The organism is Marisediminitalea aggregata, assembly GCF_900129565.1.
In the GTDB taxonomy this organism is placed as follows: domain Bacteria; phylum Pseudomonadota; class Gammaproteobacteria; order Enterobacterales; family Alteromonadaceae; genus Alteromonas; species Alteromonas aggregata.
On record NZ_FQWD01000007.1, the window covers coordinates 57672 to 288357 of the forward strand.

The window sequence follows — 230686 nt, forward strand, 5'->3', positions numbered from 1 at the left end:
TACATTTCAGACTGTTACAACCAAACCCAACAAACAGACCAAGTGGTCAGGTTTTTGCTTCAATGTGGTATCCGGTTAAGTTGTTGTGGGAAGTAGTAATACATGTGGGGCAAAAAGGTATGTCATTGGGGCGTTCGGCTTAGTTTAGGGCTGGGCCTGATTAGCTGTGCGTGCGTTGCAGCACCTGATGACATGAATAAGTGGTTCCGGGGCTTTAAACAACAGGCATCACACAAACAGCTTTACCAGTTATTGTGGGCGCTACCAAAAGGCGGTGACTTACATCATCATCTAAGTGGCGCTGGCTTTAGCGAATGGTGGTATGACATTGCCACGTCACCCCAGCGCAATGGCGGCTACGAATACTTCACCAAAACCCGCATCCTGCACTGCAAGGGCTACGGTACCAATGAATTTGGCCCGAATCCGCAGTACCTGCTATTTCGCACTATTCAGGCATCGTCTTACCATGCGTTGTCTGATTGTGAAAAGCAGGAATATCACCCACTCAGTGCGCTGTCGGAAGAGCAGAAACAGGCGTTTCTCAACAGTATTCGGCTCGACAAAGCGCACGAAGGCCGCAATGAGTTTTTTGAAACTCACTGGCAACGACTTAACGAACTGGTGGCCAATCCCCACATTGGTGCCCATATTCTGCTGAAAAATATGCAGGCCTTTGCCAGTGAGGGACTTCAGTACCTGGAAACTCAGGTCAATGTTGACCGTGCGCAAGACAATAAAGGCAACCCGCTATCTCCGGAACAAACACTATCGATTTACTTAGATATGCTGGCAAGTCCCCAAGCCAAAGCCACCGGCGTCACCGTACGTTTTCAATATGCGCTCTTGCGATTTTTACCCAATGCCGAGTCCCATCTGGCCTGGATGTACGATTTTGTCGATCAGCATCGTGACATTTACGTAGGCATAAACATGGTGGGTCGCGAAGACAACGACAAAGGCTACCCGCTGCGTTTTCTTCCGGCCCTGCGAAGTCTACGCCAACGTTACCCGGCAATTAATCTGGCAATTCACGCTGGTGAAGTCGATGAACCAAATCAGCATGTTAAAGACACCTTACTACTAGGTGCTCAGCGTATTGGCCACGGCCTGAATACCATTACTGATCCCGACACCCTGCTACTGATGCGGCATGGCCCCTACCTGATCGAAATTAACCTGATCAGTAACAAACTGCTGGAATACACGCCCGACTTGTCAACTCACCCGTTCCCTGAATATTTGCGCACCGATATTCCTGTTGCCCTTACCACTGACGACAGAGGCATGTGGGACAGTACTTTAACCGACGAGTATTTTGTTGCCGTGCATCATTTCAATTTGTCCTGGACAGAATTGGTGTCGTTAGGGGAAAACTCGCTCAAATACAGCTTTTTGTCTTCTGAAGACAAGCGTAAAGCCCTTGAGCAATACCGTCACCGAGTCGCCGAATTCGAAACAGCCATACTATCGGGGAGCACCGCATTGCCTTCACTTCCGCCTATCAGGGGCTTTATGTGCAACCACTACCCGACACTGTGTGAAAAAGGATAACCCATGTCACAATCTCAGGTTTTATATGGTCTGGAAGACCGCCCCGGCTTTGCAATCAGCCTGACGGCAGCAATCCAGCATGTACTGGCAAGCTTCATTGGCGTGGTCACGCCTACGCTTATAATATCGTCGGTATTAGGTTTACAGGCAGAGGTGCCCTATCTTATCAGTATGGCGTTATTGGCCACCGGGCTCGGGACATTCATCCAGACCAAAGGTATCGGGCCGATAGGCAGTGGACTAGTGGCCGTACAAGGTACCAGCTTTGCCTTTCTGAGTGCGCTGATCCTGGTGGGGAGCACGGTAAAAGAACGCGGTGGCAGCAACGACGATATCTTAGCTATGATGTTGGGCGTGTGTTTTTTTGGCGCGTTTGTTGAAATTATCCTGAGCCAGTTTATCAATCAGATAAAACGCGTGATTACCCCGGTTACCACTGGCGTAGTCATCATTGCTATAGGCATCTCACTAATAAAAGTGGGCATGACGGACCTGGCTGGCGGGTTTAATGCCGATGCGTTTGGCAGCGTGGAGAATCTATCGCTGGGTCTGGGCGTATTATTAGTGATAATTTATTTTAACGCCTGTAAAAACCACTGGCTGAGGTTATCAGCTATTTTTATCGGCATGGCCATGGGGACTGTGGTTGCCTTTTTTATGGGCATGACAAATTTCTCCGGCCTGGTAGATTTGCCTTGGTTCAGCGTCCCTCACCCGTTTAAATACGGCATTAATTTCGAGTGGGACTTGTTTTTACCCATTGCGCTGATTTACTTCTTTACTGCTATTGAAACCGCAGGCGACCTGACTGCCAACAGTTTATTCTGTAAGCTACCCATCACAGGTGAGCGCTACCTCAAACGGATCCGTGCAGGCATTTTGGGTGATGGTGTCAACTCGCTGATTGCAGCAATATTGTGCACGTTTCCCAACACCACTTTCGGGCAAAACAACGGCGTGATCCAAATGACTGGCATTGCCAGTCGTAAAGTAGGCTGCTTTGTCGCCGGCGTCTTTATGGTTCTGGGCCTGTTTCCCTTTATCGGTGCATTACTGCAGGTGATCCCGAAACCAGTTCTGGGCGGAGCAACACTAGTTATGTTTGCCATGGTTGCTGTTGGCGGTGTAAAAATCCTCACCAGCGAACCCCTCAATCAGCGAAACAGCCTGATCACCGCCTGCTCTCTGGGTATGGGATTAGGTGTAATGATGGTAGGCAATGTCGTATCTCAATTACCCAGCTGGCTCGGCAACTTGCTCACCTCCCCCGTTACCACAGCCGGACTGACTGCAATTATTTTATCCATTATTCTGCCAAATCAGGCCTCGGCACCTACGCCTGTAACCTCTGAATCGTAAAGAAACACAGTCTTAGCCTGATGCTGCGCGGAGCAGTATCAGGCCATTAACCCTCACCTTCCAGGCTTAAATCGTAAAGAAATGATGACACTGTTGAAGAACTAAACACTGGTCTTACGTTTATGGTGCATTTAGAATCCGCGCCTCACCGCATTGGTGCATTCAGGCATGGATATTAGAAGCTTTAACATTTCGCTTACAATCCCATTCTTTGCCATTGATTTTTTATTCCAAAATATCAATCACTTACACTCAACTCAAATCCTGACCACATGGACAGGATTCTGGCATCAAATCTGCAACACCGCAGCCGTAAAGCTAGAACGTTTATTACTCACAAGAACTCTTATACTCGAGGAACACCATGAAAACCACTAACTTCAGTGTGGCGCCTATCGCGCGTGCCGTCACGACCGGGTTATTGCTTCTCGCCCCTGTAGCGGGTTTCGCACAGGAAACACCCAGTGACGCAGAGATCGAAAAGATCGAAGTCAAAGGCTCACTAGGCAGCTTGCCTGGACAGGACGTTGAAGCCGTTTTCGGATTTGGAAAATCTATTTTAGAAACGCCTCGCTCAGCATCAACAATCAGTGACGAGCAAATGGAGCGTTTCAACGTATCAGATATCGACGAACTGGTTGCATTTGCACCTGGTACGTTTACCCAATCATTCTTCGGCGTAGCGGGCTCACTTGATATCCGTGGTAATCCTGGTGAGGCTTACTTCCGTGGTATGAAACGCCTGGATAACCCGGGTAACTACCCTACACCAATCGGTGCTTCAAGCCGTATCGATATCGTTCGCGGTCCGGCATCGCCTATTTATGGCCCGTCAAAAATCGGTGGTTACCTGAACTTTAACCCTAAATCGGCACGTGCTTCTTCAGGTCAGTACCTGGACACGCCTACCGGTGCGCTTTCTTACACCCATGGAACCTGGGATAAGAGCATTATTACCGCTGAAGTCGGTGGTCCTGCCAGCATCGGTGGCAAGGAAATGGGTTATTACGTATATGGTGAAGTTGAGAACTCAGGTTCTTACTACGACAACACCGATACCGACCAGTCAATCATTCAGGCATCATTCAACATCGACCTGACTGATAACCTGCGCGTTGAATTTGGTGGTATGTACCACAACTATCAGGGTAACCAGGTAGCTGGCTGGAACCGCCTGACGCAAGAATTGGTCGATAATGGCACCTACATTACCGGTACTGCGCAACCACTGGATACCGACGGTGATGGTTCTATCTCGCACGAAGAATACGGTGCAGTTAACCTTGCCGGTGCCGGTTTCTTCTACGTACCAGCCGCATCGTTTACTGATGCAGACGCGCTGCCTCTGATGAACCTGGAAAACGTAGGCACTACCACACTGAAAGGTAACCAAACGTTAGTTGCGCCAGATGACCAGTTAGGCAACAAAGCCACTACCCTTTACTTCGATGTCATCTATTACGCGGGCGACTGGGAAATCAAAAACCAGTTGTTCTACGATGCCTACGACAACATTAACGAAAACGCTTACGGCTTCTCGCAGTTCCACGACAGCTGGGTTGTTGAAGATAAAGTGGTATTCTCAACGGATGTGGAAACAGGCTCACTGTTCGCACAGTTCCAGATTTCACCGTCAATCCGTTATACCGATTTCTTACATGGCGACGACTTTACTTACGAGTACTTTAACCGCCGTGACCTGACTATGCCGTCAAGCGCTCTGGACCGTCGTTTACTGGCAACCCGTTCTGGCATGAACTACGACAATTATGACGTGGGTAATTACCTGGATCTGGGTTTCGCCGCCATGACAGACTTGACCTGGGACTGGGGTTTGAACATCGTGTTGGGTGCCCGTTATGACACCATCGATATTGAAACGACCTCTCGTCAGGACCTGCTGCTGCCAGGTGCGCGTGAAGATGCGGATGTTACTACACCAATCTCACTTGATGAAACGGTTGATGGTGTATCCTGGAACGCCAGTATCTCTTACACAACCCCAATTGGTTTGATCCCTTATATCACTATGGCTGAACAAGCTACATTGGTTGCCGGTCAGGGTGCTGAAATTAACTACGGTCAGTTGGGTAACGCTGATGGCAGTGGTGCATTCGATACCTCTGAGCTGCTTGAATACGGTGTGAAAGGTTCATTCCTGGATGAGTCACTGTACTTTGCCCTGTCAATTTTTGAACAGGAGCGTACCGACTACAACACCCAGAATACAGTTACCAACAACACCACAAACAACCAGGGTCTGGAATTTGAACTGCGTTGGGTAGTGAACGAAAGCCTGGTACTGTCTGCCGGTTACTCGAACGTTGAGGTTGTTAACCTGACGGCGTTGGAAAACGGTTCACAGTTCGGATTCCTGGGTGCAGAAGACCTGGTTAACCTGACCGACCCGTCACTGGTATTCGGTGGTAACGTTATCGGTCTGAACCTGGTTGGTCCGGGCACTAACAACCCGAAAGGCCTGAAAGCCGGTATGCCGGAAAACATCTACACGCTGACTGGTACCTACGACTTCCAGAATGGCTATGCAGCCAGCTTGAGCGTTATCGATGTTGATTCAGTGTCTTCAGGTTTCTCAGGAGCGGTTACGCTGCCTGCTTATACCCTGGTTAACGCGGGTCTGTCTTATCAGGACGAAAACTTCGGGGTTAACCTGACAGTGAAGAACCTGACGGATGAACGCTACTTCCGTGCGAACTTCCCGGACTTGTTCGGTAGCCAAATCGTACTACCAGAACTACCTCGTCACTTTAATGTGAAGTTCTCTTACAAGTTCTAATAAGTTGTGAACAAGTAAATCGTAAAGGCATGCTCTGGCATGCCTTTTTTATGGAGTACAGTATGCGATTATTATCAATTTTAGCCACGTTATTTCTGTTAACCGCGTGCCAGCCACCAGGGCCAGGCCCAGGTGAACACGGCCCCGGTTTCGAGGGCGGTATGCCGCCTCCTATGCCCGCACCGTTAAAAATAAAAGCGGTTGTGGTTACCATGTTCGAAATGGGCGAAGACACCGGCGACAAGCCCGGCGAATTCCAGTTTTGGCGCGAGCGCTATGGGTTAAGCGAGCGATTTGCTTTTCCTCAGTCTTTCCACGATATCTACTTCAACCGGGATAAAGGCGTATTAGGCATCGTGACGGGTATGGGTATAAGCCGGGCGTCATCTGCCATTATGGCACTGGGCCTCGACCCTCGCTTCGACCTGACCCAGGCCTACTGGCTGGTTGCCGGTATTGCAGGCATTGACCCGGAAGACGGCTCAATTGGCTCAGCGGTGTGGGCTGACTATTTAATTGACGGCGATCTCGCGCATCAAATTGATGCCAGAGAAATCCCGGCAGACTGGAAAACCGGTTACTTTCCATTATTCGCTAACGCGCCCTATCCTGACAACGGCGGCGAAAATGTCGCCCGCAATGGCGAAATGTTTCAGCTTAATACCCGTCTGATTGACTGGGCGTTTAATCTGACAAAAGACATCAGCTTAAGCGATACACCCGCTATGCAAGCCTTACGTGGACAGTATATCAGTATGCCGAACGCGCAATTGCCGCCCAAAGTCATGCGCGGCGATCACATGGCCGCGTCGACATTCTGGCATGGCAAACTCTTTAATGACTGGGCGAATGACTGGACGCGTTTCTGGACCAACGGCAAAGGCAATTTTGTGACCTCGGGCATGGAAGATACCGGAGCCTATCAGTCGATGGTGTATTTAGAGCAGGCCGGGAAAGTGGATAAATCCCGCTTTATGGTACTCCGGACCGCCAGTAATTTCACCATGCAACCTGACGGTTTAACCGCTGCGGAAAACCTGGCAGCTGAGAGCACCGGTGCGGGTTACGCGGGCATGAGGCCATCACTGGAAGCGGCTTTTGTGGTTGGTAGTACCGTGATTGACGACATCGTCTCTAACTGGGAAACCTATCAGTCAACACTTCCGGGCAATACTGACTAGCTTTAGCCTCTAAGTCTCTCAGTCTCTGGGGTTTCAGCACGAAAAAGGCCTGCTTCGCGCAGGCCTTTGCATTTATTGAGCAGTTATTTCGCCGCTATTGAGCGGCTAGCGCATCTATTTTCCTGAGCCAGTGATTTTTCTCATCAGTAGGTAAAAAAGACGCAACAAAACTGTTTTTTACCAATTTTACTAACTGAGATTCGTTCATAGAAAGATGCGTCATCAGCGCGCGATAATTGTCGTTCAGGTAACCGCCAAAATAGCTCGGATCATCCGCATTCACGGTCACACACAGGTCATCGTCGAGCAGTGACAGAATATTGTGATCCTTCATGTGGTCGAACACACACAGTTTGATGTTACTTTGCGGGCAAACCGTCAAAGGCATACCTTCATCTTTCAGTCGCTGCATTAACGAAGCGTCTTCAACGCACCGCACGCCGTGGTCAATACGATCAACATGCAGTAAATCCAATGCCTGCCAGATGTACTCAGGAGGCCCCTCCTCACCCGCATGCGCTACACATTTAAAGCCCAGAGCGCGCGCCGCAGCAAACACCTTAACGAATTTTTCCGGTGGGTTACCCAGCTCTGAACTGTCCAGTCCTACCGCTTTGATCATGGGGTAATACGCTCTTGCCTGATTCAGGGTGTCGATGGCGTCTTTCTCAGAAAGGTGACGCAGGAATGACATGATCAGATAAACCGAGATTCCCCATTTCTGTTTAGCGTCCTGAATAGCCCGTTCAAAGCCGGGCATAAAGACATCAAAGCCAACCCCTCTGCTGGTATGCGTTTGCGGATCAAACATGATTTCAGCATGTACCACATTGTCATCATGACAACGGGTCAGGTAGGCCATCATTAACTGATAAAAATCGTCTTCATCCCTCAGGACATCAGCGCCCTGATAATATAAATCTAAAAAGCTCTGCAAATCCTCGAACTGATACGCCGCTTCAATGTCGGCAATCGAATCATAGGGTAGCGAGACCCCGTGTTTGCTTGCCAGATTCCACATCATTGCAGGTTCTAACGATCCTTCTATATGCAGATGTAATTCCGTTTTTGGCAATGCATGTATTAATTTAATTAAATTCATGAGTTCCTTAATGGCTAACGAGCGCACACATAGTTAGCAATATCACCATTTTGGTGCAATCCTACCCGCTTCTGTGCCAAAATATGCAACAATAAACGGGTTTATTATGACGTTCATCTCAATGAATAAACGCTTTTTGTTATTACTTCCGGAGTCTAGCAGATCTCGCACCAACTCATTGACTAAATGGTCAGTTTTTTGCTTGTGTTCCGATAATACCGATTCATAAACAACTACTATAAAGAGAATATCTATGTCTTCCCCGCTGATTGAGCGCCTTTTCAAACTCCAGGCCCATGGCACAACCGTAAAAACAGAGGTGATTGCCGGTTTAACTACCTTCGCCGCCATGTCATACATATTGGTAGTGAACCCAGGCATTCTTGGCCTCAGCGGAATGCCAGCTGCAGGGTTGATTACCGTTACCGCACTGGCAGCCTGCCTGGGTACACTACTGATGGCCTTTATGACAAACTACCCTATCGCGCTAGCGCCGGGTATGGGTCTGAATGCCTTCTTTGCCTTTACTATTTGCATGACGCGGGAAGTGCCTTGGGAAGCAGCCCTCGGTATCGTATTCTGGAACGGCATTTTATTTTTGTTACTCACCCTCACCGGGGTGCGCACGCTGATAGCAGAGGCTATTCCGCCATCGCTGAAAATTGGTGTGCAGTGCGGTATTGGCTTGTTTATCGCGTTCATTGGTCTGAAAAATGCGGGATTGATTGTCGCCAACCCGGCCACGTTCGTGACCATAGGTGATTTATCAGACCCAGCTGTCATGCTGGCATTGGCGGGTATATTACTTACCGTTGTGCTGGTAATGAAACGCGTCACAGGTGGCATTTTGTTGTCCATCGTATTGCTGACCCTGATTGGTACGCTGATCCCTACAGAAACCGGCACGCTTACCGCTACGCCTGATGCCATTGTCGGTATGCCCGAGCCTATCAGCGATACCTGGTTTGCAATGGATATTATGTATCCCATTGAACATTTTGCAGAAACCTGGGATCTGATTTTCGCCCTGATGTTCGTTAACATGTTCGATACTATTGGCACGCTGATTGGCGTATCACGTCGCGCAAACCTGTTAAATGAAGAGGGTAAACTGCCCAAAATCGGTAGCGCTATGACAGCCGATGCCACGGCCAGTGTTGTCGGTGCTGCACTGGGCACCTCACCGGTTACCAGTTACGTTGAATCAGCCGCCGGAGCTTCAGCGGGCGGCCGAACCGGTCTAACCGCAGTAGTCGTGGCTATTTGCTTTTTATTAGCCCTGTTTCTGACGCCGTTGATGAAGGTCATCCCGTTAATGGCCACAACACCGGCACTGGTTATGGTTGGAATTTTAATGATGGAGTCTATTCGTCATCTGGAGTTCGATGATCTGGGCGCGACAGCGACCGCCGTCGTGGCATTAATGGCGATGCCACTAACGTTCAGTATCAGTGAAGGTATTGCGCTGGGCTTTATCACTTATGTAGGTGTAAAACTGGGTGCCGGCAAATACAAGGAAATCAGTGTCATCACTTACCTGTTGGCCGGTGTGTTTATACTTCGGTACCTGCTCGGGTTATAAATCGGAATCTACACAAACGGGGCGAAAGCCCCGTTTTTCTTACCCCTGAGAATTATAGAGGAAAGTGTGTTTGCCAGTGACGGGCAATCTCTTCCCGGGTACACAGCCACACGTTGTCGTGTCCCTGCACATACTCTACAAAGCGCTTGAGCGCCGCAAACCTTGCCGGGCGACCCACGATACGATTGTGCAAACCAATCGATAACATTTTCGGTTGAGAAGCCCCTTCCTCGTAAAGTACATCAAAGGCATCTTTCAGGTAGGTGTAAAATTGATCGCCGCTGTTAAACCCCTGCGGGGTACCAAATCGCATATCGTTGGTATCCAGCGTGTAAGGCACCATCAGCAACGGCTTGCTGTAATGTTTGTCATAATATGGCAGGTCATCGGCGTAGGAGTCAGCGCAATACAAAATGTCATCACGCTCAGCCAGTAACGCCAGTGTATTGGGGCTGGTGCGACCGGTATACCAGCCAGCAGGTTTTTTCCCGGTCAGTGACTCGTGGATGGCAATGGAAGCCTCCATTTGCGCACGCTCTTCCTCAATAGGCATTGACTGATAATGAATCCAACGCATTGCATGACTGGCAATTTCCCAGTCTGCATCGAGCATGGCTTTCAGCGCTTCGGGATGACGCTGCAGCGCCATGGTAACGGCAAAGACGGTGACGGGTATGTTCGCTTCGGTAAACAATTTATGCAGGCGCCAGAATCCGGCACGGCTGCCGTATTCGTAAATCGACTCCATGCTTAAATGGCGATCCGGATAAGGCTGTGCGCCAATAATCTCAGACAGAAAAATTTCAGAGTGGCTGTCACCATGCAACACACAGTTTTCTCCGCCCTCTTCATAATTTAAAACAAATTGCACTGCAATGCGTGCGTTCCCCGGCCATTTGGGATGCGGTGGGTTAGCGCCATAACCGACTAAATCACGTGGATATTCGCTCATTCCGATGCCTCCAGGTATTTTTGCGGTACCGCCAGCCCACAACCAGTCAGAACCAAATGCACAAGTTGTCGGGTTGCTTCATCAAAATCAACGCGTTTCATGGCTTTGCCACGCAAGCTGCTGATCTGCGCCGAGAAGTCTGCATAATGCTGAGTACAGGCCCAGATATGAAACAGCAGGTAGGTGGGATCGACCGCTTGCATTCTGCCCTGCTCAATCCAGCTGTTAAGAATGGCCACGCGCCCGTTCATCCACGCCACGTGTTCGTTGCGGAAAAACTTATTCAGGTATGGCGCACCATTCAGCACTTCCATGGCAAAAATTTTGGATGCCAGCGGATGCGTGCGGGACATCGTCATTTTCTCAGCAATGTAATCAGCCAGTGATATCGCCGGGTCGTCTTCACTGGTCACCTTGTCGAAGCGGGAGTTCCAGGTCGACATGATGTCTTGCAGCAAAGCGACGTACAGACCTTGCTTAGACTTAAAGTAATAAAGAATATTGGTTTTGGGCAACCCTGCCTCGTCAGCAATTTGTTGCACCGATGTTCCCTTAAAGCCATGTGTTGCGAAGGCTTTTTCAGCAGCGGCCAGAATCTTACGTTTATTCTTGGCACCAATACTGCCTTCCATTTTTGATTTGCTTACCATCGATACCACTTTTTTTAATTAAACTCGTTCACACCCAGCAAAATCCTGACCAATTAGTCATCATTTTTGCATAATTCAGTTTAAGAGCTGAAAACTGCTCAGAAAGAGATTTTTTATTTCGCGTGAATCGTACCACAAATTTTGAATATGTTTAGCGATATAAACAGACGTGCAGCACGCGTCTGACCAGTAATTCTTTTAAAAAATCTGACCATTTGGTCTACTTTTTGAATGTATTATGCTTATAATGTTCGACAACTCCCGGGGGCGAGCCCCCTACTAGCTGGCTCGGAGCCAACAATGATTGAATTTTTACTTAATAATGAACCGGTTAGCTTAGAAGAATGCGAAACAGGGATGTCCGTACAGCAATTTCTTCGTCAGCAAAAGCAGCTGACCGGCACCAAAGAAGGCTGTGCCGCGGGCGATTGTGGTGCATGCACGATCGTTCTTGGTGAATTGACCGCAGATGAAAGCGGCTTGCAGTACCGAACCGTGAACAGCTGTATAACTCTATTGGCGAATTTACATGGCAAGCAAGTGATCACCGTTGAGCACTTGTCTGATGGAAAGCAGCTACATCCGGTACAGCAGGCATTGGTTGACCATCACGGCAGTCAGTGCGGCTTTTGTACGCCGGGTATCATAATGTCGATGTTTTCGTTGTATCACAGCGACGCTGAGCCTACCCGCGAAACGGTGAACAAGTCACTATCGGGAAACTTATGTCGATGTACGGGCTACCGCCCTATTATTGATGCAACCACAGAGGTGTGCGAGCGTCGCCAGCCAGATGCTTTCACGCAAAAACAGCTACAGACTCTGTCACAGCTCAAAGACATCCAGGCAAAGCACACCGAGGTTTTCGCAAATGGCGTTCATTTGCCTGAAACCCGCGAAGCCATGGCTGGTCTGCTGGCGGCTTACCCGGATGCCCGTCTGGTCGGCGGCAGCACCGACCTGGCGTTAGAGTCAACGCAACAACTGAAGTCACTGCCAGAACTCATCAGTACTCAGCGGATGAAGGATTGTAAACAGATCACTGTAACAGACGAACAGGTAACTGTTGGCGCTGCGTTACCACTCAGCGATATCGACCCGGTATTGGTTGCGCATTTTCCAGCCCTGCACGAGTTGATAGAGCGCTTTGCTTCCTTGCCAATCCGTAATCAGGCTACATTAGGGGGGAATGTTGCCAATGCTTCGCCGATTGGCGATATGCCCCCTGTTTTACTGGCATTGAACGCCACTATCGAAGCCGACGATGGCCATGAGACTCGTCTGCTACCGGCAAGCACATTTTTTACCGGTTACCGTCAAACCCAACTGCGCAAAGGCGAATGGATCAAAGCAATTCATTTTCCACGCTTGCAGGCGAACACGCAGTTACGTGCCTACAAAGTCTCCAAGCGACACGAAGACGACATTTCTGCTGTCTGTGCAGTGTTTGCTGTTACCTTGGAAAATGGCATGGTCGCGGCGATTAACTCTGGCTTTGGCGGCGTGGCCGCAACGCCAGTAAGTTGTGATGCGCTGGCCGAGCAGTTAATTGGCCAACCCTGGCAGGCTGAAGCCACTCGCCAGCTCGGCAAACGTATTCTTACCTCAGCGTTTAATCCCATTGACGATGTGCGTGCCAGTGCCGCCTATCGCAATCAGGTACTGGGCAATTTATGGCAGCGTTTCTGGTTTGAAACCCAATCAGCATTGCTGGTAACAACACGGGTGCCTCATTATGCGTAAACTAATCGAACAACCACAGCGCCAGGACAATGAATCTCCCCTGTTAAAACCCACGAAGCATGAGAGTGCGATCCGTCAGGTAATGGGCAGTGCGCGCTACGTAGATGACATCCCGGTGCCGGCAGATATTGCCTATGCTTGTGTAGGCGTTACCGATGTAGCCAGCGGTACATTGACGTCTCTTGACCTGACTAACGTAAAGCAGGCCCCTGGGGTAATTGATGTCATCACGGTTGCAGATATCCCTGGTCATACTGACATTGGACCGGTATTCGAAGGTGACCCAATATTAGTAGACAGTGAAGTTAAATTTCACGGTCAGCCCCTATTCGCAGTACTGGCTGCAACAGAAGAGCAGGCACGAGTAGCGGCGACGCTCGCCACATTTACCATTCAGCCGTCAGCTGCAATCCTGACCGCTGAAGACGCGCTGTCTGCCAACAGCACCGTGCGCCCACAACACCAATTTGGTCAGGGTGACGCAGAGCAAGCCCTGCAACAAGCGCCATTGACCGCTGAGGGCACCCTGAGTGTCGGTGGCCAGGAGCATCTCTATCTGGAAGGTCAGGCAAGTCTGGCCTTACCCGAGGAAGATGATCGGGTCATGATTTACACCTCCAGTCAGCACCCCAGTGAAGTTCAGAAGCTGGTCGCTGAAGTGCTCGGCGTTAAACTGCATAAAGTGACAGTGGATATGCGACGTATGGGAGGAGGCTTTGGCGGTAAAGAATCTCAGGCCGCACAATGGGCGTGTCTGGCCGCGGTGTTTGCCATGCGTCAACGCAGAGCGGTGAAAATGCGGCTGCCTCGTATGTTGGACATGCAGGTAACTGGCAAGCGCCACCCTTTCGAAAACACCTTTAAAATCGGCTTCGATAACGACGGCAATATGTTGGGCGCAGACATTACTGTTAATGGCATTTGTGGTCACTCTCCAGACCTGTCTGACGCCATTGTTGACCGTGCGATGTTTCACGTCGACAACGCCTATCAGCTAGGCGCAACCGCTATTACCGGAAACCGGTTGAAGACCCACATGGTTTCTCATACTGCCTTTCGTGGTTTTGGTGGTCCGCAAGGCATGATCATGGCTGAGTTAATGATGGATGTCGTTGCCAGGCAAACCGGGCTTGATCCATTAACCGTGCGTATGCAGAATCTGTATAGCGAGTCAAAAGGCCTGACTACCCCCTATGGCATGACGCTAGAGCAGAACATTCTGCCTGCACTGATGACCCAATTAACGGAATCCAGTCAGTATTGGCAGCGCAGAGAGAAAATAACTGCGTTTAATCAGCAAAGCCCGATCATTAAAAAGGGCCTTGCACTGACGCCCGTTAAATTCGGTATCTCTTTTACCGCCAAACACCTTAATCAGGCGGGTGCACTGATACACATCTACACCGATGGCAGCATTCAGGTCAATCATGGTGGAACCGAGATGGGACAGGGCCTCCACACGAAGATAGGTCAGATTGTCGCCCATGAGTTCGGTGTTGAGCTAGACAATATCGAGGTGACTGCCACGCGCACTGATAAAGTACCCAACACCTCGCCTACCGCGGCTTCAAGCGGTACAGATCTAAACGGTAAAGCGGCGCAAAATGCCTGTTTAACCCTGAAGTCTCGTCTGGCTGCACTGTTTGCCGACACGCATGGAGTGGCAGAGGAAGACGTCGTGTTTGCCAATGGTTATGTCACTGCAGGCGCGCACAACATCGCTTTTGCAGAGCTGATTCAACAGGCCTACATGGCGCGTATTTCACTGTCGGCCACCGGTTACTACCGCACCCCCAAGATTTATTATGATCGCGAACAAGGCACGGGCCGCCCGTTCTTTTATTTCGCCAATGGCGCAGCGGTATCAGAAGTCAGTGTTGACACCCTGACAGGTGAATACACAGTAGATGCCGTGGATATATTGCACGATGTCGGTACTAGTCTGAACCCGGCTATTGATCGCGGGCAAATAGAGGGCGGCTTTATTCAGGGAATGGGTTGGCTGACAACCGAAGATCTGCGCTGGAACCAAGACGGCAAACTGATCAGCAATAATCTTGCTACGTATAAGATACCGGCCGTAGGCGATACCCCGCAACACTTTAACGTGTCGCTGTTTGATCGTCCCAATGCCGAGGATAGCATCTACCACTCCAAAGCGGTCGGCGAACCGCCGTTTATGCTGGCTATATCCGTGTGGTGTGCCATCAAAGATGCGGTGGCCAGCCTGGCAGATTACCAGAAGGATCCGGACATCGCGGTACCGGCGACCCCAGAGCGCGTGCTGTCGGCAATTACGGCATTAACGGAGAACAATGATGCATCAGCCTGAACACACTGTAGCGCCACCTCACTGGCAAATTCAGCGCTGGTTTGAAGCGGTGACTCACTGTGAGCGCACCGCTGAACCCTATGCGCTTATTACAGTATTGACTACTGCAGGCTCTACCCCGCGGGAACAAGGCACCAAGATGGTTGTCACACCCGACCGCCAATTTGACACCATTGGTGGTGGTCACCTGGAATTCAAAGCGATAGCATTGGCGCGTGAGGCGTTGGCAAACGCGGCGCAACAGCGCACCAATCATCAACAATTACACGCGTTTCCACTGGCCAGCGCGCTGGGGCAATGCTGCGGCGGTGCCGTTAAGCTATTAATTGAGACCCATGTCAGCCACCAGCAGGTCGTCGCCCTCTTTGGCGCAGGTCATGTTGCTCAGGCGCTTATCCCTATTATTGCGCAACTTCCGGTACAGGTTCGGTGGATTGACAATCGCGAGTCGCTTGTCCCTCAGCATGCGCTACCTGCCAACGTACAGTTTGTACTGGACGACTCCCCTACCGGCGAAATTGCCTTATTACCGGCTGACAGCTGGGTAATCATTATGACCCACGACCATCAGCTCGATTTTGAACTTGCTGAGAAAGCTCTTAAACGTCCTGACCTGCCGTATATTGGCATGATAGGCTCTGACACTAAAACACGTCGTTTCCAACAACGGCTTATGGCGAAAGGCATACCAGAAAGTCGACTTGGTGATTTTTACTCTCCTATTGGCGAGTCATCTGTCCCCGGGAAATTACCCATTGAAGTGGCGGTGTCGGTAAGCGCTCAGCTGATTCAACGCTTACACAGCTCGCAAACCAACTCGACCGCCAGTCAGCAAACGCAACAGGAATATCATGACGCTTGAACAACTTAATAGCATGACAGCGCAAGAAGCCTATCAGTGGTTTGAAACCACCTGTAGCGCTTCCAACTGGTGTCATATAATGGTGGCCAACCGCCCATACGACAGCGTAGAAGCGGTGAAAGAAACGGCTCAGACAATCTGGGCGACTATGGACACCAAGGACTACCTGGAGGCATTTGACGGACACCCGATGATTGGCGATGTAAACAGTTTACGCGCTAAGTATGCCAATACGCAGGCCACCGCCGCTTCTGAACAACAAGGCGCTCAGCATGCCAGCGAAGCGACGCTGCAACAGTTGCATGAACTCAATCACGCATACAAAGACAAACACGGCTTTATTTTCATCATTTGTGCAACTGGCCTGAGTGCAGACACGATGTTGCAAGCCCTTAAAGCAAGACTGCCAAACCAGACGCAAATCGAATTGCAAAACGCGGCCGAACAACAGATTAATATTACGCTACTGCGCATTGGTAAAGGCCTTACTCCAGCGCAGCACAACAGTGGGACTACTTCATGATCACATTATCCAGTCATGTACTCGACACAACTGCTGGCAAGCCTGTAGCAGGACTGCCCGTTACACTCACCTGCCCTGACGGCCGTCAGGTTACCGCTGAAACCGACGCCGATGGCCGTTGCAAGCAGTGGGCTGACATCCAGTTTGAAGACGGGACTTATCAGTTGCGCTTTCATTGCAAGGATTACCTGGTAAGCACGCATGGTGAGTCGTTTTACCCGTTTGTTGACATCCATTTCACCATGGCATCTTCGGGCAATCACTATCATGTGCCCCTGTTGATCTCGCCTTTCGGTTTTAGCAGTTACCGGGGTAGCTAGTGTCAGACAAGCAGTTAATTCGCGGTGCCGTTCACCACTTCCCCGTGGCAACGAACGACTACCACACAGATATCGAGCAGTTTCGCGACGGTGGGTTGCTTATTGAGGCAGGTAAAATTGCCGCAACCGGCGAATACCAGGCGCTTCGCGTGCTACACCCTGATGCGTCCGTAACCGATTATCGGGACTGCCTGATCTTACCCGGCTTTATAGACACGCATCTGCACTTTCCGCAGACCGAGATCATCGCTAAGTACGGTGAGCAATTGCTGACCTGGCTGGACAATTACACCTTCCCCGCCGAGCAACAGTTCAGCGATGAGGACTACGCAACCAAAATGGCCGATGTGTTTCTGACCGAGTGCTTAAAGAACGGTACGACCACAGGCATGGTGTATACCAGTGTTCACAAAGCCTCGGCAGAAGCCCTGTTCCGCGCAGCCAGCGAACGCAATATGCTTACCATTGCAGGTAAAGTCTGTATGGACCGACACTGCCCGGACTGGCTGCAGGATACCGCAGCAACGGCGCAGGCCGACAGTGCAGCCCTGATTGATGCCTGGCATGGTAAGGGGCGTAATTACTATGCGTTGACGCCGCGTTTTGCCCCCACCAGCACACCGGCCCAAATGGCGGCGTTGGGTGAACTGGCTCAACAGTACGACGACGTATTTATTCAAACGCACCTGTCTGAAAACCACGACGAAATCGCCTGGGTAAACACCCTGTATCCGGATTGCGAGGATTACCTGGCGGTGTACGAGAAATACCATATGGTGCGCAAACGCGCGGTGTTTGGCCACTGCATTCATTTATCGGACAGTGAGTGGCAGCGCATGGGTGCTCAGGGTGCTATTGCCGCATTTTGCCCGACCTCAAACTTATTCCTGGGCAGTGGTCTGTTTGATATGGCCAAAGCTAACCAGTTTAACGTGCCGGTGACTCTGGCTACCGATGTTGGCGGGGGCACCAGTTTCAGTATGCTCAAGACCCTCGGCGAGGCCTATAAAATCTGTCAGCTAAAACAGTATAAGTTGTCAGCGCTGGAGGGCCTTTACAAGCTCACCCAGGGCGCAGCAGTCAGCCTGGGATTAAGCGATAAAATTGGTAACTTTAATACCGGCAGTGATGCCGACTTCGTTGTATTGAATCCGCGTTTCGATACGCTTACTTCACTGCGAGTTGACGACCCGACTTCGGCAGAAGATGCGCTCTTTGCGTTGACCATGCTGGGTGACGATCGGGCAACTGTCGCAACCTGGGTTGCAGGAAAACCCGTTTACCAAAAACAGGAGTGTTCAGATGCCTTGGCTTGATTGGCTATCTTTGTTTGTTCGCTGGTTTCACGTTATTGCCGGGGTAGCCTGGATAGGCGCATCATTTTATTTTATATGGCTCGACAACAGTTTAGAGACCCCGCCTGAATGGAAGAAAAAGCAGGGGATCAAGGGTGATCTGTGGGCCGTGCACGGCGGTGGCTTTTATGAAGTAGCCAAATACGCTTACGGGCCGCAGACCATGCCCAAAACCCTGCATTGGTTTAAGTGGGAAGCTTACTCAACCTGGCTCAGTGGTATCGCATTGCTGATCATTGTGTACTACTTTGCTGCCGCGGCTTACTTAATCGACCCTGCAGTAAAGAGTATGAGTGAGGCGGAAGCTATATTGCGTGGCATCGCCTTAATTGCAGGCGGCGCCATTATCTATGAAACAGCGTGCCGGACCAAACTAGCCAACTACCCAAAGGTGTTTGCCATTGCGTTAGTGGTAATGCTGGTTGTAGTGAGCTATCTGGCGACCCATTGGTTTAGTGGACGCGGTGCCTATATTCACGTGGGTGCGCTGATCGGTACCATCATGGTTGCCAACGTGTGGCTAAATATCATGCCCGCCCAGCGCAAAATGGTGAATGCCGTCGCCAATCAACAGCCGATAGATCCTGCCTGGGGCGCGGGAGCAAAGCTTCGCTCAGTACACAATAACTATCTGACGCTGCCCATACTATTTATCATGATCAGCAACCATTACCCTATGACATACCAGCATCCGCAAAACTGGCTGGTATTAGTTGCTCTCATGGCGGTGGCAGCCTGGATTCGTCACTTTTTTAACTTACGTCATGTGGGTAAAGTGAAGCCGTCAATTCTGATTTCAGGTGCGATTGGTATGCTGGCCATTGCGCTTTGGGTGTCGTGGCCGCGAACTGCGCCGGTAGTTACTGCACATAGCGAGTCTAACGCTGCGGCGGAAACAACCGAACCGACCAATGCCCAGCCACAACCTGTAACCGAATTGGATAAGCAGATTATGGCTTTGGTAGAAACACATTGTCAGGGGTGCCACGCGAGTAGCCCTACCGATGATATTTTTCGCGTTGCACCATTAGGTGTGAAGTTTGATAACTGGGAGCAAGTCACCAGACAAGCGCCGCAAATCATACATCGCACTACAGTGACCCGCGATATGCCGTTTCTGAACAAATCCAATATGACGGATGAGGAACGGGCGGTAATTGCCAGTTGGGCACAGCAATAGTAACAACAGCCATTTTACTGTAGTTTGCGGAGCATAAACGCCCGCAAACTGCAGCCTGAAGCTGCTAATTATTCACAAGTCAAGGGCTTTTTCACGCCCTTGACCTGGTACATGCTCTGATCCGCCTGCTCTATCCAGCTTTGGATATCTTCAAATTGCGGTAACCACTGAGATATACCAATTGAACAATAAATCGCAACGCTTTCGTTTTGATCACTTTTCACCTCAAGCGGCGTTTCGAATAAGCGGTTTAGCACCACCTGTGCTTCGTGTTCTTCGGTATCTCTTAGCAGCAACAAGAATTCATCACCACCGTAGCGCCCGACAGTATCATTTGAACGCATGGTCGACGTAAGCCGCTCTGCCAACGCTTTTAACGCCAAATCACCCACATGATGTCCGTATTTATCGTTAATGGTTTTAAAGTCGTCCAGGTCAATAAACGCGAGAGTGGAAGTGGTTTTACCATTGACCCGTGATAGTCGTTTGAGTTCATCTTCTACCTGACTCAAGCATTCCCGACGGTTGTCTATCCCCGTCAGGCCATCTGTTCGAGACAGCACATTGAGTTTATGGTTTGCCGACTTGAGGGCTTCCTGAAGGTGTTTATCTTTGCTGATGTCATCGGCTGTGATAACGACGCTGGTTGTTTTGCCTTCCAAATCGCGAATTAACTGACCACGCTCTCGAATATATCGCAATGAGCCATCGTCGCGCATAACCCTGTATTCATGAACCCAGGGCTCGTCAATGTGGTTGGCATAGTGTTGTTTTATACGGTCGCGATCGGCGACGTGAATGTGTCGAATAAAACTGGCCGGGTCGTCATACATTTCCTTTCCCGCCCGTCCCCAAATCTGGGTGTAGCCTTCATTCAGGTAGATTAATTGCTTTAAGTCAGGCGTTGTAACCCATACAACCATGCGGTCTGACAACGCACTGACAATCAGTCGAAAGGTTTCCTGAGACTGCTGGTACCGGGCTTCAAAGCGTTTTTTCTCATCGATGTCTTCTACCACCGACACAAAATACTGAGGCTCACCCTGTTCGTCCCGGACAAGCGTAACGGTAAGCTTGCCCCATATCGTTTGACCATCCTTATGCACATAGAGCTTTTCCATTTGATAGGAGTCATAAAACCCATCAATCAGTTCGCTGACGTGTTGTAAGTCGTTGTCTAAAAAATCTGGGTGGGTAATATCCTGAAAATCGAGTTTGACCAACTCCTCCTGGCTGTAGCCAAGAAAGCTGCTCAGGGCCTTATTCACCCGAATAAAATCACCTGTTGGGCTTACATGCGCTAACCCAATTCCACATTGCTCAAACGTTGACTGAAATACATCTGATTGAACCACTTCTGCCATGAATTCCTCCGCTCTGTTGAGCTATTGCAAAAAACTAAAGACCCATCTTCAATTTTTTGACATCCTTTTTTAGTAATCGATCCCGTTTTGTATTCAATACTGCTTGTTAGATATACGCTTGCCCCAAAGCATTTAAGCTTCATTGATGAGTGGCAACCGAATTAAAAAACATGTGCCGGTTGGCCCGGTTGACTCTAGTAATAACTCGCCACTGTACTGCTCGATAATGGCCCTTGAAATGGATAATCCCAGCCCGGTACCCAAACCGACAGCTTTGGTCGTGAAAAAGGGATCAAAGATACTGGCCTGGACCTTTTCATCGATACCTGTGCCATTGTCTTTGATTCTGCATTCAATGTGCGCCGAATCTTCGGTCACTGCAATATTTATCTGACCAGAGCCCTGATTCACGGCCTGAATAGCATTCGTTACAATGTTAATTATGACCTGTGCCAGCTGATTGGCATTGGCGTTTACGGTTGCCGACTCCAAATCAGTATCAAAGTAGATATCAACAATATTTTTAGCCTGAGTACGGACGATTGTAAGTGCCTGTCGAATGACGGCTAGGAAGTCCAGTGATTTCGTGGTCTTATCGTCCGGGTGTGAGAAAGCTTTCAGGTTTTGAATGATATCTGTGGCCCGACGCATACCATCCAAAGATTCATCAACTAAATCCACGGTATCGGTCAGAATATAGTCCAAATCCGCTGATTTAAATTGCGACTCCAGCGCGGAAGTTGCACTGCTAGCTTGTCTGGCGAACTGCTCAATACGGGACACGTAATCATGTAAACTCGACAAATTGCTGTTAATAAAGCCCAGAGGATTGTTGAGCTCATGAGCAACGCCAGCCGCAAGTTGCCCGAGCGCCGCCATCTTTTCCTGATGGATCATACTGCGCTCAATTCTGGCCCGTTCTGCCAACAAAGCTTCTTTTTCTGACATCAGGCTGCGTTTTTCAAACTGGGACAAGGTGTTGGCGACGAATGCACTAAACGAGACAAACACCTCTTCGTATTGCTTTGAAAAGGCGCCAATCTGACATTCAGAAATAAGCCAGATGTACTCCGCTTGCGCCGTATTAATTGGGTGGATCAGTACTGATTTAGCTTCAGGCAACCATTTTCCTATCTGAGACTGCCAGTCCGGAACAAGATTTACATTCGACAGATTCACCGTATGGTCAAAGAAATTGGTCAAATCACAGAATCGCAGGGGGCCGGACTCACCTTTATCGTGCCGTCGACACACTGGTACAACGGTACTTTGCTGCACGTCGTGTTGGGCAATAAGTATCTGATCGCAAGGCAGGATGTTACTTATCACATCAAACAACCTGGCGAATACTTCGTCATGATTTTCAGAACACAGTATTGCGTCCAGCCCTTCCAGCATCAGCCGATTGATTTTTTTGAAGCGGCTTAACTGTGCGTTCTCATAACTGAGTTGTTGAATGGTTTCGTGGAGTCTTTCTATATCTGTCACGTGACTTTATCCAAACACCGTAGCCGAAATCATCAAATTTCCATGCCGACTCTTGCCATCGGGGAAACACCCTTGCTCACCAAACGTAAAGGCAACCAAAAATGGCAGACCTTGTGCTTTTTTAAGTATAGACGCGTGAATCGTTTCCAGCTGATCTTTTACAGCCAACATGCAACCACCACAGAACACCAACAGTAATCCTTTCGGTCGGGTTTCGTAATTCAGTTCGTGAGTCCGCAATACCACTTCAGTCACTTCAGCTGCCCGGGAAATTAAATTGTGCTGTTCCCCCTGCATGAGGGTAAGTATGTCACCTTGTTTTACCGTTGCGAACAGTTCCAGACTGTTGTCATCGTTCAACTTTGAAGGATGACTCAGAAGCGGGATAGGATCTGATTTACAGCCCTTATGCCGGCCTAACGGGAAATAAGTACTGTCCGACAGAATACTGCCAGGTTTAAGCGGTGGATGGCCGTATTCTTGCAGCCAATGATTATACACCTCGCCTGCAGGCTTGTTGTCTAAGGTGTAAATAACTCGCCCTTCAACAGCTGTAACCTCAGCCTGGGTTTGCGTAGAGGTATACCCTGAGCTGAAATAACAGGATACCGGCTCCTCGGTATACATGGCGGCAATGACAAGCCCGTTGCTATACAAATGCTCACCATCAAACTGCACCCATTTACCTTCGATAGCGTTGTCTGCACTCGAACCACCAAAAATAGGAACCGAGTTACCCAGCACAGTTTGTACCCCGTCCAGTACGGCTTCTTCCTGTCCGGGAGCCTGAATGATCCAAACCAGGCTGGGCATTTCTCCGAGTCGATTAGCCCGCTGCATCGCAGTGACAATGGTTGCTCCTGCTAACTCAGTTGCATTGCCATTGCTAATATCACACGACGCAACGCCAATTGCCCCCTGAGTATTTTGCAATGACATAACGTGGACAAAGCTGTCGCCCAGATCGGTTCCCAAATGGCTCATGGCCCCTAAACAACTGGAAGACGCAATCCAGTTAGTTTTATCTGATACTGCATCTGATAACGCAGTAATTGCATTGACATCACCAAAGGCTATATTTAAGTCAGCGCTGTTAACATCATTATTGTGTAGTTCATCGGCAAATTGCTCTGTGTCAATCAATCCAATGCGCCTAACATTTATTTGCATACTGCAGACTCCACATCACGTCACAAATGTCGCATTTGACACCTTAATAACATGCAATTTTCAATTTATATTGATTTATATAGGTTAATGTCGGTAAACTTGCAATATAATTTGGTATATATATTTATAACTTAAAAAGCCAGAAGCAGTAAGTCAGGACGAATAGTTTGGCCGGATGCCATCACAGATTCTGGGCAGGCAAAGCAATTGTGATGAATAAAAATTATGCAGTATTTATTGATGATGACGATTTAATGCTGAAAGCCATTCGGCGAACGGCAAAGCGATTGTTTCCTGACTGGCAGGTCTCCTTAATAGAAGCACCAAAGGAGTGGCAAGCGAAAATTGATACTGCCCCATCTCCCGATATTGTTTTCTGCGATTATCGCATGCCACAAATTACAGGCGCCGAAATCCTGAAAAGCGTCGCCAAAAACTATCCCTTGGCAATTCGTGTGTTAGTTACTGGCGATACCAGTGATGAGGCCATCGTAACCTGCAATCAGGTAGCGCACACGTTGCTGGCTAAACCGTTTACCGACGAGCAGCTTATCGAATTCCTGGAACACGTTGCGACACTGAAGGCACTCAACCTGTCGACGGATGAACGACGTCTGATATGCCAGTCCAGCCAGATACCAGTATTACCTGATGTAGTAACACGCTTGCGAGAAGCATTGGCAAATGATCAGAGCGATCTCCCTCACCTTGCCGATATTGTTAGTAAAGAGCCCATTATCGCTGCCCGATTACTACAGATGGCGAACTCCGCTTATTTGGGTTACCACCGGGCCACCGATTCACTCGAAGAAGCCATAGCCAGAATTGGCACACAATTGCTGCACGCCATGACAATGAGTTTTTCAATTGAAAAGGCCACTGAGCATCTGCTTACCGCTAACGCCCACCAACAAATTTGCCAGTATACGGAGCAATACGCGCAAGTGACTCGACGTGTTTTTATGAGGCTGTCGAACAACAAAGCTCAGACCGAACGCGCATTTATCTGTGCGGTGCTGAGTGGCATTGGCAGATTAGTCATGGCAGCACTGGCTGAGTCTGATCGCTCTGCTTACGACGAGTTTTGCAACACCCACAAGCAACCCGCCATGTTAATCAGCGCCTTTTTACTTACGCTATGGTGTTATCCGGATAATTTGCATGAAGAGTTATTGCAGGTACAAGCTAGCCCAGTAAATCCTGACATCAGCATTGCTCAAACGTTATTGTTAACACAACAATATCTTTGTCATAGAGATGACAATGAAGCGATGGAAGAGTGGTTGTCCACCCTGCCTGCTGTTTATGCCGAGGCGTTTAGTGCTGAGGGAGAAAAGTAACCTTTTACTACGCTGACAAGCTTTCAGCTACGGCGCGGGTATTCACATTAATCAACTCTTTGTTGTGTCCGGTAAACGGTATTGAACGTGCATTACAACACGCCAATACAGCACGCAAAGCGACACTGGGTTTGTCGTTAATTAATGTCTTAAGTCTAGGTGTGAATTGACGGGAAATAGGAATGGCAACCGGAAAATAAGCGTTGTCATAAAAACATGCTCGTTGAGTGTGTTTAGCCGTTTCCAACAATTTCTCAAGGCTTTTGACTTCCAGGCATGGCATGTCGACAGGCAAAAATAACGCGGTTCCCGTAAAAGATTCCGCTAACTGCAACAGCACATCGGCGATGGCCCGCCCGGGACCGTGAAGCGTTGTTTGTTCCTCAAAGGTGCCATACGGTCCTCCCAGCACATAGTGCGCGTGAAGGGGCGCTGTATCCAGTAGTTGCCGGGCGATATCGAGCATGGCACGCCCGTTTATGCTGACAGTGGATTTGTCCTGTCCCATTCGGGAAGACAATCCCCCTGCCAGAATAAAGCCCAGCTGTCTGTACTGCAGTGTCGACGTGTCCTGAACACCAGATACAGCGCACATGATGACCCCTAAATTAGAACTTGGTACCAATCCATACCCACAGTTTATCAGTATCGACCTTACTTGCTAAGTCACCTTGTGAGTAGTTTGCATATTTAGCACCGAAGCTGTACTTATCTGCAAATTTCGTCGTGTACTGAATGTTAATTTCGCTACCCAGATCGTCAACCGTGCTGGTTGATTCATCGGCACTGAAATCGTGGTAAACGAATAACCAGTTACCACCGGCAAATTTCGTTGCTGCGCTCACGTAGAGATCCTGCAGACCCTGACCTGGTGTACCTAACCATTGATCAGACCAACCGTTGAATTTATGCAAGGTTGCCAGTGGTGTAGCAAAACCATACATGCCGTCGTCTGAACCAAGCACTTCATATCCCAGTTTTGCAGTAATACCTGAGAAGCTTGCGCCGCCTTCCAGCATAATGTAAGAAGCTGAGTAGTCGGTTGCTGCCGTTTCACTTGATTGGGTAGCAAATTCCGCACTGTACAACCACTTCATTGAGTCAGCCTGATAAGCACCACTGTAGCTCACACCATAGGTATCCAGGCTGTTGTCTGTGTCATTATCTACTTCCAGCAGGTAAGCATAAGCAGTGAGTTTGCCCATATCTGACTTGTAGCTTACGTTTAACAGGTGATCGCTTGAATCAATGTCAGCCGCTTCACCGAAGATACGATTGCGCTTGGTCAGGTAAGCGTAAAACGCATTCAGCTTTTCACTGGCCTGATAGTTAACTGAGATGGCATCGTAAGTCTGCCAATCCTGACGCCAGCCCACGTGACCAACAAAACGGTGACCGTCTAGGGCAATAATCTGACGACCTGCTTTGACTGTTACGCCGTCGCCTTTATATTGCAGATATCCTTGGTTAAGTTCTGTGGTTTCCGGATCAGCAATCACTGAATACTGACCCGGGTTATAACCCGCCGGACCTACAGTGTAGTCGCCCTGACCCATTACAATAGTCACATCTTCTAAGTCAGCTTTAAAAGAGAATCCTTTGTAGCTGCCAGACTCATAGCTCAGCAAAGTACGCAGCGTCAGCGCACTGGCATCTTTCGCGGCATTATCCTGACTTGCGCCTTCATAACGCAGGCGGAAACTGGCAGATGCTTTAGAATCAGACCATGCATCATGCAAGCTTTCAGCTGATGCGACTGGCGACAACGCAGACGCAATAACCAGGGAGAGTACTGCGCGTTTAGTTGAAAAAAGTGTCGTGTTCATAGTGTTTTCCTAAATTTAGAGTGAGATGGCCTAACCCAGCCCCGCGGGGCCGAGCTAACTCAATGTTTTTATTAAAATTCTTTACGCAGCGTTAGATTTCTTGGAATCGCTGCTTTTTTTATCCGATTTACGACTGGAAACGGTTTCCACCTTCTTCTGTTTTTCGTACAGGAAGGTCAGAACCTCATGTCGGTAATGGTTGTATTCCGGATTATCCGCCAGCGCCAAACGGTCGCGAGGTCGCTCAAGTTTCACATCCAGCACCTCACCCACCGTAGCAGCAGGCCCGTTAGTCATCATGACTATGCGATCAGACAGCAGTACCGCTTCATCCACATCGTGGGTGATCATGATCACGGTATTACCCAAATCAGCGTGAATTTCCATTAATGAGTCCTGCAGGTGAGCACGAGTCAGCGCGTCCAGTGCACCAAAAGGTTCATCCATCAGGAGTACTTTTGGTTCCATGGCCAACGCACGGGCTATACCCACACGTTGCTTCATACCACCTGAGATCTCAGAAGGAAGCTTGTCCAGTGCATGTGTCATGTGCACCAGTTCAAGGTTGTGTAAAACCCAGTCGCGGATTTCTTTTTTGGACTTATTTTTCTGAGTTTGCTTAACCGCCAACTCAACGTTTTTATACACCGATAACCAGGGCAGCAAAGAGTGGTTCTGAAATACCACTGCGCGCTCAGGCCCGGGCTCTCTTACTTCTGCGCCGTCCAAAATTACTCCGCCGGTTGTCGCGGTATGCAGTCCGGCGACAATATTCAGCACCGTTGACTTACCACAACCAGAGTGGCCGATAAGTGAAATGAACTCCCCTTTCGCGATTTTCAAATTCACGTCAGTTAATGCGGTAAACGGGCCTTTTGGGGTAGGAAAATCAATTCCAACCTGACTCAATTCCAAATGTCTAGATTGCATGGTTATATCCTCTCAATACCAAGCGCGGCTTAACGAAGCACCGCATTTTTATCCCAACTCACCAAGCGCTGAACTGAGAGCATCAGGCGGTCAAGCAGGAAACCGATAATTCCGATCGTGATAACAGCGACCATGATTCTGGCCAGAGATTCGGAACTACCATTTTGAAATTCATCCCATACAAACTTGCCAAGTCCGGGGTTTTGCGCCAACATTTCAGCCGCAATTAATACCATCCAGCCGATGCCCAGGGAGAGGCGTAATCCGGTGAATATCATTGGGATTGAAGCAGGTAGCACAATTTTTTGTACATGGCTTAATGGTTTCAAACGAAGAACTTTACTCACGTTCACCAGGTCCGAGTCAATGTTTGACACCCCTACTGCCGTGTTGATCAGGGTTGGCCACAAGCAACACAATGACACGGTAAACGCAGAGGTGATAAACGACTTGGAGAACATGGGGTCTTCGCTCACATAGACGGCACTGACCACCATCGTCACCAATGGCAGCCAGGCCAACGGAGAAACCGGTTTAAAGATTTGAATCAGAGGGTTCATTGCCGAGTAAGCAGAACGGCTTAGACCGCACAATATACCTACAGGAACCGCGACAATACTGGCGATAACAAACCCTACCATCACGGTATACAAACTTGTCCAGATCTGGTCAAAGAATGTAGGAGCACCTGTGAATGGGCGGATTTTAGGCTCGTAACTCGGATCTTTAGCAATCCGGGCGGCATTGCGCTCTTCCTGACGGGCGTAAAAAGCATCTGCTTTCTCGCGCTGTGCAGAATGTTCGTCGATGAGCGTCATAGACTGTTCCCATACCTGCGCCGGGCCAGGGAACTGGCCCAGTGAAGTATCGATGGTCTTAGCAACGCCATTCCATAGGGCCAGGAACAGGAGTAATCCTACTACCGGCATTAATAATTTCGGTACGTTAGACATAACACTCCCAAGTACATTTTTGCTTCGAATCTGGCCAATTTGACTAACAACGCTTGCTGATTTACTCATCAATGTAACCCTCTTTCATGGACACGGCTTATAGAACCGTGTCGCCTTTCAGACCGATGCTGAACTGTTCCAGGTACGCATTAGGTTTGGTACCGTCGAACGTTACGTCATCGATAAATTCAGTTTGCGGTGGCTTAAAGCCGGTTTCGGTTGCAAACTCAGGGAAGTCCGCCAGTGAGGCTTTGCCTTCAGCAATCAACGCTTTCGCAGCTTGGGCATAAATGTCAGGGCGATAAACTTTCTTGGCTGTTTCTTTGTACCACTCATCAGACTTCGCTTCTGAGATCTGACCCCAGCGGCGCATTTGCGTCAGGTACCAGATTGCATCGCTGTAGTAGGGATAAGTCGCGTTGTGACGGAAGAAAACGTTAAAGTCAGGCACTTCGCGCTTGTCGCCTTTTTCATACTCAAAAGTACCGGTCATGCTGTTTGCAATAACGTCTTCATCGGCACCAACATAGCTGCTCTTAGCCAGGATTTTCACAGCTTCAGGACGGTTTGCATTGTTGTTCGCATCCAGCCACATTGCAGCTCGGATCATCGCTTTTACCACGCGAATGTGTGTGTTCGGGTTTTCGTCAGCCCAAGCTTTGCTTACACCAAATACTTTTTCCGGGTTGTTTTTCCAGATTTCATAGTCAGTGATAACGGGTACACCAATACCTTTGAATACCGCTTGTTGGTTCCAAGGCTCACCTACGCAGTAGCCATAAATGGTGCCGGCTTCCATGGTCGCTGGCATTTGTGGTGGAGGCGTTACAGACAACAGAGCCTGTGCGTCAATCTGACCAGACGTATCACCTTTGTGAGGCGCATAGTAACCAGGGTGAATACCACCAGCAGCTAACCAGTAACGGAGTTCGTAGTTATGGGTAGAAACCGGGAATACCATACCCATTTTGAAAGGCTTACCCGCACTGGCGTAGCTGTCTACAACCGGCTTCAGGTAATCGGCTTTAATTGGGTGAACAGGCTTGCCATCCTTTTGCGGAATGTGCTTTTCCATTTCTGCCCAGATATCATTCGAAACAGTAATACCGTTACCGTTCAGGTCCATACTGAACGCTGTGATAATGTGAGACTGCGTACCAAAACCAATTGTTGCACCCAATGGCTGACCTGCCAGCATGTGCGCGCCGTCCAGCTGACCGTCGATGACACGGTCAAGCAACACTTTCCAGTTCGCTTGCGCTTCCAGTGTTACATACAGGCCTTCGTCTTCGAAGTAACCTTTTTCATAAGCAATAGCCAGAGGTGCCATATCGGTCAGTTTGATGAAACCGAATTTCAGCTCTTCTTTTTCCGGCCAGCCAATGTCTTCCGCATTTGCGACACCAGACACTGAAGAAGCCATTACTGACGCAGCAATTACCAGTGATGAGGTAATTTGTTTAAGCCTGGTTTTTAGTTGTTTGTGTAACATGTGCGTTCCTTAAACCAAAAAAAAAGCCCACCAGTAATGACTCATCATTACTGGCGGGCTTCGTTGCCTGTTTTCTGCTCTCTCATAAAGCAGAAACGAAAATAAGTTGTGTGCTTTAGCGTGCTAGCATTCGCTGACTTTACTAATACATAATTGGTGCCAAAATTTATAAATCAAACAAAGTCATAGACTTAACATTTTATCAACATATTTTGATTGACATTATTTGTGTCACGACGGTGCGTTTTGTACAAAAGCTGTGCAAAAAGACCAGCGCAAAGCAGAGGCAATGGATCAACATGGGGCGTGAGTTTGCACCGCGATCGCACGATCAACGTGCAAAAAATCGCGATGAACGTCCAGAATATCATCAAACCGTAGCGGGAACAGTCGCTAGGCAGGTTAAATTTGAAGACGAATTTAGCACGGGATACAAAGCAAACTGCCGCAGTAAGCGGCAGTCAATTTATGGGATAAAGAATAAAGAAACTAACGTGCTTCGAATGGCAACCGTTGAGTATTGCGGCCTGCCCACATATCGCTGGCTCTGGTCGTCGCCTCAGGCAGTGCTATGTTTTCCAGTAACATCAGATAAGCCGACAAACTGGCGATGACCGCTTGTTCAGCGTAGTGGTGGTCTTGCTCTCCACGCCAAACAGCCAACATGGTTGATGTACTTACATCGCGCTCTTTCATCGACCAACCCGGTGAAGCAGGATAGATCACTTCACGGGTTTTACCGTCCTGGGTAAAATAGAGGTGAGTATCTCGCTCAGTGTTCACTTCTGGATCCCCGCCATCCCCCCGAAACACCAAAGATGCCTGCTCGAACGCTTCATTCACCACGGCATGACGTTCATCCAGATGCAGATGATAAACCCCCTGAACTGCAAATGGCGCATGGCTAGGGTTAAGTAAACGTGCCAAGGTATTAGCACAGGAACGCAAACCAAACAGTTCACGCAGCTTTATCAAACGGTCTAATTCAGGTAAGGCAATGCCTAAATCCAGATAACTAACGTTATAAACCGCCTGATGATTAACAGCTTGCTCGATGGATTGCGCCAGTGGTAATCCCAGGTCAGGCAAAGCGTGACTCGCGTAGAAACGTTTGGAACCGGGTTCAGATGCACCATGCAAACAAATATTCACGCCTTCCGATGCCAGTAACGCCACACTGAACAAATACCAGGGGAGTTGTCTGCGCTTACCGGCATAGCAGCCGATATCAAGCTGCACCTGTAACCGGGATAAGTCTTTGGGTAAACGCTCGCGGCAAGCACGAATGAAGGCAGTGAGTTCTTCGACAGATTCTTCTTGCATACGCAACAACATTAAGAACGCACCGGCTTGTTCCGGTGCAATGCTGTTGTCCAGTACGCGTCCCATGGCGTCATAGGCTTCGTCGAACGTCAGATGACGCGCACCCTTTTGCCCTTTGCCAAGGGCCTTAATATATTCGCTAAATGGCAAGCTTCTCATAAGATTGGTTAAGCAGCTCTAAAGAAACAGATTGGCGAGCATTGACCACATGCCCTATCACTACCAGTGCAGGGCCTGTCATGTTTGCTTGCGCAACGTGTTGAACTATATCGCTAATCGTCGCAGCGATGACCTGTTGTTGATTACAACACGCGTTTTCAATCACCGCAACTGGCATATTCGCATCTACGCCATTTTCTTTTAATCGCTGGCATAACAGCGCTAAGCGCTTAAAGCCCATATAGATAACCGTGGTTTCACGTTCCGCGCTACGCGCTATTGACGCCCAGTCGGCTTCTTTTTCAGGATTTTGAAACTGTGCAGTCATCAGTCTGACAGACTGAGCGACACTGCGGTCCGTTAGCGGAATACCTGTATAGGCCGAGGCCCCTGAAGCAGCAGTAATACCAGGCACAATGGCAAACGGGATATTCGCTTCGGTTAATGCTGCCGTTTCTTCGCAGGTGCGAGCAAATACCGCCGGGTCGCCTCCTTTCAGCCGCACAACTCGCTTACCCGCCTGCCCTAGTGCAACCAAACGCTGGCAAATTTCCTGTTGTGGCACACTGTGTTTACCACAACGTTTTCCAACGAAGACTTTTTCGATATGACGTGGAATGCAGTCCAAGACAGATTGATCTACCAACCAGTCAAACAGCACAATATCCGCCGTTTGCAGTAAGCGATAGGCTTTGACCGTTAGCAATTCGGCATCACCGGGGCCGGCACCCACAATAAACACTTCTCCGGCTTTTTCAGACCGACCGCGTGCAGACAGAGCATTGTTGCCAAGTCCGGAAGCACCATCACGTCGGGTGATATTGCGCAACCGGCTTTGAATACGAAGCGCCCCTTGGATCAGTGGCGCGGTAACAGGGTTAAATAATACGCTCATAAGGGGTAGATTCCGTGTCAGTTGAAGATTCAGCCTCAGCAGTGAGTAAGGCCGCCAGCTCGGTTTTGCACGAGCCACAATTTGTGCCGCATTTGAGGTTTTTACCCAATGCTTCGACACTGTTACAACCGTCCTGGATAGCCTGCTTGATGGTGTTTTCACGCACACCAAAACAGCTACAGACCAGTTTCCCTAATAAAAATGCGTCATCCGGCTGTTGATTCAACAAAGCAGATACCTGCTCCGCGGACAGCGCCGTTTCAGTGAACAGACTATCAAGCCAATCTGAAGGCAGATTCAGCGCATTTGCACTAATCAATACAGCCAACACCAGCTTGTCGTCCCGAGTGGCCACAACACTCACGGCGTCTGCCGATTGCCTTGTTGCCCATTGTGTATCCTTGGGTAACAGCTCAAATACACTGTCTAACACTGCCTGAGGCGCTTTAACATCCGCAACGGAAGCACTGTGTGCCACCTCAGTGGGGCAAGCCAGCCAATAACTGAAGCTCTCCCTCACCGGCCCGACATACTCGGCATTGCCATACACCAGACCATAAGAGGCCATGTCAGCTTTTTTGGCTTTGACTGCACCGTGTTTGAGTTCAGGCTGCCCCGACAAGGGGTCATTGGCACCGTTGAGTAAGGCACCGACTTTACAATGTGATCCCCAGGTCGCAGACCAGTGAAACGGCGCGAACATGTCGCCTTTTCGCTGTTTGTCGTCAATGGTTACGGGCAGAATTACCGTGGTGTCGGTCGCGCAGGCAGCATTTAATGCCAGGAGATCGCCGTTTTCCACACCCAGTGTTTTTGCATCTGCGCTATTCACGCTTAGCCACGGACGATCCATGTGTTTGAGTAACCGCGCCGTGTTGCCGGTTCGGGTCATGGTATGCCATTGGTCCCTTACCCGCCCAGTATTCAGTACATAGGGATAATCCGCTGAAGTAGCCTGGGTAGGCAATGCCGGGGTAACCGCAATCATGCGGGCTTTACCGGTTGGCGTATAGAAAGTACCGTCCGCAAACAGTCTGTCTGCACCTGCACGATGCACCTCACTGAACGGCCATTGCTGTGGACGCATGGCATCGTATTGCTGTTCAGTCAGGTCTTGTAATGGTGATAAGTCCAGCGCACGGCTCCCACCATTTTCAGTACCGGTTAATGCACAATGTTCGCGAAAAATCTCTACCGGGTGCTGATAACTAAATGCCTCGTCAAAGCCTAACGCACACGCCACTTCACTGATGATTTGCCAGTCGTGCTTTGCTTCACTGCTTGGCGGCACCAAGCCGCGTTGGCGCGAAATGCGGCGCTCTGAATTTGTTACTGTGCCATTTTTTTCTGACCAGCCCGTTGCGGGAAACACAACATCAGCAAATTTAAGTGTGTCGGTTTGTGCCGCAGTATCGGACACGATCACCATTTCACAGCGCGAGAGTGCTGCTTCAATCAATTCGCGATTTGGCATACTGGCAACAGGATTGGTTGCCATAATCCATAAACACTTAATTTTTCCGTCAGCCGCGGCCTGAAACGTATCAACGGCCTTCAAACCATTTTTTGTTGCCAGATTCGGCGCCTGCCAGAAATCGCGCACAATACGCTGATGCTCAGTATTATCAATATCCATATGCGCGGCCAGCATGGTAGACAAGCCACCTACTTCGCGTCCGCCCATGGCATTAGGTTGACCGGTGATCGAAAAAGGGCCACTGCCGGTTTTGGCAATCTTTCCACTCGCCAAATGACAGTTAATGATGGCATTCCCTTTGTCTACACCGGTAGTGGACTGATTGATGCCCATAGAGAAAAAGCTGATCACCCGAGGAAGTTGGGTAAACCATCGGAAAAATGTTTCAACGATAGATTGAGGTAGCTTACAAACGTCCGCGACTCTGGCCAAATCCCATTCACTGGCAATGTGCATGGCCTCTTCCAGACCTGATACGGATTGTTCGATGTATGCGTTGTCCAGCCCATCGTGTTGTGACAAATAGTTCAACAAGCCGCAATACAATACGGCGTCCGTACCGGGTGCCAGTGGCAAATGCAAATCGGCAAGCGTACAGGAATCCGTTTGGCGCGGGTCAACCACTACGACTTTCATATCGGGGTTTTGTAACTTGGCGCGCTCAATACGCTGGAACAACACCGGGTGAGTCCAGGCAGCATTACTACCTACTAGTACCAGCAAATCTGTGTGCTCTAAATCTTCGTAGTCACACGGCACAATATCTTCACCAAACGCTCGTTTGTGCGCTACAACAGCCGATGACATGCACAGGCGTGAGTTGGTATCGATATTGGCGCTGCCAATAAAGCCTTTCATCAGTTTATTGGCAACGTAGTAATCTTCGGTCAGCAGCTGACCAGAGCCGTAAATTGCGATGGCTTCCGGACCGTCCGTTTCCAGAATGCTGCGCATTTTATCGGCCACCGTTTGGATGGCTGTTTGCCAATCGCTGCGTTGGCCATTCACCATGGGAAACAACAGGCGGCTGTCCTGACCTAATGTTTCCAATAAATGGGTACCTTTAATGCAAAGGCGTCCAAAGTTAGCCGGATGTTCCCGGCTACCTTGCAGGTCACTGAGTTGTGGCCCTGCAGCCCCCTGGCGTACTACATCCACGCCACAACCCACACCGCAGTACGGACAGGTTGTTTGCAGTAACCGTTTACTGCTTTGGGGATTCGCTGTTGGGGGTAATGAAGTCATTGCAAGTCCTGGCTGTTACAGTTCAATCAATACACGTTGTGCGTCAACACGAACAGGGTAAGCATTAACGCTCACATCATCACGCTCCAGACACGTGCCGGTAGCCAGTTCGTAGTGCTCTTTATACAGCGGTGATGCCACCACTGTCTTTCCGCCCAATGAACCGACAATACCGCGATAAAGAACGTTGGCTTCGCCAATAGGATCCCAGTTGCTAATCGCAAAATACTGTGTACCTTCGCCGTTCACAATCCGGAAGATAGCAACCTGTTCCTCACCGATCAGCGCGCAAACGCCACTGTTGGTAACCAGGTCATCTTCATGGCACACATCATGCCATTGTGGGGTATAACTTTCTTGTGCTTGCATGATTGTTCTCCTAAACGATTTCTACCGGAATGGCTTTTTCACCTGAAAACTTTTCGGCTTTGGTAGCCGGACGAATCTGATCGCGCTCTGTCACGAACTGAATGTTACTGTCGGTGGCGTCACTGTTCACAAACTGGCGGAAACGCTTGAGGGCTTCCGGCGATTCAATGGTGGTTTTCCACTCACACTGATACGTATCAGTAATTAACTGCATTTGCGCTTCAAGTTCGTCGCCAATGCCCAACGAGTCTTCAATCACAACCTGTTGCAGGTATTCCAGACCGCCTTCCAGGTTTTCCATCCAAACAGAGGTCCGCTGTAAACGGTCTGCGGTTTTGGTGTAGAACATCAACACGCGGTCGATGTACTTAACCAGGGTTTCATCGTCCAGGTCTGTTGCAAATAAATCTGCATGGCGAGGCTTCATACCGCCGTTTCCGCATACATATAAGTTCCAGCCGTTTTCAGTGGCAATAACACCGATATCTTTACCTTGTGCCTCGGCACATTCACGGGTACAGCCCGATACCGCAAATTTAATTTTGTGCGGCGCACGCAGGCCTTTGTAGCGGTTTTCCAAATCGATAGCCATGGTGACCGAGTCCTGCACCCCGTAACGGCACCAGGTGCTGCCTACACAAGACTTAACCGTACGCAGTGCTTTGGCATAGGCATGACCTGTTTCAAAGCCACCAGCAACCAAAGCTTCCCAAATAGCCGGAAGTTGTTCGACACGCGCACCGAATAAATCAATACGCTGACCACCGGTGATTTTGGTGTACAGATTGTACTGTTTAGCCACTTCACCCAGCAGAATCAGTTTGTCAGGGGTAATTTCACCACCGGCAACACGCGGTACAATCGAATAAGTACCGTCTTTTTGCATGTTACCTAAGTAAGTGTCATTAGTGTCCTGCAGCGGTTGATGCTGCTGTTGCAGAATGTAGTCGTTCCACACCGAAGCAAAAATAGAACCAGCAGCAGGCTTACAGATATCACAGCCCATGCCCGTACCGTGTTTTTCCAGTAACTCGTTGAAGCTCTTGATGCCTTCAACCTGAATCAGGTGGTACAGCTCCTGACGCGTGTAATTAAAGTGTTCACAAATAGCTTTCGATACTTCAACACCGCGTTTTTCTAATTCACTGTCGACAACGTTTTTCAATAAGGCTGCACAACCTCCACAACCTGTGCTTGCACTGGTTGCACCCTTCACGTCACCAACAGAGCAACAGCCGCCGTCGATAGCATCGATAATGTCGCCCTTAGATACGTTGTAGCACGAACAGATTGTTGCTGCGTCACCCAAGGCGTCAGCACCCAATGTTGGTGCTTCACCGGCCGAAGGCAGAATGAGCGACTCTGGCGCTTCAGGTACGGCAATTTCGTTTAACGCGTATTGCAACAAAGTATCGTAGTCGCTGGTGTCCCCCACCAGTACCGCGCCGATTACATGCGTTTTGCTTGGATCAACAACGAGTTTTTTGTAAATGCCATCAGGCTGATTGTGATAGGTATACACCAATGCGCCCGGAGTCTTTGCATGAGCATCACCAATTGAACCTACTTCTACGCCCATTAATTTGAGCTTGGTACTCATATCGGCACCGGCAAATTCACCTTCGCCCCCCGTCAGGTTGGCTACCGCTGCGCGTGCCATGGCATAACCCGGCGCAACCAGGCCATATATGCGGTTGTCCCACAATGCACATTCACCAATGGCGTAAATATCCGGATCAGAAGTCTGGCATTGGTTGTTTATAACAATGCCGCCGCGCTCACCCATTGCCAGTTCGCTGCTGCGACCTAACTGGTCACTTGGGCGGATCCCGGCGGAGAACAGAATCAAATCAGTTTCTAAAAAGCTGCCATCAGAGAAATTCATGCGGTAGCGACAATGTTCGCCGGCGACGATTTCCTGTGTGGCTTTTTGCGTGTGCACCTGAACGCCCAGGTCTTCAATTTTCGTTCTGAGCTGGTCACCGCCCATCAGGTCCAGTTGCACCGCCATCAATTGAGGGGCAAATTCGACCACATGGGTTTCAAGGCCGGCTTGTTTTAATGCGTTTGCTGCCTCAAGGCCTAACAAACCGCCACCAACAACAACACCAACTTTACTTTGCGCAGAGGATGCACTGATAGCTTCCAAATCTTCAATAGTACGATACACCAGGCAATGGGGTTGGTCGTTACCCGGAATCGGTGGTACAAACGGGTATGAACCTGTTGCCAGTACCAACTTGTCGTATTCAAAGGTTTCACCACTTTCCAGTGTAACCACTTTGGCCGTGCGATCGATGTCACTTACCCGAGCATTGACTCGTGCGTCAACCCCCCACTCCTGATACGTTTCAGGTGTCGTCATGGCTAAATCTTCAGCCGTTTTACCTGCAAAGTACGACGACAAATAAACCCGGTCGTAGGCCAAACGGCCTTCACCGCTTAAAACCGTAATGTGGCAATCATGCTGGCTGTTGATCAACTGCTCTACAAAATGATGGCCTACCATGCCATTACCGACAATGACGATGCGTTGTTGTGAAGAAGAAGTCATTTTGTTCACCTTTCTTGGGGACAAAAAAAAGCCCACGACCTTTAAGGGTCATGGGCTCCGTTGCCTGTTTAGCGTTAGCTTTTAAATTGTGTGATGGCTCAGTACGGCTGAGTCTACATCGTATTAAGTTACTATCAAGATCAATGCCAACAGTAAGAAATGTTAGTTTTCATAGGGTTATAAAAATTGATTACCGGGGCTTATCGACCTATTGCACCAAAATAATGCAAAAAACACGTTTCCCGGTGCACCACACTGATGAATGCACCACCTTATCGAATAAGAGACAATGCCAATAACGCGGCCAACACCGCAGATATCCCCTGCCAGAATTTAACCGGATTACGTTCTGCAAGGGGCAGTGTTTGCTGATAGGCTGGATTCGGATGCTGTAAGTCATACAGCAACTCAGACAAACTTGGATACCGTTTCGCCGCTTGCGGGTGACAGCCTCGTTTCACTGTCTCATCTAACCACACAGGAACAGACACATCTCGCTGTAATAATCGCTGATACCGCAGCTTGTGCAGTGCGCTGTAGCTGGTCGTTTTGGCGACTGCCGTTCCGTATGGATGTGCGCCAGACAAGGCATAATAAAGAATCGATGTTAATGAAAACTGATCAGCCTGTTCATTTGCCCACAACCCCACAAAATACTCAGGCGCACTGTAGAGCAGATCGCCAGGGATCATTAATTGATTGGGATCTTCCAGAAAATTATGACCGTGGATACTGGCACTGCCAAAGTCAATAATAATCACCCGGTCCGAAGACGTGAGTAATAGGTTTTCCGGACGCAAATCCTGGTGTAACACCCCTTTGCGATGCAAAGCGGTTAACCCGGCAACCAGTTGCGATGCCCAGTCCCTGACCTGTTGGACACTCGCCTGGCCATTGTCCAGCAAATGTTGCTGCAGTGTTTGCCCTTCGAGATACTCGGTTAGGGTATAAAATGCCGACCTGGGTGTGTCATGACTCACCGCTTTCATTAAATGCGGATTGTCGACCATACGTGCCACCCACTCTTCTTTTGCCATGTCATCTAAGAAACCGGCATTATCAATGTGAGTGGTCGCAGGCACTTTTAAAATAGCCATTTGCTGAGACGTTTGATGTTGAGCAACGAAAACCTCGCTGCGATCTGACCGATGCAAACACTTGGTCAAATGCCAATCATCAATATTTGTCCCAATGGTGGGCTGAGTGACTCTGGGCAAGAATCCATTGTCATCAAACGCAATGTTTAAATCCGAAGTCACACCCGTTACTGCCAGGACCTGAATGGTGAGATTGTCTGAACTGCCTGCCGCCAGGGCTTGTTCTAAAACCTGCTCACAATATTCCGTTAGCTGCGCCTCGCTAGCTGGCATCTGATCAAATAACGTTTGCGCATCAACAAACTCGCTAACCCCGTCGGTCATTAAAATGAATTTGTCACCGGGTTGCACTGCCATGCTGTGAATATCAACATCCAGCTCGGGTTTTATACCCAAAGCATTGGCGAGGTATGTTTGCCCTGACTCAGACTCACCGGTGTGTGCGCGTGTTAAAGTGGTAATCACCTCATCACGGCAGTGCAAGATGGTACTGTCACCGCAATGTACAACCGTTGCGCAATCCTGATGAAGAATAAGACTGGAAAACGTACACACATAGCCCCTATCCGGATTCCCCTGATAAGGACTTTGTGCGGTTTTGACGTATAAAGCCGTATTGATCGTCTTTAATACGTTTTGTGCGGCTCTGGCAGCCGACCAGTTATCACTGGTTAACAGGTAATCACGATTAAACTGCGTAACAGCCAGCTCGCTGGCGTACTGGCTCACCTGGCTGCTACTAATACCATCAGCGATACAGGCGACTATCCCGCGTCGCTGTAAAACGGCAAAATCAGGCACTGTCAGTTTCTGACAGTCCTGATTTATTGGTTTGATACCGCTGCTGGAGCAAGCTCCCCAGCGGACAGCTAACATTAACGTTATGCCTTATCGTTGACCTTTGCTGCGGGTACAGCTTTTGGTGCACCGCCACCTACCAGTGTGCGCTTAGGCGCAGTTTTGTAGTGCGTTGAGTACAGTGTCAGGCCAGTAAATGCCAGACCACCAACAAGGTTGCCCAGTGCTGTTGGAATTTCGTTCCAGATAAAGTAATCCAGGATTGAGAAATCACCACCCATGATCAGACCAAATGGGAACAGGAACATGTTTACAACAGAGTGTTCGAAGCCCATGAAGAAGAACAGCATAATTGGCATCCACATGGCCAGAACTTTACCGCTCACGTTAGTCGAAATCATCGCGCCAACTACGCCCAAAGACACCATCCAGTTACACAGCATGCCGCGGATAAAGATAGTGAACCAACCCGCTACACCATACTCAGCATAACCCAGTGTACGAGACTCACCGATGCTGGCAACTTTGGTTGCAATCGCGCCACCGTCTGTGTTGTAACCCATGGTGAAGATAAATGACATCATGAATGCCACCGTCAATGCACCGGCGAAGTTACCCACAAAGACTAGTCCCCAGTTACGGAAGATCTGTGGCCAGGTTACACCTGGCCGCTTAGCCAGCCAGGCTAAGGGGGCAAGTACGAATACACCCGTTAACAGGTCAAAGCCCATTAGATACAACATACAGAAACCAACCGGGAACAATACAGCCCCAATCAGAAAAACACCGGTCTGAACAGCAATGGTTACTGCAAATACCGCTGCAAGGGCCAGAATCGCACCCGCCATATATGCCCGAATTAAAGTATCGCGGGTAGACATATATATTTTTGATTCACCCGCGTCGACCATCTTGGTCACAAACTCCGAAGGAAGTAGATACGCCATAATCAATCACCTTACTGTTTTAAAAGAGTGCACAGCGTTCACTGCTACGTTCGCTGCCGTTTTTCACGCACAAAAAAGCGCCCGCACCACCTTCCAAGGAAGGTAGTCGCGGACGCCTTTGTCCAATTCTGTGCTGTCGTCAAATCCCTAAGACTTGCCCTTCACCCGTTCCAATTTTCTTGCCAACTTGCAAAATTAAATTTAAATCAATGAAAATCAACAGTTTAAACAAAAATACAGAATTTGGTGGAATATTCATCAACTGTACGCATTGCGCCAAATTGGCGCAAATTCACCAAAACAGTGCTCCGCAATAGACACTTTCCTGAACAAAAAGCATTCAACTAAAGGTGTATTTTGCTACAACTGCTCAAAACCCCATCGTTTCTGATGGTATTCCAACAAAATAGCTCTGTATCGTTAAACAGGAACGTCTTTTGCTTTAAAGTTTTATCAATAAGCTGTTTGAGGCCACTATGGGAAAACACAGCGAAATAACTAAACGCTTTTTGCTGGCGGCAAAGTACCAGGAAATCCAGGCACTTCATCACTTGTCGTCCAACTGTCGTACCGTTGAAGCCATTAAAGACATGATTCACCAGCTTCAGCGAGAGCGTGGGATGTCGAATGTATTTCTGGGTTCAAAGGGCGATCGCTTCACCGCACAGCGCGACCATCAAATTGAAAGTAGTCAGGAATGCGAGCAAGACCTCCGCAGCCTGCTGAAATCACTCTATTTGGGCAATCACGACAATGGCCAGTCGATGCGCCTGCTCAGCAGTATCACCTTCGCGTTACAAGGCATGGATCACCTGCCGAACCTGCGGGAAAAAGTATCGGCACTGCAAGTCAACACACTGGAATCCACCAACGCCTATTGCCGGTTAATCGCCGGTTTGCTGGATGTGATTTTCGAAGCTGCCGATGTGGCCAGTGATCCTGAAATGACCCGCTTACTGGTTGCCCTGTTTAATTTTATGCAAGGCAAAGAATACGCGGGACAAGAGCGAGCCTGGGGGGCCATTGGCTTTGCTGAAAGCCAGTTTGACAGTGAACTGTGTGATCGCATCACGGCACTTACCGAGTCACAGCAGCAGTGTTTTGAAACCTTTAGCAATTTTGCCGACGCCGAAGAACAAGCTATGTGGGCCGAGCTCGCCAATAGTGATATTGCCAATAACATTCAAAGACTGCGTGAAATGATTTGTGCACTGGCCAAAGGCGGCGATTGCTCGCCAGAGCTAAGCGAAGTTTGGTATGACATTGCGACAAACCGCATTGATGCCATGCAGCTCATTGAAGAGCATTTGACCGCGCGCCTGAACAAACAGGCGGAATTGCGAATTAAACAAGCCGAAGATGAGCTGCGAAATCACGAATTGCTGGTCGCTTCGTTAAACAATACACCAGCGCATTCTGGTTCACCGTTCACTATGTTGTTCGATGCGTCAGTAAGAGGTTTACGCGGCGCCGATATTCGCGAGGAAGAATTGAGTGAATCAGCGACGTTGTCTGCTCATAAATCGTTTTATGAATTGATTCGCGGGCAGTCTCAGCGAATCGAGGAAATGGCAGGCCAACTGACAGCGGCCAAACAAGCACTGAACGAACAGAAAGTCATCGACAGAGCTAAACTTTTGTTAATGCAGCAAGGAAAAATCTCGGAGCAGCAGGCCTACAGAAAACTGCAAACATCGGCCATGGAACAGAATATCCGAATTGCAGAATTGGCCCAACGCGTTGTTCAACGCGTCGAAAAATAGCCCACAAAAAATGCACCTTAGGGCAATACGTATATTGCCCTTATGTTTGTTTAACGCCAAGTTTCACATTTCACACAAAAATCCATTAACCATAGCCCGGTTCAGTAAGCTGTGGTTTTCTTGTTTTGTTCAATCACAACAACAATGAGAAAACTATGTGGAAGCCTACTATTCGAAAGCAACTCGTCGGTGTGTTGCTAAGTCTGTCACTCCTGCCCGCTTCAGCAATGGCGGGTATTGGCGATACCTTTCCCTCTGAACGAAAACTGATCAAAGACCCGGTGACCGGTGTCAATATTGCCTTCCTTACCAGTCGCCCGGTTGGCGACTCAAAAATTTACCCTACCCACCCACAATGGACAGCAGATGGTGAATGGTTGGTGTTTCGTTCAAATCGCGTCCCAGGTGAAGCGATGGCCGTAAATGAACAGGACGGCACCCTGGTGCAGATCAGTGAGGGTGGCTACTTCGGTATGCTGGTAAATGCGCAAAAGTCGAACACCCTGTACTTGATGCGTGACCCTCAATTTGCCGCTGATAAACAACCGCGTTATGGCCGAAGTGACAATGACAAACAGATCATTGAAGTCAATCTCGGTACTTTACTTGCCGATGCACGTGCTAAACAGGTTAAACCCGCCAGCCATTATCAGCGAGTAGTTGGTGTTGTTCCGGGCAGCATGGGCGCGGGCGGTGATATGGCGTTGGACGCCGCCGAAGACATTATCTATTTTCGTATTGGCCGGGAAGAAGCGGCGCGCCATTTAGCTGAAGGGACTGAGATTGAACCAAATTTCGGACCGAGAAACATGGGCGCAGGTCCCACGGGCATTGCCAGTATGAACCTGAATACCGGGGAAATCGATTTGGTGGTGGCCCTGCCGTTTCAGCTTGGTCACATACAAACCAATCCATGGGTAACCCGGGAACTGGTATTTTGTTGGGAAACAGGCGGAAAATCGCCACAGCGCATGTGGACAATGAAAGTCGGCGGAGAGGTAAAACCACTGTATCCGGAAGCCGAGTATGAATGGGTTACGCATGAAGCGGTGATCACGCCTGATGAAGTCGCGTTTGCCATTATGGGCCATCGTGAAGTAGGTACCAATGATGCCTGGGGGCCATCAGCCTCTCGTCAGAAACCTACAGGGCTCGGCATAGTTAATTTGCGAACCAATGAAATGCGCATTGCCGGACAAACCCGTAGTGGCAGTGGTTTGTGGCATGTGCACGGTTCTCCCGACGGCCGCTGGGCTGTGGGTGACGATTTCGAACGCAGTTTATACCTGATTGACCGCACTACCGATGAGATGATGTTGCTTAGCACTGGACACAAAAAAACGGCAAAGGATCATACCCACCCCACTTTTAGCCGGGACGGTAAAAAAATTCAGATCCAGTCGGCTATGCTATCTGAGGATGACCGCACCATGAACATTGCTGTGATATATCTGCCAGAGCGCTTATTAAACCGATCCTATCAAGACGTTAAACGCCTGGACTAACCCATCATTCTGCCCTTATTTGCCCTGATTAATGAACCTAATCAGGGCATTTAATAGCCCCCGCCCGCCATCGATTTTATTTCACGCTAAATGCAGCTAACAGAATGTCTGGCCGCGACTTAACGCCGCAAATCACAGGCTCATCGCAACCCTACGTAGAAAGCGATTAATGGCACAGTAACTGCTGTTTTAGTTGTTTTTTACGTTACAGACGTTGTTATGCCTGGTATTGCGCAAAGAGAGTGCAAATGATCTCATGTTTCTCACCAAAGTTGGCATTAAAACCCTCGCGGTCCCTTATTGCTGTTGCCGTAACCCTGTTTGGGGTTAGTTGCCCTGTACTGTCTGCCGAGTCCGGTACGTCTTTTACCGCCAAGGACGCCGACCGCCTACTCTACGACCGGTGTGAAGACTGTCACAACGACTATATTTTCGATGGCAACTGGTCAATTGAAGACATTGATGTCAACGATATCGCGCAAGGTCACAACCTGAAGCGGTGGGAGGCCATCCTGAAGTCCGTCTCCATGGGAGACATGCCACCTTCCGATAAGAAACCGTTAACCGCACAGGAAAAAGCCTCACTGCTACAATGGCTCGAGACGTCTCTTGATGATTACAGTGAAACACACCCCAATCCGGGACGGGCCACCCTGCGACGACTAAATCGCCATGAATACGCAAATTCCGTACGGGATCTGCTTGCACTGGATGTAGATATCGCCGATGCCCTGCCCGGCGATGACTCAGGATACGGCTTTGACAATAACGCCGATGTGCTGAGTATGTCTACGACCCATCTCGAACGCTACCTATACGTCGCAGGTAAAGTCAGTAAACTGGCTGCTGGCGTTACCCCCGCTTCAGCCACAAAAACCACGTATGTGGTTCCCAAAGATGGCTCAATAAAAAACAGCGGCATACCCTCGTTCGATTTAAGAATGAGTGACGATTTACCGCTTGATTCCAGAGGCGGCGGCAGTTTTTCATTCTATGCCCCTGTCACCGGACAGTACGAGATAGCCGGTTACCTTAACGCCAATACCAATAACGAAGTGGACCGCCTTGACGCGCTTCGCTACAGCCACAGCCTGACACTCTCGGCCGGTAATCACACCATAGGCATGGCATTTCGCAAACGCCTGGCACTAACAGAACATGTTCCTAAAATCCGCAAAGGAACAGATTATGTGGTGTTACCCGACAGAGCAGCTACCCAGCTTTCTCTGGATTTTGTTGTTGATGGCGCGCGGGTCCACGAGGTTCAGGTACCCTCGTATCATATGTCATCGCGTTTTTCCCAGGCCGCTTTTTTACGGGACGTGCTGGAATTGGAAATCATAGGCCCTATGTTGCCCGAAACACAGCAAGTGCAGCCACCCGATACCCCAGCTACGCGACAGCTCTTTGTGTGTTATCCGCAAAACGTCACTGCGGGTTCACCTCAGACTCAGGAAGAAATCGCATGCGCCTCGCGTATATTGTCAAAATTAACTTCGCAGGCTTACCGTAGGCCATCCACAACCGACGACGTCGAACCATTATTAAGCGTATTCAGCCGCGCGCGTGAGGATCTGGATTTCAGAGGCAGTATTGCGACAGCCCTCCAGGCACTGCTGGTTTCCCCGGGATTCTTATATTTACAGGAACCCGCACCGGCAGGTTTAGCGCCAGGCACGGTTTATCAGATTGATGACATGGCTTTTGCGGCCCGTCTTGCATTGTTTTTATGGAGTAGCCTTCCTGACCAGACCCTGACTGATTTAGCGCAGCGAGGGACATTGCGCGAACCGGCAGTACTTCGCCAGCAGATACAACGCATGCTGCGTTCAGACAAAGCCCAGGCACTGGTCGATAATTTTGCAGGCCAGTGGCTGTACTTGCGCAACTTGCCCTACCATGCGCCAGATGTGTTTGAATTTCCTCAATTCACCGTACCGCTGCGCCAGTCAATCGAAGGCGAAACCCGGTTATTCTTTACGCGTATTTTAAAGGACAATCGGTCAATCTTTGACTTTCTCAACGCCGAATACAGCTACCTCAACGAAAAGCTAGCGGCCCACTATGGATTACCCGGCGTAAAAGGTCAGGCGCTCAGGCGGGTAGATCTGGATGCGCAATCAGGCCGTGGCGGCTTGTTGGGTCAGGCCAGTATTTTGACCTTAACCTCGAACCCCAATCACACCTCGCCAGTTAAACGCGGCAAGTGGATACTGGACAACCTGTTGGCAGCCAGTCCTCCGCCTCCCCCGCCTGATGTGCCAGCACTGGTTGCTGAACATGACGGTGTTGCGCTGACCGCCAGAGAACAGTTAAAGCGCCACCGTGAAGACCCCGTCTGCGCAGCATGTCACAAACGGATGGATCCGCTAGGCCTCGCCCTCGAGCAATATGACGCGGTTGGTGCGTTCAGAACAGAATACGCCAATCTGCCCATTGACGTGTCTGCACAAATGCCAGACGGCACTCAATTTGAGGGATTGCCGGGCCTGCATGACATTTTGTGGGAGCGGCGTGAACGTTTCGCAATTGCCTTTTCCGAACGCCTTCTTACCTATGCACTGGGCCGAGGCCTGGAAGCGTATGATCAGCCCACTATCAGGCAAATTGTTAAACAAGCCGGAAAAGATGGGTACCAAATACACAGCATTATTGAAGCCGTAGCAATCAGCATTCCTTTTAACGCAAAACACGTCCCGGAGACGACAAATGAAAAGCAACAGATCGTGCAAATTCACTGATCAAGGTGTCACTCGTCGTGCATTTCTTAAAGGGCTTGGCGTGTCGGTTACGTTACCGGTTATGGAATCGCTTGTTTCCAAAGCCCAGGCGAAGACGCTGGAGAACCGCCCCAAGCGGCTGACCGTATTTTATTCCCCGAATGGCGTGAGGATGCAGCGTTATACCCCGGCTGAAACAGGCGTAAATTACACAATGACGCCCGTGCTTCAACCCTTGTCTGGCGTACGCGATAAATTCACTGTGATTTCAGGGCTGGCGCACTATCAGGCCAGTGCTTTTGGCGATCCGCCCGCGGGTCACGGACGCAGCTGCCCCGCCTTTTTAACAGGGGCACATGCCAAAGCCACCGAAGGCTCTGACATTTACTGTGGCATATCAGCAGACCAGGTTGCCGCGCAGTTCTTCGCGAAAGATACGCAACTGGCTTCCCTGGAGCTGGGTATTGAGCCCCCCAGTTTGTTGGGCAGTTGCGATATTAATTACAGCTGCACTTATACCAATACCATTTCCTGGAAGAGCCCTACACAGGCGTTACCCGCCATGGTTGCACCCAGTGATGTGTTTGAACACCTGTTTGGCGATGGGAATACCATTGATGAGGCAACCCGCCAAATGCGTCTGGCTCACAAGGGCAGCATCCTGGATTTCATTCATGACGAAGCGAAACGCCTGAATCGCAATCTGGGCAGTCACGACCGTCATAAGCTAGACCAGTATCTGGAATCCATTCGCGATGTAGAACGTCGTATCAGCAAAGCCCGGCAAACCACCATTGAGATGAACCTGGCTGATCTCTCCGTGCCCGCCAATATTCCGCACGATTACGAAGAGCACGTAAAAATCATGCTGGACCTGCAAATGCTCGCCCTGCAGACCGACATGACCCGCGTCAGCACTTTTATGCTCGGCCGCGAATTGAGTAATCACGCCTACACCAACTTGGGCATTCCCGACGGTCATCATGCGTTGAGTCATCATGCGAATGACCCGGATAAAATCGACAAGTTGGTAAAAATCAATGCCTACCACATGCAACTATTCGCCGACTATCTGGAAAAAATGGCCAGCATTCCCGATGGCGAGTCCAATTTGCTGGACAACACCTTTGTGATCCGAGGGGCCTGTATTGGCGAATCTAACGACCATGACCATATGGACTTGCCCATTCTGCTTGCCGGTGGCGGGCTGCCCGGCAATCGTCATATCGCCGCCGAAAAACACACGCCAATGTGTAATTTATTGCTATCGGTATTACAAAACATGGGCGTGCCCATTGAACAATTTGGCGACAGCAACGGCCCGCTAGCCGGCTTAACGGCATAAGGAAACCATAAAATGAAATTCAAAACGGGTATTCTGCTAATCATTACAGGTCTAAGCGGGTGTCAGCTCGAACCGGATTACGCGCATGTTGATTCAACCTCGTTAACCGAGACTAACCAGCAGCGGTTACTTGAAACCAAAAAAGCCATACTCAGCCTGGATAGCAACAAAGTTCGTACGCTGCTCACTGAAATAGATGTTAATGCAGCGCTACCTGATGACTCCCGTTTGCTGGCCTGGGCAATAGAAACACAAACGCCAGCGCTGGTAGATTTGTTACTGGAGAACGGTGCCAAAGTAAACATAGCCGGCGGTAACCGCTTCAGCCCGCTGATTCAGGCATGTCGGTACGGTAATAGCACCGTTATCAACGCCTTGTTACAGAAAGACGCAAACGTACAAAACGCGATTGAAGATGGGACCAGTGCCTTTCATTTATGTGCGGCGTCGGCGTCAGGCGATACGCTTGCAATAATGATCAAGGCAGGCGCAGAGATTAATGGAGCTAACACTTACGGTCAGACACCGCTTATGTTCGCGGCCAATGCCGGTAACGTGAATAATCTTACCCTACTGCTAGACAGTGGTGCAGACATTAATCAACAAACGCAGGAAGGCTACAGCGCATTGTTTTTCGCAATTAAGAGTCAGCATCTCGATGCTGCTAGGGCAGCTATAGCTCGCGGCGCTGATGTACTTCACAGCGCTCAGGATGGCACAACAGCATCGCAATTAGCGGTGTATACCAGTAACTTTGAATTTTTAACCTGGTTCGCTAAAACCATGCCTTCTTTGCTCGCCAAAGAAGCAATTAACACACAACTGACAGCCTATGATCGCGACGGATACCAATTACTGCATCAGGCAGTAAAGGCCAATAAACCAGAGTTAGTCAGTGCTTTACTCGCGTTGGGTGCCGATCCCACAGCAATGAGTGAACCCTCTCGTTTGAAATGGCGATATGAAGCCAACTTTAAAACGCAGAGCTATCTGACACCACAGCTTACCCCTTTCGAAATAGCAGAGAAAAATAAGCTCGAACACATTGCCGCCCTTTTGAGGAATAGCCGTGGCGTAATCTGACAGAATATATAAGAAGGTATAAAATGGTGCGTCTACCCTGATTCGAACAGGGGACCTCTACCATGTCAAGGTAGCGCTCTAACCAACTGAGCTATAGACGCATTGTGCATCGGTGAACACCGAGTGGCGCGTATAATAGCGATGCCTTCCCCTGGGTGCAAGCACAAATTCTTTATTTGCCAATTAATTGAGCAAAGATTATTCAGTCACCTCACTCATTCAGCATTGGCGCACTAAAACGCCAAAAGGTTCAGGCGACTGTCCGGCTTGTTGTTTGTTTACAGGTGAAAGGCAGAGGTTTTATATGCCGCAGCATTTCCCCTCTGGAAATAGTTTGCATCAGGAACTCCCCCAGCCTGTCTGACTCCGACAGTACCTGCTGCCAGTACTTAATCCGCGTTGGCGCATCCAGCGTTTCAAAATCCTTGCGATCCGGAATTTTGCCGTACGGCAAACTGGCGACAAACTCTTCAGAAGGGACAAGCATGACCACATTATCGAAACTGGATTGATGCGGCACACGGTGTTTTAACGCTTTGTCGAACCAACCGGGGATCGCTTTAGGATAAAAGTGTGGATACAACACCAGACCCGGTGACGGCCCAAACTGTAGATCAAAGTGGTAATCAATAATGCCACCATCGCGATATACGCCCTCTGGCGCTTCCGTTACCGCTTCCACACCATTTAACACTAAGGGTATTGACCCCGAGGCCAATAATGCATCTTTAACATTATTGAAGGCCAGATCGATGTACTCTGTGCGCAAGCTATAGGGGTCGTAAATTTCAAACTTACTGTTTGGCGCAGTAAATACACTACGGGTGTAGAGTTTTTGCAATAATTTACGGTTTACCATATTGGCCGCCGCGCTAATGCCGAGCCCGACAAGCTGGCTTGGGCGGTTATAATGCTGCATCAGACCATGACAACGGGCAGTGATGATTTGTAGCTTGTGGTAGCGGTTTGTCATTACTTCAATTATGCCCTGCTTGCCCATTACATAATGAATGAGATCCCGGGCTTTGTTGGTAATTTCCAAACTGGTGGGTTTGTCAGAGTATACCGTGGTCGAGTAACACTCTGCCAGGCGATTGATTGCCGCATAAGGGTCTTTTTGTACAAAACAGGCCGCGCGAAAAGCACCAGCGGAAGAACCAATAACGTTTATGCGATGTGCACTGTTTAAAAACAGCTCAGGAAAAATCACTCTGTCGAGTCCTGCCAGCACAAACCACTTCGGGCCACCGGATGCGCCTAAGAAATGATGGAATAAATGGGCTTTGAAACCGTGTTGTTGAATTTGTCGTAATGCCTTTGGACCAGCATAAATATTTAACGGCGCGCCCACGAACCTTTCCTGTCTTTGTATAATAAATATGAAGATATCCTATCCTAAGGTAGAGGTAAGGTAAATCGACCAAAGGTACAGGTATCATTCGCGTTCAAATATTGAACATAGTTAAGCCGCCTAACCAAAACGTTGAGCGTCGCAGCCAGGCAATTCGCCTGTTCCAGTGGTTCCAGCGTTGTCCACTGAATTTTTAATAAAAAAGTTGTGGATATTTCTCAAAAACTATGCCGCATCCACACTGTGCATATTATAACCAACTCATTTAAATTATTTATATACAGTTAGTTACAACTTACCACAGAACTACTCAACAAAGTTATCCACAGATATAGTGGATAACATTGAACAACGTAATTCACAGTGGGATCCTGGCGAAATTATTGTTACATTGGGGCAGGTTTTGTCCATTTTCTCACTATGAATTATTGCTTCGTTACTAAAATCACAGAGTCGGCACCAGCGGCCAAAAAAGCGGTTATGCGTATTATGAGCCCGGCCACAGGTTCTGTGATCCAGCTGTCCGACGCGCAATCAGCATTGTATCGCAACAGACTCCTGGGCGAAGGTGTCGGCATTATGCTAACAAAAGGCGAGGTATTTGCCCCCTCCCCTCTTGTAGTTACTGCGATTAACGCTGCCAAGGGGAGTCTGACTGCGGCAACAGCTAAGGGGCTAAAACTGCAGTTTCAAATAGGGCAACCAGAACAAAATCAACATGGCGAAAGACTGCAATTTCATGTAAAACCAGGCGATAAAGTGGCCGCACATCACTGTTTATTGACCTGTGATCCGCTGTGGATGAAGCAACAAGGCCTTTCGCCCTGCCTGTACTTTACCTTATTGAATGGAAAACAATTAGCCGCAATACAATGCCACAGTTCTGGCAATATTCGCGCACTCGAAGAACCGCTTTTCACCTTATTTGCCGAACCGGGATAAACGACGCCTAAACAAGCAGATATATCATATAGCCCTTGATAATGGTGATTGCGCACCAATTCTTTGCATGGAATTAACGGGCAATATAGACTTGCACCACACACAAAATATGAAAAACGAGACGCCTTTATGAATCTAGTCATGTATGGGATCCCCAATTGCGATACGATTAAGAAAGCCAAAACCTGGTTGGCCGAAAAAAACCTGGACTTTACCTTTCACGATTACCGCAAACAGGGTGTTCCGCAGGATACATTACAACAAGCGCTGGACGCCCTGGGCTGGGAAGCACTGTTAAACAAACGCGGTACCACTTACCGCCAGCTGTCTGACGAACAAAAAGCTTCCGTATCTGCCGATACCGCTCTGGCCCTGTTAACTGAACATCCGGCCATGATAAAACGCCCGCTGTTACAGGTTGAACAGAACTTCCACGTTGGCTTTAAAGCTGCTCAGTACGAAGAGATTTTTGCCTGATGAAAGATGTATTAGCGGTCACTAAAGACCTGATTAACCGTCGTTCGGTTACGCCGGAAGATGCCGGCTGCCAGGACATGATGAAAGATTGGCTGGCGGAGCTGGGTTTTAACAACGAAACCATGGTCTTCGAAGACACTACTAACTTATGGTCGCGTCGCGGTAACGATGGCCCGGTATTCTGTTTTGCCGGCCATACCGATGTTGTACCCAGCGGACCGGAATCAGCCTGGAAAACCCCGCCGTTCTCTGCCACCGAGAAAGACGGCGTGTTATATGGGCGCGGAGCAGCAGATATGAAAGGAAGTCTGGCGGCCATGCTTACGGCAACACGCCAGTTTGTGAACGACTACCCTGATCATCACGGCAGTATTGCGTTTTTGATCACCAGTGATGAAGAAGGCCCATTTATAAATGGCACCACGCGTGTCATCGATACCCTTGAAGCCCGCAACGAAAAAATCAAATGGTGTATTGTTGGTGAACCCTCAAGTACCGATACCGTTGGTGACGTTGTAAAGAACGGTCGTCGTGGCTCGCTTACCGGCGACTTGATTGTAAAAGGTATTCAGGGTCACGTGGCCTACCCTCACCTGGCGAAAAACCCGGTACACGATGCATCACCTGCCTTGGCTGAGCTGGCCAACGCTCACTGGGACAATGGCAATGACTTTTTCCCGCCAACCAGTTTTCAAATATCGAATATTCACGCTGGAACCGGCGCAGGCAATGTCATTCCCGGTGAGTTACACGTGTGTTTTAATTTCCGGTTTTCGACAGAAGTCACTGATCGGGAGTTAATTAAACGCGTCGAAGAAATCCTTGCACGTCACAATCTCGACTACGAGATAAAGTGGACCTTTAATGGCCAACCCTTTTTAACCGACAAAGGTGATCTGGTTGAGGCAGCCCAAAAGGCCATTTCGTCTGAAATGGATTTTGATACCGAACTGTCTACCGCCGGTGGCACATCTGACGGCCGCTTTATTGCGCCCACCGGGGCTCAGGTTGTTGAACTGGGGCCGGTAAACGCGTCAATTCACAAGATTGACGAGCACGTTCGTATTCAGGACCTCTACCATCTGGAACGCATTTACTACCGTATTATGGAGCACCTGCTTACATGATTCACGCGGACGCATGGCTCGGCTTGAATGACCAGCATCTGGTTGATGTGGGTAACGGACATCAGCTTCACGCTGACGCTGCCCATGCGTTTAAAGCCATGCAGTCCCATGCCGCTCAGGATGGGCAGGACATGCAAATTGTCAGCAGCTACCGTGGATTTCAGCGCCAGCTGTCTATTTGGAATCGCAAGTGGACCGGTGAACTGCCGCTGCTCGACGAAACCGACCAACCACTCGATGCCAAGGCGTTAACAGACGAGCAAAAAGTGTATGCTATTTTGACCTGGTCAGCCCTGCCGGGTGGCAGCCGCCACCATTGGGGAACGGATCTCGATGTGTACGACAAAGTCGCTGTTGAGGCGTGTGGTGGCAAACTGGATCTGATCGACGCAGAGTACCGCGAAGGCGGCCCTTGTTTCGCTCTGGCTAACTGGATGGACGCACACCTGGCTGAACATGGTTTCATGCGGCCTTTTCTGAAAAATAACGGTGGCGTTGCTACCGAGCTATGGCACCTTTCCTTTGCGCCCACAGCAGCGGAATTTGAAGCCTTGCGTAATCCTGAACAACTCAGGGCGAGTTTAGCGCAGGCAGAGATGCAGGGGAAATCTACGGTGTTGGCAATGTTTGATGAACTGTATCCAAGATACGTATTAAATGAGGGCGTTACGGCATGAATACCTGGTTTATTGTCGGCATCATTGTACTGGTGCTCGGCGTCATAGTAAGCAACATCATGCTGCTACGCTACAGCGCAAAGTTTAAATTACCCCCGGCTTATCGCGTGCCAGAGAAAAACAGTCAGGATGACGAACAAACGCCTGAAGCTGAAACATCACAACACGACAACAATAAGTCGTAGGCAAACAAGCCTAGGCTATTACGCTAAGCGCCAGTTACAACTGGCGCTTTAAAACCGCGTTTTACTTATTCTACCGTTACCGCAGTACCACTCATGCTCACCATCAGCATACTGTTTTTATCGCCCAGTACTTCATAATCTAAATCGATACCCACAACGGCATTTGCGCCCATGTTTCGCGCCTCCTGTTCGAGCTCACGAAATGCAATTTGACGGGCTTTGGTGAGTTCATCTTCATAAGAGCCTGAACGCCCACCGACGATATCGCGAATAGACGCAAACAAATCTTTGAAAATATTGGCGCCCATTACCGCTTCGCCAATCACAATGCCGTGGTACTGTTTAATGGTTTTTCCCTCAATAGAGGGCGTAGTGGTAAGAATCATGATCCTTCCTTAATCGATAGCTGTGTCTGAAATTGCTTAACCAGTGCGTTTGCTTGTTCCGGGTCGTAAGGTATTGCTGGGTGTTTTCCCCAAATAGGTCCCGGCCAGGCAGCATCGTTATTAAAACGCGCAACGTGGTGAATATGCAACTGCGACACAACATTGCCCAAGGCCGCAATGTTCAGTTTCGCATCCGGGTAGACTTCCAACATGGCTTTTGCCACCGCGCGGCTCTCAGTGCAATAACGCTGATAGTCGGTATCAGACAGGTCGGTTAGTTCCACTACATCTGCTAGCCGCGGCACTAAAATAAGCCAGGGATATTGCGCGTCGTTCATGAGCAAAACACGACATAATGGCAGTTCGCCAACCAGCAAGGTATCTCCCGCAAGGCGAGGATCCAAATTAAACATCCATTGTCTCCAGAGTTGTTGGAATAACCGTTAATAATGCGCGCTGCCCGATTGCCACATTGGCATTCGGGAACACAATAGCTTCGCCGTCCTGCTGTGCTTCATAGCGTGCGCCAGGTTCACTGGCCAACAAAGTGCCCGCTTTAAAATCGCTAAAGTTGGGGGCATCGTCATCGAAATGAAGCACAAAGTCGTCTTTCTGACGATTAATAACTTGGTTCACTTTGTACAGTGTTAATTGATTCACATCGACTGCAGGCGCAAAGTCGTCCTCGCTAATCAACCGGGTAAGGCTCTCTCTGGCGGCTTCGAAGCGGGTCATGTCATTTTCACCAAACGGTTTCACTCGTCCCAATTCAACCGTAAATCCCCTCGCTTTGTGCGTAGCACTGGAGTAATAGCTAAAGGTAGTTGTAGGTGCAGACGACAACAAATACGTCTGAATACCGCATGCGTGTAAGAAACCAAATTGCTTCGCACTGTGATGCCGGCCATCATTGAGAAATGGCATGACGACAAATTTTTCATTTTTCGATTCGCGGATTGCAGTGTGCAAATCGTAATGTATCTTTTCTTCTTCGTCGCTGGCTTTTGCATAAAATGCCGACACAAATGCTTCCAGTTGGGCCGCGCGCTCCCGCTCAGGGTTAGACGGTCCATTTGCATGCTCACCACTGAACAACCGATTCATGTTTTCTTCAACGAACCGCTTGGCGATATTCATCGCCGGCAGATTGCCAAAGATCAACAGCAACCGATGCTTCAAACCAATGCGGCCATTAATCAGGTCGTCCAGTAAATCTGAGCAAATTTCGATGGGCGCGGTTTCGTTACCGTGAATACCACACGAATATACAATGTGTTTCAGGCCGGATTCAGCAAGCTTGGCCGGCGTTAGCTGAACAACACCCGGCGCCAGCAACTCTATTGTTGCACCATCGTCAAGCTTATAGGTCTCGCCACAGGGTAACGATTCGGGAGAAAAGCGAGAAATGTGTAAAAATTGGCCATTGGCCAGTGACTCAAGTGTCATGATAACTACGTAGGATCAGTAAAAAACCATAGTGTAACGTGTCAGGTATGACGAAAGAAGTATTCGCAGGGTAAATAGACATAACACACCGTTTAATTGTAGCGAGAAGCTTACAACGTTGGTGCTAAACGGCTTTCATTTGTCGATAAGGCGAGTCGCCTACAATGATGTCCTGCTGGGCAAGGGAGATAAAAGACTGGTGTGGGATGGCTTTAGAAAACAGGTAACCCTGTCCGTAGCGAATGCCAATCTCACGCAGAAGGTGCAATTGCTCAATGGTTTCAACACCTTCAGCAATGACTTCACATTCCTTGGCCTGGCCGATTATGCGCGCGGCTTCAATAATGGCTTTATTCACCGGGTTATCGGTAAGTTCCATTACAAATGTTTTATCTATTTTCAGTGTATTGAGTTCGAGATCGCGAATGTACGCCAGGTTTGAATAGCCTTTACCGAAATCATCAACAGCCACCTGAATGCCGAGCTGGCGTAGCTCTGCCAACTGCTTTTTCACCATCAGGGAATTAGATACGGCGATGTCTTCGGTTAACTCTAGTTCCAACTGCTTCATATTCACACCATACCGGTGTGTTAAGCGCTTTAACGTAGGTACCAGTTTGGTATCGTAAAGCTGCGTTGGAGAAATATTGACAGACAGAGTGATATCAAGCCCATGCGCTTCAAAGCCGACCAAACCACGAATCGCACTCTCAAGCGTCCAGTAACCGAGCTCGTTCATCATGTGATAAGACTCGGCTGCCTCAATAAGCGGCCCCGGGAAGAGCAACCCATCGGTCGGGTGATTCCAGCGCAACAGGCACTCAGCCCCCACAATGGTGAGTGTCGATAAATCGACTTTTGGCTGGTAATAAAGCTCGAGTTCATTGCGTGCCAACGCCCGTTGCAAATCGGCCTTTAATGCCAGACTGCGGCCCGTTTCCGCCTTGTCGTGCATGCTCATCAACGAGAAGTTTTCGTACTTGTTTTCCTTCGCCTGCTTCAAGGCAGCTTCAGCTCTGGAAACAAACAAGGTTAAATCGAATGCGCCCTGGGATTTGCTGACAACACCCACATTGAAATCTGCAATAAATGCATGACCATCGTAGTACATGGGCGTTTTGAAATGTTCTGCCAGATATTCAAATTGCTGCTGCAACACAACGGGCGAATGTATGCCCGGCAATACCACACCAAACACATCGCCGCTGATACGGCCAAATTCAATATTGTGATGGAATAAACGCTGCAGGCGATTGGCAATTTCTAATAAGAACTGATCACCCACTTCAATGCCAAAGCTGGTGGTCACGTCGGAAAAACGTACCACGTCAATCAACATTAGCGATAGCTGTGTATGACGCTCGCCGCACGACGCAATCTTATCGATAAATGCGTAGCGGTTCGGAATCGTCGCTAGTGTTGAGTGAGAAACGGTCATAAAACGCGTTTGGCCTTAAAAATCTGAATAAACAGTAAGTTATTGATTGATGGCTATGGAAACACTGAACTAAAGTCTATGCAAGCGTTAATATGTATTAAAATATATACCCCTGTATCAGGCAGGGTTTTGTTGCATCAAGCCAATTGGCTAAATTGTATAAATTATTGATCTCTAAGCGAGTTCAATACCACACTGCCGTATTGTTACAAATGAATACAGGCCAATAAAAACAAGCCCTTCAGCGTTATTCCACGAATCTTTGAGATCAATCCTCGAACCAATAATCCCGAATAAAACGAAAGGTGCCCCCGCTTTCCAAGCAAGTTAATAAAACGTAACAATACGCAGAGGTCGTACCTCAATATCATTGAAATCAAACAAAAAACCGCGGCATCAGGCCGCGGTTTTCGATTTATGCAATGCGCTGATTTATCAGGCTTTGTTTACCGGACAAGACTTCAGCTTCCAAACACGCTCGACGTAATCCTGAATAGAACGGTCTGAGGTGAACTTACCCATCTTCGCTGTATTAATGATGGCCATACGTGCCCAACGCTCTTTATCGCGATACGCTTCGTCCACACGTTTTTGAGCTTCCGAATATGCCTCATAGTCAGCAAGAACCAGATATTGGTCACCGTGATCAAGCAAGCTTTGCTTAATGGACGACAACGCACCTGGTTTACCCGGCGTAAAGTAGTCGGTTTCCATCCAGTCCAGCACTGCTTTAATTTCGGCGTTTTTGTAGTAGTAATCGTATGGCTTATAGCCCGATTTTTTCAGTGCGTTTACTTCATCAACGGTTAACCCGAAAATAAAGATGTTGTCGTCGCCCACTTCTTCGGCGATTTCAATGTTTGCACCGTCCAGCGTGCCCACGGTAATAGCGCCGTTCAGGGCCAACTTCATGTTACCGGTACCCGACGCTTCTTTACCTGCAGTACTGATTTGCTCAGATACATCAGCAGCCGGGATCATTTTCTCTGCCAGACTAACGCGGTAGTTAGGCAGGAAAGCGACTTTCAGCTTGTTGTTCACACGCGCGTCGTTATTGATTTTCTCAGCCACTTTATTGATAGCAAAAATAATGTCTTTTGCCAGCTTGTAGCCCGGCGCGGCTTTCGCACCAAAAATAAATACACGCGGATGCATGTCGTAATCCGGGTTTTCCAGCAAACGACGGTACAACGCCATAATATGAAGAAGCGCTAAGTGTTGACGCTTGTATTCGTGCAGACGCTTAATTTGCACATCAAATATGGCGTTAGTATCAACATCCAGATCCAGCGAGCGTTTAATTTCCGCAGCCAATACTTCTTTGTTTTGCTGCTTCACTTGCATGAATTGCTTCTGGAACGTCTTGTTGTCGGCGTATTTAGCCAACCCTTCCAGTTGCTTAAGATCCAGCGGCCAGTCGGCCCCGACCTTTTTGTCGATCAATTTAGACAGCGACGGGTTACAGGCTTTCAACCAGCGACGTGGCGTAATACCGTTTGTAACGTTAGTCAGTTTGCCTGGCCATAGCGCATCGAATTCAGGGAACAGGTTTTGTTTAACCAGCTTAGAGTGAATTTCCGCTACGCCGTTTACCGCAAATGAACCAATCACAGATAGATTGCCCATGCGAACCATTTTTTCGTTGCCTTCTTCAATGATGGACAACTTGGCTTTCACTTCATTATCGCCAGGCCACTTTTTGTCGACTTCTTTCATGAAGCGATGGTTGATTTCGTAAATGATTTCCAAATGGCGTGGCAGTATTTTTTCAATCATGCGTGCAGGCCATTTTTCCAGCGCTTCTGGTAACAGAGTATGGTTTGTGTACGCAAAGACCTTGGTACAAATCGCCCAAGCGCTGTCCCAATCCAGCTCAGCACGGTCGACCAGGATCCGCATCAATTCTGGAATAGCGATAGCCGGGTGGGTGTCATTTAACTGGATCACAACCTGATCAGTGAAACGGCTCCAGTCGTCACCATGCGCACGCTTGTAACGACGGATAATGTCTTTTAATGAACAGGCACAGAAGAAGTACTGTTGAATCAGACGCAATTCTTTACCGGCTTCGGTTTCGTCATTCGGGTAAAGTACTTTCGAAATCGTCTCGGCCTGCACATTTTCAACCTGTGCATCAACATAGCCACCGGCATTAAATACGTCCCAGTTAAAGTAACCAGACGATTTACTCTGCCACAAACGCAGTACGTTAACGTTTTTACCGCCGTAACCAACAACCGGAATATCCCATGGTACCCCTTTCACAATGTGACCCGGGTGCCACTCTTTCTGAATGCGGCCGTTTTCACCGTATTTAGTTTCTACGTAACCGTATAGCGACACTTCCTGAATAGACTCAGGACGGCAAATTTCCCATGGGTTGCCGTAATCACGCCAGCTGTCCGGACGCTCAATTTGGGCACCGCCCTGGATTTCCTGACGGAATAATCCGTGTTCGTAGTGAATACCGTAACCGATGGCCGGTAAATCCATGGTTGCCAGTGAGTCGATAAAGCACGCAGCCAAACGACCCAGACCACCGTTACCCAGTGCCATATCCGGCTCTTCTTCCAGAACATCACTCAGGCTTACGCCCAGTTCATTCAGTGCATCATTAGCAACGTCAAATAAACCAAAATTTTGCAGGTTATTAGAAAGCAAACGTCCCATCAAAAATTCAGCAGAGAAATAGTGTACTGCGCGGGTATCGTTTAAATAATGTGTTTTCTGGGTTTTTCTTAGTCCTTCAAGGACTTGCTCTTGCATTGCTGCACAGGTCGCTTTCCACCAGGCGTGGTTGTTAGCTTTATTCTCATCTGTGCCCAGGGTGCAGTGGAGGTGTTTTACCACCGACGCTTTGAATTCGCTTTTACTGATCGTTACTTCAGTTTGGAGGTTTGATTTTTTCCCGCTCATTGGCGCTCTCACTCTATCGGTCAAAATTTACACACTAAATGTAATTAACTTACAACTTATAGAGCGAATATAGCAGTCCTAAAAAACTTTTTTTGTAATTTTTTTGTTAAAAAACAAAAAATCCAGCTGAAATAATAATCAATCAGCTGGATTTTTACATTTAATTAACAAAGATGAATTAAATCATTCGCCTTGTAGCGGTTTATTTAATAATTTTAGCAACCAACTCTTCGGCTTCTTTTATTAAATCCTGTAAGTGGCTTTCACCATTAAAGCTTTCTGCGTAGATTTTGTATATCTGCTCAGTGCCAGACGGTCGTGCAGCAAACCATCCATTTTCAGTGGACACCTTCACACCGCCAATCGCTGCGTTATTGCCAGGCGCGTGTGTTTGCACATTAGTTATTGGTTCGCCAGCAAGTGATTCACTGGTGACGACACTGGCATCCATGGCTGAAAGCTTGTCTTTCTCTTCCAGGCTCGCAGCAACGTCTACACGCTGATAACAGGGCGCACCAAACTTATCGGTTAATTCAGCGTAATGCTGCCCCGGGTCTTTTCCGGTCACAGCCAAAATCTCCGCCGCCAGCAAACACATAATGAAGCCGTCTTTATCGGTGGCCCAGGTTTCGCCATTGCGCTGCAGGAAAATCCCCCCTGCACTTTCTTCACCGGCAAAACCCAGTTCACTGTCAGACAAGCCTTGTACAAACCACTTAAAGCCTACCGGCATTTCTGCCAGCTCACGGCCCATATCATTCACTACGCGGTCAATCATGCTACTGGACACCAGGGTCTTACCTACTTTCAATGAGGCTGGCCAATCAGCGCGATGTCGGTACAAATAATCAATGGCAACCGCCAAATAGTGATTCGGGTTCATCAGCCCACCACTCGGGCATACGATGCCATGGCGGTCAAAGTCAGGATCGTTACCCCAGGCTAAATCAAATTTGTCTTTTAATTCGATGAGTCCGGCCATGGCGTAAGCCGAAGAACAGTCCATGCGCAACTTACCGTCTTTGTCGCGACGCATAAAGCCGAACTGCGGATCAACCTTCGGGTTTACTACTGTAATGTCCAGGCCATAGTGCTCAGCAATATGTTGCCAGTAGCCCACACCAGCACCACCTAAAGGGTCAGTGCCCAGCTTCAAACCGGCTTTTGCAATGGCTTTCATATCGACGACTTTTTCTAAATCGGCAATATAATCCATCATGAAGTCGTCTTCTTTTACCAGATCTGACGCCATTGCGGTTTTTAAGTCCAAACGTTTAACGTCTTTATTACCCGCAGCTATTAACGCGTTGGCACGCTGTTGGATGATCTTAGTGACATCACTGTCCGCCGGACCACCGTGAGGCGGATTGTACTTAAACCCACCATCTGACGGTGGGTTGTGTGAAGGCGTTATGACGATGCCATCTGCAAATGCATCGGTACGACCGCGGTTGTAGCGAATGATCGTGCGGGAAATTACCGGCGTGGGTGTGTAACCTTTAGACGCGTTGTCAGCGCGTTGAATAACCACATTCACGTTATTTGCGCTGAGTACTTCAATAGCGGTAATCATGGCGGGCTCAGACAACGCGTGGGTGTCTTTACCTATAAACAGTGGCCCGGTGATTTGCTGATGCTCGCGATATTCTGCCAGCGCCTGACAGATAGCCGCAATATGCGTATCAGTAAACGTGGTGTTTGCCGCCGTGCCCCGGTGTCCGGATGTACCAAAGCTCACCGCTTGTGCGGGATCGGTTGGGTCGGGATGAAAGCTAAAATACTGACTCACCAGTTGAGCAACGTTAATCAGTTGCTCTTCTGCTGCGGCCTTGCCTGCCTCGGGGTGTAACGCCATGAAATTGTCCTTTTAACGTTTGTACTTCGGAATGTGAATTACTGCGCGGAGAAGGTCTCCGTAACGGATGCTATTACCTTATCGCTATATCCCAGGATCTGCAAAACCTGCGACAGCATAGCCAGCTTCTTCGCGGTATTGTTATTGCTTACCACCCAATAACCACTGTCGGGAATCGCTTTGGGGTTCGTGCTGCTGCCGGTGGCCAGCAATTCTTCCTTGCTGGTTGCAAAATATTTGCGGTTCTTGCCCTTTATGGTCTCAACCTGAGCAAACTCGGCGGGTTGTAACACATAAGCTTGCTGCAAAATATACAAGAACTGGTCAACGCGTTTGTCAAACTGCTTTAAAGCATCGGGGTTCACTTGCTTCAGTAATGCATCGTCGTCGGCATTTGCCGGTACCGTTGCAACAACATTGGTTGCAGGGGAAGCATCTGCTTCAACAGATTTCGCTTTGGAACTGGCTTTGGCTTTTGGGGCCGCCTTCTTGACTTCAACCGGCGCTGTCTCCGGCTCGGCAGCCGGCGTATCGGCAACCGGTTCAGCGGCTTCTGCAGAAGTCGATGTGTCTTCAACACTGTCGGTCATTAGCAAACGACGCAGAATTTGCGACGCGCTCTCGCCAATATGCTTGGTTTGACCGGCAATAAAGGCATACAAATCATCATCTATTTCTATTGTTTTCATTCTGACTTCCTTTTTTTGGCGGTCATTATAATCAACCCCGAAGAGGATCACAGCCCTTTATCGGTACAAGTTTTCGTCCCATCGCAATTTGCTTACGTCTGCAATGACAAAATCCAGACATCTCCTATACTTACGTATCAGTCTGGTTACGTTAATAAAATTATTTGCCGGTATAGTAGTCCAGTAAATACACAGAGCGTATTGAACAATAAACCAACGCGGAATGGCGAATGCATACAGCACTTTCTGAAGCTATAGACACCCTTAATCAGCGGATCCTGGGCAAGCCACACCAAATCAAACTGGCGGTAACCTGCTTACTGGCCAATGGTCACTTATTAATTGAAGACTTACCCGGCATGGGGAAAACAACCCTGTCTCATGCGCTGGCCCAAGTGTTTGGATTGGGTTTTTCCCGCATACAGTTCACATCTGACTTATTGCCTGCGGATATGTTAGGCGTCAATATTTACAATGCGCAGCAACAACGTTTCGAATTTCACGCAGGACCGATTTTTAGTGAAGTGGTGCTGGCTGACGAGAATAACCGTGCGAGTCCTAAAACCCAAAGCGCACTGTTGGAGGCCATGGAAGAGAATCAGGTCAGTATTGACGGTACAACCCATGCTTTACCTGTCCCGTTCTTTGTAATAGCAACTCAGAACCCTGCGTACCAGGCAGGCACCTACCCCCTGCCCGAATCACAACTGGACAGATTTTTAATGCGCATCAGCCTGGGTTACCCGGACACCGCTGCTGAAAAAGCCATGCTGCGTCAAACGACTCCGTCACCTGCACCAACTGCTGAAAATGCCCAGCCGGTTATTACCCCGGCACAACTGAAAGACTGGCAGCACAGTGTTACACAGGTCCACGCCAGTGAGCCCATTTTGGATTACCTGCTGAGGTTGGTGCAGCAAAGTCGTGATAATGCAGAATTCCCCTATCCACTTTCGCCTCGCGCGAGCAAGTCGCTGTTACGCGGCGCTCAGGCCTGGGCCTTTCTGCACAATCGTGATTTTGTGTTACCGGAAGATATTCAGGCTGTGTTTACCGCTATTGCTGAGCACAGGTTGCGCGGCAGTCAAACCGACTACCGGGAAGATGGGCTGCTGAGTCAGCGCATATTGGATCTCACAGACCCACTGGCTGCTTAGTCATGCTGGCCAGACTGTCTGCGCGCTTTAATCAATACCACGAACGCTGGTTACGTAAGCGTATACCCGCCAGTAATCGCTACACTCTGCACTTAAAAAACGTCTTTATTTTTCCAACGCGCTTTGGCTTTGGCTATTTACTTACCTGTATCAGCTTATTCTTGCTGGGAACCAACTACCAAAACAACCTGATGCTGTTGCTGTGTCAGTTTTTACTTGCTGTCTTTTTGCTCCACTTATTCATTAGTTACCGGAATTTCACTGCAACCACGCTTTCGCTAAAACCCATAGCACCGGTGACCGCGGGCGAACATGCCCTGCTTACAGTGCAATTAGAAGACAAACACCCGCAGCAGCCATTTTACGGTGGCTTACATATGCAACTGCGCGGCACCTCACTATCGCTGCTCAATCGCCGTGCTGATCAGGAAAAGCAGTTGAAGCTGTTACTGCCAACCCGAGTCAGGGGAATCTTTAACCTACCCCGAATCACTTTTTCGTCGACATACCCACTAGGACTGTTTCGCTGCTGGACTCATTTGGATTTTGAGCAACAGCTTATCGTTTACCCTGCCCCTGTACCGTCCTCACTTAGATTAGACAGTGCAGATACAACGCAAGGCGATACCAGTGGCCCCAACCTCGGTATCGATGAATTTGACAGTTTAAGACACTTTCGACCCGGCGATCCTATGAATCGAGTCGCCTGGAAACAGGCAGCAAAAGGGGGTGACCTGGCGACCAAGACGTTTACTCAGTCCCGCCAGGAAAGCGGCTGGTTGAGTTTGGCCATGTATCAGGATGAACCGCTGGAGAAAGCACTGGGATTGCTAAGCTATCAGGTAAACAGGCTGATCGGACAACAGCAAACCTTTGGTTTGCGTCTGGGAGATCAGATTGTTGAGCCCGGCAGCGGTGAACAACACAAATTACAGTGTTTGGGCCAGCTTGCTCAGTACCGCACTACGGACCAGCCCTATGCAGCCGATTGACAAACTGATCCGCAATCAAACCGCCAGCTTATTGATGGCGATAGTGTTTTGCATTCTGAGTATCAGTTTGTTCGAGCCACTGTTGTTCTGGGTGTTGTTGATTGCAGTATGCGCCACGGCCATGCGAGTGGTCATGTACATTGGCTGGTATCAACCTGTTCCCAGTTCCCGCACTATCAATTTGCTCGGCTTATTGTGTTGTGTATGTTTGGTGTGGTTCAGCTTTTCCATTGGCTTGTTGTTAACCATGGTCAATCTGCTCATTCTGGCGGGCGCGCTAAAACTGATGTTGCTGAATGCTCCAAGGGATCTGTTTCACCTGTTTTGCACCGCGTTGTTTGTTATTGGTATAGGCTTTACCTTCCATCAATCCTTTGTAATGACGCTGTTTTATGGCCTGCTGACCCTGGCGCTGCTAGTTGCCCTTGCTCGCTATTTTACGCCATCGCAAACCGTTAGCTGGCATGCTAAACGAGTGCTCACAATGGGCATACAAGCACTGCCCATTGCCATTTTGCTGTTTTTAATTGTGCCCAAATTACCGCCCTTGTGGAAAATGCCGGTAGGCAAAAGTACCGAAACCGGCCTCACCGACACGGTCTCCCCTGGCGACATTGCTTCTTTAACCCAGTCCTCTGAACTGGTCTTTCGCGCGACCTTTGAAGGCCCTGTACCTGAGCCCCATGAACGCTACTGGCGTGCCATTACCCTGGAACAGTTTGACGGTAAACAATGGACGGTGAGCCCGCTGCGCAAGCAAGCCAGACAGCAATACCGGTTGCTTAACTACGAATTTTCGCCGTCGCTTAGTGGCAGTTGGTGGCAGTATGAAGTGATAGCTCAACCGACCAATAAACACTGGCTGTATGGCATTGACATTGCCGTGCCCGCCGATCACGCCAGCGACCAAATGATTTGGCGCGGCGCCGATTACCAGATCCTAAGTGAATCACCGTTGTCGACCAGACGCGCTTATCGCCTGCGTTCTTACCCGAATGCCGATATGAGCCAAACGCTGGAATCATTGGATCAGCGCCTTAACCTACAAAAGCCAGAAAGCCCGGCCGTGAATCCCCTCACCCAGGAGTGGGCACGGGATATTGCGACACGTTTTTCTGATCCCGAAGACAAAATCAAAGCCGTGCTTGAGTATTTTATTACCCAGGGGTTTACCTACACCTTAACGCCGCCTGCAATGCCCGACCAACCAGTGGATGATTTCTTGTTCACGCATCAGCAGGGCTTCTGCTCCCACTACGCCAGTGCCATGGCCTACACGCTTCGTTTAATGGACATTCCGGCCAGAATGGTGGCAGGCTATCACGGCGGCGAAGTACTTCAGCCTGGCGTACTCAGTGTGTATCAGTACGACGCCCATGCCTGGGTAGAGGCCTGGATAGGCGAACAAGGCTGGGTTAGGTTTGATCCCACTGCAGTCATAGCCCCACAACGCATTCAATTTGGCATTCAGCAGGCCGTTGAAGAAGAAGCCTTCCTGGCTAACAACCAACTGGCGCGATTGAAGCAATTGCCTTTCCTGGCCGATCTGCAAATGTTGTATAGCTTAATGGATTACCAGTGGAGTCGCTGGGTACTGGGGTTTGACGCGCAGCGTCAACAGAATCTGCTAGCGTTGCTACTGGGTAAAGTTACCGGCAAGAGCATTACTTATCTGGTGCTGGCCATATTCGGTGTTATTGGCCTGCTGCTGGCACTGTATTTTATTCCTCACTGGCGCAAGCAACAAATGGAACCCGTGGTGTTGTGGTATCAAAAGGCCGTTACTGCGGTAGCGGGATACACCGGCATTCAGCGTAAAAACCTTGGCCCTCAGGCCTACCAGGACAAAGTATTCGCGCATTTGCCACCAGCCAGCTCAGCCCAATTTCGTTCGCTGAGCGAGCAATACATCCGCTTGCAGTATCAACCAGCACAACCGGATCGTAAAACCGCCGCTTTTGTAAGCGACTGCAAGGCGTTTATCAGGCAAATTCGACGACAACCCGCAGCCTAGTTGACAAAACCCTGTCGGCCTTTATGGTGTTGATTCAATAATCATAAATCAATACGACAGGGACGATTCCTATATGCGTCTTATTACACTAGTAACCTTACTTGGCCTGAGTGCCGGCAGTCTGGCCAATACCGACTATTACCGCGATCCTTCACTACACAATGACACGCTTACGTTTACCGCCGAAGGCGATATTTGGGTGTATCAGTTGGGGCAGCAATCGGCGACACGATTGACCACCCACCCTGCAGAAGAGCGCGAGTCCGCAATATCACCAGATGGCAAATCAATCGCTTTCGTGGCCAATTACGAAGGCACCAATGAAGTCTATGTAATGCCCGTGAATGGCGGTTCTGCCAAACGCATCAGCTTTGAGAACAGTGCCGTAAAAGTACACGGATGGACCCCAGAGGGGAACGTTGTCTTCGCCACTATGTCCCGGGTTGGCCCTACCGGTAACTGGACATTAAAAACCGTGGATCCCAATACACTGATCAGTACCACACTGCCGGTCGCTGATGCTGTTGAAGGGGTGGTAGATAATAGTAATGAACTGTATTTCGTGCAGTTTGGCCTGCAAGTCTCGAATGATAATGCCCGCTACTATCGAGGCGGCGCGCAAGGTGAATTGTGGCGTTTTGATTTAAACGACGATCGCGAGGCGTCTCTGTTAACTGGCGATCACGATGCCTCTGTCAGAGAGCCGATGCGCTGGCAGGACACACTGTATTTCATCAGCAATGAAAATGGCAATGACAATATCTGGCAAATGACGTTGTCTGGTAAACGCAAAAAAGCCATTACGGATTTCAGCGACTACCCGGTTCGGGATGCCTCGCTCTCAAACGGTAAAATTGCTTTTCAGCATGGTGCCGACATAAAGGTACTGGATTTACGCGACAACAGTATTACCACGCTCCCTATTCACCTGACATCTGATTTTCCACACAAGCGGGACAAGTGGCTGACAACCCCCACAAAATATATGACTAACGTGGGCTTTTCTGGAGAGCAGAAACAAGCGGTCATCACCGCCCGAGGTCACATTGCTGTAGCCAGCTCAGACGGCCGCCGCTTAAAACCCATCAGCACGCCGGCGCAATCTCGTTCCCGCAAAGCGATATTAAGCCATGACGGAAAATGGGTTTATGCCATCAATGATGCCAGTGGCGAAATGGAAATCTGGCAATTCGCAGCCGATGGCTCCGACGAACAGAAGCAGCTTACACAAGACGCAACCGTAAGTCGCTGGAACCTGGTTTTATCACCTGACGGTAAATATATCGCCCACGATGACTTCAATGGTGACCTGTGGCTGCTTAACCTGGAAACATTGGAAAACCGCAAGGTATTTGAGGGGCAATCGGAAATGAGCCCCTATGCCAATGTAGTGTGGAGTCGCGACAGCAGATTATTGGCACTCACTGTTAATACACAGGGCAATCAGCGCAGCCGGCTTTACCTGCTTGATACGCAAACCGATGACGGTGTGTTACTCACCAGTGATAAGTACAACAGTTATTCCCCGGCGTTTTCGGCAAACGGTGACTGGCTGTACTTCCTGTCTGACAGAGCGTTTACCCCCACAACTCGCTCGCCGTGGGGCGACCGCAACATGGGTACGAGCTTCGACAATAAAACGCTAATTTATGCCTATGCTTTAAAGCAAGACGCCGAATTTCCTTTTCAGCAGCCCAATGAACTGGCCATGTTAAAGGATGAGCCGGAATCTGACGACGCTGAGCCTGAATCTGAAGAAACGGCCGCAGAAGACAACAGTGAAGACGAGGCCACAGAGACAGAAGATACCGCACCTGAAACCGTGGTTGACTGGCAGGGGTTATCAGAACGACTGTGGCAGGTACCTGCAAAAGCTGACAACTACACACAGTTGCGGGCAAACAACAAATACCTGTTCGTCAGTCAACGTGAAGGAACAGGCAATAAAACGGCCCTGAAAGCGATTCGTCTCTCGCCGAAAAACGAAACATCTACGGTCGTCTCTCCTATCACCGGTTTTGACATGAGCCCCGATGGCAAACAGCTGCTAGTGTTAAAACCCAGCAGCAACAATGATCAAATTTACGTGGTACCTGCGGGCAAAAAATTCCCGTCAGACAGCAAACCATTCAGAATGAATGTTAAGGACTGGCAACTGCGCATTTCACCGGAGCAGGAATGGCAACAGCTGTTTCACGACGCCTGGTTGATGCACCGGGACTTCTTTTATGACAAAGCCATGCGTGGCGTTGACTGGTCTCAAGCAAAAGCCAAATACGCCCCCTTACTGGCGCGTATTACCGACCGCTATGAACTCAACGATGTGCTGGCGCAACTCATCGGCGAACTGAATGTCTTGCATTCACAGGTATATGGCGGCGATGTGCCAGACACGCCGGACCGTCCGAAGCCGGCCAGTCTGGGAGCCATGCTGACACAGACTGAGCAAGGCGTGGTAATAGAACATATTTATCAGTACGACACTGAGCTACCAGCCAATGCATCGCCACTGCAAAAGCCGGGCACTAATGCTCAAAATGGCGATATTATTCAGGCCATTAATGGCCGGGAAGTAAAAGACATACAAGCGGTTCACAACGCGCTGCTTAACCAGGCAGGCAAACAGGTTGTGCTAACCCTTCTGCGTGACGGTGAATCACACCATACCGTGACCTACCCTATCAGTAACGGTCAGGCCTTCCGCTTGCGCTATCAGGACTGGGTGACGTCTAATCGCAAAAAAGTAACGGCGCAGGATGATGACATAGGTTATATGCACATTTACGCGATGGGCAGCAATGATGTCAGCGAATTTGCCAGAGAGTTTTATGCCGCAAACCAAAAAGGCGGACTGATCATTGATGTGCGACGCAACCGCGGCGGCAATATCGATAGTTGGTTAATTGAAAAGCTACTGCGCCGGGTGTGGATGTTCTGGACCATTGGCAACGCCGATCCCTCAACAAATATGCAACAGACCTTCAGAGGCCACCTAGTTGTTCTCGCCGATCAGTACACCTACTCCGACGGAGAAACCTTTACTGCTGCGGTAAAATCCTTGGAATTGGGACCGGTGATAGGCAAACAAACAGCCGGTGCGGGGATTTGGTTGCGCGGACTAAACAGACTGGCTGACAACGGCATGGCACGAGTGGCTGAACTGCCAGTGTTTGATATGGAAGGAAACTGGGTTGTGGAAGGCCACGGAGTGAGCCCGAATGTTGAAGTAGACAATTTGCCCCATGCTACCTTTAACGGACAAGATGCCCAGTTAGAAGCGGCGGTGAAATACCTCAAAAAACAACTACGGAAAAAACCCGTTAAACCACTGAAACCCAAAGCGTACCCAGCGGTTGATGAAACCGCGAAGGACGTGAAATAACCAACACAAATAACAAAGGGGCAGCATTGCCCCTTTGTTTTGTTTGTTTGTTTGTTTGTTTGTTTGTTTTTGCATTTTATCAAAATTAGTCCGGCTCTTTGCTATAAAAAGAATGCTTTCACAATAAGTAGTAATTGCATTGTATTTTACAGATAAAAGGAGTGTGTATTCTTATTACTAAGCACACAGTTATTGCACTAACGCAGTAGTTAAAAATACTAGCATATTTACGTAACTTTCTAATTTGGTTAATTGCTAGCGACTCTGTCAGTTCCTACTCTTTTTTCTTTGGTTAATTATCTCAAGATTATTAGCCTCCAGGTTCTATTTTCCAATAATAGATATACGACTCACAGGCATACGTTGAATTTGCAGAGTAAGTACCATCTTCATAAGCAATAATATAACTAGGTAGTTGGGCTTGGCCCCCATGAATTCTCAAAGCACCTACTTTAAACTTTGAAATCACTGAGTCATCAGGGCATTTTTGTGGGGTGTGCGATGTTTCACTTAAAGAAAAAGTACCATATGAAGGATTTGATCTGAATTGATAAGTAAAATCATCGTTAAATGTTATTTCACTAGATTCAGTGTCGTTATACCCAGAAACTTTAAGCGTTTTTCCAATGAAAGCGCGATATCCCGCATTTGAAATTGTCAAATTTACTGGTACGCTGACAGCCCTACTGTTGCTAGCGTCATATACCTCAATTACATAATCAGTATCCTCAATGTCTTCCGCAATAAACTCACCACTGAAGTATATTCGCGTAGTTTCTCGCGGACCTTCAACCAAATTGTTCCATACTTGCACTGTCTCACCATTCAGACGTAAGCCAACATGCTCATAAATATCGTTATATACAGTTAAGCTATCATTCGGTTTAATTACTTTATAAACGTCTACTAATTCATTTGAAGAGTTGCCTGGGCCATTGTAAAAAACTAATTCATAGTTATTTACAATTACATTCACATTAACTGTGTAATCAAATTGTGAGCGACCCGCCTCACCCAAGGTAATAATGACAGTTTGATCTTCTACACTCCGGTCTTCTTTGGGGGCAAAATAAAACTGAACATTTTCATTGTGTCCAAGTACTAAGTTCTCTGGTAAATCTGATGGCTCAAGTGAGTTTACTAGCTTTAGTTCAAAATCATTTGTGTTTGACCATCTAATATTATTTAAATCAATAGAACTATAACCGATGTTTTGTATTGTGAAGACTAACAACTCATCTTCTTCAACCACGAAGTTAATAGTTCTTGGCGTAAAAACTTCTCCCTCTTCATCCCAACTAATCAGTTCTGGCTCATCCTTTACAAAAAGCTGAACGTCGAATGAAATATCAGTATCATATTTACTGTAATAAAGGGTTACGGTGAATTCGGAATAGCCTTGCTCTGGAACTACTTCATAGTCAATAAAATCTGCGACAAAGCTTATCCAGGCGGAACTGGAGGAATAAATATCAAAACTTACATTTGGTTCGGAAACAGATTTAACCGTAAGAAGTGAGCCCTCAACACTTTCGGTTCTTGTAGGTTCAATATCTATACGGGCAATTAAAGATGTGAATTTCCCCATTCCAACTTCAGTTTCATTGAGCATATTTAATAGAGAAACAATCATACTTGTTGCCTCAACGAAATACCCTTTGGTTTCTTCGTCTTTGATTGTCAGATCTATTTCAAACTCCATTTGTTCTGGAACATCCTCGTCAAAACGATGGGTTGAGGTGGTATCCTGAGGAAATACTTTTGTATCACTTAAATATTTTAACGTATTGCGTTTTGTAGAGGATGAGCCTAACAAATCATCATAGGGTTCTAGACATGTATTTAGAATCTCTGTTTGCTTTTGTTCCATGATGGATGCGCCTTTTAAGGCGATAGCCAGGCCAACACCCGAAATTGCAACACCCAGCGGAGCAGTAACAACTCCCGTTGTGGACAACACACCCACGCCGACAATACCAGAGCCACTAGCTAGTAAAATAACGCCACGAACGTATCGTAAACCCAAGGTCGAGCATTTTTCAAAATCGATAGCATTGATAGCTACCTGTCCCCCATTACTATTCAGCTCCTCTTCTGCAATGTAGTCTAGTATTGGTCCAAAATTCTGTTTAAAAATGATGGCAAAAATGGCTTTTTCACTTTCGGTCAGGCTATCAATACTACTTTTTATTTCGTCTAAGTCGACTGATTCGAGCTCATCCCTGTAATCTTCAAAGAAAGTATCAATTTCACTAGTCAAATATTCGCTTGGGTTATCGACCGTTATCGCTTCATTGATCTCCAGTTCAGAAGTAAATGTGTAGCTAGCAATAGTAACTTCGAGGGTAACTGAGCCTACTTCTGTGAACGGAATAAATAGCAGTAACTGCCCGTCGAATATTGGGTCTTCTGAAGTGAGCAACGTCACTTCTGTGTTGCCTAGCATTCCAAATGCTTCAGCGACCGAAACCTCAGGCCCGGTAACTTCAAAACTAATGACTTTGCCCTGAGTAATCTCTTCAGGGACTTGGGTAACCGTAAGTTTAACAGGATTAACTGTTATGGTTTGCGATTTAGTGGCACTATTTCCAGCGCTGTCTCGTGCGGTAATTTGGCAACTTATATCGGTAATCTCGTTAACATTAGGAGTGCTTAGAATAGCTCCTGATGTCTCGCCCGCATTACAATTCAGCGTATATGAAATTGTACTATCTTTATTGTCAGTAACGGAGATATCAAACTTTACATCTGACTGTGCCCACACTGTTGTGTCAGCCACCTGGACATTTATAACTGGAGCTATAGTGTCTGACTCTTCTGCTCCACCAGACCCACAAGCGTTTAATGTTAAAATAGAGGTAATTAAAAATAGCGCTTTCTGTATAGCTTTTGACGAATTAAACTTCATTGATATCCAGGTCCATCTTTCTATTAAAGTTTATGCTTCTTTTTGCTTATTAATTGAACAAGATTTACACCATACTAGCAGAAAAGCCCCAATTAAGTGCAGTGTTTTATATATCCCATTATTGGTGAGCCGCGAATTTACCGCCGAAATACCCCACTGGATAAGCTAGGCCATTTTGCGGGATTTATCGAATTGCACAGCAGGCTACCAAAACCCTTATCTCGCCATTGATCTTGCATTGGCAAAGTCTTTAAGAACTGACTATTCTTTTGTTCGCTGTCGTAAACTAAAACAAGCCCCAGCCGCTACACTTCGCCTAATCGAGCTGCCACCCAGTGCAGGCTTAACTCGGCGTACATGGCATTAATCACTGCTTCTACGTTTTTAAGCCGTGCATTCATAACCTGAGATGCCCTTGCATTAAGCTTGAATAAATCGCTATCGCCTTTCTCAAAACGCTGTTGCTCCAGCCACGACAACTCTTCTTTAACTTTGGTATTTTGTTGTTGTAGCTGCGCCACGCGTTGTGATTGCTCCCACTGCACTACGGCTTGCTCAAACTCTTGTCGCAGTTTTTGTTCAGCAAGGTTCAACTCCAGTTTACTGGCCGCCAATTCGGCATCGGCTTTCGATAGTTTGGCTTTGGCTTTGCGGTTACCCAATGGATAAGAGAACTGCAGGGCCACTTTGGTTTCGGTATCTTCAAGGTTAACCGGGCCACTACCAAAATCCTGTGCAACTGCCGCTTTCATATCTAAGGTTGGCAGCAACTGGTTTTTAGCCAACCGTTGTTCATTGGTTAACGAGGCGACACCGGCCGCCCGCGCCTGAATAACCGGATGCTGGCGCAACGCCGTACGCAATTGCTGAATGTAAGTCTGGTTCAATGAAAACGGCCAGTTGATGTCGAGCCCAAGTAGATAGTTTTGTAATTCCTATAAAGTGATCGAATATGTTTCCTAAAACACCAGTTTTTCATCACCGACAACAATTTAGACTAAGCTTATTTGGATTACTCAACCTTGCACAAAAGCTTGCCTTTCTTTACTCCATGAATACCAAGGATACGGACATGGAAGCACCAATCAAACGCGAAACGAACAAAAGCCTCTCATTTGGAGATAGGTTAACCAAAGCCATGATTAATGTTGGCCACACCAAAAATGCATCATTAGCCGCTGAAATTGGAGTGTCAGAAAGTACTATTTGTCGATGGAAATGTGGATCTGCAATTAAACTAAAACACATTATTAAACTAAAAAACGCATTATCTGTTTCGTTGGATTGGCTAATTTGTGGTGAGGGTGATATGGCAGGAGAACAACCGCGACTAAAATATTTAATTACAACAAAATTGTCGGAAAAATCAGCTTTAGAAGTAATCTCTTTTCTGAACGAGCATATCAATTCCAATAAGAGTTGAGCACTACGCAAACAGAAACATCATATTCTTGCATGTTACGCAAGGTATTCATGTGAGACAGAAGGTTCATTGCACTAACTTAACTATGAGCAGTTCGCTCAATATCACAACGTTAAGGTAAACATTATGTGTAAGAAATCATCAGGAAGTTTCAGTATTGAATTTAATGAGGAACAGGACTTTAAAATGTTTGGCCATTCCTATGCCAAATGTTATGCAAATTTTGGTAGTCGTGGGCAGTTTTCAAGACCATCACAAAGCGGCGATAACAGTTACTCAATTGAGTTTTCAGCCGATTGCGGTTGCGACTCCGTCATTGGGAAATTCAACGCGGCCTATAAAAAGACATTTGGAGACAAGAAGACAGAATTGAGGGTGCTGCCACATCAGGAACTACTGTTTGCAGATGGAACGTCTACTGCAGAGCAAGTTCCAAGCGCTTACAGTATTGCATTGAATAGTTGTTCAATCTCAAATAATGAGATCTACAAACCAACTGACCAATTTCCAGAAGTGTCTACATTGGCAGTCAATTCCCCGACAACATCTGTTAATGCGACAGCGATTGATAGTCAAATGAACTATGCAGCCCCTGATATTGACAAGAAATTTTCAGAAGCAGTGGCGAATGTAACACTTTACTCGCAAGCTGCAGCTCGCTCTGTACTTCAAAGTAAAGGTATCGATATTAGCTCGTCAAAATATCTTACTACCGAACAATGGTATGACGAAGTTATTGCACAAATGTCTGACCTCGGATTCATAGTACATTCAGCATCTGCAGGTAAAGTAAATAAGTCCACTCATAGTGGAGAAATCAATCTAAAAGACATAGTCACCACTATAGTTTCGGCATATATTGCCGGTCCTGAGCTCTCAGAATTCGAAAATCTAGCCAAATTGTTAACAGAAGATCCTGATAATACAGGTGTGGCTAACTTTTTGGACTTCTGGTGGAATTCTGCGAGTTCTCATGAAAATAATTCGCAAGTTGCATGGGGCCCGGTAACAGTTGACCAAGGCTCAGCAGAAGTGACTTGCATTTATATGAACATTGATGTGGCTTTCAAAGACTGGCGTTCGCTTTTTGTCTCATTTCACAGTGAAAATGTGAATATTGCCTCGACAGCCATAACCTTAACATTAGATATGGAAGTTTACGATAAAGTCAAAGGTGATATTACAAGCGCTTTAGGCGATCAAATTAAGAAACACATTAAAAAACAGAAACTAAATTTTGGCAGCTAGTGTAGTTGAGGGCTCATGAGGGCCCTTTATAAACAATATAATGGGAGTCAAAATATGGAAAACACATCCAACAAACAGGTTTCGCTTGTATTTTCGCCAATCAAAAATACTGTTCAAATAAAAGATGAGGTGAATTATAACGTCGGAGCCGCCTCAATTGAGCAAGTACTAATTTTTCATCAATGTACCCAGCCAATATCATCCAGCTCAGCAATTAATAATTGCTTGCTTTATGCAATAGCCGCATCAAGAGCAAATGGAGAAAAAAAGCGTTTATGTAACACAACACCAGTTGAAGAATTGGTCAATCAACTTAGTCAACTTGCTTTTTCAGTAACTAGCTCAAAAGAGATAAAAATTACTGACCATGCAGAAAAAGCAACAACACATCCATTGAGCGAGATGTGGAAATATATTGTTAACTATTCGACATCAAAATGGCAAAAATCACTGTTGAAATATCTTGCAACTACACTTTCGAATAGCAAAAAACCTTTGACCTCTGAGCCTCGAATAACGGCATGGTGGACAGATGCCGTCAACCAAGGAAGTCCAATAATTTTTGGTTTTATTTGTAATGATTCAACAGTAACTTTATCGTTGTTTTTTGTTTCATTTTCATCAAAGCCGAACTCACAAATTATGAGTAAAGCAGATTCATTAATTGATATTCGGAATGTAGAATTAGCTTTAAATACAATTGAATACAAGGCAATAGAAAATGAACTTAGAGACAAACTCGGGGGTCATGCAGCCAAAGACATAACGAAGTTTGATTTCTCCATATCACCCAACGACTTCAAAGTATGAAGCTCGTCTTGAATTCAGAAAATAAGTAAAGCTCTCATGGTTAATTGGTGTCAGATGTTCAAACACCTTCTGGTAGCGTTTTAACGTCGTCAAACAATTTGTGTATTACCATGAGACTCTAGCAGTTGTTCAATGAGTATCCTTGCCGGATAACGGGCTAATCTTGCGAGAATCATACAAGTGCCTGTAAATTTCATCTTTGGTTCGTCGCAGTAAACAAAAACAAGCCCCAGCCGCTACACCTCGGCTAATCGAGCTGCCACCCAGTGCAGGCTTAACTCGGCGTACATGGCATTAATCACTGCTTCTACGTTTTTAAGCCGTGCATTCATAACCTGAGATGCCCTTGCATTAAGCTTGAATAAATCGCTATCGCCTTTTTCAAAACGCTGTTGCTCCAGCCACGACAACTCTTCTTTAACTTTGGTATTTTGTTGTTGTAGCTGCGCCACGCGTTGTGATTGCTCCCACTGCACTACGGCTTGCTCAAACTCTTGTCGCAGTTTTTGCTCAGCAAGATTCAACTCCAGTTTACTGGCCGCCAATTCGGCATCGGCTTTCGATAGTTTGGCTTTGGCTTTGCGGTTACCCAATGGATAAGAAAACTGCAGGGCCACTTTGGTTTCGGTATCTTCAAGGTTAACTGGGCCACTACCAAAATCCTGTGCAACTGCCGCTTTCATGTCTAAGGTTGGCAGCAATTGGTTTTTCGCCAACCGTTGTTCATTGGTTAACGAGGCGACATCGGCCGCCCGCGCCTGAATAACAGGATGCTGGCGCAACGCCGTGCGCAATTGCTGAATGTAAGTCTGGTTCAATGAAAACGGCCAGTTGATGTCGAGCCCCAGTACATTGTGCTGAGCCGCAAAAGGCGTGGACTCACCGGGCACCTGCCAGAAAAACGACAAACTCTGAACAGCTACCTGGCGTGATTGTTCAAGCGTTGCCAATGCTAACTGCTGCTCTAAAATACTGGCATCAAATTCGGTGAGTGTTACCGCCGGTAAATCACCGTTATCTACCCTCGCCTGCAACCCTTTTCTGCGGGCGTGCAGCGTATCGATAAGGTCGTGCACGGTGGCAATTTTTAATGTGGCTTCATACCATTTCAGGTACTGACTCAGGCCTTTAAAAATAAAATCATTTCGCATTAGCGAGGCTTCGGCCTGCCATTGTTCTATTGCCACCCGCGCATTGGTGAGTGCTGTTCTGCGCGAGTCGGTTTCCCGGTTTCGCAGAAGTGAAAGGGAAACGCCAATACTTGCTTCACCGCCAGTTAGCGTGTCCATCTGCTGTTCGTAGACGGGGAAGTTTCCTCCAGCTACCCGATACTCGGTGTACAACTTGGCATTCATGCCCGCGAGCGGCTTTACCGCACGCTGCGCAACCTGATTGCCGTCGTAATATCCCGTCAGGCGCATTGCCACATCCTGCTCCAGTTTGATATCAAACTCACTTTCAGCCATCACCAGCGACGCATCATATTTCACTCCTTTTTGCTCAATGAGTTGTAAATAGGGATGCGCGTTTGCAATAGTATGAATAAACTCAGGCACGCTGGGTATGTGCTGCGTAGCAGTATCGGGTACCTGAGATTGCGCACTCGCAGCGCCGCTTATTACTGAAGCCATTAGTCCTATCGCAACGGAAATTCTGCGCAGCATCATTTCGCGCTCCCTTGTTGCTCTATTTGCTGGGTTTGTTGTGTTTGCTGTGGCGGGAAGTTATTGAGCTGACGCCACAATTCATAACCCAGTCTGACTTCTTCCAACAAGATCCACGCACGCACACGACTCCCTAAACGCACTACGTTTGCACTGGGCCAGGGAATATCTTCTGCATCGGGTTTGATCCACACCTGAAATGCCCCCATCTGGTTCGCGACGGGTTCAACGTATTCCACTTCTCCCCCAAAGGTACCTACCGCCGTGTCGGGCCAGCCACTGAATTGAATAACCGGCCAGCCTTCGAACTGAATTCGCGCTTTCGCACCGGGTTTGACGAGTGGCGCATCGAGTCCACTCACCGTGATTTTAACGTAACGGGTCACGCCATCGGGTATAAAATGTCCCAGAACATCGCCGGCTTTCACATATGTTGCAGTGCCCCCGGCAAACAAACGCACTATGGTCCCGTCGACGGGCGCGACTTTGGTCAGCGTTTCCTGTCGGGATAACACCATGCTGACTGAGGTTATATCAGCCTGTGAACTGGCTGCTTTAGCGCGCAGGGACTCAAGTTGTATTTGTGCAGCTTCAACGTCACGTTGAGACACCAGGCCCTGCTGTAACAGCGCTTTTTGTCTGGCTAGGTTTTTCTGAGCGTTCTCCACGGCAGTCACATCCGCCTCGTGCCGTTGCTTTGTTGCCGCCAATTGCGACTGCAGTTTTTCGATACGCTGGGTATCTACGTCTGTCAGGGTAACAATAGGGTCCCCTGCTTTTACTTTCATCCCCTCCCGGACGTGCCAGGTCTTAATTTGCCCGTCTACCAATGCTGAAATGGCCTGCATTCTGCCATTTGGCTCCATAGAGTCCACGCTGCCCTGCCCGAATGCAGTCTGGATCCAGGGGGTAAACCACAAAACCGCAGCGGCAATAAGTAAAGCGCCAATAATCAGCCCTGTTACTACCTTGTGGGTTCGGGGCATCGACTGTTCAGAGACAGACACAATATTTTGCAGGAAACGCTCTGCGCTATTCATGAGTGCCCTCCTCTGCTGTATTTGGTGTAAAAGCCGTTACTTCCAGCGTGTCGTGCAACGCCAGAATGCCATCAAATTCACCATCAACCGGCATGTTGGTAAAGTACAATACCGTCCAGTTCATGCTGTAAATACGCCGTAATAATCGCGCTTTAAGCGCATGAGGTACCGCATCAAAATGCTGATTCAACAGCACAATTTGCGGACCAGACAGAATAGCAGCGGCCAGTTTTAGCAACAGGAACTCTAGTGGTTGCAGTGGCGTCCCCAGGTTTGCAATACGAGTAGCCAAACCATCAGGCAAATCATCGATTACCTGTGTTAGCTCTACCATATCAAGGGCTTTGCTGATTTGCGCAAACGTAACTCCAGGGGCAGATAACTTCAGAAACTGTTCGATGCTGCATTCAACAATCAGTGACCTGTCGAGCGAATAGACCGCCTGACGTAACTCATACTTGTCGTAATCAAACAGGTTGTGATCGCCCAATAAAATGTCGCCCCTCACTGGCCTGTCGTAACGCTTTAAAAAGCTTCCAAGTTGTTTTTGAACCCAGCTTTTTCGCGTGGTCACAAAGTACTTCTTGCCCGCCTCAACGGTAAAGTCGATATGGCATGCATCCTGGTGATGGCGCATGGTTACACGCTTGAGTTCAAGCTTCGAGCCGTTTGGTACCAGGCTACCACCATCCTCATGCACAGCCTCTTGAGGAATGGCCAGGGCACCGCCGATTTTTTCAGACGCACCGTACAACTCGTAGTAGAGCTTCAGGTATTGAGAGAATCGCGAAAGACCAAAAAACACCGCCGACATGATCAACTCAGCGGCAACCAACTGGCCAATGGAAAGCTGGCCTATGACCACCAGATACCCGCCTATACCCAGCAACGAAGCACTTGCCAATGCGTAGAGCAACAGGAAAGTAACCGCTTGTCGGAATGTGAAGTGGAAATGGGCTTTATGCTGCTTAACATAAGACGCTATGTACTGCTCTGTATTGCGGCCTGCGTAATCCAGGTGGTCTGCAGATTTAAAAAATTCGTGAGCGCTTGCCATGTCATTCAACCATTTTGCAGAGTCGTATTTTGACTGCGACAGTTTCACCGCCGTGCGCTTGGCCTGATTGCCCCATAGTTTCCAGATGGCGTACATAAGCAGCAGAATCAACAGGTTAAACATAAGTAGAAATGGGTGATAAAACGACACGAGGGTAAAACCGACAACCAGTTGAAGCACCAACGCGAAACCGTCAACCATTAGCGATGGGATGTTTTTCTGGAAGGTCATGATGTCGAAATAACGCTGTGTAATGGTGGTATTGCGCTGGCCATCAAAGAAGCTTTGTGGTGCCATCATGGTTTTTGCTGCCAGTTCCGACGTTAAGCGAGCGTAGACTTTCCTCTCGTAATGCTCCATGACCCGCATTCGCAACGCACTGAGCAAACCTGAAATCACGAGTGTAAAAAACAAAACCATCGACAATATAACCACCGCTCTGACGGAGCCTATATTGGCAATGCTGTTGATCAGTGTTTGAACCGCAATCGGCACAGCCAGGGTGAGAAAACTGATCGCCACGCCGTAAGCAATGGCTACATTAAAAAAGCCATGCTCAGGTTTGAGTAATGCGACCAGGTGCTGCTTGATTGCTCGTAAATCAATGGACTTTTCCATTTGAAAGATTTCACTCCATATCACAATGTGTTGCTACTTTACCCAAACAACAAGTAAGATAAAATCTGATATTTTCTTATTTAATAATCGAATTTTTCTACGTTATGTATAACCTGAACTTTCGCCACCTCTATTATTTCTATTTAGTAGCCCGTGAAGGTAACGTGGTCAATGCCGCAAAATTGCTGCACGTTACACCGCAAACCGTCAGCGGACAGCTATCTACGTTTGAATCTCAGATAGGTTGCCAGCTTTTCGACCGCATCAACAAGCGCCTTTACCTGAACAGCAAAGGCAAAGCGGTCTATGAACATGCCAGCGAAATTTTTCACCGGGGCAATTTACTTACCGAGATCATTCGCAACGATCATGAAACCACTCAACAACAATTCACTATAGGGATCACAGATGCGATTCCCAAGGTACTGGCTTATGACTTCCTTGCCAATACCATGCGCGACAATCCGCAGGTTAAATTTCAGTTCAGGGAAGGTAACTTTGACGCATTAGTCAGCGAACTGGCCATTAACCATATTGATCTGGTTATCGCTGACCGGGGCATTGCCCCTGGCACCCAGGTGAGTGCCAATAGTTACTTCCTGGGCGAATCGCATGTTGCCTTTTTTACCTCAGACCCAGACACAGCTAGCGAGGCAACCTTCCCGGAATGCCTCGATAACCAAAACATCCTGTTGCCCGGTATTAAGTCAGGTATTACGCTCGGACTTACTACCTGGTTTGAAAGTCAGCACATTTTCCCGCACGTTGTCGCCGAATTTGATGACAGCGCCCTTTTAAAGTTATTTGGTAGTGAGGGGTTTGGTATTTTTTGTGCACCGTCAGCGATTGCCGAGCACGTAGCACAACAATATCAGGTCGTAAAATGCGGTGAAGTCCCCGAGATAAAAGAGCGCTTTTATGCATTAACCAGTAAGAATCAGGCGGCACAAGGCATTGTGAAAGCGGTTATCAATGAAGCTAAAAGCTTGTTGATCAGCTAACGTCAAATCAGCGGGCGTTATTTGAAACGGCCTAAAGCTTCGACCAGTTCATTGGTGTCATGGTCTTCAAAATAGCGTCGAATTTCTCGGCACAACGCCGCGCTTTCTTCCTGCATCAGACGGAAGGTATCGGGTTTAGTTAAAGAATCAAAACTCGCAATCGGCGGACGCTGTTGGTTAAATAGTAGCTTGATACCGAGGGATTTGAGCTCCGGGAACATGGAAACCATGTGCCCTTCATCAAGAAAAATAACGGGTTTTGCGGTCAGAATCCGGCGGTAAACTGAAAAGGAGAAGTAATTCCAAAAAAACGCACATTCACAGCGATCAATCATTTCGTTGTACTGGCTAAAAGACAAAGTGCCATAACACTGAATATTACTGTGTAATTCAGATGCCTTAAGCAGTGTCTCAAGCGCCGGCGTACCTACCACGCGAACGATATATCCTTGTCCTGCGAGTGCATTGATCGTCTCTAAAAAGTCTCCAAGGTAGTCCTGTCGGGATGCCTGCAAGCGGTAGAAGTCTATCTCTGCCATAACAAACACCAGTTCTTTTTCGTTACATGGCTTTGATGCGATGTCTTCAAAGAAACTGACGGAACGATAATAAACCGGCTTATTTCGTTTAATTTGCTGATCTATCGGCACGGGATAAATATGCACGTCGTTGGCGAACTGACGTCGGAGCACTTGTAACCGACCGGCTAAATAAATTGATTTGATATAGCGCTTCGTTATGTGCGTAACGCTGTTGTCATTGCCATTGTTTACAGCAAAATTGCCAGACAGCAATTTGATGTCAATGCCAAGTAAGGGGTCACTGGTGAAAACTGATATCGCCTTCGATTTTAACCGGGTAAGCAACGCAGAAAACTTTATAAAACTATAGGGTTCGTGGGTGTAAACTAAATATCCGGAAAATAGCACAACCGCAGCAGGTTCATGCCTGTCGATCAGGTCTTCACAATCCTGAATGGTGCGATAGGCAAACAACATGTCAGGATTCAGGTGATCCGCAATACCTATCCGGCTTTCCGGAATGACCACCTTTACATCCCATTGCCGACACAAGGTCAAAAAATACGAGGCATGTCCCAATTCACCGTAATCTTCAGACACAATCACGACCATTTTCGGTGATTGTATTTTAGTCATCCGAGTTCCCTTTTGCTCCAGAGTTTATTCTAATAGTTCCATGATGTTTGTAAGTGCTTTACGCGGTGTTGCTATTTACCTTGTGCAAAAAGTGACTACGGGGTAGGTAAATGACTAAATCCCGGAAAAGTTAAAAAAAAGATTGCACCTAAAAATACAATTTATCAAACTAGGGTTGTACATATTTTAACTAATTTCAGGACGCTTACATTTTGCTAAGGAAAGCAGTATCACTTCCTTTGCTTTATATTTTCTCACTGAAAACAGACATAACGTTAACGCAGGTTGCACTAATTCGCCATATGCGGAGCAATAAAATACAAAGCACAACCACGTTAACAAAAGAAACAGAAGGGCAAAGGACCACCTCATGAGCGCAGGTGCCATTCCCCAAAAATAACTGAATATAAACAGGAAGCGGAAAAGTTTGTGATGGAAGTAAAACAACGAGTAAACCGCAACACGTTTAGAAATAGCTGTTGTGCCATGTTGGCGGTGTTAAGCATAGGATTGATAACCGGCTGTTCTTCACCCTATTCCCCTGTTGCTGTAGAAGCAAACCCTCAGGTAGTTGAATCTCTGCAACGCTTTACTCGCGATTATACCCTTCAGGCGGGCGACCAGGTTGAAGTGTATGTGTACCGCCACCCGGATTTCTCAAAGACAGTGACCATTCGTCCCGATGGATATCTGACTCTTCCCGTATTAGATGACATCAAAGCCGCCGGCCTGACACCAATGGAACTTGACCGGTTGGTAACAAAAGCCTTGTCAGTGCGATTAAAAGAACCAGAAGTAAGCGTTTTTGTTGAAAACGTTGTGGAGCCCATGGTTTACGTACACGGTGAAGTTCAAGTGGCGTCTGCCATTCCCATTCGCAAAGCGAAGACCGTAGCCCAGGCACTGGCGCAGGTTGGCGGAATAAAACGCGAAGCGAAAGTGGAGCAGCTCGCCGTTATTCGGTTACACAAGGACGGCCATTTACGCGCAATTACCCTTGAATTAGCGAACCACAGTCAGTCGTCTTATTTCCTCGCCATGCAAAATATTCGCTTGCTACCTGAAGACATTATATTTGTTCCTGAAAGCCACCGCTCGCAATTTGTGCGTGCAATACAAGACTTCATTAATACGCCGCTTACCGGTGTGAACCAGGTGTTAGCTCCTTATTTTCAGTTTCGCTTAATTGAAGAGTTGGACGACGTGAACGAAACCACTGAAGTGATCATAAACTGATGTTTGAAAAAGAAGCCATTCCTCATGTCCCCGAAGCGGATAGCTTTGACGTAAAAGCTTCGCTTAACAATATCAAAAGCTCAGTAATAGGACACCTCTGGGTGGTGCTGGTGGTGTTTGTACTTACAGTATCCGCTGTCACGATGTACATCGTAACCTGGCCCCCCGTGTTTGAAGCCAGCGTAGTTATTTCTGCTGATTCAGAAGAGGATTTAACCCGTAATGCATTCTATCAACAGTGGAATATTTTCCGTCGGGAAGCTACCGGTGACGAAGCTATACTCATGACGTCAGACCCCATACTTCGTATTGTCATTGAAGAAATGGACTTGAAATACGAAGATGTCTACCACCCTTTCATGTCTTATGTGGTGTATTTGTGGGGTGAATCCTGGCTGGGAAAAAACTATCGGGCATTAAAATACAAAATTTTCCCGCCTCCTCCCCTGCCTCCCGGCATCACTGAAGACATGCTCGAAAAATTTAAAGTACTCAAAGACTTTCGTGAAAGCGTAATCCTGCAACCGATTGGCGAAAACAACATTGCTTTGCTAATCGTCCGGGGGCCTTCTCCCCGCGTAGCAGACATCGCCAACAAGCTTATTGAAGTGTACCTGGATGAACGTCGCAAGCGTTACGTAAATGAAGCAAGGACAGCCAGTATCGCGCTGCAAAATGAAACCGAAAAAGCTTATGCAAAACTGGTTACCGTAGAGCAGGAATTACAACAGTTTTACGCTGATAACAGTTTGTACCTGACGTTTGAAAAAGACCGCGTTGAAATGACGCAATGGCTTGATTTGCAAGCTGAGATCAGAGATTTACAGGCACACGAAGCACAATTGCTGCGCACATTAACCGCATTGAAAAAGCAACTGGAAGAAGAAGGCCAGACGCTGATCAAAGGTCAGATTTATCAAGATGACCTGCTTGAGCTTCGGGATAAACTAACCCAACTTCAAATCTCACTGCGTATTGCACGACAAACGTTTCAGGAGAACTCTCCTGAAGTGCTTGAATATAAACGTCAGATTGAAGCCATAGAAGAAATTCTGCAGGAGAAAGGCACGCAGCTCCAGGGCCAAACAAACAAAACCCGCAATGAGTTTTACGAGACTATTCGCCTTAAAATCGGCCAAATCGAAAGTGACCTTGCCGGAGTAAGAGCCGGTATGGAAACCAAACAGGCAACCGTTAAACGTCTGCAACCTATCATGCAGGAACTGCCTTCAAAAATGCAGAAAGCGTATCAACTGCAACGAGAACAAATGGTACTTGAAGGTCAGTACAAAGCGCTAAACGAGAAGCTGGTGCAAGCGACAGTCTCTATGACCACCGCACAAAGCGCGCCTTCGGCAATCAGAATTGTCGATCAGGCCTATGCGCCGGATAAGCCTGCCTGGCCAAACACCAAGTTAATGCTATTGGTCGCGATGTTTTTTGGCGTTGTCCTTGGGGTAATTTGTGCCCTGGGTCTGGACCTTATATTTGTGCGGGTGAACCGTTACAAGCTCTACAACCACAAACAATACCAATTGTTTGCTGTGCTAGAAAATGATGAAGCATTCGTAGACAACGTCTATCAGTTAAAAAAATAGTAAAGGATTTAGTGTGGTCACCTCTCAACGGAGCAAAGGCAATTTTATAGAACGGTTTAATAGTTTCCTGGTGCATAAACTCACCGGGAAGCCTAAATACGCTTCTGTGTCTTACCGCTACATGTGTAAGTCAATCCAACGTGAATTGAAACACGTGGATCCTGAACGGGCTAAAATGCTGGCGTTATCCAGCATGCCGACACCCGTATTTGCAGTGAACTTAGCCTTATTCCTTGGTTTTTCCCTTGCCAGCGAATTGAACGCTAAAGTCCTGTTAATTGATTCTGTAGTCAGACAATCAGACGACACACTGTCTGACAAACTCGGTTTGAATAGCGAGAAAGGCTTTTTTCAGTTATGTACCCAGGCCGATACTGATGCGCTCTCGCTGTGCCAGAACACCGAAGTTGCTTCAGTCGATGTGCTGCCATCCGGGCAGTTTGAGTTTGCCAATGCGGTCATTTTGGATCATCGGTTGCTCGACCTGCAATTAGCAGCATTGTCCAATCATTACGATTATCTGATTTTTACACAAGGCGATATCCGTGAAGATACCCGTTACATGGCCATATCTGAGCGCGTAGACCTGAATTTACTGGTGGTCGAAGAAAACCGAAGCTTCATGCACGATATCGACGAACTTCACCGGTTATTCCGTGACTCGGAGCTCGACAATCTGAAACTGGTTATGACGACCTGAATACCCTAATGAAATCCGCGCTTTTAAAACGTCAGGCTGCTATTGTCGCGATTGTATTGTTTTTTGCGATACTGGCAGCAGCGGCGTCGATTCTGCTAATCAATGGCGATAAGCTGGTAAAAGTCGCGGTAGTGGGGGGGATATTTTTCCCGTTAGTCCTGTATTTGTCGGGCAATCCTCGCTTGTTTTTCCTTGTTGGTTTGGTATTGGCGGCCCCGCTCGGATTGTCGATTAATTTTAAAACCCTCATTCATATTGGCGGAGCCCCTTCGTATAGTGTCGACCTGGCAGATTTCTTTCTGTTTCCGTTGGTTATTTTTCAAATCAGGGACGTCATTATAGGACACTACCGGGACTGGTCCTTCCCGTCTATCAATTACTGGTGGCTGGGTTTAATCTGTCTGGGCTTGCTCAATATTGCAATGGGACCGCTGCGACACCTTCCTGGCTTTGAAGTCATGCGGATGGTCAAGTGCATGATTTTATTTGTTGTCGTGGTCAATGAATGCAAACGTATAAAGCAAATAAACTATGTTGTTATCGCCCTCGCTGCAGGTATGTGCTTACAAGTTGCGGTGGGTGTCGCTCAGTTTTTATTAAAGCGAAGCCTTGGTTTACAAGCCTTAGGCGAAGCATCCTCTGAAGCAACAAAAGGGGCAAATTTAGGCGTATACCTTACCGAAAATGCGGTGTACCGCATCGGCGCGTTAATGGGCCACCCTAATCTGCTTTCCGCCTATCTGGCATTGTTGTTGCCCATTTTTATTGCCCTGTTTTTTTGTCACTACAAACGCTGGGTAAAGGGTGTGTTAGCTTTAGTTATTGCGGGTGGCCTAATGGCCTTGGTATTTACACTTTCACGCTCTGGCTGGATATCTTTTGCCGCCGCCTTCCTAATGCTAATAACCTTAAGTGCATTTGACGGTCATATTCGTTCCAAGTACAGGGCGATACGTGTATTTATGATCGCAGGCACTGTGGTAGCAGGCCTGGCAGTATCTGGGCCAATCATCCAACGCATTACAAAAAGTGACGCAGGTGCCGTTGATTTCCGATTTGAATTTATGGTGGTGGCCGTCAAAATGGTCGAAGCAAAGCCGCTGTTGGGCTTCGGCCTCAATACGTTCGTCTACCACATGGCCCCATATACCAAATACCAGAATGCAGCGGGCTTGCAAAAGGTGTTTGGCGAGCATTGGCCTGCGGTCCACAACACATACTTACTTGTGTGGTCCGAACAAGGCACACTGGGGCTGGTATTTTTCATCGGCTTTCTGATTCACGTGTTCAAGATTTACCGGCAAAACCGGCGATACCGGGTCAACGAATTCACCCACGCCCTTAATCTGGGCATTATGTGCGGTTTTGTTGCCATCCTTATTGATGGCATGGCAAGTTTTTTCATACGAGTGCCTGCTCCCGGGCGGGTATTCTGGATCGTCATGGCTTTGCTGGTTGCCATTAACATATGGAACCGCCGCAACTATCGGGCTCGACTGATAGCCGCCCAACGCGCTGCGATAAGGGAGGGGCTGGATGACAAACAAAAGTAGCCTACCCCTGATCGCCATTGCCAATTTCTCACTGAAAGCCGGGGGTGCCGGACTAAACCTGCTTATTCAGTTGGTGCTAGCCAGAGTGTTAAGTTCTGAAGATTTCGGTATTTATATCATCGCGTTTTCACTGTCGACATCGATTATGGTTATCGCTTCTTTGGGTATTCCATTATCTGCAATCAAATTTATTCCGATTTATCGACACGAAAATCAATGGCCAATGATACGGGGCTTCTTTGGCGCTGGCGCCCTTACTACGCTGATTGGAGGTATACTGTTTGCCGTTATTGCATACACATGTACGTATATGCTGGTAGATAAAGCATCATCGCCTACCCTCTTTAGTGCACTCACGATTGCCATTCTTTCCATCCCTTTTTTAGCCTTATCCCAAACACTCGTTGCTTATCTGCAGTCATTGCAACACGTTATTGCTGCTGAGTTTGTTGCGAATATTATTCGCCCGGTAGTCACGCTGCTCGGTGTTGGCGCCAGTGTCATGTTCATGGCAGATATTGACGTAACATGGATCCTTTGGCTCACCCTATTTGGCATAAGTGCGAGTGTTGCCGTAGGCCTCCAACAATTTTTTCACTATGTCCCTGACTCGATCGCCAATGTAAAAAGCCAGTTTGAACTGAAACCGTGGTTTGCCGCTGGTATATCAACCATGGTGATTATGGGAGGCGTCATTCTCAATGAGCGCATAGATGTTATGTTGGTTGGCGCCTATTCCAGTATTGAGGATGCCGGTATTTATGGCGTGTGCGCACGATTAGCTTTCTTTGTAGGGTTTGCCCTTACTGCTGTTAACGCCATATTAGGCCCCCAGCTTTCCGCTATACTTGCGACTAAAGACATCGATAAATTTAAAAAAGTTGCCGTCATTGGCGCCGCAATGGCTGTTTTTGCTGCGGTGACTCTTTCATTGATTTTAGTGATATTGGATACCTGGGTTTTATCGTTGTTTGGTGAACCCTTCATTGACGGAAAGCCGGTATTGCACGTGCTTTTACTGAGCCAGATAGCGGTTGCCTGTTTCGGTGCAACAGGGGCCGTGGTTGTATTGTTTGGTGGTTATCGTATCACCATTATCAGTGTGATTACTGCATTGCTTTGCAATGTGCTGCTAAACTTAATGTTGATCCCCATCTACGGGCCTGTCGGGGCAGCGTTAGCAACACTTATTGGACAAATTTTAGGCTGTGGTATTATAACCTTGTGGTGTTTACGTCACTCAGGGATAAACTCAACTATTTTTGGGATTGCGGTGTTATTTCGTTCACGAACACCTGCAAATTAACGCGAAAGCACGGATTTTTAGCAAGGATTAACGAATAACCATGACTCAGTTACGCAAAGGTTATCTGCACAGTTACGGCGCTTTTTTTCTCATTCTTGTGGCTTTTTTTGACGTCATGGTCATTGCCGGCAACTACCATTTCGTTCTGTTTGCTAACCAAATTGAGGTTACACAGGATTTAACGTTTATTCTGGTGTTGACCTTGATTGTTTTTTTGTCCATCGCCACCAGCCATTCGTTTTATCGCTCCTACCGAACCTCAAAATTACTCACTGAATTGGGTGAGTTATTTAGTTATTGGGTAAGTACATTTGCCATCATTGCGACACTGATTTTTGTTTTTGAAAACAAAATGCCAATGCCGTCTGACGTCCTGTTGGTATGGTTCATATCTACCCTGACATTTTTATCAATAAGCCGGGTGATATTACGAACCTTTGTATATAAGTTAAGAGCATACGGCAGAAATTTCCGCAGGGTTGCAATCATAGGTGCGACTCCGATCGCCGAGCGGCTTCACCAATCCATTACCAGTAACGATTGGATGGGGTTAAAGTTTTCCGGCTTCTTTGACGACCGCTGTCAAGATCGTTTCACTGAAGATTTCAAAAATAAACAGGTTGATTCAATCGATACATTGCTCAGCCGAATTGCCGAAGATGAAATAGATATTGTCTACATTACTTTGCCAATGAGTGCACAAAAGCGCATTAAAAGCACTATTGATAAGCTTTCGCTAACCAACGTATCAATTTATTATGCCCCCGACTTTTACACTTTCGATTTACTGCGGGCACACTGGGATAATATTGAAGATCAACCCCTGATCAGCATTATCGAAACCCCCTTCGTGGGCGACAATACCGTATTAAAGCGTCTGGAAGACGTGGTCCTGTCATTTTTAATTTTGTGTTGTATTGCCATTCCAATGCTTATTGTGGCAATTCTGATAAAACTGGATTCGTCAGGCCCGGCTATATACCGGCAGAAACGCTACGGTCTGGATGGTAAGTCGTTTACTATCTACAAGTTCAGAACCATGCGCTCTACCCCCGATGACAAAGTGTTTAAGCAGGCCACGCAAAATGATCCTCGCGTTACCCGATTAGGTCGTTTTTTGCGAAAGTACTCCATTGATGAGCTGCCACAGTTTATTAATGTCTTACAGGGCAGAATGTCTGTTGTTGGTCCTCGCCCTCACCCACTCGCATTGGACGACGAACACCTGAATCTTATCAAACGCTACAACCTGCGTTTTAAGGTAAAACCGGGCATTACGGGATGGGCTCAGGTAAACGGCTATCGTGGTGAGACCAAAGAATTACATATTATGGACAAACGGATTCAGTACGATCTTGAATACATCAAACGTTGGTCTGTGTTATTCGATTTAAAAATCATCTTTTTGACATTCTGGACGATCATTAAGCCCGTTAACGCTTATTAGACGCAGAATCCCTGAACAGGGTGACAAGAACGACGATGCAGGTGCGGTAGTAATCACGGCTTAATTTAATAAGTCTCGACTAAACACCTTGTCTGAATCAATTTTACTGGGTTTAGAGCGAAACCCACGATATACCTGCTTTGGCAGAGTATCGTGGCCAATGACCGCGCCAGCATCGATAACGTTGAATTCAGCAACGCGAATATTCGGATTTATGGTCGCGTTCAGGCCAATAAAGGTGTTGTTACCTATGTGACAACGCTCGCCGATAACCGCGGAGGTTACCCAACAGTGTTTTGCGACCGTGCTATGCATGGCTATTCTGGTGCCCGTCCATACAACCACGTTATCTTCGATAGATACCCGGGGATGCAAATAACACCCTTCCATGATCATGACATTCTCACCGACAGTTAATGGCCCTAAAACAGACGCTTTGCTGCTTATGAAGCTGGTCAGGCGATAACCGTCTTGTTTAACCTGGTTAAACTTTTGTTCTCGAAGGCGATTGCATTGCGCAATACCAATTGCAATAAACAAAGACACATCCTGCATATCGAAATTGCTTTGCAGCGCTTCATAGGCAATAACAGGTAACCCTAAAAACACTGTATTGTCTAAATATGCTCTATCAACGGCGAATGCCAATACTTCATAATTAGGCTCAGAGCAGAATTGGTAATACGCCAGCTCTGCAAATTGCTTGTTGCCAACAATTATGATTTTTTCCATAGTCAGCCCACTTTTGCTTGCGTAAGAAGCAATGACAATACTGATTCGATTGTGCTCGCTTCTGTATTCATTTTCGGCAAAAAGCGGATATTTTCTCCAAACTTAGACACCAGATAATTGTGTGAAATGAGTGTATCGAAAAAGTGGTTGGCCTGAGCTTCACTCCGACATGCCAGTACCCACAGTAAGCCTTTCCCACGTAATTCACAGCCATACTGTTCAAACCTTTTCTGAAATCCGACAAAGGTCTGTTCTACACGACTGATCTCGCTTGGTTGAATACGCTCAGTGATTGCTTCCAGCGTGGCGAGAATTGCTGCACAGGCAACCGGATTGTCCGAAAAGGTACTGCCTTTTAATGCGCGTTGATGATGAAATTGCGCAATGTTAGACGCTACACAACTGGCCGGCACACCATTGCCAATCGACTTAGCAAATATAAGAATATCAGGAAACTGGGATAATTCGCTCGCCATAAACAAGGGGCCTGTGCGATAAAGCCCTGTAAGCGTTTCATCAAAAATGGACACCACGCCATGTTGCTTGCACAACGCGACAAGCTGTTCACGAAAAGTCAGACTGGCAATAGCGCCATCACAGGAGCCCCTGAGCGGCTCCAGATAACAACCCGCAAAATCACCACTTTTGAGGCAATCTGCCAGCATGATAAGCACGTCCTCTTCGGTTTCTTCAGTTGGAAATGGCAGTAGTACATTTTGCCCACATTTCACAGGGGCATTTTGCCAACTTAAGCTGGAGGTAAAAACCGACTTACCATGCATGGTATTTTCAAAAGCAATGAAACGCTGCTTACCTGAAACAACAGCGGCCAGTTTACCCGCGTATTCATTCGACTCCATCCCAGTCGAACCAATCACATCCAGCCCATGGGAGTCTGGTAGTAATTGATTAATTAACTCGAAGCATCGGCGTCGTATTTCTGATGGCAACCTGCCAATGGCACCGTATTGTTGCATTTGCTGATGTACTGCTTCGACAACAGTCTTATCACAATGCCCTAAAAAAACGGTACCAAATCCCGAAATTAAATCGTAAAACGCACGTTCATCACCGTCATATAGGTAATGGCCTTGTGCTCGGGTAATTTCAGGATAGTCCAAACGGTTTCTCCTCAACAGGATAAAGTTATACCATTAACGCTTGAATTGATGCATTTCGGCATCAAAATCTCTCACAAACTGTTGCCAGGTGAAGCGCTTAACACGTTTAGCACCGGCTAACCCCAACGCTTCAGCATGTGCAGCATCGGCGGCCAGTTTCGCAATGCCCGTTGCAAAATCAGCCGGCTCACCTTCTACCAGGTAGCCTGTCTCACCATCAGCAACAACTTCTTTCGGCCCCCCTTTGTTTACAGCAACAACGGGCTTCCCTCGACTCATTGCTTCCATGGGCGTTAATCCCAGGTCTTCGTTAAACGCCGTAAACAGGGTTGCATAACAGTTAGAATAAAGCGCCTGCATTTCCTGATCGGAAGGACCTATAACAAACTCAATGTTGTCATATCCCTCAGCCAGCTTCTGTAGACTCTCATAATAAGGTTGGCTCTTGTTATCCACCATACCGGCAATTACCAGTCGATAGCTCGAGTCGACGTCATCACAAAACCGTTTAAACGCTTCGATACCCAGCTCAATATTCTTCGTCCACATGATTCGGCCTGGCAGGAAAAAATAAGGTTCGCGCTGCGGGCACACCTGAATATGCTGTTCGTCAATACCAGGGTAATAAATGACAATGTCGTCGGGTTTACACAAGTTGGCCGCTAACACACGCTCTTCTACGGCCTTACTGATACAAATCACTTTGTTGTATTGCTTCCAGCACCACTTATCAACTAGTTTGTAACCCCACTCCATCAGATGGGCCATCCACTGCTTTTGAGCATGTTTTTGTAAATGGCGTTTACGGTACTCTAAATCGTAAACCGCCCTTAGCGGGGTAAAACACAAGTTAACAGTTGGAATACTGCGATTCCTGAACTGCAAAAAAGAACCTAGCCCGTCACAACAAATCACCAGTACATCAAAATCTTCCAGTGGTAATTTGGTTGATGCAATTGTTTTTCCGGCAGACAAAACAGCACCATAGCTGCGTTCCACCGAGACCGGGTTTATCTCAACTATATAATGATCAGCCAATTCGGGATACGTACCCTGCTTATCATAATGGCTGGTGAAAACCGTAATCTCGTGCTCCGACAATTTAAAAATTTCTAAAATTGTCCTTTCCAGACCACTCTTTAAATATACCCAGGGGTGATAAATGGCGATTTTCACGTTACTAATCCATTTTCTGACATCATTGATTGTTTAACTTGTTGATATACAGCCAGCAAATCATCGGTGTGAGACTGCCAGTTGTATGTCAGCGCGGTTTCTCGGTTTTTTTGACCGTCGCGTTTCATCCGCTCCGGATCGTTTATTAATTGTTGAATAGCCTCTGCAATCGCCTGACTATCCGTCGCATCCACTTTGATTCCTGCGAAAGGTAGTTCACTGCTCGACACAATCGCACATCCGGAAGCCATTGCTTCTGCGACAGCAAGGCCAAACGTTTCAACGCGTGTTGGAAACACAAAAATGGCTGCACGAGAGAGCAAATCAGCCATTGCTAATCGGTTGGTGAACGGTTCAAAGCGTACATTGGGCAAGTCGTTTAGTTCAGCCATGGCCGTGTGACTACCCCAGCCGGTAATAACGAACTCAACCTGTGGTAAAGAGCGGGCTGCGGTAATTACCTGCTGTAAACCTTTACGCGGGTTTAACTTACCGGCAAACATGACAAAGGACTTGTCACCCGGCGTATAGTCTTCAAGACTAATACCAGGCTCGATCACAACTGATTCAGCAGTTGAAATCCCCATTGACTCAGCATAGCGCTGCGAAAAGTCACTGATATAAATATCTTTGGCAGCAGGCATGGTGACAAGCTTTCGCTCAAACCATTCAAACAAGCGCCCAACAACCGGCCCCTTCATAGTTCGCCACTCTTTACCAAATAACGCCAACATCATTTTGACCAATGGTATATTCAGAGTTGAAGCTACTCGGGTGGCCGGAATAACAGAGTGATAGGTAAACGCCTGAATAACGTCAGCATCATGGCAATATGGGAGCAATACAGACGCTCTCAGATTAAAAGCGTAAACACTGCAGGGTATTCGGATTGTTTTTATGCCGTCAAACGCAGTTTGTTCAGGGTCGCCTGTGGTTAACACCGTAATGCGGATCCCCCGAGCCTGAAGGTGTTTGGCCATTTGATGTACCACATATTCGCCGCCTCCCGCGTAATCGGGCGGGAATCGCTCATGGATCATCACGACATGCTTTACCATCGTCATAGCAACACGCTTCTGTAACGGAGTGTGCCGGTTACCAACGCGTACCAGGTAAATAAGCTACGCGGCAACCCCGCACCAATGCGGATAACCCTTAACATTGGATTTGGCATAGCGCTTCCACTTTTATAACGCTGAACAAGATAGGGCGTACACAACAATAACAACCAGAAGAAACCACTTAATGAAGCAATAACGCCAAGCATGAACAATTGAAAATACGCGGTCTCTGCGGTTAAAAAATAACGGTGCCACATAAAGTCTCGAAGCTCTGGGTGCCTCTCCATGAGGTAGGGTAAATGTTTAAAGAACAAAGGCTCCTTCAACCATTTCCAGAAAGAAACATGGAAAACATGGTGATACACAGTGGCTGTATCCTGAAAAACTGCGTCGAACCCGGCTTTACGAACTTTCCAACCTAAGTCAGTGTCCTCACCGTAGAACTTGTCCATAAACTCTGCAGAAAACCCATCTACAGCGTCGAATGCCGCCTTACTGTAAAATATGTTACAAGTTTCAAAGAATATCGACTCACCGGTAATGCTCACTGTCTTTTCCAGAAAGCGGCGTTGATGGGCTGGGTTGGGCAGCGTCCTGCCTTGCACTAAGCCTACCGGTTTAGCCCCTTCCGACGTTTGAAAACCTTTTACTCCATTTGCTATCCAGTCGGGCTCGGCAATACAGTCATCATCGATAAATGCAATGATGTCCCCCTTCGCATGCGTACCGCCATGGTGTCTGGACGGCGTTGGCGTATTATTGTGTTTTTTAACGTACTGCAAGGGTACTGGCGATGTCGATTGCCATTGTTTTACCGCTTCCTCGGTGCCATCGTCAGAATAATTATGTACCACAACAATTTCGAAACTCGCGGGATCGTAGGTCTGTGCATACAGAGATTGAAGCAGTTGCTCGAGTAATGCTTTGCGCCCGTGAGTCGGAACGACAATGGTGACAAAGGGAGACGTGCTGGTCATGCAGGTTCTCCCAGCGCCATGCCTCTATAGTGCTGTAAATACTGTAAGCCTAATTGTTCCCAACTAAATGCTGCAGCACGATGTTTACAGGCACGTTCTGTGTCACTATTGATGCCTGAAATAGCCGATAAAATCGCAGTTTCAAGGCCGGTTTGATTGGTTGCCAGCCCCTCTTCTATATCAGGTTCAAAAAGCGTTCCTACCGCAGAAGAATCAATAATGTCCGGAATACCAGCATGGTTGCAGCCTACCACCGGGGTGCCTTGCGCCAATGACTCAACGACAACCAGCCCAAAGGCTTCCCAAACAGCGGGCAACACGGTCACCGTTGCGTTGGCATATAATGCCGGCAAGTCCTCGACCTGCCCGCGTCCCAAAAACAGAATATCGGCCTGATGTGCATGCACGTCAGGCTGCTGCATAATCGCCTGCCTGCTGGCATCGCTGATATTCCCAGAATAGGTCAACGTTGCCTGAGGGTAGACTTGTTTTACCTTCACAAACGCACGCGCCAGCAGCGCAGCACCTTTACGGGGTTCATTACAATCCCCAACAAACAACAATGACACGGGTGAGGTATTGGCAGTTTCTGAGCTCCTATCGACAACGGGTTCGCAGAACACCGGCGGCGGCAATATGAACGAACTACAATCGAAGTCCTGACTCAGTTGTTGCTGAGCAAACGTAGATAACACCCATACTTCATCTGCGTGTTTAAGCGTTTGCGCAAAAAACCAGGCATCCAGCGGCACCGCTCTGAAGTAGCGTTTCGTGGGGATCCCCACGGCATGAAATACAATTTTATACGGCAAACCATAGCGACGCCTCGCCACTATCGCGGCATAAGCGTCAAAATAGTTAAGGCAATGAACGACATCGGCCTTCGTGTGCTTTAGGCGAGAGCTCAAGGCAAAAGCAAAATAATGGCAATCATTCCACTGCCGGAAGCGACTATGCCATTTACCTGCAATCGTATGATGGGTCACATCGCCGTCTTGCCATACCCGCTCATCCGGTGCCATAGAGTAGGTCTCAACCTGAGCCCCTTTCCCGCTAAGGTAAACAGCAAGATCATTAAGTATACGCTCTGAGCCTCTTCGCACATGTGGCCATCGGTAAGGGTTTGTGATTGCAACGACCCCGTTGTTCATATTAAACCCTGTCATCCGCTTTAGAGGTAGGCGCGGTACTTTCCGCCCCTTCTAACTCAACCGGGCGGCGCCGCTGACCATTCAATGGTGTAGGGGGTAACCAGCGCTTTTCGCCGAGTGAAAAAATAGCGTCGTCATCCACTTTACGCAAAGCCTGGATATGTTTCCGTTGCGACCATGTGGTAGGCAACTGCAGGATGTTCCAACCCAATGCAGACAGCTTCGCAAGACGGTAAGGTTTTACAACTAAATCGATAAGACTGAAAGACAAATACAAAAACAGCCGCGCCAACAAGGCCGGAGCCTGGGCATTCTGAATTAACGAGGCCAAACGATTTTTACAATAATGCCGGACGATTATGCCATTTGCTTCACCTGGTTGAGCCTGCACTTTATGATAAGCATGTAGCTCGGGGTGAACCCACACACTGTAACCAGCGATATTCAATTTCCAACCAATATCTGAGTCTTCATAACCATAAAAATAGCGTTCGTCGAACGCCCCAACCTGTTCAAGCGCATCGGCATTGACCAGCATGGCAGAACAATTAATCCAGATGCGTTGCTCGGGCTCAGTCAGTGTGTCGATACTGACGTTTTCACACAAATCCCAGGCGAAACCAAAAAAGCCGATGTCGCCACCAAAGGCATTTACACGCTGTCGGTCGAAATCATAGATCACTGCACCGCCAACACCGGTAGCGTCAGGGCGCGCCTGCATAAACTGTAATGCGGTGGCTATCCAGTCCTGCTTTAAATTAACGTCGCTGTCTAAAAACAAGACTTTAGGCGCTTTGCGATTAGCTAACCCTAAATTTCTAGCACTGGCCGGCCCATTCGGTGGCTTTACAAAATAGCGGATAGGAATTTCAGTATGCTCAGCCATAGACGCCACCATGCCAGCGGTATTATCAACAGAACTGTTGTCCACAACGATAATCTCGAACTGCCGGGTGGTTTGCTCAAGCAAATGTGACAGTGTTTGCTTGAGTTCCGCTTCCCGGTTATACGTTGGGATGATGACCGACACCGCTAATTGCGTCTCCATACGCGTTCCCATCTCCTGACTACGGCTTAAAGACCAGTTTGGTAATACTCATCGGGGCAAAGCTTATTTCAACGGACTGTCCATCTCCACCATTGGTCGGCGTCACCGTTTTTTGCTCTCGGGAAACACGAATTTCCTTGTCGGCGCCTTTGTTAAAACGCGCCATATTGACCTGCTTGGCCCAATCTAAACCAGGAATACTAGGCAATTGCGTGCCTGTATTTGCATCCAGAGAGTCAGCTGTCATGACCGTCATGTCGTAAGCCCCATAGCTGGTCCTGCTGCGTACATTCAGTGTCGTGGTCACCGGCGAGGAGAAGTGCTTATTTACCACCATAACAATCAATTTTCCGTCTTTTTCAACGGAAGTAACATCGAGATACGGCACGCGTTTTACGGCATCAATGACACCAATAGAACGTGATGCAAAACTGTCGACGTCAACCTTGGTGTCAACCACTGAACCGTTAATCACCTCAGCATACATATCAAACGCGATCATTGGCGCAGTAGGTACAAATTTACCATCGCGATTGCCTAACCAGCCCATAAATCCCATGTCGGTCAATTTAAACGCATTGGCAATTTCAACCCGGGGCTGACGAAGGAAGGTATTCATAGTGGCCCCCACGAAGAGAGAAGAGCCAAAGGTTTTAATATGGTCAACCCACTTACTGCTGGGTAATACATGGAAAAAAGGCCCCCACTCTGTAATGGCGACACCAATTTTCTTGTTTGGTTTGTCGTAGTTTGCCAGCAATTTGTCCAGCGACTGAATATTCGCTTCTATATTTAATGGTGCAGCCAGCATCGCTTTGTATACTTCTTTGGGATCAGCGTTTTCTCCACCGCCCATTAATACCGGCGCGTAGGCATTGTGCACAGCAAAAAAGTCAACATCATCACCTACTCTATTAAGAATGGTTTTACTCCAGTTGTCTGACTTTATGAATCGGTAACTGCCGTAGTTTAGCCCGCCAATTGCACCCAACTTTATTGAAGGGTCGACAGCTTTCATTGCAGACGCAAACGCCTTGTAACGGTTGGCATATTCCTTGGCACTGATCTCTGCACCAGATAAATCGCCATCCATATACAGCTCGTTACCAATCTCCCATAGGGATACATTTTGCTTTTTCTTATTGTTTAAATAATCAACCCAATCAGCTGCCATTTTGGGCGTGCCGTGACCGGCGTTCACAGTTATAAGTAAGTCGGCCCCCGTCTGTTTACTCAGATACACCAATTCATCGGTGCCGAAAAAGTGCTGAGACTTTGGCCCGTCGGGATAATGAAGGGCTGCCGGCCGGCTTTTTTGTGGGCCTACGCCGTCCTGCCAATTGTAGTAGTCTGAGAAAACACCACCTGGGAAACGGTACAGCGTAAACGCCGAGGATTTGATCTCACTGACGGCTTGCTTATCAACACTGTTCGACGCGGTAGACCATAAGCCCTGACCGTTATTGATCCACTCAATATTGGTACCGAATAACGACCTCGGCACTTTTCTGATTATGTTGTTGGTGTTAATGGTTACAGACGCTGATAAAGGACCGGTACTTTCGGCTTCTTTACTCACTGCGCTTCCTGAACCGGTAAGCTTGATGTCGTCAAAGTAAGCATGCCCCGACGTAGTGTTGGTAATGGCGTAAACAATGATATTCTTGGCATGAGGGGCAACCGTTAAATTTGCCTCATGTGCCACCAATTTACCCTGAGAGTCTGTTTGCTTGAATTGGATAAAATCAAAGCCATCACCGTCGCCCAGCACGTGAACACCCACTATTGCCAATGCGTTATCATCTGCACCGACCAGCGCTGTTACTTTTACGGTTTGCCCGGCAAACTGGCTGGCGTCAAGCATTTGACCTGCGCCCAGAAGATCACTGCCGGTGTTTTGTGCGTTTGGTGTTAAACGAAGTACATTGCCATTGCCGGTTTTAAGCGTTGTGAGGTCAATCGTGCCCTTACCCTGTACTTTTTGATCAATATGCCAAAGCGCCGGGCTACCGTTGACGGCTTGTTCAAATCCCGTATTTTGTAATGCTACCGGCAGTCCGGCACTGGACTCACCACAGCTGGCAACCAATAATGCAGCAGCTAAAGCTGAGGTACGTGTTAGTACTTTACATTGCTTCCAGTGTTTCATTCTGCCTCTCAGTTATCCCGTTTCAGGACAAATTTTAAGTCTTTAAAGAACTAAAGTGCGATAGCGCACACTGCCGTAAATTAGTGCGCCGCACATGACGTAATTTCGAACCGTATTGAGTACTAATCTTCCCAACGCCATACCGACAGCTTTTGGCGCTAGCGTTTTGGCTTTTAGCGCTGCAACGACAATAGCTGCTGCGGGCAACCATAAAAGCAGCGTTGGGCTAACAATAAGCACTGCGATCATTAACACAGCTAACGCGTAATAAATAACACTCGGGGGATAGAAAAATACGTTGCCAGCCAAAAGCTTACTTCTTAGCGCTGGATGCATTTTAATTAAGGCCGGGAGTAAAAATAACCGCAACGGTTCAAGTAACCACTCTCCCGGTGGTAAGTGCTGTACTTCGTGATATACAACAGCTTTGGGCATGAACTGGTAAGGACCCCCGCTATCCCTGACACGCCAGGCTAAATCCGTGTCTGCAGCTTCAACCGACTGACCGCAAATATTTGGGAACGATAGCGTTTCATCAAACCCACCATGCGAGAGAAACACGTCACGTCGATAAAATGAATTGGCGGTAGGATAAGTAGGGTGTTCTTCCAGTGCTACCACGGTTTTCCGGGAGAAAAAGCCCATTTCACTAAGTTGCTCTGGCTTAAAGTCGATCACACCAGTCGCCATTGACAGTGCCGCATATTGTGTAAATACATCAGCAGCCGCACTCAACCAATCCACATCCGGACGACAATCACTGTCTAAAAATGCAATGATCTGCCCTTTTGCTTCCCTGACACCCAAATTTCTTGCCGGTGCAGGTCCTCGCTCACAATCCGGATTTTTAATCACATTAAGCGCGTACGGATAATCTTCGCTTTCTGCACTTAGCGATTCAAATGTGCCGTCTGTCGAGCCGTTGTCAACCACAACGACTTCAAACTCGCTGGCAGGCAACGTTTGCGCGGCTAAGCCACGCAATGCATCCCTTAACAGCTCTAGTCGATTACGGGTTGGAATAACAACCGAAAATAACATGGTTTCGCTAACCCCAATTGATTAACCTTGCTGTTGAAAATACTGTTTGTACCATTCTACTGTTTCAGTTAACGCCTGCTCCAGCGTGTAGGATGGAGACCAACCCAGTACTTCTTTCGCCTTGCTATTACTCAGGTATTGATGCGGTATTTCACCTTTTGCTTCATTCAGAATCACCGGTTCAAGGTGGGTCTTACCGGCAATTTTTAAGATTTGCTCTGTAATCTGAAGCGGATTCAATTGCAATTCAGCGCTGTAGTTAAATGCATGGCCGTGAATCTCGTCATTTTCCATCGCTTCAGCCAGAATCAGATAGAAATTCACAATGTCCTTAACGTATACATAATCACGGATAAACGTGCCATCACTTCGAATTATTGGGTTTTCGTCGTGTAACACAGAACGAATGGTACCGGGCACAATCCGGTTAAAGTTCAAATCTCCACCGCCGAAGAAGTTGCCACAACGCGTGATAGTAACAGGTGTTTTGTACGTGTTGTGATACGTCTGGGAAATGAGGTCGGTGCAGCTTTTTGATACATCGTAAGGGTGCATGCCCTGCAGCGGCATTGATTCATCGTATGGCAGTACAGGCTGTTCGCCATAGGCTTTATCACTGGACGCCACCAGAACACGTTTTACGGTATTTACCTGACGACAAGCTTCCAGCACATTCCATGTCCCTTTGATATTTGCCTCGAAAGTTGACACTGGATTGCGATTCGCAACGCCTACAATGGGTTGTGCGCCCAAGTGAAACACGGTATCGACTTCGTATTCGTTAATAGCCCGTACAATAGTGTCATAATCTTCTAAGCGACCAAACACGGCGTGTTCCGGTGCAGTGTCACCAATCAACAAGTCTTTTTTACTGCTGCTGACATCACGAATTAGCCCTACGGTATTGGCGCCCATGGCGTTGAGCTCTTTCATTACCCAGCCACCCAGGAAACCTGTACAACCGGTTACAAATACGTTTCTATTTTCCCAAAATGATTTTGTAATCATGATCTGTTCCTATAAAAATCAATCTCCTGCAAGTTAGCAGGAAGATTCAAGTTCCTCGTGATGATAAAACGAAACGTTGTGGTGACCGCTTTGGAATAAGTCGATATTGCCAACACGCCCTTGTTCTATCATTTCTTCCAGTTCTTTTTGATCTTTCTGGGTGTCCATTGATTTAAAGAAACCGTCATGCTTGTAGCAAAACAACTTGCCTTGTTCGGTCAGTTTCGGCAATACCTGCTGCTCCAGGTTAGTCCCGTCCCACTCATTGAAAATGGCTTTCTCCATAACGAAGAAACCGGCATTAATCCAATGGCTTTTTAACCGTGGCTTTTCGATAAACCCGTTTACACATCCGGATTCGTCGGTTTCTACTGTGCCATATTGGGACTGCAGGGGGACACTGGTCAAGGTAGCAAGTCCATCATGTGAATCATGGAATTCAATGATCTTATTTACTTCAACATCACAGATACCGTCACCATACGTAGCCAGGAACTTATCGCGTAACAGGTGACGACAATTATAAATACGGCCAGCCGTATCTGTATCCTCACCAGTGTCGACAATCTTGATGTCCCATTCGTAGTCTTTATTCGAAAAGTAGTCCAGGATAACTTCTTTGCGATGTCCAACCGACACAATGAATTCATTGTGTCCTTGCGAGGCAAACAGACGCATTATTTGAACCAGCATAGGCTTGCCACAAACGGGCATCATGGGTTTTGGCAGATATTCGGTAAATGGGTACGCCCTGGTTCCCTTACCGCCGGCGAGTATGACCACTTGCATTACGTTCTCCTGTTTTCCTTTTAACGCTAATTTAACGGTTAATTTCTGCTACATAATTGATTTATAGTACGCGATGGTCTTCTCCAGACCATCGTTAAGCGGCACCTCTGGCTGCCATCCCAACATCGATTTCGCCCTTGAGATATCGGGTTGGCGCTGCATGGGATCGTCTTGCGGTAACGGCTTATAAATAATGTCTGGTGAATTAGGAATTTTGCTTCTTACCAACTCGGCTAACTCTTTAATGGTAAATTCAACCGGGTTGCCCAGATTCACAGGGCCAGTCACATCCGGTGTGTTCATGAAACGCATCAACGCTTCTACTAAATCGTCAACAAAACAAAACGAGCGTGTTTGGCCACCATCGCCATATAAAGTTAAAGGCTCACCCCGTAATGCCTGAGCAATAAAATTCGACACCACACGCCCGTCATCAACGGCCATGCGTGGACCATAGGTATTGAAAATACGCGCAACACGAATATCCACGTTGTGTTGTCGGTGATAATCAAAACACAGCGTTTCAGCACAACGTTTGCCTTCGTCGTAACAAGCGCGAGGCCCAATGGGATTCACGTTTCCCCAATAGGCTTCAACTTGTGGATGTTGGCTCGGATCCCCATACACTTCGCTGGTAGAGGCCTGCAATAGGGTCGCGCCAACTCGCTTTGCCAACCCCAGCATATTTATTGCACCGTGCACGGCAGTTTTGACTGTTTGAACCGGATCGTACTGGTAATGAATCGGTGACGCCGGACAGGCCAGGTTATAAATTTGGTCGACCTCAACATAGAGCGGAAACGTTACATCGTGTCGCAAAATTTCGAAGTTTTCTAACCCCATCAGCTGGCGCACATTTCGCTTATTACCGGTATAGAAATTATCAACACAAAGGACGTCATGCCCTTCTTTTACTAACCGATCACACAAGTGGGAACCAATAAAGCCCGCACCACCCGTAACCATAATTCTCAGTTGCTTTTGTGGCATAGTCACTCTCCGCGCTCCATATCACCGCTATCAGTAAAGGCAGTTTGCAAAATTTCCTGATTGCTACGCCTCATACATCCACCTCAACGTATCTTCCATTGTGTACTTGAACACGTTGCCAACCTGGCTTATTAGCTTTTGATTACTTCCAAATAGCTGCTTAATCTCATTTTTACGTACAAACCTGGGATCGACATTTACCTGCAAACTGTGTCCAGATATTCGAGATAACATATTAATAATGTCTGAAATTGAGCAGGCATTACCGCTACAAATATTGACCGTAGAAGATGCTTCACCACTCTCAAGTAAACGCAGGTAAGCTGAACACACATCGCGGACATCTGAAAAATCACGAGCGACGTCCAGGTTGCCAAGAGACAACTCAGGTGCCTTCTGCTTAAACGCTTCGACAATTTTTGGTACCAAAAAGTGTGAAGCCTGCCCTCTGCCGGTGTAATTGAACGGTCGGACTATTTGAATAGGCAGGTCCTTCATTCTCAGGCCAACAGCTTTTTCCATCGCTTCTTTGGATATGCCGTAATCGTTAACGGGTGCAGTTGGGCATGATTCGTCGATAGGCATACTTTCCGGTGTGCCATACACAATGCCGCTACTGGAAAGTAAAACTTTTTGGGGTTTTGAGTTGCATTCTAGTAATGCTTGTAGCAGGTTCAGCGTGCCGACTAAGTTTGTTTTATATAATTCAGAGATGTTGTCGTGTTGTACAAAAGTGACTGCACCAAGGTGCACGACATACTGAAAATCAATAGAAGACAGGCGATGCGTAAGTTGATAGAGATCAGTTAGATCAGCTTCAATGTAAGGACACAAGTCGAAACCTGAATCCCTTACTAAACCTATACAATTATAACCATTATCCATGGCTCTGCGGATGAAATGACGACCCGTAAAGCCCAGAGCTCCCGTAACCAGAATCGTTTTCATATTAATATTTGAATATATTCACAGTTGAAGTATTCCCTTACTACCAGTAGCGATATTTATGCTTTCTCAAAGCTCTCTTGACGCATTTACAACGCTAAACTTGGGTGCTGAATTTGATTGGCAATGACTTATTATTATCTGATGACTAATTAATCTACAGGTTACAGGAATTGTTCATAATGACAACACGTTCTGTTCATAATTGCGTCAATTTTTTGGCTGGTAAGATATGTTGGAAATGAGGCTATTTGACATGCCAAAAATCAAATGTATGGCACTATGAAAGTGGCTAAGCGACATGTCTGTAAAGTAAAAAAAGCGTTCATTCAAATAGTTAACAAAATTTACGTCTGATGATTCATCAGAGGGAAACAATTAGTAATGTGCAAGCAAACTTTGAAAGTAATGTAAGAAAGTTCGTGTAAGGAGAGTTGTAGACGCATTGCCATGGTAGTTGTCCATTGCCAATCAACAGACATAAAAAAACCGGCAAAAGCCGGTTCTTTTATATTTGGCGGAGAGAGAGGGATTCGAACCCTCGATACGCTATAAACGTATACACACTTTCCAGGCGTGCGCCTTCAGCCACTCAGCCATCTCTCCAAATTGTTAACAAACACAGTTGTTTGCGACAGCCTGGCAACTGAGTACCAAACCGCTAAATTCTTTCAGCGCGCGTATAGTAGGGAAAGCTGTGTTGTGAATCAAGAACTACCCGTAAAAAACTCACTAACCGCACACTTAATAAGCGTTTACGCAGATTTTTTTGCTTTCAACTGCGCAGAAAAGTCGAGCATACGATTCAATGGAATTAACGCTTTTTCCCTTAACGCTGCATCGACGAAAATCTCGTGCTCCACCGGTGTGTCAGAAGACAGCGACTGGTAAATCGCTTCAAGGCCATTCATTGCCATCCAGGGGCAATGAGCGCAACTCTTACATGTCGCCCCGTTACCCGCCGTTGGTGCTTCAATAAAACGCTTCTCAGGCATGAGCTGCTGCATTTTATAGAAGATGCCCTTGTCGGTAGCCACGATAAACGTTTGGTTCGGCATATCTTGCGCAGCCTGGATAAGCTGACTGGTTGAGCCAACCGCATCAGCCATATCTACAACACTGGCTGGCGACTCTGGGTGAACCAGGACGGCCGCGTCCGGATATAACGCCTTCATGTCGTTCAATGCTTGTGATGAAAACTCATCATGCACTATACACTCGCCCTGCCACATCAGCATGTCAGCGCCGGTTTTCTTTGCAATGTAACTACCCAGGTGACGATCCGGGCCCCAAATAATAGGTTTGCCCAGACTATCCAGGTGTTCAACAATTTCTAAAGCAATGCTAGATGTAACCACCCAGTCTGCGCGCGCTTTTACTGCGGCAGAAGTATTCGCATAAACAACCACGGTATGATCCGGGTGCGCATCACAAAACGCAGAAAATTCTTCGATTGGGCAACCTAAATCCAGCGAACAAGTGGCTTCCATCGTCGGCATAAGCACTTGCTTTTCAGGGCTAAGGATTTTTGCGGTTTCCCCCATAAATTTAACCCCGGCTACCAGCAAGGTTTGCTGGTCGGCATCCCGACCGAATCTCGCCATTTCCAGCGAGTCAGCAACACAGCCACCCGTTTCCTCGGCAAGTGCCTGAATTTCCGGATCGGTATAATAGTGAGCCACCATAACGGCGTTTTTTTCCACCAATAGCGCTTTAATTTTGTTTTTGAGTTCTTGCTTACGCACATCACTCAACACAGCAGGCTTGGCTGGAAATGGATTGTCTATTTGCTCAATACGATACGCTAACGTCATGGATTCTTTTACCTACACGGGATTAACGGTCAATCGGGCGCCGATTATACCTGAGTGTCACAAAAATTTCATATAGAAAGCACGCTTGCTGATTAAACTGAATTATGCGTGTCATACAGGGCTTATATGAGGGCTGAGAGACAATAAAACAATTATGAGCACATACTAATGAAAGTCATAGTAATCGCCGTAGAATCGCGTAGAGGCGTTATTGGTAAATATTCTCATGACAAACCGCATCGCTTATTTGAATCCAGCGCGGGAGGCGGTGTTATGTTCTTGGATTTTTGATTTGGGAAATCAGTTAACGTCGTGGGCTGTGCTAACGCGTGTTCATAGTGCTTTGTTCACATCGAACAGCTTCACGGATTTAAGTTTAGCTTTGGGAAATATGTATTTTGGAATTTGGTTCTTGAGCAGAGAATGTAATTTGAAGTGGTGGGTCGTGCTGGATTCGAACCAGCGACCAATTGATTAAAAGTCAACTGCTCTACCAACTGAGCTAACGACCCTCTTCAAATTGGGACAATCGATTTAGGATGGTGGGTCGTGCTGGATTCGAACCAGCGACCAATTGATTAAAAGTCAACTGCTCTACCAACTGAGCTAACGACCCATCGATTATCGCTGTCACCTTGTCTTGGCGACGGGCGCATATAATACTTATTTCCGGCGTGTGTGCAACCTTAAAAATGCTTTTATTTTCACTTTTCTGGCAAAAAAAGTTTAAACGCTCAAAAACAAAACAAATCGCACAAACTTTAGTCCCAAAAATGCGCTTTATCAAATAACCGCTCGCACATTTCTGGTTTACCCCCATTTATCGACTGGCAATAAAAAAAGGAGCCACCTGGCTCCTTTTTTACAAATTAATGTGAAAAAGTGATCACAAACGCGCTTCAGCTAATTTTCTGGCTGACGAATTTGGATAATCATTAATCACTTGTTGGAACAATTGCTTAGCTTTTGCAACGTCACCTGTTTTTTCCGCAATCACACCAAGCTTGAGTAATGCATCAGGACGTTTTGCTGAGTCGCTAAACTTATTCGCTACAACATCAAATTGTGCAGCCGCGTTTTGCCATTGTTGTTTATTAAACAACAACTGACCTAACCAATAGTGTGCATTAGGCGCATAACTACTGTCAGGAAAACGAGCAATGAATGCCTGAAACTCAGGAATGGCCTTATCATATTCTCTGGATTTGAGAATTAAGTTAACCGCTTTCTCATAAGCTTCAGATTCTGACAAGCCCGACATAGCCGGCGTGGTCGTTGCAGTGGTTGTGGAGGCCTGTGTTGGCGTGTTAGTAGCCGGTATAGTAACAGAACCACCCGCCCCGGCAGGTACAACAGCTGTTTCTTTCAGGGCTTCGACACGCTTGTCGATTTCCAGATACAGTTCCCGTTGACGATCCAGTACTTTTTGTAACTGGTTGGTATGGACCTCTACCGCACCGCGCAACTCATCTAATTCCAACTGCATATTGTCGATTTGCTGCTGGAGACGATGTTGCATTTCGGCTCTGTTCTTTACCTGTCTTTCAAGTACGGTCAGACGCGACTCAATGTCACTGTCGCCAACAGAATATACTGGCGCGCCATCTGACTGGCCGTGAGCGACCGGCAGACACAGCAAAGCCGTTGTTGCAACAACAACGGCTTTCAACACGTTACCTTTACGGTTCGTCATCTTACTGATAAACGATTACGCCACGGCGGTTCTGAGCAAATGCATACTCAGATGAACCCATTACCGCAGGTTTTTCTTCACCGTAAGACACAACAGTTACCTGGCTAGAGCTAACACCAGCATTTAACAGGTAAGTTTGTACTGATTGAGCACGACGCTCACCCAGTGCAATGTTGTACTCAGGCGTACCACGTTGGTCGCAGTGACCTTCGATTACTACTTTCTTACCTGGGTTTTTCATCAGGAATTCAGCGTGTTTTTGTAGTACCGGATAAAACTCAGACTTGATGTTTGAACGGTCAAAGTCAAAGTATACAGTTTGTTCATTTTGCAGCGCAGCTAAGTCACGCTTAGTTTGCTCTTCCTGCATTTTAACGCGCTGAGCAGCTTCCGCTTTAACTTTAGCTTCCTGGGCTTCTTGTTGCGCCTGCTCTTCAGCAGCTTGTTGCTGGGCGATACGATTGCGTTCCGCCGCCAGTTCCTCTTCGCTAGGACCTGATGAACATGCCATCATAGTCACCACTGGCAAGGCGATGATGAAGCTCTTCATTACTTTATTCATTTGCATCCTCTTAATCCTTATACTTATTTATTTCTATGTACTCAAAAATGTTAAAACAAAAACGGTGACCAACTTGGCGATTTAACCTGCCCGTCAGCTGCCGGTAACCTCGCTTTAAAGCGCCCATCCAGTGACACTAAAGACAATACCTGGGTATCCCCGAATAATGTACTATAAATTATCATGCTTCCGTTCGGAGCGATACTAGGAGATTCATCTAAAAATGTTCTCGTGAGTACCTGAATTGCTCCACTTTTCACTTCTTGCCGGGCGATGTGATAATCACCACGGGTACGATTAACCAAAACAATCTCGTCACCGTCTGGTGTAAAGGTGGCTCCAAGGTTCTGTTCACCCTCGAAGGTTAAACGTCTTACCATGCCAGTATCTAAATTTACGCGATAAATCTGTGGTTTACCACCCCGTTCGGAGCTAAAAATCAGACTCTTACCGTCTGGGGACCAACTTGGTTCCGTATCGATTGCTCTATTTCGGGTTACACGGCGCAGATTTCTACTGGCTAAGTCCATCACATACACTTCGGGATTGCCGTCTTTCGACAATACCATCGCCATCTGTTTACCGTCAGGAGAAAACACCGGGCTACCATTTATGCCAGGAAAATCAGTGATTTTCTCACGCTGCATGGTGTAAATATCCTGAATAAATATCTGTGGGCGCTTGTTCTCAAAACTCACATAAGCCAGCTTATTGCCGTCCGGAGACCAGGATGGCGACATCAGCGGCTCTGGCGATGAAAGCAAACGCGTTTCATTGAAGCCGTCATAATCTGAAATCACTAACTGATAAGGCAGTTTCTCTTTTTCGCGGTCACGCACAATAACGTAAGCAATACGGGTCAAAAACGCGCCGCGAACACCAGTTAGCTTTTCATACACAACGTCGCTGATTCGGTGTGCGTATTGTCTGAAGTCGCCGCCGCCAATGACTACCTGACGTTGGTCAACAATATGGTCTTTGCTGTTTACCAGTGTGCCGTCACTGCCCAGCACCTTGGACTCACCGCCAGTGATCTGGCCTCGCAGCACATCAATAATTTCAAACGACACCAAATAGCGGTCAACGCCTTCACTTTCAATCTTACCGACAACAATGGTATCCAGTCCCATAGACGCCCAAGCGGCATAGTCCACTTCGGCATCCGTAGACGGATACTGCGGCATGGATGCCGGAACAACCGGGTTAAACTTACCGCTTCGACGCAAATCTGCCATTACAACGTCGGTCAGGTTGTCTGGTAACATGCCCTCGCCCTGCCACTTAAATGGCACCACGGCAATGGGTCTGGCGCTATCTACCCCTTCAGTGATCACAATTTCCAATGCGGCATGCAATGTCCCGATGCAACTTAGGTATGTCAACGCTATCCACAGACCCAATTTTTTCATAGGCTCTACAACTCCACCTTCAAATTAATGTTTTTCAATTCTTCATAGACTGCCGGGTCATCAGACACTGGCAGTCTGTCTGGTCGTAATACCGCACTTTGCGCAGCACGACACAGAGCAGGATCACCATCAAGAACAGACACTTTGGTAACCAGACCGGTTGTCGCCAATCTAATATTCAATCTACAGCTCTTTCCTTTAAAGTCAGCATTCAGATAGCGCTTAATCGTCTGGTGGATTAACGCCTGATACCGCTCTTTTTCCGACAATACATGTTGTCGGCGTTGTTGCTGCATGGCTTCCTGCTCTTTGGCAAGCTGCTCTTGCATAATTCTTTCCATTTCTGCGCGCTCGGCTGCTTCTTTTTCCTTGCGCGCCTTTTCTGCCTTCTCAGCTTCTTCCCTTTCTTTGCGCTCCCGGGCCTTTTCTTCAGCTAAACGACGTAACTCAGACTGGCGTTTTGCTTCGGCGGCTTCTTTTGCCGCTTTTTCCTGCCGGGCCTTGCGTGCCGCCGCTTCGCGACGACGTTTATCTTCAGCGGCTTTCTGCTTTCTCTGCTCTTCAGCCCTGGCCTGTGCTTCAGCCTGAGCCTGGGCGCGCTGGGCATCAGCAATCGCTTGCGCATCAATAAATGTGGCTTTAATAACAACAGGTGCCGCGGTATTGGAAACCACAGGCATAATGGGTGATGAAGACAAAGTGACGCTAATTAGCAACAGCATGGCTATCACAACATGTAAGCCAAAGGATTTCAATAACGCGTTTTTGTCAGCTTCAGTCACTTAAGTAGCCCGTTATTTTTCAACCGGGTCTGTCATCAGACCTACTGAGGGGACACCCGCTTTTTGCAATAACACCATTAACTGAATGACTTCGCTGTAGGCCACTGCACCATCACCCTTGACTACTACAGGTGTTTCCGGGGCCTTTTCCAACTGGGCCTGAACTAACGCGGCCATATCATCGCCATCAACGGCTTGCTCCTGGTTGTCACCCAGATTCAGATAATAGTCTCCCTTCACATCAACTGACGCAATAATAGGCGGGATATCTTGTTGCTCTATTGGTTGAGCGCTGGCTTTAGGCAAATCGACCTTTACGCCCTGCGAAATTAATGGGGCTGTAACCATAAAGATAATAAGCAGCACCAACATAACATCAATGTAGGGCACCACATTGATTTCAGAGACCGGGCGACGACGCTTTCTAACGTACATAGTGAATTCTCCCTGCTAACGACTGAATTAGCCGTTCGATTGTGCAGCTAATGCCTGACGCTGCAAAATGGCAGAAAACTCTTCCATAAAGTTGCTGTAGCTGTTTTCCAGTTTTTCAACCTGATGACTGAATCGGTTATATGCAACAACTGCTGGTATTGCGGCAAACAAACCAATCGCCGTCGCAATCAGGGCTTCAGCAATACCGGGCGCCACCATCGACAAGGTAGCCTGCTGTACTTCACCCAGTGCGATAAATGAATTCATGATCCCCCATACGGTGCCAAACAAACCGATATAGGGACTAATTGAGCCGGCGGTTGCTAAAAACGATAACCGACTTTCAAGATTGTCTACTTCACGGGACAGGGCCACGCGCATCGCGCGATATGTACCATCCACAATCACGTTGGCATTGGTGTTACTTTTGCGAAGTCGGACGAACTCTTTGAATCCGGCACAGAAAATATTCCCCATGCCACGCACGTCCTCTTCGGCAGATAACTGCTGGTACAAACGGTTGAGGTCGGCACCTGACCAAAACTCATCTTCAAATTCCTGCATGGATTTGCGCGCGCCGGACAGCGCTTTTTGGCGTTGAAAAATAAACGCCCATGAGGCAATGGATACGCTGAGAAGCAGCAGCATTACCAGTTGAACAACGAAACTTGCCTGTAAGAACAAGCCAATAAATGTTAAATCAGATGACACGCGAAAGTTCCCCTAAAACAGCCTTAGGTAGTCGACGTGGCCGCATTGAAGCCAAATCGACACAGGCAACCTGTACTTGCACGGTGACCAACAGCTGGTCCTGTGCATTTTTTATCTCTTGTTGAAATGTCATACTAGCGCCCTTCAATTCTACAATGTGGGACTGAATACTCAACAGCTGATTAAAGCGAGCTGGCGCAAAGTTCTGCATTTCGACTTTTTTGACGACAAAAGCGGTGTTTTGTTCCAATAAAACATCCTGCTCAAACCCCAATGCCCGCAACCACTCAGTGCGAGCGCGTTCTGCAAACTTTAAATAGTTTGCATAATAAACAATGCCGCCCGCATCGGTGTCTTCGTAATAAACGCGTACCTGTAGTGTGTGCACAACGTCAGCTCCCTTTTTTTTATTGGGCGCAATAGTAGAAGATAGAAGCGTGATGAGTCCAGTGTGGTCAACCACTGAATTTCACTTATTAAACAAAGTTTACGTGATAAACAGGTACCAAGAGACTGTACGCAGGAACGGTAAGGCACCTCAGAGCCTTTGACAGCCGAACAATTGCGCTATGCAATGCGCATTTTAAGATACATTAATTAATTCTATGTCATATCGCATAAAAAAGACGTTTTATCGCAAGACCTCTATTATTATGAGGTGCAGAGCAAAAGACTTTAATTAACACAACATTAACAGATTAGTTTTTCTAATTTGAAACTGAAATTATTCTCAATTGTCGAAACGCAACAACTCTCTATAATACGCATCATCAAGTCGACACAAGACGAGTTCTTATTGAATTTCCTGTTAGACATGAGTTCCCTGGATTTTTTCCTTCAACACTTGTTGTTCTCAGCCCGCTTCAATGAAGCGGGTTTTTTTTACCCTTTTTTCAGTCATTTCCCTGACCTGAGATAGAGCGTCCGAGAGTTTGAACTAACGAACGCAAACCAGAATTAAAGATGTTAGAGTTCTACGACCATCTTGCCGCGATTTTCTCCACTAAACAGCATGTTTAACCCTTTTACTGCGTTATTGAGTCCTTTAACAGTGTGAGCCCGGTATTTAATTTTACCCTGCTGCACGTAGGGCGTAAGCTTCGCCAGAATTTGTGGAATTTCACCCCAATGATCAGGCATCGCAAACCCTTGAATAGTAATACGCTTCTTAATCAGCGGGATCCAGTTTGGTCCTGGCGAAGGAGTGGCTGACTGGTAATCAGCAATCATGCCGCACACAACAATGCGGCCATGGGCATTCATGCGATCGACAATAAGCTGTTGAATTGGGCCGCCGGTATTTTCAAAAAACACGTCAATGCGATTCGGCGTCAGTGCTGTTAACTGGCCAGCCAGGTCTTCAGATTTATAGTTAATGGCGCCATCAAAACCCAGTTCATTCACAATCCAGTCCGCTTTTTCATCACTGCCAACCACGCCAATGACTCGCAGACCATCAGCTTTGGCCAGTTGACCCACAATGGTGCCCACCGAACCCGCGGCGCCGGTCACAATGAGAGTTTCACCCTCCTTGGGCTTACCAAACTGATACAACCCCGTCGTTGCCGTAAGTCCGGGTAACCCAAATACGCACAATGCTATTTCAGCACTTACGCCGGGCTGTAATTTGTTGAAGCCCTGGCCATCGGAGACCAGGTATTCCTGCCAACCGGTCATACCCAGCACCTTATCTCCAACAACAAAGTCAGGGTGATTCGATTCAACCACTTCACCTACTCCACTGGAGCGCATTACTTCACCGAGCTCAACTGGGGGAATATAACTGCCGCGATCTTCGCTCATCCAGCCCAACATCGCAGGATCCAGTGACATATGCGTTTGTTTGATTAATAGCTGGCCCTCAGCAGGACTGGGTATTTCCTGTTCTTTTGTTTCGAACAAATAGTCCCCGATTTCTCCGTTTTTTGGTCGGTTTACCAACACCATGGATTGATAAGTTGTCATGTTTGTCTCCGTTATCAGATGCCTGCCCACACTAACAAATTAACTACATTAATCTAAAATTAAATTTACTTATTGGAGAGTATTAGCAGTACAAAGGCGGTGCGCTGTTGGTTAGGTTACCAACAGCGGATTTTGACAGGTTACTCGGGCTGAAAGCCCAAATGCAGGAACGCTCTTGATGTCGCGATTCGACCGCGAGGAGTGCGTTGCAGGAACCCCTGTTGGATTAAGAAGGGCTCAATAACGTCTTCAATGGTTTCTTTTTCTTCACCGATGGCTGCAGCCAGGTTTTCAAGACCGACTGGCCCGCCACTGAATTTCTCGATAATAGCTGACAGCAACTTCCGGTCCATGTAGTCGAACCCCTCTTTATCGACATCGAGCATGTCGAGTGCAGCAGCCGCTATGTCGCCGTTGACCTGGCCGTTGGCTTTGATTTGCGCGTAGTCACGCACGCGGCGCAGAAGCCTGTTCGCAATTCGTGGTGTGCCTCGCGAACGTTTGGCGACTTCAAACGCGCCACTCTGGTCCATGTCCAGCTGCAAATAATGTGCGCTGCGCGCCACAATATCCGTTAAGTCCTTTACCGAATAGAATTCCAATCGTTGCACGATACCGAACCGATCGCGTAACGGCGATGTCAGTGAGCCTGCCCGAGTCGTAGCGCCAACCAAGGTAAAGGGGGGTAAATCCAGTTTAATTGAGCGCGCTGCCGGCCCTTCCCCAATCATGATATCAAGTTGGTAATCTTCCATAGCCGGATAGAGAATTTCTTCGACCACCGGACTCAATCGATGGATTTCATCAATAAACAACACATCATTGCGTTCAAGGTTGGTTAACAGCGCAGCGAGGTCGCCGGCTTTTTCCAGCACCGGGCCCGAGGTGGTTTTAATATTCACCCCCATTTCGTTAGCTACGATATTAGCTAAGGTGGTTTTACCCAAACCCGGCGGGCCAAATATTAATAAATGATCCAGTGCATCTTCACGCTGCCTCGCTGCCTCAATGAAGATTTCCATCTGATCACAGACATGCTGTTGGCCAGTGTAATCCTCGAGCAGTTTTGGGCGAATTGCGCGATCTATGACGGCATCTTCATCATTTTCGCTGGAGGAAATTAACCGATCGGCTTCAATCATACTGGGTCCCGTTTCTACAACGACGTTTTAAGTGCCTGGCGGATAAGCGCTTCGCTGCTCATGCCGTCTTCAAACACACTGTTAACCATCTTACTGGCCTGCGGTGGCTTGTAACCCAAGGCCACCAGCGCACTCACCGCTTCTTCTTTAACATCATTAACCGGCACAAACGTGTTGGTATTAGCTGCATCCGGGTCCTGCCCTAACGTGAAGGTGTCAGGTGTAGGCAGAGACTGGGTAAATTTAGCCAGTCTGTCGCGCAGCTCAACCACCAGTCTTTCCGCGGTTTTCTTACCTATCCCTGGAAGTGACGTGAGCGCTGACACATCTTCATTTTGAACGACCTGTAAAAACTGTGATGCTGACATGCCAGACAAAATGGCTAACCCTAACTTGGGCCCCACGCCATTGGCTTTAATAAGTTCGCGAAACAATCCACGTTCCAGTTTATCGGCAAAACCAAACAACAGCTGGGCGTCTTCCCGCACCACAAAATGGGTATACAAGGTACAGGCCTCACCCACATTAGGCAGTTGGTAAAAGCTGGTCATCGGCAGTTGTAATTCGTAGCCGACACCCGCTACATCAATCAGGACCTCTGGTGGTGCTTTCTCTAATAAAACACCGTGAATTCTACCAATCATGGTGACTACATCACTCCGTTATCGCAAGCGACCGCGCACCGTTTTACGTGCCTGACCAGCCAGCTTGACTAAATTCTGTTCACTGTGAGCGTGACATAAAGCAACTGCCAACGCATCTGCAGCGTCGGCCTGAGGGGTGCCTGACAGGTTAAGTAAATGCTTAACCATATGCTGTACCTGCGTTTTGTCTGCGCCCCCGGTGCCCACCACCGCTTGTTTAATTTGCCGCGCGGAGTACTCATGCACTCCCATACCGGCTTGTGTAGCGGCAATCATAGCAGCGCCCCTGGCATGACCGAGCTTTAACGCTGAATCCGGGTTACGGGCTAAAAAAACCTGCTCTATGGCCAGACAGTCCGGACTAAACTGAGCAATTAATTCACTCACACCCACAAAAATCTTATCTAATCGAGGCGCCAGGGGTTTGTCAGTTAAACGAATACAACCACTCGCAACATAGCTTAATTTGCCCTGCTGTCGCCTGATTAATCCGTAACCGGTTACCCGGGAACCTGGATCTATACCCAGTATTACCATTATTTTGGCTCGGGCACAAATGCCAGAATGGCGTTGCGATTTGAAGGCGACCAGACACGTGCCAACGCCTCGGGCTTATCAAGCCATTCATAGGCAGAATGTTCGGTTAAAATAATGCGGGAATCAGAAGGAATTTGCGTAACGAAAACATATTCCGTATTCACAAAATTATCGGGGGGATAACGATGCTGCCATTCTTTGCGGATCTCGTACTGATTCACATGCTGGCAATCTACAATGTCGCCTGACTGAGGCGACAGATTTACCCCCGTCTCCTCGCCTACTTCGCGGTATGCCGCCGCAATGGGCGACTCTCCGGCTTCAATGGTACCGGTCACCGATTGCCAGAAGTCCGGGTCGTCGTTGCGCTGCATCACCAGTACCTGACTGTGCTCGTTATAGAGCACAACCAGAACTGATTCAGGACGCTTGTACGTCATTATTCCGCGCTGTCTTTTTTAACAGTGGCAATGGCCAGATCAGCTAATTGCTGAGGATTAGCCGGGCTTGGGGCATCAGTAAGCGGGCAAGCTGCCGTGGTCGTTTTGGGGAACGCCATGACATCGCGAATTGAACTGGCGCCCGTCATCAGCATAACCAAACGGTCCAGACCAAATGCCAAACCGGCGTGTGGTGGCGCACCAAAACGCAATGCCTCTAGCAAGAAGCCAAACTTCAATTCTGCTTCTTCTTTATCTATACCCAAAATACTGAACACCGCTGACTGCATGGACTGGTCGTGAATACGCACAGAACCGCCACCCAGTTCAACACCATTTAATACCATGTCATAGGCGTCAGAAATGGCGTTCACCGGATCCGCAGCTAGTTCTTCCGGCGTCATACCACGTGGAGAGGTAAACGGATGGTGCAGTGCATGCAATTGGCCATCAACTTCTTCAAACATGGGGAAATCCACAACCCAAAGAGGTCGCCACTCGCCTTCCAGTAATTCGAAGTCTTCACCCAGCTTAAGACGCAGTGCGCCCATCGCTTCCGTAACCACGGTGTAGCTGTCGGCACCAAATAGCAGGATATCGCCATCCTGAGCGCCGGTGCGAGCCAGGATGCCGTTAACAATTTCTTCGTTCAGGAACTTCAGAATTGGCGACTGCAAACCGTCAAGGCCAGCAGCCACGTCGTTGACTTTAATCCACGCCAAACCTTTGGCGCCGTAAATGCCAACAAACTTCGTGTATTCGTCAATTTGCTTGCGAGACAGGCTTGCTCCACCCGGTACACGGATAGTCGCTACGCGTCCTTTCAGGTCATTCGCTGGGCCGCTGAACACTTTAAAGTCGACGGATGCGAGTAAATCTGCCACGTCGGTTAATTCAAGCGGGTTACGCAGATCGGGTTTGTCACTACCGTAACGTTGCATGGCTTCGGCGTAGGTCATACGCGGGAAGTCACCTAAATCAACGTCCAGCATTTGCTGGAACAGGTCACGAATTAAACCTTCCGTAATGCTCATTACGCCGTCGGCATCGAGGAATGTCGTTTCCAAATCGATTTGGGTAAATTCTGGCTGGCGATCCGCACGTAAATCTTCGTCTCGGAAACATTTTACGATTTGATAGTAGCGATCCATGCCAGACATCATCAGTAGCTGTTTAAACAACTGAGGTGATTGTGGCAATGCAAAAAATTCGCCTTTGTGCGTCCGGCTTGGCACCAGGTAATCACGGGCACCTTCAGGTGTTGCTTTTGTCAGGATGGGCGTTTCAATATCTAAAAAGCCATCGCCCTCCAGATAACGACGTACCGCCGCCGTGACTTTTGCGCGAAACTGCAGACGCTGGCTCATTAGCGGGCGACGCAGGTCCAGGTAACGATAACGCAGTCGCTGCTCTTCGGAGTTTTCCTGATTCCAGTCCAGCGGTAATACTGCAGATTTATTGAAGATCTCCAGTCCGGTGCCAATGATTTCAATTTCGCCGGTAGCCATTTGCGCGTTCACCTGTCCTTCCGGGCGGGCACGCACCGTACCGGTAACCTTCACGCAGAATTCGCTGCGCAGGGTATTGGCAATCGCTTGAACTTCAGGAAGATCCGGGTCGAACATGACCTGTACGATCCCTTCGCGGTCTCGTAAATCGATAAAAATCAGGCCGCCTAAATCGCGACGCTTATTTACCCAGCCACACAGTGTGACGGTTTGGCCAATGTAAGATGCAGTAATATTCCCACAGTAATCTGTGCGCATGGTCTCAGACCCCTAATTTCTTGAGCGTTTACGCCCAAAGCCACAGGAAGATACAGGTTTGACGCCAATTCACGTTATGGCTCATGCCCTGCCGGCTTTGCAGCGTTTTTGTTATCATTGAGTTTCGCGAACCGGTGTATAAAATGCCTGAAAAGCGACCATTCATTGCCGATTAGCGGTAAAGGTCGCATAGTATAAACAAATGCATGGCAAAGCCCAATGACAAATATCCAAACACCTCAAATATTGCCGGAAGTCTGTATAGGCTTGCCTCAATGGCAGCACGGGCGTTGGCCGACAACCTGGTTCGGTCACAGCAAAGGAACCAGCCTGGGTCGCTATGCAACGCAATTAAACAGTGTGGAAGGCAATACAACGTTTTACCACTTACCCACACCAGACACAGTACTTACATGGCACAAATCAACGCCCGCTGCATTTCGGTTTACGTTCAAGTTTCATCGCAGTATCAGTCACGAGGGACGGCTAAGCCAGAATATTCCCATGGCCTGTCAGCAACTTACTTTACTGAGTTCCCTTGAAGAAAAGCTTGGCCTGATTATGCTGCAGTTACCGGCCAGTTTTGGCCCCGCTGGCATAGCTGAGTTAGACACGTTTTTGGCTGGCTTACCCAAGGCTATTCGCTATGCCGTGGAAGTTCGACATTTAGCGTTCTTTGCCAAAGGTGATGATGAAAAGGCACTTAATCGCTGCTTGATGCACCACAATGTTAACCGGGTCATTATGGATACCAGAGCGCTGTTCAGCGGCCCGGTTGATTGCGAGCTCACAGCAGAGGTTCGCACCAAGAAACCCAGAGTACCGGTAAACGTCATTGCTACGGCCGATCAGCCTGTAATGCGTTTTGTGGGCAATAACGATGACTCAGACAACGAAGCTTGTTTACTACCCTGGGTAGCAAAGTGCCATCAATGGCGGCAGCAGGGAAAAACGTGCTATTTGTTCTTCCACCGTCCGGACAATCAGGATGCACCCTGGCTGGCTCAGCAATTTATCCGCTTATACAACAGCCAGTTTGCTGAGCATGCATTGCCGTTGCTCAGTTTTAATCCAGAGCAAACGGATACAGCACAATCCTCGCTTTTTTAACGCCGCCTATGCCGAGCGTCTGCGGCGTCGCGAACTTTGCTTTTTATTTTTCAGGCGCACATAAAAATAGCCTAAACCAGCAATAATCAAGGTAAGTAGACATACGATACCAATCAGCAAATTATTGAAAGTGGCTTCCCGTGCTTTAGACTCTTTCTGAATTGCCAATGACTGGCTTAACGAGGCAATTTCGCGCTGTGAACTGTGCTGAAGTGCAGCGAAGTCAGCAGAAATTTGTTCCATCGTCAGCGACAACACCCGATTGCGCTCTTCATCAATCCAGCCCAACAACGCTTCATATGCCTGTTCAGTCCCACGGATATCGTTTTGCGCTACGGCTAACGCCACCTGATTTAGCAAATGTTGACGAATAGTGAGGTACGCATCCTCTTCGCCTGCCAAAAGATCCTGAGAGATTCCGGCTTGCAATTGCATTGCTGCGTCCAACTCGCCGGATTCGATAAAGTACGTAACCTTGTCTAACACAAACAGACGACGCGGAGTTAACTGCGGGTATTCTAATAACCATTCGTCCAGTTTTGTCAGCCACCTTGTAACCATATCCATTTGCTGACGTTGCAAGCTAATGTGCATTAACCAAAAACCAGCAGCGAATTGCGCCTGAATATTATTCGCTTCCACACCGGCATCTAACATACGCATGGCAACAGCTTCGATGTCATCCCATTTACTTTCCGCCGCCATAATCGACAGCATTTTATCGGTGAGATTAAACGGCATATTGCCAGATTGTGACTGCAGAAATGACACTAGCTGTTGTGATTTAGCTAATGCTTTGCTGTACCACTGCATATCCAGCAACAGCGAAATCTGCTTTTCAACGACTTCTCGCCACACCAGAAAATTAGAAAGCTGCCAGAATGCTTGCTGCGCCTGTTCCAAAAAATCCAGTGCCGACATGACATTGCCGGTTCGGCTGTCTGACATACCAATGTCATACAGGATAAGCGCTTTGTCAGTATCCTTTAGCCTGCGCGACAATAACGTCATTAATTGCTGTTTGGTTGCAAGCGTATCCCCCGGAGATACTGCCGCCTGATAAGCCAACACAGCACGCAATGCAAACCCCTGAGAGCGGTAATCCTGAGTGCGGGTAGCCATTTGCACGACCTGCTGAGCGTGCGCTTTCACCCCTTCAAACTCATTCTGTTTTGCAGCAAGCAACAGTTTATAGGCCAACACGGCATTTTCTGCAGTATCAGCTCGCAGCGCATTGGCATTCGCAATAAGCGTATCCAATTTACTTATTTGTAAGTCATAGGTTGTGGTTTTATCGCGGATAATGTCGTTGAGTTTACTGAGGATTTGACTTTCATTGACCGCTTGTGCGGACACAAGCAAAGGGAACAGTAAACATACAAGTGAAAAACAGCTTGTTAAGGTTTTAGCGATAGAAGGGCGTGCATCCATGTGAGTGTCGCGAATTACATTACATATCGCGACACTATCCCACGCCAGACGGGCTTTGCCAACCGTTTCTGGTATAAAGCCTGATAACGAAGTATGGCCCATTTCATATACACAGGGCCAACACCTTGAATTTACGTAAATTTATTGTAAATAACAGTCTAACGGAAGTCGCCCGCGTCCAAATCATGCTTTTTCATGAGTTTGTGCATATCGGTACGGTTTCGGCCTGCCAACTCAGCAGCCCGGGTAACATTGCCGTCCGTCATTTTCAGTAATTTAAACAGATACTTTTGCTCAAACGCATCTCTCGCTTCTGTGAGCGTGGGCCAGCTTTGACGCGTTGCAGACAGTGCCTGCTCTACCAGGTGCAAAGGGATTACAGGCGTTTGGGTTAACGCTACACACTGCTCTACCACGTTAACCAACTGACGCACGTTGCCGGGCCAGTCACTTTTCACCATAAGTTGCAACGCATCCTCAGAAAACTGAGACACCTTAACACCGTGACGTTCAGCGCTTTGTTTCAGCAAAGAACGTGCTAACAGCGGAATGTCTTCAGAGCGTTCTTTCAGCGCAGGCAATTTGAGGTTCACGACATTCAAGCGATAGAACAAGTCCTCGCGGAAACTGCCCTCTTCCATTTCTTTGTGCAAATCTTTATGCGTTGCTGAAATCACCCGGACATCAATGTCTACTGATTTGCTGCTACCAACCGGGCGAATTTGTCGCTCTTGCAAAGCACGTAGCAATTTCACTTGTAGCGTCATTGGCATGTCGCCAATTTCGTCCAAAAACAGGGTGCCGCCATGCGCTTCTCTGAATAATCCGCCGTTCGCCTGTACCGCGCCGGTAAAGGCGCCTTTCACGTGGCCGAACAGCTCTGACTCAAGCAGGTTTTCGGGCAATGCGCCACAGTTAATAGCAACAAAAGGGTTGCCCGCGCGGTCGCTGGCTCGGTGAATCGCGTTCGCAAGCAGTTCTTTACCAGTACCACTGGCACCAGTGATCAGTACGCTGACTTCGCGTTTGGCAATCCTAAAGGCCTGATCGAGCACATGCAGCATGTCTGCTGAGCGGGTAATAATGTCCTTACACCATTCACCCGGCTCTGCTGCTTTGGACTGTTGAAGTGCCCGACTGAGTAACTCACGCAGTTTTTCATGCTCGACCGGTTTGGTTAAAAATCCAAACACACCGCGTTGCGTTGCCTCAATTGCATCAGAGATAGTGCCATGCGCGGTCATTAAAATAACCGGAATGTCGGAGCGGATAGCCATAATCTCTTCAAACAGGCTAAGTCCATCCAATCCCGGCATGCGCAAATCGCTTAACACTAAATCAAAACCACCGTTTTGAATCTTTTTTAACGCTTCCTGACCATCTTCTGCCGCGGTCACGTCGTAACCTTCGCTTTGCAGACGAATTGTCATCAGTCGCAGTAAGCTACTGTCATCATCGACTAACAGAATATGTGACTTAGGGTTGTCTTTACTGGTCATTGTTCTGCTTCCTCCTGATTCATCAGGTTCGATTCAATGTTCATCAGCGCTTCAAGTTGCGCTTTGAGCTGTTGGATCTGTTGTTCCTGGCTAGTCAGTGTCTTGTCCTGCTGATTATTAATGTTGCTAAGTATTGTCACCGCTGATTCAAGCTCAAGCATGTGGCCGCTGGGTTTTGCCACCACCGTATTCAACCAGTTTTGCGCACTGGCAGACAGCGAAGGCGTAACCTGCTCAACCCAGTGTTGCGCTCGCAACCTGGCTTTATAAGGGGTATTGACCGGCTGGGACAAAATAATCTTCTGCAATAACTGGTCGGGTGTGTCAGCCAGACTCTCAATTAACGCCTGACGGTCCGGCCAGCTCAATTTGTCGACCTGTATCCAGTAATCCTGCCAAAAATCCAGCTCACAACGGGCTTCATCTTCTGGCTCGACTGCAAAAACACAGTCGCTTTCAACCACCATTTGAAATGCTTCTGTATTATCTGAGACGTCTGTCACGGGTGGTTCCGAGGGCAACAACTGACACCCACTCAACCCAATAAATACAACTAATACGCCGTAACGCTTCATCAATGTTTCTCTTCCTGTTGTGGTATACGGACTCTAAAGCACACATCTGCGTAGTCCACGTCAATTACCGTTGCATCGCCATGCATGATCCTTGCGCAATCTGCAACAATTGACAATCCCAAGCCTGTTCCGATGACGTTGTCGTTTCGGGCACCTTCACCACGAATGAAGGGTTCAAACAGGCTACTGATTTTCTCTTTGGGTATTTTCTTGCCGTCATTGGCTACGTCAATGTAGGCATTGTGTTCATCGACCGACAACCGGATATGGATGGTTTTATCCAACGCACCATGTGCCACCGCATTAGATACCAGATTGTCCAGAATTCTGCGCAATAACTCTTCATCAGCCGTTATGGATTTACATGCCAAATCGATGTCTAGTTTGTGCTTTTGTAACGCAAGTTTATAGTCGCCAATGCACTGCTTCACCATGTGGTCTACATCCACAAGGGTAAACTTAGGCTGTGCTTGTTGTAACAGTAAATTGTAATCAAGTAGCTTTTCAATCAGGGTATTAAGGCGCGTCGTACTGGCGTTAATCAGACTCATCACCTCCTGCTGAGGGCCACTCAATTCACCAACTGACCCGTCTGACAATAATGCACATCCTTCTTTCATACTGGCTAGTGGCGTTTTTAATTCATGCGCGGCGTGACGAAGTAACGCCGTGCGAATGTGCTCTAATTGTGCCAAACGCTCGCCCAACCAGTGCAAATCTTGTTCAACTCCTGCTAATTCCCGGGGTGCTTTAGTCGACAGCGGCGGTAAATGCCCCTGTTGTCGGGCCAGCATTCTGATAATCAGTTTCAGCTTTCGTACCGGATTAATGATCAACTGGCTACCCAGTAAAATAAGAGCAAGTGAGACAGACACTAAAAGTGCGCTCAACCAGGTTTGTCTAACCTGCATAGCCGAGACATCTTGCTGCTGAACCACCAGCCTTTCGGCAATCGCATCATCCACACTTACATCAATGTCGGCAAGTTGTTGTCGCATCAGCGTAAGCTGATTGGCGAGCATATCCGGATTGTCAAAAGCCCGAAAGCCGCGAAGCGTGGTTACGGTTTGTCGAAGCTGAACACAACCATTCACGCGCTTTTCCACGTCGCATATTGCACCGTGTTGCTCTGAAAAGCGCCCTATTGCGTTCTCCACTAAACCCGCAGCAACGTCATTTTTCAGCACCTGATATTGTCTTAATGCACGTTCAAGCACCACGCTGGCACTTTCCAGTTGTTGCACTTTAGAGACAAGAGACGCAATGTGCTGTGTTTCTTTCACCGTTAACTGGCTAACTCTGGCAAGGTCTGTCTGACTCTGCCAAAGCAACGCTGCCAGCGGCACCAGTGCCACCAGAAAACTGCCCAGAATTAATTGTCGTAACGATCCTAATCGCAAAAGTGATCCGCTCTCAATCAAAGATGTGGCAAGCATCGCATAGCGTTGAGACTTCGACAATGTATTCACGCCTATTCAGTCAATTAAAACGGTCAGCGCCGCGCTTAAATAGGCAACGACAATACTTCGCGGCCATAATCAGAGGCTATCAGCTCCGCTTCAGAAATTTTGCCATCTTCATCAATATCGATGTGTCCAAATTCGCGCAGTAGGTCAGTATTTTTTACCGCTTCACGCAGTGTGATATATCCGTCATCATCCGAATCCATTTGCTCCATAAATTCTACGCCAGATGTTGTCGCCATAGACGAAAAACTTGCTGCCGCTAAACACAGAATCATTAATTTACGCATGGTTATCACCCTGTCACTCGTTTTGTGTAGTTACTGTGACAGTGCAGACTGCGTACCAGAATTTAAAAAGCAATTAATTTCAATAGCTTGAGATTATCAAAGCGAGATTTAGACTACAATTCAACCAGTACATTCTTCCGAGATGTTGCAAATAAGCAACATAGTTCGAGTATTTTTACAGGCGTGACTTGTGCAAATAGCATCTGTGTCTTATTTTTTAGTGAGCAAATATAAATAAAGTACGATTATGTTGTTGAAATACCGGTTATTACACTTGCTGCTTGGCAGTGTGTTTCTTTCCTCGGCCTCTCAGGCCAATGAGCTTCCCATAGAAATTTCCGGGTTTGGTAAAGTTGTCGGAGGCTATCTCGACGACCCAGACCTGGCTTATCAGGGCTACGAAGACGAACTCAGTTTTGACAGACAAAGCCTGGCGGCTATTCAGATTGATTGGCAGGTGATGCCAAAGTTAAGTCTCACAACACAGCTTCTGGCTCATAGCAACAAGAATCGGGAGTCCGGCGTAGAGTGGCTGTACCTTACCTACGAAGTCGACGATCAATGGCAAATCCGACTAGGAAAACAACGCACACCGTTTTTTCGGTACTCGGATGTGTTAAATGTTGGTTTTGCATACCATTGGGTGACGCCCCCCCAACAGTTATACAACGGCGTGCTATTTCCAACCTATGACGGGCTGAATGTAAAATACCGTTTCGGCACACAAGATGTTCAGGCTTCTCTTGAGGGTTACTGGGGCGAATTTAACGACGAGTACAATATTGCAAACCTCACGATCCAACCTGACATTAAAAACTTTCATGGATTAATCGGTAACGTAAGGTGGCAAAACCTAAGCGCTCAACTGGGTTTTCACTCCGGCGACATTGACTTAGTGCTCGAAGATTTAAATGGATTAGCGGACATCCTGCAACAAGCTGGCTATCAGGCTTCGGCGGATTCGTTGTCGACCAACGGCAATGTCGAGGTACTGTTCGCCGGGATCGCCTATCACGACATCGACTATTTTGTTGAAGCCGAAGTCATCAAGCTAATCGGGGAACCCATTGTCTTCCCGACCTCATCCAGTGCCTATGTCTCTGCCGGCTTATACTTACCGCCTTTTACCATTCATACAACGCTTGCGACTTCTCACGCGTCATATCCGCCCAGGGTGAACGAAATCCCTTTGGGTTTAGCGCCACAAGTAGACCAGCTTGCGTTTGCCTACAACCAGGTGTATGCATCTCTTGCGAAAGACTCGCTGGACAGTATCGGCATAGGGGCAAGGTATGACTTGTCTGCGCACTTTGCTTTTAAAGCCGACATCATCCGACTTCGGGGAAAACAAGGTCAGCGCAGCTTTTTTGATAACCCGGACAACAGTAACAGACCCGCCGCAACCTTGTATCAGTTTTCTTTAGAGTGGGTATTCTGATGCGATTACTTCGATACCTCACTGTCATTTTAATTTTGTTACCTGGGTGGGTTGTTGCCCAGCAGGAAGAACATATCGTGGTCATTACTAAGGTCGATACGCCTTTGGACGAAGTCAATAAAACGATGCTTCGCAATTTATACATGGGAAATATTGGTCTTGGCGATATCACCCCTATCGCCCTGTCTCCAGGCGAACTGGCGCGCTCTATCTTTAATGTCAGGGTGGTCGGTTTGACAGAGTCACGTATTCAAGCCTATTGGGCACAGATGCGCTTTAGTGGTCGCAAACAACGCCCGGTGGAAGCAATCAATCCTCAGGAAGCGATTCTTATGGTCGAATCAACGGCGAATACCGTGGCTTATGTTCCCGCGGGCACTCCATTGCCCGACAGCGTGAAAGTGATATTTGAATCCAAGCCTATTCCGTAGAGCCCGACTCTGCTAGCGCAAAAAACAACAGGCACAAATGTGTCTGTTGTCACTTATTCCAAAGACTATACTTCTATGTTAACAATCATTTGAAATCAGAATATTTCTCTGTAACAGGCCGATTTACTGTTAAAGCACGATATAGCTCAGGCCTGCTGACATTAAATATCAATGCGATAATTAGTGAAGTCGTGAGGAATATCCTGATGATTGTCTTTTAGTTCATGTAATGGCACGGGTTTGCTGAATAAATATCCCTGCACCGTATCGCAGCCCTGCGCTCGCAGATAATCCCACTGACTTTCGGTCTCGACACCTTCCGCACAAATTTTCAGGCTAAGACGCTTAGCCAGGTCGATAATAGATACAGTCACCAGACGACATCGTTCAGAGGTTTCAATTTGGGTGACAAATTGGCGATCAATTTTCAGTGTATCGATGGTAATTTGTGTGAGGTAACTCAGCGATGAATAACCCGTCCCAAAATCGTCAAGTGCTATCTTACACCCCAGATTATGCAGACGCTTAAACAGTTTTTCGCTGGAGTCAAAGTTGTCCAGATAAGCCGACTCGGTAACTTCAAACTCAATGTTTCTGGGGTTTACGTTGTATTCCTGGAATGCAGAGTAAATCCAATCAAACAAATCGCTATGACGCAGATCGTGAACAGACAAGTTAATAGCCACTCTCACCCGGCTCGAGAACCGATCTGTGATTTGATGGAGCTCTTCACAAGCCCGACGAATAACCCACTGCGTAATCGCGGTAATTTTACCGGACTGCTCTGCAACCAGAATAAACTCGCCGGGCATGATATTGCCCATTTCAGGGTGATGCCAACGTATCAAGGCCTCGAATCCTACCTGAATCCCATTACCATCGACTTTGGGCTGGTAGTACAAGCAGAACTGATTTTCTTCGATTGCCGTGTCGATGCTGTTTGCAATCATGATTTTGCGTTTGTGTGACTCTGACATTTCCGGACTGAAAATGGTGTACACCCCTCGTCCTCTGGCTTTGGAACGGTACATTGCCAGGTCAGCATTGCTCACCAGCTGACTGAGTTCATAGCCCGCCTCTTTCGCTTTTGCCACACCAATACTTACACCTAGTTTTAGCGATAGCCCGTTAAGTTTGAAAGGCTCAGTAAACGCAGACAACACCCGTTCGGAGACCGTGATCATATTTAATTCAGTCGCATCCCGGTCAGGAATAATCAGAAACTCGTCGCCACCCAGTCTTGCCAGAATGTCGCCATCGCGGAGAATGGTTTTAACCCGCTCAGCCACTTCAATCAAAATCAGATCGCCAGTTTCATGGCCCAGGGAGTCATTAATGCCTTTAAATCCATCCAAATCGAAAAACATCAGAATCAAATCGTCATTGGCACGTCTGGCCCGGGCCAATTCGATTTTTATGGTATCCATTACAAACTGACGGTTCGGTAACCCTGTTAAGCTGTCAAAATTGGCTAACCGGGTCATGGTGACCTGCTGTTCCATTAAGGTTTTAGTCTGCTGCTGATTAATATTCAGCTCTTCCTCAATGGTTTCCATTAATCGGTTGATATGCTGGCCCAACCGGCGAATTTCGGCAGTTCCTCTCACCGTATGCCGGGAAGTGTAGTCTTTGTGCTCTGTTACCGATTGCGTAAAACGAGTTACCGCATCAAGCGGTCTGAAAGCTTGTCTGAGTAAGGCGAACGATAACAGAATAGTAGACGACAATAACAAAAGGGCCCAGGGCATAGTCCTGAAAACCAAAGACCGTCGGCTCTCAGACAGACTTTTATTCAAGTCCACTACAATCAATAAATAGCCCACCGGGAATGCCTGCTCACCAATTCGCTCCAGGCTGTAAAGCTTACCGTCAGAAATACTTATCCCCATCGTCATATCTGATGGTTTATAGGATGCAGGCAGCATAGCCTCGTCGACTCGCCGACCTTGCAGACCGACATAAAACTCTACCAGTTGGTGGTCATTGTCAAAAATAGTCGCGTTGATCACATTCCGGTATGGCTCTAACCGTAGCAAAACTACGTTCAGAGAAAATGTATCCCGCGGGCTTTGCTCCATGAAAGGCACTAGGTCGTTAGCCATGTTGCGGGTAAGTGCAAACAGATTGTTTTGCTGGGACTCTAAGAACAATTGCTCATGTTCAGACACAGTCAACCACAACACACTGGCAGATGAAGACATCACCACTACGCTGAGGATCACAACCATCGCCGTGCGAATACTGCTAAACATGTGCCCTAACCAACCTGTCCTTACTATCCCACAGACTGCGCGGCTAGCTTAGCCTGTATGTACTGGCTGTGAGGTATATAGAGTAAATCTGCGATTTTACGAATAACGTGTTCCTCCAACGGCGCGAGTGTTTTGTCGGCGTAAGCTACGTGCCAAAGTCCCTGAATCACCTTGTGTTTGGCACTGGCATCCAAACTTTGGTTTAGTACCTGGGTAAACTGAACTAAATCGACAGCGTCTTCAGAACGCGCACTGCCACTCGCTAAGACCATTTCTGTTTCTTTAGCGGTCAACGAAAACGTATTCTGTAGCATATCGCTTAATGCCTCTAGCTCTCGTTGATCGATATCATCATCGGCTTTAATAACTTCGTATAACAACGCTGCCGCTGCTATTTCAACGTGATGCGGATGCAAAGGCTCTGACGCCTCTCCCTGGAACATCGCGAGAATTGTTCTCAACATGTAAAACTCCGGGTATGTGCGCACTTAGCGCGTGTAAAGTGTAGACAAGAAATTGAAATCCGTGCTTTTTTCGTAGCGAAAAAGTCACCAGATACTGTATAGACTTTTATACTTAGGCGTTAGTTTCAAACCCTACTGTTAATTTACCGTCATCAAAACGCCATTGTCGCCACAGTACAACGACCACTGTCCGTCACTTGAACCGACTCGCAGATTGCCTGAACTAGCTGAAGACCTCTGCCAAACGTATCTTCATCATCGCTTGGTGCTATTTGTGATACATCATAACCGGCGCCAGAATCCGATACTTTGATAGTCAGTAGGCGCAGATCGGGATCACAATGCATTGAGACAGACACTTCACCCTGTTCCAGCGCTTCTATTCTGGCACTGCGCTCTGCATAGTAGGTTTCAAATGCATTCGGATCTTTCTTCAATGACGAATTTAACTGCAGCACGCCGTGATCGATGGCGTTATTCACTAGTTCAGTTACCACCGTGTAAAGTTCTGATCGGGCAGACTCCAATCCTTCAACGTGTCCGAGCCTTTGAATAAACGTATCTACCACATTCTGTGATTGCAGGTGCGCTTTGCCGAGCGTAAATTTCAATTCAAATGGCAGCAACGCGGTATGCGTGCGCGCAACATGATTATCAAACATAAAGGGTTCACAGCGAAATAATACAATGGTCATATCATCCTTCGCTGGCTGCCCCAGGCGATATACCTTTGCGAGTTCTACAAACTGCCTTGCAGAGTTTATTCCGCCCTCAGAAAACCATTGCTCAACGCCCTCTTCGCCCAACAGGCCCTGTTCCGGGTGCAGTGTTTCCATCAATCCATCGGTATACACCAACAGCATGTCGTCCTCATTGGCTTCAACAATATCGACGTCATGCTCAAATTCTTTTTCACTGAGCACACCTAACGGCATGTGTCGGGAGTCTAGACGGTGTTGTATTTTTCCCATTGCATCGCGCAAAACAATACGCGGCAGTCCGCCATTCCAAATGCTAAACCGGGTACCCGAAGAGTCAATTTCAATAATAGCTGCAACACAGAACATATCCGCGGGTAGAAACGACAATAGAATGCGGTTCAGCCTGATAGCTATTTCAGACACCGACAACCCCTTTTCTGTCATTCTGACGAAAGCCTGGGAAACCGGAATCGCGCCTATAGCAGACGCAAGACCGTGCCCGGTAAAATCTCCGACAAACAGATACACTCCACCGGAAGGGCTTTTCTCACATAATAAGACATCGCCGTTAAACTGTGTTTCCGGTTGAATGTAATAATTAAAATAGTCATTGAGGGTGTCACTGGAGTCCAGTGCATTGGCAAAGATGTGCTCCACAATCCTATGGTTTCTCTCGACGTCCTGTTGCACTAGCCTGAGAGAGTGGTTTTTTTCTGCCAGCTCCAGTCCCATTCGTCGCGAACGCTCGTGGGCTTTAATTTTGGCCGTCAGGATCAGTCGATCGAAAGGCTTCGATACAAAATCATCGCCGCCTGCAGCCAGACACGCTACCAGGCTTTCCTGATCATCAAGGGCAGTAATGAACAAAATGGGTAAATAACAATCGGGAGACAAAGCCTTTAGCTTAGGCGCGACGTCCAGGCCGCTCATGCCCGGCATAACAACATCGAGTAACACAAGGTCCGGTGGATATTGTTCCGCCAGAGCAAGTGCCTTCTCACCATCTTCAGCTTCAACACAATGCACATAGCCTGTGTCATTTAACATTTGGACGAGCATCGCCCGGTTAATAACTTCATCGTCAACAATTAAAATGCGAAACATGCTGCGCTGTCAGGAAATAGTGAATTTTTTGTTGAAGCGAGAAATTTCTAAAATCCTTGCGACGGCTGCGCGGCAGTGCGTGATACTGTAAGTCAGATTTTTGTCTGCCAGTAACTTTTGCATATTCAGTAACATGCCCAGTGCCGAACTGTCCATGTACTGCGTATTGCTCAAGTCCACTTCAATGTGTTTAATTGATGCTGGCAACTCGCTGTACGCTTGTCTGAAGTCTGTGACCAGCGAGAAATCAAACTTTTCACCAATGTAAATTACCCAGCGTTCGCCTTGTACCTGTTCAGTTTTAATTGCCATTAGCGCTCCCACTCGCATTCCGCGTTTGCTACTATGCGTAAATTCGCACTTCCGTGCACCTTAATCATTGAATACCTGATAAGTGTAGTCAATTTTCGAAGAGTGACAGATTAATATGCAAGACAACAGACTCGTATACAGTACCGACGGCGGAAAAATCAACAATGACAACAACCCCCAAGCCAGTCGTTCAGTAAATAAAGACGGTATAGCCCGAATCCACCGCGAAACCAAAGGTCGAAAAGGCAAAGGTGTGTCTATTATTACCGGCCTTGATAAAGAACCGTCTGAACTCAAAGAGCTGTGTAGTGTTCTGAAGAAGAAATGCGGCTGCGGCGGCGCAGTAAAAGAAGGGACGATTGAAGTTCAAACAGACGCACGTGACAAAATCCAACAAATACTCAAACAACAAGGTATTACATCAAAAATTGCTGGCGGCTAAGCCTTTTCGCCTTTATCTTTAGTCTATATTAACGCCAAATTATATTTGTCGCGATGCGCGGTTTGCTATGATGTAGGTAAGCAGTAGTCAGATTGGATGTTTGCGCGTGTTAAAAGCCCTTGCCGAACATCGCCTGGCGTAACGATAAAAAGAGAATACAAATGGAAAAGTTATCAATCTCCGACCTCAATATTGTGTTGGTGGAACCGTCAGATACGCAACGGAAAATTATTTCGACCTTTCTGACCAAAGAAAATGTGAAACAAATTGATAGCGCTGCCAATATTACCGAAGCCAAGCAGCTCATCGATCAGCATGGTGCTGACCTGATTATCAGCGCGATGTATTTTGAAGATGGTGCGGCAATCGAACTGCTCAAATACGTAAAAGAGCATGAATCACTGAGAACCATCCCCTTTATGCTTGTGTCCAGTGAGAACCGAACCAGTAAGCTCGAAGAGTTTAAGCAAGCTGGCGTTGCAGCAATTCTGCCCAAGCCATTCGAACCTATTCATTTGCAACGCGCACTGAACGCTAGCCTGGATTTATTGAATACAGACGAACTCGAACTTGAGCTATTTGATATTCATGAAGTCCGCGTGTTGCTGGTCGACGATAGCCGCTTAGCGCGTAACCATATTCGCCGCGTTTTAGAAGGTATGGGCCTACAGAAAATTAAGGAAGCCGAGAACGGCGCCATGGCGCTGACATTAATTAAAGACGAGGCTTTTGATTTAGTGGTAACCGACTACAACATGCCTGAAATGGACGGGCGTGAGTTGTCTGAGTTCATTCGCTTCAACCCGGAAACCGCCCACATCCCTATTATTATGGTGACGTCAGAGGCCGCAGACAGTATGCATATGGCTAACATACAACAAACAGGGGTAAATGCCCTGTGCGACAAGCCATTTGAACCAAATGAAGTACGCGCCATGCTGGCCGCATTACTGGGCGACTAATTTTTATATGCAACCGTTGAATTTTGTCAATACGCAACGGCAAAAAACGAAGGCTATTCTGTAAAAACGGGTTGACAGACATCAGTCGCCGCAATAAAGTGCACGGTATGAAACTACGAAATACAACACACACAGCGTTTTTCTTTATGTTTATCACCTTCATCTGAGGGAGGTACGCTGTGCGTGACATAAACCTCCCCCTCAAGGGAGGTTTTTTTTTGCCTGAAGTGTAAGAGAGAAGCCATGTCTGCGCCTGAATTAGATAACATCCGTGAGCGAATTACCTCACTCGATACTGAATTACTCGGTCTGTTGGCAGAACGCCGCGGCCTAACCAACCAGGTTGCCGAAACCAAAATCAAGCATCACATTCCGGTACGCGATCAGGCTCGGGAAGAGCAGCTATTGATCCGCTTGATCAAAGAAGGCCAACAGCATGGTCTTGACCCACACTATGTCACTCAGATATTCCACGTCATTATTGAAGACTCGGTGTTAAATCAACAAGCGATGCTGGCGGAACGAGCGAATCCTGGCAGTGCGTTACCGTTGAACCGTGTCGCGTTTCTGGGAGACCGTGGTTCTTACAGCTACCTGGCCACACAAAAGTACTTTTCTCGTCGCCCGGGTGACTTACTGGAAATTGGCTGTCAGAGCTTTAAAGAAGTGGTGGGTAAAGTTGAAAACAACGAAGCCGACTATGCGGTTCTCCCTATCGAGAACACAACCTCTGGTAGCATTAACGAAGTTTACGACCAACTTCAGCACACTGAACTCAGCATCATTGGCGAGTTAACTCACGCTATCAAGCACAGTCTGTTGGTTGCTAAAGATACAACACTCTCCAACATTAAGACGCTGTACGCGCATCCTCAGGTATTTACCCAGTGCAGTCACTTCCTGGCGGAATTAGGCAACGTTGAAGTAAAAACCATGGACAGTACCTCATCGGCAATGCTTACAGTCAGTGAGTTAAACAGAGACGATGTCGCCGCGATTGGCAGCGAAGCGGGCGGTAACCTGTATGGCCTCATGGCAATCAAATCCAACCTGGCTAATCAGAAAGAAAACCATAGCCGTTTTATTGTAGTAGCGAAACAACCTGTCGTCGTGCCGCTGCAGGTACCAGCCAAAACCACCTTCGTCATGTCGACTGTGCAAAAGCCTGGTGCCCTGGTTGAAGCCCTGCTTATCCTCAAGCAAAACAACATTAATATGACCAAACTGGAGTCCCGCCCTATCCACGGCAATCCGTGGGAAGAGATGTTCTATATTGATGTCGAGGGGAATACGCAGGATGGTCCAATGCAGAAAGCAGTGGATGAACTGAAGAAAATCACCCGCTACGTAAAAGTGTTGGGATGTTACCCTAGTGAAGAAATCAGCCCCACCAAGGTGGCGGCAGGCAAAGCCCTGACCTCTTAATATTCAATAAAAAATGGCCACTTTTGTGGCCATTTTTGTATTTATAAAACAAGTTTAATCTTCGGGCTGTGGCTGTACAGACCTCAACATCTGGTTATCATCAGCTTTCAACAGCAATTGCTTACTGTCCACGAGACAGGTTTTAGCATAATCGCCAAACCATTCACCAATCTCATTAAACTGCTCGATAAACGCGGTTTTATCGCCCTGCTCTAACAAGCTTAGCGCTTCGCCAAAGCGTTGATGAAAACGCCGCAACAGCGCGAAGTTGTCCGGATTATTGAAAATAATATCGGCGTACAAATTGGGAGATTGGGCAAACAAGCGCCCTACCATGGCCAGTTCCAGGCGGTAAATAGGAGAACTAAGCTGCGTGAGCTGCACCAAATCCGGATTTTCGCCCGCCAGGTGTGCGCCGTACACAAACGTGTTGAAGTGGCGCATGACCTGAATAAATGCCATCGCCTTGTCATGATCCTGGGCTGTCGTTTCAATTAAGTTGGCACCCCAGGTTTTCATTTGCTCAAGCAACCACTCATAGGTAGCTTCACCGCGCCCATGACACACCACAACCACTTGCTTTATCATGCCTGGCGCATCCGGTCCAAACATAGGGTGTAACCCTACAACCGGCCCGCTATGTGCGGCCATCATGGCACCCAGTGGCTTGTCTTTGATACTGGTAATGTCGGCCAGAATACAATTCTCAGGCAGTGCTTTGAGACTGGCAATCACGTCAACCGTCAGATTGATCGGCACAGACACCAATACCAGACTGGCCTGAGCAAACAGACTCTCAGCCTGAGACCAGTCGTCTTTTTCCAATATGTCGACGTTGTAACCGCTGCGTGTAAATAACCCGACAAAAACACTGCCCAACGCACCGCCACCACCAATAACCACGATCCGTTTGACGCCGGGGTTAACGCAGCGATAGCGATTGTTCTGGATATGATAAGACTCGCGCATGATTCGGCGCAGGAGATCTTCAACCAACGCAGGAGACACGCCTGCCGCTTCAGCTTGCTGCTGACGATCGGCCAGTAATGCCGCTTCGCGCGAGGGCACGTAAATCGGCATGCCGGTTTTGGCTTTAATATCGCCGACTTTGCTGGCTAATGCTGCTCGCTTGGCTAGCAAATCGACGAGCTGGCTGTCCAGCTCGTCTATTCCCTGGCGTAGATCGCTCAATTGCTGAGCAAACTGTTCCGCTGTGTCTTTTGACATATAATCAGGCTACATCCGTTCGCTTATTTTGGCGTAATGGTAACACAGTAATCAGCTTATCCCGCATCTGGCCAAGCAGACTTTCTGTAGTATCCCAGTCAATACATCCATCGGTAATTGATACGCCGTATTCCAACGACTCAAACGGTACGCCATCAGATTTCTGATTGCCCGCTTTTAAGTGGCTTTCCAGCATAACGCCGATAATTGACTGATTCCCTTCCAAAATCTGATTTACCACGTTTTGTGCAACCAGTGGCTGACGGCGATAATCTTTATTCGAGTTGGCATGGCTACAATCGACGACCAGGCCCGCTGTCAATTTGGCATTGTTCATCCACTCTTCGCATTCAGACACACACACTGAATCGTAGTTTGGCTGCTTACCACCACGTAAGATGATATGCCCGTCAGGGTTACCCTGTGTTTCAATAATGCTAACCTGGCCTTGCTTGTTGATGCCCATAAAGCGATGCGATGACGCCGCTGATTTAAGCGCATTAATAGCAATATCCAGACTGCCGTCAGTGCCGTTTTTGAACCCTACCGGCATCGACAGACCACTGGCCATTTCACGGTGAGTTTGTGACTCAGAGGTACGTGCACCAATCGCGCTCCAGCTGAACAACTCTGCCAGGTACTGCGGACTGATAGGGTCCAGCGCTTCAGTTGCGACAGGCAGTTCCAGCTCGGCCAGCCAGATCAGCAGTTCACGTGCCTTGCGAAGACCCGTTTCAATGTCGAAGGTGTCATTAATATGCGGGTCGTTGATCAGGCCTTTCCAGCCTGTCGTTGTACGGGGTTTTTCAAAATAGACGCGCATTACGATGTACAAGGTATCCTTGTAGCACTCGTGCAGTTCTTTTAAACGCAGCGCATAGTCTTTTGCCGCTTCAATATCATGGATAGAACACGGGCCGCAAATAACCAGCATACGGTGGTCACGGCGATGAATAATGTCCGCAATTGTCTGGCGGGAATCGTGAATTACCGACAGCGCACGGTCTGAAACAGGTAATTCCTGAGCCAGTGCCTCAGGCGTGATCAGAATATTTTCTGCACTCACGTGAATGTTGTTAATAGTGTCCTTAATCATGTGTCGCTCTTGGTCTTGGGAAATAAAAAAACGTCAGGCCTGTTGCTATGGGTGATAACTCCGTCCACACAACGTCCATTAAGTAAAGCAGATACAGGCAATAAATACAGGCGTATAGTTATATTTACATCAAAAAATTTCAACCTGATGAAATAGCGTTGACTTTTTATCAATAATTGATATGCAAAGCAAGTAAAAACTCCATATCTGAAGTACTTTGCCATATTTACCGTTTGAAACTTGCTTAACCACGCCTTAACTTTTATATCGTCACAATCGGTCGCTGATCAGCATATACTTGCTAACAAAGAGCATAACGTATTGCGACGAAACAAGTTTTATTGCGGTGAACGGTAGTGCCATGATGTTACAAAAATGTTGTACTGGCACGATAATAACAACCCACCGGTCTGATGCCGGTGCGCCCGGATAACGTACGTAGGGACACATGATTACACTGAAAGATATCCGCAAGTGCTTTTCCAATGGTGAAGAGCAAATCGTTGCTCTCAATGACGTCTCTTTGACTATCCAGCAAAACGAGTTCGTTGCCTTTATGGGCAGTTCCGGCTCCGGGAAGTCCACGTTAATGAATATTCTTGGCTGTCTGGATACGCCGGACGGCGGACACTACACATTGAACGACGAACGTGTAGACAGCCTGAGTGACGAGGCCTTATCGCGTATTCGAAACCGTCACATCGGCTTTATTTTTCAAACGTTTCATTTATTACCTAAATTAGACGCTATCGGTAACGTTAAACTCCCTCTCCGCTATTCAGACATTAGTGACGAAGAAGCCCACGAGCGGGCCGTTGCACTGTTAACGAAAGTAGGACTGGGGCATCGCCTGACTCACCGCCCTTTTGAGATGTCAGGCGGGCAACGTCAACGCGTAGCGATAGCCCGTGCATTGGTCAACCACCCTACGATGGTATTGGCCGATGAACCTACAGGTAACCTCGACAGTAAAACCTCTGAAGACATTATGAATCTGCTTACTGAACTGCATCAGCAGGGGCAAACCATCGTAATGGTCACCCACGAAGAAAATATTGCGGAGTATGCTCAGCGGGTGGTTACCATGAAGGACGGCAGCATTTTAAACGAGCGGAGCAAACCATGATTAAACGTTTGATATTCGCGGCATCAATGCTTTGTGTTACACATGCAGGCAATGCCGACTCGCCCCCGCTTATTCTCACAGGAAAGCTGTCTTCATCCAACGTGCAAACGGTCACTGCACCGCGTACTGACCGCTGGCAAATTCAGCTCCAATGGATGATTGAAGAAGGCAGTGTGGTCTCGCCTGGCGATGTCATTGCGGTATTCGATTCAGGAAGCGTCGATACGCAGCTGGAACAAAATGAAGACAATCTGGCCACTCAGCAACTTTCGTTAAAGACCGAAAAAATGACCCTCGATCAGGCCGTGCGAGATGCCGAAGCGGCGCTGAACATTGCAGATCTTGAAGTAGAGAAAGCCCGCATCGAAGCCAGTATCCAGACCAATGACATCAGTGACTACGACAAGGGCCAGTACAAACTCGCACTGGAACGTGCATTGGTAGAACAATTCAAAGCACAACAGGCATTGCAACAAAAGCAATCTGAGCGCACCACTTCACTGGAAAAAGCCCAAATTGAAATAACCAAATTGGAAGAAACCATTGAGTATCAACGCTACTTACTCACCCGATTGCAGGTCAAAGCCAGTATTAGCGGCGTAGTCAGTCACATGTACCACCCTTGGAACAATGAAAAAATTACCGCAGGAACCACACTAAGAGCGGCAATGAAGGTACTGGAAGTACAAGACACCAGTGGCTTTAATATTGATGCCTGGGTGCACGAAATAGACGCCGACCGTATTCAGGTTGGACAGCAGGCATCCATTACACTGGATGCTTACCCTCAAACCCAATTCAGTGCGAAGGTAGCAACCATTGTGTCCCAGCCAGAGAAGAAATCCGGCTGGGGTGACAGTGCTTATTATCAGTTGCAGTTGGCCTTTTCGGCATTACCACAGCAAAAGCTGTTGCCGGGAATGAGCGTTAGAGTGGTTTTCCCCAGTGAGGAGATTGCGCATGCGAACTAAAGCCATATTGTTGTTAACCACGCTAATAGTAGCCTGTTCCGATCAAAGTGGAACGTCGGTTCAAACAGCCCGAGTTTTAAAACAACCACTCACCGCCTCCGGCGAGATTGTTTCATTAAATACCGCCAGTATTTCGCCCCCCTCGGTACGGGGCATGTGGCAAATGAAAGTGCAGTTTCTGGTGCCGGAAAACGCCCATGTGAAAGAAGGTGATATGTTGGTGAAGTTTGACGACCAACAGCTCAAAACTAAGTTAATTGAGCAACGCAGCGAACTGGAAGCGGAATCAAAAAACTACCAGACCAAGCAGTTAGAAGACGAAGCAAAGCTGGAAGAGCTCAAGCTGGCTCTGGCTGAAGCACAAATGAACTACGATAAGCAGAAGCGGCTGGTAGAGATAGTCGATGTGGCAACCAAACGCGTAGAAAAAGAAAAACAGCGCAAAGAATTCGAAATAGCGCAGTCCAAATTAGCCCAGGCCCAACAACAGCTGGAGCAGTTTACCACGTCTCGTTCGCTGAACGACGAGCTGGCCAGGAGTAAAATAAACCGCCTGCGTACAAAGCTAAGCCGAACCCAAAGCAATATTGATAAGTTGCAAATCAAAGCGCCTAAAGCCGGGTTAATCATGTATAAAGCTGATCCCGAAGGCAATAAAACCGCAGTGGGTGACACGGTATGGATGGGACGGACGTTACTAACTATCCCCTCACTTGATGCACTGGCGATTAAAGCCCAGTTCGATGAAGCGGATACCGCTAAGCTAGCGCCTGGCACCGAGGTTAAGGTCACTCTGGATGCCTACCCGGAAATCCCCTATTCAGGCACCATCGTCTCATTGGGCGAAGCCTACAAAGAAAAATCGTCGACCAACCTGAGTATTGTATTTGATGTTGAGATAACACTGCACCAGATAGACGACAAACGCATGCGGCCCGGCATGAAAGCGAAAATAGAAGTGTTGGAGGCAAAAGCATGAATCGTTTGCTGATCATTTCGTTATGCAGTTGGCTGCTGTCTGGCTGCGACGACACGGAAGCGGTAATTCCCACCTATGAGGTTCGCCAACAACCCTTTGAGTTATCGGTGCCCATGAAAGGCGAGCTCGAAGCCGCTCAGGCCACAGCCATTGGTGTACCCAGTCGACGTCCAATGACGATCGCCTGGCTCGAACAGGAATATACTCAGGTCAAGAAGGGCCAACTGGTTGCCAAATTCGACGCTGAGCAACTCAGTTTAGATTTGCGTAAGGAAATGCTTGCCATCATGTTGCTCGAAGAAGACATGAAATTAAATCGTGAAAGCCTCACCACGGCCGAACAGGAAGTGAACGTTGACAAGGCGCTGGTTGTGAAGGAATTTGCCTTCGCAGACGAATTCAGCGTAGATGACCTTCGGGTTTATTCCCAGTTGGAAATCATCGAAAACATGCAGAATAAAGAATACCTCGGCGCCAAAGACGAATACCTGGACTGGAAAAAAGACAGCGTCGTAGAACAAAACACCAGCGCTATCGACGTTATCGCCATTCGCAAGCAAGGTAGCCAGGCAAAGTATGACCAGATCAAAATGGCCATGGACACGCTGGAAATTCGCGCTCCCTACGACGGCATGCTGGTGTATGAATCTAACTGGCGCGGGGAAAAGCCAGCTATTGGAGAAACCGTGTTTCCCGGTCGCCCTATCGCTAAAATTCCGGATATGTCCGCCATGCAGGCAAAAGGGTTTGTGCTCGACAAAGAAGCCATTGACCTTGCCCCCGGGCTACCCGTTTCAATTACCCTGGATGCCTACCCCGATCAGGTATTCCATGGAAAAGTAAAAGAAGTGGCAGGGTTTTCCCGCACCATCTCTCGCAATAATCCCACAAAGTATTTCGAGGTTACCGTCAGTCTCGACGATCAATCATCCAGGCTACTCACACCAGGTCGGAAATTGCATGCAAGTATTAAAGTCAGCGAGGGGGAAACCCGCCTGACGCTGCCCACTCAGGCAATATACAGCGATCAAGGGGTTAACTTTGTGTTTAAGCAGCAGGGCGATCAATTTGTAAGACAACGCATAGCAGTAGGCCAGAAAAACCTGTTTATGGTAGAGGTGACAGAAGGACTAACCGAAGGCGATGTCATTGCCCTTGCTTACAAGGAGTTATTGTAATGGCCGGAACATTGAATGCCGCAACCCTCAAATTACTGATAGGCGACGCCCTGAATGAATTGCTGTCGCAAAAACTGCGCACTTTTCTAACGTTGCTAGGCATGATTTTTGGTGTGGGTGCCGTGATTGCCATGCTGAATATAGGCAAAGGCGCGGAACGGGAAGCGCTGAAAATGATTGGCGCGATGGGCTTACAAAACCTGATTGTCGAAGCGCACAGCTATAATAAAGAAGAATTACAGGAAATACGTGAAGAGTCACTTGGCCTCACCTATTCAGATGTGCAGGCCGCGCTTCACACCCTGCCCTTTATAACCGGCTACAGTGCAGAGAAACAAATCAAACTCTTCGCCCTTTACAGTGATTTCGCCAAAGCCGATGCAACCGCCGTTGGCGTAACCGCCAGTTACTTTACTCTGGCCAGTATGCAAACCAGTCAGGGCCGGTTGCTCAGCCCGGAAGACGAAAAACGCGTTGCACAAGTGGCGGTATTAGGCTCAGATGTTGCCCGAAACTTATTCGCCGATCAGGACCCCATCGGCCAGTACGTAAAAGTCAATCACCTGTGGTTTGAAGTGGTAGGCGTGCTAGCGACACCCGATTTTAATAAAGATGCGTTTCAGGGCGTCAAATTAGGGGGAGACCGCAACCAGGTTTTCGTCCCACTGGCAACAAGTCAGATGAAGCTGAGTGCCGAGCCTCTTGCCAATGAACTGGACGTCGTAAAACTACAAGTTGACGAAGATTACTCCACTGTACTGGCGGCAAAAGCGGTGACCCAATTGCTCAGTCAACGTCATGCCGGCGTTGAGGATTATCAGTTAATTATTCCTGTGCAATTGTTGGCACAACAAGAAAACACTCAGCGTATTTTTAATATTGTTATGGCCTGTGTTGCAGGTATTTCACTGCTGGTTGGCGGCATCGGGATCATGAATATTATGCTGGCCAATGTGTTGGAACGCACCCGGGAAATCGGCTTACTGCGCGCTGTTGGCGCAACCCAACGCGACATTAAATTGCAGTTTATTACTGAGAGTTTTGTGATTTCTGTTGTCGGCGGGTTGCTGGGGATCGTATTTGGTCTGGTGCTGTCGGAGATCATTGGTTTTTACTCTGAATGGGCGGTAAGCTGGTCACTTACAGCCATTGTGCTTTCGGTGTCTATTTGCTTGCTGGTCGGTGTCGGCTTCGGTGTGTTTCCGGCAATCAAGGCGTCGAAGCTCAATCCGATTGATGCGCTACACACCGATTAGGCGTCGTTGCTAAGCTAGCCGGGCGTGGCCATTGTTCATAAAGAAAGGGAATGAAACATGAACAAACTATTGAGCAGTTTACTGCTTTTCATTGTAACGACGTCGGCCTGCGCATTTGATAAAGCCAAACTCGACGCATACCTGGCAACGATAGAAGCAAATGACAAGGCGATGTTGTCTTTGGCTATTACTAAGGACGGAAAGCCGGTCTATCAACGCGCAATTGGCTTTGCAGACATCGCCAGCCAGAAAAAAGCCAGTACCGACACCCTGTATCGTATTGGCTCCATCACAAAAGTGTTTACTTCTGTGATGATTTTTCAGCTCATCGACGAAGGCAAGCTGTCGCTAACCACCCCGCTCGCGCAATTTTACCCCGACGTGAAAAACGCAAGTGACATCACCATTGCCATGCTGTTAAGTCATCGTAGTGGGATCCACAATTTCACCAACGTGCCTGACTACGTGGAATACATGACTCAGCCAAAAACCAAGCAAGACATGCTGAGTATTATTGAAACCATGGACAGTGATTTTACACCAGGGAGTAAGGCAAGTTACTCTAACAGCGGCTACGTTTTATTGGGGTATATTTTGGAGGACGTCACCGGTGATAGCTATGCAAACCAGTTAAAGGAGCGTATAACCAGTAAGCTTGGCCTGCAGCACACGGTATTTGGCGAGCCCATTCAGGTACAGCTTAACCACGCCAATTCATACAGTTTCCAAGCGTCGTCCTGGACGCCTGCCACCCTAACCGATATGAGCATTCCTCATGCTGCAGGCGCAATCAGCGCAACGCCCACTGACGTGGCAGTATTTTTAAGCCATCTGTTTGAAGGTAAGTTACTGTCTGCCACGTCATTGGTAAAAATGAAGGAGATTAATCAGGGGTACGGTCACGGTTTATTTCAGTTCCCGTTTTTTGAACGCAAGGCGTATGGCCATACTGGCGGCATTGATGGGTTTAGCTCGCAAAGTGCGTATTTTGAAAGTGATGATGTAGCTGTGGTACTCACTGCCAATGGCCTGAATTACCCGCTAAATGATATTAGCATTGGTGTGTTGAGTCTGTATTTTGGCATCCCTTTTGAGGTACCTGACTTGTCGAGTCGGGCCATCACGCTGACTGAGGACTTACTGACTTTCTATCAGGGGGTATTCGCTTCAAATGCCATGCCGCTCAAAATAACCCTCAAGATAACGGACGGGCAATTGACCGCACAAGCAACAGGCCAACCCGCCCTGCCGTTAACCCCCTTTTCCAGTGCCGAGTTTCGTTTCGAGCCTGCGGGTATCATCATCAGCTTTGAACAAACTGAAAACGGCATCAATTATGACAAGTTCCTATTGAAACAAGGCGGCGGCACTTATTCATTTAACAAAGAATAAGCGTTAAAAGAGCTTACCCGTTTACTTACACGGAATAGCAAAGTCCACATGGTAATGTTCGTCATGCCGGACCCAGGAGCGCTTTTTCGAAAATTGGATATGTTGAGCCAGATAGGCGGCGTATTGTGTTTTGTATAAATAAGACTGTAGTTCCGGAGCAAAAATCACTCGCCACACGTTGTAGCCACGTTTAACAGACACTTTGTGCAGTGCAACGATGTGCGCTGCCATAGCTTCATAGTCTATTCGCCATTCATCGAGCCTGCCGTCTTTATCGAATTCAATGTCGTAACCAAATCGATTAAACGGATGAGTTGGCAGATGTACAGATTCGCCTGAGGCATTGACAACCGGCACCATAAAATCAACAGACAGGCCATTTTGATGCGTTTTATGGGGTTTAAATTTTCCGCCAGCTTCAAAACCGGTTTCGGCGTATTTGAAGAGCTTATTCGGCAGGTCGGTTTCCAATGCCGTATAAGCGCTTAGCACAATATCTCTCACCGTTGAATGCACATAGGTTCTGCCTGCTAGCCTGGCAATAGTACTGTAGCCTTCGTAGTTTTCACCAGATGTTGGTAACTTCACGCCATTTTCAAGTCGTCCATTACCGGTTGTGCCAAAACAGACGCTTTCTTCCGCCCCTGCCACCGTGGAAAACACTAACATGGCTACACAAGCAACCAGCGCCTGTTGTTTATTCATAATGCGTACATCGACTTCGTCACTACGGTTCCAGCCGGTACCGTGGTGTTGTCCGGAATGCTTGCCCCCGGTAACACGCTGCAATGGGCGCCAAGCGTTACATGGTTGCCAATGTGAATTGCATGGGCCTGTTGCCAGCCCGCTTTGCGCTTTTGCTCTTCCAGTGGATGGGTAACGGTGGCAATCACGACTCCCTCCTCAATAACCACATGCGACCCAAGATTCACCTTGTTGTGATCCAGAATAACCACATTGTGTTTAACGAGCAGTGGGCCATTACAAAAAATATTGATGCCAAAATCACACGCAAAATGCCCCCCTATTTCGACGTTGACGACATTCGGCAGTAATTGCTGTAAAGCCTCTTTGCGGGCTTGTTCATTGTGGTTTGGCTGATTAATAAACCAGCACAACTGTGAGGCGTGCAGCCTTAACACCTGCAGTTCTGACGCATTCCCCAAATACCAGTCGCCATCTTGTATGGCTTGCCAAACGTCTTTCGGAATCTCCATTTGCCTATTATTTTTGTCGAATTGGTATTGCCATCATAATTGATGTGTTTTCACGATGCATGAGTTAATGCGGTATGAATGGAACTGGTTTCGAATTGGAGAATGGACTTTTTATCACGCACTAAAAAGCCCGCAACAAGTGCGGGCTTTTCGAAGTTAACAGTAACGCAAGGATTAGTAATCTTAGTTAAGCTTCTCTTTGATACGTGCAGATTTACCTGAACGCTCACGCAGATAGTAAAGCTTGGCGCGACGAACTGCACCGCGACGTTTCACTTCGATAGAAGATACCGCCGGGCTGTGTGTTTGGAACACACGCTCTACGCCTTCGCCACTTGAAATTTTACGTACTGTAAAAGACGAGTGAAGACCACGGTTACGCTTAGCGATAACAACACCTTCGTATGCCTGAAGACGCTCTTTGTCACCTTCAGTTACACGAACTTTAACAATCACTGTGTCACCTGGGCCGAACGCAGGAACATCAGATTTAAGCTGTGCTTGCTCAATTTTTTTGATGATATCTTGACTGACTTTGCTCATCATATCCTCTCATCCTAGTTAACTGTCATCTTGCTGCAACGACGCCTGAAATGCTTCTAGCAAGCGTTGCTGCTCCTCAGTCAGAGCTAGGTCGTTTAATAACTCGGGGCGACGCAACCAGGTTCTACCTAAAGATTGTTGCAATCGCCACTGTCTGATTTTTTCGTGATCACCGCTCAACAATACTGGCGGCACCGCTTTCCCATCCAATACTTCAGGTCGAGTGTAATGCGGGCAATCTAACAAACCATGAGTAAATGAGTCTTCAACTGCTGAGTCGCTGTGACCCAGAACCCCGGGGACTAACCGGGCAATTGCATCCATCATTACCATGGCAGGCAGTTCGCCGCCACTTAGCACGTAATCACCGATTGACCATTCTTCGTCAACATGGCTTTCAATTACACGCTCATCGACACCTTCGTACCGTCCACACAACAAGATTAAATTGTCGTGTGATGCCAGTGACTTAACACCGGCCTGGTCAAGTGGTTTGCCCTGTGGAGACAGGTAAATCACTTTACTGTTCTCACCACCCGCCTGTTTGGCAGCGGTGATAGCGTCTGTCAGTGGCTTCACCATCATCAGCATACCCGGACCACCGCCATAAGGGCGATCATCGACGGTACGATGACGATCGTGCGTAAAATCACGGGGGTTAAAATGCTCAATGGTCAGTTGCCCTTTTTTGACTGCCCGGCCTATCACCCCTTGTTGGGTAAAAGGACCAAACATGTCAGGAAACAAACTGATTACACCAAACCATTTTGCCGCGGTCACTTAGAACCCCGGTTCCCAGTCTACTGTGATAATACGTTCCACTTTGTCGACCGTTTGCACGACAGAATCGAGCACAAACGGCACCAATCTTTCTTTTTGACCAAAAGCGTCATTCCCTTTAGCGCGGATGCGTAACACATCGTTTGCTCCGGTATTAAACACTTCTGCCACCGTACCCAGGTTGTAACCTTGCGTTGTTACGACCTGCATGCCGGTCAGCTCCCGCCAGTAATATTCGCCTTCTTCCAATTCAGGAAGTTGCTCTGCCTGAATGGCGATATCCAGGTTTTTAATGCGCTCTGCATCATCCCGGGTATCAATCCCTTCCAGCTTTGCAACCAAGGCTTTACCGTGCGGACGCCACTGGTCAATCTGGTATTCTTTACCATCAGCCAGTATCCACGGGCTGTAGTCAAAAATACCTTCTGGTACATCGGTATAGCTGTTGATTTTGACCCAACCTTTCACACCGTAAGATGCACCGATTTTGCCAATAACCACTTTGTCAGACGCGAGACTCATCTATACCACCAGTTATGCAGCTTATGCCGCAGATTTTTTAGCTTCTTTTACCAGAGTGGTAACACGCTCAGACAAGCTCGCGCCTACGCCAACCCAGTATTCAACACGCTCAAGATCTAAACGCAGACGTTCTGCCTGACCTTGTGCAGTTGGGTTGAAGAAACCAACGTTTTCAATGAAACGACCGTTTCTTGCACGACGGCTGTCAGCCACCACTACTTGATAAAATGGACGCTTTTTGGCGCCACCACGCTGTAAACGAATAGTAACCATAAATGCCTCAAACTCGTTGTAGCGTTACCGTTAACTTACCTTTTGCCTGCGCTGTATACACAACGTACAAGGCGAAAGGCCGCGGAATTATACGTATCCAGCAACAAATTGCAAGGTTAAAGCTTGATAAAAGCGCATAGCCATTAAAGTTTTTCTGCCATTCATCCTGTTTAACGCCGTGAGTTGAGCTGTACGCCTTATAGGAACAGGTGAAACAGTGATCGAATTTGCAAAATCGGGGTATCATAATCAGAACGTTAATGCATGACGGTTTTCGTACTTCTTTGTAGAAAATTGATGTAGCGACAATCACTTGCCTGTTTAGCACACCACCCAGAGGCTACCTTGATCACCACTAAAGACGTCCTTAAATGGCTACTGAGTCTGTTATCTCCCTATAAAAAACACGTTGTATTGGCTTTATTGGCACTATTTGTGGCTGCATCGTCGTGGTTGTTACTCGGCCAAGGCATCAAACTGACCGTCGACGAAGGCATGAATGCCGAGCAACTGCATAAACTCAATACCGCCATTGGCTGGGTACTGGCATTTACCGTGCTGGGATGCCTGGCAACGTATTTTCGCTTTTACCTTATGACCTGGCTGGGCGAACGTATCAGCGCCGATATCCGCATTAACGTATACAACCATTTATTATCACTCCCGCCGGGGTTCTTTGCCGAAACTCGCACAGGTGAAGTAATTTCGCGCTTTACCAACGACACGGCGGTCATTCAGACCGTGGTAGGCATGAGCTTATCCATGGCCATTCGTTCCGTCATTGGATTCGTGGGCGCACTTGTTCTTATGGCTATTACCAGTCCCCTGCTCACGCTGTGCGTACTCGGCGCTGTGCCGTTAATCCTTATTCCACTTCGAATCATTGCGCCGAAGGTACGCACCTATTCCAGATTAAGTCAGGACAGAATTGCAGACATCGGCGCTCAGGTAGACGAAACGCTGCATGAAATCATGGTAGTACAAGCCTTTACCGCAGAATCAGTCGAGCGCGGTAAATTTGCCAATACGGTTCACTCTGCATTAAAAGCCGCCTCAACGCGTATTCATTTTCGTTCGATGTTAATTGGCATCATTATGCTGGTCAGTATGCTGTCTATTATTGGCATAGGCTGGCTGGGGATTCGCCAGGTGCTGACCGGAGAAATTTCTGCCGGCCAGCTATCTGCGTTTCTATTTTACGCCGTGTTTGCCGGAAGCAGCATTGCAACAGTCAGTGAAGTACTGGGTGAAATTCAACGCGGTGTTGGCGCCAGTGAGCGCCTGCTGGAATTATTAGCCACTCAACCAGACAACGCGGGAGGAGAAACGCAACCCGCCATATGCAATGAACCACCTGCGATCCAGTTTGATCAGGTTGAATTTAGCTATACGCCATCATCTTCCCTCTTCACGGACCTGAGCCTTACCATTCAACCTGGCGAATGTGTGGCATTAGTGGGACCAAGCGGCGCAGGAAAATCGACATTATTTCAGCTGTTGCTTCGCTTTTATCACATTAGCCGGGGGCGGATTACTATTAATGAGCACGACATTAATACGCTCTCGTTACAAAGTTTGCGCGAGCACATTGCTATCGTGCCCCAGGAACCCGTTATTTTTGCCACAACCGTCGCAGAAAACATTCGTTATGGCCGGCCATCAGCGAGTGACGAAGAAGTAAAGCAAGCCGCGCTGCAGGCCTATTCCGACGAGTTTATTCACACGCTTTCCGACGGCTACAACACAGAACTGGGAGAGCGAGGCGTGAAGTTGTCCGGTGGACAACGACAACGAATTGCGATTGCCCGGGCCATTCTGGCTGACCGCCCCATCTTACTCCTCGACGAAGCTACCAGTGCTCTGGACGCGGTGAGCGAACACAAAGTGCAGCAAGCATTGAATAATCTTATAAAAGGTAGGACCACTTTGGTGATCGCCCATCGCCTCGCGACTGTACAAATGACCGACCGCATTCTGGTGATGGAGAACGGTAAGATCAGAAACGCAGGTACACATACTGAATTACTGAAAAACGACACACTGTATCGGGAATACGCTGAACTACAACTCATGGGGTAGTGTGCAACTAATGCTTTAGTAATAATACGCATTATTATTTGCCGATAACGTTGTGAGCCGGCCTGGCTTTTGGCTCACTAACAATGGACACAACATGCAAAACCTAAAAACAAGAACAGTCTTATTTTTATTCGGGCTCAGCCTTGCGCTGACTAGCCCATTTTCTCATGCCCAAAGCTGGGGTGGAAACCGACCAAAACTGGTCGTCCTCAACAAAATAGAATTCCAACGCGAACAAAAAACCGTTCAGGCGGTTGGGACAGCTGAAGCCATTCGCGCAGTAACACTTTACCCAGCCGTTGCCGATGAAGTTACAGCTATCGATTTTCGTCCGGGTCAATATGTGAATAAAGGCGACGTGTTGCTCACCCTGGACGACCGTCGTCAGGTCGTCGCTGTAAAACGTGCTGAAATTCAACTCAAGGAAGCTGAGCGCGCACTACAACGTTTGCTGGACAGTCAATCCAGAGGCGCGGTTGCACAGAGCGACATCGACTTAGCTACAACAACTCGCGACCTTGCCAAAGTAACACTTGATGAAGCAAAAGCAGATTTGGCCGATCGCCGTATCATTGCCCCTTTTAGTGGCTTTGTTGGATTAACCGACGTTGAAGTTGGTGACCGAATTACTACCACAACAGCAGTGACTACGTTGGATGATCGCAGTTCGCTGTATGTAAACTTCCGCGCACCTGAGTCTGCAGTAGGCCTGCTACAAAGCGAATCCTCGGTTGAGTTACAACCCTGGTCAAACCGTACACTGAGCTTAAATGCCAGTATTGCGCAGCTGGACTCCCGTATAAATACCACCGACCGGACTATGGCTGCTCGCGCTTTACTCGACAATGCTGACGATCAGTATCGCCCGGGTATGAGTTTCAGAGTCAACCTGACAATGCACGGCGAGCGCTATGCCGCTATCCCTGAATCAGCGTTGCTATGGGGCGCTACCGGTGCATACATATACAAAGCAATTGAAGGCAAAGCCAAGCGAGTTGATGTCAGTGTTCATCAACGCCTGCGCGGCACCATTCTGGTTACCGGTGAACTTGGCGAAGGTGATCTGTTAATTGCTGAAGGCATTCAGCGTTTACGTGAAGGCCAGGAAGTCACCACCTCATTAGCACGAGGCAACGTGAATGAGTAACCTGAATCAGGCTGTTAACGACCTGCCTTCACTGTCGATTCGCCGCCCTGTACTTATTATTGTACTGAACCTGCTGATTGCCATCGCCGGGTATGCCGCTCTGAATGGCCTTGAAGTCCGTGAGTTGCCCGATGTAGATACGCCTACTATTACTGTAACAGCGCAATTCCCGGGCGCATCACCGGAAACCGTTGATGCGGAAGTGACCGCGCACCTTGAAGGCGCAGTAGCACGTGTTAGTGGCGTGAAGAATATCTACGCGCAGAGTGAAGAGAACTCTGCCAGGGTACGAGTTGAGTTTCGCCCCGGTATCAACTTAGAAGATGCGGCCAACGAAACCCGTGAATCAGTTAGCCGGGTGCAGCGCCAGTTACCCGACGATGTAGAGCAACTTGCGATTATCAAGGCTGACAACGACGCACAAGCGGTGGTTAGTCTCGCCGTGTGGAGTGATTCTCTGGATCTGGAAACCCTGACAGAAAAAGTCGATACCGACCTCGCACCCTTGTTTTTGAGCATTCCCGGGGTAGCAGACGTGCGATTAAACGGTGACCGCGAGCGCGTATTGCGCGTTTCGGTTGACCCGCTGCGTCTAACCAGCTTTGGCTTGTCTATGACAGATGTGGCCAATGTCTTGCGTCTGGCGCCATTCGATGTGCCAGCAGGCAGTATTCAGTCCAGCGACCAAATGCTCATCGTCCGGGCTGACGCCACCTCAATAACGGCAGAAGACGTAAAAGACATCATCATTAGCGGTGATACGCGTGTTGGCGATGTAGCCAGCGTGTATTTCGGACCGGCAGACTCAGGCAGTGTGGTGCGTCTGGACGGCACACCCGTGCTGGGGGTCGGTATAATTCGTCAGGCCAGCTCTAACACTATTGAAATTTCCGACGAAGTGCTGGCTATGGTAGAAAGTCTGGACAAACGCTTCCCGGACATGCACATCGTTGTTACTTCTGACGACGCCGAATTTATCCGCGACTCCGTGGAAGAAGTGGCCTTTTCACTGGCCCTGACTATTGCTCTGGTTATTTTTACCCTGTTGGTATTTATTGGTTCATGGCGGGCAACCATTGTCCCTGCCCTGTCCATTCCGGTGTCCCTGACCGGCGCACTGGCTATCATCTGGCTACTGGGCTTCTCGGTAAACATCCTGACGCTACTGGCCCTGGTATTAGCAACAGGCATGATTGTAGATGACGCCATCGTTGTGTCTGAGAATATTCAGCGCAGACGCACCATGGGCCTTGGCGCTCGTGCGGCAGCGGTAATTGGTACCCGTGAGGTGTTCTTTGCGGTGGTAGCGACTACCGCGGTGCTCGCGTCGGTATTTATCCCTATTGCTTTCCTGCCGTCCACTGCAGGGCGACTGTTCCGGGAATTCGGCGGCGTTTTGGCGGGCTCGGTCATTATCTCGTCATTTGTCGCGTTGTCACTGGTCCCTGCGCTTACTGCACGCCTGCCGGTTAAAAAGCCAGGCGAGAAAAAGAGTTTATTCGACAGTACGCTGGGTAAAGTGGGCCATGTCTGTTTGTCGGGTTATCAGCGCAGTTTACTGTGGTCGCTTAAATACGCGTGGTGGATAGTTGCGTTTTCCATTCTGGCTGCGGTGGGCGCCTACTTTACTATGCAATCCATTGACAACGAGTTGTTGCCCAGTGAAGACCGCGGCACCATTCGTATCTTTGCTCGTGGTCCCGATGGCGTTGGCCTCAACTTTATGGACCGTCAGGCCATAAAAATGGAAAACGTGCTGATGCCCTACGTGGAAAACGAGACCATTGAGTCCATTTATACCGTAGTCGGTCAGTGGGACCCTAATATCGTATTTATCACTGCTAACCTAAAGCACTGGGATGAGCGCGATAAGTCGCTGCAGGACATCGTTGGTGAGATTCGTCCGGTGTTGCAATCTGTCCCCGGCGCCCCCGGCTTCCCGTTTGGCGGTAACAGTTTGAACTTACGCGGTCAGGGCGGTGGTCTTGAGCTTGCCTTAACGGGTGACAACTACGAACGCATTTACAATGCCGCCGTGATTTTTGCCCGGGAAATTGAAGATCGCCTGCCCGAGTTAGGCACACCACAAATCAGCTACGAGCCAACACAACCTCAGTTGCGGGTTAATATTGACCGTCGTCGTGCAGAAGAACTGGGCGTGCCCCTCAGCGATATTTCTGCAACGCTGCGCTCTGCCATCGCGGGGAATGATATTGTCGACTTAAACGTCGGCGACCAGGCTATACCGATCATTCTGCAAACCAACGACCGCAATACCAGCAACCCATCGGATTTGGCAAATCTTTACGTCAAGTCAGACAATGGCAGCCTGGTCCCTCTGTCCAGCGTCGCCTACATCACTGAAGAAGGCGTTGCTGCAGAGCTTGAACGTCAGGCTCAACGCCGGGCGATTAAGGTAGAAATGGATCTGCCTGAAACGATTGCAATTAACGACGCTGTAGAGCAACTGCGCACGGTTGGTCAGGACGTGCTGCCTGACGGCATTGGCATGATTTTCCTGGGTGAAGCACAAACGTTCGAGGAAACCTCAAAACAGGTGGCGCTAACTTACGTGCTCGCCTTTGTCATTGTGTTCCTGGTACTTGCCGCCCAATTTGAAAGTGTGAACAGTGCCGTGGTGGTTATGCTTACCGTTCCCTTTGGTATCGCAGCCGCTGTTTATGCGTTGTACATTACGGGTACAACCATAAATGTATATTCGCAAATTGGTCTGGTAATGTTGATTGGTCTGCTGGCGAAAAATGCCATTCTGTTGGTGGAGTTTGCTGACCAGCTTCGCGACCGCGGCTACGCGGTGTATGACGCTATTTTAGAAGCCGGACGGGTTCGTCTTCGTCCGATCATGATGACACTGGTATCCACCATCCTGGGTGGCCTGCCGCTAATTCTGTCAACCGGCGCTGGTGCGGAAGCGCGCAACGCTATTGGTTGGGTAGTATTTGGCGGTCTTGGCATCGCGGTTGTCTTTACGCTTTATCTGACACCGGTTATTTACCTGGGCTTAGCAAGATTCACCAAGCCTCGTGCCGACGAAACACGCCAGTTAGAACAAGAACTGGAAGCCGCAGAAGTCTAATGGGTAACGCAATACGTCAGTCAGGTCGTTTGGCCTGACTGGCATTTTCCAGAAACATTAGCAGTTGCGCGATCATTTCGTCGAAGTACGGATTAAACGTGAGACGAGCAACGACTTTACCTTCCCCTTCCTGCCCCCAGGGGCCATACCAGAGTGTATTTGTTGATGTCGAAGGACACTGTGCTTCAATGTCAGCGGGCTGACCATTGTCGCAGATACGCACACTGCCGTTAGTGCCGTACAACGAATTATGTTCGCTAAACAAAACACTCATATGGGACGCTGCCAAAGCGCGCTCACGCGACACAGGAAAGGGTTGTACGCGCGATCCCTCTGGCGCTGTTTCAGCGCTGCCCATCCAGAGTAAGACATTGTCTGAGTGGTAAAGCTGTGTATTGAGTTGGGATGCGACCGCCTGCACGTCCACCACGCTGTCGCCTTCTGCCAGCACAGCGAAGTGAGGGAGAGTATGTTGCGTTTGCTCAATGACGTGCTGTACGGCCTCAACACTGCCCTGATAAGCCGCAAATCCCTGCATAGCAATGGAATTGTATCGCGCGGGATTGTCTTCCGGCTCTACATTTGGCCAGGGCCAGACATCGGTCACCCAAGGGGCAAGTCGGGTGACAAAAAAGTTAGGTAAAAATGCCGGAGAAAACAGTATCAGTCCCGAAATATCCTGTCGTGACGACGCGGTGACGGTAACTAAATTCGCGCCGGTTGAAAATCCGCCCAGAAACAAGGTTTCCACATTCGGAGCAAATGCCTCAACCTGAAAATCGACCGTTTGCTGCCACAAATCATATCGGGCGTTCAACATGTCACCCGGCTGAGAACCATGCCCCGGCAACAGTATGGTTCTTACCCAGAAACCCCGTTCACAGAGAGGCGCGCTGATATCGCGGAAAAAATAAGGCGAATCGCCCAACCCATGTACCAGTAAAATACCGCGGGGGTTGCCCTGACCACATTCAAATGGCGTATTAAAAGCCGCCTCGGTAGCAAGGTCGAACTTGACCGGGTGGCGATGCGCAAGCAGCCATTCATTTACGGCTGTCTGATAGGCTGAAAATGGCTTTACACTAAAAGGAACAACGGTGCTTTCTGCATGAAACGGCGCTGACTGTCGGGACTGACACCCGGTTAACCAGCCTGCCGTTAACAGCAGCGCTACCAAACCCAGCAAGCAAAGCCGCAGAACCGAACCCAATACACTTTTTCTTGCCATTATGTTAACGCCGAAACCGGTTATTGAGCGGCTTTCGCACGTTGTGCTTCAAGTTGTTTGCGGAACGTGTTGGACAGCGCTTCCAGTTCATTTACTGCACCACGCATATGAGTAACCAGTTGTTCCCTGAAAGCAGTGGATAACAGTTGAGACTGACTTCGCATTTTTTGACCAACGGGAGAGCGATGAAATGCCAGAATTTGGTCCATTTCATCTTCGGTGAAGTGTTCTAAATAGATGGACGCGATGGCTTTGTTTAATTCCGGTTCATTCAGCTTGTTACGCAAAATCGTATCGAGATCTTTCATAAACTTTTCCACCATGGGCCGCTCTTCTGCAGTGATTTGCATGCGGCTAATTGCCGTCCCCGTGGTGTGTTTAAACTGGGCAATAAGCATTTCTTTCGATGTTTCCCCACCCAAAGCCTGAGCAACCAACATGGCCTTTTCCATAACCGGCTCCACAGCGGAGGCAGATAAACTAACAACGAGAGTCAGAAGACAGATCCAATATCGCATTTTGATAATTAAATAAGTGAGCAGTGCTGTAAAGCCTACCACAGCCTTGCTGGCCAGGAGAGTATTTTGCCGACTGATTCTCAGCCGGCAAAAAATAAAAAACTAAGAGGCGGTTTCTGTGAGTGCTTTGGCGAGTAGCTTGTGAGTAAGTAAGCTCAGCAATTCAGTTTCTTCATCACTGCGCTCACCATCGACCCCGGTCATCACCGTGGCAACCTCTACCGCCCGATTGGCGTCTTTGACCAGTTGAGGTTGCAAGGACTTAAGCACATCGGTCGCTTCGCCGGCATCGATGGCCGTTCGCGTGTGATAAATCACATCGTTCATAAACGCGTCCCGACTGATGGGGCTATCCCAGTCCAGAGACTCTAACAATTCGTCCAGGTAATCCTGTTCAGTAAGGGTAATCTTGCCGTCGACCTGATAAAACAAAACTGCCATTTTTATCAGCGCTTCTTGATATTGTTGTTGTGTTGATAATTGCATAACGACTCCAGCTATTTCTATCGGCATCCGGCCAATAACAACTGTGTTATTATACTTGCAAATGTAAAAATAAGGTTAATTATTTTTACATTTTCATCGCAAAAAAACGGACTGTCAGCGACAATATCCGCAAATCAACACGTTACCTGAGCCCTACCAACACATCACTAATAATGAAGTTACCGTTAAAGATCTTGTCGGGCTCTCCCAGGGTATCGATGGCAAAAAACTGCTTATCTTCGTCCTGTAACCCCTGATAACCGCCAATTACCTGATAGATCCACACCTCGGGATCAAACTCCAGCGATTGTGCGCTATAAAACTCCAGTGCTGACATGGATTGCCCTGAGTCGATGACCTCGCAAAAATACGCGTCGACCGCTTGCTGTAATGGATCGCGGGTTAATTCGACTTGTTGCTGTTCACTTACCTGAATCTCTGCGCTTTTTTGCTCAGCCGTGTGCACCGGTTTTCTGCGATATACCGAACTCAGCGCCCCAACCAGCTGTTGTAATTCCTGCTCATGATTTACCTGATTCACATCGACACTTGCCGGCTGAATCAATGCCGCAGACTGATTAAACAGCACAGGCACCTGAGTAAGATTAGGGTAATTGCCCGGTGTGAAGTCAGGCTGCTGATCCATATGCAGCAAAAACCCTTTTAATAATCGGGTGCGGCCCTGGAATTCGCGGAAGCGTCCAAGCAAGTCGATTAAGCGCGCCTGGGCAACCGACAACTCCTGGGTGGCTTTCGAGAAACTCTGCTGTAAGGCAACCACCAGCAAGTGCCGCAACTCTCTGTTGCCACCGGCTATTTCACTGAGTTCATCAAAGCGAAAGCACTCCAACTGATTCAATAATTCAGACACCTGCCCCTGAGCCAGCTCATTCTCACGAATTTTTGCCTCAACCGAAGACACATAACCAAACTCGTTATTAATTCGGCTGAACATGACCCGAACACTGTTTGCCAGCGACTCTGTCAGCTGATAGACATGCTCGGTCAGGTCCGTCATATAGGCATGTGCTTCGTTGAATCGATTGTAATGCAGCGCTTCTTTGTAGTGTTCTGCCAGAGTTTTCAAACTGGCCAGTGCTGAGCCCACATTGGCATCGATGTTGCGATTCCGCTCATCCTGCAAGCCACTTTCAAGCAGTGTTCTTACCGCACTTTTCAGGCGCAGCGCGCTCTGTGGATCTGGACGCCACAAAATACCCAACTGCACCAATTGCTCGAGAATTTTTTTGCTGTGCGCCGCTTCGTCAACCACGCCATTCACATAGGCCTGCATGATCAGCTCACTGTGGCGACCCAACGCATTTAATAAGCGTGTTCCGGCCTGGATCAGCACCTGACTCATAGCAGGCTACCCTGCTGAATAGCTGCTTCTGCCTGCTCCGACAATGACAATGACTCAGTCTCGTCGATAAAGCGGATGACCTCGTACAGGTGCTCAACTTTGCCGGTGGCAATGTAAATTTGCTTATCCGGATTAGGCTTAATCAGATACCCAAGATCGGTCAAACGTTTGAACACCTGTTTCAGCTGTCCGTCCACATTCACACTGGTGGAGCCAAACAAGCGATAGCGTGAAATTTTTTCCAACTGCTCAGCATAAGCCGGGGTATCTTCGATAACCGTTTGCACTTCGTTCATGCGAATCGCATTGCCCATCACTAATGGACGGTCGCTTTCACTGGCTTGTTGTACTAACAATAACCATTCAACAAGGGGAACCAACCCGGATGTCGTTTCCTGAAACTGCTGTAGCAAGACTTTGCGTTCAGGTTCACCGAGGGTCAGGTAAGCGGCGAAAAACACCTCACCTTCACCGGTTGTAGCCAGTGTGCGATTCAGAATGTTCAGATGCGGCTCAACTTTGGCCGCGTTATCGCGACTTTTCAGATACCGCCAGCCCTCTTCATCACTGACCTGACAAATGAACTGTCCTTCTAACAATTTGCTCAGCACGCGGCCTTGTTCTGTCATCATGCTGAAACCTCCTGCTGCTGCTTACGCGCCTGTATTCTGGCCGATAAATCACTGGTCTTCGGTTGTACTACCTGTAGTTGCTTGCTGACCTTGTCAATCAGATAGCGATTTTCAAACAGTTTTAGTACATCTGATTCCGGGTTAGGGAAAGCCCCCACAACACTGATGTTGTTGCTTTGACAGGCATCGAATATTTTCTTCACGTTACTTTGGTGAAGCGTACCCAACTCATCAATTGGCCAGTGAATAATAACGTCTGCGCCACCGCGCAATAAACGGGTAAAGGCCAGCAGGAACTTACACAGGATCAGGTAGGCCATACCATGACTCGACGACTCATTGAGCTGACGATCGGTACGGATAATCAAATCGCTGTTTCCTTCGCGCAGGTGTAGCTCGATATCCAGCAACTTGCTGATCCCGCCCGACAGCGCAGCTCGCCCAAGAATATCCAGGACCGAACGCATACTCTGGCCATATTCATCTTCTGGCAGGTCATGCGCGCCCTCTTCCATCCATTGGTCATATAAAGCGCGGAAGCGTTCAAGTTCCGGCCAGAATTCCAGTTCACTAATACGCGAGCGGATCTTCACCGCAGAGTCGGATACCCCGTCGAGGAACAGCTCTCCGTCGACCTCTTTGGAGATACGACGACTTTGACTCACAATGCGCTTGTCGATATCGGCCAGTACAAAGTAGTACTGACTTAAATCAGCACCGAATATACGGCCCTGTTCTCGCAAGCCCTGCATCTTCTGTGGCACGATAACGTTTAGCAGTTGCGCCAGGTGTGTCACCATACGGCGGTGGTCGACCCCTTTCACGCCGTGAGCGTTAATTACCGCACATTCCTCACGCGCACGCTCCCAGGTGTCAGACAAGCCGGTACCGGCTTGTGCGGCAATGAGCTGATCGAAGCGCTCAACGTAATTGCGCACATCACTTAACAACTCTTCGCGCTCTTTCAACAATCCCTGCACGCGTGATAAGCGTTGAGTAATACTCAGCTCGTCGTGCTGCAACTGCGCACTGCTGTCTGATTTAGGCAGGCTCTGTTTAGCCAGTGTTTTACTTAACGTATCTACCTGAGTGAGCTGCTCAGCCGCGGTAGAGGTGACTTTCTCCAACTCAACTTGCTGCGCTTTCAGGCTGTCCCGGCGTTCGCGGTATTCATTTTGATGCTGCGTTAATTCGCGCTCCGCGTCGCTAAGCACTTTTCGCGCTTTATTCAACCCTTGTTGCCAGGTGACTTTGTGGCCGGTAAATACGGTTTGATACCAGCGCTCGTAGTCGCTTACCTTGTGACGATGCGTCTCTGTGCGATAAATCGAATCTTTCAGTGCTTTCAGGTCTTTCTTCAGCTTACCAATTTCATCGACGTCCACACCGCGCTGGTTTAATTCGTTCTCCAACCAACGCGCCATTTCCTGTTTATCTTGTTCCGCAGACTGGCGAACTCGCTTGATTTCACCTTCCACCTGAGCAATACGTGCATCGCTGTCAGCAATCAGTTGTTGCCAGTGGAAGCTGTGTTCGGTTTCCGCCTCGCGCTGTTGATCTTTTACCTCGTCGCGATCCAGTTCAAACTGCGCGGTCAGTTTTTTCTGCGATTGCTGGTTATTGTCTAATTGACTACGTGCTTGTTGTTTACGCTCTTTCAACGCGTGCTGGTATTCACTTAATACCGCTTCTTTGTCTTGATTCGCGCGTTTACGCGCCGCTTCAGCACTGCGAACTGCGTTGTCTTGTTTAGTCACAGCCAGCTCTGCAACACGCACGACTTCATTGGCTTTTGCCAGTTCCACTTCGGCCGTATTTTGTGCCTCAGCGGCTTCAGCTAGCTGCTGCTCAGCCTCGGCCAGCGCCTGTTTCAGACTCTGCTCGGTTTGCGCGTACTCTGGTGACGACAGGTTTTCCAGTGACAATGCCACACCGAAAAACGATGCAGAATCACCCTCGGCTTTCGGCGCTAAATCAGTGCGCTCCAGTAACTCAGGGCGAATAAGTTTACCCACTGAGCTTTCCCAGTCGTCAACGTTGGCGCGCAAAAACTCCAGCAGTGAGCCTTCCCCCGGATACAGCAACGCGTTTACGTCGGCTACGCGCTGCTCCATTTTACGATACTGGTTACGGGCTTTTTCCAACGCTTGATTAGCACTTTCCCGCGCCTGAACGGCTTTTTGGAACTCTGACTGGCTCTGTCGATATTGGGCGCGCACAGTATCTTCGTGCACGCTTGCTTCTTTTACTGCCGCATCCAACAGTTCCAGTTGAGACTGTTCAAATTCGTTATAACCCGCGTTATTCAGTGCTGCCTTACACTCAGCTTCAGCGACCTTCAAGGCGTTCAAACGAGTCTGATACGTTTCACTTAACGTCGTAATTTGCTGCGCGTAGTCTTCTTTGATGTTCTGCAGTGCATCGCGTTCTTGTTGTTGCTGAGTTGCACGCTTTTCCTGTGCCTCCTGGCGTACGGCAGACAGTTCATCGAGTTGCTCAGCGGTTTTCTCACCCAGCTCCGCGACCCGGCGATTGTAGGTGGATTCAATATCCTGATGCTGCTCGGTGAGTAACGTGTATCGGCTGGACAACAGCTCCAGGTCACGCTGCCATTGCGGCAGTTTGGCGACATCTTCTTTAAGCTGCTCGATGTCCTGTTCCTGCCAGTTCTCAAACTCGCGTTCCACTGCATCGAGTTCTGCCGTGTATTTTTCCACGTCTGCGCGAGAACCCGAGATTTGCAGATTTAATTCATCGCGGCGCTCATTCCAACTGTTGTCATTTGCTTTGCGTTCGTGCTGCACATCGTCCAGCTGCTGACGTCCTTTTTCCACCCTTGCTGTGAGGTGTGATTTATCCAGTTCAAAGGCCTGTTTAAGTTCAGCCAGCGCCGTTTCTGCTTCCTGTAACGCCAGATCGGCTTGCTCCAAGCGGGTAAATTCCGGTCGGACTTTGTCGAAAGCTCGAATGAGATGGCATTCGCGGATCCAATCATCAACCCGGTTACGCGACAAGCTGGATGTAGGCGGCTGAACACCGTCTTCTTCCAAAATCGCTGCAATCATGGCCTTGATGGTTTCCATTTTGCCTTCTTTGGAATGCACGGCCTTGGCCAGTTTTTCGATGTGGCGTAAATGTTCAGACTGCTGACTTAAACTGAATACCTTCGCATAGCCCAACAACTCCCGTGAACTGCTGCTTTGATTCAACACACCCTGGTCGTTTTGCAATACGGCACGAAAATCTTTAGTAGTGAGCAAGCTGGATACGATCACGTTGTTGCGCTTCATGGCTCTTGCTACTTCCGTGCTGGACAAAGACGCATGTTTGCCATTTTTTTGTTCAAACAAGTAATCGTCAAGCGTAAAGGGTTTAGCAATAAAGCGGTAATTAACCCCTGTCCCGTTGGAGGTGAGTACAGCCTGGCATAAGTCCCCTTCCGCCCGGGTATATTCATAAATAATGAACGACGACGTACGCGGTAAATACCAGCGCTCAAAACTATCCCGTGTGGCGGGTACTACCCGGCTGGGGTATTCGCCGTAGAAAACGGGTATCAGGCGCTGTAATGTGGTTTTACCCGATGCATTGGTACCACAGATATTGGTGTGTCCGTCTAGTTTTAGTTCTACTACACCGGGTAAATGGGTGTCGATAAGAATAATACGTTTAAGGCCAGCCATAGGTTTCCTGTATTTTTGTCATCTTCCGTTGTTTGGCACTACGCCACATGGTGTGAATATACATCATGTACGGAAGGGCCTGAACGATGTTCAATCAGGCGTATTCGCCATGATTTGAACCAGTCTGTTCCAGACTGTGATTTGAGTCTCGTTGACCCGAAACAGCTAAATATAAATTCTCAGCCGGTTTCGGACAAATAGCATTAACACGTCAGTGTATTATGAATTCGGCGCAATGCGAAGCCATAGCTCGCTTTCAGAGGAGCTTAAGCGAACCGTTTGACGGTTTTTCAGTCAATTTCAGACGAAATGTTGCGAGGATTATTTTAACCTGAGGCAGCAATGCTCCGAGCCAGTATTTTTCTTCAGGATAGGAACGATTTGAAAAGCGTTGCTTGGTGTTATTTTGTGCCGACACTGAACAACAATCGTTCAACACTCCCCTCCTGACAAGCAGACAGAATGATGACAACTACTCTATTACATTCAACCAGAAGGCCTGGTTTTCCTTGAATTCCGGATCTTGTTGCAAGCGCATTAGCACCCCATTAATGTGCCCGACAGCGCGCTTTCCCCAGGGGTTATTTGTGCAACCGATTGCGCCTTCTACCAACGTATCGCCCATTTCCGTGACGGGTAGAAAGACCAGCGAGTCATCGTGCTCAGTCATCGAAAAGTACTTTAGCACGGATGGATAATCTATCGTGTAGTCGAGCCTGCCTCTGGCGATTTGACGCAACACTCGCAGAGGTCCTTCAGTTCCGGCGATTTCGAGAATATGTGGTTGGCCAATTTGTTTATTCAATATACTTTGCAAAGCGTCAGGGTACTTTCTTGCACTCGGTAATCCAAACGCCAGTGTATGAATAGACATTAACTTGGCAAAAGAAACGGGTGTATTTTCAGATAACTCAAGTTTGGTTAAAAAAGACCGATGGATAATGACCCCCAAAGCAGGATAACGCATAGTGGTATCGCTGTAGGTATAAGTGCCAGAGTCTTCCCGTTTGATCATGCAGGGAAAACACAGGTTTTCCGCTTCTCCTACATATTTGTTAACCCGAGGATGCGGATAGATTTCCACACTGGTATCAAGATCAGCCAGCAACACATCCAGTTTGTCGGTCATTACATCACAAATGCCATAACCCTTTAACTTTCCATTCATTATATGAAAAGGCGGCGACGGATTTTTAGCCCACACTATGGCATCACCAGCCGCACCAGCTGTCTGAGAATAAAGCAGAGATATGAATGCCAGACACAACAGGTAAATCGACTTAAACGGCAAGGTGGTCTCCCGCGAAAAACACACAAAAATTTGGCTTCGTAACGGACAGTTTGCCAGATTGAAATGAAATCGTCTCGACCGAATAACGAGTTATTGCAATCAAAGTGTAAATAGGATACTGCGCCAGGCCTATAGACAAAAAAACCGGCACAAAGGCCGGTTTTTAATAACTGTTTATACGAGCGATTGTATTATCGCGGCGGGAACATGCCGCCTGGACCACCCATACCACCTGGGCCGCCACCTGGAGGCATCATGCCTTTCATCTGACGCATCATTTTTTTCATGCCGCCGCCAGACATTTTTTTCATCATTTTCTGCATTTGGGTAAACTGCTTGAGCAACCGGTTTACATCCTGAATTTGTGTACCGGACCCCGCTGCGATACGACGCTTACGGGAACCTTTAATGACTTCCGGCTTTTCGCGCTCAGCAGGCGTCATAGAATTGATGATCGCTTCCATTTGCACAAACTGCTTGTCGTTTGCCTGGTCTTTGATCTTGGCGCTCATGCCGCCCATACCCGGCAGCTTGTCGAGCATGCCCATCATGCCGCCCATGTTGCGCATTTGTTCTAGCTGTTCTTTAAAGTCCTGAAGATCGAAGCCTTTGCCCTTCTGAACTTTCTTCGCCAGTTTCTGCGCTTTGTCTTTATCGACTTTGCGCTCAACTTCTTCGATAAGGCTTAATACGTCGCCCATCCCCAGGATACGTGACGCAATACGCTCAGGGTGGAACGGCTCCAACGCATCGAGCTTTTCACCCATACCGATAAATTTAATGGGTTTACCGGTGATTTTACGCACCGACAACGCTGCACCACCGCGCGCATCACCGTCAGCTTTGGTTAGGATAACACCGGTTAGTGGCAGCGCTTCGTTGAAGGCTTTCGCTGTATTCGCCGCATCCTGACCGGTCATGGCATCAACTACAAATAACGTTTCGACCGGCTTCACTGCAGCGTGCAATGCTTTGATTTCGTCCATCATGTCACTATCGACATGCAGACGGCCTGCGGTATCCACTAACAGTACATCGAAGAACTGTTTGCGTGCAGCATCAATGGCGTCATTAACAATATCGACAGGCTTTTGCAAAATGGTCGATGGGAAAAAGTTGACGCCGACATCTTCTGCCAGGGTTTCAAGCTGTTTGATAGCCGCAGGACGATACACGTCAGCACTGACCACCATGACTTTTTTCTTTTCGCGCTCTGTGAGGTATTTGGCCAGCTTACCAACCGAGGTTGTTTTACCTGCACCTTGTAAACCCGCCATCAATACGACCGCAGGAGGCTGGGTAGACAAATTCAGTTTTTCGTTTGCCTCCCCCATGACCGCTTCAAGTTCAGACTGAACGATCTTGATGAATACCTGGCCAGGTTTAAGGCTCTTGGTTACTTCAGTACCCACAGCGCGGGCTTTAACCTGGTTAACAAATTCTTTGACAACCGGCAGCGCCACATCGGCTTCGAGCAGCGCCATTCTGACTTCGCGCAGGGTTTCTTTAATATTGTCTTCGGTTAAGCGGCCCCGACCGCTAACATTACGTAGCGTCTGCCCTAACCGTTCGCTGAGATTCTCAAACATTCTCTGTTTATCAACCCAATCAATTAAGAATACCGGCAGTATACCGAAAATTGACCAGTTAACGTAGTCTGGATTAATGATTTATCAAATTCCGGCAGACATGCAGTTGAATTCTCTGTTATTCTGCAGTATCAATACCAAGTTATTTTTTACCAACAGGTTTTATTCAACACATGGCTACCTTGTTCGCGTTGCTGGCGGTTGTTGCGTATTTTGTGGCTGCAGCGTCTATGACGGGGCGATTTTTTCACAATCAGGGCCCAAACAGGATGTTTGCGTTAAGCATTGCTGCCATCGCAGTGCTTTGTCACAGTATATTTTTGGGTGACGCTATTCTGGCTGCACAAGCCGGCCAGAATATGAGTATTACCAATGTACTGTCGCTGGTAGCCTGGCTCATAACACTGTCTATGCTGGTGAGCAATTCATTGCTGCCGAACGTGATTTTATTACCCGTGGTGTTTGGCTTTGCCGGGTTTAGTGTTCTGGCCTCTGCATTTATTCCTGTTGAACACATCATGCATATCGAATTGCGCCCGGGTTTGGTAGTGCACATCACATTGTCGCTGTTTGCCTATGGCACGCTAGTCATCGGCTTTTTGTACGCGCTGCAAATGTCGTACATAACTCACCAACTGAAACACAAAGGCGCCAGCATATTACACTCTTCATTGCCGCCACTGATGCTGGTTGAAGGGATCCTGTTTAAACTTATTTTAATCGGCACCATATTGTTGGTCATTGCCCAAATAACCGGCTTTGTCTTTCTGGAAAACATGCTGAGTCAGGGCTATGTCCACAAAACGCTGCTATCTATTGCCGGATTAGTCGTGTTTATAGTGCTTTTGGCAGGCCAAAAACTGTGGGGCTGGCGCGGTAAACAAGTTATCGCTTTAACTATCCTTGGCGTCATGCTGTTGTCACTGGCCTATTTTGGCAGTCGATTCGTGAAAGAAATTCTGCTCTGATAACCAACATCACCAATTAACACTTGAAACGCCATGATTGACTGACTACATTGGTGTTTCTAAATATTTGAAGGGATCCCTAGTTGGACGACATATCAACCAGTGCGTTGTTGATTGCACTGGCAATCTTAATTGCTTTATCTGCGTATTTTTCCAGTTCTGAAACCGGCATGATGTCGATCAACCGGTATCGACTCAAACACTTACAAGGCGAAGGACACCGCGGTGCCAAGCGCGTGCACAAACTACTCGAGCGTCCGGATCGGTTAATTGGCTTGATTCTGATCGGTAATAACCTGGTTAACATTGCCGCTTCAGCCATTGCTACGATTATTTGTACCCGCTGGTTTGGCGAATACTGGGCGGTGTTCGCTACGACTATCGGGCTAACGATTATCCTGCTTATATTTGCTGAAGTGACGCCGAAAACCCTGGCTGCGTTGTATCCGGAGAAAATCGCCTTTCCAAGTTCACTTATTTTATCGCCGTTATTGGTTGTGATGTACCCGCTGGTGGCGGCAATCAATGGCATCACCAATGGCATTTTGGCTCTATTGCGGATCAAACCATCCGGTGACGGTGGTGACTCCCTGAGCCGGGAAGAACTTCGAACCGTGGTGTACGAGGCGGGAACAATGATCCCCAAAAAGCACCAGGACATGCTGGTCAGTATTCTCGATTTAGAAAATGTGACTGCCGAAGATATTATGGTGCCCCGCAGTGATATTGCCGCAATTGACATTAACGACGAATGGAAAGATATTCAAAAGAAGCTCACTCAGTCTCAGCACACTCGCGTATTGCTTTATCGCGATAGCATTGATGACGCTGTGGGGTTTGTACACGTTCGCGATGCACTGCGGTTGCTATCGAAGGACCAATTCACTAAAGCCACCCTGCTTCGGGCAGTGCGTGAGATTTACTACGCCCCGGAGTCTATCCCTCTGCATACCCTGATGTATCAGTTTCAGGCGGAAAAAGAGCGAATTGCGCTTGTTGTAGATGAATACGGTGATATTCAGGGACTGGTTACCCTGGAAGATATCCTGGAAGAAATTATTGGTGACTTTACAACCACGACACTCCCCGCTTACAGCAAGGAAGTCTCGGTGCAACAGGATGGCAGCGTATTGGTTGATGGCAGTGCTAACGTGCGGGAACTCAACAAAGAAATGGATTGGAATTTTCCCATCGAAGGACCTAAAACACTTAACGGGTTAATTCTTGAGTATCTGGAAGAAATTCCCGACAGCAATGTCAGCTTGCGCCTTGCCGGCTACCCCATTGAGATTATTGATATAAACGAGAACATGATCAAAACTGTGAGGGTAATGCCCGAATTCTACAAACCCGTTTCCGTTGTCACCCCGGATTAACACTCGTTAAAAAATGATACAGGCCAGTCTGGTATTTTGCGGTGTGTTTGAAAGCGCACTGTAGTTAGGATTACAGAAGTGACTGGCCTTTGAATGCACCAGCCATAATCGAATTAGCCTGTCTTGCGTTTAGCCAGTACTTTGGCTTTAGCAGCCGCTACCTTGGCCGACAGGTCTGACAGCTTACTCATGATTTGCGCCATTTCTTCGTCATCGTGCAGATCCGACTCTTCCATATGTCGTTCTAACGATTTTCGAAGCTGTTCTGGAATAGACTGACTCGACATGTGTTTGTTTGCATTCTCAACGACGCGCGTCGAAATGATACCTTTGTTCCTCTCTACCTGTTTGTTATATCGGTAGCAGAAAAAAAAGCTAAAGCAAAAAAGCGAAATTGACCTGGATTTAGTTAGCGCAGATAGCACACTAATGAGACGCTAGAGCCGGTATATTCATGTATTAAGTAACAAATCGGCCTGCGGGGTTAAATGTTGCCTTGAAAGTGTTTAACCAAAACGCCTTTGCCGCGGGTTAAATTGTACTTGACTACTGCCACAGATCCGGTCGCAAACAACGTCATTTGGTGCGAGTCACATAATGCATCCAGTAAAAATGAAACAAACGGCATGTGGCTCACAATGAGCAGTGGTTTTCCTTTTCGGGATTTGGCCATCTGATGCGCTAATACGTCAATATAATCATGCGCAAGCCGGACATTTCCCTCAGGCACAATGTCATCACAAATTTCACTTTGCGCGGCGTGCAGGGTTTCTGATAAGGCATTGAAAGTCTGACGAGTTCGCGTGTAAGGGCTAACCAGGGCGAGCGACAATTCACCGTCCTGACAATAGGATTCAGTCAACCAGTTTGAGCTGACACGCACTTCACTTTTGCCATGAAGGGTAAGATTTCGGCTTTTATCATCCGTCAGTAGTGATTCAGCCTCACCATGGCGCATGATAAAAATAAAAATGTCGTCTTTGCTGCTTTGACCTGACATAACATTGCTAATATGATGAGGAGTACATACTAACGATAGCAAAGGTCAGCCAACTCGCCTAGTACTATTATAAACTCTTAGACTAAGGTGTAACCGGTCATTCGCCTGCTGTTAACCTGTCCACCGGCTAACTGCAAACAATAACACGTAGACAGAACGAAGAAATTACATTGAATATTACACAGGACATAGATAGTACCTATTCCTTGCGACTGGAAAACGGCCTACGGGTGTTAATTGTCCACAAGCAGGAACTGACTACCTGTTGTGTCTCGGCCAGTGTGAAAGCCGGGCATTTTTTTGACCCTTCGGACTGTCCCGGACTAGCCCATTTACTGGAACACATGTTGTTCATGGGGAATGTCCTGCTCCCTGAGCCAAATGCTATCAATGAACTCATGGAGCAAGCCGGCGGCAACATTAATGCCTGGACCGGTACCGAATTCGCTAATTACCATTTTCAGGTTCATGCTCAGGCACTCCCCCGCGTATTGCCCGCCTTCGCGGCAATGCTAGGTGCACCTAACTTTGACATTGAACAAATCCAGTCTGAAATGAAATCCATTGACGCTGAATTTAAGTTCAAACGCAAAGATGACTTGCGACGTCTGTATCAGATCCACAAAGAAACGGCCAACCCAGCGCACCCGTTTGCCAAGTTTTCCGTTGGTAACCAACAAACGTTCGGGCAATTCACAACGGAAGCTCTGCAAGAAAAGCTGGCAGCGTTTCATGCATCACTTTATTGCGCCAGTAATATGACGCTGGTTATTCACTCGCCGTTTAGTGTTGGCCAGCTGATGCCCTGGCTCACCCAAGCGTTTGAACCGATGCCGGCTGGCGAGCCTGCAGCGCTATCGCTACCGCCGCTCTACACCCCGGAACAATTGGGTGTGGAAATTCGAATTACGCCGTTACAAGCGGCACGACGGATGATCGTCACCTTTGCATTGCCGGCACTGCACTTACACATCAACACCCGCCCCCTCGACTTCATCAGTCATATGTTAGGCGACGAAGGCGCAGGCAGCTTATTTGCCTACTTAAAAGCCAAAGGATGGATAACCAATCTGATAGCTGGCTCAGGCATAGAAGGTCAGGGCTTTAAAGACTTTAATATTAATCTGCAGCTCACCGAAGCAGGGCTTGCCCATCAGGCCGATATAGTATCCGCCGTGTTCTCCATGATTGAACTGCTGAAGAAATCAGCAAGTGAAGGATGGCGATTACAAGAAAAGGCAAAACTGAACCAGCTTGCCAGACAATACGATGATTCGCATAAACCATTGCAAGCGATGTGCGATCTGGCCGAACTACACCAGTATTTTAGCTGGCAGGCTATCTCAGAAGCGTGTCAGCGCGAGGCATTGACAAGTGAAGCGTTAATCGAAGCCTTGTCGCATTTCATTCCTGAAAATTTGCGAATAAAAACAATAGCGCAGGATCTACAAACCGACCGGCGTTGTGAATATTATGACGCCGCCTACGCTATCAGTGCCTTACCGGCAGAACAACTGGCGTCATGGCAGAATCCGCCTGAAATCAACGCAATATCGTTGCCACCACCCAATCCCTACATCGGCGACAGCTATAGCTTGTGTCCGCTGGACAACCGTTTTGCCTTACCTCAAGCCATTCGGGAAGATAAAGGTGCCAGCTTCTGGTTTTGTCAGGATCACAAATTTCGCGTACCGAAAGGCGATGTATTTATTTCTTTCGATACGCCTTCGCTTGCTCAGAACATTCACCAGGTTGCCGCCAAACGATTATGGCTGGCAGGACTGAATGACTATTTACAGGGCCAGTTTTACCGAGCCGAAATCGCAGGGTTGCACTACCGAATATACGGTCATCAGGCAGGATTTACGTTACACACCCGCGGCTTCAGTGCGCAACAGGGCCAGTTGGTTCAAAAACTCACTCGCGCAATTCACGAATTTGAACCGGACCCGCAAACGTTCCATCACGTGCAGAGTATGCAGTGCCAGAGCTTGCAAAATACGCTGCTGAACAAACCCATCAACCGGTTATTTTCGCGCCTGAGCGTATTAATTCAGCGCAACACGCATGCTCCGGTCGAGCTTTTACAAGCGGTTGAGAAAACGCAATTTGATGACGTACGTCGTGTCAGAGAACGGGCTTTTGACTATTACCATTTGGAAGGATTGGTCCACGGGAACTGGACTGCTCAGGCCGCTGAGCGTATCGCTGACAGCGTTCTCGATATCAGCCCGGGAGCTAAGGCATCGCCACTCCCCCGTGCGGTAGCAAAATTGCCGGTCGGTCGCACCATGATTCACGAAGTAACCTGTGACCACGAAGACGCTGCGGTCGTGCTGTATTTGCAAGCACCCAGCAACGACATATGGAATGTCGCCATGTGTATGGTACTGGAGCAAATGCTCGCGGGGTCATTTTTTACCAGTCTGCGGACTGAAAAACAATTAGGTTACCTGGTCGGAACCGGCTACGTGCCGCATAATCAGCACCCCGGCATTGCTTTCTACATTCAGAGTCCAACCCACGGCCCACAAGTGCTGATGTCGCATATCAGTCAGTTTTTACAGCAACAAACCCGCGAAAAAGACTTTTACGAAGGTTACTGGCCAAGTATCCAGCGCAACCTGTTAAAGCAGTTACAAGATGTCGACCTGAATCAATCCATGCGCTCTCAGCGTATTTGGCAAGGCTTAGGGGCCAATGATACACAATTGCACCGTAACCAGCAGTTAGCCAACACCGTCGAAGCAATGACCTTTGACGATATCATTCGCTACGCCACTAACATGAACCTCAACCAGACGTTTGGTGAGCTTGTCTTGTTTTCCGCGGGCAAATTCGCTCCGTTACAGACCGCAGAAACCGATGTCATCTCCAACATTGCAGACTTTAAATCCAAGGTCGAATTTTATTTATAATCGTTGAATAATTCAGGCCGAATGCGACACATCGGCCTGTTTTGCTGAAGTTTTATTCACCCACTTTACCGATTCAAAAAAAACCTTGTAGAGCGCGTTTTAATTCGGCATATTGGTGTTTGGCTAGAATGGACGCTAACCAATTCAAATTAAAAGAAAGATAAGGCATACATTGCCAAAGGTGTATGGTGCGCTCAACCCATAGAACGACGTTAGCACTGTTTTTAGTCACAGTGATAATATTTGTCACCCGCATAGCCAGTGCTAGCGCGGCAGTCAACGACATCCGCTTTAATGAATATACGCGGGAAGATGGTGTATCTGAAGGTACCATAACGTCGATCGTAGAAGATCAGTATGGGTACATTTGGGTAGGCTCTGTTGACGGCCTGTTCCGCTTCGATGGTTATGAATTCAAACATTACCAGCACTCCCCTCAAAAACCGGAATCCATTCCACCGGGCTTTACCCGCACAATGTTCGTTTCCTCAAATAACGATTTGTGGATTGGCACCTATACCGGTTTGGCAAAATACCTCCCCGACACAGACAGTTTTCAGGTTTACAACAGCGACAACTCACTGATCAGAAACAACGATATCTGGTCAATCAGTGAAGACGCAAAGGGCAACATCCTCGTTGCCGACACATCGAATTTATACATCATTGACGCCAAGACACACACTCTTGAATTGCTGGATGAACGCATAGATTTTCCAGACGATATTGTAGTTATTCGAAATGAACCATCTAAGATTTGGATAGGCACAAGAGGCTCTGGTGCCTATATCTATGACAAAAACAGAAGACAATTGTTCTCGTTGAAAGCAGTAAACCCATGGGGAATGAACATCAGCTCCAACTCTGTTTTTGACATAAAAGTGATCAAGGGACAGTACTGGCTAGCCTCCACTGACGGTATTCTAATTATAGATAATCAGGGGTTGCTTCTTAGAAGGATTGATGGCGATTCCTTTCCTAATCTGATAAATCAAACAGTCCGCACAATCAAAGAAGTAGAAAAGGATGTTATTTGGTTTGGCACAGAAGATGGCTTAGCGATATACAATCTGCTAAGCGACAATTTGACCTTCTTTAGTCAGGACAAGCGCAATTTCACTTATTTGAATAATCACATCATACGGGAAATTTTTCAGGACTCTACAGATGCGATTTGGCTTGCTACCTATGAAGGCTTATATAGACACACACCAGCATCAAATTCTCTGAGACTATATTCACACATTAACAACTTGTCTAACGCAGGCTCAAAACGCATTTGGGCAATAGAAGAAGACAGTAGTAATGACTTATGGATCGCGACCCAAAGCTCAGGATTAGCCAAATTTGATCTGAGTAGGAGTACGCTGGACTATTTTCTGGAAAATGAAGAAAACCAGATCTGGGACTTAGTTATAGATAACGACGATAACCTCTGGTTAGCAACATCCCAAGGTATCCGGCATTATGTATACAGAAATGGAAACCTAGACTACATCGATTCCTTTTTAGATGGCGAAATTGTTGACGCTATATATTTTGATGGCAAACGTATTTGGGCATGGACACAAAACCAAGGTCTTATATCTATTTTCAAGGATACAGTTCAAAAAGATAGTAAGGTCAACCTTTCACAGAGACACAGTGTCCAACACCATGACCAAGGATTGAGTAGTAATATTTATTCGCCCGTGTTTTCCGACAAAGAGGGTAATATTTGGTTAGCTACGATCGGACGAATTGATTTATTTAATCCGACACGAAATAAGGTAATCGCCAGTATTAACCTAAAGGCAGATAAAAATCATAATGCCTCCCTGGTGAAATCTGTCTATGAATGGGGTAACAACTATTGGTTGACGACTCAGTCAGTAGGTATTTTTCAACTGGATAAAAGTAGTTTAAAACTATCCAGAAAAGTAACCCTGGATGTGGCATCTAATGTTGTGCTGGCAGCCACGGGCTTTAAAGATTCAATATGGTTATCAACCGACTCCTCAATAGAACAAATTCGTCTTCCTACATTGGAAACTGGTATTTCTGTCAGCAAAGAGCAACTTGAGTATAATAATTTCTCGGAAGGTGCAGTATCTATAACGCATGATAATGGTATTGTTTTTGGTGGTGACAAAGGATTCCATTTCTTTTATCCGGAATTCCTGACAGTGAAAGAAACGTCAGAAACCCCGTCAGAAAAACCCAATTTGTTTTCTTTGAAGATTTTTGGAAAAGAACAAGATTTTAACTCACAAACAGGCCCACTTGATAAACCTGTCTACCTGAAAGACAGATTAACTCTGGCTCATGTCGATTCCCGATTTAGTTTCACTTATGGTGTGGTTAATGCAATTTCCCCAGGGTCAATTAAATACCGTTACAGACTTACTGGCTGGGATCAAAACTGGACGCAAGCTGGCAGCGAAAGACAGGCTTTCTACAACAACGTTTCTTTTGGCGACTATGTATTCGAAGTTCAGGCCTTGGAAGATGGAAAAGCATGGTCTGAATCAAGAGTATTAAACATTACCATCTCTCCTCCCCCCTGGCTTCACCCTGCAGCCTTGGTTTTCTATGGCTTCTTCGCAGCTATTTTGGCGTTATATGTTGTTCGCCAGTATCATTTCAGACGTGCCCAACGCATTGCCGTTTCTGAATCTGAGGAACGTTTGAAACTGACTTTATGGAGCAGTGGTGACGAACTCTGGGACTGGGACGTATTCAGGGGTCAGGTGTACCGTTCAAATACCTGGGGGACACTGGACTTTCCTCAGGACGACATCAGAACAAACAGTGCGTACGACGCCAACATTCACCCTCATGACCTGAGACGCGTTCAGGAAGCGTTAAAGACACACCTTGACGGGAAAACCGAATTTTTCGAGTTAGCGTATCGGGCAAGAACATTTAGCAATCAGTGGGTGTGGATTCTGGACCGTGGAAAAGTAGTACAACGCGACCACAACAATCAACCGGTTCGTATGACCGGGACATTAAAGAACATCCAGCATTTAAAAGATGCTGAAGAGCAATTGAACCTGTTTAAGCGGTCAATTGAGAATATTTCGGAAGGCGTATTCATCACCGACACAAAATTCCGTTTCATCTCGGTAAACAATGCTTATTGTACTTATACTGGTGAAACACGCGAGCAAGCGTTAGCCAGCTTCCTGTACTTCCACCAGTATCCTGAAGCTTTTACCGAAGAAATTAAGAAAACGCTGAAAGCCCGTGGAAACTGGAGTGGAGAGGTTGAAAGTACCCGTGTGAATGGCGAGCGCTACGAAATTGAACTGAACATCGATGCCGTACATGATGACGATGGCCGCATCTCTCATTTCGTAGGGGTATTCTCAGACATCACGTCGCGTAAAAACACCGAAAAAGAGCTGCTTAAACTGGCAAACTCGGATCCGCTAACCGAGTTACCTAACCGTTCATTCTTCCAGGCCAGCCATAGCAACCTCGTTAGAAAAGGTTCTCCCCATGCCCTGCTCTGTCTGGATATGGATAACTTCAAGAAAATTAATGACTCACTGGGTCATCAAACCGGTGATATCCTGATTAAGCAAATCGCCAAGCGTATCCAGCGAATTACCGATGCAAACTCGACGTGCTATCGCTTAGGTGGTGACGAATTCAGCATTCTGATGGAAGATATTTCCGACATCCACACTATTACGCATTTCGCTCAAAGCATTCTGAATACCCTCTCTCGCCCCTTTATTATTAATAAGCAAGAGTTCGTTTTGGGTGCCAGTATTGGTATTGCTCTGTTCCCGGAAGACGGCTCTTCACCACAAGAATTGTTAAAAAATGCCGACACCGCCATGTACTTTGCTAAAAACAATGGCGGAAATAGCTACCAGTTCTTCAGTGGTGAAATGAACCAGAACGCGGTTCGACAGTTGCAGATTGAAAACCTGATTCGTCAGGGCATTAAAGACGATTTATTCACCGTCTATTATCAGCCCAAAGTGGATATTACTACCGGCAAACTGGTGAGTATGGAAGCCCTGGTTCGTTTTGAACACCCGCATAAAGGTATCGTCAGCCCCGGGCAGTTTATCCCGTTGGCAGAGCAAACCGGACAAATCATTGAAATAGGTGAGCAGGTACTCAAAAAAGCCTGTATGGATACCAAACGCTGGGTAAGCGAAGGCTTGTTTAGTGGTCGAGTTGCCGTAAATATATCGGCCAAGCAATTCGAACTACCAGACCTCGATGACCGCATTGAAAATATTCTTCGACAGGTTGGTTTGTCTCCCCTCCATTTAGAATGTGAAATAACGGAAGGCACGCTAATGGAAAACCCGGAAGAAGCGCTGCGAATGATGCAACGTTTACGTGACCGCGGAATTCACCTGGCATTGGATGACTTTGGTACGGGCTATTCCTCGCTGGCTTACCTGAAACAATTTCCGTTGAACACGCTTAAAATTGATAAAGCGTTTATTGACGATATTGCCAACAGCAATGTCGATCGCCATATGGCCGCTGCCATTATCAATATTGCCCACAACCTCGGTCTGAAAGTCGTTGCTGAGGGCGTGGAATACGAGGAGCAACTGAATATACTGCGTCGTTATGACTGCGAAATGCTACAGGGTTTCCTGTACAGTAGACCACTTAATGCAGAGCGCTTTGAGAAACTGTTAAAAGAAAACAGCCTGCTCCACAAAATCATCAATAAAGTCTCTCCAGACGCCTGACGCCTCGTCTCGGCTATTTTTGAAAGATTATATAAATCTCATAAAGCTTGTCCTTCCAAAGTACCTTACATGGCGTTTTAGAGACGTATTACACCAACCCTATAGACTCGAAGACTTTCATCAGCTTTTCCATAGGCCTCGGATATTTACGACCAATAAGTATTAGGTGCTTATTAAGGCCACTTTACGATATAACCTCTGAAAATTAGATTTTACTAATTTACTTATTTCTAATGTATTAGATTTAAAGTGTTTTTAAGCGACTAGAAACACCGAAAGTTTCATTTCAACAGCAGAAAATACATACCAATCTAAGCGAAAAACGATTTTTTGCCCCCCTTCCCTTAAGTTTTTCTGTGAGCGGCAGATAAATGCATAGAACGGCAATATTTTCCGGCAACGGATTTTTGACGCCGTTCAAAATAAAATCCTACCATGTTGTTTTATATAGGTTTTTATAAGTTGGCACAATGTTCGCTATAACCATTGTGACGACAGAAACAATGTCAGTCAGTTTTGTTTGTTTTGTTTATAATAATGAGGAATGAAAGATGTTGAAAGCATATGCAGTAGCCCTAGTTCTTTCTACTACAGCACCTGTCGCAGATCAAAAGCAAGAAGGCGCTCAAAAAGCTCCGGTTCAGAAAAAAGAAGTTGCTACAGAAACACAGCAATTCAAGCCAAAGACAAGCGGTGTTCGTCTTTAAGCTGAATGAGAACGCGTGAAAAAAGGGAGCTGAAGCTCCTTTTTTTATGCCTGAATTTCGGCCTTAAGCACGCAATACGGCGTTATTGAAACCCATATCGCGACGCATTCTTACATGACGGGAAATAGTGAACATAGGTAGCAACAAGGGCCCCAGAATTACCCCTGCTAACGCCCAGCGCTTCTCAGCCAATCCAGCTTTCAGTGATTCTATATAAAAATACACACCTGATAACACTGAGACCAATACTATCGTCAACATTTTGACACCCCGCTTACTGAATTAATCTTACTGCATAGATTCGCAAAAGCGGGCGAATAATAAACGATCACGTACAGAAAACCATCATTTTTGTTCGTTATAATGAAAAAAACCGGGCTAAGCCCGGTTTTTATACATTTTATTAACAGTTAGTTAATAAAATGTTTTGTTTTCTTTAGCCATCTCTTCAAGGACTGGTGCAGGCTGGTACTTCTTATCGAGCTTGTCAGCATAGTAATTCAGGCGTTCCACGACCTTTTTAATGCCAAGCTGATCCATATAACGGAATGGTCCGCCCAGGAACGGCGGGAAACCAATACCAAATATGGCACCAATATCACCATCACGTGGATTGCGAATAACACCTTCCTCAAGACAACGTGCAGCTTCGTTTAGCATCATCAGTACACATCGCTCAGAGATTTCAGACTCACTGCGGCTCTTGTTCGGTTGAATACCCAACAACGTATAAAGGCTCTCATCCACTTCTTTACCAGGCTTCTTGCCTTCATACGAATAGAAACCGCGCTTGTTTTTCTTACCTTTACGGTCGTCTGCAAGGACTTTATCGAATGCGCTTGGAGCTGTAAAACGCTCACCAAAAGCATCAACCAGTATAGGTATGATTTTGGTGCCTACATCGATACCGACTTCATCCAGCAGCTTCACTGGGCCAACCGGGAAACCGAAATTCAATAATGCTTTATCAATGTGATCGATAGGCTCGCCAGCCAGAATCAGATTTGCCGCTTCGTTCATGTAAGGCGCCAAGATACGGTTTACGTAAAAACCCGCGCCGTCTTTTACCACAACCGGTGTTTTGCCTTGTTTTTTAGCAAACTCTACCGTTGTGGAAATCGTCTGATCAGACGTTTTCTCGTGTGCGATAACTTCAGCCAACGGCATCTTATCTACCGGCGAGAAATAATGCAGGCCTATTATGTTTTCAGGGCGCTGCGCACCTTCCGCAATTTGGCCGATAGGAATAGACGACGTATTGGACGCAAAAATAGTACTTTCTTTGCAGTTGTTTTCAACATCAGCAACCATTTGCTGCTTCAGTTTCACATCTTCAAATACGGCTTCAACCACAATGTCTACGTCTTGCATACCGGCGTAATCAAGTGTGCCTGTCAGCAGTGACATTTGCTTCTGCATTTCAGACTTCAGCATAAATTTACGCTGAACCTTCTTGATTAGCAGGTCATAGCTGTATTTCATGGCATTGGCGATACCAATTGGCTGGATATCTTTAATGCGCACTGGCACTTTCGCTTTAGTCGCCGTAACGAATGCAATACCGCCGCCCATGAGGCCACCACCCAACACGCCGACCTTTGCCACTTTTTCCGGTGCAACGTCAGCTACACCTGACTCTTTCTTCATCGCGGTAGTCGCAAAGAAGATTTGTCGCAGCTGTTTTGATTCTGGTGTCATGACCAGTTGACCAAACGCTTTTGCCTCGGCCTCAAGGCCTGCACGCATGCCTTTACTCAGGCCTAATGCAACCACATCAAGGATTTGCTGAGGCGCAGGGTAATTCCCGCGTGTCTTTGACTGAGTTTGCTGTGCCGCTTTGTTAAACAGAATATTGCGACCCGGGCCAGTGCCTTCAAGAAATTTATTTACCAGTCCTTTTTGCGGCATTTCGCGATTTGGCTTGCCTTTGGCTGCAAAAATGCTGGCCACTTTTAGTAATACAGACTGGGGTACAACATCATCGACCAGACCGTATTTTTTAGCCTGCTTCGGACGCACAGCGCCACCGGTAAGCATCATTTTAATGGCTTGTTGAATACCGACCAATCGCGGTAAACGCTGTGTTCCGCCACTGCCCGGTAATAGACCAAGCTGTACTTCAGGCACACCGAGTTGCGTTGCTGGCGCGTCGGTACATACTCGGTAGTGACAAGCTAACGCCAGTTCTAAACCACCGCCCAATGCCGGACCGTGAATGGCGGCAACAAAGGTCGCACGCATCTTTTCGATACGGTCAAAAATGTCCTGGCCACCTTTTGCTAAAGCCTGAGCTTCCTCGGCCGTTGTGCAGGCGTCTAGCATAGTAATGTCAGCGCCGGCTACAAAAGAACTCGGCTTGCCACTGATCAACACCACGCCTTTGATGCTGTTGTCTGCTTCAATTTCATCCAGGATCTTCGTGATGTCATCGCCGAATGCTTGTTTCAGCGTGTTCATCGACTCACCCGGAACATCCATCGTGAGCACGGCAATGCCGTTGTCCTGGCGGCTTAAAGTAAATGCGCTGGTTGCTGCTTGTTCAGTCATTACGCTGTCTCCAAAATCATAGCTGCGCCTAAACCACCTGCCGCACAGGCAGTAATCAATCCGGTACCACCGCCACGGCGGTTCAATTCATTCAGCATTTGCGTGATCATACGCGTACCGGTGGCTGCAAACGGGTGACCATAGGCAATCGAGCTGCCCATCACGTTGAATTTGTCCATATCGATTTCACCGGTGGCTTTGCTGCGTCCCAGTTTTTCCTGAGCAAACTTGTCGCTGGCAAACATCTTCACATTTGCCAGGGTTTGAGCGGCAAACGCCTCGTGCATTTCAATAAGAGTCAAATCGTTTAGCGTCATGCCAGCACGCTCTAGTGCTATAGGTGACGCATAGGATGGACCCATCAGCATATCTTCCCATACATCAATAGCGGCAAACGCGTAGCTCTTGATGTAACCAAGCGGGGTGTAACCCAGGGCTTTTGCTTTGCTCTCGGTCATCATCAGTACGGCTGATGCGCCGTCGGTTAATGGTGTTGCGTTGGCCGCCGTTACTGAGCCGTATTTACGGTCGAATACCGGACGTAACTTCGCATAGCCTTCAAGCTTTGAGTCGAAACGGATGTTATTGTCTTGCTCCAGCGCACCTTTAAATGGCTCGGCGTAGGCAGTCATTACTTCACTGGCCAACTTCCCTTCCTGCCAGCTTTGAGCTGCCAGCGTATGAGAACGGTGAGCCAGTTCATCCTGCGCTTCACGGGTAATACCGTGAGTTTTCGCCATTTGCTCTGCAGTCTGTCCCATCGACAGTCCTGTTGAGTATTCAGCAACCGCCGGCGGCACTGGCAGTAAATCCTTTAAGCCAAGGCGCTTTAATACCGCCCATTTTTGGCCCAGGGTTTTGGTCTTTTGCAAATCAACCAGCGCACGAGCTAGTTTTTTGGACACGCCGATTGGCGATACAGACGTTGAGTCAGCACCACCGGCAACGCCCACTTCTACCGTGCCAGCCATCATAGATTCTGCGATATTCACCGTAGACTGGAAGCTGGTTGCACAGGCGCGTGATACGCTGTAGGCGTCGGTGTGTACATTCATACCGGTGCCCAGCACGATTTCACGGGCAATATTGGGAGCTTCAGGCATTTGTACCACCTGACCGTATACCAGTTGATCAACCAACTTGGGATCAACTGCGTTACGAATCAACAGCTCGTTCACCACCATTTTGCCCAAATCTACGGCTGGAACACCGTGAAAATAAGTCGCCATTTTTGCGAAGGGCGTTCTAAGCCCAGCGACAATGGCAATGCGATCGCCATCACGCGTTGTAACCGATTGCTGTTTAGCCATTATTTTAAACCCTTATTAAAGACCTGGTAGTGGTCTGACCTGTTAGTAATGCGCCGATTTTTACAAACAATTAAACAAATAGCAAATCCGCAGGAGAATATTTTGCAACAATTAATCTCTTGAAGAGAAAAAGTAGCTTGAAACAGAATAAGGGAGCCTTATATTGACTTAACAGTCAGAAAGCTTCATTCCCACCGCGGAGCCATAAGTATAGGCTCTGTGGTTCAATAACGATAACAAGGTTAGAAAACGCTATGGCAGCTGAGCAGTTCAGGCAGTTACACGCCTATCTTGATTCACAAATTATCGGTCAGTCCCAATTAACCCTTAACATGCTGATCGCACTGCTGGCCGATGGCCACTTGTTAGTTGAAGGCCCGCCAGGATTGGCGAAAACACGCGCAATTAATGCGTTAGCAAAAGGCATTGATGGTGACTTTCACCGCGTTCAGTTTACCCCTGACTTACTGCCTGCAGATTTAACCGGTACGGATATCTACCGACCCGAAACCGGTCAGTTTGTATTTCAACAAGGCCCACTGTTTCACAATCTGGTGCTGGCCGACGAAATTAACCGGGCACCGGCTAAAGTGCAATCTGCACTGCTGGAAGCCATGGCTGAACATCAGATCACAGTTGGTAACAAAACCTATGCGCTGCCAGAACTATTTCTGGTTATGGCCACGCAGAACCCGCTGGAGCAGGAAGGCACATACCCTCTCCCGGAAGCGCAGCTTGACCGATTCCTGATGCACCTGGAAATTGATTACCCCGACGCCGACACCGAACTGCAAATCCTGCAATTAACCCGTAACGAAGAGTTGAGTAAGCCATCTGCGCTGCCACCGACACTCAGTCAACAGGACATCTTCGCCGCGCGCAAAGATGCGCTTGCCTTGCACATGGCACCGGCGCTTGAAACTTATTTAGTACAATTGATTATGGCTACGCGTCGTCCGGAAAACTTTTCGCCTGAATTAGCCCAATGGATTGAATTTGGTGCCAGCCCTCGGGCCACCATTTCACTGGATCGCTGTGCTCGCGCGCATGCCTGGTTGGCGGGAAGAGATTTTGTTGGACCAGACGACATTCAGGCCGTGTTCCACAACACGCTGCGTCACCGCTTAATTCTGTCTTATCAGGCCGAAGCGGAAGGCGTGACCGCCAATCAGGTGCTGGACACCATTTTAAATCTGGTCGCTGTGCCTTAATCAATGACGAGTGCACAACAACAGCTCAACAGCCTGCAGTCCAATGGCATTCAGCTGAATGTAAAAGAACTGCTGCAATATAAGCAGTTCGCCGGGCTGATAGACATGAAACCCACGCGCACGCCTCAGGCGCGTTTGGCTGGAAGTTACCTGACCAAACACAAAGGGCGTGGCATGGAGTTTGATGAAGCCAGGCACTATCAGGCGGGCGATGACATTCGTGCTATCGACTGGCGTGTAACTGCGCGCACAGGAAAGACTCACACCAAGGTGTACCGCGAAGAACGCGAACGCCCGGTATTTGTGTTATGCGATTTATCTGGCTCGATGCAATTTGGCACCCAACTGCTGCTCAAAGCTGTTCAGGCCGCACATTTGAGTGCTTTGATCAGTTGGGCCGCAGCGCAGCGCGGCGACAAAGTGGGCGCGTTAATCTATTCAGATTACTCGCATAAAGAATGCAAACCACTAAGCCGTAAACGCGCCGTGTTGACTATCTGTCACGAACTAATGCAATGTCAGAATGAAGCCATCCAGGCTCAGGAGCAAGCTCCTCAGGCAAACCTGGAACAAGCTTTATCGCGGCTACGTCGGCTGGCAAGGCCTGGCAGCCTGGTGTATATCATCAGTGATTTCCTGCAACTCGATGAGCGTGCGCTACAGCATTTGACCCAAATCAGTCGGCATTGTGAAGTGAGCGCGATTGCGATCACCGACCCCCTTGAGCATACCCTGCCGAATCTGCGCCACACGCAGAGTGTGAATGTAACAGACGGCGAGCAAAAGCAGACCTGGACACTGGGTGATCCGGTTTTAGCTAAACACTATTCGGCCAGCCAACAAGCGCGCTGGCAACAGGTGAAAGACAGCCTGGGGCGCTGTAAAACGGGGTTAGGCTTTATCGATGCCGGTATTCCTCTTACCGAACAACTTGAACGCTTGCGGAGGCAGCCAGTATGGACCCGTTAGCCCAGTTAAATGATATCCAAACACCAAGCGATGTGGACTGGTGGCCGTTGGCTTGGGGGTGGTGGGCAGTCATTGCGCTAGCACTGCTTATTATTGTGCTGACCGCACGCGCTTGGTATCGTCACCGCCAATTTACTAAAGCCAAACGCGAAGCACTGGCAACGCTGGCTACCTTTTCCGCTGAACCGGCTCAGGCAGCGGTAAATACCAATCAATTACTGAAACGAGTCGCAAAACACTATTTCGGCGCTGAAGCCGTGTCTGCGTTATACGGCGACAAATGGCTGCAGTTTTTACAAAGTACGGTTAGCAACAAGCACGCGGTATCCATGGCGGCAGGACTTGAAGTCATGATTGGCAAGGTATATCAGCAATCACTTTGTTCTGATGCAGAAGCCAGCGATATTTTTACCGCTGCGTCTATATGGTTAAAACAAGCCAACCTGAAGCAGATGCCTATCGAAACCACGACCATTGAAGCACAGGGGGCCAACCATGTTTGAGTTTGCCTGGTGGTGGGCCCTGTTTGCCCTGCCCCTACCCTTAATTGTTCGTTTGCTGAGTCCCAAAACCAAGCAAACGGATGTAGCACTGCGTGTGCCGAATTTAATGAACAACCTGCCACAATCGAGCTCACCCAAGGCCGCCAAGCGCGGTTGGTTGGTACTGGCAAGCATCATGTGGGTTTGCTTGGTGTTAGCTGCCGCCCGGCCCCAGTGGTTGGGTGAACCCGTAAACGTGCCAAATGAAGGGCGCGAAATGATGCTGGCGGTGGATTTATCCGGCAGTATGAAAATTGAAGACATGATGGTAAACGGCCGTCAGGTTAATCGCCTCACCATGATTAAGTCCGTGTTATATGACTTCATACAGCGCCGGGTGGGTGACCGCCTTGGTCTGATACTTTTTGCCGATACAGCCTATTTGCAAGCCCCCCTTACCTATGACCGGGAAACTGTCGCGACCCTGTTGGACGAGGCGGTAATTGGCCTGGTGGGAGAGCAAACGGCGATTGGTGATGCCATAGGCCTTGCTGTTAAGCGCTTTGAACAAAAAGCAGAATCAAATCGCGTACTGATCTTACTAACAGACGGCCAGAACACGGCTGGGAATATTACGCCACAGCAAGCCAAGGAGCTGGCCGTGGATGCGCAGGTTACGGTTTACACCATTGGTGTCGGTGCCGATGCCATGACGGTATCCAGCTTTTTTGGCAGCAGACAGGTAAACCCTTCGCAAGAGTTAGACGAAACCATGTTAACCGATATTGCGAAAGCAACGGGCGGCCAATACTTCCGTGCGCGCAACGCCGCCGAATTAGAAAACATCTACGCCATGCTGGATCAACTCCAGCCTATCGAAGGCGAGGCGCGTAAAATGCGGCCGTTAACCGCATTGTTTTACTACCCGCTGGCGTTGGCACTTTTACTTAGTGTGCTGCCAGTTATTGGCATTTTCCTGCGTAACATTTGGATTAGGCTTGCAGGTAACAAGGAGGCAGTGTCATGAATAGTGCCTTTGGTTTTCTGCCTGCAGACTTTCACTTTCTGCGCCCTGAGTGGTTCTATGCCCTCATTCCATTGGCATTGATGCTGTGGGTGGTCTATCGCTGGCGCCGCACGGCAACAGGCTGGCAAGGCGTGATTGCAGGACATCTTTACCAGTATCTGGTGACAGGACAGCATACGGCCAAAAGCAATACGCTGGTAAGCTGGCTGGCACTGGCCTGGTTGCTGACGGTTATCGCGTTGGCAGGCCCCAGTTGGGAACGCATTCCACAGCCTGTTTTTCAGGTTAAGGCTGGACACGTGATCGTGATGGATATGTCGTTATCCATGCGCGCTACCGATGTTACACCAGACCGGTTGTCCCGGGCGAAATACAAAGCCATCGATTTGGTTAAGCTTATTAACGAAGGCGATATGGGCCTGGTGGCTTACGCAGGTGATGCGTTCACGATCAGTCCACTGACTGAAGATGCAACCACGTTAACTGCCCTGCTCCCCAGTCTGAGCCCGGAAATTATGCCCACACCGGGCAGCGAGCCAATCCTGGGGTTAAAAGCCGCGGCCAACTTACTGGAAAGCGCGGGCTATCAGCGCGGTGCGCTTTACTGGATCACCGATGGTGTTGAACTGGAGCAAATGAAAGAGCTCAGCGACTTTTTATCATCGACGCCTTACACCGTAAATATCCTCGGTGTCGGTACCCAAACGGGCGCGCCGATTAAACAACTCAATGGCGAACTTTTAAAACGCAGTAATGGCGCAATTGTGATCCCGAAAATGAATCCATCGGCATTGCAACAGCTCAGTCGTCAGGGGGGCGGAAACTTTTCTGAGATTACCGCCAACGACAGTGATATACGCCGTATTGCCTCTGTGAGTCGGTTCGATAACGCCGAAACAGAATCCGAAGACGACAACAAACAAGGCGACAAGTGGGCAGAAGCCGGCCCGTATTTACTGCTGTTATTACTGCCGATTGCCGCATTGTCTTTCCGGCGCGGATTGTTGTTCGCCATTTGCTTGTGTGTACTAATGCCCATGCAAACCCCTGTTGCGGTTGCACAAACGCAACCTGTTTCAACACCTGAAGTGAGCGAAGCGCCACAACCAGAGGCCGTGAGCTGGTGGCAGAAGCCTTTCTTAAATGCCGATCAACAAGGCTTCGAGCAGTACAACAGCGAACAATTTCAGGGGGCCTCCGAATCCTTTGAAGATTTATCGTGGAGAGGTGCAGCTCAGTATCGCGCAGGTGATTACGAAGGGGCCGCCGAAACCTACGGCCAGCTAAATAGCGCAGAAGGCTTTTATAACCAGGGCAATGCACTGGCAAAAGCAGGTCAATTAGAAGAAGCCATTGCAGCTTATGAGCAAGCGTTGGCGAAGCGCCCTGATTACCCTGAAGCGGCTGAAAACAAAGCTTTGATTGAGCAATTAAAAAATCAACAGGACCAACAACAGCAAGACCAGCAAAATCAGGGCGACAATCAGAATCAGTCTGATGATCAACAAAATCAAAGTGAGCAGGACGGCGAGAATCAGCAGCAAAATGGTGAGGGTTCTGATCAACAACAGGACGGCGAAAATGACCCGTCGCAAAATGGCCAGCAAAACAGTCAGAATCAACAGCAGCAATCATCAGACAGTCAGCAAAATGCTGATCAAAACGGTGAACAGTCTGACCAGCAAGATGCTCAGGAAGAGCAGCAACAACAGGCACAACAGCCTCAAGAAGGCGAGCAGGAAGCTGGCGAAAGTGAAATGAAACAAGCAATACAGGGTGACGCCGAGCGCGATAAAGAGACCGAACAACGACTCAATAATCTGTTGCGTCGCGTGCCAGACGACCCCGCTTTCCTACTGAAACGCAAAATGCAGTTAGAAGCGCAAAAACGTCAATATCGTCGTCCCCCCTCTTCAGATCGGAGTGATTGGTAATGATCAATAAACGCCTGATAGCAGGCTTACTCATAAGTTTGCTGCCCTGGTTAGCTCAAGCCGACGTAACCAGTGTCACAGCCACTATCGACAAAAACCCGGTTATGCTCGACGAGGCCATTGTTTTAACCGTCGTAGCGGAAGGCGACGCCGAACGCGATGCGTTCGACAGTTCAGTACTTCTGGGCGATTTTGTGGTGGGCCGCACTTCAGTGGGCTCTCAAACATCAATAGTGAATTTTTCGACCCGCCAGACTACAACCTGGTCCACGACACTATTTCCTCGCAGTGTCGGCGACTTCACTATTCCAGCTTTCACCATTGAAGGAAAATCCAGTGCGCCGATCAAGGTCAAAGTCATTCCTGTACAACAAGGCAGTGACGCACCGGCACGGGAGTATTACGTAGCGACTGAGGTCAGTCAGTCTGACGTTTATTTGCAGCAACAATTGCGCTACACGGTAAAGTTGTATCTGGCATCCCAAATCGAACGCGGTAGCCTTCAGGCGCCGGAGTTGGAAAATGCGCAAATACAGCAGTTGGGCGAAGACAAGCAATACACCGAATTAGTAAATGGCAAACGCTATCAGGTCATTGAGCGCAACTTTGCCATCCTGCCGCAGCAGTCCGGTGAGTTTACTATTCGCGGTCCAGTTTTTTCAGGTGAAGTCATTGCGGCCAATACCAACCAGCGTTTCGGCTTTTTTAACCGTACAAAAACCATCAACCGCGTTGGCCCGGATGTCGACATCAGCGTAAAACCCATCCCTGCCAACATAGATTATCATTGGTTACCCAGCGAATTTGTTCAGCTCGATGAAAACTGGCAAACCGAAGAGTTTGTGGTAGGTGAACCAGTCACTCGTACTCTCACACTGACCGCGGTAGGCGTGGTAGAAGAACAGCTTCCGGAAATAGAGCAAATCTATCCGCCTGCCTTCAAGCTCTATCCGGACCAGCCCGGTAGCGCAACTGCTGAACGCGATAATCGATTAATCGTACAGCGCACAGAGTCTGTCGCACTGATCCCCACTCAACCCGGCGAGTTTATTATCCCTGAGGTGAAGATCCCCTGGTTCAATACCGCTAGTGGCATAACAGAATATGCAACGCTGCCTACCCGTACGATCACGGTAGCTCCTGCTGCCAATATGGGTAATGAGTCACCCGGCACAACACCAGAGACGCAAGTAACTCCCCCTGTGTCGCCACAGAATACTGCGGAACAAAATACGCCAGCATTGCCGGACAACCAACCCACAGCGTTAAATCCGCAGCCATCATCTATAGCTGAGCAAGGCATAGATCTGTGGCACTGGATATTGGCAGGACTTTGGCTACTTACTGCAGCCGGTTGGTTTGTTTACGCGCAGAGAAAGCGCACCGTTGACCCACGGCCCTCACTGCAAAATTCAGTGACGAATAACGATGTAAAATCACTCGTTAGCACCATAGAAAAGGGCAATGTGGGAGAAATTCAGGCTGCAATTCGCACTTGGCTTTCACAGTTTTCAGCGGCGCAGCGCTGGCAAATTCAGCAAAGCATTAAGCCCGAGCTCGACCAAATGATGGCATCCGCTTTTGCGAACCCGCCGAAGGCGTGGGACAAAACCGCGCTGATTTCAGCAATACAACGTATAACAACAACCAAAACAAAAGACGGTGGATTAACCCCGCTTTATCCGGTAAATCATTAGGGCTCTTATGCACATTCCAACACAGAAAATACTTAAAGTCAGCGCCATTGCAATCGCGATAAGCGGGCTAATGGCCTGCTCTCCGGCGCCTCAATCAACATCACCAGCCACCACGGCTGACACTGAGCGCCCCGCTCAAATGCAATCCGAGTCCGAGCGTCTTGCCGCGTTTTTTGAACGCACTTTTCAGGACGACTTGAAGCGTTCCCCACAGTTCCAAAGCTACTTGGGTATCAAATGGGACTATGACAAATGGGGGGATGTGAGCGATGCCTTTGCCGACGAGACTATCGCGATTGCTAAAAACCGACTACAGGAAATATCCCAGTTTGATACCAGCAAACTGAGCGAGCAGGAACAAATGAGCATTCGCCTGTTTAAGCTGGGTATTCAACGTGATTTAGAAAACGACAAATACCGTCACCACACTTATATCGTGCATCAATTCAGAGCGGCACACACTTCCGTGCCCAGCTTCCTGATCAATATTCATCGGGTAACCAGTGTTGACGATGCCAAAGCGTATATTGGTCGTTTAGACAATGTGAAGGGCTATTTCGATCAAGTCATTGATCAGATGCAGCTTCGTGAAAACCTTGGGGTATTTCCACCGAAATGGGCCTATGATCAAATGATTGAAGCATCGCAAAACGTGATCAGCGGCATACCTTTTGATTCATCAGACAAGCCCTCTACCCTGTGGAAAGATTTTAGCGACAAGGTCGACGCCCTTGACCTGAGTGAAAGTGAAGCAGAGGCGCTAAAAGGCGAGGCCAAAGCAGCGCTACTCACTTCAGTTAAACCTGCTTATGAAAAACTCATAGCCGCATTTGCACACCAAAAAACAGTCAGCCCCGAAGGCGATGGTGTATGGCGACTGCCCGACGGTGACAAGTGGTATCAAAATCGTCTGAACTGGTTTACCACCACAGACTTAACGGCTGATGAAGTTCACCAGATTGGTGTTGAAAATGTCGAACGCATCCACAATGCAATGCGGGACATCATGAAGCAGGTTGAATTTACCGGCACGCTACAGGAATTCTTCGAATTTATGCGTACCGACGAACAATTCTACTATCCCAATACCGATGAGGGCCGTGACCGTTACCTGGCTGAAGCCACAGCCGCTATCGATACCATGCGTGAAGCGTTACCCGACTATTTTGGTTTGACGCCTAAAGCGCCCATGGTTGTGAAACGCGTAGAAGCGTTCCGCGAAAAGTCAGCAGGCAAAGCTTTCTATCAGAACCCTGCGCAGGACGGTTCGCGCCCGGGTATCTACTACGCGAACCTGTACGACATGAACGCCATGCCTACCTATCAAATGGAAGCATTGGCTTACCATGAAGGTATTCCGGGTCACCACATGCAACGTGCTATTGCCCTTGAGCTGGAAGGCATTCCTCAATTTCAGAAATTCCTGAGCTTTACTGCCTACACCGAAGGCTGGGGCTTATACACAGAAGAACTGGCCAAGGACATGGGCTTTTACAAAGACCCCTACTCCGACTTCGGACGCCTGGCAATGGAACTATGGCGCGCGTGTCGCTTAGTGGTAGATACCGGCATTCACGCCCAAAAATGGAGCCGTGAAGAAGCCATTGACTACCTCATCCAAAATACACCGAACCCGGAATACGATGCGATTAAGGCTATCGAACGTTATATTGCCATGCCTGGGCAAGCCACGGCTTACATGATTGGAAAACTCAAAATCATGGAATTGCGTGAAACAGCCAAGGCTACACTGGGCGACAAGTTCAGTTACCCTGAATTCCATGACGTGGTGCTGAAAGACGGCCCGGTGCCACTGTCTGTGCTGGAAGAAAAAGTGAATCAGTGGGTGACTGGTAAACTATAAACCTACCGCTATTTCAACACATTCAAAAAGGAGCTTCGCGCTCCTTTTTTGTTTTTTTGAAAAAAAACGCCTAATGTTGAAATTTGTTTTGAAGCGTGTCGGTCTATAAGGACATGAAAGAAAAATCTCAACGCTATGAAGCCTTAGTACGCGCGCTGCACGCCGATGTGTACCGCTACGCCTACTGGCTCACCAATGACAAAGCGACTGCCGAAGATATTGTGCAGGAAACGTTTTTGCGCGCCTGGCGCGCGCTCGACTCCTTGCAGGATGAAAAGGCCGCGAAGTCCTGGCTTATAACCATACTTCGTCGCGAAAACGCCCGGCGATTCGAGCGTAAACAGTTTGATTTGGTCGATATCGACGATGTGTCCGTATCCTCATCTGATTGTCACGACAATGACGCAGAGGTTCGCCAGCTAAGACGTGCAATGGCGAAGCTGGATGAGGATTACCGGGAGCCACTCGTACTTCAAATCCTGTTCGGCTTTAGTGGTGATGAAATAGCCCAACAACTGGATTTAAATAAAAATACCGTAATGACACGATTATTCAGAGCCCGCGCACAGCTAAAAGAGGCGCTGGCTCCCAATCAACCAGAAAGAGGTCGCCAAAATGGATGAGTTAGAATTTCGGCGCCGCATATATGCTAACCCTGCGGATACCGACGAAGCCTTAGTGCAAGCAGCAAACGACGATCAAGGGTATGATGATTTTTGGCAGGATGTTAAACGACTGGACGACAAACTGACGCGCGCGGTAGATATCCCCGTGCCCGACGACTTAGCTGACAAATTAATTTGGCAACAAAGTGTCCGTGAGTTTGCCCACAAAAAACGGAAAAATCGCTGGTACATTGGACTGGCTGCCAGTGTCGCCCTCACCGTGGGCGTAGGTATTACGGCCTGGCAACAGCAACATGTCTCTTTAGGCGAAGCGGCCCTTGCACACATGTATTATGCCGAACATGAAACGCCAGTAGGCGACGTGCCGGTGACGGCCCAAATTGCCAATGCAAAGCTGGCACAATTTGGCGCAGAACTGGACCCGGCGATTGGCAAAATTGCCTCGGTTAATTACTGTCACCTGGACACGATCCGCAGCTTGCATTTGATCATCGAAACCGCGCAGGGTCGCATGTCAGTATTCCTAGTTCCCGAAAAAAACCACCCGGTGAAAAATGGGTTTGCCGATAGCGTGTACGAAGGCATGTCCTATGCGTTACACCAAACTAATGTGTTAGTGGTAGGCGAGAAAGGCGCCGATATTCCAGCGTTCCAGAACGTACTTAAGCAACGCTTGAAATTCTCAGCGTAAACCTGATTTAGATTCTCAAGGCAATGCGGCTTATCCTCAGATGAGCCGCACTTAATCTGGCCGCCTTACAATTCTCGTTTTAACTCCCTATACATCTCCCCTACCGTTTATTCGAGCCGCTTGCTGGTAACGCATCACCCCATCCTGATATAGTAAAAACAAACACTATAACGATAACGATTGAAGGAAGCGCTAATGGCAGTTGGCACCATGGTCTCATTGGGCCTGTATTTTTTAGTGATGTTAGGCATTGGTTGGTATGGCTACAAAGAAGCTGACACCAGTGTTGAAGGCTACATGTTAGGTGGCCGGAAATTAGGCCCAGCGGTAACAGCCCTGTCTGCAGGCGCCTCAGACATGAGTGGCTGGATGCTGATGGGATTACCTGGGGCAATGTATGTAGCAGGTATTTCTGCTGCCTGGATAGCTATCGGCCTTACCATCGGCGCCTTTCTTAATTATATTTTGGTTGCTCCTCGCCTGCGCGTATACACCGAAATTGCCAACAACGCGATCACCTTACCCGATTACTTCGAAAACCGCTTTGCCGACAACAGCCGTATGCTGAGAGTCATTGCCTCGGTAGTCATTGTGATTTTCTTTACGCTGTACACGTCTTCGGGCGTCGTTGCAGGCGGCAAGTTATTCGAGTCTTCTTTTAACCTGAGCTATGAACTGGGCCTTTATGTTACCGCCGGTGTTGTGGTGGCTTATACGCTGATTGGCGGCTTTATGGCGGTGAGCATGACCGACTTTGTACAAGGTTGCATCATGTTCATCTCGCTGATTCTGGTACCCGTTGTGGTTGTCATGGAGCTGGGCGGTTTGTCTCAGGCTAATCAGGTGATCAACAATATCGACCCGGCTATGTTCGATTTATTTACCGATGCAGCCAGCGGTACAACGCTGTCATTCATTGGCATTTTGTCGTTGCTCGCCTGGGGATTCGGCTATTTTGGTCAGCCGCACATCATCGTTCGCTTTATGGCAATTCGCTCTGTAAAAGCGGTTCCGGTTGCTCGTCGTATTGGCATGAGCTGGATGATTTTGTCGATTACCGGTGCATTGATGACCGGCTTGTATGGCCTTGCTTACATCACTCAGCAACCCGATGTAACTATAGACCCTGAAACCATTTTTATTTACCTCTCTCAGATCTTGTTCCATCCTCTCATTGGCGGCTTTTTACTGGCAGCTATTCTGGCCGCGATCATGAGTACTATTTCATCGCAGTTGCTGGTGACGTCCAGCTCGTTAACCAGTGATTTTTATCAGATATTCCTGCGCAAAGACGCCTCAGAGGGCGAACTGGTTATCGCTGGTCGGGTATCCGTCGTTCTGGTAGCTGCCGTTGCGATTGGTTTGGCTTACGATCGTGATAGTACGATTTTATCGCTGGTGAGTAACGCCTGGGCCGGTTTTGGTGCGGCATTTGGCCCGTTAGTGCTTTTCAGTTTGTTCTCTCGTAACATGACGCGCGCAGCGGCATTTGCAGGCATGATTACAGGAGCTGCTACTGTTCTGCTGTGGATTTACCTGCCAGTGCAAATTGAAGGGCAGAGTTTAAGCCAGTGGATGTACGAAATCGTCCCGGGATTCGTGCTTTCCAGTATCGCTATTGTTGTGGTAAGTAAATTCACCCAGCCACGAGAAAGCGTACAAGCCACCTTCGCTAGATTTGAAGACGCGCTTCACCAACAGCGTTAGTAAACATGTCGGCGGCTTACATGCGGTAAGCCGCCATTTAAATAAAATATCTTTCTTTCCTCTCTCGTCATACCACTGCAATCAGGCGTATACTAAAGCACCCTGTATATACCAACAGAGCCTTAACCCTTTTGCCAGCGCGGCTTAAGCCATTCTCATATCAACGCGCTTCTGAATCATTGTGACAACTTTATGGCAAAGGAATAAAAGTGCTATTTCAAATAGCAAAATGGCATAGCACAAATGCTTCTAAATATGTTAGGGTTCTATGTATATAATCATTTCGTATATAAACCTAAACTTCGGACTCGATAAATGACTGCAAGTATCCCGTCAACCACCCATTTGAAACAACTCGAAGCCGAGAGTATCCATATCTTTCGTGAAGTCGCTGCGGAATTCGAAAACCCAGTGATGCTGTATTCCGTAGGCAAGGATTCCTCGGTGCTGTTACACCTGGCACGCAAAGCATTTGCGCCAGGCAAAATTCCATTCCCGTTATTACACGTGGACACCACGTGGAAATTTCGCGAAATGATAGAGTTTCGTGACCAGCAAGCGAAGAAACACGGTTTCAACCTGTTGGTACACATTAACCAGGAAGGTGTGGACATGGGTATGGGCCCATTCACACACGGTAGTGCCAAGCACACCGACGTTATGAAAACTGCAGCGCTGAAACAAGCGCTGAACAAATACAAGTTCGATGCCGCCTTTGGTGGCGCGCGCCGTGACGAAGAAAAATCACGTGCGAAAGAGCGCGTTTATTCATTCCGTGACAGCAACCACCGCTGGGATCCTAAAAACCAGCGCCCGGAACTTTGGAATATCTACAACTCGCAAATCAACAAAGGCGAGAGCATCCGTGTATTCCCAATGTCGAACTGGACTGAGCTGGACATCTGGCAATATATCTACAAAGAAAACATCGATATCCCTCAACTGTATCTGGCCAAGCCACGTCCTGTTGTGAAGCGCGATGGCGTTCTGATCATGGTTGACGATGACCGTATGCCGCTGGAAGAAGGCGAAGTACCAGAAATGAAATCAGTGCGTTTCCGTACATTGGGTTGTTACCCACTGACCGGTGCCGTTGAATCGACTGCCGCGACACTGCCAGAAGTTATTCAGGAAATGCTGCTGACCAAAACCTCCGAGCGTCAGGGTCGTGTGATTGACCACGATAGCGCTGGCTCGATGGAGAAGAAGAAGATGGAAGGGTACTTCTAATGGCCACCAATATCGTTTGGCATAAGCACGAGATCAATAAAACGACACGTGCAGAAAGCCTGGGCCAGAAACCGCGCGTGTTGTGGTTAACCGGTTTAAGCGGTTCGGGTAAATCTACCCTGGCCAACTTGCTGGAAAAGAAACTACACGAACAAGGTAAACACACTTATTTGCTGGACGGCGATAACGTGCGTCACGGCTTGTGTGGTGACCTTGGCTTTAGCGACAAGGACCGGGTAGAAAACATCCGCCGCATCAGTGAAGTCGCAAAGTTATTTGTAGACTCCGGACTGGTGGTGTTAACCGCGTTTATTTCTCCGTTCCAGACCGACCGCGATTTTTGCCGCAACTTGCTGGCAGAAGACGAATTCATCGAAGTCTTCGTTGATACACCGCTGGAAGTCTGTGAACAACGCGACCCGAAAGGCCTGTACAAAAAAGCACGCAGTGGCGAAATCAAACACTTTACCGGTATTGATTCTGCCTATGAAGCGCCAAGCTCCCCTGAGGTACATTTACCTTATCAGGAAGAATCTGCCGAAGACACGGCTGAGCGCTTGTTTAACCTGTTAACTGAAAAAGGATTGTTGTAATGGCCATTACGGACCCTCTCGCTTTACAAGTTCTGGCAATTGCCAAAGAAGCGGGTGCAAAGATCATGGAAATCTATCAGCGTGATTTTGCGGTGTACGAAAAACAGGACACCAGCCCGCTGACAGAAGCCGACCTGGCTGCACATAAGTGCATCGTGGCCGGCCTTGAAGCCATTTCCGATCTGCCTATCCTGTCTGAAGAATCAGCTGATATTCCATGGGAAGAGCGTAAAACCTGGACCCGCTACTGGCTGGTCGACCCACTGGATGGCACCAAGGAATTCATTAAAAAGAACGGTGAATTTACCGTCAACATTGCACTGATTGATGGCGGTAAGCCAATCATGGGTGTGGTGTATGCACCGGCTTTAGAAAAATCCTACGTAGGGATTGTTGGTCAGGGCGCCTGGACTGAGACCGCGGAAGGGGTAAACCCCATCTCGGCCAAGTTACACAGCGAAGGCGAAGTGTGGAAAGTGGTAGGTAGCCGCTCGCACCAAAGCCCCGAAATCAAAAACCTGCTGGAACTGCTTGGCGGTGAATCAGAGCTGGTTGCCATGGGCAGCTCTCTGAAACTGTGCCTGGTAGCAGAAGGCGAAGCGCACCTTTACCCTCGCCTGGGCCCAACCTCTGAATGGGATACCGGCGCAGCGCACGCTGTGGCACTGGCCGCAGGCGCAAACGTAACCGTACTGGACGGCGCAAACCCACTGAATCCTGACGCTGAGGCTCTTACCTACAATCAGAAAGAGTCTGTGTTAAACCCTTATTTCCTCGTGAGTGCATAAGCATGAATAACGAAAACGAATTATTGAAAGAAGACATTCTGTCTTACCTTGACCAACACGAACACAAAGATCTACTGCGCTTTTTGACCTGTGGTAGCGTTGATGACGGTAAAAGTACCCTGATCGGCCGCCTGCTGCACGACTCAAAAATGATTTATGAAGATCAGTTAGCCGCAATTACCCAGGACAGTAAAAAAGTAGGTACGACCGGCGACAAAGTTGACCTGGCGTTACTGGTTGACGGTCTGCAATCTGAGCGTGAACAAGGTATTACTATTGACGTAGCCTACCGCTACTTCTCAACCGACAAGCGCAAGTTCATCATTGCCGACACGCCGGGACACGAGCAGTACACGCGTAACATGGTGACCGGTGCCTCTACCTGTGACCTGGCCATCCTGATGGTTGATGCGCGCGCGGGTGTGAAAACACAAACACGTCGCCACTCCTTCCTGGTATCGTTGTTAGGTATCAAGCACGTTATCGTTGCCGTCAATAAAATGGACCTGATGAAGTACAGCGAAGAGGTGTACAAAGAAATTCAGGCAGACTACAAAGAGTTCGCCAAGCAGTTGGATATCCCTGATATTCACTTCGTGCCCATTTCAGCCCTTGAAGGCGATAACGTAGTAAACCTGAGCGAACATACGCCTTGGTACGACGGTAAAACCCTGATGGAAATGCTGGAAAGCATTGAAATCAATAAAGATGCAAACACTGACGACTTCCGCTTCCCGGTACAGTACGTCAACCGTCCTAACCTGGACTTCCGTGGATTTGCCGGTACCGTTGTGTCTGGTCAAATCAAGCCCGGAGACGACGTAACAGCATTGCCTTCAGGCAAGACCTCTAAGGTGAAGCAAGTTGTCACCTTCGATGGCGACCTGGATGAAGCCTATGCGCCACTGGCAGTGACCCTGACGCTGGAAGACGAAATTGATATCTCTCGTGGCGACATGATTGTGAAGTCAGACAACAAGCCGTTGCTGAGTACACAATTTAAAACTCACCTGGTATGGATGGCTGAAGAGCCTATGATGCCGAACAAGCAATACATGTTTAAGTTCGCCACAAAAACCACCCCAGGCAGCGTTGCGGCTATCGATCACCTGATCGACGTAAACACACTGGAGCACAGCCAGTCTCTGCACATGAACCTGAACGAAATCGGTGTGGTTGATGTGAAGTTTACCCAGCCTGTGCCTTGTGACCCGTACAAGCGCAACCGCGCAACCGGCGCCTTCATTGTAATTGATCGCTTAACCAACGGTACCGTTGGTGCAGGTATGATCATCGATGAACTGGCGAAGGATAAGCTGCACGGTGCCACTGAGTTCTCAGCCTTTGAGCTGGAATTCAATGAACTGGTTCGTAAGCATTTCCCTCACTGGAATGCCATCGATATTAGCAAGCTGTAGGAGCAGGATCTTACAAGATGGATCTGAACCACCTCGTGGTACTGAGCTTTTTCTTCGGTACCATCGGGGCGCTGATTTTTTCGAATCTGCGCCCCTCTACGGTTTTCGCGCTTGCGGTGTTGGGTCTGTTAGTGGCCCAACAAATCACATTCGATGAAATTCTGGTAAATCTCACCAATAAGGGCTTAATTACCCTGATACTTCTGCTACTTGTTAGCAGCGCAATTGACAAGACCGCGTTTATAAAACGTCTGGGCCGAAAGTTAGTCACGGCTAATTTCACTCAGTCTTACTGGCGTTTATTCGGTCTGACATTTTTCTCCTCGGCGTTACTGAATAACACGGCTATCGTAGCCAGCCTTATTGGACCGGTAAAACAAAACCAGTACCACCCTGCTTCACGATTGCTTATTCCCTTGTCTTACGCTGCCATTCTGGGCGGAACGGTGACCTTAATCGGTACCTCTACCAACCTGATCGTAGACAGCTTTTTACAAGAGCATGGGCACCCTGGCTTTGGCTTCTTAGATTTTACCGTAATTGGCCTGGTGGCAGGCTTAAGCTGCGGCTTGCTGATGTTTCTGCTCACTCCCCTGTTACCCACTATTGCCAATAAGCAAAATGATTTCAGGGAATACATTGTCGAAGCAGAGGTCAGCGATGACTCTGAACTGGTTGGCAAAACAGTTGAGCAGAATCACCTGCGCAATTTACCAGAGTTATTTCTGGTAGAGGTTGTGAGGAAAGGCAAGCTGATTAGTCCGGTTGGCCCGGATGTGATAATCCAGGGTGGTGACAAGCTGATTTTCTCAGGCAACGTCAAGAATCTCGATACGTTATCGCATATCAAAGGCTTAACCACCTTTGCTGAAGCTGACGGTCTATTGCGGGAAAACTTAACCGAAGTCATTGTGTCAAATCGCGCGCAAATCATTGGCCAGACGATTAAAGCGCTCGGCTTTCGCGCCTTATTTGATGCTGCGGTCGTGGCTATCCGTCGCGATGGTGAACAGCTATCGGGTAAGCTGGGAGAAATTAAACTGCAGGCCGGTGACTTCCTGTTACTTGCCGCAGGGCCTGATTTCCATTCTCGTCATAACCTGTCCAAGAACTTCTTTATCCTGTCTGAGCAGCGGATTTCCCGTCCACTCTCGACACCGCAGGAATGGATCACAGTGGGCGGGTTCTTAGCAACAGTGGCGTTAGCTGCAACTGAGATGCTGCCGCTGGCCATTGGCTTGTTGTTCTTTGCGGCAGTGCTGATTGGCGCAAAGGTCACTTCCAATGGCGAAATCAAACGCAATATGCCGCTGAACCTGATTGTGGTGATTGTGGGGGCGCTGTCGCTAGCGAGTGGACTTGAAAACTCGGGGGTCATTGCACTCAGTACCGAGCAATTGCTGCCCTATCTGGCCGACACAAACTGGCTATTGGCCTTGGTTGTCGTCTATGTACTCACTCTGGTTCTGACAGAGTTTGTTACTAACAACGCCGCGGCCGCCCTGATGTTTCCGTTTGCGTTTGGCCTGGTTGAAATTATTGGTGCGCCGTTACTCCCGTTTGCGTTAGCCGTTGCCTTTGCGGCGAGTGCGAGCTTTATCTCACCGTACGGCTATCAAACCAACCTACTGGTGTACAACGCCGCCAATTATAAATTCGGGCACTTTATTCGGTTTGGATTACCCATTTCCATTGTGTACTCCAGCATCGTGATCACAATGCTAAACAGCCTGTATTTATAAACAAAAACGGCCCGTGAAGGGCCGTTTCTTTTTAAAACAGAACCAATTACACTGCTATTGCTTCGATAACTTTGTCTTTTCCTGAGTGTTTCGCTTCGTACAAACGTTTGTCTGCAATATCAATCAGATCTTCCAGACTACCCGAATTATTGCTACTTACACCAATACTGCAGGTCATTGTTATGCTGTGCTCGGTGAATGACAGCTCACGGAGCTTTTGCATAAACAGTGTGGTGATGTGCATGACCTGCTCATATTCCCGCTCTGACACAACAACAAACTCTTCGCCACCATAACGCGCGACCATATCTTCACGGTAATAGCGTTTTAACAGCATAGAGAAAGCCTCTAAGAGCTTGTCCCCTGTTTTATGTCCGTAGGTATCATTGATTGGCTTAAAGTCATCGATATCAATAATCACCACCGTAGTTTGCTTACCAGTTTTGAGCATAAGCTCTCCGTGTTCAAACAAATAACGACGGTTATAGGTATTGGTCAACGGATCCAAATTGGCCGCATCCCTTACCTGCTCCATCATCTCCTGTAATTCTAAGCTGTGTAAGACACGACAGAAAAACTCTTCGTGATAAAACGGCTTGCTCAAGAAGTCATTGGCACCACTTTTGATGAATTTTGCCGACAGCATGCTATTGCCCTTTGCAGACAAGCCAACAAAGATCAGATCCTGGAAGCGACGGTCCTGACGAATTTTCTTCACCAATTCAAAGCCATCCAGGTTGGGCATCATGTAATCAGAGATTACCAGTTTAATGTCGCTATCGGCGTCTAATGCAGCTAATGCTTCAACACCATCGTTGACGCACTGTACCTGGAATCCAAACTTTTTAAGAAAATGGCTGAGAAAGTTTTGGCTGGTTATAGAATCGTCCGCAACCAGTACTTTGGTCGACAGGTTTTTTCTCAGTCGTTCGATGAGCTTTACCACCTGCATGTAGGAGTAACGGGACTCTTTGGTTATGTAGTCCAGTACGCCTTTGTCCAGCAGCATGTGGCGCAAGTGTTCATCGAAGTTGCCGGTCAACACAACCGTTGGGACGTCGTAAGAAAGCACGACATCAACAATTTCACCATTCGGTGCATCGGGTAAATTCAGGTCAACAATGGCCGCCAGAAACGATTGGTCGCTTTCCAGCTGCTCGCGCGCACTCGCCAGGTCCTCACAGAGAACACTTTGAAAATAAGGATTATCTTCGATCAATTTGAAAAGAATTTTTCTGACGATTGGGCTGTCTTCTGTCACCAATACCTTGTACATAATTTGGCTCATTTAGATTTAACGAAGAATGCCTACCAGATAGTACCCCAGATTAATGACTAATGCCCCTGTTCGCGACCAAGTTTATACTGATGTCTATACTCTTAGCGCTATTACCTGGCTATTCGTAGGGAAATAGTACAACTGCATAGACAACTCAACCGAACAGCATAAATTCCCGTAAATACGAAACCTTCATTTATTTGAGTTTGACGTCCAGACCGAGGGAAATGAAAGCACCGACGATGGTTGTGATCACCACCGACAGCAAAGAGCCAATCAATACATACTCTGTCATACTGCGTCCCGCTTCCTTGTTTAATTCGCCAAATCGAAAAATTGACTTTGCCGCCAGTACGAATCCTACCGCCGCATAGCTACCAACCAACGAGAAAGTGAGAATAAGTGTTCGTTCGAGGTAGCCGATTAGCTCTCCCCCCGCGATTAACCCTTTGAATGTGCTTTGAGTATTGTCCTCGTCCACCGTGACTGTGTATTTTTTGAGGATACTGCCAATAACAATAGAAGTAGGTTTAAGGATAAACAGATAACCGGTGACAACCATGATCACCTGTGGAAACTGTTTGTGTTTCATTATCGCATCCAGGGTAACCGCTTCTGTCATATGGAATGCAATTGCCACCAACACCGCGATATACAGCACCTGATCCAGGGCAAAAAAAGCGAATCGATCGCTATCGTTTACGCTCACTTTCCACCAATCAATCACAAAATGACTTATGCTGACAATGAGCACCATACAGGCAACGGAAGACCAGCTAAGTCCAATAATGACCGCAGGAATAATCAGACCAATTCCGTGTAAAAACGCATGCGCATAGAGTTGCCATCCGCGATAGGTGCTGGCTTTTTTGGCGGCTATCCAGCTATCTGGTTGCAGATAAAAGTCACAAAGCAGGTGTATCAGTAAAAATGAAGCCAGTACACCGTAAAAATCAAACATCCAATGTCTCCGCAACCTGAGTGTAAAACTGTTCCCTGAGTGCCTGAATTAACGGCCACCCAGACGATTTTAATGATTTACTGGCGGTCGCAACGGCGATATTCAGTGTATCAGCTAACTCACTGACCGATAAACTGTCTTCATGCTGCAGCATGGGTAACAATACTTCACATTGACGTGAAGTGAGTGAAGAAAGTTGCCAGTCTAAGTATTTTAACAGCAAACTGAACTGAGCGACTAATTCGCTGCGATCCGAATCGAAATACACGAATTCAGATTTCAGCGTTTTAAGCCCCCGACCTGAGCGAATAAACGCTTCTCCCATGGATTCGTCAACCAGCTCTCGTGTGCCTTCGTTGCGTGCGATTGCAAAGCTAATGCGGCAATCAAACGCTTTACCCAGCGCTTTTATGCCCACACGATACAACAATACGTAGCGCAAGGCGTTGGCCGGATCATAAATTACAGTCTGGAACTCATCGCCACGCCTTATGCTATGCGTATTGCCCGCATTGGCTTGTGATATCCATGACTGAATTTCCTTAAGGCGATGCAGCAAAGTATCGAATTGCGCTACATTCAATTTTGTTGAATTAACAATATCGCCGGTCAACACGGCAAGTGTTGTGCCCTTATTCGTCACTATCGATTTCCTATAAACCTGTATCACACACAGACAATTTAGCCTCTTAAGACTAAAAAGGCAAATTTAGCCAAATTAGGCTAAAAATAAAAATTTAGCCCTATAAAGCTAAATACAAAAAGAAGAAAACGCATTACTGCGATGAAGAGGAAAGTGTCACTACACCTTTTAGTGAAAGATGCAGTGACAAAAGCAGAGCAAATGACGTTAGTCGACGTATTGCTTAATTATGGGTTCAATTTGCTTCGCCCATATATCGTAACCATATTCCTTGGGATGCAGCAGATCAGGCATCACCTCTTTAGTGAGCACGCCATCCTTGGTTAAGAACGCCTGACCAAAGTCAACAAACTTCACTTGCCGCTCTTTGGCTAATGCTTTGAGCAAGACGTTAGCTTGATTGTTGTTCACACGCAGCTCGTCATCTGGCTGCGCACTGCGAGGGAATATTGCCTGAATGACCACCTGTGCGTCAGGCACCTGAAGCGCCAGTTCATCCAGAATCGCAGCCACGCCATCCCGAATGCGAGTTGGGTCGTCAAACCGATGACCGGTGTTGTTAGTCCCAATCATCAGCATCACCAGATCGGGTTTTACGTTGCCCAGTTCGCCATGGCGTAATCGCCACAATACGTTTTCCGTACGATCGCCACCAAAGCCAAGGTTAAGCGTGTCAATATCCCCAAAATAGCGCTCCCAAACCGCTTTTCCGTCACCTTCCCAGCCATGCGTAATGGAATCGCCAATCATTACCAGCTTAGCTGTCCCTTGCTGTGCCTGCGCAACCTTCTCGTTGTGGCGCGGCATCCACCAGTCCACAGCCCAGTATTCGTTGAGCGTATCAGGTTGAGTTGCAATATTGGTCGGACACTGAATTTGCAGCTCTGCCGGTACACTGGCTTCACGGCGGAAATGTACGTTAGCCAGGGCGAACTGCCCGTCACCACCGGTGCGCAAGGTGAAAGCTCGCTGAACTTGCTTGCCATGTTCCGCATTTTCCAGCATACAATGCATAGGAATACTCACCTGTTGCCAGCCTTTGCCTTGCTTTTCCACTGCCCAATCACGCATGGCAATCATATTGCGACAATTAATATTGCAGTCGAGGATCACATCCAGGCGGCCTTTTTCCATGTCATCAATACGAATATCGAATTCCAGGGCGCCATTCGGGTAGAACGGCGACAGATCAAGCTGACCGCCAGCAATAAACAGTCCCGACATCCAGTCTTGTTTAAAGGTCACCAGCAAGGCATCTTCCTGAATGTCCTTGTCGGTGGTTTCCACGGTGACGGTGCCATCCGGTAACTGTGCAAACGCACCACTAAATATCTGATCCCGCTGACTGTTATTTAAAAACACATTGAACGGCTGAAGCGGACGACCCGCATACAATGCGATATCCTGCACACCCTCGCCAGCCACACCGGGCACATCCTCGTTTAATGGCGCAACGGCCTTGCCTTTCGCATAGGTCAGGCCATAGCCGTAGGCAAACAGCGGGTCGTAGTTCTCATCACCCACATTCAGCGTATCCTGCAGCGGGGTTTTCGGCCAGGAGAAGGCCAGTGTGCCGCTAAAGTCATACACGGGTTTGCCTTCGCTATCACCTACCAATACATCAGCGATCCCTTGTCCTTCACTGCCCGGTAACCAGGCAGCAACAAAAGCATCAGATGCGTTAATGTAAGGCGTTACCCACAGCGGCCGGCCAGACAAAAACACCGATACAACCGGAATGCCATCAGCCTGTAATTGCTTCAGCAGTGTCAGCGTTTCATGCTTGCCGGGGGAGAATTCCAGCGTATTGATGTCGCCCTGCCCTTCAGCGTAAGGGTCCTCGCCAAACACCACCACAGCGACATCGGGTTTCGTTGCATATTCGCCTTGCGCGGAATAAGTGACATTACCACCAGCAGCAGACATGGCTTGCTCAAACCCTTGCAGAATACTGGTCGCGCCCACGTAATCGGCTTGCTGCGTACCGGTACCCTGCCAGGTAACCGTCCAACCGCCGCTTTGCTTGGCTAAATCATTCGCACCATCGCCCGCCACCAATACGTTGGCATTGCCAGCAATCGGTAGCGTGCGATTGTTGTTCTTCAATAGCACCAACGACTCGCGAACCGCCTGACGAGCCACGTCGCGGTGCGCCTCGCTACCAACAACAGCGTTATTCCCACCCAATTCGCGCTCAAGGGGGCCTTTGCCATTAAACAGACCCAGTTGTTTTTTAACCAGTAAAATACGGGTAACCGCTTCGTTTAAACGGTGTTCCGGGATGTCACCCGCCTGCACCTGCGCCAGTGTATTGGCGTACATGGTTTTCCAATCGTAGGGCACCATCACCAAATCCAGTCCGGCGTTTACCGTTTGGTAGCAACTGTCGTTAGTACACCCCGGCAATTGCCCGTGACCATTCCAGTCTCCGACCACAAAGCCGTTGAAATCGAGCTTGTCGCGCAGAATGTCATTCAGCAAATAGCGATTGCCGTGCATTTTGTCACCATTCCATGACGAGAAACTCGCCATTACGGTGAGTGCACCTGCATCCAGCGTCGAGAAATACCCCGGTGCGTGTAAGCGGATCAGGTCGGCTTCAGACACTGCGGTATCGCCTTGATCATCACCTCCGGTGGTACCACCATCGCCAAGGTAATGCTTAACCGACGCTAGCGTGTGCGACTCATCCAGAAAGGATGGCGTACCGGGTTTGCCTTGCATACCGGTAACCAGTGCCGCGCCAAGTGACGCAACGCGGTCCGGGTGCTCAGAATAAGACTCATAGGTTCTGCCCCACCGATCGTTCCGCGCAACGGCAACCGTAGGCGCAAAGATCCACTCGATCCCGGACGCGCGTACTTCCCGCGCAGTCACTTCGCCAATGTGCGTCATTAACTCAACGTTGTTGGCAGCACCTAATCCAATGTTATGCGGAAAAATAGTCGCGCCGATCAGATTGCCGTGGCCATGCACCGCATCTGTTCCCCACAATACAGGGATAGCCACTTCGCCGTTTTCACTGGTAGCCGTGGCATCATAAAAAGACTGGGCAAAGACTGCCCAGTCACGGGCGGTGGCAGCGGCCTGTCGGTTGGGAACAGAGCCACCACCATTTAAAATAGAACCAATATGGTATTGCCGGGCTTCGGCAGGCGTAATAGTTTGAATTTCCGCCTGCATTAGCTGACCCACTTTCTGTTCAGTGCTCATTCGGGCCACTAAATCAGCAACGAAAGCGTTGTCTTCGTCAGCATAGCTGATCGGGCTTTGCAGTGTCGGCCAGCTAGTTGTTTCAACGGAATCCGCTTTCGATGTTGGATTCGGTGCCGTAGCACTGGTACAAGCTACCAGTGCTACGCTCGCAAAGGCTGCCGCAATCAGCGACAGCTTGCCCTTAGTAGAAGGTGTATTCATAAACAGTATCTTACGCATAGTTACAGACTCACACTCTGCGCAGTACCCTCATAGCGCACTGCGGTGGCAGGCACCACAGAGAAATCAGCGGCATCGGTTTGCTCACCGCGAATCACTCTGACCCGGATATCGCGCTTCTCTACCATGCCTTCAAACTCGCCCTGCCGCTCGCTAATCGCCAGCGTGCTGTTTGCGTCATCCCAAGTGAAATGAATGGTGCTGAACGCCCCCTGCTCGTAGCCGTAGGTTTTGCCATCATCTTCATACAAGGTGTAGTCGCCATCTGCACCGGCGTAAATTGTCAGTAATAACGGCGCATCGGGTTGTTCGTATACGGTTTGAATAGCCGGCCCGGTGGGCAGGATGGTGCCCGCTTTTACGAATAGCGGCATCCGCGACAACGGCGCATCAGCGGTAACAGTCTGGCCACCCTGATAGGTTTTACCTGTGTAAAAATCGAACCACCCCGTTCCCTCAGGCAAATACACATCGCGGGTTGTCGCACCTTCTTCATGAACCGGGCTAACCAATAATCCGGGGCCAAACATATACTGGTCGTTCAGGTTTATGGCAGTGATGTCATTCGGGAAATCCATGACCAAACCGCGCATCAGCGTATTGTGGTCGTGGTATTGTTTACCCGCTTCACTGTAAATGTAAGGCATCAGGCGATAGCGCAGACGCGTGTAGTACACCATGGAGTTGTACACCTCTGAGCCTTCATCCGCAATATTGTAGATTTCGCGATAAGGATTTTGACCATGCGAGCGGAACAGCGGGACAAACGCACCAAACTGGAACCAGCGCACATTGAGTTCCTGCCACGGTTGTACATCTTCCGGCTCTAATCCCGAGAAGTGCCCTACGGTGCCATTACTGGTATAACGATAGTGATTTTCTGGCGTAAAACCGCCAATATCCATGGTCCAGTTCGGCATGCCCGCCAAACTCGCCCCCAATCCGGCAGCAATTTGCTCGCGTAAGTTTGACCAGCGCGGTACGGTATCACCGCTCCAAATCGCTGCGCCTGCACGCTGAATACCACCAAACCCGCTGCGGGTCAGAATAAACGAGCGCTTGTCGCCGTCATCGCGGCGTTCACCTTTATACACACCCTCTGCGTTAGGTACGGCATAGGAGTTAAAGTATTCGGCACCATGTCCTACCGACATAGGCGTCATGATTTCCTTGCGTTTGGTAAACGACAGGTTTGAGTGAATGTCCGGCTCTGAGGCATCCAGCCACCAGGCATCGATGCCTACCACATTCAGTTTGTCCCGGATCTGACGCCAGAAAATCTCCTGCGCTTCTTCCGGATACGGATCGTAGAACCCGTTCAGATAACCTTCGCCAATCCAGTCGAGGTTTTTCTCGATGTTGACGTTCTTATTGAGCATATAACCTTTGGCGTCCAGCTCTTTGTAATGGTCGGTGGTTGAATAAAACTTCGGCCATACTGAAATCATAATGTTGGCGTTCAATGCATGTACTTCGTCGACCATTTCTTTGGGTTTAGGGAAATGCTCTTTGTCGAAATCGTGACTGCCCCAGGCATCCTGTGGCCAGTACGACCAATCCAGCACAATGTTATCGAGTGGAATACCGCGTTTGCGATACTCTTTAACCACGTCCACCAGCTCCTGCTGATTGGTATAGCGCTCGCGACTTTGCCAGAAACCATAGGCCCACTTCGGCAGCAATACAGCCTCACCGGTAAGCTCCCGATAACCGGCCACTACGCCATCGTAGTTGTCTGCGACTACCACATAGTAATCAATGGATTTGCCAGACTCAGAGGCAAACGAAAGCGAATAGCGATCTTGCTCCGGCTGCGGCGGCATGTGCTCAACATAGAAATAACCGCCTTGTGAATCCCACTCCATTTCAACCGGTACGGACTCACCGGCTTTCAGCGGTACTTTCACATCGTGGTACCAGGGGTTCCAGTTCATGCGCCAACGATGCAGCAACTCTTCGCCATCAATACGCAGTGTGGCATAGCCGCTGGAATACATCTTAAACAGGTGCTCGCCGTCGGCATCGGCCTGCATACTGCCCTTCCACACCACGCGTGGCTGTGTCACGTCACCCAACTCTTCAGGGAAAGGCGTTTCACGCGTGTTGTTATTGGCTAAAAACTGATAGTCCGGTTTGGCTTCTTTTTGCTTGTGAAGCAACTTGTCGCCATCGTAGTAATAAGCAGTCAGCCCGCCAGGGTTGCCGTCTTCATCAAATAAGGTCAAATGCTTGTCTAGCGGCTGTGGTCCGGCAGGATCACCAAAATGTGTCATGGAGGCGTTATCCCACAACACGCCATAGTTGCGATTCGATACCACCATAGGAATGGTGATTTCCAGGTTGTGGGTGGTCATAAACAGGTTTTCACCGGCGTAGTTCATTTGACCATTCTGATGCTGCCCCAGTCCGAAGAAGCCTTCTTTTGAACCCCGGTTCCATTGCTGGCGCAGGGCATAACTGTTCGCCTCAGGCGTAATAGGATCGGTTGTTACCGGGCCAAACTCCCCACTGTTTACCGGTTTAAGCAATGACTTACCGCTGGCATCAAACACTTCTACCGCGCCGGTAACCAGACTGATTTGCGCTTTGCCGCCAGACGCAGACAACGTAACAACGCCGTCCTCACTGGACACGTTAAACGCGGAATTAGGTGAGGCCACCACCTGAATACTTTCGGCAACCGCATCGAGTTGCTTGTGGGCCAGACTGGTGACCCGGAAAATATTGTCGCGATACACCTGTACCTGCACGGCCTGGGCTTGCCCTTGCGAAGGGTACACCACCACGCCATGCTCGGTACGTTCAAAGTTACCGGCTTGCTGCTGACTGCTAACTGCACTGGCAGAGTCATTGGCCGGTTGGCAGGCGGGCAGCAACAATGCTGCAGAAACGGCAATGGCAACACTGCCTAATAGCCTGGTTTTATTATTCATGTTCAAATACTCCCTGGAAAAACTTAGCGCGAATAAGTGGCCATACGGACTTTCAGTACGTGCGGACGCGATGTGAAATTCAGACCCCAATCGGTCTGATCACCATTCCAGACACGCTCAAATACCCACTGCTGGCCATCAAAATGGCCCTCTTCTACTCGTTCGATCATGCTGTGCTGGCCAGCCAGTTCATCAGAAGGAGTCAGGGTGACACGCGCCCGAAAGGCGGTAATTAAAAACTCGTTGTCGCTTAAGCGAACAATGGCAGCACCGCCTGAAGCAGGCGTGTTACCGGTAGGTGGATTGATCCAAAACATTTCCCGTCCATAGGTGACTTCCGCATTCCATAAGCCCAAATCGGCGCGTTGCGTAAAGTGTTCACCCGGCGCAGGTGCCTCAGTATCAGGCTCAGCCTGACTGGTACCTTTGGCGTTCCACACATCGCCACTCATGGCTTTTGCATCGGGCTCAGCGAATCCCCACACCGGATGGGTAAACGACAACGCCGCCCAGGCTTCTGCCATGGGGCCAAACAACGCATAATTATCGGCAAACGGCGCAATCACCTCGTCGGTTACTGATTTTGCGCCCAGTGGGAAGTTAGCGTAATCGGTGTAGTCCATACCAAATGGCGCAAAACCAATGCCCTGCTCTCCCAACATGGAAAAGAAATAACGGGCGTAGGGCTGGTCGTTGCCTATTTCCGCTACAAACAGCGGGTTGTCATCACGAGCATACAGCTCAAGGACTTTGGTGGCGGTTTCGTGATCGCGAAAATATATGTCGGGGGAAATCATATCGATATGTGGTGCCGCCACCTTCCACAAATCAATCACGTTGTCGGTGGGCCCCCCCATAGAATAACCATCGCCGGGATTAAACGGATTGCGCAAAGCCACATTCACATTCATGGGCAGGTCTTTGATTGCCTGACCAGCTGCTGCAATTTCATCCACGTAACGACCAATGTGCCAGGCGTGGAAATATTCATCGGCATCGTTACCGAATACCGTTTGCCATGATCCGTTGTTCACACCCAAAGCCTGAGTAAGCTCAACGGGCACGGGTTGTTCAAAAATCTCATTCGCCAATTCGGAAAAATCGCGCTTGCTGCCGTAGGTGCCCACTTCGTTCTGCACTTGTACCATGATCACCTGATGCGAAGGGTCGTTGTCACGCAAGTAGGTCATTAACTGTACAAACGCTTTTTTGTCGGCCTCCAAAGTGGCTTTGCCGTGTGGCGACAAGGAGTTAAGCAGCTTGCCCTCTTTGGTTACTACCCGGGGAAAGCGCTGGTTATCAAGCTTTACCCAGGCAGGTGCGTAATGAGGCGCGTTGTTTTTCCAGGTCGCAAACCACAGCAGTACCACTTTCACATCGTGGGCCTTTGCTTCGGCAATGAGGGTATCCAGATAGCTAAAGTCAAAGCGCCCTTCCTCGGGTTCGATTTGTTCCCAAGCTACCGGGATCCCCAGGGTGTTGGCGTGCATTTTTTCTACTACTGGCCACACATCGGGCAGTGCCGCAGGATAATTTGCCGAGTTATTGGTTTGCGCACCAAGCATTAAAAACGGTTTTCCGTCTACCTGAAACTGGTGCTTTCCCTGTTTAGTAACAATCACCGGAAGTGGTGTGGTTGAAGCTTGTAGGCCACTACTTTGTGCCTGCTGCCCGGTACTGCTACAACCTGTCAATATGGCGCTTGCTATGAGTCCTGTGCCGAAGAGGGTTTGTTTAAATGTGTTCACGTCTACTCCTGAAAACGTTAGCACTGGCTTACCAGTGATTGAATTTGTGTCGCAATGCGCTGCAGAAACTGTTGGCCCGACGTTTGAGATACCGCATTCAATAGCGGCTCAAAGGCTTGCTCATTGCTACTGGCTAATGCCAGTGCGTCTAACCAGCGCTGCCGGTGGATCATGGCATCTGGCGGCACTGTGCAGCGGGCTGACTCGTTAAACAAAGTAAGGGCCTGATCAAGTGAATCAGACAGCTTGGGTAAAACCTGCCAGGGTTTGCCTGTTTCCTGCTGCCGGGTTGCCATTGCGCTTAGCAGCAAACAACCAAAGTCTCTGAGGTGTTCGCAGTCTTGCTTCGTGCTGCGGTTGAATGCCCGCCCCCAGGTAACAGGGGCAGGCAGACAGGGCACCACGTTTAAAAATCGTTCTATAATTCGGTGTGTAATGTGCAGTGAGGACATACCCGGCACATCAATGTGATAAGCGGCCGGACCAACGGCCAGACAGTTGTTCGACACCGGCTCACGAAAGCCTGCCTCACTCTCACCGACACCGCTACGAACTACAGCAAATGTCGCCGTACGTTTTTTACCGCCCAGGTATTGGACTTGCTGATAGCCTGTATAATTCACGCTTACGGCTATACCTGGCGTGTTCGACGCACTCTGCTCTGTTGTTTCGCCTAACAGGCTGATAGGTGAATAGGCATGCCAGCTTTCAAAGGGGCGTTTTAAAGCCTGCCCAATTACACGTGCTTGCGGCCCGGTTGCATCCACTACCCAATCACACTGAATACGCTGGTTATTGCTCAGTACCAGTGTCGTGATATCGCCGCTATGTGGGCATTGTTCGAATGCAATATCTTCGGACGTAACAAACGTGACGCCACGCTCTACCGCGTGTTGAGTTAAAAACGCGCAGTAAGCCTTTGTATCAACAACGGCGCCCAGTTCAAAACTGTTGCCCAAAGTGCCCTGCTGACCAGAGGGAAACACGGTTTTTCCGGCTTTAGCGGCGGCAGCGGCAAATGACGTTTCCACAGGGGCAACATCACTCAGCCAACGTTTTACCTGATGTAGTTCAATGCCATTGAATAACGGCAACCAGGTATCGTTTGCCAGCCAGACTGGCTCGTTTGGGCGACTGGCAGTTGCCAGAGACATGGCAGTAAAAAACGCCACGCCCTGACTTTGCATAAAAGCCCGTTCGGGTATTTGATAGCGGCGATGAAACTCGAAAAGGTGCCCGTTACAGGAATGCAGAGACGCCTGTTTAGCCGTTGCTGTTGTTAATGAGACTACGCCAACTTTAATCCCGAACGGTTTGAGCGCCGTTGCAAAGGCGACGGCAGTGCTGAGCCCGTGTACATCGTCACCGACCACCCAAATCGACTTCAGTGCCCGGCCATGGGTATTTGTTGGCGTCTCAAACAAGTCTCGCTGAAATAATTTGCTCATACCTGCCCTCCGGCCCGCATGCCGCTTTTCTGAAGCGGTGTCTGAGCAACCAGTGACGACAGGTAATCATCCATATTGGGCAGCGTGGCAACCTGAGCGGCTATGTCTGATTTTAACTGATTCAGCATACCGATTAGCTGTTGAGGTGGAATAGCGGCAACCCGGCTATCGACCTGTTTTGGATGCAAATGCTGACCAATACACACCGCAGGCCAGAGACCATATTGTTTCTTATCGACCAGGCCACTGTCTCGAAAGGCTAAAATCAGCTCGGTCAGGCTATCGGGTAAAGTCATGGCCTGACAGTCTCGCCAAAACGGCGTGTCATGCCGCTGCGTGAGGTAATAATGCAAAATAATGAAATCGCGGATCACCTGATACTGCTCGGTTAACTCGCGGTTGTATTGATTGCGGGCCGCATCATTGTGCGTGCCCGGTAAATGCTCCAGAAACTTGGCGATCCCCATTTGAATGAGGAAAATACTGGTGGACTCCAGCGGCTCCAGAAAGCCAGCAGATAACCCGATTGCCACACAGTTTTGAACCCATAACTGTTTGCGGCAACCCGCCTTAAAATCAAGAAAGCGCACGTCTGCCAGGGCTTCACCAGGCAACGTTGAGCGCAACGTGTGTTCTGCTTCTTCATCACTAATATAATCGCTGCAATACACGTAACCATTGCCAATGCGATGTTGCAGCGGTATTTGCCATTGCCACCCGGCGTCTCTGGCCATGGCTTTAGTATATGGGCGGCTGGGCCCGTCTTTTTCACACGGTAACACCACCGCCCGATTAGTTTTCAACCATTCTGACCAGTCAATAAACTCAGCTTGTGAGTAATCACCTATCAACAGGCTACGAAAACCGGTGCAATCGATAAACCAATCCGCGCTTATTTGCTCCCCGTTGTCCAGTGAAAGCGCTGTGATAGGGCCGCCTTCGTGGTCCCGCTTCACTTCTCGAATTTGTGCTTCAACGCGAATTACCTGGCGTTGTTCGGCATAGTCTCGTAAGAATCGCGCGTAGGCACTGGCGTCCAAATGATACGCATAAGTATAGGTAGATAGCAGGTGTTCACGGGACGCATGCGGCGGCGAAAACTTGCGCTGCCTGGCTGCGACGGCCGCCACACTGAACGATTCAATGGGTACGTCCAGCCCTTGCAGACTGGCAGCTTGCCACAAATGATGAAATTCAATGCCCGCTAAGGGTTTGCCAAGCTCACCAAACGGGTGGATATAGCTTTCGCCTACCTTGCCCCAATCGGTAAATTCAATTCCCAACTTACAGGTGGCCGAGGTAGCCGCAATAAACTCGTCCTCGGTAATCCCCAAGGCACTATTAAACTGTCGTATGTGCGGAATGGTTGACTCCCCGACCCCCACAGTGCCAATTTGCGCCGACTCCACCAGCGTGATGCGATAGTGAGAGTGTGGCAAACGGTTAGCCAGCGCCGCCGCTGTCATCCAGCCTGCGGTGCCGCCACCAGCGATGCAAATGTGTTGTGGGGTAGTCACCAAACCGTGTTCCTTTTATCGGGCAGCTTCTTCACAAAGCCGCCCTTTCTCCTGTTTAGAAGTTTGCACGCAACGACAATGCATAACGCACGTCATTCACGTGATAGGCACCGTAATGATTACCCGGGCCATTTTGCTTCATAATATTCTTAGTAACCGTATCTGCCAGGTTATTGGCCTCCAGCACTACGGTATAATTATCATTAATCTTATAAGCAATTGAACCGTCAAGATAACCGGTCGGTGCGTTGAACAATGGCAGCGCCCATGAGCTGTCATCGGCCTGGAAGCCATTAGCCCGGGTAGACATCAGGAACTCATCGCGCCAGTTATAGGCTAAACGAATCGACCAGTTGTCTTTTTCATACATACCCACCAGGTTAAACGCCTGCTTTGACAATCCCTGATAAGGCATGGTGCCATAGGTAGAACCATCGGTATCGTAAGGGCGTGTGTCATCCCCCAGCTCAGTGCTGGAATCGATATAGGTATAGTTCGCCTGTATGCCCAATCCATCAAATGGCGCAGGCAGGTTGTTAAAGAAGTGGTTAATGGTTAGCTCAGCACCAGTGATATCGGCTTTACCCGTGCTTACTGGCCAGGTTGCATTATAGGTGTAGCCACCGTATTCAACCTGACTGAGTGAGTAGACCTGGTACCCTTTAATGTCCTTGGTAAACAACGCCGCATACATGGAGTTAGCGTCGTCGTAATACCACTCTAGTGACAAGTCGAACTGGGTTGATGTCATCGGATCCAAATAAGGGTTTGAGTCTGCGCTTAGCGTCAAATCATAATCATCCGGCCCTAATGGTTCACCCGCTTCCTGTTTGCCCTGACTGGATTCCTTGACCGACGCACTCAACGTCAGGTTTGCGCCCATTGAGTTGAAGTCTGGTCTTGCCATGGCTTTTGAAGCTGCAAAACGCAATAGCAAGCCTTCATCCAGTTCCATCTTCAGGTTGAAGCTTGGCAATAATTTGGAGTATGAGTGCTCGGCATCCAAATCTTCATAAGCACCATTGCCGAAATCACTCACAAACGGATACTGCAAATGCCCATGCGCGACGTTTTTGGTATGCACATAGCGCACGCCAAGGTTACCGCTGATAGGGAACTTGCCGTCCATGTAGTCATAATCCACCATGGCGTAAAGCGCGGTGGTTTTCTCAGACTGATCGTTCTGCCACTGGTCGTCTTCCAGGTTGCGTTGCGACCAATAAGCCCAGCTGGCCCAGTCTGCATACACAAACTTGTTTTGTAGCGTTTCATAACTTTGCGGGTAGTCACGGGCATAAGACACAATTGGCGCATATACGTTAGCCGGTGACGGTACGCGGCCTCCGAAGAAGTTATCGAAGGTATTCAAATTCAGATCAGAAGCGTCCGGCGTTATATTCTCCTGGCCTTCGACAATGCCGCCTTGCAACCAGCTCACTGCCAGTGCACTCCAGTTGTAACCCGTGTCCGCATTGTCTGCGCGAGAATCACTGTAACGACCACCGAAACGCACGGCGGACAGTAATTCCATACCGGTGTAATACGTCACATCCAGGTCAAATGCCGTCATGGTCGCTTCGCGGTCATACTGGTTATCCATCTGGAAGTTCCAGTTGTAATTTTCCGGTGTGGCCAGATAGGTTTCGTCAGAGTTAACTTTGGGTAATGAGCCACGGAAATCCACATCAATGTAAGGCACCAGAATCTCTGTCGCAACAGTAGAGTCAAGCCCCTTCGAGCTGGAATTTACCCGCTGCAGCGAGCTTTCCACAGCCCAGGTATCGTTGTACCAGCGATAGCGAAGCGCAAAGTCTTCGGTTTTGGCTGTTTGGTCAGAAACCCGCACGTCTGAACCCATCGGAATACCGCCGTCCTGATACAGGCGACCGTATTCCAGCACATTGTCATCGCCAAATACGGAATCTGTTGTCGCCTGAACAGCAAACGGATCATTCCCCACGAAGATGGCATCTTCATTCCAGGTCATATCGTAATCACTGACAAAGTACGTGAAGGTCAGCTCATGGTTTTCTTTTGGCTCCCATTGCAACGCTGCATAGCCACCAGAACGCTTGCGATTGAAGTACATGGTTCGCCAGTCTGCACCTCGTGGCACATACACTGTTTCCCCTTCGTGGCCTTCGATGTCATCGCGATAGAAGAACGGACGCACATACATTGAATCGTTACGGGTAGACAATTCAGACTGGGCAATGTCTAGCAACAGCCCCATTTTACCCGCGCTGGTATCCCAGGTATTGGAATACAATGCCGAGAATGCGGGCTTGGTTTCTTCAATGAGATCACCGTAGTTAGCAGTAAGCGTCACCGCTACACGCTGCTGGTCGTCCTGAAATGGCAGACGGGTTTCCAGGTCAATGGTGCCACCAATGCCGCCTTCAATCTGGTCAGCGGAGGGGCTTTTATACACGTTGACGGCACTCAGAAGTTCCGGAGGTACATCACCAAAGCTCAGGGTACGGCCACCGTTGGCACTAAAGGTACTACGACCGTTTAATTCGCTTCGCACCTGGGTTAAACCACGTACAATAACGCCGTTACCCTCTACCGAGAAATGCTCTGGATCACCTTGAGTCATGTAGCGGTCAATGGCAACACCCGGTACCCGTTGCAAGGTTTCAGTTACGCTTCGATCCGGCAGTGCGCCGATGTCTAAGGCACTGATCCCGTCCATGATTTTGTCGGATGACATCTTAGCTTCGGTGGCGGTAATAATACTCGAGCGCATGCCGCTGACTTGAATGACCTCAACGGTTTCTTCATCTTCCGTGGTTTGCGGTTCTGCTTCTTGTGCCAGTGTCGCTGAGGCATGGGTAAGCAGCCCCAGTGCACTGAGCACGCATAAGGACGTTCGTGTTCGACTGAACACGTCTCCTTTGTGTTGGTCGGTGTGCGTTACTTTCATTGGTATCTCCCATTCGCTTTTGTTTTTACTGCCGTGCTGGTAAGAACACAGACAGACTTCTTGAGCAGGATGCCCTTACAGGGACAATGCGCTCTAAACTTTGTCTTTAAGCTGAATGCGGTATGACTGTTCTGCGCTGATAGTTAGCGTCACACGACGACCTTGCTGTGTAACCGCAATGCGATTGCCAGTCCCGTCCGCAATTTCATAACGTTCTGCCTCTTGGGGTAACGTTATGGTTACCTGTTGAGACCGTGGTGAATACATCGTTGCCTGAGCCAATAACCCGTTTTGCCAGGTCATTGAAACGGTAATATTGCCCATCGCTTTAATGCCGCTGATATGCCCCTTCGCCCAGGCTCGCGGTAGTGCAGGCAGCAACTGTAATTCGCCGGGTTGACTCTGCAATAGCATCTCTGTGATACCGGCTGTGGCGCCAAAATTGCCATCAATTTGGAAAGGCGGATGGTTATCCCATAAATTAGGTAAAGTGCTGTGGCGCAGTTGCTCAATTAACAGCTTGTTGGCTCTGTCACCGTCGTAAAGCCGAGCCCAAAAATTGATTTTCCAGGCCTTACTCCATCCGGTTCCGCCATCACCTCGTGCTTCAAGGGTACGTTTGGCTGCTGCAGCCAGTGCTGGTGTCCGCTCCGGCGAAATATCCTGATCCGGATGTAACGCATAAAGGTGGGAAATATGACGGTGTTGGCTGCTCATATCGTCAATATCAGCCTGCCATTCCTGAAGTTGGCCGTGCTGACCAATGTTAAGCCCGCTGGCTAATTGAGACAATGTCGCTGCCAGAGCTTCGGCCTGTTGGTCCATGCCCAATTGTCTGGCGACTTTATGGGTATCACGCAGCAAAGCCCCGACGATTTGTTGAGACATGGCCGCTCCAACACTGAAATCACCGTGTTCAGGAGAATACGAGGGCGCAACCACTAATTGACCGGTATTAGGATCGGTAACCAGTACATGTTGCCAGAACTCTGCCGCTCCCCACATCACCGGCCAGGCGCGCTCACGCAGAAAAGTCTCGTCCAGGGTGTACAAATAATGCTGATAAAAGTGCGCGGCTAACCAGGCATTTGCCTCTGGTTGCCAAAAGGCTGTGGGCCAGGAAATCAGCCCGGTGTAACCCCAGATATTGGTATTCAGCAGCAACGTCCACCCCGGTGCATCAAATAGCCGCTGTGCCGTCTGTTCTGCCGGTACACGCAGCCCCTCAACAAAATCAAACAATGGCATACCCGCTTCCGACAGATTGGTCATGTCGGCCAGCCAGTAATTCATTTGTAGATTAATATTGACGTGATAATCCGCACTCCATGGCGCCTGGGTGTAGTTGTTCCACACACCTTGTAAATTGGCAGGTAACGTCCCCTTACGAGAAGAGGCAATCAGCAGATAACGGCCGAACTGATAATACAGCTGGGTCAGTTGGCGCTGCATCGCCGGCGTTGCGGAGTCATCGATAACTCCGTTAAGCAAGGTTGCGGTGTCTATTTCAGGCGAATCATCCAAACACAATGCCACACGTGAAAACAGCGACGAGTGATCGGCCACATGTTCGGCCCTTAGTTCGTCGTAACCTTTGTTTACGGCCGCGTTTAACCGTGCAGTGAGCGCTTCGTGAGGATGCTGCGTGCGGTACTCTGGAAAGCTGTTTGCGTAATTAGTGGCACTTACCACAAATAAAGTAAGAGACTGTGCGTCTTCAATTTCCCAACCACGGTCGGTAGGCGTTAATACGCCGCCCTCATGTGCGGCTGCTATTTGGACTTCATAAGCCAGCTGGTTGTCATGCAGGTTACCGCTGATAATTAAATTCCCCTGTTGCCAGCGATAATTTACAGAACGGTTGTCAGGTAATAACGGGGTAACGGTTGCAAAAAGGCGCTTCTCACCTTTGGCTGCATAACGGCTCGCGATAACCTGACTTGGATAGTTTGCAAAAAACTCGCGTTGATAGCGCGTTTGCTGTTGCTGATAACTCACTGTCACCAGGCCAGTCGCCATATCTAACTCGCGCTGATACTGTTCAACCTGATCGTCATGCGAGAAAGTAACATCAATGTCTAACATAGCCTGATAGCTGCCGTAGCCTGTCGGGTCCCGGCCTAGCTTTGCGGCAACGTCTTCAGGTGACATAGCGCGTTCGAGGAGTATTGTGTTGGTTACCTCACGGTATACTTGTTGATATTCCTGACTATCTTGCGGCCAGCCAAAATCGTAACCCTCACGGCTACCCGGCCCACCAGTCCACAGTGTTTTTTCGGCTATATTGAGTTTATCGGTGACCACACCACCCAATACGGTTGCGCCCATGTAACCATTACCTATTGGCAGGCTATGTGCCTCCCACTCGCTTCCAGGTGCAGTAAACCTGAGGGTGTTATCGACGTTACATTGTTCAATGACAGCAAGATTAGCAGCAACATTGGTATTCGTTTGGTCGGCACAACCGAAAAGTACTGAAGGGATGAAAGCACAAAACAGCGCACAAGAAAGCGCTTTCTTAAGTTGGCAAAATAGAGCGCAGCCCGCGTCGCGTCGAGAAAAGCGACCTGGAAGGAAAACGTTTACAAATTTAGCGCTAATGACCATGTGGAATATGTAAATTTTTTGTGAAATACGTGATTTTTGAAAATACTACGTAGCTACAAATTGTTTATCAATGAAATTCATGAAGATTAAAAAATAAAGTAACTCATTTGTTAAATTTGATACAAGCTAAACACCTACCTACTCATCTTGACGATGAAATTCCGAGAAAAAATAGTGCGCATTTATTGCGGAATGTGATGCTTTTGGACAGCCTGCTGTTAACAAAATGCAATGTGGCCAGGCAACCAAATCGTTAAGAGAAGAATAAAAACAAGGGAATTCAGAAAGAATGGAAACACGCAGCAAATAGGCCAAGGTAAAGTGTATACGTTTACACTTTGAACTGGAATTTCATATTTGAACCAAATAAATCTCAAGCGCCCAAAGGCCGCTGCTAACATTTCTACAAAATTAGCCTTGTAGCTTTTATTTGTCGAAGAGCGGCTGCAACAGTATTTTCAGAAAACTCTTCGCCTAGTAGCAACGCTCATTTTCGCCGCGCAACCATTTTTGCCCATCCAGATAGAGGTTGTCCTGTAATACCAACTCATACCTTGACTGATTGCCGTTGGTATAGGTGAGCACAAGCACGCCGGATTGGTTTAGGTCTCCCAACGCTTGCCAGGTGCCTGAATTCCCGTCATTCATTGCGCCGCTGAAGCCATCCATACTGTATCCACCCGCATTGAAGGATGTAGCAAAACTCCCGTCACTGCACAGCCACATCTCGTGTTTCTCACGATAGCCTGAACCGGTGTAATAACGTGCGATGTAACGACCTCGCATGTATTGTTGCCAACCGCCAGCTTGCTCATTAACAGCGGGGTCGGCCGGCTCAAACACCGTTATGTCTGCTGTGATTGCTAAGGCAAGTTGCTTCAACTCTGCTGTCATGGAGGAGGCAAAAATAATGGTCGCCAGACTGAGCCCTTCCCGGAGTTCTCTGGCGGCGACATTCGCAGCGAGCGGCACAGCAGTGCCCATAACCAGATAATCGTTAACAACGGTATTGTCCTGAACATTTGGGGAAGCCTTTGGCTGCAGGTACATCCCTTCATCCAGTGGAATTGACCCGGCCATCATTGACTCAATTTGTGTCTGATTATAGGAATCGAACACCAACAACATGGAGGCCTCGCCATTCTCAGCATCCAGCACCAACGCGCCGGCCCCTTGTGGTAACCCTCCCTGCCAGCCAGACGGTATGGTTAAAGTAATTCCCAACGCAGAAGACGTGAGCTCTGTCCCCCCGTTATAAAGTTGACCGGCGACAATTTCTTCACAGTGTAAATGCGGGCTAAATAAGGCAATCAGACTAAAGAAGAGTGGGATTCCCTGTTTCATAACGCTTCCTTGTTAATGACACTTTGATAAGTGTAGCAGGTAACGTGGCGGCATAAAAAAAGCCCGACAAGGTCGGGCTTCATAAAAACGATTTAGCGGCTTAGCGGAACAGCACTTTCTCTTTGTTGAACCAGTACACACAAAAGAATAATAATCCTGCTGCAATAATGGCCGTAGAAGAGAAGATGGCGACCAACTGGAAGTAATCCATGGTGCCTTTAATCAGTTCTTTAATGGCCAGTGCCACATTCGTTAGCGGTACCCAAGCCCAGCCGCCTTTAAGTTCAACGCCCGGCAACATGGCAAGTATAACCGGTACGATGACAGCGAACACCAGCGGTGTCATATACCCTTGTGCTTCTTTAAAGCTGCGGGCATAAATGGACAAACTGAGTAGCACCGCTGAGAAAATAGCAACGACAGGCACTAACATCAGGAACATCAGAATGAAGTCTATCGCGCCAATCGCACTCATAAACTCCGCCACTACTTTTAACGCCATACCCTGACTGAGTACCAGGCCCCACACGGCCATACTGCTCACCGTTATCAGGGCCGATGTAACGCCGGCAAAAGCAATGGTAAAGAACTTACCCAACACCAAGTGGTGCCTTTCGATGGGCGATATCAACAAGGTTTCCAGTGTGCCCCGCTCTTTCTCACCTGCACCTAAATCCGTTGCCGGGATCATGGCACCTTGTAAACACAGCATAAAAATAAAGTACGGGATCATACCGCCGATTTTTTCGCCCCAATTCTCGCGCTTGTCTGCCACATCCACTTTTTCGATAACAATGGGTTCAATAAGCGCGATTTGTTGTTGCTCATTTAAGCCTAATGTTTCAAACGCCTTTGCCTGGCTTTCTTCTGAAAACGCATCGACAATTTTATCCAGACGTTTACGTACCATGTTTAAACCAGCGTCATTAAGGTACAACTGCAGCTTTACCTGACCGTTTGCCAGCGCATCGTCACTAAAGTTGCTCGGGATAACCAGTACAAAATCGGCTTTCTCTGCTTTTACATAGGCCTTGATGTCGTCATCGTCGTTGATCAGCACTTCGTTGAACATATCAGATGTTGACAGTTCTTCGACCAATGCCGGCGCATACTGAGCGCCAATGACAGCGTAATCCAGCACTTTGTTTTCAGCTTTGTCGACGGCTTTACCACCGAAAAATACCACCAGACCGATTAATAGCGGGAACACCAGAATCGGTAGCGCAATCATAAAAAACAGGGTTTTGCGATCACGTAACAGTTCTTTGATTTCTTTCAGCATTACCTTCCACATGTTATTCCCCTCCCTGTTCAATAATTCGCATAAATGCCTGGTGTAATGAGCCGTCAGACTTGGCTTTGAATGCGTCAAAGGTATCTGAAAAATGGGTTTTGCCGTGATGGATAACCGTTACCCGGTCGCACAACTCAGAAACCTCATCGAGGTGGTGGGTGGAAAAAATAACCGGCACACCTTTCTCTTTTAACCGCTGAATAAAGTCCAACACGGTTTGTGCCGCCATAATATCCAGGCCGGTGGTAGGTTCGTCTAAGATAACCACTTTAGGGTCATGCACCACAGCGCGCGCTATAGCGGTTTTTTGCTTCATTCCGGTAGAGAAATTCTCACACTTTCGGTCCAGAAAGCTGTGCAAATCCAGTACATCGGCCAGTTCAGCAATTTTGGTGTCGATCTGGGCAGCAGACATTCCGTGCAACTGGCCGAAATAAGCAATGTTCTCTCGTCCGGTTAATCGACCGTACAAGCCGGTTGAGCCAGACAAAAAGCCGATCATTTTGCGCGCAATAACCGGGGTTTTTACTACATTTGTACCGTCGATGGTAATGTCGCCCGCATCTGGCGTAAGCGCCGTAGAGAGCATGCGCAGCGTCGTGGTCTTCCCTGCCCCATTAGGCCCGAGTAACCCCAACACTTCACCTGAAGAACAATGAAACGAGACATTCTCTACGGAATGAAAAAAACGCCCTTTCAATCGCGGATCTTTTTTCTCTTGTTCGCTGAGTTTTTTGGGGTTTTCCACCGTAAACTTCTTGGCAAGTTGAGAAATTTCTATCATGAGTTTTCCCTGTTGTTATCGTTATTGTCAGCAAAATAACCGTTGCTTTCTTTTTTCAATTCCAATGTTGAATGTGGCTAAGTGACTCAATGTGAAAATTCGTTACACTTTTTCACTCCACCTCACCTTATATATCAGTATACTGACATTCAAATTACAATAATTCGATTAAATGTTACAAATTATAAGGAGTCACGGATGTCTGAAGTCACCAATCCAATTCAGGCTTGTAATGATATATTTTTCAAGCCGAGTGGTGTGTTTAAAGCCGTAAACGAACACAATAACTGGTCGTGGGTACCGTTTTTGATTGTTACGGTGTTAAGTGTGTTACCAGGCTATCTGTTCATCAATTTTGTTGATTTTGCCTGGTACCAGGACATGCTCATCAACACCCAGTATGGCGATATGAGTCCTGCTGAGCAAAACCAGATCCGCTCTGGTATGGGGCAATCGGCAGTGCAAATGTATATGCTGATTGGCGGTATTCTTGGCCCAATTGTCGTCAACGCCGTGGTAGCCCTTTACCTGCATTTAATGACCAAATCCGACGAACATAACCTCAATGGCTTTACAGATTGGTACGGCTTTACCTGGTGGGCGAGTATGCCTGCAGTCATTAACGCACTGATTGCGATTGCGTTAATCGCGCTGTCGAGCGACCACCAAATCCTACCTACTGTTATTAGTCCCCTGTCGTTAGCGTACTGGGCGGATATTCAAATGTCTTCAGACTGGTTTGGTTTTGCCCAATCTATGCGTCTGGAAAGCCTGTGGACTATCTACCTTATTGCGGTGGGCATTGCGCAATGGACTAGCTTCTCAACGAAAAAATCCACCCTTATTGCCTGTGCACCATTTGCTGTCATCTGGGCAATTTGGTTTGTGATTAATTTGATGTAATCCGGCGACAAGTGCACAGAAACGGGCCCAGTATTAACTGCACGGCCCGTTTTTTATTTCCCAACCAAAGGTAATTGTAACGTAGGCTGTGCATTTGCAGACAGCGGGCGAAAATAATCGCGGTTTGCATAAAACGCGTCTGTTTGGCCTTCACTCCAGTCCGGCACCCCAAGCACAGGCAATGGCTTTAATACCTGTTTACTGCTCAACCCATCAAATTCCAACAGTCGTTGTTCGAGCGCCTGATCTGCTAACGCATATTGACGGGCTGTCGATGCAGCAATAAATTCATCGGGCACAACCACCGCCAGCCATTTAGCGGTTAATCCAATAAACGGATTGAGCAACATTTCATAGATTGCATGCCCGAAAATAAGCGGAAATACCTGCGCGCCCCAGACTTGCTGATATTCACAAAAGGCTCGCTGCCATTGGTGCTTTGCCAACGCTTCAAGCAAATTATTCCCCTGTTCAAGACAGGAAGCCGGCACCGCTAACACGACTCCGCATTCATCGAAATGAGTCATACGGTTTCGTCGAGGCGTACGAGGATGTGCACCAAACGCCTTGATATCAGCAATATGAAAGCGATTCAGCCGTTGTTTACTGTTTGGGAATAGCATCCAAATCATTGCATTGAAGGCATCATGCCAGTTGCGATCCCGCGTTGGTACCTGAGCGGCCTCAGCCACAATCGTCTCGTAATACCTCGGGTCATGCTCAAACTGCTGCGCTTCAACAAACTCAGGTGCATGTTTTTCAGTCTGCCCCGAAAAGCCTTCTGCCAATTGATTTAGCTGCTTGATATCTGGCGTATCACTGATGTCCTGTATATTAAAATACTCAAACAAAGTACGAAGGGGTAAGGACAAAGAAGCACGGTGGCTCAATGATTGGTTGACTGCGACAGATTTCATGCTGAATGATTGGTTGTTGCGACCGATTTATCTATACTGGGTCGCTATTGTAATGCAATCAGAGATAATAATATGAAAAAAATCTTCCTGCCTCTGGTGATGTCTGGCTGCGCAATGATCGCTGCCTGTTCACCCGAGACCCCGACAGAAAAAAACAACTTTGATGATGTTTACGCGTCAATTACGCCGGAAAAAATTGCGCCTGCGCTAAAAACCCTGGCATCCGATGAATTTGAAGGCCGTTTACCCACCACAGAGGGCGAACGCAAAACGCTGGATTACCTGACAAAAGAATTCAAACGCATGGGCTTAAAGCCGGGTAATGGCGATAGCTATTTACAGGAAGTGGCCTTAATGGAAATCACCGCTGATCCCAATATGGTGATGACGATTGGCGATAATGAGTTTGTGTATAAAACAGATATGGTCGCGTCGTCAAAACGCGAGCAGTCTGTTGTGTCACTGGAAAATTCCGAGCTGGTATTTGTTGGATACGGTGTTAATGCCCCGGAGTACGACTGGAACGATTATGAAGGCTTGGATGTCACCGGCAAAACCGTAGTCATTCTGGTAAACGACCCTGGTTTTGAAAACCCTGAAAGCGGTAAATTCCAGAGCACCACCATGACCTACTACGGTCGCTGGAGCTACAAATACGAAGAAGCAAGCCGTCAAGGCGCAGCCGGCGCTATTATCGTTCACGAAACCGCCCCGGCCTCTTATGGATGGTCGGTGGTTGCAAATAGCTGGAGCGGCCCACAATACGGCCTGGTTAGCCCGGACAAGGGCGCAAGTCGCGTAGCGGTCGAAGGATGGCTGACTCTGGAAGCCGCTACAAAAGTGTTTGCTGATGCAGGCCTCGATTTTTCTGCTGAGAAAGCCAAAGCGATGCAAGGTCCTTATTCAAAAGCACTTGGTCAATCAATGACGGTAACCGTAAATAACACCTTTAAAGCATCTAAGAGCTACAACGTACTGGCTACGCTGCCTGGCACTGAAAAGCCGGATGAGCATGTTATTTACACGTCTCACTGGGACCATCTGGGTAAAGATGAGAGCCTTGAGGGCGACCAAATCTACAACGGCGCCCATGACAATGCGACAGGGACAGCTGCCGCACTAGTGATGGCTGAAGCCTTTACCCAACTAACGCCAGCGCCCAAGCGTTCAATCTCATTCCTGATTGTCACGGCGGAAGAACAAGGCTTACTGGGTTCAAAGTACTACGCGGATAACCCGGTTATTCCATTGAATAAAACCGTTGCCAACATCAATATGGACGCCATGAACGTATTGGGTAAAACCAAAGATGTGGCGGTCATTGGTATGGGTAAATCGGATCTGGAGCAGGAACTGACTGTTGCAGCCCAGCGTCAGGGCCGCGTTCTGGCACAGGAAGACCGTCCTGAAGCCGGATATTACTACCGCTCAGATCACTTTAGCTTTGCTAAGGCGGGTGTACCTGCGCTATACGCGAAAGGTGGAAAAGAGCCGTTTGACGAAGCCACGGCAAAATACCGCAAACACATGAAAGTGGTGGTTACCGGGTGCTATCACCAGGTCTGCGACAAATTCCGCGATGGCTGGGATTTAAGTGGCATATCGCAGGATACCCAATTACTTATGGAAGTGGGTTACATGGTAGCCAACAAAGAGGCCTGGCCAACCTGGAGTGAATCCAGCGAATTCCAGCGTCCCTAACAACTGTTTTGGCGGTTGTGCTCCACGCTGAGCATAACCGCTTCCCTCCCCTTTATTTGCGCTACTTTCACACAGCATTCACGCTACCCGGGCTATCCTGCTTATTTTTTATACTTAATAGCGAATTAATCAAAGATTAAGCTTGCATTTTTATCTCATGCTGGCACATTCAGTACTCGCGAGTGAAAAGGTTTTATCCTGCAAAAAAATAATCCACCGCTGTATATCAATTCGAGCACCGACAGAAAACATTATCCTTTAACTATGTGACAAGAGAGAACGCTTCCTATGTGTGGTATTTTCGGTATCTTAGATATCAAAACCGATGTGTCTGAACTCAGAACCCAAGCACTTGAATTAACCAAAACGCTGCGTCACCGTGGCCCTGACTGGTCGGGTATCTGGAATAATGACAATACCATCTTGTGTCACGAGCGTTTAGCTATCGTCGATGTCGACACTGGCGCACAACCGCTTATCAGCGATAACGGTCAGCAAATCCTGGCGGTTAACGGTGAAATCTACAACCACAAGCAGTTGGCTAAAGATTTGGCTACCCCATACAACTTTAAAACCCGTTCTGATTGCGAGGTGATTTTACCTCTGTATCAACAACGCGGTGTAGAGTTTATTGACGATTTACAAGGCATGTTTGCCTTCGTTCTTTATGACGAAGCGCAGGATTCCTACCTGATTGCCCGTGACCATATTGGTATTATCCCGCTATATACAGGTTACGACGAGCACGGTAATTTCTACGTAGCATCAGAAATGAAAGCCCTGGCGCCTGTGTGTAAAACAATCAGTGAATTCCCTCCGGGCCACTACATGTGGAGCAAAACCGGCGAATTAGTGAAATACTACAAGCGCGACTGGATGGAGTACGATGCCGTTAAAGATAACGAAACCAGCATCGACGACCTTCGCGAAGCGTTTGAAAAAGCAGTAAAATCTCACCTGATGTCAGACGTACCTTACGCCGTATTGTTGTCGGGTGGTTTGGATTCATCACTGGTGTCTGCCGTTGCGGCTAAATACGTTGCTAAGCGCGTTGAAGATGAAGACAAGTCTGATGCCTGGTGGCCACGTCTGCACTCGTTTGCCGTAGGCCTTGAAGGCGCCCCTGACTTACTGGCTGCCAAAAAAGTAGCCGACATGATTGGTACCGTGCATCACGAGATCCACTTCACCATTCAGGAAGGCCTGGATGCGATCCGCGACGTTATTTACCATCTGGAAACCTACGACACGACGACTATTCGTGCCGCTACGCCTATGTACCTGATGACCCGTAAGATCAAAGCAATGGGTATCAAAATGGTTCTGTCTGGCGAAGGTTCAGATGAAATCTTTGGTGGTTACCTGTATTTCCACAAAGCGCCGAATGCCAAAGAATTCCACGAAGAAACCGTGCGTAAGCTTGACCGCCTGCACATGTTTGACTGTGCGCGCGCCAACAAAGCCACGTCAGCATGGGGTGTAGAAGCACGTGTACCGTTCCTGGACAAAGAGTTCATGGACGTTGCCATGCGCCTGAACCCGAAAGACAAAATGTGTGGTAACGGCAAAATGGAAAAATACATTTTGCGTGAAGCCTTCGACAATGGTGATACCCTGCCGCCAGAAGTACTGTGGCGCCAGAAAGAACAGTTTGGTGACGGTGTGGGTTATTCATGGATTGACTCAATCAAAGATTTTGTTGAGAACGAAGTGAGCGACCAGCAACTTGCCTCTGCTGAATTCCGCTTCCCAATCAACACGCCTGACACCAAAGAAGGTTACTACTACCGCACTATCTTTGAAGGTTACTTCCCTCAGGAAACCGCTGCACGCTGTGTTCCGGGCGGTAAGTCAATTGCCTGTAGTACGGTTGAAGCCCTTGAGTGGGACGAAAGCTTCAAGAACAATGCTGACCCATCGGGTCGTTCAATGAAAGACGTTCACGGACAGTCTTAATTACGCATTGATACAGACACAAAAAAACCAGCGACTTCGCTGGTTTTTTTATGCCTGATTAACAGATATATACCGCTCAATCGTCGTTGACGTTTGGTGTATGCTTTTCCGGGTCAAACCACAAGGCTTTGTCATCGAGAGGGGTGCCCGGCGGCAACAGAGGGTTGTCGATATGAAACACTTTGCGATTGCCAATATCCACTTTTAACAACGCTTCCCGGTGGTGGCTAATAAAAATATTATCAAAAGAACCATCTTCTAACGCACGTCGCAGGCCTGTTTCAATCAGGCGTGCCATGGTCGGATTAGCGCGGTTTACGAAATAGTACATCGCCGTTGGGTAATGAATGACGAGGTCTTTCTCCAGCACGATGTCCGGGTCCAGAGACGAGTAATTGAGCTCATCGAGTACCTCACTCACTGCCCGCGGGAAAAAGTCGCCCTGGCGTAACGCTAAACGACTAAAAGCCTCCGGAAAGTCGGTTACAGTCAGTACGTTAAACCCGTTAGACTGAAGAATTTTCGTATCTGGCCATTCCGCGCCCTGCAAAGGAGTCAGTTTGGTTAACGATTGAAAATCAGTCACTTTCTCAAACCGGTCTTCCAGGCTTTGATTAATTAAAAACACCCGCCAACCAATCAGGCCTTTATGGATAGGAATGCGAATGGGCAATAACTCTTTCTCGCGCTGCGTGTCGGTCATCACCCACAGAATATTAATCTCGCGGTTTTCTTTTAGCTGACGAATTGATTTCCCTTGCAGCAAAATTCGCTCAGATGGCGTTAATGTATACCGCACACCGGTTTTGCTCAGTGCGAGCTTTAACAAAGTAAGGGGGTAGTCATGACGTTGATCGTTTTCGTCTATTGGCCGTGGGTAATGAATTGACCAGTTTGCTGCTAACGCACTTCCCGGTGCCATAAAAACACCCATAGCGGCAATAAACAATGTAATCGTCTTCCAGCTCATACGCTTTACTCGTTTTGACACTCTGTTTGTCAGCGTAACAAACATTCAGGCAATTCCCACATATTTATGAGTTTGCAGCGATAAGCGCCAGTTACGGTCAATGCAGGTTTTTATTGCCAGCTCTGTTGCCCTGGCCTGCTGACTGATGGGTTGTAAGCACACCACTTTATCCGTCAGGTCAATACCAGCTAGCAGCGCGTCCAGTTCGTCGACATGTTTTTGCATCGCAATCGGGTGTTTTATTTCATTTGCACGTTGCAGTGCGCTGGTGAGTACATCATAACCGCCTTTCATATTTACCTTAGGTGATACTGTGACCCAGGTCTGTTGAGCGCATTTCGCTTCAAATGTGCCACTGGTCTCAATTTGAGATGTAAAGCCGCGTTCATGCAACAGCTCGGTTATTCCTGTGAGGTCGTACATACAGGGTTCACCACCGGTTATGACAACATGTTTGGCGTTGTAACCTTGTTGCTCAAACAGCGCCAGCAAACCCAAATCAGAAATACCAAAGAAGCGTTCAGACTCTTCGCTTTTGTTAATAACAGCATCAACGCTGTCGATCAGGTTTTCATCGAGCGTCCAGGTGTGCTTGGTATCACACCAGGGGCACCCTACCGGACAACCTTGTAATCGCACAAAGATAGCAGGCACGCCGGTGTAGACACCTTCGCCCTGAATAGTTTCGAACATTTCGTTAATGTTGAGTACCTGATCTGTCAAATCTGTAATCCTGTCGTCTTGATAGTTGGGATTTTAGCAGGGATAGCTTAAAATTCCGTTATGTTTTCTATAATTATACTCCGTTATGTCTGAAAAAGTGATTGTGATCTACTCCGGTGGCATGGACAGCTACACCGTTCTGAACAAAGCCATTGAAGATGGAAAGACTCCCTATGCCCTGTCTTTTGACTATGGCCAGCGCCATAAGAAAGAACTGGATTATGCTGCCAACGTCTGCAAAGAGCTGGGCATCTCCCACAAAATCGTGGACATCTCAGCAATTAACAGTTTGGTTGGAGGCTCAGCGCTAACCGACGATATTGAGGTGCCTGAGGGCCATTACGAAGAGCCAAGTATGAAGCAAACTGTGGTACCAAACCGCAATATGATTTTGTTGTCTCTGGCTGTTGGCTATGCGGTAAGCATGGAAGCCAATAAAGTGTATTACGGTGCACACTCAGGTGATCACGCGATTTATCCGGATTGCCGCCCTGAATTCGTAGAAAAAATGAATGACGTTTGTGCCATTGCTAACTACGAAGCGATAGAAATTGTGACGCCCTACCTGAAAGTAAGTAAAACCGCTATCTTGACTGACGGTCTTCGAATGGGCCTGGACTATGGTAAAAGCTGGACGTGCTACAACGGGCGCGAACATGCCTGTGGTAAATGCGGCGCTTGTCAGGAACGTCTGGAAGCTTTTCGAGACAATAACGCCACGGATCCGCTAGAGTACGAAAGTTAATCACTACTACACGATATTACTTTTCGTCATACACTGACGAATAAGCAACACGAGCTCAAATAAAAACAGGCCAGACATTGCTGTCTGGCCTGTTTAAAACCTGACTTTACCGATTGCTGTCTGATTACTTCTGACTCTCGGTAATAAAGTAACCCAACTCTTTAATGCAGTATCGCAATACAGGATTCAGTCGGGTATTTTTACCGTTCATGACGAACAGCTCATGACTGAAGGTAAACAAGTTACCATTAGCAATAGGCACCAACCCCAGTGCAACCCCCTGCTCTTTTGCCATGTAATCCGGCAGTAACGCAACGTATTCACCAGTCATCATTGCTGACATCGCCGCATCAAATGAATCTGAAAACGTTTGGATGGCCAAGCGACTGTCGCCGTCAATGTAGTTAGCCGATGACAAACCCGAAATCCCGATTGCCGGGTAATCTTCAATGCGAATATTGTCGGGTAATGCATCAACGTCGCGGTATTTCGCTAGCGGGTGCGAAGGCGCACAATAAAGGCGACCGTTACACGAGGTACCTATGGTATGAAATGTGACCGACTCAGGTTTCACCATATCGTACGTAGACACTACTAGGTGGCACTCACCCGACAACGCCACGTGTTCCACTTCATTATATAGTCGGGTTTGAATGTTGACGTGAATATCGTCGAACTTTTTCATGGTGCTTTTTACTGCCCGGCTTACAGCCAGATGTATAGAGAGCGGCAGACCTGCCATCAACACCAATGTAATATGACCTGAATAATCATCATGCAAAGACTTGAGGTTAAAAACAAAGTTATCAAACGCGTTGAATATACGTTTGGTTTCCTGAAAGACTACCTCGCCTTCTTTAGTCATTTGAAAACCACCGCGACCGCGGTGACACAAAACCAGATCCAGTCGTTCTTCAAGCTTTTTAATTGCCGCGCTGATATTGGGGCGTTGCATACGTAACACCGGTTCAGCAGCGGTAAATCCATTACAACTTGCTACTGCATAAAACACCCGTAGCAACTTAATATCTGACTCTTGCAATCGATTTAACATGGTCGCACCGTCTTTTGTTTTAGGTATAGTTATTGATACTCAAACCATAATAGGCAGAGAAACCAACATTTACAATCACATTTTGAGCAGAATGTTTGTAAATTTTTAGATAACCCGCCCTGCTTGCAAAAAAGTCGTTACATACTGGCGCTAGCAATGGTTGCAGCAAGCGCGATAATCAGCACGCGTATGGAAGAAAATGTGTGAATACAGTCAGTATGACCAAGTTAATTCGAGTCGCACTTATTGCCTTAGTGATAACATGGCTCTGCACTTTCGTCATGCCCGGTCATCGGCAACAGATCGTCGAAGAAGATATTCAGTTGCGCGTCAAATCCCCTTCTTTACAACAAAAGCAAAAGATCTGCTTTAACAAGGCATTGACGGCCATAGAAAGCCTGACCGCTGATACCTGTATCGAGTTTGCTGTTAAGGAAAATAAACTGTACGAGCTCGTTATCCGAAGTATCGATAACAAGGTAAGTTATG

The 230686-nt window shown here is 48.2% G+C and carries 182 protein-coding genes, 4 tRNA genes and 1 pseudogene (1 of these 187 running past the window's edge); 77 read left to right on the forward strand and 110 right to left on the reverse strand.

Annotated features, from left to right (window positions below; translation table 11 throughout):
* The first annotated feature begins 192 nt into the window (after window positions 1–192).
* The 4 genes and pseudogenes from BUB81_RS18870 to BUB81_RS18885 form a co-directional block, all read left to right on the forward strand.
* Complete coding sequence (locus BUB81_RS18870) at window positions 193–1554, forward strand: amidohydrolase family protein (protein WP_139241638.1); 1362 nt, start codon at window positions 193–195, stop codon at window positions 1552–1554.
* A gap of 3 nt (window positions 1555–1557) precedes the next feature.
* Window positions 1558–2913 (forward strand): uracil-xanthine permease family protein, encoded by a 1356-nt coding sequence (locus BUB81_RS18875; RefSeq protein ID WP_073324919.1) that lies wholly within the window; start codon window positions 1558–1560, stop codon window positions 2911–2913.
* 364 nt (window positions 2914–3277) lie between these two features.
* A complete protein-coding gene (locus BUB81_RS18880; protein ID WP_073324920.1) occupies window positions 3278–5710 on the forward strand; it encodes a TonB-dependent siderophore receptor in 2433 nt (810 codons plus the stop codon).
* A gap of 50 nt (window positions 5711–5760) precedes the next feature.
* Window positions 5761–6876, forward strand: a pseudogene (locus tag BUB81_RS18885) (cupin domain-containing protein); the annotation flags it as partial.
* A gap of 109 nt (window positions 6877–6985) precedes the next feature.
* Here the strand turns inward: BUB81_RS18885 and BUB81_RS18890 are convergent.
* A complete protein-coding gene (locus tag BUB81_RS18890; RefSeq protein WP_073324922.1) occupies window positions 6986–7993 on the reverse strand; it encodes an adenosine deaminase in 1008 nt (335 codons plus the stop codon).
* A 253-nt stretch (window positions 7994–8246) separates the two neighbouring features.
* Here BUB81_RS18890 and BUB81_RS18895 point away from each other — a divergent pair, with 253 nt between their 5' ends.
* Window positions 8247–9575: an NCS2 family permease gene (locus tag BUB81_RS18895; RefSeq protein WP_073324923.1), complete on the forward strand. Its 1329-nt coding sequence runs from the start codon at window positions 8247–8249 to the stop codon at window positions 9573–9575.
* Between the two features lie 52 nt (window positions 9576–9627).
* On the opposite strand, the gene puuE is transcribed toward BUB81_RS18895, so the two are convergent.
* Window positions 9628–10527: an allantoinase PuuE gene (gene puuE, locus BUB81_RS18900; protein WP_073324924.1), complete on the reverse strand. Its 900-nt coding sequence runs from the start codon at window positions 10525–10527 to the stop codon at window positions 9628–9630.
* On the reverse strand, window positions 10524–11177 hold the full coding sequence (locus tag BUB81_RS18905; protein WP_073324925.1) for a TetR family transcriptional regulator C-terminal domain-containing protein: 654 nt from the start codon (window positions 11175–11177) through the stop codon (window positions 10524–10526). Before BUB81_RS18905 ends, puuE begins: the two co-directional genes overlap by 4 nt.
* Before the next feature lie 300 nt (window positions 11178–11477).
* Between BUB81_RS18905 and xdhA the strand changes: the two genes are divergently transcribed.
* From xdhA to BUB81_RS18940, 7 genes are read left to right on the forward strand one after another with little or no spacing between them, the layout of a single operon-like run.
* Window positions 11478–12920: a xanthine dehydrogenase small subunit gene (gene xdhA, locus BUB81_RS18910; RefSeq protein ID WP_073324926.1), complete on the forward strand. Its 1443-nt coding sequence runs from the start codon at window positions 11478–11480 to the stop codon at window positions 12918–12920.
* Window positions 12913–15252, forward strand: a complete 2340-nt coding sequence (xdhB, locus tag BUB81_RS18915) for a xanthine dehydrogenase molybdopterin binding subunit (protein WP_073324927.1) — start codon at window positions 12913–12915, stop codon at window positions 15250–15252. Before xdhA ends, xdhB begins: the two co-directional genes overlap by 8 nt.
* Window positions 15236–16114, forward strand: coding sequence for a xanthine dehydrogenase accessory protein XdhC (xdhC, locus tag BUB81_RS18920; protein WP_245819288.1), 879 nt, complete (start codon window positions 15236–15238; stop codon window positions 16112–16114). Before xdhB ends, xdhC begins: the two co-directional genes overlap by 17 nt.
* On the forward strand, window positions 16104–16637 hold the full coding sequence (gene uraD / locus BUB81_RS18925; RefSeq protein ID WP_073324929.1) for a 2-oxo-4-hydroxy-4-carboxy-5-ureidoimidazoline decarboxylase: 534 nt from the start codon (window positions 16104–16106) through the stop codon (window positions 16635–16637). Before xdhC ends, uraD begins: the two co-directional genes overlap by 11 nt.
* Window positions 16634–16957, forward strand: coding sequence for a hydroxyisourate hydrolase (gene uraH, locus BUB81_RS18930; protein WP_073324930.1), 324 nt, complete (start codon window positions 16634–16636; stop codon window positions 16955–16957). Before uraD ends, uraH begins: the two co-directional genes overlap by 4 nt.
* A complete protein-coding gene (guaD, locus tag BUB81_RS18935) occupies window positions 16957–18273 on the forward strand; it encodes a guanine deaminase (RefSeq protein ID WP_073324931.1) in 1317 nt (438 codons plus the stop codon). The genes uraH and guaD overlap by 1 nt, the downstream gene beginning before the upstream one ends.
* Window positions 18260–19492, forward strand: a complete 1233-nt coding sequence (locus BUB81_RS18940) for a urate hydroxylase PuuD (RefSeq protein ID WP_073324932.1) — start codon at window positions 18260–18262, stop codon at window positions 19490–19492. The genes guaD and BUB81_RS18940 overlap by 14 nt, the downstream gene beginning before the upstream one ends.
* Before the next feature lie 68 nt (window positions 19493–19560).
* Here the strand turns inward: BUB81_RS18940 and BUB81_RS18945 are convergent, their stop codons facing one another.
* From BUB81_RS18945 to BUB81_RS18955, 3 genes are all read right to left on the reverse strand, one after another.
* Complete coding sequence (locus BUB81_RS18945) at window positions 19561–20856, reverse strand: diguanylate cyclase (protein WP_073324933.1); 1296 nt, start codon at window positions 20854–20856, stop codon at window positions 19561–19563.
* 132 nt (window positions 20857–20988) lie between these two features.
* A complete protein-coding gene (locus BUB81_RS18950; RefSeq protein ID WP_073324934.1) occupies window positions 20989–22344 on the reverse strand; it encodes a sensor histidine kinase in 1356 nt (451 codons plus the stop codon).
* 6 nt (window positions 22345–22350) lie between these two features.
* Window positions 22351–23514 carry an FIST signal transduction protein gene (locus tag BUB81_RS18955; RefSeq protein ID WP_073324935.1) on the reverse strand — a complete coding sequence of 388 codons (1164 nt, stop codon included), beginning with the start codon at window positions 23512–23514 and terminating at the stop codon, window positions 22351–22353.
* 212 nt (window positions 23515–23726) lie between these two features.
* Between BUB81_RS18955 and BUB81_RS18960 the strand changes: the two genes are divergently transcribed.
* A complete protein-coding gene (locus BUB81_RS18960) occupies window positions 23727–24854 on the forward strand; it encodes an HDOD domain-containing protein (protein ID WP_073324936.1) in 1128 nt (375 codons plus the stop codon).
* Between the two features lie 7 nt (window positions 24855–24861).
* On the opposite strand, the gene mobA is transcribed toward BUB81_RS18960, so the two are convergent.
* The 12 genes from mobA to BUB81_RS19020 form a co-directional block, all read right to left on the reverse strand.
* Window positions 24862–25449 (reverse strand): molybdenum cofactor guanylyltransferase, encoded by a 588-nt coding sequence (gene mobA / locus BUB81_RS18965; protein ID WP_073324937.1) that lies wholly within the window; start codon window positions 25447–25449, stop codon window positions 24862–24864.
* 13 nt (window positions 25450–25462) lie between these two features.
* Window positions 25463–26680: an alginate export family protein gene (locus BUB81_RS18970; RefSeq protein WP_073324938.1), complete on the reverse strand. Its 1218-nt coding sequence runs from the start codon at window positions 26678–26680 to the stop codon at window positions 25463–25465.
* An 81-nt stretch (window positions 26681–26761) separates the two neighbouring features.
* The gene (locus BUB81_RS18975) at window positions 26762–27610 is read right to left on the reverse strand and encodes an ABC transporter ATP-binding protein (protein WP_073324939.1); all 849 of its coding nucleotides are present in this window, start codon (window positions 27608–27610) and stop codon (window positions 26762–26764) included.
* Window positions 27611–27639: 29 nt separating this feature from the next.
* On the reverse strand, window positions 27640–28563 hold the full coding sequence (locus BUB81_RS18980; protein WP_370243735.1) for an ABC transporter permease: 924 nt from the start codon (window positions 28561–28563) through the stop codon (window positions 27640–27642).
* Between the two features lie 97 nt (window positions 28564–28660).
* Window positions 28661–29986, reverse strand: a complete 1326-nt coding sequence (locus BUB81_RS18985) for a CmpA/NrtA family ABC transporter substrate-binding protein (RefSeq protein ID WP_425435083.1) — start codon at window positions 29984–29986, stop codon at window positions 28661–28663.
* Window positions 29987–30544: 558 nt separating this feature from the next.
* Complete coding sequence (locus BUB81_RS18990; RefSeq protein ID WP_073324942.1) at window positions 30545–31537, reverse strand: glycosyl transferase family protein; 993 nt, start codon at window positions 31535–31537, stop codon at window positions 30545–30547.
* Window positions 31518–32432 (reverse strand): uroporphyrinogen-III C-methyltransferase, encoded by a 915-nt coding sequence (gene cobA / locus BUB81_RS18995; RefSeq protein WP_073324943.1) that lies wholly within the window; start codon window positions 32430–32432, stop codon window positions 31518–31520. The genes BUB81_RS18990 and cobA overlap by 20 nt, the downstream gene beginning before the upstream one ends.
* Complete coding sequence (locus tag BUB81_RS19000; protein ID WP_073324944.1) at window positions 32416–35154, reverse strand: nitrate reductase; 2739 nt, start codon at window positions 35152–35154, stop codon at window positions 32416–32418. Before BUB81_RS19000 ends, cobA begins: the two co-directional genes overlap by 17 nt.
* A gap of 15 nt (window positions 35155–35169) precedes the next feature.
* Window positions 35170–35523 (reverse strand): nitrite reductase small subunit NirD, encoded by a 354-nt coding sequence (nirD, locus tag BUB81_RS19005; RefSeq protein WP_073324945.1) that lies wholly within the window; start codon window positions 35521–35523, stop codon window positions 35170–35172.
* 10 nt (window positions 35524–35533) lie between these two features.
* Complete coding sequence (gene nirB, locus BUB81_RS19010; protein ID WP_073324946.1) at window positions 35534–38077, reverse strand: nitrite reductase large subunit NirB; 2544 nt, start codon at window positions 38075–38077, stop codon at window positions 35534–35536.
* 272 nt (window positions 38078–38349) lie between these two features.
* Window positions 38350–40050 carry a bifunctional protein-serine/threonine kinase/phosphatase gene (locus BUB81_RS19015; RefSeq protein ID WP_073324947.1) on the reverse strand — a complete coding sequence of 567 codons (1701 nt, stop codon included), beginning with the start codon at window positions 40048–40050 and terminating at the stop codon, window positions 38350–38352.
* A gap of 5 nt (window positions 40051–40055) precedes the next feature.
* A complete protein-coding gene (locus tag BUB81_RS19020) occupies window positions 40056–40919 on the reverse strand; it encodes a formate/nitrite transporter family protein (protein WP_073324948.1) in 864 nt (287 codons plus the stop codon).
* Window positions 40920–41395: 476 nt separating this feature from the next.
* Between BUB81_RS19020 and BUB81_RS19025 the strand changes: the two genes are divergently transcribed.
* The 5 genes from BUB81_RS19025 (at window position 41396) to BUB81_RS19045 (ending at window position 49335) form a co-directional block, all read left to right on the forward strand.
* Window positions 41396–42682, forward strand: a complete 1287-nt coding sequence (locus BUB81_RS19025; RefSeq protein ID WP_073324949.1) for a nitrate regulatory protein — start codon at window positions 41396–41398, stop codon at window positions 42680–42682.
* A gap of 155 nt (window positions 42683–42837) precedes the next feature.
* Window positions 42838–44187 carry a TolB-like translocation protein gene (locus BUB81_RS19030; protein ID WP_073324950.1) on the forward strand — a complete coding sequence of 450 codons (1350 nt, stop codon included), beginning with the start codon at window positions 42838–42840 and terminating at the stop codon, window positions 44185–44187.
* A gap of 248 nt (window positions 44188–44435) precedes the next feature.
* The gene (locus tag BUB81_RS19035) at window positions 44436–46928 is read left to right on the forward strand and encodes a DUF1592 domain-containing protein (protein ID WP_073324951.1); all 2493 of its coding nucleotides are present in this window, start codon (window positions 44436–44438) and stop codon (window positions 46926–46928) included.
* Complete coding sequence (locus BUB81_RS19040; protein WP_073324952.1) at window positions 46897–48252, forward strand: DUF1552 domain-containing protein; 1356 nt, start codon at window positions 46897–46899, stop codon at window positions 48250–48252. Before BUB81_RS19035 ends, BUB81_RS19040 begins: the two co-directional genes overlap by 32 nt.
* A gap of 12 nt (window positions 48253–48264) precedes the next feature.
* Window positions 48265–49335, forward strand: a complete 1071-nt coding sequence (locus BUB81_RS19045) for an ankyrin repeat domain-containing protein (protein ID WP_073324953.1) — start codon at window positions 48265–48267, stop codon at window positions 49333–49335.
* Between the two features lie 24 nt (window positions 49336–49359).
* Here the strand turns inward: BUB81_RS19045 and BUB81_RS19050 are convergent.
* Both BUB81_RS19050 and BUB81_RS19055 read right to left on the reverse strand, forming a co-directional pair.
* A tRNA-Val gene (locus tag BUB81_RS19050) sits at window positions 49360–49436 on the reverse strand.
* Between the two features lie 149 nt (window positions 49437–49585).
* On the reverse strand, window positions 49586–50686 hold the full coding sequence (locus BUB81_RS19055; protein ID WP_073324954.1) for a patatin-like phospholipase family protein: 1101 nt from the start codon (window positions 50684–50686) through the stop codon (window positions 49586–49588).
* Between the two features lie 489 nt (window positions 50687–51175).
* Between BUB81_RS19055 and BUB81_RS19060 the strand changes: the two genes are divergently transcribed.
* The 5 genes from BUB81_RS19060 to BUB81_RS19080 all read left to right on the forward strand — a co-directional run bounded on the left by BUB81_RS19060 (window position 51176) and on the right by BUB81_RS19080 (window position 54094).
* Entirely contained in the window at window positions 51176–51628 is a 453-nt protein-coding gene (locus BUB81_RS19060) for a PTS glucose transporter subunit IIA (protein ID WP_175555840.1), read from the forward strand.
* A gap of 129 nt (window positions 51629–51757) precedes the next feature.
* Complete coding sequence (locus tag BUB81_RS19065) at window positions 51758–52105, forward strand: ArsC family reductase (protein ID WP_073324956.1); 348 nt, start codon at window positions 51758–51760, stop codon at window positions 52103–52105.
* The gene (dapE, locus tag BUB81_RS19070) at window positions 52105–53232 is read left to right on the forward strand and encodes a succinyl-diaminopimelate desuccinylase (RefSeq protein ID WP_073324957.1); all 1128 of its coding nucleotides are present in this window, start codon (window positions 52105–52107) and stop codon (window positions 53230–53232) included. The genes BUB81_RS19065 and dapE overlap by 1 nt, the downstream gene beginning before the upstream one ends.
* Window positions 53229–53909 carry a M15 family metallopeptidase gene (locus BUB81_RS19075; RefSeq protein WP_073324958.1) on the forward strand — a complete coding sequence of 227 codons (681 nt, stop codon included), beginning with the start codon at window positions 53229–53231 and terminating at the stop codon, window positions 53907–53909. The genes dapE and BUB81_RS19075 overlap by 4 nt, the downstream gene beginning before the upstream one ends.
* Entirely contained in the window at window positions 53906–54094 is a 189-nt protein-coding gene (locus tag BUB81_RS19080; RefSeq protein ID WP_073324959.1) for a DUF2897 family protein, read from the forward strand. Before BUB81_RS19075 ends, BUB81_RS19080 begins: the two co-directional genes overlap by 4 nt.
* Before the next feature lie 65 nt (window positions 54095–54159).
* On the opposite strand, the gene BUB81_RS19085 is transcribed toward BUB81_RS19080, so the two are convergent.
* The 7 genes from BUB81_RS19085 to seqA form a co-directional block, all read right to left on the reverse strand.
* Window positions 54160–54480 carry a heavy metal-binding domain-containing protein gene (locus BUB81_RS19085; RefSeq protein ID WP_073324960.1) on the reverse strand — a complete coding sequence of 107 codons (321 nt, stop codon included), beginning with the start codon at window positions 54478–54480 and terminating at the stop codon, window positions 54160–54162.
* A complete protein-coding gene (locus BUB81_RS19090; RefSeq protein WP_073324961.1) occupies window positions 54477–54893 on the reverse strand; it encodes an HIT domain-containing protein in 417 nt (138 codons plus the stop codon). Before BUB81_RS19090 ends, BUB81_RS19085 begins: the two co-directional genes overlap by 4 nt.
* On the reverse strand, window positions 54886–55926 hold the full coding sequence (gene astE, locus BUB81_RS19095; protein ID WP_073324962.1) for a succinylglutamate desuccinylase: 1041 nt from the start codon (window positions 55924–55926) through the stop codon (window positions 54886–54888). The genes BUB81_RS19090 and astE overlap by 8 nt, the downstream gene beginning before the upstream one ends.
* 124 nt (window positions 55927–56050) lie before the next feature.
* Window positions 56051–57364: a putative bifunctional diguanylate cyclase/phosphodiesterase gene (locus tag BUB81_RS19100; RefSeq protein WP_073324963.1), complete on the reverse strand. Its 1314-nt coding sequence runs from the start codon at window positions 57362–57364 to the stop codon at window positions 56051–56053.
* A 435-nt stretch (window positions 57365–57799) separates the two neighbouring features.
* Window positions 57800–60280, reverse strand: a complete 2481-nt coding sequence (locus BUB81_RS19105) for a glycogen/starch/alpha-glucan phosphorylase (protein ID WP_073324964.1) — start codon at window positions 60278–60280, stop codon at window positions 57800–57802.
* 202 nt (window positions 60281–60482) lie between these two features.
* A complete protein-coding gene (gene pgm / locus BUB81_RS19110; protein ID WP_073324965.1) occupies window positions 60483–62135 on the reverse strand; it encodes a phosphoglucomutase (alpha-D-glucose-1,6-bisphosphate-dependent) in 1653 nt (550 codons plus the stop codon).
* A 38-nt stretch (window positions 62136–62173) separates the two neighbouring features.
* Entirely contained in the window at window positions 62174–62824 is a 651-nt protein-coding gene (gene seqA, locus BUB81_RS19115; RefSeq protein ID WP_073324966.1) for a replication initiation negative regulator SeqA, read from the reverse strand.
* A gap of 230 nt (window positions 62825–63054) precedes the next feature.
* Here seqA and BUB81_RS19120 point away from each other — a divergent pair, with 230 nt between their 5' ends.
* The 4 genes from BUB81_RS19120 to BUB81_RS19135 all read left to right on the forward strand — a co-directional run bounded on the left by BUB81_RS19120 (window position 63055) and on the right by BUB81_RS19135 (window position 70369).
* Complete coding sequence (locus tag BUB81_RS19120) at window positions 63055–63981, forward strand: AAA family ATPase (RefSeq protein WP_073324967.1); 927 nt, start codon at window positions 63055–63057, stop codon at window positions 63979–63981.
* 2 nt (window positions 63982–63983) lie between these two features.
* On the forward strand, window positions 63984–64973 hold the full coding sequence (locus BUB81_RS19125) for a DUF58 domain-containing protein (protein ID WP_073324968.1): 990 nt from the start codon (window positions 63984–63986) through the stop codon (window positions 64971–64973).
* Complete coding sequence (locus tag BUB81_RS19130; protein ID WP_073324969.1) at window positions 64960–66987, forward strand: transglutaminase TgpA family protein; 2028 nt, start codon at window positions 64960–64962, stop codon at window positions 66985–66987. The genes BUB81_RS19125 and BUB81_RS19130 overlap by 14 nt, the downstream gene beginning before the upstream one ends.
* A 73-nt stretch (window positions 66988–67060) precedes the next feature.
* Complete coding sequence (locus BUB81_RS19135) at window positions 67061–70369, forward strand: S41 family peptidase (RefSeq protein ID WP_073324970.1); 3309 nt, start codon at window positions 67061–67063, stop codon at window positions 70367–70369.
* A 310-nt stretch (window positions 70370–70679) separates the two neighbouring features.
* On the opposite strand, the gene BUB81_RS19140 is transcribed toward BUB81_RS19135, so the two are convergent.
* Window positions 70680–73277: a hypothetical protein gene (locus BUB81_RS19140; RefSeq protein ID WP_073324971.1), complete on the reverse strand. Its 2598-nt coding sequence runs from the start codon at window positions 73275–73277 to the stop codon at window positions 70680–70682.
* 305 nt (window positions 73278–73582) lie between these two features.
* Window positions 73583–74164: a TolC family protein gene (locus BUB81_RS19145; protein ID WP_073324972.1), complete on the reverse strand. Its 582-nt coding sequence runs from the start codon at window positions 74162–74164 to the stop codon at window positions 73583–73585.
* Between the two features lie 185 nt (window positions 74165–74349).
* Here BUB81_RS19145 and BUB81_RS19150 point away from each other — a divergent pair, with 185 nt between their 5' ends.
* From BUB81_RS19150 to BUB81_RS19160, 3 genes are all read left to right on the forward strand, one after another.
* On the forward strand, window positions 74350–74700 hold the full coding sequence (locus BUB81_RS19150; protein ID WP_073324973.1) for a helix-turn-helix domain-containing protein: 351 nt from the start codon (window positions 74350–74352) through the stop codon (window positions 74698–74700).
* 126 nt (window positions 74701–74826) lie between these two features.
* Window positions 74827–75948, forward strand: a complete 1122-nt coding sequence (locus BUB81_RS19155) for a hypothetical protein (protein WP_073324974.1) — start codon at window positions 74827–74829, stop codon at window positions 75946–75948.
* A gap of 54 nt (window positions 75949–76002) precedes the next feature.
* Complete coding sequence (locus BUB81_RS19160; RefSeq protein WP_139241639.1) at window positions 76003–76758, forward strand: hypothetical protein; 756 nt, start codon at window positions 76003–76005, stop codon at window positions 76756–76758.
* 236 nt (window positions 76759–76994) lie between these two features.
* Here BUB81_RS19160 and BUB81_RS19165 read toward each other — a convergent pair whose 3' ends face one another.
* The 3 genes from BUB81_RS19165 to BUB81_RS19175 are packed head-to-tail and all read right to left on the reverse strand — an operon-like array spanning window position 76995 to window position 81137.
* Window positions 76995–78425 carry a TolC family protein gene (locus BUB81_RS19165; RefSeq protein ID WP_073324976.1) on the reverse strand — a complete coding sequence of 477 codons (1431 nt, stop codon included), beginning with the start codon at window positions 78423–78425 and terminating at the stop codon, window positions 76995–76997.
* The gene (locus tag BUB81_RS19170; RefSeq protein ID WP_073324977.1) at window positions 78422–79462 is read right to left on the reverse strand and encodes an HlyD family secretion protein; all 1041 of its coding nucleotides are present in this window, start codon (window positions 79460–79462) and stop codon (window positions 78422–78424) included. The genes BUB81_RS19165 and BUB81_RS19170 overlap by 4 nt, the downstream gene beginning before the upstream one ends.
* On the reverse strand, window positions 79455–81137 hold the full coding sequence (locus BUB81_RS19175) for an ABC transporter transmembrane domain-containing protein (protein WP_073324978.1): 1683 nt from the start codon (window positions 81135–81137) through the stop codon (window positions 79455–79457). Before BUB81_RS19175 ends, BUB81_RS19170 begins: the two co-directional genes overlap by 8 nt.
* A 104-nt stretch (window positions 81138–81241) precedes the next feature.
* On the opposite strand from BUB81_RS19175, the gene BUB81_RS19180 reads away from it, so the two are divergent.
* Window positions 81242–82138, forward strand: coding sequence for a LysR family transcriptional regulator (locus BUB81_RS19180; RefSeq protein ID WP_073324979.1), 897 nt, complete (start codon window positions 81242–81244; stop codon window positions 82136–82138).
* A gap of 17 nt (window positions 82139–82155) precedes the next feature.
* On the opposite strand, the gene BUB81_RS19185 is transcribed toward BUB81_RS19180, so the two are convergent.
* A complete protein-coding gene (locus BUB81_RS19185) occupies window positions 82156–83295 on the reverse strand; it encodes a hypothetical protein (RefSeq protein ID WP_073324980.1) in 1140 nt (379 codons plus the stop codon).
* Window positions 83296–83727: 432 nt separating this feature from the next.
* Between BUB81_RS19185 and BUB81_RS19190 the strand changes: the two genes are divergently transcribed.
* From BUB81_RS19190 to BUB81_RS19215, 6 genes are read left to right on the forward strand one after another with little or no spacing between them, the layout of a single operon-like run.
* Complete coding sequence (locus BUB81_RS19190; RefSeq protein ID WP_073324981.1) at window positions 83728–84531, forward strand: polysaccharide biosynthesis/export family protein; 804 nt, start codon at window positions 83728–83730, stop codon at window positions 84529–84531.
* Window positions 84531–86129 (forward strand): GumC family protein, encoded by a 1599-nt coding sequence (locus tag BUB81_RS19195; RefSeq protein ID WP_073324982.1) that lies wholly within the window; start codon window positions 84531–84533, stop codon window positions 86127–86129. The genes BUB81_RS19190 and BUB81_RS19195 overlap by 1 nt, the downstream gene beginning before the upstream one ends.
* 13 nt (window positions 86130–86142) lie before the next feature.
* Window positions 86143–86829: a P-loop NTPase family protein gene (locus BUB81_RS19200; protein WP_073324983.1), complete on the forward strand. Its 687-nt coding sequence runs from the start codon at window positions 86143–86145 to the stop codon at window positions 86827–86829.
* Window positions 86830–86837: 8 nt separating this feature from the next.
* Window positions 86838–88382: an O-antigen ligase family protein gene (locus BUB81_RS19205; RefSeq protein WP_073324984.1), complete on the forward strand. Its 1545-nt coding sequence runs from the start codon at window positions 86838–86840 to the stop codon at window positions 88380–88382.
* Window positions 88366–89688 (forward strand): oligosaccharide flippase family protein, encoded by a 1323-nt coding sequence (locus BUB81_RS19210; protein ID WP_073324985.1) that lies wholly within the window; start codon window positions 88366–88368, stop codon window positions 89686–89688. Before BUB81_RS19205 ends, BUB81_RS19210 begins: the two co-directional genes overlap by 17 nt.
* Window positions 89689–89728: 40 nt before the next feature.
* Window positions 89729–91135, forward strand: a complete 1407-nt coding sequence (locus BUB81_RS19215; protein WP_073324986.1) for an undecaprenyl-phosphate glucose phosphotransferase — start codon at window positions 89729–89731, stop codon at window positions 91133–91135.
* Window positions 91136–91195: 60 nt separating this feature from the next.
* Here BUB81_RS19215 and BUB81_RS19220 read toward each other — a convergent pair whose 3' ends face one another.
* From BUB81_RS19220 to aspS, 30 genes are all read right to left on the reverse strand, one after another.
* Window positions 91196–91867: an acetyltransferase gene (locus tag BUB81_RS19220; protein WP_073324987.1), complete on the reverse strand. Its 672-nt coding sequence runs from the start codon at window positions 91865–91867 to the stop codon at window positions 91196–91198.
* A gap of 2 nt (window positions 91868–91869) precedes the next feature.
* Window positions 91870–92988 (reverse strand): aminotransferase class III-fold pyridoxal phosphate-dependent enzyme, encoded by a 1119-nt coding sequence (locus tag BUB81_RS19225; protein ID WP_073324988.1) that lies wholly within the window; start codon window positions 92986–92988, stop codon window positions 91870–91872.
* A 33-nt stretch (window positions 92989–93021) separates the two neighbouring features.
* Window positions 93022–94164: a glycosyltransferase family 4 protein gene (locus BUB81_RS19230; protein WP_073324989.1), complete on the reverse strand. Its 1143-nt coding sequence runs from the start codon at window positions 94162–94164 to the stop codon at window positions 93022–93024.
* The gene (locus BUB81_RS19235; RefSeq protein ID WP_073324990.1) at window positions 94161–95228 is read right to left on the reverse strand and encodes a glycosyltransferase family 4 protein; all 1068 of its coding nucleotides are present in this window, start codon (window positions 95226–95228) and stop codon (window positions 94161–94163) included. Before BUB81_RS19235 ends, BUB81_RS19230 begins: the two co-directional genes overlap by 4 nt.
* Complete coding sequence (locus BUB81_RS19240) at window positions 95225–96202, reverse strand: glycosyltransferase family 2 protein (protein ID WP_073324991.1); 978 nt, start codon at window positions 96200–96202, stop codon at window positions 95225–95227. Before BUB81_RS19240 ends, BUB81_RS19235 begins: the two co-directional genes overlap by 4 nt.
* Window positions 96199–97353, reverse strand: a complete 1155-nt coding sequence (locus BUB81_RS19245; RefSeq protein WP_073324992.1) for a glycosyltransferase family 4 protein — start codon at window positions 97351–97353, stop codon at window positions 96199–96201. The genes BUB81_RS19240 and BUB81_RS19245 overlap by 4 nt, the downstream gene beginning before the upstream one ends.
* 1 nt (window position 97354) lies before the next feature.
* Window positions 97355–98401: a glycosyltransferase family 2 protein gene (locus BUB81_RS19250; RefSeq protein WP_073324993.1), complete on the reverse strand. Its 1047-nt coding sequence runs from the start codon at window positions 98399–98401 to the stop codon at window positions 97355–97357.
* A 19-nt stretch (window positions 98402–98420) separates the two neighbouring features.
* Entirely contained in the window at window positions 98421–100550 is a 2130-nt protein-coding gene (locus BUB81_RS19255) for a hypothetical protein (RefSeq protein WP_073324994.1), read from the reverse strand.
* Window positions 100551–100592: 42 nt separating this feature from the next.
* On the reverse strand, window positions 100593–101591 hold the full coding sequence (locus BUB81_RS19260) for a glycosyltransferase family 2 protein (protein WP_073324995.1): 999 nt from the start codon (window positions 101589–101591) through the stop codon (window positions 100593–100595).
* A gap of 21 nt (window positions 101592–101612) precedes the next feature.
* Complete coding sequence (locus BUB81_RS19265) at window positions 101613–102599, reverse strand: GDP-mannose 4,6-dehydratase (protein WP_073324996.1); 987 nt, start codon at window positions 102597–102599, stop codon at window positions 101613–101615.
* A gap of 33 nt (window positions 102600–102632) precedes the next feature.
* A complete protein-coding gene (locus BUB81_RS19270; protein ID WP_073324997.1) occupies window positions 102633–103388 on the reverse strand; it encodes a nucleotidyltransferase family protein in 756 nt (251 codons plus the stop codon).
* A 48-nt stretch (window positions 103389–103436) separates the two neighbouring features.
* Window positions 103437–104378: a UDP-glucuronic acid decarboxylase family protein gene (locus BUB81_RS19275; protein WP_073324998.1), complete on the reverse strand. Its 942-nt coding sequence runs from the start codon at window positions 104376–104378 to the stop codon at window positions 103437–103439.
* 63 nt (window positions 104379–104441) lie between these two features.
* Complete coding sequence (locus tag BUB81_RS19280; protein WP_073324999.1) at window positions 104442–105326, reverse strand: NAD-dependent epimerase/dehydratase family protein; 885 nt, start codon at window positions 105324–105326, stop codon at window positions 104442–104444.
* Window positions 105327–105838: 512 nt separating this feature from the next.
* Window positions 105839–105929: transfer RNA gene (locus BUB81_RS19285), tRNA-Ser, on the reverse strand.
* A 149-nt stretch (window positions 105930–106078) separates the two neighbouring features.
* Window positions 106079–107137, reverse strand: coding sequence for a quinolinate synthase NadA (gene nadA / locus BUB81_RS19290; RefSeq protein WP_073325000.1), 1059 nt, complete (start codon window positions 107135–107137; stop codon window positions 106079–106081).
* 436 nt (window positions 107138–107573) lie between these two features.
* Window positions 107574–107649: transfer RNA gene (locus tag BUB81_RS19295), tRNA-Lys, on the reverse strand.
* A 28-nt stretch (window positions 107650–107677) separates the two neighbouring features.
* Window positions 107678–107753: transfer RNA gene (locus tag BUB81_RS19300), tRNA-Lys, on the reverse strand.
* A 270-nt stretch (window positions 107754–108023) separates the two neighbouring features.
* Window positions 108024–108830, reverse strand: a complete 807-nt coding sequence (gene ybgF, locus BUB81_RS19305; protein ID WP_073325001.1) for a tol-pal system protein YbgF — start codon at window positions 108828–108830, stop codon at window positions 108024–108026.
* A gap of 1 nt (window position 108831) precedes the next feature.
* Entirely contained in the window at window positions 108832–109398 is a 567-nt protein-coding gene (gene pal / locus BUB81_RS19310; RefSeq protein ID WP_073325002.1) for a peptidoglycan-associated lipoprotein Pal, read from the reverse strand.
* A gap of 44 nt (window positions 109399–109442) precedes the next feature.
* Complete coding sequence (tolB, locus tag BUB81_RS19315) at window positions 109443–110801, reverse strand: Tol-Pal system beta propeller repeat protein TolB (RefSeq protein WP_073325003.1); 1359 nt, start codon at window positions 110799–110801, stop codon at window positions 109443–109445.
* A gap of 5 nt (window positions 110802–110806) precedes the next feature.
* A complete protein-coding gene (gene tolA / locus BUB81_RS19320) occupies window positions 110807–111583 on the reverse strand; it encodes a cell envelope integrity protein TolA (protein WP_245819292.1) in 777 nt (258 codons plus the stop codon).
* Between the two features lie 12 nt (window positions 111584–111595).
* Window positions 111596–112018, reverse strand: a complete 423-nt coding sequence (tolR, locus tag BUB81_RS19325) for a protein TolR (protein ID WP_073325004.1) — start codon at window positions 112016–112018, stop codon at window positions 111596–111598.
* 27 nt (window positions 112019–112045) lie between these two features.
* A complete protein-coding gene (gene tolQ / locus BUB81_RS19330; RefSeq protein ID WP_073325005.1) occupies window positions 112046–112729 on the reverse strand; it encodes a protein TolQ in 684 nt (227 codons plus the stop codon).
* Window positions 112719–113117, reverse strand: a complete 399-nt coding sequence (ybgC, locus tag BUB81_RS19335; protein WP_073325006.1) for a tol-pal system-associated acyl-CoA thioesterase — start codon at window positions 113115–113117, stop codon at window positions 112719–112721. Before ybgC ends, tolQ begins: the two co-directional genes overlap by 11 nt.
* Window positions 113118–113695: 578 nt before the next feature.
* Window positions 113696–114694, reverse strand: a complete 999-nt coding sequence (locus BUB81_RS19340) for an NADP-dependent oxidoreductase (RefSeq protein ID WP_073325007.1) — start codon at window positions 114692–114694, stop codon at window positions 113696–113698.
* A gap of 140 nt (window positions 114695–114834) precedes the next feature.
* Window positions 114835–115836, reverse strand: coding sequence for a Holliday junction branch migration DNA helicase RuvB (gene ruvB / locus BUB81_RS19345; RefSeq protein WP_073325008.1), 1002 nt, complete (start codon window positions 115834–115836; stop codon window positions 114835–114837).
* A gap of 14 nt (window positions 115837–115850) precedes the next feature.
* Complete coding sequence (ruvA, locus tag BUB81_RS19350; protein ID WP_073325009.1) at window positions 115851–116480, reverse strand: Holliday junction branch migration protein RuvA; 630 nt, start codon at window positions 116478–116480, stop codon at window positions 115851–115853.
* A gap of 18 nt (window positions 116481–116498) precedes the next feature.
* Window positions 116499–117020, reverse strand: a complete 522-nt coding sequence (gene ruvC, locus BUB81_RS19355) for a crossover junction endodeoxyribonuclease RuvC (RefSeq protein WP_073325010.1) — start codon at window positions 117018–117020, stop codon at window positions 116499–116501.
* Window positions 117017–117457 carry a dihydroneopterin triphosphate diphosphatase gene (nudB, locus tag BUB81_RS19360; RefSeq protein WP_073325011.1) on the reverse strand — a complete coding sequence of 147 codons (441 nt, stop codon included), beginning with the start codon at window positions 117455–117457 and terminating at the stop codon, window positions 117017–117019. The genes ruvC and nudB overlap by 4 nt, the downstream gene beginning before the upstream one ends.
* On the reverse strand, window positions 117457–119223 hold the full coding sequence (gene aspS / locus BUB81_RS19365; RefSeq protein WP_073325012.1) for an aspartate--tRNA ligase: 1767 nt from the start codon (window positions 119221–119223) through the stop codon (window positions 117457–117459). The genes nudB and aspS overlap by 1 nt, the downstream gene beginning before the upstream one ends.
* Window positions 119224–119442: 219 nt before the next feature.
* Between aspS and BUB81_RS19370 the strand changes: the two genes are divergently transcribed.
* Entirely contained in the window at window positions 119443–120333 is an 891-nt protein-coding gene (locus BUB81_RS19370) for a DUF72 domain-containing protein (protein ID WP_073325013.1), read from the forward strand.
* A gap of 6 nt (window positions 120334–120339) precedes the next feature.
* Here BUB81_RS19370 and BUB81_RS19375 read toward each other — a convergent pair whose 3' ends face one another.
* The 5 genes from BUB81_RS19375 to BUB81_RS19395 all read right to left on the reverse strand — a co-directional run bounded on the left by BUB81_RS19375 (window position 120340) and on the right by BUB81_RS19395 (window position 125591).
* Window positions 120340–121866, reverse strand: coding sequence for a hypothetical protein (locus BUB81_RS19375; RefSeq protein WP_073325014.1), 1527 nt, complete (start codon window positions 121864–121866; stop codon window positions 120340–120342).
* 56 nt (window positions 121867–121922) lie between these two features.
* Window positions 121923–123263, reverse strand: coding sequence for a sigma 54-interacting transcriptional regulator (locus tag BUB81_RS19380; RefSeq protein WP_073325015.1), 1341 nt, complete (start codon window positions 123261–123263; stop codon window positions 121923–121925).
* Window positions 123260–123766: a hypothetical protein gene (locus tag BUB81_RS19385; protein ID WP_139241641.1), complete on the reverse strand. Its 507-nt coding sequence runs from the start codon at window positions 123764–123766 to the stop codon at window positions 123260–123262. Before BUB81_RS19385 ends, BUB81_RS19380 begins: the two co-directional genes overlap by 4 nt.
* 71 nt (window positions 123767–123837) lie before the next feature.
* On the reverse strand, window positions 123838–125238 hold the full coding sequence (locus tag BUB81_RS19390; RefSeq protein ID WP_073325097.1) for a sensor histidine kinase: 1401 nt from the start codon (window positions 125236–125238) through the stop codon (window positions 123838–123840).
* Window positions 125239–125342: 104 nt separating this feature from the next.
* Window positions 125343–125591, reverse strand: a complete 249-nt coding sequence (locus tag BUB81_RS19395) for an EF-hand domain-containing protein (protein ID WP_073325017.1) — start codon at window positions 125589–125591, stop codon at window positions 125343–125345.
* Between the two features lie 247 nt (window positions 125592–125838).
* Between BUB81_RS19395 and BUB81_RS19400 the strand changes: the two genes are divergently transcribed.
* Both BUB81_RS19400 and BUB81_RS19405 read left to right on the forward strand, forming a co-directional pair.
* A complete protein-coding gene (locus BUB81_RS19400; protein WP_073325018.1) occupies window positions 125839–127029 on the forward strand; it encodes a TonB-dependent receptor in 1191 nt (396 codons plus the stop codon).
* Window positions 127029–127460: a hypothetical protein gene (locus tag BUB81_RS19405; protein ID WP_073325019.1), complete on the forward strand. Its 432-nt coding sequence runs from the start codon at window positions 127029–127031 to the stop codon at window positions 127458–127460. The genes BUB81_RS19400 and BUB81_RS19405 overlap by 1 nt, the downstream gene beginning before the upstream one ends.
* 161 nt (window positions 127461–127621) lie before the next feature.
* On the opposite strand, the gene BUB81_RS19410 is transcribed toward BUB81_RS19405, so the two are convergent.
* From BUB81_RS19410 to BUB81_RS19425, 4 genes are all read right to left on the reverse strand, one after another.
* Window positions 127622–129712: a putative bifunctional diguanylate cyclase/phosphodiesterase gene (locus BUB81_RS19410; RefSeq protein WP_073325020.1), complete on the reverse strand. Its 2091-nt coding sequence runs from the start codon at window positions 129710–129712 to the stop codon at window positions 127622–127624.
* Between the two features lie 23 nt (window positions 129713–129735).
* Window positions 129736–130176, reverse strand: coding sequence for a tellurite resistance TerB family protein (locus BUB81_RS19415; RefSeq protein WP_073325021.1), 441 nt, complete (start codon window positions 130174–130176; stop codon window positions 129736–129738).
* 152 nt (window positions 130177–130328) lie between these two features.
* Window positions 130329–131981 carry a SpoIIE family protein phosphatase gene (locus BUB81_RS19420; protein ID WP_073325022.1) on the reverse strand — a complete coding sequence of 551 codons (1653 nt, stop codon included), beginning with the start codon at window positions 131979–131981 and terminating at the stop codon, window positions 130329–130331.
* A 9-nt stretch (window positions 131982–131990) separates the two neighbouring features.
* Window positions 131991–132293: an STAS domain-containing protein gene (locus BUB81_RS19425; protein ID WP_073325023.1), complete on the reverse strand. Its 303-nt coding sequence runs from the start codon at window positions 132291–132293 to the stop codon at window positions 131991–131993.
* A 115-nt stretch (window positions 132294–132408) separates the two neighbouring features.
* Between BUB81_RS19425 and BUB81_RS19430 the strand changes: the two genes are divergently transcribed.
* The 3 genes from BUB81_RS19430 to pheA all read left to right on the forward strand — a co-directional run bounded on the left by BUB81_RS19430 (window position 132409) and on the right by pheA (window position 135122).
* Window positions 132409–132735 (forward strand): translation initiation factor, encoded by a 327-nt coding sequence (locus BUB81_RS19430; protein ID WP_073325024.1) that lies wholly within the window; start codon window positions 132409–132411, stop codon window positions 132733–132735.
* A 161-nt stretch (window positions 132736–132896) separates the two neighbouring features.
* Window positions 132897–133697 carry a response regulator transcription factor gene (locus tag BUB81_RS19435; RefSeq protein WP_073325025.1) on the forward strand — a complete coding sequence of 267 codons (801 nt, stop codon included), beginning with the start codon at window positions 132897–132899 and terminating at the stop codon, window positions 133695–133697.
* Between the two features lie 243 nt (window positions 133698–133940).
* Window positions 133941–135122 carry a prephenate dehydratase gene (pheA, locus tag BUB81_RS19440; RefSeq protein ID WP_073325026.1) on the forward strand — a complete coding sequence of 394 codons (1182 nt, stop codon included), beginning with the start codon at window positions 133941–133943 and terminating at the stop codon, window positions 135120–135122.
* Between the two features lie 54 nt (window positions 135123–135176).
* Here pheA and tyrA read toward each other — a convergent pair whose 3' ends face one another.
* Together tyrA and BUB81_RS19450 are read right to left on the reverse strand one after the other, a co-directional pair.
* Window positions 135177–136349 carry a bifunctional chorismate mutase/prephenate dehydrogenase gene (gene tyrA, locus BUB81_RS19445; protein ID WP_073325027.1) on the reverse strand — a complete coding sequence of 391 codons (1173 nt, stop codon included), beginning with the start codon at window positions 136347–136349 and terminating at the stop codon, window positions 135177–135179.
* A 4-nt stretch (window positions 136350–136353) separates the two neighbouring features.
* Window positions 136354–137445 carry a 3-deoxy-7-phosphoheptulonate synthase gene (locus tag BUB81_RS19450; protein WP_073325028.1) on the reverse strand — a complete coding sequence of 364 codons (1092 nt, stop codon included), beginning with the start codon at window positions 137443–137445 and terminating at the stop codon, window positions 136354–136356.
* Window positions 137446–137893: 448 nt separating this feature from the next.
* Between BUB81_RS19450 and BUB81_RS19455 the strand changes: the two genes are divergently transcribed.
* From BUB81_RS19455 to BUB81_RS19480, 6 genes are read left to right on the forward strand one after another with little or no spacing between them, the layout of a single operon-like run.
* Complete coding sequence (locus BUB81_RS19455) at window positions 137894–138571, forward strand: ABC transporter ATP-binding protein (RefSeq protein ID WP_073325029.1); 678 nt, start codon at window positions 137894–137896, stop codon at window positions 138569–138571.
* Window positions 138568–139542, forward strand: a complete 975-nt coding sequence (locus BUB81_RS19460; protein WP_073325030.1) for an HlyD family secretion protein — start codon at window positions 138568–138570, stop codon at window positions 139540–139542. The genes BUB81_RS19455 and BUB81_RS19460 overlap by 4 nt, the downstream gene beginning before the upstream one ends.
* Window positions 139532–140521 (forward strand): HlyD family secretion protein, encoded by a 990-nt coding sequence (locus BUB81_RS19465; RefSeq protein WP_073325031.1) that lies wholly within the window; start codon window positions 139532–139534, stop codon window positions 140519–140521. The genes BUB81_RS19460 and BUB81_RS19465 overlap by 11 nt, the downstream gene beginning before the upstream one ends.
* Window positions 140518–141699, forward strand: coding sequence for an efflux RND transporter periplasmic adaptor subunit (locus BUB81_RS19470; protein ID WP_073325032.1), 1182 nt, complete (start codon window positions 140518–140520; stop codon window positions 141697–141699). The genes BUB81_RS19465 and BUB81_RS19470 overlap by 4 nt, the downstream gene beginning before the upstream one ends.
* Window positions 141699–142955 (forward strand): ABC transporter permease, encoded by a 1257-nt coding sequence (locus BUB81_RS19475; protein ID WP_073325033.1) that lies wholly within the window; start codon window positions 141699–141701, stop codon window positions 142953–142955. Before BUB81_RS19470 ends, BUB81_RS19475 begins: the two co-directional genes overlap by 1 nt.
* A gap of 57 nt (window positions 142956–143012) precedes the next feature.
* Complete coding sequence (locus BUB81_RS19480) at window positions 143013–144347, forward strand: serine hydrolase domain-containing protein (RefSeq protein WP_073325034.1); 1335 nt, start codon at window positions 143013–143015, stop codon at window positions 144345–144347.
* A gap of 21 nt (window positions 144348–144368) precedes the next feature.
* Here the strand turns inward: BUB81_RS19480 and BUB81_RS19485 are convergent, their stop codons facing one another.
* The 6 genes from BUB81_RS19485 to rpsP all read right to left on the reverse strand — a co-directional run bounded on the left by BUB81_RS19485 (window position 144369) and on the right by rpsP (window position 147682).
* Window positions 144369–145052 (reverse strand): penicillin-insensitive murein endopeptidase, encoded by a 684-nt coding sequence (locus BUB81_RS19485; RefSeq protein ID WP_073325035.1) that lies wholly within the window; start codon window positions 145050–145052, stop codon window positions 144369–144371.
* Window positions 145049–145564: a DapH/DapD/GlmU-related protein gene (locus BUB81_RS19490; RefSeq protein ID WP_073325036.1), complete on the reverse strand. Its 516-nt coding sequence runs from the start codon at window positions 145562–145564 to the stop codon at window positions 145049–145051. Before BUB81_RS19490 ends, BUB81_RS19485 begins: the two co-directional genes overlap by 4 nt.
* A gap of 183 nt (window positions 145565–145747) precedes the next feature.
* Entirely contained in the window at window positions 145748–146107 is a 360-nt protein-coding gene (gene rplS / locus BUB81_RS19495) for a 50S ribosomal protein L19 (RefSeq protein WP_070126899.1), read from the reverse strand.
* Between the two features lie 18 nt (window positions 146108–146125).
* On the reverse strand, window positions 146126–146887 hold the full coding sequence (gene trmD, locus BUB81_RS19500) for a tRNA (guanosine(37)-N1)-methyltransferase TrmD (RefSeq protein WP_073325037.1): 762 nt from the start codon (window positions 146885–146887) through the stop codon (window positions 146126–146128).
* The gene (rimM, locus tag BUB81_RS19505) at window positions 146888–147409 is read right to left on the reverse strand and encodes a ribosome maturation factor RimM (RefSeq protein WP_073325038.1); all 522 of its coding nucleotides are present in this window, start codon (window positions 147407–147409) and stop codon (window positions 146888–146890) included.
* A gap of 21 nt (window positions 147410–147430) precedes the next feature.
* Entirely contained in the window at window positions 147431–147682 is a 252-nt protein-coding gene (gene rpsP, locus BUB81_RS19510; protein ID WP_073325039.1) for a 30S ribosomal protein S16, read from the reverse strand.
* A 345-nt stretch (window positions 147683–148027) separates the two neighbouring features.
* Between rpsP and BUB81_RS19515 the strand changes: the two genes are divergently transcribed.
* The 3 genes from BUB81_RS19515 to BUB81_RS19525 all read left to right on the forward strand — a co-directional run bounded on the left by BUB81_RS19515 (window position 148028) and on the right by BUB81_RS19525 (window position 154005).
* Complete coding sequence (locus BUB81_RS19515) at window positions 148028–149761, forward strand: ABC transporter transmembrane domain-containing protein (RefSeq protein ID WP_073325040.1); 1734 nt, start codon at window positions 148028–148030, stop codon at window positions 149759–149761.
* Window positions 149762–149855: 94 nt separating this feature from the next.
* On the forward strand, window positions 149856–150908 hold the full coding sequence (locus BUB81_RS19520) for an efflux RND transporter periplasmic adaptor subunit (RefSeq protein WP_073325041.1): 1053 nt from the start codon (window positions 149856–149858) through the stop codon (window positions 150906–150908).
* A complete protein-coding gene (locus BUB81_RS19525) occupies window positions 150901–154005 on the forward strand; it encodes an efflux RND transporter permease subunit (RefSeq protein WP_073325042.1) in 3105 nt (1034 codons plus the stop codon). The genes BUB81_RS19520 and BUB81_RS19525 overlap by 8 nt, the downstream gene beginning before the upstream one ends.
* Before the next feature lie 16 nt (window positions 154006–154021).
* On the opposite strand, the gene BUB81_RS19530 is transcribed toward BUB81_RS19525, so the two are convergent.
* The 8 genes from BUB81_RS19530 to ffh all read right to left on the reverse strand — a co-directional run bounded on the left by BUB81_RS19530 (window position 154022) and on the right by ffh (window position 164795).
* Window positions 154022–155233, reverse strand: coding sequence for an alpha/beta hydrolase (locus BUB81_RS19530; protein WP_084526749.1), 1212 nt, complete (start codon window positions 155231–155233; stop codon window positions 154022–154024).
* Window positions 155234–155253: 20 nt separating this feature from the next.
* Window positions 155254–155685, reverse strand: coding sequence for a DUF2059 domain-containing protein (locus BUB81_RS19535; RefSeq protein WP_073325043.1), 432 nt, complete (start codon window positions 155683–155685; stop codon window positions 155254–155256).
* 168 nt (window positions 155686–155853) lie between these two features.
* Window positions 155854–156237: a tellurite resistance TerB family protein gene (locus BUB81_RS19540; protein ID WP_073325044.1), complete on the reverse strand. Its 384-nt coding sequence runs from the start codon at window positions 156235–156237 to the stop codon at window positions 155854–155856.
* Between the two features lie 142 nt (window positions 156238–156379).
* Window positions 156380–157600, reverse strand: coding sequence for a phosphoenolpyruvate carboxylase (locus BUB81_RS19545; RefSeq protein ID WP_073325045.1), 1221 nt, complete (start codon window positions 157598–157600; stop codon window positions 156380–156382).
* Window positions 157597–158232 (reverse strand): hypothetical protein, encoded by a 636-nt coding sequence (locus BUB81_RS19550; RefSeq protein WP_073325046.1) that lies wholly within the window; start codon window positions 158230–158232, stop codon window positions 157597–157599. Before BUB81_RS19550 ends, BUB81_RS19545 begins: the two co-directional genes overlap by 4 nt.
* The gene (locus BUB81_RS19555; protein WP_073325047.1) at window positions 158229–161915 is read right to left on the reverse strand and encodes an ATP-binding protein; all 3687 of its coding nucleotides are present in this window, start codon (window positions 161913–161915) and stop codon (window positions 158229–158231) included. Before BUB81_RS19555 ends, BUB81_RS19550 begins: the two co-directional genes overlap by 4 nt.
* 472 nt (window positions 161916–162387) lie before the next feature.
* Window positions 162388–163206, reverse strand: coding sequence for a hypothetical protein (locus BUB81_RS19560; protein WP_139241643.1), 819 nt, complete (start codon window positions 163204–163206; stop codon window positions 162388–162390).
* A 191-nt stretch (window positions 163207–163397) separates the two neighbouring features.
* Window positions 163398–164795, reverse strand: a complete 1398-nt coding sequence (ffh, locus tag BUB81_RS19565) for a signal recognition particle protein (protein ID WP_073325049.1) — start codon at window positions 164793–164795, stop codon at window positions 163398–163400.
* Window positions 164796–164968: 173 nt separating this feature from the next.
* Here ffh and BUB81_RS19570 point away from each other — a divergent pair, with 173 nt between their 5' ends.
* Both BUB81_RS19570 and BUB81_RS19575 read left to right on the forward strand, forming a co-directional pair.
* Window positions 164969–165763: a cytochrome C assembly family protein gene (locus BUB81_RS19570; protein WP_073325050.1), complete on the forward strand. Its 795-nt coding sequence runs from the start codon at window positions 164969–164971 to the stop codon at window positions 165761–165763.
* Window positions 165764–165846: 83 nt separating this feature from the next.
* Entirely contained in the window at window positions 165847–167139 is a 1293-nt protein-coding gene (locus tag BUB81_RS19575) for an HlyC/CorC family transporter (RefSeq protein ID WP_073325051.1), read from the forward strand.
* Window positions 167140–167252: 113 nt separating this feature from the next.
* On the opposite strand, the gene BUB81_RS22205 is transcribed toward BUB81_RS19575, so the two are convergent.
* Both BUB81_RS22205 and sixA read right to left on the reverse strand, forming a co-directional pair.
* Window positions 167253–167426 (reverse strand): hypothetical protein, encoded by a 174-nt coding sequence (locus tag BUB81_RS22205; protein ID WP_174237802.1) that lies wholly within the window; start codon window positions 167424–167426, stop codon window positions 167253–167255.
* Window positions 167427–167623: 197 nt separating this feature from the next.
* The gene (sixA, locus tag BUB81_RS19580; RefSeq protein WP_073325052.1) at window positions 167624–168139 is read right to left on the reverse strand and encodes a phosphohistidine phosphatase SixA; all 516 of its coding nucleotides are present in this window, start codon (window positions 168137–168139) and stop codon (window positions 167624–167626) included.
* A gap of 170 nt (window positions 168140–168309) precedes the next feature.
* On the opposite strand from sixA, the gene BUB81_RS19585 reads away from it, so the two are divergent.
* The 3 genes from BUB81_RS19585 to BUB81_RS22210 all read left to right on the forward strand — a co-directional run bounded on the left by BUB81_RS19585 (window position 168310) and on the right by BUB81_RS22210 (window position 176473).
* Entirely contained in the window at window positions 168310–171057 is a 2748-nt protein-coding gene (locus BUB81_RS19585; protein ID WP_073325053.1) for an insulinase family protein, read from the forward strand.
* 233 nt (window positions 171058–171290) lie between these two features.
* Window positions 171291–175766 (forward strand): EAL domain-containing protein, encoded by a 4476-nt coding sequence (locus BUB81_RS19590; protein ID WP_425435082.1) that lies wholly within the window; start codon window positions 171291–171293, stop codon window positions 175764–175766.
* 551 nt (window positions 175767–176317) lie between these two features.
* Window positions 176318–176473, forward strand: a complete 156-nt coding sequence (locus BUB81_RS22210; protein ID WP_175555841.1) for a hypothetical protein — start codon at window positions 176318–176320, stop codon at window positions 176471–176473.
* 63 nt (window positions 176474–176536) lie between these two features.
* On the opposite strand, the gene BUB81_RS19595 is transcribed toward BUB81_RS22210, so the two are convergent.
* The 3 genes from BUB81_RS19595 to fadI all read right to left on the reverse strand — a co-directional run bounded on the left by BUB81_RS19595 (window position 176537) and on the right by fadI (window position 180330).
* Window positions 176537–176734 (reverse strand): hypothetical protein, encoded by a 198-nt coding sequence (locus BUB81_RS19595; RefSeq protein ID WP_073325054.1) that lies wholly within the window; start codon window positions 176732–176734, stop codon window positions 176537–176539.
* Between the two features lie 153 nt (window positions 176735–176887).
* On the reverse strand, window positions 176888–179020 hold the full coding sequence (fadJ, locus tag BUB81_RS19600) for a fatty acid oxidation complex subunit alpha FadJ (protein ID WP_073325055.1): 2133 nt from the start codon (window positions 179018–179020) through the stop codon (window positions 176888–176890).
* Window positions 179020–180330, reverse strand: coding sequence for an acetyl-CoA C-acyltransferase FadI (fadI, locus tag BUB81_RS19605; RefSeq protein WP_073325056.1), 1311 nt, complete (start codon window positions 180328–180330; stop codon window positions 179020–179022). Before fadI ends, fadJ begins: the two co-directional genes overlap by 1 nt.
* Before the next feature lie 254 nt (window positions 180331–180584).
* Between fadI and BUB81_RS19610 the strand changes: the two genes are divergently transcribed.
* The 15 genes from BUB81_RS19610 (at window position 180585) to BUB81_RS19680 (ending at window position 198309) form a co-directional block, all read left to right on the forward strand.
* Window positions 180585–181541: an AAA family ATPase gene (locus tag BUB81_RS19610; protein WP_073325057.1), complete on the forward strand. Its 957-nt coding sequence runs from the start codon at window positions 180585–180587 to the stop codon at window positions 181539–181541.
* 3 nt (window positions 181542–181544) lie between these two features.
* Window positions 181545–182510: a DUF58 domain-containing protein gene (locus BUB81_RS19615; protein WP_073325058.1), complete on the forward strand. Its 966-nt coding sequence runs from the start codon at window positions 181545–181547 to the stop codon at window positions 182508–182510.
* Entirely contained in the window at window positions 182498–183013 is a 516-nt protein-coding gene (locus BUB81_RS19620) for a DUF4381 domain-containing protein (RefSeq protein WP_073325059.1), read from the forward strand. The genes BUB81_RS19615 and BUB81_RS19620 overlap by 13 nt, the downstream gene beginning before the upstream one ends.
* Window positions 183006–184019, forward strand: coding sequence for a vWA domain-containing protein (locus tag BUB81_RS19625; protein ID WP_073325060.1), 1014 nt, complete (start codon window positions 183006–183008; stop codon window positions 184017–184019). The genes BUB81_RS19620 and BUB81_RS19625 overlap by 8 nt, the downstream gene beginning before the upstream one ends.
* Entirely contained in the window at window positions 184016–185953 is a 1938-nt protein-coding gene (locus BUB81_RS19630; RefSeq protein WP_073325061.1) for a vWA domain-containing protein, read from the forward strand. Before BUB81_RS19625 ends, BUB81_RS19630 begins: the two co-directional genes overlap by 4 nt.
* Window positions 185953–187650 carry a BatD family protein gene (locus BUB81_RS19635; protein WP_073325062.1) on the forward strand — a complete coding sequence of 566 codons (1698 nt, stop codon included), beginning with the start codon at window positions 185953–185955 and terminating at the stop codon, window positions 187648–187650. Before BUB81_RS19630 ends, BUB81_RS19635 begins: the two co-directional genes overlap by 1 nt.
* A gap of 7 nt (window positions 187651–187657) precedes the next feature.
* The gene (locus tag BUB81_RS19640; protein WP_073325063.1) at window positions 187658–189514 is read left to right on the forward strand and encodes a DUF885 domain-containing protein; all 1857 of its coding nucleotides are present in this window, start codon (window positions 187658–187660) and stop codon (window positions 189512–189514) included.
* A gap of 113 nt (window positions 189515–189627) precedes the next feature.
* Complete coding sequence (locus BUB81_RS19645; protein ID WP_073325064.1) at window positions 189628–190137, forward strand: sigma-70 family RNA polymerase sigma factor; 510 nt, start codon at window positions 189628–189630, stop codon at window positions 190135–190137.
* Complete coding sequence (locus tag BUB81_RS19650) at window positions 190130–190831, forward strand: DUF3379 family protein (protein ID WP_073325065.1); 702 nt, start codon at window positions 190130–190132, stop codon at window positions 190829–190831. The genes BUB81_RS19645 and BUB81_RS19650 overlap by 8 nt, the downstream gene beginning before the upstream one ends.
* Window positions 190832–191026: 195 nt before the next feature.
* On the forward strand, window positions 191027–192538 hold the full coding sequence (putP, locus tag BUB81_RS19655) for a sodium/proline symporter PutP (RefSeq protein ID WP_073325066.1): 1512 nt from the start codon (window positions 191027–191029) through the stop codon (window positions 192536–192538).
* A gap of 315 nt (window positions 192539–192853) precedes the next feature.
* The gene (gene cysD / locus BUB81_RS19660; RefSeq protein WP_073325067.1) at window positions 192854–193768 is read left to right on the forward strand and encodes a sulfate adenylyltransferase subunit CysD; all 915 of its coding nucleotides are present in this window, start codon (window positions 192854–192856) and stop codon (window positions 193766–193768) included.
* The gene (gene cysC / locus BUB81_RS19665) at window positions 193768–194361 is read left to right on the forward strand and encodes an adenylyl-sulfate kinase (protein WP_073325068.1); all 594 of its coding nucleotides are present in this window, start codon (window positions 193768–193770) and stop codon (window positions 194359–194361) included. The genes cysD and cysC overlap by 1 nt, the downstream gene beginning before the upstream one ends.
* Window positions 194361–195149, forward strand: a complete 789-nt coding sequence (gene cysQ / locus BUB81_RS19670; protein ID WP_073325069.1) for a 3'(2'),5'-bisphosphate nucleotidase CysQ — start codon at window positions 194361–194363, stop codon at window positions 195147–195149. Before cysC ends, cysQ begins: the two co-directional genes overlap by 1 nt.
* Window positions 195150–195151: 2 nt before the next feature.
* Complete coding sequence (gene cysN, locus BUB81_RS19675; RefSeq protein ID WP_073325070.1) at window positions 195152–196567, forward strand: sulfate adenylyltransferase subunit CysN; 1416 nt, start codon at window positions 195152–195154, stop codon at window positions 196565–196567.
* Window positions 196568–196584: 17 nt separating this feature from the next.
* Entirely contained in the window at window positions 196585–198309 is a 1725-nt protein-coding gene (locus BUB81_RS19680; RefSeq protein ID WP_073325071.1) for an SLC13 family permease, read from the forward strand.
* 46 nt (window positions 198310–198355) lie between these two features.
* On the opposite strand, the gene BUB81_RS19685 is transcribed toward BUB81_RS19680, so the two are convergent.
* The 13 genes from BUB81_RS19685 to BUB81_RS19745 all read right to left on the reverse strand — a co-directional run bounded on the left by BUB81_RS19685 (window position 198356) and on the right by BUB81_RS19745 (window position 221228).
* Window positions 198356–199585: a GGDEF domain-containing response regulator gene (locus BUB81_RS19685; RefSeq protein ID WP_073325100.1), complete on the reverse strand. Its 1230-nt coding sequence runs from the start codon at window positions 199583–199585 to the stop codon at window positions 198356–198358.
* A 199-nt stretch (window positions 199586–199784) separates the two neighbouring features.
* Window positions 199785–200549, reverse strand: a complete 765-nt coding sequence (locus BUB81_RS19690; protein ID WP_073325072.1) for a DUF3307 domain-containing protein — start codon at window positions 200547–200549, stop codon at window positions 199785–199787.
* Window positions 200542–201192: a hypothetical protein gene (locus BUB81_RS19695; protein ID WP_073325073.1), complete on the reverse strand. Its 651-nt coding sequence runs from the start codon at window positions 201190–201192 to the stop codon at window positions 200542–200544. The genes BUB81_RS19690 and BUB81_RS19695 overlap by 8 nt, the downstream gene beginning before the upstream one ends.
* Window positions 201193–201399: 207 nt before the next feature.
* Window positions 201400–204609 carry a glycoside hydrolase family 3 N-terminal domain-containing protein gene (locus tag BUB81_RS19700; RefSeq protein ID WP_084526760.1) on the reverse strand — a complete coding sequence of 1070 codons (3210 nt, stop codon included), beginning with the start codon at window positions 204607–204609 and terminating at the stop codon, window positions 201400–201402.
* A gap of 20 nt (window positions 204610–204629) precedes the next feature.
* Entirely contained in the window at window positions 204630–207560 is a 2931-nt protein-coding gene (locus BUB81_RS19705; RefSeq protein WP_073325074.1) for a glycoside hydrolase family 31 protein, read from the reverse strand.
* Window positions 207561–207583: 23 nt separating this feature from the next.
* Window positions 207584–209308 (reverse strand): DUF5597 domain-containing protein, encoded by a 1725-nt coding sequence (locus tag BUB81_RS19710; protein ID WP_245819294.1) that lies wholly within the window; start codon window positions 209306–209308, stop codon window positions 207584–207586.
* A 17-nt stretch (window positions 209309–209325) separates the two neighbouring features.
* Entirely contained in the window at window positions 209326–210756 is a 1431-nt protein-coding gene (locus BUB81_RS19715; protein WP_073325075.1) for an FAD-dependent oxidoreductase, read from the reverse strand.
* Window positions 210753–212273, reverse strand: a complete 1521-nt coding sequence (locus tag BUB81_RS19720; RefSeq protein WP_245819299.1) for a tryptophan halogenase family protein — start codon at window positions 212271–212273, stop codon at window positions 210753–210755. Before BUB81_RS19720 ends, BUB81_RS19715 begins: the two co-directional genes overlap by 4 nt.
* Before the next feature lie 55 nt (window positions 212274–212328).
* Entirely contained in the window at window positions 212329–215199 is a 2871-nt protein-coding gene (locus tag BUB81_RS19725) for a TonB-dependent receptor (protein WP_073325076.1), read from the reverse strand.
* 93 nt (window positions 215200–215292) lie between these two features.
* Window positions 215293–217806 (reverse strand): glycosyl hydrolase family 95 catalytic domain-containing protein, encoded by a 2514-nt coding sequence (locus tag BUB81_RS19730; RefSeq protein ID WP_073325077.1) that lies wholly within the window; start codon window positions 217804–217806, stop codon window positions 215293–215295.
* Window positions 217807–218280: 474 nt separating this feature from the next.
* Window positions 218281–219150 carry a hypothetical protein gene (locus BUB81_RS19735; RefSeq protein ID WP_073325078.1) on the reverse strand — a complete coding sequence of 290 codons (870 nt, stop codon included), beginning with the start codon at window positions 219148–219150 and terminating at the stop codon, window positions 218281–218283.
* A 100-nt stretch (window positions 219151–219250) separates the two neighbouring features.
* Entirely contained in the window at window positions 219251–220444 is a 1194-nt protein-coding gene (locus tag BUB81_RS19740; protein ID WP_073325079.1) for an ABC transporter permease, read from the reverse strand.
* Window position 220445: 1 nt separating this feature from the next.
* Window positions 220446–221228, reverse strand: a complete 783-nt coding sequence (locus BUB81_RS19745) for an ABC transporter ATP-binding protein (protein ID WP_073325080.1) — start codon at window positions 221226–221228, stop codon at window positions 220446–220448.
* 198 nt (window positions 221229–221426) lie between these two features.
* On the opposite strand from BUB81_RS19745, the gene BUB81_RS19750 reads away from it, so the two are divergent.
* On the forward strand, window positions 221427–222131 hold the full coding sequence (locus BUB81_RS19750; RefSeq protein WP_073325081.1) for a Yip1 family protein: 705 nt from the start codon (window positions 221427–221429) through the stop codon (window positions 222129–222131).
* A gap of 53 nt (window positions 222132–222184) precedes the next feature.
* Here the strand turns inward: BUB81_RS19750 and BUB81_RS19755 are convergent, their stop codons facing one another.
* Window positions 222185–223048 (reverse strand): DUF3025 domain-containing protein, encoded by an 864-nt coding sequence (locus BUB81_RS19755; RefSeq protein ID WP_073325082.1) that lies wholly within the window; start codon window positions 223046–223048, stop codon window positions 222185–222187.
* A gap of 99 nt (window positions 223049–223147) precedes the next feature.
* On the opposite strand from BUB81_RS19755, the gene BUB81_RS19760 reads away from it, so the two are divergent.
* Complete coding sequence (locus tag BUB81_RS19760) at window positions 223148–224749, forward strand: M28 family metallopeptidase (RefSeq protein WP_425435084.1); 1602 nt, start codon at window positions 223148–223150, stop codon at window positions 224747–224749.
* Between the two features lie 288 nt (window positions 224750–225037).
* Window positions 225038–226705, forward strand: a complete 1668-nt coding sequence (asnB, locus tag BUB81_RS19765) for an asparagine synthase B (RefSeq protein WP_073325084.1) — start codon at window positions 225038–225040, stop codon at window positions 226703–226705.
* A 76-nt stretch (window positions 226706–226781) separates the two neighbouring features.
* Here the strand turns inward: asnB and BUB81_RS19770 are convergent, their stop codons facing one another.
* A complete protein-coding gene (locus BUB81_RS19770) occupies window positions 226782–227675 on the reverse strand; it encodes a type 2 periplasmic-binding domain-containing protein (protein WP_073325104.1) in 894 nt (297 codons plus the stop codon).
* Window positions 227676–227720: 45 nt separating this feature from the next.
* Window positions 227721–228368, reverse strand: a complete 648-nt coding sequence (gene queE, locus BUB81_RS19775) for a 7-carboxy-7-deazaguanine synthase QueE (protein WP_073325105.1) — start codon at window positions 228366–228368, stop codon at window positions 227721–227723.
* Window positions 228369–228483: 115 nt separating this feature from the next.
* Here queE and queC point away from each other — a divergent pair, with 115 nt between their 5' ends.
* Window positions 228484–229143, forward strand: coding sequence for a 7-cyano-7-deazaguanine synthase QueC (queC, locus tag BUB81_RS19780; RefSeq protein WP_073325085.1), 660 nt, complete (start codon window positions 228484–228486; stop codon window positions 229141–229143).
* A gap of 124 nt (window positions 229144–229267) precedes the next feature.
* Here queC and BUB81_RS19785 read toward each other — a convergent pair whose 3' ends face one another.
* Entirely contained in the window at window positions 229268–230197 is a 930-nt protein-coding gene (locus BUB81_RS19785) for a LysR family transcriptional regulator (protein WP_073325086.1), read from the reverse strand.
* A gap of 203 nt (window positions 230198–230400) precedes the next feature.
* Between BUB81_RS19785 and BUB81_RS19790 the strand changes: the two genes are divergently transcribed.
* Window positions 230401–230686: the 5' portion of a hypothetical protein gene (locus BUB81_RS19790; RefSeq protein WP_139241645.1), read on the forward strand. 245 nt of this gene lie beyond the right edge of the window; the window shows 286 of its 531 coding nt (coding positions 1–286); it begins with the start codon at window positions 230401–230403; its stop codon lies off the right edge, out of view.

Excerpts from the sequence above, each read along its gene's own strand:
- BUB81_RS19465 (WP_073325031.1), top strand. The coding sequence starts at position 139,532 with ATGCGAACTAAAGCCATATTGTTGTTAACCACGCTAATAGTAGCCTGT.
- BUB81_RS19405 (WP_073325019.1), top strand. The coding sequence starts at position 127,029 with ATGCGATTACTTCGATACCTCACTGTCATTTTAATTTTGTTACCTGGG.
- BUB81_RS18945 (WP_073324933.1), bottom strand. The coding sequence starts at position 20,856 with ATGGCAGAAGTGGTTCAATCAGATGTATTTCAGTCAACGTTTGAGCAA.
- BUB81_RS19160 (WP_139241639.1), top strand. The coding sequence starts at position 76,003 with ATGGAAAACACATCCAACAAACAGGTTTCGCTTGTATTTTCGCCAATC.
- ffh (WP_073325049.1), bottom strand. The coding sequence starts at position 164,795 with ATGTTTGAGAATCTCAGCGAACGGTTAGGGCAGACGCTACGTAATGTT.
- BUB81_RS18975 (WP_073324939.1), bottom strand. The coding sequence starts at position 27,610 with ATGCAATCTAGACATTTGGAATTGAGTCAGGTTGGAATTGATTTTCCT.
- seqA (WP_073324966.1), bottom strand. The coding sequence starts at position 62,824 with ATGAAAACAATAGAAATAGATGATGATTTGTATGCCTTTATTGCCGGT.
- mobA (WP_073324937.1), bottom strand. The coding sequence starts at position 25,449 with ATGTGCGCTGTATCTGGTGTTCAGGACACGTCGACACTGCAGTACAGA.
- fadJ (WP_073325055.1), bottom strand. The coding sequence starts at position 179,020 with ATGACTGAACAAGCAGCAACCAGCGCATTTACTTTAAGCCGCCAGGAC.
- BUB81_RS19020 (WP_073324948.1), bottom strand. The coding sequence starts at position 40,919 with ATGGCGTATCTACTTCCTTCGGAGTTTGTGACCAAGATGGTCGACGCG.
- BUB81_RS19760 (WP_425435084.1), top strand. The coding sequence starts at position 223,148 with ATGTCTGGCTGCGCAATGATCGCTGCCTGTTCACCCGAGACCCCGACA.
- BUB81_RS19745 (WP_073325080.1), bottom strand. The coding sequence starts at position 221,228 with ATGATAGAAATTTCTCAACTTGCCAAGAAGTTTACGGTGGAAAACCCC.
- BUB81_RS19125 (WP_073324968.1), top strand. The coding sequence starts at position 63,984 with ATGCTGGCCAGACTGTCTGCGCGCTTTAATCAATACCACGAACGCTGG.
- puuE (WP_073324924.1), bottom strand. The coding sequence starts at position 10,527 with ATGAGCGAATATCCACGTGATTTAGTCGGTTATGGCGCTAACCCACCG.
- xdhB (WP_073324927.1), top strand. The coding sequence starts at position 12,913 with ATGCGTAAACTAATCGAACAACCACAGCGCCAGGACAATGAATCTCCC.
- cysN (WP_073325070.1), top strand. The coding sequence starts at position 195,152 with ATGAATAACGAAAACGAATTATTGAAAGAAGACATTCTGTCTTACCTT.
- BUB81_RS19150 (WP_073324973.1), top strand. The coding sequence starts at position 74,350 with ATGGAAGCACCAATCAAACGCGAAACGAACAAAAGCCTCTCATTTGGA.
- BUB81_RS19165 (WP_073324976.1), bottom strand. The coding sequence starts at position 78,425 with ATGATGCTGCGCAGAATTTCCGTTGCGATAGGACTAATGGCTTCAGTA.
- BUB81_RS22210 (WP_175555841.1), top strand. The coding sequence starts at position 176,318 with ATGTTGAAAGCATATGCAGTAGCCCTAGTTCTTTCTACTACAGCACCT.
- BUB81_RS19000 (WP_073324944.1), bottom strand. The coding sequence starts at position 35,154 with ATGACTTCATTACCCCCAACAGCGAATCCCCAAAGCAGTAAACGGTTA.
- putP (WP_073325066.1), top strand. The coding sequence starts at position 191,027 with ATGGCAGTTGGCACCATGGTCTCATTGGGCCTGTATTTTTTAGTGATG.
- BUB81_RS19680 (WP_073325071.1), top strand. The coding sequence starts at position 196,585 with ATGGATCTGAACCACCTCGTGGTACTGAGCTTTTTCTTCGGTACCATC.
- pheA (WP_073325026.1), top strand. The coding sequence starts at position 133,941 with ATGTCTGCGCCTGAATTAGATAACATCCGTGAGCGAATTACCTCACTC.
- BUB81_RS19460 (WP_073325030.1), top strand. The coding sequence starts at position 138,568 with ATGATTAAACGTTTGATATTCGCGGCATCAATGCTTTGTGTTACACAT.
- BUB81_RS19525 (WP_073325042.1), top strand. The coding sequence starts at position 150,901 with ATGAGTAACCTGAATCAGGCTGTTAACGACCTGCCTTCACTGTCGATT.
- BUB81_RS19485 (WP_073325035.1), bottom strand. The coding sequence starts at position 145,052 with ATGAATAAACAACAGGCGCTGGTTGCTTGTGTAGCCATGTTAGTGTTT.
- cysQ (WP_073325069.1), top strand. The coding sequence starts at position 194,361 with ATGGCCATTACGGACCCTCTCGCTTTACAAGTTCTGGCAATTGCCAAA.
- BUB81_RS18980 (WP_370243735.1), bottom strand. The coding sequence starts at position 28,563 with ATGTCTAACGTACCGAAATTATTAATGCCGGTAGTAGGATTACTCCTG.
- BUB81_RS18895 (WP_073324923.1), top strand. The coding sequence starts at position 8,247 with ATGTCTTCCCCGCTGATTGAGCGCCTTTTCAAACTCCAGGCCCATGGC.
- BUB81_RS19630 (WP_073325061.1), top strand. The coding sequence starts at position 184,016 with ATGAATAGTGCCTTTGGTTTTCTGCCTGCAGACTTTCACTTTCTGCGC.
- BUB81_RS19400 (WP_073325018.1), top strand. The coding sequence starts at position 125,839 with ATGTTGTTGAAATACCGGTTATTACACTTGCTGCTTGGCAGTGTGTTT.
- BUB81_RS19395 (WP_073325017.1), bottom strand. The coding sequence starts at position 125,591 with ATGCGTAAATTAATGATTCTGTGTTTAGCGGCAGCAAGTTTTTCGTCT.
- BUB81_RS19635 (WP_073325062.1), top strand. The coding sequence starts at position 185,953 with ATGATCAATAAACGCCTGATAGCAGGCTTACTCATAAGTTTGCTGCCC.
- BUB81_RS19535 (WP_073325043.1), bottom strand. The coding sequence starts at position 155,685 with ATGGAAAAGGCCATGTTGGTTGCTCAGGCTTTGGGTGGGGAAACATCG.
- BUB81_RS19555 (WP_073325047.1), bottom strand. The coding sequence starts at position 161,915 with ATGGCTGGCCTTAAACGTATTATTCTTATCGACACCCATTTACCCGGT.
- asnB (WP_073325084.1), top strand. The coding sequence starts at position 225,038 with ATGTGTGGTATTTTCGGTATCTTAGATATCAAAACCGATGTGTCTGAA.
- ruvB (WP_073325008.1), bottom strand. The coding sequence starts at position 115,836 with ATGATTGAAGCCGATCGGTTAATTTCCTCCAGCGAAAATGATGAAGAT.
- BUB81_RS19035 (WP_073324951.1), top strand. The coding sequence starts at position 44,436 with ATGATCTCATGTTTCTCACCAAAGTTGGCATTAAAACCCTCGCGGTCC.
- BUB81_RS18960 (WP_073324936.1), top strand. The coding sequence starts at position 23,727 with ATGAATAAAAATTATGCAGTATTTATTGATGATGACGATTTAATGCTG.
- BUB81_RS19530 (WP_084526749.1), bottom strand. The coding sequence starts at position 155,233 with ATGGCAAGAAAAAGTGTATTGGGTTCGGTTCTGCGGCTTTGCTTGCTG.
- BUB81_RS19085 (WP_073324960.1), bottom strand. The coding sequence starts at position 54,480 with ATGATTCTTACCACTACGCCCTCTATTGAGGGAAAAACCATTAAACAG.
- BUB81_RS19730 (WP_073325077.1), bottom strand. The coding sequence starts at position 217,806 with ATGGTCATTAGCGCTAAATTTGTAAACGTTTTCCTTCCAGGTCGCTTT.
- uraD (WP_073324929.1), top strand. The coding sequence starts at position 16,104 with ATGACGCTTGAACAACTTAATAGCATGACAGCGCAAGAAGCCTATCAG.
- BUB81_RS19260 (WP_073324995.1), bottom strand. The coding sequence starts at position 101,591 with ATGTTATTTTCGGTTGTTATTCCAACCCGTAATCGACTAGAGCTGTTA.
- BUB81_RS19215 (WP_073324986.1), top strand. The coding sequence starts at position 89,729 with ATGACTCAGTTACGCAAAGGTTATCTGCACAGTTACGGCGCTTTTTTT.
- BUB81_RS19080 (WP_073324959.1), top strand. The coding sequence starts at position 53,906 with ATGAATACCTGGTTTATTGTCGGCATCATTGTACTGGTGCTCGGCGTC.
- BUB81_RS19470 (WP_073325032.1), top strand. The coding sequence starts at position 140,518 with ATGAATCGTTTGCTGATCATTTCGTTATGCAGTTGGCTGCTGTCTGGC.
- BUB81_RS22205 (WP_174237802.1), bottom strand. The coding sequence starts at position 167,426 with ATGTCGAGTCAGTCTATTCCAGAACAGCTTCGAAAATCGTTAGAACGA.
- BUB81_RS19060 (WP_175555840.1), top strand. The coding sequence starts at position 51,176 with ATGAGCCCGGCCACAGGTTCTGTGATCCAGCTGTCCGACGCGCAATCA.
- BUB81_RS19610 (WP_073325057.1), top strand. The coding sequence starts at position 180,585 with ATGGCAGCTGAGCAGTTCAGGCAGTTACACGCCTATCTTGATTCACAA.
- BUB81_RS19725 (WP_073325076.1), bottom strand. The coding sequence starts at position 215,199 with ATGAAAGTAACGCACACCGACCAACACAAAGGAGACGTGTTCAGTCGA.
- BUB81_RS19155 (WP_073324974.1), top strand. The coding sequence starts at position 74,827 with ATGTGTAAGAAATCATCAGGAAGTTTCAGTATTGAATTTAATGAGGAA.
- BUB81_RS19645 (WP_073325064.1), top strand. The coding sequence starts at position 189,628 with ATGAAAGAAAAATCTCAACGCTATGAAGCCTTAGTACGCGCGCTGCAC.
- BUB81_RS19015 (WP_073324947.1), bottom strand. The coding sequence starts at position 40,050 with ATGTTAGCTGTCCGCTGGGGAGCTTGCTCCAGCAGCGGTATCAAACCA.
- BUB81_RS19415 (WP_073325021.1), bottom strand. The coding sequence starts at position 130,176 with ATGTTGAGAACAATTCTCGCGATGTTCCAGGGAGAGGCGTCAGAGCCT.
- nadA (WP_073325000.1), bottom strand. The coding sequence starts at position 107,137 with ATGACGTTAGCGTATCGTATTGAGCAAATAGACAATCCATTTCCAGCC.
- BUB81_RS19270 (WP_073324997.1), bottom strand. The coding sequence starts at position 103,388 with ATGCAAGTGGTCATACTCGCCGGCGGTAAGGGAACCAGGGCGTACCCA.
- tolB (WP_073325003.1), bottom strand. The coding sequence starts at position 110,801 with ATGAAAAAATTGGGTCTGTGGATAGCGTTGACATACCTAAGTTGCATC.
- ruvA (WP_073325009.1), bottom strand. The coding sequence starts at position 116,480 with ATGATTGGTAGAATTCACGGTGTTTTATTAGAGAAAGCACCACCAGAG.
- BUB81_RS19540 (WP_073325044.1), bottom strand. The coding sequence starts at position 156,237 with ATGCAATTATCAACACAACAACAATATCAAGAAGCGCTGATAAAAATG.
- BUB81_RS19265 (WP_073324996.1), bottom strand. The coding sequence starts at position 102,599 with ATGATTACAAAATCATTTTGGGAAAATAGAAACGTATTTGTAACCGGT.
- BUB81_RS19370 (WP_073325013.1), top strand. The coding sequence starts at position 119,443 with ATGACAAATATCCAAACACCTCAAATATTGCCGGAAGTCTGTATAGGC.
- BUB81_RS18890 (WP_073324922.1), bottom strand. The coding sequence starts at position 7,993 with ATGAATTTAATTAAATTAATACATGCATTGCCAAAAACGGAATTACAT.
- pgm (WP_073324965.1), bottom strand. The coding sequence starts at position 62,135 with ATGGCGTTACACCCCGAGGCAGGCAAGGCCGCAGCAGAAGAGCAACTG.
- BUB81_RS19065 (WP_073324956.1), top strand. The coding sequence starts at position 51,758 with ATGAATCTAGTCATGTATGGGATCCCCAATTGCGATACGATTAAGAAA.
- BUB81_RS19275 (WP_073324998.1), bottom strand. The coding sequence starts at position 104,378 with ATGCCACAAAAGCAACTGAGAATTATGGTTACGGGTGGTGCGGGCTTT.
- BUB81_RS19750 (WP_073325081.1), top strand. The coding sequence starts at position 221,427 with ATGTCTGAAGTCACCAATCCAATTCAGGCTTGTAATGATATATTTTTC.
- queC (WP_073325085.1), top strand. The coding sequence starts at position 228,484 with ATGTCTGAAAAAGTGATTGTGATCTACTCCGGTGGCATGGACAGCTAC.
- BUB81_RS18985 (WP_425435083.1), bottom strand. The coding sequence starts at position 29,986 with ATGGCTTCTTCAGTGTCTGGTGTCGCAAATGCGGAAGACATTGGCTGG.
- BUB81_RS19435 (WP_073325025.1), top strand. The coding sequence starts at position 132,897 with ATGGAAAAGTTATCAATCTCCGACCTCAATATTGTGTTGGTGGAACCG.
- dapE (WP_073324957.1), top strand. The coding sequence starts at position 52,105 with ATGAAAGATGTATTAGCGGTCACTAAAGACCTGATTAACCGTCGTTCG.
- BUB81_RS19770 (WP_073325104.1), bottom strand. The coding sequence starts at position 227,675 with ATGAGCTGGAAGACGATTACATTGTTTATTGCCGCTATGGGTGTTTTT.
- rplS (WP_070126899.1), bottom strand. The coding sequence starts at position 146,107 with ATGAGCAAAGTCAGTCAAGATATCATCAAAAAAATTGAGCAAGCACAG.
- BUB81_RS19420 (WP_073325022.1), bottom strand. The coding sequence starts at position 131,981 with ATGTTTCGCATTTTAATTGTTGACGATGAAGTTATTAACCGGGCGATG.
- BUB81_RS19450 (WP_073325028.1), bottom strand. The coding sequence starts at position 137,445 with ATGATTAAGGACACTATTAACAACATTCACGTGAGTGCAGAAAATATT.
- tolR (WP_073325004.1), bottom strand. The coding sequence starts at position 112,018 with ATGTACGTTAGAAAGCGTCGTCGCCCGGTCTCTGAAATCAATGTGGTG.
- BUB81_RS19705 (WP_073325074.1), bottom strand. The coding sequence starts at position 207,560 with ATGAATAATAAAACCAGGCTATTAGGCAGTGTTGCCATTGCCGTTTCT.
- BUB81_RS19625 (WP_073325060.1), top strand. The coding sequence starts at position 183,006 with ATGTTTGAGTTTGCCTGGTGGTGGGCCCTGTTTGCCCTGCCCCTACCC.
- BUB81_RS19690 (WP_073325072.1), bottom strand. The coding sequence starts at position 200,549 with ATGTTTGATTTTTACGGTGTACTGGCTTCATTTTTACTGATACACCTG.
- BUB81_RS19220 (WP_073324987.1), bottom strand. The coding sequence starts at position 91,867 with ATGGAAAAAATCATAATTGTTGGCAACAAGCAATTTGCAGAGCTGGCG.
- BUB81_RS18875 (WP_073324919.1), top strand. The coding sequence starts at position 1,558 with ATGTCACAATCTCAGGTTTTATATGGTCTGGAAGACCGCCCCGGCTTT.
- BUB81_RS19475 (WP_073325033.1), top strand. The coding sequence starts at position 141,699 with ATGGCCGGAACATTGAATGCCGCAACCCTCAAATTACTGATAGGCGAC.
- BUB81_RS19570 (WP_073325050.1), top strand. The coding sequence starts at position 164,969 with ATGGCTACCTTGTTCGCGTTGCTGGCGGTTGTTGCGTATTTTGTGGCT.
- rimM (WP_073325038.1), bottom strand. The coding sequence starts at position 147,409 with ATGAGTCTCGCGTCTGACAAAGTGGTTATTGGCAAAATCGGTGCATCT.
- BUB81_RS19025 (WP_073324949.1), top strand. The coding sequence starts at position 41,396 with ATGGGAAAACACAGCGAAATAACTAAACGCTTTTTGCTGGCGGCAAAG.
- astE (WP_073324962.1), bottom strand. The coding sequence starts at position 55,926 with ATGACACTTGAGTCACTGGCCAATGGCCAATTTTTACACATTTCTCGC.
- BUB81_RS19090 (WP_073324961.1), bottom strand. The coding sequence starts at position 54,893 with ATGTTTAATTTGGATCCTCGCCTTGCGGGAGATACCTTGCTGGTTGGC.
- BUB81_RS19785 (WP_073325086.1), bottom strand. The coding sequence starts at position 230,197 with ATGTTAAATCGATTGCAAGAGTCAGATATTAAGTTGCTACGGGTGTTT.
- BUB81_RS18970 (WP_073324938.1), bottom strand. The coding sequence starts at position 26,680 with ATGAACACGACACTTTTTTCAACTAAACGCGCAGTACTCTCCCTGGTT.
- BUB81_RS19545 (WP_073325045.1), bottom strand. The coding sequence starts at position 157,600 with ATGAGTCAGGTGCTGATCCAGGCCGGAACACGCTTATTAAATGCGTTG.
- BUB81_RS19740 (WP_073325079.1), bottom strand. The coding sequence starts at position 220,444 with ATGTGGAAGGTAATGCTGAAAGAAATCAAAGAACTGTTACGTGATCGC.
- BUB81_RS19190 (WP_073324981.1), top strand. The coding sequence starts at position 83,728 with ATGGAAGTAAAACAACGAGTAAACCGCAACACGTTTAGAAATAGCTGT.
- BUB81_RS19240 (WP_073324991.1), bottom strand. The coding sequence starts at position 96,202 with ATGACCAGCACGTCTCCCTTTGTCACCATTGTCGTTCCGACTCACGGG.
- sixA (WP_073325052.1), bottom strand. The coding sequence starts at position 168,139 with ATGTCAGGTCAAAGCAGCAAAGACGACATTTTTATTTTTATCATGCGC.
- BUB81_RS19045 (WP_073324953.1), top strand. The coding sequence starts at position 48,265 with ATGAAATTCAAAACGGGTATTCTGCTAATCATTACAGGTCTAAGCGGG.
- BUB81_RS19120 (WP_073324967.1), top strand. The coding sequence starts at position 63,055 with ATGCATACAGCACTTTCTGAAGCTATAGACACCCTTAATCAGCGGATC.
- BUB81_RS19340 (WP_073325007.1), bottom strand. The coding sequence starts at position 114,694 with ATGACAACTTATCAATCCATGGTGTTGGTAAACCGACCAAAAAACGGA.
- tyrA (WP_073325027.1), bottom strand. The coding sequence starts at position 136,349 with ATGTCAAAAGACACAGCGGAACAGTTTGCTCAGCAATTGAGCGATCTA.
- BUB81_RS18990 (WP_073324942.1), bottom strand. The coding sequence starts at position 31,537 with ATGAGAAGCTTGCCATTTAGCGAATATATTAAGGCCCTTGGCAAAGGG.
- fadI (WP_073325056.1), bottom strand. The coding sequence starts at position 180,330 with ATGGCTAAACAGCAATCGGTTACAACGCGTGATGGCGATCGCATTGCC.
- BUB81_RS19100 (WP_073324963.1), bottom strand. The coding sequence starts at position 57,364 with ATGACCGTTTCTCACTCAACACTAGCGACGATTCCGAACCGCTACGCA.
- nirB (WP_073324946.1), bottom strand. The coding sequence starts at position 38,077 with ATGACTTCTTCTTCACAACAACGCATCGTCATTGTCGGTAATGGCATG.
- aspS (WP_073325012.1), bottom strand. The coding sequence starts at position 119,223 with ATGCGCACAGATTACTGTGGGAATATTACTGCATCTTACATTGGCCAA.
- BUB81_RS19425 (WP_073325023.1), bottom strand. The coding sequence starts at position 132,293 with ATGGCAATTAAAACTGAACAGGTACAAGGCGAACGCTGGGTAATTTAC.
- BUB81_RS19185 (WP_073324980.1), bottom strand. The coding sequence starts at position 83,295 with ATGACTAAAATACAATCACCGAAAATGGTCGTGATTGTGTCTGAAGAT.
- ybgF (WP_073325001.1), bottom strand. The coding sequence starts at position 108,830 with ATGACGAACCGTAAAGGTAACGTGTTGAAAGCCGTTGTTGTTGCAACA.
- BUB81_RS19715 (WP_073325075.1), bottom strand. The coding sequence starts at position 210,756 with ATGAGCAAATTATTTCAGCGAGACTTGTTTGAGACGCCAACAAATACC.
- BUB81_RS19735 (WP_073325078.1), bottom strand. The coding sequence starts at position 219,150 with ATGAAACAGGGAATCCCACTCTTCTTTAGTCTGATTGCCTTATTTAGC.
- BUB81_RS19170 (WP_073324977.1), bottom strand. The coding sequence starts at position 79,462 with ATGAATAGCGCAGAGCGTTTCCTGCAAAATATTGTGTCTGTCTCTGAA.
- BUB81_RS19040 (WP_073324952.1), top strand. The coding sequence starts at position 46,897 with ATGAAAAGCAACAGATCGTGCAAATTCACTGATCAAGGTGTCACTCGT.
- BUB81_RS18940 (WP_073324932.1), top strand. The coding sequence starts at position 18,260 with ATGCCTTGGCTTGATTGGCTATCTTTGTTTGTTCGCTGGTTTCACGTT.
- BUB81_RS19280 (WP_073324999.1), bottom strand. The coding sequence starts at position 105,326 with ATGAAAACGATTCTGGTTACGGGAGCTCTGGGCTTTACGGGTCGTCAT.
- BUB81_RS19375 (WP_073325014.1), bottom strand. The coding sequence starts at position 121,866 with ATGGGCCATACTTCGTTATCAGGCTTTATACCAGAAACGGTTGGCAAA.
- BUB81_RS18870 (WP_139241638.1), top strand. The coding sequence starts at position 193 with ATGAATAAGTGGTTCCGGGGCTTTAAACAACAGGCATCACACAAACAG.
- BUB81_RS19520 (WP_073325041.1), top strand. The coding sequence starts at position 149,856 with ATGCAAAACCTAAAAACAAGAACAGTCTTATTTTTATTCGGGCTCAGC.
- BUB81_RS19640 (WP_073325063.1), top strand. The coding sequence starts at position 187,658 with ATGCACATTCCAACACAGAAAATACTTAAAGTCAGCGCCATTGCAATC.
- BUB81_RS19030 (WP_073324950.1), top strand. The coding sequence starts at position 42,838 with ATGTGGAAGCCTACTATTCGAAAGCAACTCGTCGGTGTGTTGCTAAGT.
- BUB81_RS19205 (WP_073324984.1), top strand. The coding sequence starts at position 86,838 with ATGAAATCCGCGCTTTTAAAACGTCAGGCTGCTATTGTCGCGATTGTA.
- BUB81_RS19075 (WP_073324958.1), top strand. The coding sequence starts at position 53,229 with ATGATTCACGCGGACGCATGGCTCGGCTTGAATGACCAGCATCTGGTT.
- BUB81_RS18905 (WP_073324925.1), bottom strand. The coding sequence starts at position 11,177 with ATGGTAAGCAAATCAAAAATGGAAGGCAGTATTGGTGCCAAGAATAAA.
- BUB81_RS19105 (WP_073324964.1), bottom strand. The coding sequence starts at position 60,280 with ATGAGCGGGAAAAAATCAAACCTCCAAACTGAAGTAACGATCAGTAAA.
- BUB81_RS19430 (WP_073325024.1), top strand. The coding sequence starts at position 132,409 with ATGCAAGACAACAGACTCGTATACAGTACCGACGGCGGAAAAATCAAC.
- queE (WP_073325105.1), bottom strand. The coding sequence starts at position 228,368 with ATGTTCGAAACTATTCAGGGCGAAGGTGTCTACACCGGCGTGCCTGCT.
- nirD (WP_073324945.1), bottom strand. The coding sequence starts at position 35,523 with ATGCAAGCACAAGAAAGTTATACCCCACAATGGCATGATGTGTGCCAT.
- BUB81_RS19210 (WP_073324985.1), top strand. The coding sequence starts at position 88,366 with ATGACAAACAAAAGTAGCCTACCCCTGATCGCCATTGCCAATTTCTCA.
- BUB81_RS19620 (WP_073325059.1), top strand. The coding sequence starts at position 182,498 with ATGGACCCGTTAGCCCAGTTAAATGATATCCAAACACCAAGCGATGTG.
- BUB81_RS19480 (WP_073325034.1), top strand. The coding sequence starts at position 143,013 with ATGAACAAACTATTGAGCAGTTTACTGCTTTTCATTGTAACGACGTCG.
- pal (WP_073325002.1), bottom strand. The coding sequence starts at position 109,398 with ATGCAAATGAATAAAGTAATGAAGAGCTTCATCATCGCCTTGCCAGTG.
- BUB81_RS19615 (WP_073325058.1), top strand. The coding sequence starts at position 181,545 with ATGACGAGTGCACAACAACAGCTCAACAGCCTGCAGTCCAATGGCATT.
- nudB (WP_073325011.1), bottom strand. The coding sequence starts at position 117,457 with ATGACGTACAAGCGTCCTGAATCAGTTCTGGTTGTGCTCTATAACGAG.
- xdhA (WP_073324926.1), top strand. The coding sequence starts at position 11,478 with ATGATTGAATTTTTACTTAATAATGAACCGGTTAGCTTAGAAGAATGC.
- BUB81_RS19455 (WP_073325029.1), top strand. The coding sequence starts at position 137,894 with ATGATTACACTGAAAGATATCCGCAAGTGCTTTTCCAATGGTGAAGAG.
- BUB81_RS19130 (WP_073324969.1), top strand. The coding sequence starts at position 64,960 with ATGCAGCCGATTGACAAACTGATCCGCAATCAAACCGCCAGCTTATTG.
- cysC (WP_073325068.1), top strand. The coding sequence starts at position 193,768 with ATGGCCACCAATATCGTTTGGCATAAGCACGAGATCAATAAAACGACA.
- BUB81_RS19175 (WP_073324978.1), bottom strand. The coding sequence starts at position 81,137 with ATGGAAAAGTCCATTGATTTACGAGCAATCAAGCAGCACCTGGTCGCA.
- BUB81_RS19140 (WP_073324971.1), bottom strand. The coding sequence starts at position 73,277 with ATGAAGTTTAATTCGTCAAAAGCTATACAGAAAGCGCTATTTTTAATT.
- BUB81_RS19245 (WP_073324992.1), bottom strand. The coding sequence starts at position 97,353 with ATGAACAACGGGGTCGTTGCAATCACAAACCCTTACCGATGGCCACAT.
- rpsP (WP_073325039.1), bottom strand. The coding sequence starts at position 147,682 with ATGGTTACTATTCGTTTACAGCGTGGTGGCGCCAAAAAGCGTCCATTT.
- uraH (WP_073324930.1), top strand. The coding sequence starts at position 16,634 with ATGATCACATTATCCAGTCATGTACTCGACACAACTGCTGGCAAGCCT.
- BUB81_RS19250 (WP_073324993.1), bottom strand. The coding sequence starts at position 98,401 with ATGGAGACGCAATTAGCGGTGTCGGTCATCATCCCAACGTATAACCGG.
- xdhC (WP_245819288.1), top strand. The coding sequence starts at position 15,236 with ATGATGCATCAGCCTGAACACACTGTAGCGCCACCTCACTGGCAAATT.
- BUB81_RS19380 (WP_073325015.1), bottom strand. The coding sequence starts at position 123,263 with ATGACCAGTAAAGACAACCCTAAGTCACATATTCTGTTAGTCGATGAT.
- BUB81_RS19650 (WP_073325065.1), top strand. The coding sequence starts at position 190,130 with ATGGATGAGTTAGAATTTCGGCGCCGCATATATGCTAACCCTGCGGAT.
- BUB81_RS19255 (WP_073324994.1), bottom strand. The coding sequence starts at position 100,550 with ATGAAACACTGGAAGCAATGTAAAGTACTAACACGTACCTCAGCTTTA.
- BUB81_RS19195 (WP_073324982.1), top strand. The coding sequence starts at position 84,531 with ATGTTTGAAAAAGAAGCCATTCCTCATGTCCCCGAAGCGGATAGCTTT.
- BUB81_RS19235 (WP_073324990.1), bottom strand. The coding sequence starts at position 95,228 with ATGACGATGGTAAAGCATGTCGTGATGATCCATGAGCGATTCCCGCCC.
- BUB81_RS19685 (WP_073325100.1), bottom strand. The coding sequence starts at position 199,585 with ATGTACAAGGTATTGGTGACAGAAGACAGCCCAATCGTCAGAAAAATT.
- BUB81_RS19135 (WP_073324970.1), top strand. The coding sequence starts at position 67,061 with ATGCGTCTTATTACACTAGTAACCTTACTTGGCCTGAGTGCCGGCAGT.
- BUB81_RS19550 (WP_073325046.1), bottom strand. The coding sequence starts at position 158,232 with ATGATGACAGAACAAGGCCGCGTGCTGAGCAAATTGTTAGAAGGACAG.
- BUB81_RS19595 (WP_073325054.1), bottom strand. The coding sequence starts at position 176,734 with ATGTTGACGATAGTATTGGTCTCAGTGTTATCAGGTGTGTATTTTTAT.
- cysD (WP_073325067.1), top strand. The coding sequence starts at position 192,854 with ATGACTGCAAGTATCCCGTCAACCACCCATTTGAAACAACTCGAAGCC.
- BUB81_RS19700 (WP_084526760.1), bottom strand. The coding sequence starts at position 204,609 with ATGAATACACCTTCTACTAAGGGCAAGCTGTCGCTGATTGCGGCAGCC.
- BUB81_RS19490 (WP_073325036.1), bottom strand. The coding sequence starts at position 145,564 with ATGGAGATTCCGAAAGACGTTTGGCAAGCCATACAAGATGGCGACTGG.
- BUB81_RS19180 (WP_073324979.1), top strand. The coding sequence starts at position 81,242 with ATGTATAACCTGAACTTTCGCCACCTCTATTATTTCTATTTAGTAGCC.
- BUB81_RS18955 (WP_073324935.1), bottom strand. The coding sequence starts at position 23,514 with ATGCAAATAAATGTTAGGCGCATTGGATTGATTGACACAGAGCAATTT.
- cobA (WP_073324943.1), bottom strand. The coding sequence starts at position 32,432 with ATGAGCGTATTATTTAACCCTGTTACCGCGCCACTGATCCAAGGGGCG.
- BUB81_RS19410 (WP_073325020.1), bottom strand. The coding sequence starts at position 129,712 with ATGTTTAGCAGTATTCGCACGGCGATGGTTGTGATCCTCAGCGTAGTG.
- BUB81_RS18880 (WP_073324920.1), top strand. The coding sequence starts at position 3,278 with ATGAAAACCACTAACTTCAGTGTGGCGCCTATCGCGCGTGCCGTCACG.
- BUB81_RS19755 (WP_073325082.1), bottom strand. The coding sequence starts at position 223,048 with ATGAAATCTGTCGCAGTCAACCAATCATTGAGCCACCGTGCTTCTTTG.